Here is a 230,686-nt window from a genome sequence, read left to right as displayed (position 1 = left end):
TTCTCAAGGAGTGGTTCATCAGCCACATCACCCAGGAAGACAAGGCGCTTGGCGAATTCGTGCGCGTTCAGGCCATGTCCGGGTAGCGGGAGGGAAGAAATGCCTCCGGCGGCCGGGGGGATGATCCCCCCGGACCCCTGCAATGAAAGAAGGGGGTTCAAGGGGACGGGCGCAGATTGACGCTCTGCTCGGCGCAGAAGGCAAGAAGCCGTCGATCAAGGCCGAAGCAGCCGCAGTCTGTTCACAATAACACGGCCCCGGTTCGCTGCCGCGAACCGGGGCCGTGTTTCGTCCGGTAAAGGGGCGCGTCAGAACCAGCGTTTCTTGACGAAAACCGCGCTCAGAGCAAAAGCAAAGGCCAACGAGGCCAGGACGATGTAGACAAAGGCCTGAGGTTCGTCCTGCAGCGGCAGCTTGACGTTCATGCCAAACAGGCCGGCCAGGATGTTGGGGATCATGAGAATGATGGTGAAGCAGGTCAAAAACTTCATGGTGACGTTCAAATTATTGGAAACGATGGAAGCAAAAGCGTCCATGAGGCCGCTTAAAATATCGGTGTAGATCTTGGTCATGCTGATGGCCTGCTTGTTTTCAATGAGCGCGTCTTCGAGCAGGTCCCGCTCGTCCTCGTCCAGGGCGATGATTTTTCGTCGCAAGAGCGTCTTCATAATGAGGTTGTTGGATTGCAGCGAGGTGATGAAGTAGACGAGGCTTTTTTCGATGTTGACGAGGCCAATGAGCTCCTCGTTTCGCGAGGACTTGTGCAACTCCTGCTCGATGAGATTGGTCAGGCGGTTGATCTCCCGCAGATCGGCCAGGAACTGCAGCGCGTTTCGCTGCAAGAGCTGAATGACGAACCGGCCGGGCCGCTCCGGGGTGCACTGCTTGGCCAGGCCATCGACGAAATGGCGCGTCAGCTCGTTTTCCACCTTGGACACCGTCACCACATGATCCCCGGCGACGATGACGCCCTGGGCAACGGTGGCGAAGGGCACGCCGCCCGAGGTCTCGTCGTGGCGCACCGGCACGCGCAGCACCAGCAGCAGCACGCCGTCCTCCTGCTCAATGCGCGACCGTTCGTCCACGTCCAGGGGATCGGTCAGGAAATCCAGCGGCACGCCGAGTTCCCGGACGATGTACTGGATCTCGTCCTCGCTCGGATCGACCATGTGAATCCAGCATTTCCGCGTCACGCTGTCGACGATCTGCGGCTTGCCGGCCTCGCCGATGAAACACTGCATCATGATGCGGACTCCTTGGAATCAAGAAACAGGGACAGGGGCGGCATCGTCCATGGGAATGCGCTCCGCCACACTGCGGAAGCTTTGGGATCAGGCCAGGGAAACGAGCAGCTCGGCCACCTTGCGGCTGTCGGCCTGGCCGGAATCGTCGGACCGGGCCAGCGGCACGTCCACCACTTCCACGCCCAGGCGGCGGATGGCCGGGATGTCCAGGCCGCCGTCGTAGCGCCCTCCCCGGCTGTCCACGAAGACGAAGCGCAGCAGGTCCTCGCGGCGGCAGGCCTTGGCGCAGCCGGCTTCCAGGGCGTCCAGGAGCCGGCGCGTCTGGTCGGCCACGGTCAGGCCCTGCTGTTCGGGATCGTGCCCGAGATTGGGGATGTAGACCTTGGGACAATCGGCGGCGGCCACGGCGTCGCCCACGCCCTGGGGGAGCAGGTTGGCCATGAGGCTCGAATAGAAGCTGCCGTAGGGAAAGCAGATGACCTCGGCCTGACGGATGAGCTTGTCGGTCTTGTCGCGGATGCGCACGCTGGCCGGGGTCGGGTCGTCGAGGCTGGCGGTCAGCCACAGGGACTCGATGGGCGCGTCGATGGGCGCGGCTTCCTTGCCGGTCATGTTGTGCTGACCAATGAGCACCCGACCGTCGGCCAGGCGGCAGGCCAGGTGCAGGTCGGCGTTGACGATGGGCCGCACCACGCCCCGGGCCTCGACCAGCTGCATAAAGAGGTAGATGACCGGGTCGAGCATCCGGTTGTAGTTGAAATAGCCGCCGGCCAGGATGCAGTTGCCGATGCTGGCCCCGCGCAGGTCGAAATCCTTGGGACGGCGTTCGTTGAAAAAGCGCAGATGGGTGCGGATGATCTTGCGCAGGGGATCGGGCACCCGGCGGATGAGCGGGTCTTCGCCGTTCATGATCCGTACGAGCTTAGCCGCCAGTTCGTCCTGGGGCGCGTCCTTGGGCAGGCGGTGGGCAAAAAGCTCGAACACGGCCGGATTGCCGGTGATGCTGCGGTCGGCCAGGGCCATGATGCGGTTTCGCAGATCGCCCACGGCCGGCATCCCGAAGGCCTTGCGCAGCACGGCCGAGGAACCGCCGGAATCAAAGGGCGTGATCAAGTGGATGGAATTGGCGGTGTATTCAATCAGCGTGGTACTGAGGTCGCGAAGCGCCGTGCCGCCGCTGAAAAAGAGCACGCGCGGTCCCAGTTCCGGAGCGCGGCGGAAAAGCGCCGCCCGGGACGGATCGGGCAGGCGCACGGTGCGGGCGATGCGCGCCCGGGGCGATGGCTTGGCGTCTGGCACGTCGGTTCCTTCAATAGCGTCGAGGCTCGGTACAGGCAATGTCGTCATGGCCGACCTTCGTCGGCGCGCCAGAGGATGTCCTGGCACAACTGGGCCGCGTGGGAAACGTCCGTGCCGCCTAAGAGCGCCAGCACCGGCAGTTCTCCCAGGGCGGCGAGATAGGCGGCCGGATCGGCCGGGCGCGGACCGGCCAGAAACAGCACGCCTAGGTCCTTGGTGATGGCCGGGACCAGTTCGGGCGCGGCTGCCAACGTGGTCCAGCGCGCGTCCACGGGGCCGCCGCCGCGTTTCCAGCACAGCACGATCAGGGCGTGAAGCCCGGCCCGAAGGCGCACCCGCCCCGGCCCGAAACACGTCTCAATGGGGGCGTCATGTTTGGATTCAAGCCCCCATAGCGCATCAGGCGGCAAGGCGGCATAAGCGGCCCGCTCGGCCGGGTCAAGAAGCCCATGCAGGCGGTCGTTGCCCAGGATCGTTCCGGGGTTGACCCGGGGCGGCCGGGCTACGCCGCAACACCCGAAGCCGTTGGGTTCGGAGGTAACGAACAAGCGGTCGTTGGTGACGAAATCCGCGCCGCGCCGCACCAGTTCCAAAGCCAGGGTGGTCTTGCCCGCGCCGGCCAGCCCGGCCAGGGCCAGGGCGGCCTCTCCCCGAGCCACGGCGGCGGCATGGAGCAGCGCCGCGCCCCGGGCCAGTTCCCGATCGGCCAGCCGGGCGTTGACGGCGTTGATCACTTGCTGGGGCCAGGCGGCACAGGGGCCGAAAATCCAGTTGCCGGCCGCACCGAAGACGAGCAGCAGCCCGGTACGGCGCTTGCGCACCAGGCGGCCGTCGGGCAGATCGGCATACTCTTCCTTGCCGCCCTCGGACTCGTGGGGGACAAAGGTCAGGTCAAGCTCTGGGCTGGGGCCGTCCACGGCCTTGACAACCAGATCGGGCTGGCCGCCGTCGCCCGGAAAGGCGGCGAAATGGCGGCTCAGGGCTTGGGCCAGGGGCAAACTGTTGGTCTGTACGCGAAGCCGCGTTCCGCCCGGCATGACGTCCACGACATGGGGCACGGTAGCGCGGCTGGCGGCGATGACGTCGGCGCAGGCGGCCGTCATGGGCAAAGGCTCCAAAGGACGGGCCGAGACTAGCGGGGCTGGCATTTCTGGCTCAGGATGACGCCCTTGACGATAAAGACCAGGATCTCGCCGAGGTTGGCGGCGTGTCCGGCCATACGCTCGAAACTGCGGCAGGCGAGAATGGCCCGCACCCCGTCCTCGGGCGCGGCCTGGCAGCGCGAAAGCGCCTCGGTGATGCAGCGCATGGCGGCCACGGCCAGTTCCCTGGCCCGCTCGTCCAGACGGCAGACGTCCATGGCCGCGTCCACGTCATCCTCGACAAAGGACCGCGAGGCCAGGGCCAACATGCCGGCCACATGGTCGGAAAGCTCCATGAGCGCGCCGTCGCAGTCGCCCGGAAGCCCGGCCCCGACCAACGCGCCCTCGGCGATGTTGACGGCTTCATCGCCCAGGCGTTCGAGGTTGATGACGGCCCGGGCGTAGCCGACGATGCGGCGCAAGTCCAGGGCGACCGGCTGCTCCAGGGCCAACAGCTTGAGGCAGGCCTCGTCGATGTCGCAGGCCTGCTGGTTGATGGCCTTGTCGCCTTCGATGATCTGGCGGGCCAAGGTCTGGTCGTTTTGGCGATAGGCGGCCACCGCGCCCTGGCGGGCCGTTTCGACCAGCACGGAAAGGGCGATGACACGGCCCTTGAGGGCATCGAGTTCGGCGTGAAAATGGGCTCTGCTTTCCATGAAATGGCTCCCGAAGGCTTGGCGTTGTTTCTGGCGGGGCGACCTATGGCGCGCCTGCGGCATCAGCCGAAACGGCCGGTCACGTAGTCTTCGGTCTGCTGATTGGCCGGACGGGTGAAAATGGCTTCGGTAGGGCCGACTTCCACGAGCTTGCCCATGTAGAAAAAGGCGGTGAGGTCCGAGACCCGAGCCGCCTGCTGCATGCTGTGGGTGACGATGGCGATGGTGTAGTTGCGCTTGAGCTCGGCAATGAGCTCCTCGATCTTCTGGGTGGCAATGGGGTCCAAGGCCGAGGCCGGCTCGTCCATGAGCAGCACTTCCGGCTCCAGGGCCACGGCCCGGGCAATGCACAACCGCTGCTGCTGGCCGCCGGAAAGGCCCAGGGCCGAATCATGAAGCCGGTCCTTGACTTCGGTGAAAAGCCCGGCCGCGACCAGGCTCTTTTCCACCTGGCTCGAAATGTAGTTGCGATCGGTCACGCCGCCGACGCGAAGGCCATAAGCCACATTCTCGAAAATGGTCTTGGGGAAGGGGTTGGGCTTTTGAAAGACCATGCCCACCTTGCGCCGCAGCTCCACCACGTCGAGGCTGGGCACATTGACCTTGACCCCGTCGAGGAGCACCGCGCCTTCGGTGCGCGTGCCGGCGATGAGGTCGTTCATGCGATTGAGGCACCGCAAAAAGGTCGATTTGCCGCAGCCGGACGGGCCAATGAGCGCTGTGACCCGGCGCTCGGGGATTTCCAGATTGATGCTCTCAAGAGCCTTGAACCGACCGTAGTAGAAGTCGAGGTCCACCGCGGCCATTTTGACGCTGTGTTGCATGGGGCGAGCCGTCCTTGGGCGTTTGTGCCGGCCGGGGCGGCATCGCGCCCGGCCTGATCCGGTATGCCCGCCGCCCATGACGAACAGGCCATGGCTTTATGGCAAACCGGTGACAAAGGCCGCCTGCGTGACGAAACGGTTCAAACCCGCGCGCCAAGGGGAGCGCGGCGGTCGCGCACGTAGGAGTTGCCGGCCCGGGTCTTGGCGAATTTCTTGACTTCCGCCACCCGCTGGCTGAACTCCTCGGCGCTGAAAGGTATCTCGAAAGCGCAGTCCACGATGCCCATGGACAGCGACACCAGGGGGAACATCCCGGGCGCGCCGTCGCGGGACTTGCCGGCGATGGCTCCGCGTCGGCGGTCTTCGGGGCTGTAGTGGTCGCCGATGGCCCCGGCAAAGGCCTCGATGGCCCGCTGGCACAGGCCTTCGGCCTCTTCTCGCGGGGTGATGCACACGAAATCGTCGCCCCCCACGTGGCCCAGAAAACAGTCCGGCCGGCCGCGCAGAGCTTCGGCCAGCACCCTGGCCGTGAGCAGAATCACCTTGTCGCCGTTGGAAAAACCGTAAGCGTCGTTGTAGACCTTGAAATTGTCGAGATCGACGTAGACGCAGCTGGCCGGCCCGCCGAGCTTGGCCCGACGCCCCACTTCCAGTTCGATGGCCATGTTGCCGGGCAGGCCGGACAAGGGATTAAGCCCCTTGGCCAGCTCCACCTGCACCTGGGCCAGGGAGTCGAGCATCTTTTGCACCGAGACCGTGCCGACTAAAAGCCCGGTCCCGTCCACCACCACGATATCGTCATAGACCATGGCCGGGTCGCGGTTCATGGCCTGCCGGGCCACGGCTTCCACGGCCTGGGCGGCCTCGGCGACAAGGGGCTTGGGGTTCATGATGCGGGTGACGGATTTGTGGCCAAAAAGGGAATTGCCGTAACGGGAGCTGAGCCGGCGATCCAGATGGTAGTTCATGAGAATGCCCACCGGCCGGCCGGCGGCGGCCACCACCACGTTGGTCATGGGCGGCCGGTCGGCCAAGAGCCCGCGCACCTCGTCCACGGTAGTGTCCTCGGCCACGGTGAGGCAGGCCTCGGCCAGATTGCCAATGGGGGCCGAGGATTGCCAGCCGCCGCCGCCCAGGATGTCGAAGTTCGCCTTGGGCGGCAATTCGGCCACCTGCTCCAGCTTGGGACAGGCCGGCTGGCCGAAATGCGGCCCCAGGGCGGCATGAACGCCCATGGAGGCCACCGTGGACAGGGCCAGTTCCGAGGCGATGCCGGCCACGGCCAGACGCGCGCCGATTTTTTCCGACAAAAGCGCCAGGGTTTCGAGCATCACCCGCTTAAAGGGATTGGCTTCCACGGCCTCGGCCAGGCCCGGACAGGTCTTGATCCAGTCGGGCCGGGCCCGGGAAAGCAGCAGCAGGTTGGACGCCCCGCCGCCCACGTCGTCGGCGGCCAGGGCAAACCCGGCGGCCCGGTGGGGTTCCAGGCGTTCAAACAGGCAGGACAGGTCGCCCAGGACGTTTTTCTCGGAAACGCACAGCACCACGTCGGCCGGGGACAGGCCCAGGCGCTCCAAATCGGCGGCGAGCCTGGGCGCGGCAAAAGCCGGATCGTCGAGGCTGGCATGGCGGATGGGCAAAAAGAGCTTTTGACGGTCGCCAAGCAGCCCCAGGCGGGACAGGGCCAGTTCCCGGAAAAGCCGGTCCAGCCCCGCTTCCTCGCCGCAGGTGGCGGCAAAGGCCCAGAGCTGGCCGACGGCGGCGAAAGGGCCGTCGGCTTCGCCCCGAAGCGAGGCTTCCCAGCCCAGCACCCCGCCGCCGGCCAGATCGACCAGGGGCTGGTAGCGCACGTCGCATTCCCGGGCGGCAATGAGGCGCTCAAAGGCCTGGTGCAGACGGCGCCGTTCGTCGTCAAAGCCGTGCTTGCCCAGGCACTGGGCCTGGCACAAGGCCCGCAACAGCTGGCGCGGCCCGGCTCCGGCGGCGGCGTCCAGGCGGGCGTAGCCGACCTCCACGACCAACCGGCGGCCGGCCAGGCGCGTGAGACGCTCGGACAACGGCCCGGCCAGGGCGGCCCGGAAGGCGGCGAAGAACCCGAGAACCGCGCCGGGCTCGCGGCAGCCTGGCCCCTGGGCAAAAACACAGGTCTGGGAGGCGACCCCGGTTTCCTGAAACCGCAGCGCCCGGCAGCCTGGAAAATGGCGGGCAAAGCCTTCCCGCACACCCTCGGCCAACAGGCGCAAAATCTCGCAACCGGTTTCCAGATCAATCTCGGGCAGAAGGCTGGCGAAATCGGCGATGGCCGCCGTCACCAGGCCCATTTCCCCGTCAGCGGCCAAAAGGCCGTCGCACAGGCCCGGCCCGTCGTCCGGACCGGACCCCAAAGGTCCCGGACGGGAGCGCAACGCCCCTTTGACGTAGGGCGGATGGTCATTGTTCCATTCCATGGGGACTCCCCTGAGCCGGGGCCGGGACAGGCGAGGACCGCCTATCCGGCGTGGCGGGACTGAAGCATCGACAGGAGCAATTCCGCCAGTTCCTCCCGCGAGGAGGCCCCGGCCGCGAGCAGACCGTAGCGACGGGCCAGATCCCGCTGCCCCAGGGACAACAGCACCTCACGGCCCTGGCGCACGAAATCGCGCCGTTCGGCTTCGCCTATTCCAGACGGTTCCCGCCGTGGTTCCATGGATGCACCATGGGACAGGCAGACGGCCGCGACAAGCGACATTTCCGTGACAATAGCCCGGCCGACGTCAACAAAACTGCGGCCAACCGCAATCCGACCGCCACGCGGGCGGCGCTACAAGCCGCAAACGGCGACGCGAGCCGGCGTTGCCCCGTGCCCCAAGGAGCCGTCATGAAAATCGACCTGCACGTGCACTCCAAATTCTCCACCCGCCCGTCCCAGTGGGTGCTGCAAAAGCTCAACTGTCCCGAGAGCTTCACCGAACCGATGCGTATCTACGAGGAAGCCCGGCGCAAGGGCATGGGGCTTGTAACCATCTCCGATCACAACCGCATCGAAGGGGTGCTATCCATCGCCCATCTGCCCGGAACCTTCGTCAGCGAGGAAGTGACGTCCTATTTCCCCGACGACCGCTGCAAGGTCCATGTGCTGGTCTTTGACATCACCGAGGCCATGCACCGGGAGATGCAGCGCCTGCGCGAAAACATCCACGAGCTGGTCGATTACCTGCGCCAGGAAGGCATCCACCACGCCGTGGCCCACCCGCTTTTCGGGGTCAACGACCGCATGACCGTGGCCAATTTTGAAAAGCTCCTGCTGCTGTTCCGCAATTTCGAGATCAACGGCGCGCGCGACGCCTGGCAAAACGACTGCCTGCGCGACATCATCCCTAACCTCGACGCCGACACCATCTGGCGGCTGGCCGACAAGCACGGCATCGACCCCGGCTATGCCCAGCCATGGCGCAAGAACCTGATCGGCGGTTCCGACGACCACAGTGCGCTCACCATCGCCTCCACCTACACCGAGGTGGAGGGCGCCGAAAACCTGGCCGAATTCCTCGACGGCCTGGAAAACGGGGCCTCTGTCGCCCGGGGAGCGTCGAGCACGCCGCGCACCATGGCCCGCAACCTCTACAGCATCGCCTACCAGTATTATAAACACCGCTTCGGTATCGATCGGTTCCTGGACAAGGACGTGACCCTCAAGGTCGTGGACCGGTTCCTGGAACCTGGCGAACAGGAGGCCGTGGGGTTGGCCTTTCGCCTCAAAAGCCGGCTGGCCCGGGGACTGACCCGCCGCCGCAAGAGCGCCAGCACCCCGCTTCGGGAACTGATCCGCTCCGAGACGGAATCGCTTATCCACTCCGACCCGGCGCTCATGGAATTCGCCAGGGCCGGCGTCCTTGGCAACGACAGCCTGGAAAACGGCTGGTTCTCCTTCGTCAACCGGGCCACCAACCGGGTGGCCGCCCATTTCGCCGGCTCGCTGCTCGATCACGTCAGCGGAGCCAACGTCTTCGACATCTTCGGGGCCCTGGGCTCGGCCGGGGCGCTCTACACCATGCTCGCCCCATACTTCCTGGCCTACTCCATCTTCACCAAGGACCGCCAGTTCAGCAGCCAGGCCAGGCTGGCGCTCACCGGACAAAACGGCAAGGACGCCGCCGTGCGCGTGGCCCACTTCACCGACACCTTCCACGAAATAAACGGCGTGTCCGGCACCCTGCGCCAGCAGGCCGAGCTGGCCATCAAAACCGGAAAATCCTTAAGCATCTACACCTGCGACCACGGCCCGCGCGTTTTCGAGCCGGGCGTGCAGCAGTTCACGCCCATCGGCGTCTACAGCCTGGCCGAGTACCCCGACCAGAAGCTCTACTACCCGCCCCTGCTGGAGATGCTCCACTCCGTCTACGCCGGCAACTTCACCCGCATCCACTCGGCCACCCCCGGCCCCATCGGCCTGGCCGCCCTGTGCATCGCCAAGACGCTGCGCCTGCCCATCTACGGCACCTACCACACGGCCCTGCCCCAATACGCCCAGATTCTCACCGGCGACGAGGCCATGGAAGACCTCACCTGGAAGTGCATCATCTGGTATTACAATCAGATGGACCTGGTGTACGTGCCCTCCAGGGAAACCGGCCGGGAGCTGGCCGAAAAGGGGCTGGACCCGGCCAAGCTGCGGCTTTTCCCGCGCGGCGTGGACGTGGTCCGCTTCGATCCGGCCAAGCGCGACGAGGATCTCGCGGCGCGTTTTGGCCTGGGCCACGGCCCGCGCCTGCTCTACGCCGGCCGGGTGTCCCGGGAAAAGGACCTGCATCTGCTGGCCGCGGCCTTCCGCCGCCTCGTGGGCCAGCACCCCGAGGCCACGCTGTGTATCGTGGGCGACGGCCCCTATCTCGACGAACTGCGCGCGCAGCTTGCCAGCACGCCCACGGTCTTCACCGGCTACCGTGAGGGCGAGGAGCTAGCCGGGCTTTTCGCCGCCTGCGACCTGTTCGTCTTTCCCAGCGCCACCGACACTTTCGGCAACGTGGTCCTGGAAGCCCAGGCCTCGGGCCTGCCGATCATCGTCACCAACCAGGGCGGCCCCATGGAAAACATCGTGCCCGGCGAAACCGGCGTGGTGGTTCCGGCCGGCGACGCCGAGGCGCTCTATGCGGCCATGGCCGGCTTGATCGCCGATCCCGAACTCATGCGGGCCATGGGCCGGGCCGGCCGGGACTACGCCGAAAAGCGCACCATCGACCAGGCATTTGAGGACTATTGGAAAATGTACGAGGACGCGCCGGGCGCGCCGACGCCCAGCGTCCCCCTGGAGCCGGCCCTGGCCAAGGCCATGCAACGCCTGGTGCACGCCGCCTGACGACGCTTGAGCCCCGCGCCGCCAAGAGGCCCCGACCGGAAGTGCTCCGGTCGGGGCCTTTTGTCAGCCAGGACATGCCCCCTGGCAAACGGAGGCAGACAACGCGGTTTCCCGCCTTCCGTGGTCGCTGCAGGCCTCCCGAAACTCCCGCCCAAGCCTCTCCGACAGGACAGGAACGCCGCGTTGTCGAGAGAAATTAGCCATTGTATTAAACCCATCGTATGCGGTATTGTTGTCACGCTTTTGTGGTTCAGAAACGAAGCGAGTCGCCATGTCCCAGGATCAGCCCTCCGTATGTGACGCCCCGGAAACACAGGACGCTTGCGGCCAACCGCGCCATGGGGGCGCTTTGTCCGTGGATTCGACCCGGCTTCGTTTCGAGGATCTATTCCACATTGAGGAAATCCAGCGCATCCAGGACGCTTTTGCCGCTGCTTCGGGCGTGGCCTCGCTGATAACCGATCCCCAAGGCCGACCGCTGACCCGGCCGAGCAATTTCACCACCCTGTGCGCCAAAGTTATTCGTGGCACGCCCAAGGGCCTTGCCAACTGCATCCGGTCCGACGTCTGCCTGGGCCAGGGGACGCCTGGCGGCCCCATGGTGCGACGCTGCCTGAGCGGCGGCCTCCTCGACGGCGGCACGGCCATCCATGTTGGCGAACGCCACATCGCCAACTGGCTGGTAGGCCAGGTCCTGGACGAAGAGGCCGACCTCGAAGCCATGGCCGCCTATGCCCGCGAAATTGGGGCCGATGAGGCGGCCTTCCGGGCCGCCCTGGCCGAGGTGCCGCGTATGCCCCTGGCCCGGTTTGAAAAAATCTGCCAGGCCCTGCACCACTTCGCCAACCACCTCTCGACCCTGGCCGTGGCCAATTTCGAGCAGGCCTGGCGCATTGACGAACTGCGCCAAGCTCAGGCCAGCATCAAGGCCCGGGATCGCAGCTTCTCGGAAATCATCGAGTTTCTGCCAGACCCCGCCTTTGCCGTGGACCGGGACGGCCGGGTCACCTTCTGGAACAAGGCCTTGGAGCGCTTGACCGGCATCGCCGCCGCCGACATGCTCGGCAAGGGTGATTTTGCCTACGGCGCGGCATTTTACGGCCAGCCCACCCCGCTGCTTCTGGACTATGCCCGGGGGGCCGTTTCAATGCCCGACCCGCGCTATCAGGTCGCCGACATGGCTCCTGGCGAAATCATCGCCGAGGTCACCCTGACCGCCATGCCCGGTGGCCTGCGCCATGTCTGGGCCAAGGCCGTAGCCCTCTACGACGAGTCCGGCCAAGTCAACGGGGCCATCGAAGCCATCCGCGACGTCACCGACCGGGAGCGGCGCGAAGCGGCGTTGCGCCAGAGCGAGGCCATGTTCCGGGGCATCGTGGAAACCGCCCACGAGGGGGTGTGGGTCTACGACGTGAACTACGACACCACCTTCGTCAACAAACGCATGGCCGACATGCTGGGGTATGCGTCCCACGAGCTGTTGGGCCGCAATCTGACCGAGTTCCTGCCGCCGGAAAGCCAGCAGCGGGCCGCCCGGCAACAGCAACGTCGCCGGGACGGCTTCAGCGACGTGTTCGAGCAGTGCATCGAGCGCCGCGACGGCACGATGCTCTGGGTGCTCATCTCCGCCAGCCCCTTGCAGGACGAACACGGAAACTTCGCCGGATCCCTCGGGATGTTCTCGGATTTGAGCGCGGTCAAGGCCGTTGAGGCGGAACTGCGAGCCCATCGACAGCGCCTGGAAGAGGAGGTGGAAGAACGCACCCGGGAACTGCGCGAACAGGCCATGGAATTGGCCGAGGCCAACATCCGCTTGAGTGAACTCGACCGACTCAAATCGGCCTTTCTCTCCACCGTCTCCCATGAACTGCGCACGCCGCTGACTTCGATCCTGGGCTTTGCCAAGCTCATCGGTCGGGAATTTGGCGAGCATTTCAGCCCGTTGGCCGGAGACAACCCCGCGTTGGCCGCCCGGGGCAAGCGCATCGCCCACAATCTCGGCGTGGTCTACGGCGAGGCCGAACGCCTCACGCGCCTGATTAACGACGTCCTTGACCTCAACCGCATCGAATCCGGCAATATGCAGTGGCGCGATCAGTGCATCGATCCTGTGGCGGTGCTGCACCAGGCCGTGCAGTCCATTGAAGGGCTGCTGGCCCAGCGCCCGGAAATCCGCTTCCGTTTCCTCGCCCACACCTCGGCCCCGCCGCTCCTCATGGACCCTGACCAACTCGTGCAGGTCATCGCCAACCTGTTGCAAAACGCCGTCAAATTCACCGAACGGGGCGAGGTCGTCCTGGAGGTGCGGGCCGAAGCCGAGGCTGTACTCATGACTGTGCGCGACCAGGGCGTGGGCATTCCGGCCGATCAGCTCGAATCCATTTTCGACCGGTTCCATCAGGTGGGGCGCGGTGACACCATCGTCAGCCCGACCATCAAAGGCACAGGCCTGGGTCTGGCCATCTGCCGCCAGATCGTGCGCCATTACGGCGGCCGCATCTGGGCCGAGTCGCGCCTCGGCGAAGGCAGCGCCTTTCATGTGCGCCTGCCCATGGCCGCGCAGTGTCTGGAAACGGTCTGCGACCCGGCGTTATAACGCCGAGAAGCGGGCACGGACCGACGCCCCACGGGTCCGGGCAGCCACTGGGCAGGTTGCGGAAAAGGTCGGGGCGCCGGCCGAAGACACACGAGTTGCACGTTGTCGGGCGCCACGACGTTCAAGCGGCGCAAGAGGTCCGGGCTCGCGGCGAAAACACGCAGCCAAGTCTCATCACCACCCGCCGCCACGACACGGCGGTCTTTGCGTCGCCAAACCGGCCACTCCTGGGCGGCGCAATCCAACCGGCCAGGGAGACGTTACCGCGTCTTTTGCCAGGCCAGCATGACGGAGGTGCCAAACAGGCGTTGGGGCAGCGGCTCCAGCCGACCGAGGTAGCCAAGGGCCGTGTTGAGCCTATCGCTTTTGGCGTCAAACCCCGTGGCGACAATGTCGCTTTCCGTTTTTTTGAGCCGCAGCAGAAACTTGCGCACGACCAGCAGCGGATAATACGGCGCGCCCCAATAGGTTGACCTGACCAGCCGCAGGCCGGCCCTGCGGCCAAGATCCTCGGCCTGGGCCAGGGTATAGCGCCGCAAATGGCCGGCCATGGTGTCGTAGGCGGAAAAGAGATGCTGGTAAGCCGGCAGGTTGACGTAGAGCAGGCCGCCGGGCCGCAGATGATGCAAGGCGGACTCTAAAAAGCCCAGTTCATCCGCAACATGCTCCAGCACGTCAAACAGGAAGATCGTTTTGTACTTCCCCGCCAGCTCGGGCAAACGGTCGTGGATATTGTAGACGTATAGGCCGCTTGACGTGCTCAGGTTGTGGGCCAAGGCGTTTTCGTCGAGATCAAAGCCGTCCACGGCCAGACCGTATTCCCGTTCCAACTGGCTTTGCAAAAGCCCACGGCCGCAGCCGATGTCGGCCGCCGGTCCCATGTCCCGGGCCGTTTGGCCGGCCAGGGCGCGAAAGACCTCCAGGCGACGACGTACCCAGAAATGCTCCAGGCTGGCGATGTCATGCCAATAATCGGTCATATTGACGGGCAACGCCTCGGACAGATGGACAATGTTTCGCATTGCGGCCGCTTACTCCCTTCGCTTGATTCTGACCGGCGCTTCCGGCCTGGCGACATCGCCCACCGTCGTATCGACAACGGCAAAGGGACGACCCTTTACCTCCTGTAGCAGCACTCGGATGTATTCGCCGATGACGCCCAGGAAAACGAAAATAATACTCATAAAAAACAAGAAGATAACCAGAATTGTCGTCGCCACGGGACTGACGCCGACCCAGTAGCCGAACAGGGAAAACTGGGGAAAAAATCGGTTGAGCACCACGAAGAACATGAGCAGGCAGGCAAACAGGCCCACGGCAAAACCAAAAACGCCAATGAAGCGCAGGGGAAAATCGGTGAAGCCGACGAAGCCGAGTAGCGCCAGATCAATGAGTTTGCGGAGGTTGTATTTACTTTTTCCCGAGCGACGATTGGGCCGGTCGTAGGGCAACCCCAGCTGTCTAAAGCCGACCCAGGAACGCAGCCCACGAAACATCCGGGAGTTTTCCGGCAAGGCGAGAACCGCATCAAGGGCCTTGCGTGAGACAACGCAGAAGTCGCCGGCGTCGCGGGGCCAGTCGTGGGTGGCTACCTTGTGCATGATCAAGTAAAAAAACGAGTAAAAAAACTTGAGCAGCCAGGGGGATTCGCGTCTGGCCCGCACGCCGTAGCAGACATCCACCCCGGATTTGCATTTGGCGTACATGTTCAACAAGACCTGAACAGGGTCTTGCAGATCGCAATCCATCACGCCGATGAAACGTCCCTTGGCATGACTAAGGCCTGTATCGACCGCTGCCTGGTGACCAAAATTACGGCTGAGAAACACGCCTTTTATGCGCGGATCGTGCAAATGCAAACCGACAATGAGCTGGCGTGAACGATCCAGGCTGCCGTCGTCTACAAAAACGATCTCCCAGTCGGCTCCTAAGGCCGCATCAAGAGCCGGAATAACTTCCGCTTGAAAATGCGGCAATACATCTTCTTCGTTATAGCAGGGCACGACAAGGGAAAACTCGACCGTATCCATTCGTCGCTCCCGATGACAGCATTTCTATCTACCCCGTCCGCAGTTCGCCGCGACGCAAGCTGCATGACAAAATATCTTAAATTCTTTTCATAACGAAAAATTCGGAACAACGCAACACGGTCAATCCAGCATATCTTGCCCTCGTGGCCAGCCCACCGACACCCGCCATGCTCTCTGACGGACCTGCGCCGCTACGCTCGCCTCCTTGTTCAGTCCTCGGGGCAGCATGTGAAGCAGCTCGCGCAGCGCAGCCAACATCCCTTGCCGCCTCAATAAAACGGCCCATCCTTCCCCTAAGGAAAGATGGGCCGCCGTGGTTTGCGTTCGGGAGGTCATTCGCACTGGGAAGCTTTTGCGTCTTGCTCCTCGCCATCACGTCCCGCGTCTGCCGGGAGACGCGTCGGCCGGCCGCCGTGAGCCATTAAAAAGGCTGGCGCAACCAGACAAACCATGATCGTCCGCCAGTGAAAAGCGCCTCACCGCTTCTTTGATCAAGAACGCGGACCTAGAACTCCAGATGCCGCCAGGTGCGCGGGAAAGCCATGACGTCGCGGATGTTGGTGACGCCGGTGACAAGCATGACCAACCGTTCGAACCCGAGACCGAAGCCGGCGTGGGGCACCGTGCCGAAGCGCCGGGTGTCGAGGTACCACCAATAGGCCTCAAGGGGTAGGCCCAATTCCGCGATGCGGGCTTCCAGCCGGTCCAGACGTTCCTCGCGGGCGCTGCCGCCAACCAGTTCGCCGATGCCCGGCACGAGCACGTCCATGGCCCCGACGGTCTTGCCGTCGTCGTTTTGGCGCATGTAAAAAGCTTTGATGTCCTTGGGATAGTCATACACGATGACCGGGCGCTTGAAGTGCTCCTCGGCCAGATAGCGCTCGTGTTCGCTTTGCAGGTCGGCCCCGAAGGCCACCGGATATTGGAAAGCCTTTTTGCACGACGTGAGAATGTCCACGGCCTCGACGTACGGCAGGCGCACAAAGGGCTCAGCCAGCAGATTCTCCAGGGTGGCGGGCAGGGTCGGGTCCACGAACTTGGCGAAAAGCCCGAAGTCCTCGGCGCATTCGGCCAGCACCAGCCGCACCAGATGAGTGACCAGGGATTCGGCCAGGTTCATGTTGTCTTCAAGATCGGCGAAGGCCATCTCCGGTTCGAGCATCCAAAACTCGGCGGCATGGCGCGAGGTGTCGGAATGCTCGGCCCGAAAGGTCGGCCCAAAGGTGTAGACCCGGCCCAGGGCGCAGGCCAGGGGTTCGGCCGAGAGCTGCCCCGAGACGGTGAGCATGGCTTCCTTGCCGAAAAAATCCTGGCTCAGGCGCTCGGCCACCGGCAGCGCGGCGGCCTCGGGCCCCAGGGTGGTCACCCGAAACATCTCGCCGGCGCCTTCGCAGTCCGAGCCGGTGATGACCGGGGTGTGGACCAGGGCGAAGCCTTCCTTGGCGAAATAGTCGTGGATACCGTGGGCCAGGGCCGCACGGATGCGCAGCATCGCGCCGTACTTGTTGGTGCGCGGGCGCAGATGGGCGATGGTGCGCAAAAATTCGTCGGAATGGCGTTTTTTCTGGAGCGGATAGGTTTCCGGGTCAGCGGCTCCTAGAAGCGAGACCGAAGCAGCCCGGACCTCGTAGCGCTGGCCCTTGCCCGGTGAGGCCACCAGTTCGCCCGTGACGGCCACCGACGCGCCGACGCCAAGCGCTTTGACCAGATCCGCGCCCTCGGCCGTGTCGTCGATGATGACCTGCAGATTACCCAGGCAGGAGCCGTCGTTTAATTCGAGAAAGGAAAAGCCCTTGGCGTCGCGGCGGGTGCGCACCCAACCCATGACGCGGATTTCGGGGCAGGGGGACGGGCTTTCCAGGGCGGCCTTGACGGTGGTGCGGCGTATGCTCATGCGTCATTCCAGGTGAAGGTGAAAGGACATTTTTCCGCGCCCGAGGCGATGGTGGCCGGGCGATCCAGGGTCAGACAGGGGCTGTAGCCGGCGGCAAAGGCGGCGTCGCGCAGACACGACACGCGTACGGCCAATTCCTCGGGCAGGCCCATTTCCCGGTAGCTTTCGGCGTAGCGGCAGCGTGCGACGTCGAAGGACACGCGGCCGGGGTCGCGCTGTTCGTTGACAATCTCAAGCGCCCCGCCGCGTTGCCAAATGGCCGAAACCGTGGCGAAATGCGCAAGGTTCGGCCCGCCCGGGGCCTGGGCGGCGAAGGCTTGGCCGGCGGCCCTGGCGGCCCGAGCCACCGTGTCCTCGATGACAGCCAGGGCGGCGGCGCGGCCCATACGTTCGACCAGGACGGCGTAGACGTCGGCCAGCATGGCCGCCTCAATGCGGCGGCGTTCAAGCAAGGTGACTTCGGACGGGATCGTTGCGCTCATGGGGTTGCTCCAGCGCCCGGAAGAAATCCGGCGGGCGCGAACCCTTCTTTTGCCACAACGCCCGGCCCGACCACAACCGTCGTGACGCCGCTGCCACGCGGGAGCAATCCCGGGCAAGGATTGAAACCAGGGCTAAAAGGTGGTACAGATCCTGGCTCACGTGGAAGCGTTTCGTCACCGGTGTGGCGCCCGGACTTCAAATCCGGTGTGCGGTCGCGAGGTCGCAGGTAGGTTCGACTCCTATACGCTTCCGCCATTGCAGGTTATTTCCAACCCCCTGAGTGGTTTTCAGTCCACGTTGTCCCTGCCTTATGGTTTTCTGGCCAACGCCTGCCCCGGTATCCTGGCGGCAGGTCCGTACCTATGACGAGAGCCGAGAGTTTTAGGAGCCCCATGACCAAACCGCCTGCCGATGTGGCCCGACGGGCCAAGGTCTTCAAAGCCCTGGGACATCCCAGCCGCCTGCTCATGGTCGAAGCTCTGGGCCGGGGCGCGCTTTGCGTGTGCGAGTTGCGCGATCTTGTCGGCTCGGACGTCTCCACGGTCTCCAAGCATTTAAGCATCCTCAAAGAAGCCGGCATCGTGGCCGACGAACGCCGGGGAACCAGCGTTTATTATTCCCTACGACTGGGCTGCGTCACGGGTTTCCTGTCCTGCGTTGAACATTTCTTTGCGCAACAAATCGAAGAACAAATCATTTATCTCAAAGACTTGCGTCAGCACTCCGGTCGCTGAGGAGGCCTGTGGGACTTTTTTATCTTGCCTTGGTAACACGTATTTTCTAAAATCCGTGTCATAGAAGATAGGATACCGGCCCGGACCGGATCGGCCCGGCGGGCTTGCCTCCACACCGTGCAACAAGGCGGCACCACCATGAACGACGGCGCGCAGGCACAAGAGGTTCTGGAAACGGCCCCCGGCCAGGCGGCCGGCGAAAAAACCCGCAACCGCTACGATCACATGGAATGGGCCGGCGCGTTTGGCGACATTGGCACACTCATTCCCTTTGTCGTGGCCTATATCACCATCCTCGGGATCGATCCCCTGGGCCTGCTCTTCATGTTCGGCGCCTGGAAGATCGCGGCCGGGCTGTTCTACAAGACCCCCATTCCCATCCAGCCCATGAAGGCCATCGGCGCGGCCGCCGTGGCCGGCGGCATCAGCCCGGCGGCGCTTTTCGGTTCCGGCCTGACCACCGGACTGTTCTGGCTCATCATTGGCCTCACCGGCACCATCGACTACGTGGCCAAGCTCGCCACCAAGCCCGTGGTGCGCGGCATCATGCTCGGCCTTGGCATGTCGTTTGTGGTGGAGGGCATCCACCGTATGGTGGCCGAGCCGGTGCTGGCCGGCATCGGGCTGACCGTCACCATTATCTTGCTCTCCAATCCGAAAATTCCGGCCATGTTCGTGTTGCTGCTTATCGGCGTCGTGGCCGCGCTTATCGGCAATCCGGCCCTGTGGTCGGAGCTGACCCAGGTGAGCATCGGCTTTCGGCTGCCGGAATTCGGCCTGCACCAGATGACCTGGAGCGACATCGTCACCGGCACGCTGCTGTTCACCCTGCCGCAGATACCGCTAACGTTGGGCAACGCCGTGGTGGCCATCGCCGCCGAGAACAACGAGCTGTTCCCGGACCGGCCCGTCACCGAGCGCACCATGTGCATAAGCCAGGGCGTCATGAACATCATTTCGCCGCTGTTTGGCGGCGTGCCCATGTGCCACGGCGCGGGCGGCATGGCCGGTCACGTGCGTTTCGGCGCGCGCACGGGCGGGTCGCTGGTCATCCTCGGGTCCATCGTCATCGTCATCGCACTTTTTTTCAGCCAGTCCGTGGCCGTCATCTTCAAGATGTTCCCGCCATCCATCCTCGGCGTCATCCTCTTTTTGGCCGGGGCCGAACTGGCCGTCACCGTGCGCGACATCGGCAACAAGCGCGACGAATTCTACACCATGATCGTGGTGGCGGGATTTGCCATGTGGCACATGGGCGTGGCCTTCGTGGTCGGCGTCATTCTCGACAACGCCCTGCGCCGCAAGTGGATAAAGCTCTAGGCCGGCGGTGATGCCGGGCCGGGGAACGCTCCCCGGCCCGGTCTAGACGCGCGGGCTCCCTGCCGTCCGATTGCTCTTTTCCCTCCTCGCCGTGGTGCCGCGGAATTCGGGCAAGGATCCCGCTAGCGCACTGGAAAGCCAAGAAAATCATCTATTGTGGCGAGTCGCAGGCCAAGCCCGCCGACGTTGCGGCGACGCCTCGTCCGCTTCCCACCGCCCGTCGTCGTCTCGTTTCCCCTCTCCCATTTTCCTACAACAGAGCCGCAAAATCCCACTTGCCGGCCGTTGGCAATGTTGCTATTTTGCCTTTTGACCAAATAGCAAATCATGGCCGCCTCCGGCCGGGAGTTTCAACCATGCAACACGATGAAAAAGCTGTACAAGTTGCCTGCGCCTGCGCCGGGACCGATCCGGAACAAGTGGCGGCCACGGGCCGGGTGTGGCCCTCGCCGCGCCGCCTGGTCCTGGGGGGCGTCGGCCTGGCCGCCTGGTTTTATCTTTACGGCAAGCTGCTCGGCATCTCGAAATTCCTCACCTACGACGTCATGGGCCTTACACGCGGGTCGCACCTCGGCGATTCCATCGAGTTTTTCCTCTACGATTCGCCTAAGGTGCTCATGCTCCTGACCCTGGTCGTCTTTGGCGTCGGCATCATCCGCTCGTTTTTCACGCCCGAGCGCACCCGCCGCATCCTGGCCGGCAAACGCGAATCCGCCGGAAACGTCATGGCCGCGCTGCTTGGCATCGTCACGCCCTTTTGCTCCTGCTCGGCCGTGCCGCTGTTTATTGGCTTCGTCTCGGCCGGCGTGCCCCTTGGCGTGACGTTTTCCTTCCTCGTGTCCGCGCCCATGGTCAACGAGATCGCGGTGGTGCTGCTCTACGGCCTGCTTGGCTGGAAGGTGGCGGCGCTCTATATGGCCATGGGGCTGGCCGTGGCCGTGGTCTCGGGCTGGGTGCTTGGCCGGCTCAATCTGGAGCGCTACGTGGAGGACTGGGTGCTGGCCATCCGGGCCGGTGGCGGCGATGCGTCCACCACCGACCTTACCCCTGACGGGCGCATCGATTACGCCATCCAGGCCGTGCGCGACATCCTGGGGCGCACCTGGAAATGGGTGCTTCTGGGCATCGGCGTCGGGGCCGGCATCCACGGCTACGTGCCCGAGGGCTTCATGGCCGGCATCATGGGCGAAACCAACTGGTGGTCGGTGCCGGTCTCGGTGTTGATCGGCATTCCCATGTATTCCAACGCCGCCGGCATCGTGCCGGTGGTGGAGGCGCTGCTGTCCAAGGGCGCGGCCCTGGGCACGGTGTTGGCCTTCATGATGGCCGTCATCGCCTTGTCGCTGCCGGAGATGGTGATTTTGCGCAAGGTCCTCAAACCGCCTTTGTTGCTGGCGTTTGCCGGCATTGTCGGCTGTGGCATCCTCATTGTAGGCTATGTCTTCAACCTGATCCTGTAGGAGACTTGTATGCGTTTCCTGGCCCAACTGTTCCCGGAGTTTGCGGCGAAACTCGACGAGATGGACGCGCTGTATGCCGAGAAGCGGCTCATCGACGAGAAGACCTACCAGTTCATCTGCTTCGCGGTGTCGGTCAAGGCCCGGTCCAAGCCCTGCGTGCTCAAGCACTTCAAGGGGGCGCTGGACGCCGGAGCCAGCCTGCAGGAGCTGGCCTACATCCTGGCCCTGGTCATGCGCGAGGCGGCCGGCGCCGACGACTGCTGGACCCATGACGTGCTGGGCGACGTAGCCGACATCGTGGCCGGAAAAATCGACTGCGGCTGCCAGAAATAGCCGCCGACAAGGAGCCAATCCATGTTGATTCAGGTGCTCGGCACAGGGTGTTCCAAGTGCAATGAGCTGGAAAAGCTGGTCAAGGACGTGGTGGCGGCCAAGGGCTGCGACGCGACCGTGGAAAAAGTGACCGATCTGCAGCAGATCGCCATGCTGGGCGTCTTCGTGACGCCGGGCCTGGTCATCGACGGCGCGGTCAAGGCGGCGGGGAAGATGCCCACGCGCCAGGAAATCGAAGGGTGGATTGGGTAGGACAAGAGAGCAGAGAAGAGGGAAGAGGCCTCCGGCGGCTGGGGGCCTGAGGCCCCCAGACCCCCCGAATGGTTAAAAGGGGGCTGGGAGCGGGAATAAGGGCCGCGTGGTTGTTCGGCATAAGCCGAGACCGCGCGGCCCTTGTCCGTGGGGAAATGCGGGCTGCGCCGCTATTCCACCCCGAGCAGCGCCTGGGCGAAATCCTGGCCGTCAAAGGGCCGCAGATCTTCCATTTTCTCGCCAAGGCCCACGTAGGTGATGGGCACCGAGAACGACAGCGCAATGCCGACCACCACGCCGCCCTTGGCTGTGCCGTCGAGCTTGGTCAGGATGATCTCGTCCACCCCGGCCGCCTCGCCGAAAAGCTTTACCTGCGACAGCGCGTTCTGGCCGGTGGTGGCGTCCAGCACCAGCACCGAGCGGTGGGGCGCGCCCGGATGCTTTTTGCCCACAACCCGGTGGATCTTGCGCAGCTCTTCCATGAGGTTGGTCTTGGTGTGCAGCCGGCCGGCCGTGTCCAGGTAGACCACGTCGTAGCCCTCGGCCAGGGCCTTGTCCATGGCCTCGAAGGCCACAGCCGCCGGGTCGGCGTTGGCGCCCTTGCTGTAAAAGTCCGCGCCCACGCGCTTGGCCCAGATGTGCAGCTGCTCGATGGCCGCCGCCCGGAAGGTGTCGCCGGCGGCGATGAGCACCTTCTTGCCGCGCATCATGTCGCGGTGGGCCAGCTTGGCGATGGTAGTGGTCTTGCCCACGCCGTTGACGCCGATCATCATGACCACTTCAGGCGGATTGATGGCCTTGATGGTCTTGGGGGTGCGGAAAATCTCGGCCAGCTCCTCGCGCAGGATATCCTTGAACACGGCCGGATCTGTGGTGCCGCGCTTTCTGACCTTGTCGCGCAGGGCGTCCAGCAGCTTGGCCGCCGGCTCGAAGCCCACGTCGGCCATGATGAGGATTTCCTCGAGTTCTTCCCAAAAGGCTTCGTCAATGACGGCATGGCGGCCGAGCAGGCCGTCGATACGCTTGACGATCTGTTCCTTGGTCTTGGCCAGCCCTTCGGAGAGCTTGAGGAAAAGCCGGTTGCGCTCGTCTTCCTCGTCTTCGAGGTCCAGGGCCAGGGCCAGGCGGTACTGGAGTTCGGAGCGGAACAGCTCCACCTCGTCGTACTCCATGACCGCCACCCAGTCGGCGAACTTGGCGACAAAGGCGTCGGCCTCGGCGCTCGGCGCTTCCAGACTTTCGAACAGGAAGCGCAGACGTTCCCACAGGACCGGCCCGGCCACGTCCACGTCGGCCAGCAGCACGTCGAGCCAGACGGACAGCTTGGGTTCGGCCTGGCGCAGGGCCAGGACCAGGGCGTTGCGCCACGGCGCGTCCTCGGCTGCGGCGGGGGCGGCCGGAGCCGGGGCGACGGAAGTCGGTTCGGGCGCGGCGACAGGCTGGGGCTTGAGCGTGGAGACAACGGGTTCGGCCACGGCGGCGATGGCCTGCGCCTCGGGGGCGGGAGCCGGCTTCGATTCAGGCTCGGGAGCCGGTTCGGACGTGGGTTCCGGCTGCGGCGTCGAGGCCGTCCCGGCCAGCGGTTCGGCCTCGGATGCAGGAACGTCAGGCTGGATGGCCGGCGTTGCTTCGGCCTGGGGGGCCGGCCGGTCTTCAGACGAAGGCTCTGCATCGACTACATCGTGATGCGGCATCGGGGCCGCTGTCTGGGGCGCGGCAACGGGTTCCCGGCCGGAGGCCGGTTCGTGCTGGGACGTGCTGTCGGCCGGTTCCGGCGCGGCGAGTGGTGCAAGATCGGTCGCGGGTTGAGCGGCAACCTGGGCTGACGGCTCGGCAGCCGGAGACGATGCTGCCGCATCGGCGGCGACAGGCGCGACTTCGTCAACCGGAGCAGAAGCCTCGGCCGGAGCTTCGGCGGCGGGTTGAACCGTGGCTTCCGGGGCGTTGTCCGCCGTCCAGAATTTCTTGAGCTTGGAAAAAAAACCCATGGGGCGTGGTCCTTCTGTGCGAAAGGGGGTTGGCAAACCGGGCGCGCCGGACGGCGCGGCCAAAAAGTATAACTTTTAGGCTCCCTGGAAGCAACTCTTGCGTGGCGACACGCGTGGCGACATCCTTTCCCGCTGTAGCCACAGCGGCGGCCTGGGCCGAAGGCCGCAATCCGCACCCAATCCGTCGCCGCCAAGGGGAGCCGGGCCAAGGCCTTGACTTCCGGGCCGGCCATGACAAACTTCGGAAACGACATTCCCCGGGCCGCGCGGCCCGACACTTTTTCCCTCGCGAGTCCCCATGGCCCGAAGGCTTCTTTGTTGCCTCGCCCTGCTCCTGCTGGTTCTGGCCAGCCCTGCCCGGGCTGAGAAGATCCGCAAGAACGTCCTGTTTTTTAATGCCTACCAAAACGGCTACCAGTGGTCCGACGAGATCCTGGCCGGCGTGCGCGAAGCCTTCGCCGCCTCGGACTTCAACGTGGACCTGCAAATCGAGTACATGGACTCGAAAAAGTACGCCGACCCCGTGCTGCGGGCCATGCTCCACGATTTCTACAAGCTCAAGTACCGCAACACCCGCTTTGAGGTCATCCTGGCCTCGGACAACTACGCCTTCGACTTCCTGCGGGAATACCACGACGAACTGTTTCCCGGCACGCCGGTGGTCTTTTGCGGCGTCAACGACTTCAAGCCCGCCTGGCTCGACGGCCACCCCAACTTCACCGGCGTCCTGGAAAACCCGGACATCAAGACCACCCTGGAACTGGCCCTGCGCTTTCATCCCGGCCGCGACAAGCTCGTCATCTTCGGCGACACCTCGGTGACGGGCGTGGCCATCGGCAACCAGCTGCGGGCCGTGGAGCCGGACTTCGCCGGCCGGCTCACCTTCGAATACGAGGACAACCTGACGCTGACCGGCATCCTCGGCCGGGTCCGCGATCTGTCCGACGAGGCCATGATCTTTCTCATCCCTTTTTACAAGGACACCGAGAAGGACGTCTATTCCGTCAACGAGGTCCTCTCGGCCATCCGGGCCAATTCCGACGTGCCCATCTACAGCGCCTGGCAGTTCATGCTCGGCCACGGCATCGTCGGCGGGCGGCTGCACAGCGGTTTCGAGGAAGGCCGCATCGCCGCCGAGATGGCCGACAGGCTCCTGCACGGCACGCCCGTGGCCGAGCTGCCCATCGTCTCAAAAACCAACGACACGTTTATCTTCGACTTCCGCGAGATGCTGCGCCTGGGCATCACCACGGACAAACTGCCTACCGGCTTTACGCTCATAAACGAACCTTACCCCTTCTACCACATCAACATCGCGGTCTTCTGGACCATCATCATCAGCCTGCTCATCCTGTGCTACGTCATGGTCCTGCTCGTGACCAACATCCTGCGCCGCCGCTCGGTGGAGGAAAAAATCAAGGATCAGGTGTCGTTCCTGGAAACCCTGGTCAACACCATCCCCATTCCTATCTATTATAAGGATGAGTCCGGGCAATACCGTGGCTGCAACCCGGCCTTCCGGGCGCTTTGCGGCGCGGGCGACGATCCCCGGACCGTGGACGCCTGCGCCGGAGTGGCCGATTCGCCGCTGTCGCGCGCCCTTGACGCCGAAGACGCCGGGCTTTTGCGCGAACCCGGCGTGCGCATGGCCGAAACCGACATCGAAGCCGCCGACGGCACGCCCCACTCGGTCATCCTGCACCGGGCCGTCTACGAAAGCGCCAAGGGACAGATCGCCGGGCTTGTGGGCGTGCTCTACGACGTCTCGGAACTCAAGCGTGCCGCCGAGCGCCTGCGCCTGGCCGAGGAGAAATACCGCGGCATCTTCGAAAACTCGGCCCTGGGCATCTTCCGCATGACCCCCGACGGCGCGGCCGTGGACGTCAACCCGGCCATGCTGTCCATGCTCGGCGTCGACGATCTCGATACCTTGCTGCGCCGACGGGGCGACATGGTGGAGGTGCTTTTCGGCGGCCGGGAGCGCTTTACGGCGCTGATTGACTCGGCCGTGGACGAGGACGCCACGGCCCAGTTCGAGACCCGTTTCGTGCGGCCCGACGCCCGCCAGGTCACGGCCAACGTGACCATCCGGCTGGTGGCCGACCCGGAGGGCTATCTGGCCTTTGTCGAGGGCGTGGTGGAGGACGTGACCAAGCGCCACGAGGCCGAGCGGGCCCTGCGCGAATCCCAGGAAATGCTGCGCTTGGTCCTGGACAACATCCCCCAGCTCGTTTCCTGGAAGGACAAGGCCCTGCGCTACATGGGGGCCAACCGGGCCTTCATCGATTTCTTCGGCTTTGACGGCCTGGCCGACCTCATGGGCCGCGACGACGCCGCCTTGCCGCTTCGCCCCGAGGACGTGGACGCCGTGCGGGCCACGGACATCGACGTCATGCACCACAACCGCCCCGTCGCCGGGGAGCTGGCCGCCCGCAACGTCCGGGGCCTGGACGTGCTGCTGGAAATCAAGAAGGTGCCGCTCCACGACGACAAGGGGGCCGTGGTCGGCGTCTTGTCCACGGCCGAGGACGTGACCCAGAAGGTCAGCCTGGAGCGACAGCTGCTCCAGTCGCAAAAGATGGAAGCCATCGGCACCCTGGCCGGCGGCATCGCCCACGACTTCAACAACATCCTCACCTCCATCATCAATTCCACCGAGCTGGCGCTCATGGACATGGCCCCGGACGATCCCATGGAAGACGACCTGCGCCGGGTGCTCAAGGCCGGCGAGCGCGGCAGCCGGCTGGTCAAGCAGATACTCTCCTTCACTCGCCCGTCCCAGGCCGGGTTCGCGCCCATCAACGTGGCCGACGTGGTCAACGAGGCGGCCGGGCTGATCCGGGCCTCGCTGCCGCGCAACATCAAAATCGTGGTGGAAACCCCTGACGCGCCCGTGGCCTGCCGGGCCGACCCCACCCAGCTCCACCAGATCGTCATGAACCTGTGCACCAACGCCTTCCAGGCCATGCGTCCCACTGGCGGTGTCCTGGCCCTGAGGCTGACTGAGGACAGCCTGGACGAGGATCAGGCTGGGCAGGTGGGAACGCGGGCCGGACGTTGCGCCCGCATCACCGTGGCCGACACCGGCCCGGGCATTGCCGGCGACATCGTGGACAAGATCTTTGATCCGTTTTTCTCCACCAAGCAGAAAAACGAAGGCACGGGCCTGGGGCTGGCCGTGGTGCGCGGCATCGTCAAGAGCCACCGAGGCGGCGTGCGGGTAACGAGCGCCCCGGGCGAACACACCGTCTTTGACATCTTCCTGCCGCTGCTCGACGAGGGCGACGCGCCGGCCGCCGCGCCGCGTCCGGCCGCCAACCGAGGCCGCGACCGCATCCTTTTTGTCGAGGATGACGAGGACCAGCTCCTGACCATCCCGCGCGTCCTGGCCCAACTCGGCCACGAGGTCACGGCCAAACCCGGGGCGGCCCCGGCCCTGGCCGCCCTGGCCGAGGCTCCCGACGCCTTCGACGTGGTCATCACCGATTACGACATGCCCGACGCCAACGGCCTGGAACTGGCCAAACAGGTGGCCGAGATCGCCCCCCGCCTGCCCGTCATCCTCGTCTCGGGCCGCATGGGCGACATCGAGGACCGGGAACTGGCCGGCAACATCAAAAAGGTCGTGCTCAAGCCCTACAACCAGGCGATCATCTCGGCGGCCATCCGCGAGGTGCTCGACGCCAAACCCCAGACGATAGCCGCATGAAATCCGTTTGCATCATTGACGACGATCCCGAGGTCCGCGACACCATTATAAGCCTCACGCGCAAGATGCGCCTGACCAGCGAAGCCGCCGGCGGCCTGGAGGCCGGCATGGAACTGCTCGCCCGCGAGAGCTTCGACGTGGTCTTTCTGGACGTCCGCCTGCCCGACGGCAACGGCCTGGCCGCCCTGCCGGCCATCAAGCGCCTGCCCGACGCGCCGGAAGTCATCATCCTCACCGGCATGGGCGACCCCGACGGCGCGGAACTGGCCATCCAGGAAGGCGTGTGGGACTATCTGGTCAAGCCCTCGCCCATCAAGCAGATCATGCTGACCCTCAAGCGGGCGCTCAAATACCGCGAGGAGCGCCGGGGCGACCACGGCGCGCCGGTTTCCTTGAGCCTTTCCGGCTGCATCGCCGCCAGCCCTCGCATGCAGCCCTGTCTGGACCAGGTGGCCCGGGCCGCCGCCGCCTCCGCCGCCGTTTTGGTCACTGGCGAGACCGGGGCCGGCAAGGAGCTTTTCGCCCGCCTCATCCACGCCAACAGCGGCCGGGCCAAGAAGCCCTTCGTCACCGTGGACTGCGCTTCGCTCACCGAAACCCTGGTCGAGAGCACGCTTTTTGGCCACAAGAAAGGCGCTTTCACCGGAGCCGACGCCGACCGGGTAGGGTTGGTGCGCCTGGCCGACGGGGGGACGCTGTTTCTGGATGAAGTGGGCGAGATGCCGCTGTCTCTCCAAAAGACCTTTCTGCGGGTGCTCCACGAAAAGACCTTCCGGCCGGTGGGGGGCATCGAGGAACTGCGCAGCGATTTCCGCCTCATCGCCGCCACCAACCGCGACCTGGCCGCCATGGTCGAGGCCGGGACCTTTCGACGCGACCTCTACTTTCGCTTAAAGACCATCGAACTGGCCCTGCCGCCCCTGCGCTGCCGGGTGGAAGACATCAAACCCCTGGCCCTGGCCGCCGCCGACGCCCTGGCCGCCGAATACGCCCTGCCCCAAAAAGGCTTCGACGCCGAATTCATGGCCATCCTGGAAGCCTACGACTGGCCGGGCAACGTGCGCGAGTTGCGAAACGTCGTGGAGCGGGCCTTTTTGGCCTCGGGCCGGGAAAAAACCCTCTACTCCATGCACCTGCCCCAGGACGTGCGCATCAAGGTGACCAAGTCCACCCTGGAGCGCGGGATGCAATCCTGCAACAGGCCCGTGTCGCCCCTGGCCTCGGGGTTTGGCCGGCCGGTGGAGCCCGTGGGCCGGCGCACCCTCAAGGAATACAAGGAAGCCATGGAGCGGCGCTATCTGGAAGGCCTGCTGGCCGAACACGGCCGCGACGTGGCCGCCATGGTGGAAATATCCGGCCTGTCGCGGTCCCACTTCTATGCCTTGCTCAAAAAAAACGTCCTGGCCGTCCCCGACCAGGACGCGGCCGGGGAGTAGCTTGAGAAATCGGGCACAATTTTGCTCAAAAATCGGTTTTCAGAATTCCGTCATCCGATTTCTTGCCGTCCCCTGCCAAACGCCCGGCTCGCGCCCGGACGTCCGGTTCATCCGGCGGTCTGCCGTCGCCTGGGCGTAACGTCTTGCCATTGTTCGCCGTGGCGCAGCCGAGTCCCCTTTTCCAGACTACACAAGTCTGAATAGAGTTTCTCGCCTCCTTGGGACTTTTGGAACAAAGTCATTTTCAGCCCTTTTTACGTGCCAAAAACCCTTGTCTGTGGCACGGAAGGGGTTGAACTCCCCTGTCCCGGCGCGGCGCGGCCTGAGGCGTTGAGTCTGAAAAACCAGACTCAAACATCGTGTCTGAAAAACCAGACTGACCGCCTTTGGAGCAACGCTTTACGAAGTCATACATTTCAGGCTATTAGCCCCTGAAGCCCCATCCGATTTCCCGGATGCGGCGACCCGCCTGGACCCGGAGCGGTTGTATCTTGTCGGCAATTCATCGGAATTCTTGCTTTTTGCCGTGATGGCACACGACTTGCGAATGCGGCAGGGTCGACCCGGCCTTCTCCCATTCGGTCGAACGACAACCTTTAAGGAGACAGCAGCATGGCCAAGAAGATGAAGAGCATGGACGGCAATACCGCCACCACGCACGTCGCCTACGCGTTAAGTGATACGGCGGCCATTTACCCCATCACCCCCTCGTCCACCATGGGCGAGATCGCGGACGAGTGGGCGGCCAAAGGCCTTAAAAACATCTTCGGCCAGACCGTCACCATCCGCGAAATGCAGTCCGAGGCCGGCGCCGCCGGCGCGGTCCACGGCTCCCTGGCCGCGGGCGCGTTGACCACCACCTTCACCGCCTCCCAGGGCCTGCTGCTCATGATCCCCAACATGTTCAAGATCGCCGGCGAACTGCTTCCCGGCGTCTTCCACGTGTCGGCCCGGGCCATCGCCACCCACGCCCTGTCGATTTTCGGCGACCACTCCGACGTCATGAGCGCCCGCTCCACCGGTTTCGCCATGCTGGCCTCGGCCTCGGTCCAGGAGTGCATGGACCTGGCCCTGGTGTCGCACCTCTCGGCCATCGAATCGAGCGTCCCCTTTGTCCACTTCTTCGACGGCTTCCGCACCTCCCACGAGATCCAGAAGATCGAAGTCATCGACTACGAGGACATCAAGGCCCTGGTTCCCCACGACAAAATCGCCGCCTTCCGCGCCCGGGCCATGAACCCCGAGCACCCGGACCTGCGCGGCACGGCCCAGAACCCGGACATATTCTTCCAGGGCCGCGAGCGCTCCAACCCCTACTATCAGGTGCTGCCCGGCATCGTGGCCGCCCAGATGGAAAAGGTCGCCGCCGTCACCGGCCGCCCTTACAAGCTCTTCGACTACGTGGGCGCCCCCGACGCCGAGCGCGTCATCGTGGCCATGGGTTCGGGCTGCGAGACCATCGAGGAAGTGGTCAACTACCTGACCGCCAAGGGCGAAAAGGTCGGCCTGGTCAAGGTCCGCCTGTTTAGGCCCTTTGCCCCGGACTATCTGTTCAAGGTCATGCCGGCCTCGGCCAAGGTCGTCACCGTCCTTGACCGCTGCAAGGAGCCCGGCAGCCTCGGCGAGCCGCTCTACGAAGACATCTGCTCGGCCTACGTCGAACGCGGCGGCTCCATCCCCAAGCTCATGACCGGCCGCTATGGCCTGGGGTCCAAGGAATTCCGCCCCGGCATGGTCCAGGCCATCTACGACAACATGGCCGCCGCCGCGCCCAAGCGCCACTTCGTGGTCGGCATCACCGACGACGTGTCCGGCCTGTCCCTGCCCTCGGCCGGCGTGCTGCCCACGGTCCCCGAAGGCACCGTGCAGTGCAAGTTCTGGGGCTTTGGCTCCGACGGCACCGTCGGCGCCAACAAGTCGGCCATCAAGATCATCGGCGACAACACCGACCTCTACGCCCAGGGCTACTTTGCCTACGACTCCAAGAAGTCCGGCGGCATCACCGTGTCGCACCTGCGCTTTGGCAAAAAGCCCATCCAGTCCACCTACCTGGTCGACGCGGCCGACTACATCGCCTGCCACAAGCCCAGCTACGTCAACACCTACGAGATTCTGGAAGGCATCAAGGACGGCGGCACCTTCGTGCTGAACTCCTCCTGGAACACCGCCGAGGAGTTGGAGAAAAACCTTCCCGGCCATATGCTGCGCACCATCGCGGCCAAGAAGATCAAGGTCTACAACATCGACGCCGTGGCTATCGGCGCCAAAGTCGGCCTGGGCGCGCGCATCAACATGATCATGCAGACGGCGTTTTTCAAGCTGGCCGGCGTGCTGCCCATCGAGGAAGCCATCAGCCTGCTGAAGGACTCCATCAAGAAGACCTACGGCAACAAGGGCGAAAAAATCGTCAAGATGAACATCGACGCCGTGGACATGGCCATGGAAGGTCTGGTCGAGATCGCCGTCCCGGCCGCCTGGGCCAGCGTCGCCGACGCCCCGGCCGCCGCCATCGACGAACCCGAGTACTTCAACAAGGTCATCCGCCCCATCCTGGCCCAGAAGGGCGACGAGGTGCCGGTTTCGGCTTTTGCCGAAAACGGCTCCTTCCCGACGGCCACCGCCCAGTATGAAAAGCGCGGTGTGGCGATAAACATCCCTCACTGGATCAAGGAAAACTGCATCCAGTGCAACCAGTGCTCCTACGTCTGCCCCCACGCCACCATCCGGCCCTTCCTGGCCGATGAGGCCGAAATGGCCGGCGCGCCGGCGTCCTTCGACACCCTGCCGGCCACCGGCAAGGAGCTCAAGGGCCTGGCCTACCGCATGCAGGTCTTCCCCATGGACTGCATGGGCTGCGGCTCCTGCGCCGACGTCTGCCCGGCCAAGCAGAAGGCGCTCGTCATGAAGCCGCTGGAGACCGAAGCCGCCGAGCAGGTCCCCAACCACGGCTTCGCCATGAAGCTCAAGAACAAGGGTTCCCTGGTCAAGCGCGAAAACCTCAAGGGCAGCCAGTTCTACCAGCCGCTGCTGGAGTTCTCGGGCGCTTGCGCCGGTTGCGGCGAGACCCCCTACGTCAAGCTCCTCACCCAGCTTTACGGCGAGCGCATGATGGTGGCCAACGCCACGGGTTGCTCCTCCATTTGGGGCGGCTCGGCTCCCACCGCTCCCTACGCCGTCAACGCCGACGGCCACGGCCCGGCCTGGAACAACTCCCTGTTCGAGGACGCCGCCGAGTTCGGCTTCGGCTACAACATGGCCCTGGTCCAGCGTCGTCACAAGCTGGCCGACAAGGTGGCCGCCGCCCTGGAAGGCAGCCTCTCCGACGCGCTGCGCGCCGCCCTGGCCGGCTGGCTGGCCGGCAAGGACGACGCCGCCGCCTCCCGCCAGTACGGCGACCAGATGAAGTCCCTGCTCTCCGCCGCCGACCCGGTCCAGGCGTCCATCCTGGCCGACGCCGACCTCTTCACCAAGAAGTCCGTGTGGATCTTTGGCGGCGACGGTTGGGCCTACGACATCGGCTTCGGCGGCCTCGACCACGTCATCGCCTCGGGCGAGGACATCAACATCCTGGTCATGGACACCGAAGTGTACTCCAACACCGGCGGCCAGGCCTCCAAGGCCACCCCGCTGGGCGCCATCGCCAAGTTCGCCTCGGCCGGCAAGATGACCGGCAAAAAGGACTTGGCCCGCATGGCCATGACCTACGGCTACGTCTACGTGGCCTCGGTGGCCATGGGCGCGGACAAGAACCAGACGCTCAAGGCCTTCCTCGAAGCCGAAGCCCACAAGGGACCGTCCATCGTCATCGCCTACGCTCCCTGCATCAACCAGGGCATTAGAAAGGGCATGGGCAAGTCCATGGAAGAAGCCAAGCTGGCCGTGGAAACCGGCTATTGGCCGCTGTTCCGCTACAACCCCGACGCCAAGGCCGAGGGCAAGAACCCGCTGACCATCGACTCCAAGGCCCCGGCCGGCGACTTCCAGGGCTTTTTGGCCGGCGAAGTCCGCTACGCCGCCCTGGAAAAGATGCATCCCGAACTGTCCAAGAAATACCGCGCCTCCATGGAGCAATCCTACATGGAGCGCTTCAAGCAGCTGCAATACCTGGCCGAGATGCCGGTCTTCGACGCGCCGGCCGCTGCCGGCGAGGCTGCCCATGGCGATGACCCGGCCTTTTGCGCCGCCGCTTCCACCGCCGAACACGCCCGTCCCGGCAACGGTGACCCGTGCGACGAAGGCCGTTCCGGCAAATAACGTAGCCAAGCGAGAAAAACGATGAGCAACCACCTGTCCCAGAAGTTCGAGGAAATCGTCGGCACGGGCAACGTCCTGGCCAGCGAGGTGGACCGCCACAATTACGCCTACGACGCGGCGGTCCTTCCCCCCCAGCTCCCGGCCCTGGCCGTGCGTCCGGAGACGCCCGAGGCTCTGGGACGGGTGGTTAAAACCTGCAATGAGCTCGGGCTGCCGCTGACCGTGCGCGGCTCGGGAACGAATTTAAGCGGCGGCACCATCCCCTCCGAAGGCGGGGTGGTGGTGCTGACCGGTGCGCTCAACAAGATCATCGAGATCAACGAAGCCGACATGTACGCCGTGGTCCAGACCGGCGTGGTCACGGCCAAGTTCGCCGCCGAGGTGGCCAAGCGGGGCCTTTTTTACCCGCCCGATCCGGGCAGCCAGGCCGTGTCCACCATGGGCGGCAACGTGGCCGAGAACGCCGGCGGGCTGCGCGGCCTCAAGTACGGCGTCACCAAGGACTACGTCATGGGCATGAGCTTCTATGACGTGGACGGCGAGCTGGTCAAAACCGGGTCGCGCACCGTCAAGTGCGTCACCGGCATGAACCTCCACGGCCTCATGGTCGGCTCCGAAGGCACCCTGGGCGTTTTCAACGAGATCATCTTGAAGCTCGTGCCGCCGCCCAAGGCCAGCAAGGCCATGATGGCCATCTTCGACGACCTGGGCAAAGCCTCGGAGACCGTGGCCGCCATCATCGCCGCCAAGATCGTCCCGGCGACCCTTGAGTACATGGACGACTTCACCATCAAGACCGTCGAGGACTTCGCCCACGCCGGGCTGCCCACCGACGCCAAGGCCCTGCTGCTCATCGAAGTGGACGGCCATCCGGCCCAGGTCGAGGACGAAGCCGCCGAAGTCGAGGCCATCTGCAAGCGCATCGGCGCCACCCGCATCCAGGTGGCCAAGGATGCCGTCGAACGCAACAAGGTCTGGGAAGCCCGCCGCGCCGCCCTGTCGGCCCTGGCCCGGGTGCGCCCGACCACGGTGCTCGAGGACGCCACCGTGCCGCGCTCCAAGATCCCGGCCATGGTCGGGGCGCTGGAGAAGATCGCCGAGAAGTACAAGCTGACCATCGGCACCTTCGGCCACGCCGGCGACGGCAACCTGCATCCCACCATCCTCACCGACAAGCGCGACCACGCCGAATTCACCCGGGTGGAAGCGGCCATCGACGAGATCTTCGACGTGGCCCTGTCCCTGGGCGGCACGCTGTCCGGCGAGCACGGCATCGGCATGGCCAAGTCCAAGTACATGGTCAAGGAAGTGGGCCAGGGTTCCATCATGTACGCCAAGCGCTTAAAGGCCGCCATGGATCCCAAGAACATCCTCAATCCGGGCAAGATCACGGGGGCCTAACATGAGCGAGATGCGACAGCTCGTTGGGCTGCTCAAACAGATCGATGACCAGCTCGTGGCCTGCATGCGCTGCGGCATGTGCCAGGCCGTGTGTCCCATCTACGCCGAGACTGGCCTGGAGGGACATGTGGCCCGGGGCAAGATCGCCCTGCTTGAATGCCTGGCCGACGAGGTCATCAAGGACCCGGCCGGGGTCAAGGAACGCCTGGACGCTTGCTTGCTCTGCGGCTCCTGCCAGGCCAACTGTCCAAGCGGCGTCAAGGCCCTGGACATCTTCCTCAAGGCCCGGGCCTTTTTGACCGGCTACTACGGCCTCCCCCCGGTCAAACGAGCCATTTTCCGGGGCCTTTTGCAAAACCCCAAGCTCTTCGACACCGTGCTTGGCGTGGCCTCCAAGTTCCAGGGGCTTTTCACCAAGCCGGTCAACGACATGCTGGGTTCGTCCTGCGCCCGGGTCTTCTCCGACCTCATCGGCGGCCGCCACTTCGCGCCCCTGGCCGACAAGCCGTTGCATGACGTCGCCACGCAGCGCGACACCCCGCGCGGCCACTCGGGCCTGAAGATCGCGTTTTTCTACGGCTGCGTGGTGGACAAGATGTTCCCGCGCATCGGCGAAGCGGTCCTTAAGGTCTGCGACCACCACGGCGTCGGCGTCTTCATGCCCCATGCCCAGGCCTGCTGCGGCATCCCGGCCCTGTCCTCGGGCGACCGCGAGACCTTCGAAAAGCTCGTGGCCCTCAACATGAAGGTCTTCGCCGAATCCGACTTCGACGTGCTGGTGACGCCCTGCGCCACCTGCACCTCCACCATCAAGAAAATCTGGCCCCTGATGGCCGAGGATCTGCCGGCCACGACCCGCTACCAGGTCAAGGAACTGTCGGCCAAGGTCAAGGACATCAGCGCCTTCCTCATCCAGGACGTGGGCGTTACGCCGGCCGACGTCGCCGTTTCCGGCGAGCCGGTGACCGTGACCTACCACGATCCCTGCCACCTCAAAAAGTCCCTGGGCGTCTCCGCCGAACCCCGGGCGCTGATCGGCTGCAATCCGCGTTACAAACTCCAGGAAATGGACGGCGCGGATTCCTGCTGCGGTTCCGGCGGCAGCTTCACGCTGCAGCATTACGACCTGTCCAAACGTATCGGCAAGCGCAAGCGGGACAACATCGTGGCCACGGGCGCGACGGTGGCGGCCACGAGCTGCCCGGCCTGCATGCTCCAGATAGGCGACATGTTGTCACAGGCCGGCGATACGCTGGCCATCAGGCATCCGGTGGAAATCTACGCGGAGACCCTGGCCGGCCGCTGATCCGGCACACAACCAACTTGGCGAGCGAGGTAGCCGAATGAGTTTGAAAGACAACATCCACGCGCTGTTCGCGCCCAAAACCGTAGCCGTCATCGGGGCCTCCGCCGCCCCGGGCAAGGTCGGCCACACGGTCGTGGCCAACATGCTGGAGGCCGGGTACAAGGGCACGCTGATCCCCGTGAACCCCAAGGCCGACGAGATCCTCGGCCTGCCGGTCACCAAAAAGATCGAGGACCTGCCCGAAGGCCTGGACATGGCCGTCATCGTCGTGCCCGTGGCCGCCGTCGTGCCCTCCATGGAAGCCCTGGCCAAGCGCAAGGTGCGCTCGGCCGTCATCATCACCGCAGGCTTCAAGGAAGTGGGCAAGGAAGGCTATGCCCTGGAGCAGCGCCTGATCGAACTATGCACCGAGCATGAGATCGCCATGGTCGGCCCCAACTGCCTGGGGCTTATCAGCACCCACGACAATAATAACGCCTCGTTCGCCGCCGGCTACCCCGAAAAAGGCTCCATCGCGTTTTTCTCCCAGTCCGGGGCGCTGTGCACCGCCATTCTCGACTGGGCGCTGGGCGAAAACGTCGGGTTCTCCAAGTTCGTGTCCCTTGGCAACAAAGCCGTCATCAACGAAGGCAACATGCTGGAGTACCTGCGCACCGACCCCAACACCTCGGTCATTCTCGGGTACATCGAGAACGTCGAGCACGGCGCGGACTTCATTGAGCAGGCCGCCAAGGTCACCCAGGAAAAGCCGGTCATCATGATCAAGTCCGGTACCACCACCGCCGGCGCCAAGGCCGCCTCCTCCCACACCGGCGCCATCGCCGGTTCGGACCAGGCCTACACCGCCGCCTTCCGCAAGACCGGCGTCATCCGGGCCAATGACATGGCCACGCTGTTCGACCTGGCCCAGGCCTTCTCCACCCAGCCCCTGCCCGAGGGGCCGGGCCTGTGCATCGTCACCAACTCCGGCGGCCCCGGCATCCTGGCCGCCGACGCCACGGAAAAGTCCAGCCTCAACATGGCCCGGCTGTCAAATTCCACCATCGAACGCATGAAGGAATTCCTGCCGCCCTACGCGTCGCTCTACAACCCCGTCGACCTCATCGGCGACGCCCCGGCCGAGCGCTACCGCAAGACCCTGGAAGTGGTCATCGACGATCCCCAGGTCCACTCCATCCTGGTGCTCTTGACCCCCACGGCCTCGGCCGAGATCATCGAGACGGCCGAAGCCATCATCGAGGTTTCGAAGAAGACCAAGAAACCCATCTTCGTCAACTACATGGGCGGCCAGCGCACCCGCCCCGGCCAGAAGATGCTCACCGACGCCGGCATCCCCTGCTCCATCTACCCCGAGCCGCTGATCAAGAGCATCGAGACCATGTACAACTACTACCTGTGGCGGCAGACCCCGGCCCAGGAGTACCCCGAAGTCCGGCGCAACCGCCAAAAAGCGCGGCTGGTCATCAACGAGGCCCGGTCCAAGGGCGCCACCGAAGTGGTGGAATTCCAGGCCCAGGAAGTGCTTCGCGCCTACAACCTGCCCACCCCCAACACCGGACTGGCCCGCTCCTCGGACGAAGCCGTTGCCGCCGCCGACAAGATCGGTTACCCCGTGGTCCTCAAGATCGCCTCGCCCCAGATCTCGCACAAGTCAGACGTGGGCGGGGTCAAGGTGAACCTGGCCGATGCCGAAGCCGTGCGCAACGCCTTCTTTGACATCACGGCCCGGGCCCAGCGCATGCGGCCCGAAGCCTACATCGCCGGCTGTCTGGTCCAGGAGATGGCCCCCAAGGGCTGCAAGGAAATCATCATCGGGTTCAAGCGCGACGACCAGTTCGGGCCGCTTTTGATGTTCGGCCTGGGCGGCATCTACGTGGAAATCCTCAAGGACATCGCCTTCCGCCTGGCTCCCTTGGGCCGCGACGACGCCAAGGGCATCATCCGGGAGATCAAGTCCTACATGCTCCTTAAGGGCGTGCGCGGCGAACAGCCCGTCAACTTCCAGGCCATCGAGGACATCCTCATCACCATGTCCGAGCTGGCCCTGGATTTCCCGGAAATCGTCGAAGCCGAATTCAATCCGGTGCTGGTCAATGCCGAGAAGGCCGTGGTGGCCGACGTGCGCATCACCCTTTCCGCCTAAAACGAACCCAGGAGGAACATACCTATGATCGGTCTCTACATCGGGTCTACCCAGGGATACTCGGGCAAAAACCTCGTCACCCTGGCCCTGGGGCAGCACTTCCAGCGCGAAGGCCAGCGCGTGGGCTACATGAAGCCCATCGGCGCGGTTCCCCATAAGATCGGCAACCAGATCGGCGATGAAGACGCCTATTTCATGCAGCAGGCCCTGGGCCTGTCCGAGAATCCCTCCCTGGTGACCCCGGTGGTCATCACCCGCGACTTCCGGATGCGCGCCTTCCTGGAAGACTGCGCCAACCTGCTGCCGGGCATCGTGGACAGCTACAAGAAGCTGTCCGCCGAAAAGGACCTCATGCTGGTCGGCGGCTCGGGCAGCTTCCTCTACTCCGGCAAGTACTGCGGCGTGGACGGCGTGTCCGTGTCCCAGGCCCTGGGCACCAAGGTCATCCTGGTCGACCGCTACCTCCAGGAATACAACTACGACTATCTTGCCGCCGCCAAGGAAGCCCTGGGCGACGACCTCGTCGGCGTCATCTTAAATGACGTGCCCGAACACTTCCGCGAAGAGGCCGAGACCCTGATCGTGCCCTTCCTCAAGCGCCGGGGCGTGGACGTGCTCGGCATCGTGCCTCACGATCCCATCATGTTCGCCGTGCGCGCCTCCGATCTGGCCGTGGGCCTGGGCGGCCGCCTGGTCACCGCTCCCCCGAAAAGCGACAAGCTGGTGGTCAACTTCCTCATCGGCACCATGCAGGTGGAGAACTTCGTCACCTTCTTCAAACGCCAGAAGGACGTGGCCATCCTGTGCGGCGGCGACCGCGCCGACCTGCAGCTCGTGGCCCTGGAAGGCAACTGCTCGGCGCTGATCCTCACCGGCAATCTCTACCCCAACGACATGATCCTGGCCAAGGCCGAGGACAAGGGCGTGCCCGTCATCGTGGTGCGCGACGACACCTTCTCCGTGGCCAAGAAGATGGAACTCATGCTGACCCGGGAAAAGCTGCGCGACCGTTCGCGCATCGAGCACGGCACCAAGATCGTGCAGCAGTCCGTCAACATGGCGATGCTGAAAAAAACCTCGGCCTGTAAGCCGACACGGCCCTCCCGGACTCTCGTGTCCGGGTTCGGGAGGGCCTGTCCAATAGCGGTTTGGCTCGCACCCCGGCCCTTCGCGGCGACGGGATCGGGAGCGGCTGGTCAACTTTCCAACCAAAGGAGCGAGAGAACATGTCGTGGGTCCAACAGTACCAACCGCTCGGAAGCTACGGGCTTTCCGCACTCGTGGCGGGCATTCCCCTGTACATGCTGTTCTACATGCTGGCGGTCAAACGCATGGCCGGCCACAAAGCGGCCTTTGCCGCCACGCTCACCGCCGTCATCCTGGCCATCGCGGCCTGGGGCATGCCGGTCGGCTTGGCCATTGACGCCACCATTTACGGCGCCGCTTTCGGCCTGTTCCCCATCGTCTGGATCGTCGTCACCGCCATCTGGGTGTACAACATGACCGTCGAGTCCGGGGAATTCAACATCATCAAGAACTCCCTGGCCCAGATCACCGATGACCGCCGGCTCCAGGCCATCTTCATCGCCTTTGCCTTCGGTTCGTTTATCGAAGGCACCGCCGGTTTCGGCACCCCGGTGGCCATCACCGCCGCCATGCTGGTGGGCCTTGGGTTTAACCCGCTGTACGCCGCCGGCATCTGCCTCATCGCCAACACCGCCCCGGTCGCCTTCGGCGCCATCGGCATCCCCATCGTGGTCGCGGCCAAGGTCACCGACCTCGACATGATGAAAATCAGCGCCATCTGCGGCCGCCAGCTGCCCTTCCTGTCCATCATCGTGCCGCTGTGGCTGTCCGTCACCATGTGCGGTTTCAAGCGCACCATGGAAGTGCTGCCCGCCGTCATCATCGCCGGCGTGTGCTTCGCCGGTTCCCAGTTCCTGGTCTCCAACTACGTCGGCCCCTACCTGCCCGACATCATTTCCGCCATTGTGACCATCCTCGGTCTGGGGCTGTTCCTCAAAGTCTGGAAGCCCAAGCAGACCTGGCACTTCCCGGATGAAGCTCCGGCCGCCCAGCGCACCGTCGAGGCCCAGTTCTCCGGTGGCGAGATCTTCCGCGCCTGGCTGCCCTACATCATCCTGGCCATCATGGTCTTTTTCTGGGGCATCGATTCCTTCAAGGCCATCCTGGACAAGATCTTCATCATGAAGTTCGAGTGGCCGGGCCTGCATAATCTGGTCGTCAAAACCGCTCCCATCGTGGCCAAGGACGCGCCCTACCCGGCCGTGTTCAACGTCAATCTGCTGTCCACTCCGGGTACGGCCATCCTGTTCGCCGGCCTGCTCTCCATCATTTTCATGCCGGGCTACGGCTTCGGCAAGGGCATTGCCTGCCTTTTCCGCACCATCAAGCAGCTCAAGTGGCCCATCTGCACCATTGCCATGATCCTGGGTCTGGCCTACATCATGAACTACTCGGGCATGAGCTCCTCCATGGGCCTGGCCTTCACCGCCACGGGTGCGCTGTTCCCGTTCTTCTCGCCGATCCTCGGCTGGCTGGGCGTGTTCCTGACCGGTTCGGACACCTCCTCCAACGCCCTGTTTGGTTCGCTGCAGAAGACCACCGCCCAGCAGATCGGCGTCGATCCGCACCTGACGGTTGCCGCCAACTCCTCCGGTGGCGTCACCGGCAAGATGATCTCGCCCCAGTCCATCTCGGTGGCCACCGCGGCCTCCAACATGGTGGGCAAGGAAGGCGACATTTTCCGCTTCACCCTGCCCCACTCCCTGGCCATGCTCGGCGTCGTCGCCGTGCTGACCCTGCTCCAGGCCTATGCCCTCAAGTGGATGCTGCCCTAACCTCTAACCCTTAGCGCTAGCGTCTGGTACGGCCGGCTTCGCGCGCGCGTCGCCGGCCGTATTGTTTCCGACCCCAAAGAGAGGTTCCCATGACCACCCCCAATCTGGTCGAAAAACTCACGGCGAAAGCCGGCCTGGTTTCGGCCACGGTACGCTGCGTCGCTTCCATGGACGAGGCCATGGCCTACGTCGCCGACGTCTGCGTCGGCAAGGAAGCCTGCCAGATCCTGGCCTCGGGCTGCGACGCGCCGCTTTCCGGCACGGCCGAAGCCCTGTGCGAAACCAAGCAGGATAAAATCATCTGCGCCCCGGAAATGCCCGACGAGGCCATGGCCGCCCTGTCGGCCCATTGCGCCGAGCGCGGCGTGAAGCTCATCACTTCCGGCATGCGCGCCCACCTCGGCGGCATCGACATTGGCCTGACCATGGCCGCCGCCGGCATCGCCGAGACCGGCACCGTGGTCATCCGCTCCCTAAACGAGGAAGTGCGCCTGGCCAGCATGATTGCCGAGATCCACATCGCCGTGCTGCCGGCCAGGGCCATCGTGGCCGACTCCTATGCCCTGGAGCCCAGGCTGGTCGAATGGATGGGACAGCCCGATTTCACCGCCTTCGTCACCGGCCCCAGCCGCACCGCCGACATTGAGCGCGTCCTGGCCCTGGGCGTACATGGGCCGCTGGAACTGCACATCCTCATCTTGGAGGACAAATAGATGCAAGACGCCACCACCCTCAAGGAATACCGCAAGCAATTGCGCGAAGCACTTGAAAACGATTTCCAGCGCCAGGCCCTGGACAATTTCGCCGTGGCCTACCGCACATCCCGGGCCAATGCCTTTGCCGACATCGACGCCCCGGAACTGATCGCCGAGATCGCCGCGGCCAAGGACGAATCCATCGGCCGTCTGGAGGAACTCTTCCAGGAATTCAAACGCCACGCCGAAGCCGCCGGCACCAAGGTCCATCTGGCCGCCACCGCCCACGAAGCCAATGAGATCATTGCCCGCATCGGCAAAGAAAATAACGTCAAGACCATCGTCAAATCCAAGTCCATGACCGCCGAGGAGACCCACTTAAACGATCACCTCGAAGCCCAGGGCTTTGAAGTGACCGAGACCGACCTTGGCGAATGGATCATCCAGCTGCGCCACGAAGGCCCGACCCACATGGTCATGCCGGCTATCCATCTGTCGCGCTATCAGGTGGCCGACCTGTTTTCCGAGGTCACCCACAAGCAGCAGGACGTGGACATCCAAAAGCTCGTCAAGGTGGCCCGCCGGGAACTGCGGCCCAAATTCTGCCAAGCCGACATGGGCATCTCCGGGGCCAACTTCGCCATTGCCGCAACCGGCACCATTGGCCTTATAACCAACGAAGGCAACGGGCGGCTCACCACCACCCTGCCCCGGGTGCATGTGGCTCTGGCCGGCGTCGACAAGCTCATGCCGACCCTGCACGACGCCCTGCGCATCATCCGCTGCCTGCCCAAAAACGCCACCGGCCAGGCCATCACCTCCTATGTCACCTGGATCACCGGCACTGTGCCTTGCGAGCCCTCTCCCCGCGGAACCAAGGTCAAGCATGTGGTCTTTTTGGACAACGGCCGTCTGGCCATGGCCCGTGACCCGGAATTCAAACAGGTGCTGCGCTGCATTCGCTGCGGCGCCTGCGCCAATGTCTGTCCCATCTACCGTCTGGTCGGCGGCCACAAATACGGCCACGTCTACATCGGGGCCATCGGCCTTGTCGCCACCTACTTCTTCCACGGCCGGGAGAAGGCCAAAAATCTGGTCCAGAACTGCCTCAACTGCGGCGCCTGCAAGGCCGTGTGCGCCGCCGGCATCGATCTGCCGACCCTGATCAAGGAAGTCCACGCCCGCATCCAGGACGAGGAAGGCCATCCGCTCTATTCCACGGCCGTGGGCCAGGTGCTCAAAAACCGCAAGCTCTTCCACACCATGCTCAAGTCCGCCCGGCTACTCCAAAAGCCGATCACCGGCGGCACGCCGTACCTGCGCCATCTGCCCATGTTCCTGTTCAAGGATCAGGACTTCCGCGCCCTGCCGGCCGTGGCCGACGAGGCCTTCCGCGACAAGTGGGAGCGCATCAAGCCCCGGGTGGCCGACGCCAAGCTGAAAGTCGCGCTGTTCTCGGGTTGCGTGCAGGACTTCGTCTATCCCGAACAGATGGAAGCAGCCGTGGCGGTCATCGCCTCCAAGCCGGGCGTGGCCATGGAGTACCCCATGGGCCAGTCCTGCTGCGGGTTGCCGCTGCAGATGATGGGCGAGAAGCAGGCCGGCCGGGAGCTTGCCGCCCACAACATGAACGCCATCGACGCCCAGGACTTCGACTACATCGTGACGATGTGCGCCTCCTGCGCCTCCTATCTCAAGCACGGCTACAAGCGGCTTTTCGCCGACGATCCGGCCATGGCCTACAAGGCCGCCCAGTTTGCCCACCGGGTCATCGACTTCAGTTCCTTTGTCCGTGACGTGCTGGGCATCACCGACGAGTCCTTCACCGGGCCGAGCAAGAAGGTGACCTACCACGCCCCCTGCCACCTGTGCCGGGGCCTGGGCGTCACCGAAGCCCCGCGCGCGCTTCTGGGCGAAGCCGGACTGGAATACGTGCCGGCCACCGAGGAAGACGTGTGCTGCGGCTTTGGCGGCACCTTCTCGGTGAAGTTCCCGGAACTCTCAAAGGAACTGCTCGGCAAGAAGCTCGCCAATTTGAAGGCCACCGGCGCGACCGCCATGGCCACGGATTGCCCGGGCTGCATCATGCAGATTCGCGGCGGCTTCGAGGCCGAAAAAACGCCTTTCGAAGTGCGCCACGTGGCCGAATACCTGGCCGAGCGCCTCAAGCGTAAATAGCCTCTCGACGGGCTACCTCGCTCTCAAGGCCGCGACATCCGTCGCGGCCTTTTTTATGCTCCAGTACAGGGCAGCCCGGGCGCAACTTTGGCGGGCAAGGCAAAGCCAGTCGGTGGAGGCTGGACAATGAGCCAGCCGGCCGGGATATAAAAAAAGCCCGCAGGCGTTTTCACCTGCGGGCGATAAATCGGTTGGCGCCAATGACTAGGACGCCGGATAAGGCCGGCCGGCCGGCCAGTCGGGCGAGACGAAGGTTCCGGACTTGCCGCCGGACTTGAAAAGCAGCTTGGCTTGGCTCACGACGATGTCTTTCTGCACGGCCTTGCACATGTCGTAGATGGTCAGCGCCGCAACCATGGCGGCGGTCAGCGCCTCCATCTCCACGCCGGTTTCGGCCACGGTGGAAGCTTCGGCCTCCACACGCACCACGGCGGCGGCCTGATCCACGTCGAACCGGACGTCGGCATGGGCCAGGGGCAGCGGATGGCATAGCGGGATGAGGTCGGCAGTGCGCTTGGCGGCCATGATGCCGGCGATCTTGGCGGTGTTGAGGGCGTCGCCCTTGGGCAGGGCGGCCGTGGCCAAAAGCGCCATGGTGGCCGGCGACAGATGCACTTCGCAGGCAGCCACGGCCAGCCGGCGGGTCTTGGTCTTGCCGCCGACGTCCACCATGCGGGCCGCGCCGTCGGCGTCGAGATGTGTGAAGCCTTCGCTCATAGCCGGCCTACTTGAATTCCGGGACTTTGACCTTGCGGTCAATGCGCTTGGCGGCCGTGGCGTCTTCCTTGGCCTTGGCCTCGTCGCCGAGCTTCATATACAGCATGGCCCGGTTGCCCAGGGCCTCGGCCATCTTGGCGTCGAGCTCAATGGCCTTGGAGTAGTCGGCCAGGGCCTTTTGCAGATCGCTTTTGGCTTCCTGGCACATGCCGCGCAGGTTGAAGGCGCTGGCCAGGTTTTTCACGTCCCCGCCGGCCCCGGAATCAATGATGCGGGTAAAGGCGGCGATGGCCGTGTCCATGTCGCCCTTGTTGGCCGCCGTAATGCCCTGGCGGTAGTCGTCAGTGGGTCCGGCCACGGCCGCGCCGGGCAGAGCCAGGATCAAAGCCAGCGCCATGACGGCGCAACGCATGCGTTTGCCCATGTCAGTTCCCCATGGCCTCCTTGGCCTTGCGAAAGAAGCTTTTGACTTTTTTCATGGGCTTTTGCTCGTCAAGCTCCTCGAATTCGCGCAAAAGCTCTTCCTGCTTCTTGGTCAGCCCACGGGGCGTGACCACGGTCACGTGGACGAGCAGATCGCCCTTGCGGGTCGATCCCGGAATGGGCAGGCCAAGGCCGCGCAGGGAAAACACCTCGCCGCTTTGGGTGCCCTTGGGGATCTCCATGGTCTCGTCGCCGTCCAGGGTCGGCACCTCGATCTTGTGGCCGAGCGCGGCCTGCACAAAGGTGATGTCCTGGCGGTAGATGAGATCCTGGCCCTGGCGCTCGAAAATCTTGTCGGCCTCGACATGGAGGATGACGTAGAGATCGCCCGGGGGGCCGCCGTACAGGCCGGGATCGCCCTCGCCGCGAAGGCGCAGGCGGCTGCCGTCGTCAACGCCGGCCGGCACGCGGACCTTGAGCTCGCGGGTCTGGCGGGTGATGCCCCGTCCCCGGCACTCCTTGCAGGGCGTGGCGATGACGCGCCCTTCGCCCCGGCAGGACGGACAACTGACGGCGATGCGGAAAAAGCCCTGGCTCTGGACCACCTGGCCCGAGCCGCCGCAGTGCCGGCAGGTTTCGGCCGAGGTGCCGGGTTCGGCCCCGGAGCCGTTGCAGACGTGGCACTGGACGTTTTTGGGAATCTTGAGCGTGACTTCCGTACCCCTGGCCGCGTCGCGGAAGGAGACGTTTAAGTCATAGCGCAGGTCGTTGCCGGCCTGGGGGCGCGGCCCGCGCGAGGCGCGGCCGCTGAACCCAAAGAACTCCCCGAAAATATCGGAAAAGGCGCTGAAGACGTCGTCGGTGGTGCCGAAACCGCCGAACCCGTTGCCGCCCAGGCCCTCGTGGCCGAAGCGGTCGTAGCGCGCCCGGTTTTCAGGGTTGCGCAACACCTCGTAGGCCTCGGCCGCTTCCTTGAACTTGGATTCGGCTTCAGGATCGTCAGGGTTGCGGTCGGGGTGGAACTGGAAAGCCTGCTGACGGTAGGCTTTCTTGATGGTCTCGTCGTCGGCGTCGCGGGCAACGCCCAGCACTTCGTAATAATCCCGGGGCATTGTTTTTTCTATTTGGTTGCAGGAAGAAACACGCCGGCTTCCTCGATGGAATCGGCCGGCATCACCTCGCCGGCGGCGATTTCGCGCAGGGCGGTGACGACTTCCTTGTTCTTGCACTCCACCAGCGGATCGTAGCCTTCGCGGTACTGGTGCACCCGCTTGATGGCCATCTGGACGATGAGGAAACGGTTGTTGATCTTTTCCAGGCAATCTTCGACGGTAATGCGCGCCATGCAGTTCTCCTTGCGCGATGTTCGCGCGTCGCCGGGCGGCCAGGGAAGCGTGCAACCCTGGTAAGTCGTTTTGGGGACGAGTCAAGGGTTTGTCGTGAGACAAACCATGCGGCCAAATTATTCGGCCGATGCAAAATTTGTTTTTATATCCAGACCAGCTCCACCCGTCAAGCCTATTCTCACCTCCCCTAGCCGCTCTGGACAGCATTTTTCTACACGGTGTGACGTTTTTTGTCCCGGTCTCTTGCCTTCTTTTCTAATGCTGTTACAAAATTGTCGTTATTCTCCCAGCCCGACCCTCCACCGATTTTGGCGAAAACGCCGGAAAAAGGAGCAACACATGGCCCTGAACAACCTGAAAATCAGCACCCGGCTGTTCCTGCTCACCGGGACGGCACTGCTGATACTGGTCGGCTCCGGCATTTTCGGCTTTGTCGTCATGACCCAGATCAATGCCATGTCTCTGGATAATATCGCGACCAGCACCCTGGTAACGGCTTCGGTGGACGAAGCCCGCTCGGCCCAGGTGGCTTTCAAAAAACAGGTCCAGGAATGGAAAAACCTCTTGCTGCGTGGCCAGAATCCGGAAAAATATCAAAGCTATGTCAACCTGTTTCAAAAGGAACACGCCGAGGTGGTTCGCCTGCTGACGCAGCTCAAGGCAACGATGACCAAGCTGCGTTTTCCGACCCAGGCCATCGACAGCGCCGTCACCGCCCATGTCGCCCTCACGCGGCAGTATGAAGAAGCCGTAAAGGCCGTGTCGTCGTCCGATCCCCGCTTCAGCGCCCTTGTGGACCAGAAGGTGCAAGGCATCGACCGCGAACCGACCAAGGCCATTGACGACATCGTCGAGGATATCACCGCCTTGGCCGCAAAAAAAAACCAGACCGCCGAAGCAAGCGCCCGGGAACTCTACGACCGCACCCTTTTGCTCGCCATCCTGGGCTTGACCGGGGCCGTGGTGGTCACGGGGCTTTTCTCCCTGGCCATCATCCGTTCCATCACCGTTCCCCTTGGACGCAGCGTGGCCTACGCCGAAGACATCGGTCAGGGTCGGCTCGACGCCCGGCTGGATGTGGCCGGTCGGGATGAAATCGGGATGCTCGCCGGGGCCATGCGCGCCATGGTGGCCAGCCTCAAGGAAAAAATGGCTTTCTCCGAGGCCAAGAGCCGGGAAGCGGCCGAAGAAGCAGCCAAGGCCCGCCAAGCCATGGAACAAGCCGCCGCCGAAGCCAAGCGGGCCGAGGCAAGCCGCGAGGCCTTGCTGGCCACGGCCCGCCAGCTCGAAGACGTAGCGGCCGTTGTGGCCTCGGCCAGCGAAACCCTGTCCGAGCAGTCGTCCCAGGCCCATCAGGGGGCTGCGGCCCAGGCCGAACGCATTGATGAGACCGCCACGGCCATGGAAGAAATGAACGCCACGGTCCTGGAGGTGGCCAAAAACGCCGGCCAGGCCTCAACCAGCGCCGATCTGGCCCGGGGCAAGGCCAAGGAAGGCGCGGCCGTCGTGGCCGAGGTCGTATCCGGCATCGAGGCGGTGCGGGCGCAAGCCCTGGCCCTCAAAAACGACGTGGACGGCCTGGGCCGGCTCAGCGACGGCATCGGAGCCATCCTCGACGTCATCGCCGACATCGCCGACCAGACCAATCTCCTGGCGCTTAACGCCGCCATCGAAGCCGCCCGTGCCGGCGACGCCGGCCGGGGGTTCGCCGTGGTGGCCGACGAAGTCCGCAAGCTGGCCGAAAAAACCATGTCCGCCACGGCCGAGGTCGGGCAGGCCATTCGGGCCATCCAGGACGGAACCCGCCAGAACATCCGCAACGTGGACGCGGCCGGCAGCGCCATCGAGGCCGCCACCAGCAAGGCCGGCGCTTCCGGCCAGGTGCTTGAGGCCGTGGTCAGTTTCGTTGACCGGGCCACCGAACAGGTCAGTTCCATCGCCGCCGCCGCCGAAGAGCAGTCGGCCACCAGCGAAGAGATCAACCGCAGCCTGGGCGACATCAGCCGCATCGCCGGGGAGACGTCGGCCATCATGGAACGTTCGGCGGCGGCGGTCGGCGACCTCAATCGCCAGACCCAGGTGCTCAGGAAGCTCATCGCGGACATGCAGCGCGCCGGATAATGCCTGCTATAAAACATAACGGCAGTTATGTTTTATACATAAACAATCATATCACTACGTCATTTGCCATGTGCTTTCGCTTTTGAAAGACCATTGGAATAAGTCGCGGCTGGCCAGCCGACTCACCGTTCCGGCGACGCAGAACGGAATCCTGTCGGCCTAGTAGGCCAGTTTCCCCAGCGACTTGAGGATCAGCGTCGCGCCCATGGCGAACATGCCCATGAGCCCCATGCCGCAGGAAAAGCCGGCCAGGAGCACGGGGGCGTATTGCCGCCAGCGCGCGCCGTAGAGCTTGAGGAAATAATACCGCCCCACCAGCGCCCCCACCACTTCCAAAATAAGCCCGTGGGGCACGCTTTGCCCGAGTCCCCGCACGATGCCGTAGACCAGAAGCACGGGCAGTCCGAAAATCATGAGCAGCATGTAGACGACAAGCCCCAGCCCCAGGCCGGCGCTGACGTACCAGCCGTTTAGAGCCTGGAAAAAGAGCGAATTGCCTTCCAGGGTCGAGGTCTGCATGAGCAGCGTGTTGAGCGCCTGGAGATGCCACAGCTCCTGGGCATAGGGGTAGCTGGCCGAAGGGATGGGGGCCAGCTGCCAGATGAACTGGGAAAACAGCAGGCTGGCCACCATGACCACCGGAAAGACCACGATCTCGGCCTTGATGATGCCGCGAAGGCTGGTGCCGGTCAGTTCGATCTCGCGAAAATCCACCGTCGCCTTGCCGTAGTTGTGGATGGGGATGGGCGCGTACCAGATCTCGATGCCCTGGTAGCCGAAAAAGCGCGCCCCGGCGATGAAGCTGGCCTCGCGCACCAGGGGCAGGCTCACGAACTGGCCGGCGATGCCTTCCATGCGGGCGGTGATGTAGGAAATAAGCGGCGTGTAGATGAAGCCGTAAAGAACGAAGAACAGCCACGGGAACTGGGGCACCAGCCACAGGCACAACCCGATGTAGGCCAGGGTGGAGAAGACGTAGATGGCGATGGAAACCCAGAAGTTGATGTCGCCCCGGGCCTTGTTGGTGGTAAAAAGCGCCTTGTAGGCCGCGCCGCCAACGCCTCCCTGGCGCAGGGACTTGGCCACCTGCCAGATGCCGATGACGCCGATGGCCAGCCCCAGGCCGATGCCAAAGGACATGTAGAAATCGAAGTTGTTGGCAAAAACCGTGTCCACCGTGCCCATGCCCTGCCGCCAGCGGTGCAGGATGCCGTGGGAATAGAGGATGGGGTTGGCCACGATGGTGATGACAAGCCCCACCAGCCCGCCGATGACCGCCCAAAACGGCAGCACCATGCCGGTGAAGACCAGCCCCAGGTCGAACTGGATGCCGGTGGCCACGGCCGGCAGCCAGGCCTCGGTGTTGCGGGTGAAATCGGCCCAGGGAATGGGAATAAGCCGCACGGGTTCGGTGAAGACCAGCCCCGAGACCACCGGGAAGAGCACGTAGATGGCCCCGAAGGCCAGGCCGATCATGCCGCCGATGGAAAAAACGCGCCATTTCCAGCCGGTCTTTCTGTCCTCGGTGGACTCGGCCAGGGCCATGGTGCCCAGGGCCCCCACCGGGGCCATGGGAAAAGGCAGCTTTTCCACGTCGGAGGTGACGCGGTAAAGGGCGTAGCCCAGGCCGAAGTGGTCGATGCGCTGGACGATTTGCGAGCCGACCAAAAGCAGGATGGGCACCAGCCAGTCGCGGTGCAGAAACGTGCGGGCCAAAAGCGAATCCGAGTCCGGCCCCGGGGCGACCCACAGCGGAATAAGGTCGGTTAGGCCCAACATCTTGGCCGCGTCGGACTGGACGAGGTACTGGTTCCACAAAAGCCCGTGGAAGGGCGAGGCCATGGCCGCGCCGGCCATGTAATAGAGCAGGAAGATTTCCTGCTGCTTGAGTTCGGTGTAGGCGCGCTTGGCGATCTCGGCAAAGAGAATGATGGTCACCCAGCGGGCGGCCGGGCCGATGCCCGAGCCGATGACGAGCTGCAAATACATGCTGCCCGGCATCATGAGGAAGCCGATGAAGACCGCGCCGACAATGGTCTTCCAGTCGAAGCCCTCTTCGAAGCGGGTGGGGGTCGGGAGCAGGTCCCGGTATTCGGCTAATTCCTTGTCGTCGTACATCGGGCTTCCTGGTGTCCTGTCCTTATGTCTTCCTGGCGGCGTTTGGCTGGCCTAGGCAAGCCATCCAACAGCGTCAGGACCTCTACCGCAACATCCGGTGCCTTCCGATCAATTCGGCAGCACCAGATAGCTTTGTCCCGTCCACAAGCCGATGACGGCGAAGATGCCGCCCATGAGAAAATCGCCGAGAATAAGGCCGATAAACAGCAGCCGCACGCGCTTTAACAGCGCGATGCCGCCGTAGCGCAAGGTCAGCTGATTGCACAGCCAGCCGACGAAAAAGGAAAACCACAGGATCCGCATGGCCGAGCTGTACATGGTGAGAAAGCCCAGCGGATGGATGGGCCACCAGTAGAAGTGCTGGTAGGCGATGACCAGCCCCAGCATCACGGCCGCGCCGGCGGCGGCGAAGCCGATGACCGCCGCGTTGGAACCTGTCGGCGCTTCGATGAGGCGCTGGACGTTTTCATAGACCGTGCTCACGGTCTGGGTCTCCCAGTCCACTTGCAGGTCGCGCAGGCCGTACTTGTGGCACACGGCCAGCATGGCCAAAAACGATACGGCCACGGCGGCGGCGATGCCCAGGACAATGGCGGCCAGGTAGAGCTTTTTCGGCCCCCGCCGCTCGCCGACCTTGGCGGCGTGGAACAGCGACGGCAAAAGCGACTCGCGCAGATCGACAAAGAGCATCTTCTGCATGACGGCGGCCATGAGCAGCGACAGCCGGCTGAAGATGCCGGCCCCGAAAAAGGCGATGAGGCCGTCGGTCGGCGCGGCGGTCAGGGTGAAATAGGCGATGCCGCCCTGGCAGATGATGCGGCTGGCCACCAGCATGACCATGAAAAACGCGCCCATGAGCAGGGTGGCCTGGAAAAGCGGCATCCCAAACGAGGCGCTCCAGGCAATAAGCGCCCCGCCGCCCAGGACCAGCCCCCACAACGAGGCCGGCGCGCCCACCCATTCGGCCTCGTCCGGGCCGCGAAACCGGAAGCGTAAGGCGTCCCGGGCGGTATCCAGCAGATGGTGGCGGGCCAGCCACAGGAGAAAACAGAAAAAGACGCCGTAGGCCCCGATCATCTGCGTTTCCTCGGGCGAGGTCAGGGTCGGCCCGAAGGTGACGCCCAGGGCGGCGGCCGGAATGTGCTGGCCGATGAGATCAAACACGCCGTAGACCAGTCCGCCGAGCAGGAAAAAGAGCCAGAAGCTGAGCGATATCTGGCGGGCGGTCAGGAAGGCGAAGCCGATGAAGGCCGGATAGAAGTAGATCTTGAGCTTGGTGAAGCCCGAAAAGAGGCCTGTTTTGGGAAAGTACGGCCCGGCCAGGATGAGCGTGGGAATCTGCGGCACGGACGGATCGTAGAAGGCGATGCCGTTTATGGTGTGCAAGCCGACGCTGATAAAAAGGCCGCACAGCAGGAACCGGTCGGCCAAAAGCGCGCCCAGGCCGCCGCCGTCCACGGACTCGGCCAGGGTCTCGGGCAGGCGCAGCAGCGGGAAATTCATGCGCTCGTTGGAGACCCACTGCTTGGCGAAAAGGTTGGTCAGGCACAGGAGCACGAAATAGCACAGGCCGATGAAGACGGCCCAGGTGGTCAACGGCCCGAGCCAGGCCTGCCAGGGAACGGCCGCCAGCACGGCCCCCCAACCCATGGTGTAGCCGCCGGGCAGGCCGTTATAGAGGGTCTCCACGGCTTCCGGATCGGCCGGATACCAGCCCTTGGGCAGGATCGGCCCAAACACCGCCTGCCACTGGTTGCCCTCGGTGGCGAAATGCAGGGGCGCGGTGAGGTTTATAAAGAACGTGCGGGCCAGGCCGGTGTGGGCCACGCCCGAAACCACCACCATGAGCATCCAGCAGATGAGCAGGTCCGTGCCGGAAAGGGGCGAGCGACCGCGAAAGAGCTTGCCCAGGCCGGCGGCCAGGAGGGTGAGCCAGGCCAGCAGGAAAAACGGGGCCAAGGGAAAATGGCCGCCGCCCAGGGGCGTGGCCCCGAGGTAGAGGTTATTAAGCGGCGTGACCGCGCAGACCACAAGCCCCAGGCACAGCCCCAGGACCACGCCCCGGGTCCGAATGGCTCCGGCGGCGATCATGCCCTGCCCTCCCCGGCCGGGGCGTCGCCGCGCAGGCGCGCGCCGTAGCCGGCGATGACCTTGTCCTCATAGGAGGTCCGCATGGACTCTTCCAGGGAGCGCCAGACCAGGAGCTGCTTGCGCAGGTCGTTCAAAAAGCCTTTGGAGAGCCGCTTCCACATGCCGGCCTCGCCGGCGACGCGCGTCAGTTCCACGTCGATTTCCATATAACCCGGGGTGTCCTTGGCCGGCGTAAAGATAAGGGACATGGTCTGCTTGATGCCGAAATCGAACGGCGCGAGCCAGACCGTGCCGGTCAGGCGCATACAGGCCCGCAAATCGCAGAATTCGGGATGGGCCACCTTGGGGTGTGCCGCCGCCCCGGGCAGGTCCCAGGGGCATTCGAAGGCGTAGTCCACGTCGGCCGTGGCGAAAAGGCCATGGGAGACGTCCTGGTGCGATTGGTAGTAGTCCAGCAGGAAGCCGCCGGCGCACTCCTGCTCCCGCACCTTGACCAGAAAGGGCAGGCGCGCGGCAATGACGCCGTTTACCGGTTCGGGCAGCGTCCAGGAGCGGTTGACGTCGGGGATGGCGATCTGGCCGGCCACCCGGGAAGGATAGATGACCGACAGGAGCACCACGGCGATGACCAGCAGCATGGCGGCCACGCCGGCCGTGGACGAGTAGTTGGCGGTCATGCCGGCCCATAGCGAGGTGCCGGACAAGAGGCCTGCCGTGGTCTGGGCCAACAGGTAGCCCAGAACCACGCTGATGACGGCAAAGGCCAGTGCCTCGGCGATGAACAGAAACGAGACATGGGACGGGGCCAGGCCCACGGCGGTGTAGACGCCGATCTCGCGTTTGCGCTCATAGACCGCGCCGATCATGGTATTAAGCACGATGAGCACGGAGATGATCAAGGGAATGAGGATGTTGGGCACGCCGGCATAACCCAGGGAATCGCCGGCATGGTAGAGGAACACGCCGTCGTCCTGACCGGAAAAAACGGCCAGACCGAAGCGGTCGGCCAGCCGCCCAGCCCGGGCGGCGTTGTCCTGGGCCGCCGTCGTCGCGACGCCCGAAGCATCAGCCGGCGGGGCCACCACCACGGACTTGAGCTGGCCGCCAAGGCCCATGAGCGTCCCGTAGGGCAGGATGACGACCAGATCGTCGTCGATGTGCTGATAGCGGCTTTGCAGGGTTTTGACGTCCTCGCCGGACTCGGCCGCCTCTTTCTCGGCCTCGCTGGCCTCCTTGGAGGCTTCGGACGGGAAGACGACCGGGGTGAGCGGTTCGCCGTCCAGGTCGGGCCGCTCTTCCAGGGCGTTTTTGCGGAACAGTCCGGCCACGCGGAATTCCCGACCAAAAAGCGACACCTGATCACCCGGGGCCACGCCCAGGCGCTCAGCCATGGGCCTTGGCAGGATCACGGCGTCGTCGTCGCCCGGGGCGAACCAGCGGCCGTCGGTCAACATGTCGGCCACGCGGCCAAGGCGGGCTTCGTCGGCGGACAGGCCCATGACGCCCTGGACGGCCTCGCCGCGCTCGCCGGCCCGGATGCGGGTAACCGGGGCCACGGTCTTTTCGGGCAGCTCCAGCCAGGCCAGGGGAGCCACCACATCGCTTGCGCCATACGCGTCGCGCAGGACGGCCAGAGACTCGGGCGGCAGGCTGTGCCAGCCGATGTTTTTGAGCAGCACGCCCCGGTAGGCGGCGGCATCCGAGAGTTTGGCCGCGCCCTCGTCCCGGGTGGACTTGACGCTGGTGAAGCTCATGATGGTGAAGGTGAGGATGACAAGCGTCAGGCAGGTCAGCGCCGTGCGGATCTTGCGGCGGCGCAGGTTGCTCACGCCAATGACAAAGGCGGCGGCAAAGGCGCGCATCCCGCCGATCTCGGTAGCCTTGACGTGGGAAGCCCGGCGCTGCAGCGCCGTCATTTCGCGTTCGAAGCGCAGGAAGATAATGGCCGCCACCATGACCGACAGGCCGAGAATGAAAAAGGCGATGATGACGACCAGTGGACTGTAGGTGAGCTTGAAGGCCGGATGCACGGCGTAGACCACGGCGATGACCGCCGCCAGGGTGCCCAGGAAGGCCACGATGCGCTTGTGGATGTCGGCGTAGTTGAAGACCACCCGCTCCACGCAGTAGGCAAAGGGGATAAACAGCGAAATGTAGAACAGTACGCCAATGAGCACGTCGCGCTGGGTCTTTTCCACATCGTTATAGACCCGAACGGCCAAGGCCCAGCTGGACCTGGCGGCCGTGACCATGGCGTCGAAACGGCCGGCCTCCTCGGCGGCCAGGGCCTGGGCGTACAGGGCGCGCCCCTGGTCGGTGAGATCGCGGATGCGGTCGCTGACGATGCCGTGGGCTTCGAGGTTGGCGATGCGCGGGCCGACCAGGGCCCACATGTCGCGCGCGCCCAGAAGCTCCGTGGCCGGCAGGATGGGCCAGGCGTCCACGGGATAGCCCACGCCGGTGGGGTGGGCGGCGTCGGCGTTTAACAGCAGAAGCTTTCGGGCCAGCACGGTGTCGGAGAGGATGCACTTAAAGGGCGTGCCGGGTTCGAGGAAGATGGAAAGCAGCGTGGAATCGAGGGTGTCCAGGCGCGAGAACCAGGAGCGCAAGGGCGGGGCCTCGCGCCGGGCGTCGAGAAGCTCGATGCGGGTGAAATAGCGGAATGACCGGGGATCGAAGGCGGAAAACAGCGTGGTCTGCTCGCAACCGAACATGATGAGGTCGGTTTCCATGGCGTTGCGATTCATCTTGACGCGGTAGGCGTCCTTGCCGGTCTGCTTCTTGTCCACGGCCCAGATGGCCGAGCCGGTGTCGGGGTCAAAGCGGTAGCCTTCGACCACGGCCTTGTCGAGAACATGCTTCTTGTTGGCCAGACCGTTTACCCGAAACTGCCCCCGAGCGTCGGTCATGGCGTAGAACCGGGTCTTGCCCTGGTAGACGCACACCACCGTGCCGGGGGCCGGGCGGTCGGGGAAAAGCTCGCCCTGGCGGATGAAGTTGACCCGGCCGGTGAGGGTCGAAAAGACGTTTCGCGGCCGTTTCTCGCCGGCCTCGAAGCCGGGAGAGGCCATGGCCGCGACCATGGCCGCGACAAAGCGGCCCTGCTTTTCAAGGGCCGCGAAATCCACGCGCGCCGGCAGGTCGCCAGGGGTGCCCCAGGCGAGTCTGGCGTCGCCAACGGTGGCCAGGGTGAATCCCAGCACGCCGGCCATATTGCCGAATTCGCCGCCAAGGATGGGCCGGTCAGGGAGCAGGCCCTGCCAGGGGTTCTGGCGGTCGTCGCGCATCCCGTCGCGGTAATAGCCGGCCGGGAGTCCGACCGCCTTGGCCGCGGCCTCGGCGGCGGCGGACAGCGACCGGTTGAGGCGGCCGTAAGCCTGGGCCGGGTTGACGTCGGGCTTGACCTCGAAGCCGAAACCTTCGCACAGGCTGGCCACGCCTTCGCCGTGGCTGGAAAGATAGAGCGAGGCCTGGGCCGTGACGTCGCGGTCGCCGATGAGCTTTCGCAGCTCCCGGGCGCTTTCGATGCAGCCGGCCTCGGCCTCGGCTCCGGCCCGGTCGCGGGCCAGCCGTTCCCGGGCGGCCGGGGCCAGAGCCAGGAGCATTTCGGCCTCGGCCGGGGGCAAAATGGTCAAATCCTCGCGCCACATGATGCGCCGCAGGCCGGCCCGGCGTTCGGCCAGGGCGGCGATGGCGGTCTCGTCGCGGGTCTGGCCGGCCAGACGCAGGCGCATGAGCCGGGTGGTGACGACATCGACTTCGTCTTTAAGCGTTTCCAGCAGCGCCTCGCGCACGCCGGGATCGGCCAGGGCGGCCTTGGCCGCTTCGCCGCCGGCAGCGGCCTCGTCCAGGGCCTTGACCACGCCCTCGGCCTTGCGGGCGGCTTCCTTGAGGTCGCGAGCCTGGGTGCGCAGGTCCTTGCCCTTGCCGCGCAGGGCGGCGAAAAATTCTCGCAGCCCGGCCATGGACTGCCCCCGGCCGGAGGTGGCAACCAGCAGCGTCGGCCGGGCCGGAGGCTGAGCGGCGAACTCCCGGGCCAGACGCAGCAGCGCGGCCAGGGAGGCAGCCTCGTCAGCCCCTGGAGCGCGGCCCGGGGCATAGGCGGCGGCGTCGTAGGCGGCGTCGATGACCAGCAGTTGGCCGGCCAGGGCCGGATCGGTCCCGGGGAAGAACACATGGACGTTGTCAGCCACCACCGGCTCCCAGCCGGCCTTGGCGGCCAAGGTGGCGGCCGCGCCGCCGGGGGTCCCCTTCAAGGATTTATAATCGCCGAAAAGCTCCCGGGCCTTGGCGGCCGAGAGCAGAAAACGCGGGAAGCGCACCGGGGTCAGTTCGAACTTGTCGCGGTAGACGCCGGCCCCGGCCGGATCGTTTGGCGGGCTGTCGTCGATGTAGACCAGCGCCCTGGCCCCGAGCTGGGCGGCGGCCTGCCAGTTGCGGCCGCTGTCGAGATCCATGAGCACGATGGCGTCCTTGGGGACCGTGCCGTCAAAATCGCGGTAGCCGCCGGCCCCAGCGTAGACGACAGGCCCGATGAGGCCCTCCGGCGGCAGTGAGCCGGGGGTGAAGGCATTTAGGGCCAGGGGTGAGACATCGGCCCGTCCCCCGCCGTCCACGGCAAGACTGGCCGGGCCATGGAGCATGGCCGGAGCGCGGTAGGACAGCCGCCCCACCTCGCCGGCCTCCAGCCCCTTGAAAAAGGCTTCCACGGCGTCGGCGGCCAGCCGCCCGCCTGGCGTGCCGATGGACCGGTCGCCAAGGCCGGCCAGGGACTCGATGACGACCCGGTCCAGGTCGGCCGCGTCGGCGGCCAGCCAGGCTTCGGCCATGGCCGCGCCTTTGGCGTCCGGGACGGCCTTCTTGGCCCGCTTGGCCTCGGCCGGACCGGCGGCAAGCAGGCACAAAGCCGCCAGCAGCCACAGCCAGGCCCAGGGACGAACCGAAGCGCCCGACAATAAACGGGGAGTCGCCATGGAGGACTAGGCCTCCCGGGCGCCAATGCCGCCCACGGTGATGTCGAGTTCGGAGCGCTCCTCGATCTTGTCAATGCGACCGTCGCGAATCCAGACCACGCGGTCGGAGACGTTGAGCATTTTGTAATCGTGGGTGGCGGAGATGACCGTGACGCCGCGTTCGGAGCTCAGGCGCTTGAGCAGCGTGATGATCTCCTCGCCGGTGGTGAGGTCGAGGTTGCCGGTGGGTTCGTCGGCCAGGATGATGGCCGGGGTGTTGGCCAGGGAGCGGGCGATGGCCACGCGCTGCTGCTGGCCGCCGGAGAGTTCCTGGGGCCGGTGGGCGTGGCGTTCGCGCAGACCGACCAGACCTAAAAGCTCCAGGCCCTTTTCCGTGGCCTCGTCCTGGGAAGCCCCGGCAAAGGTCATGGGCAGGGTGACGTTTTCCAGGGCGGTCATGACCTGGATAAGGTTGAACGTCTGGAAAATGTAGCCGATCTTGCGGTTGCGCAGCCAGGCCAGTTCGTAGGCGTCGAGCTGGGCGATGTCCACCTCGTCGATGAAGACCTTGCCGGAGGAGGGTTTGTCCAGGCCGCCGATCATGTTGAACAGCGTGGACTTGCCCGATCCGGACGGCCCCATGATGGAGAGATACTCGCCGGCTTTTATGGTGAGGTCCACGCCGCGAAGGGCCTGGACCACCTGGGTGCCCATGGTGAAGGTTCGAGCGACGCCGGCCACTCGGACGATGTTGTGCGCTTCGGCCATACTCCCCCGCTGCTTCAAACGTCCGCGCGGCAGGTTCGGCCGCGCGGCGACATCATTCCTGGGCGCGCATGGCCTCGATGGGGCGCATCCGGGCGGCCACGGCCGCCGGATAGACCACGCCAAGAAGGCTCAAGCCCGCGCCAACGGCCACGGAAATCCCCAGGGTCGCCAGCACGTCCAGGGGCGACAGATTGGCGGCGGCGGCCAGTCCGAACCGCACGAGTCCGACCAGCAGCCCGACCACAACGCCCAGGATGGCCCCGATAAACGCGCCGACAAGGCCCTGCATCCCGGCTTCGAGCAAAAACAGCCGCAAAATGAAACGGTCCAGCGCGCCCAGGCACTTCATGGTGCCGATCTCGCGGAAACGCTCGGTGACGGCCATGAGTTGGGCGTTGACGATGCCTACGGTACAGACCAGAAGCGACAGGATGACGATCCAGCGTTCCTTGGGACTGGCGGAGAGCTTGCCCGCTTCGTCCTGGGCCACGACGCCCGGCGGCGGCAGGCTCGGCAGGTCGTAGCCGGCCTCGACCAGGGCCAGGCGTAGTCGGGGTTCGCCGGAGCGCAAAAGACCGGCGGCCACGTTGGCCCCGGTCAGGATGAAACTCAGGAAGGCCACGGCCAAAACCAGGCTGGCCACGGTGATCATGGACCGGAAAAACCGGACCTTGATGCTTTTGATACTGATTTCCAGCGACTTGCCAAAGGGCAGGACCACTTGCCTGGCGATCCTGGCCGACTTGCCGGTCTGGTTTGAAGACGCGCCTTCCGCCTGCAACATGCGCCACCCGATTCCGGCCAGGGCCGGCTTATAGTCCGTGATCCCGCGACACGCCGGCCGCATAACGCGGCCGGTCGATCCATTGGGGATCGTTTCGTCGTTGTGACAGAAACCGCACCCCTTGCCAAGGCGGCGGCAAGAACAGACGACGACAAAAGCGTGATTTTTCGGGTACGCGGGCGAGCGTCGGGACAGCGTGGCAGGCGTGGCGGGCAAACGTCGAACTCGGGGAAGTCGAGGCAGCTCACCGACCAGCCCTTCCCCTCCCCACTTGCCCCTTTTCCCATTATTTCGGGGGGTCCGGGGGGGCGGTCGGCCCCCGGCCGCCAGAGGCATCTTCCCGTCTTTCTTACTTCTTCACCCGGCGTTTTGGTATCTCGATGCCGTACTTCTGGATCTTGTAATTGAGCGCGCGGCGGCTGACGCCGAGCAGCGGCGCGGCTTCCTTCTGGACCCAGCCGGCTTGTTCCAGGGCGCGCATGATGGCGGCTTTTTCGCTCTGGTCCAGGGACAGGTTGTCGGGCGAACGGTCGGGGCCCTTGCCGGCCAGGGGAAGCTGGAGGTCCTGGGGGGCCAGCACGCCGTCGGAACCGAGCACCACCCCGGCTTCCAGGGCGTTTCGCAGTTGCCGGACGTTGCCCGGCCAGGGATAGGCGGTGAGGTAGGCCATGGTCTCGGTGGGGATGGTCACCGGCGGCATGCCCTGGGCGGCGCAGAACTGGCGGGCGAAATGCTCGGCCAGGATGGGGATGTCCTCGCGGCGTTCGCGCAGCGGCGGCACGTTTATGGTCACGACCTTGAGGCGATAGAGCAGATCCTCGCGGAAGACGCCCTCGGCCACCTGCTCGAAGATGTCGGCGTTGGTGGCGGCGATGACCCGGCAATCGACCTGGATTTCGCGCACGTCGCCGATGCGGCGGATCTTGTGATTTTCGAGAAACCGCAGCAGGCGCACCTGCATTTCGGTGGAGATGTTGCCGATCTCGTCAAGAAAGAGCGTGCCCTGGTTGGCTTGCTCGATGAGGCCCTTTTTGTCCTTGACGGCGTGGGTAAACGACCCCTTGACGTGGCCGAAGAGTTCGGATTCGAGCAGGCCGGCCGGGGTGGAGCCGCAGTCCACGGTGACGATGGGGCCGTTTTTGCGGGCGCTGCGGCGATGGATGAGATTGGCGACCAGTTCCTTGCCGGTGCCCGATTCGCCAAGGACCAGCACGTTGACGTCGCGGGGGGCCACGCGTTCAATGAGCGCGGCCAGGTCGCGCATGGCCTGGCTTTGGCCGACTAGTCCGGTTTCGCCGAGCTGGCCGCCGTCGCCGGCCTTGATGGTCTTGGCCGCGTCAAGCCCGGCCGCCTTGGCGAAGACGTCGGTGACCCGGGCCAAAAGCTCCTGGCCGTCGAAGGGTTTGGTCAGGTAGTCCACGGCGCCGTGCTTGATGGCTTCCACCGCGCCGGGAATGGAGCCGTGAGCGGTCAAGAATATGATGGGGAGCTTGATGCCCCGGCGCTCCATCTCTTCGAGCATACGCATCCCGTCCATGCCGGGCATGCGCATGTCGGAGATGACCAGGCGCACGGGCTGGCGCGACAGCACCTCCAGGGCCTCCAGGCCGTTGGCGGCGGGGACCACGTCATAGCCGGCGGAAACGAGCCGCACCTCAAGGACTTCGAGGATGTGCGGATCGTCGTCCACGACCAGGATGGTCTTTCGGGTCTGCTGGGGGCCTATGCTCATGTGCTTCTGGGCGGCCTTGGCGGCGTGGCGCGCCGGTCTTAATAGTTTGTCAGGCCCTTTTTCTTTTCCTGGATCTGCTGGTGGATGGTCTCCAGGGCCTTGACCTGCTGCTGGAGGCTCCTTCGCACCTGTTCCTCGCGTTCGGCGAGCTTTTTGGCGCAGTCGCGGTCCATGGACGCCTTTTGCTCCTTAAGCGCGAAGCCCGGCTTGTAGGACTTGAGCAGGGGCACGAGGAACCGGGCATCCTCGCCGCTGCCGCCGGGCGGGGATTTCTTGGACCAGGCGTCGAACATTTCCATGGCGGCGGCGAGTTCGGCGTCGCTGCCGGCCTGGGAGAGCTTCACCGAAGCCATGGCGAAAAGCGCTTTCTGGCGCACGGCCAGTTCGGCGTCGCCGGCGGCCTCGCGCCACAGGGCCATGGCCCGCTTGGCCTCGCCAGCCTCGTAGGCCTTCAGCCCCCGATCGTAGGCTGTCTCCCGTTCGATCTTGCAAATGACGACTTCCCGGGCCGGCGCGGGCGGCGGCGGCGCGGGGGCGGCTGCCGGCGCGACGGGAACCGGTTCGCGGCGGGCGCAACCCAGGCCGCCAAGCGCGAAAAGCAGGCACAGGCCGCAGACGGCGGCCGATCCGATACGACGTGAAACACAGTGGCCCATACTACGCTCTTGCCCCATCCACAGGAATTGTAAAGTAGAAAGTGCATCCCTTGCCGGGCAGGCTCGACAGCCAGATGTTCCCGCCATGGGCTTCGACGATGGTCTTGGCGATGCTCAGGCCAAGGCCGATGCCGTCGGTGCTGCGCTTGGTGCGCGCGCCGCGGTAGTACTTGTTGAAGACGTAGGCCTGCTCCTCTTCCGGGATGCCCGGGCCTTCGTCGGAAATGCTCGCCAGCACCTTTTGCCCGCCGTCGGCCAGCTCCAGCCCCACCCGCACGGTGCGCCCGGCCGGGGAGAACTTCACAGCGTTGCCGACCAGATTGTACAGCGCCTGGCCAAGCAGCTCCCGGTCGCCGACAACGGACACGATGTCCTTGGCCACGCGCGGCGTCAGGGCGATGTCCTTGGCCTCGGCTCCCGGACCGGCCTTTTCCAGGGTCTCGCGCAGGAGTTCCTCGGGATTAAAGGTCACGGGCGCGAGGTCCACGATCTGGGAGGCCATGCTGGACACCTTGAGCAGGCTGGTGAGCATGGCGGAAATGCGCTGGAGTTCGTCGCTGGCGATGTCGAGAAAGCGCTTCTGGCGCTCGTTGACGTCGCCCAGCACCCGCTCGCGCATGAGGTTGACGGACTCGCGGATCGAGGTCAGGGGCGTACGGATCTCGTGGCTGACCATGTCGATGAAATCCGCCCGCATCCGTTCCTCTTCCTTGAGGCGCACGGTCATGTCGTTAAAGGCCGCGCCCAGTTCGCCGAGCTCATCCTTGGAAAGCACCCGGATGGGTTCCAGCCGGCCGTCTCTGGTGTAGGCCCGGATGCCCCGGCGCAGTTCGCGCAGGGGACGGCTCAAGGAATAGGTCAGATAGAGCACGCCCAAAAGCCCCACGCCGATGGAAATGGTCAGCCCGGACAGGCCGCGCGACACGGCCGCTTCGCTGATGCGAAACAGTTCGCGCATGCCGGATTCCAGCACCCGTTCGTTGTCCTGGCGGGCGCTGACCACGATGCGCATCCATTGGTTGAGCGTATCCTGGTCGATCCAGGGTTCCTTGGTCAGCTCCCGGCCCTGGGCCAGATCGGGAAAGGCCTTGCGAAACTCGGCGTGCAGCTCTTCCCAGGCGGAAAAACCCTCGTAGCGGAACCACAAGATGCTCCAAATGGCGTTTTTATATTCACTGAGCGCCGCCATGAAGTTCTTCTTGTATTCCTCGGAGTGGATGATCTCGTATTTCTTCTGGTTCTCCTCCATGACAAGCAGGCTGTCCACCAGGCGCTGGGAGATGGTGAGCACCTCGATGCGGACCTTGACGATATCACGGGAGATGTTGACGGAATCCTTGATATAGATGAGCAGCGTGGAGATGGTGAAATAGGCCACCACCATGATGCCGATGAAAACCACCAGCAGCTTGAACAAGATGCCGTAGTGTTTGATGGGCTTGCGGGAAAGGTACATGGCGGCGGTCCACGGCCCGGAAAGGCGGCCACGGGTCGGGCGGCCCGGGCCGGCCCCGGAGGGCTATTTCGCGGCGAAAATCTCCTGAGCCAGCACATGGGGCCGGCGCAGGTTGGTGATAACCAGCCGCTGGCTGCTCGAGGCGGTCAGGATCATCTTGCCGTAGCCGAGCAGGCCGCCGAAAACGCCAGGCTCGCACTTGACCGACTCGATCTTACCGAGATCCAGCGAGAAGCTGCCGAAAAGCGCGTCATCGCACAACAGACGCTTGTCGGTGAGGCCCACGCGCAGGGTGAAAAAGGAGAAAAGCCGCACCAAGGCCAGCAGCGTGAACAGTATGAAGAACACATAGCGAATAAGCCACACGCCGACAGCCAGGATCTTCGGCACGAAGCGTTCCAGTTCCTCGGGCACCTTGAACTGCACAAGCTTGGTGAGCGTCGGTTCGCTCGACCAGACGATCAGGGCCAAGGCAAACAGCACCGCCGCCTTGGCCAGCACGATCCAGTGCTTGCCCGTCCGGTACCGGATCTCCTCACCCTCGAACACAAGGCCCTTAAGGCTCATGGCATCCCCACTTGCAGGCGTCTTGCCGCCGCTTCAACCGGCGCGACCGGCGACGATCCATGGGCTTATCCGAAAACGCCGCCCAAGGCAAAGCCTTCCTGGCCGCCCCACCCCGTTTCGCCCCCCTATCCCCATTTGGGAGGTCTGGGGGCCTCAGGCCCCCAGCCGCCGGAGGCATCTTCCTTCTCTTCCAGCCTTTTCCTTACCTCAACGCCGCGCCAAAAGCCCAAGCCGCCACGCCCAGAGCGGCGGCGGCGAAGGCGGCCTGGGCGGCGCGGCCGGGCCGGCCCTGGCGGGCCACGGCGAAACCGGCGCACAGGCCAAGGACCGCGCCGCACAGAAAGCCGAAGAAATGGCCGGCCAGATCGATGGGACCGGCGTCCTCGCCGCCGGCTCCGAGCATGGCCAGCAGCATGAGCACCGCCCCGGCCGGGGCCGAGCGGCGAAAAGTCAAGGGCGGCCAGCGGTGGGCCAGCCGCGCTCCGCCAAGGGCGCCAAGAGCGCCGAACACGGCCGTGGACGCGCCGAGAAAATGCATGCCCGGACCCTGGATCACGGCCTTGAGCGTGTTGCCGCAACCGCCGGCGGCGATGGACAGGAAAAAGGCCAGCCCCACCCCGACCTCCCGGGACAGCAGCGACAGGAAAAGCGCCCCACTGGCTGCGTTGCCGAACAGGTGGGCCGGATCGGCATGGAGGAAAAGGCTGGTGACGGCGCGATGCCACTGGCCGGCCAGCATCCGAGCCGAATCGCCGGCGGCCAGTTCCCGCCAGTCGATGAGGCGGCCAAAAATGACGCTGCGGCCCAGAAATATCCCCCAGACGCCGGCCAGGACGCCCATGACGGCCACAACCGTCGGCCAGGTGGGCGGGCGGCCGGCCAAGGCCGCCGCGTCGGCCTCGGGATCCGGCAAGGGCCGGGCTTCCCGCTCGGCGGCGTAGGCGGCCAGTTCGTTCAGGGCCTCCTCGGCCCGGCGGCGCGGCACGAGCAGGCGGTAGCCGCCGCCCTGGCGGCGGATGGCGTGGGGGATGGCCCGGGCGGTCAGCACGAGTTCCCATTCCCGGGCGCGGATGGCCGTGGCCGGCGAGGCCGAACCGGTGGCCGTCTGGGTGATATCGCGCAGCCCGGGCCTGGGCCACAGCGAGGCCCGCGTCGGCGGCGGCAGGGCGCGGCGCGGCGCGGCGGGACGGGGGGCGTCGGTCACGGGGCGGACTCCCGGGGACAATCAAGGCCAACGGCTCGGCGTGGTTGCAACATGTGGACGAAACTCTATGCCGGATGAGGGGCCGTTCGCAACGGGGGGAACAAGGCTGGGCGCGCGCCCCGTGCTGGCGCTGCCGCATCGCATTTGACAACGTGGAGCGGGCCAGGGCCTTGCCGCCGGGCGCGCCGGTCTGGTAAGGCCGGTGCATGAACCAAGCCCGCAAGCCCATCTATTCGGTGTTTCTGCTGCTTATCCTGGCCGGCGCGCTCAGCCTGGCCGCCATCGTGCTCGCGCCTTTCGTCAATATTTTGATCATCGGCGTGGTGCTGGCCGCCCTGTTTCGGCCCGTGCAGCGCCGGGTCGAGCGGCTTTGCGGCCCCCGGCCCACCCTGGCCGCTCTGCTGACCACCGGGCTTATCTTCACCTGCATCATCATCCCGATCTTTTTCTTCCTGGGGTCGCTCTTGGCCCAGGGCGTGCAATCCGTCAACGCCCTGCAGGCCCAACTGGCGGCCACGGACTTCAACAAGCTTTTCAGCCACGAAGCCATTTCGCCCTACATGGACTGGGTCCAGGAGCATCTGCCCTTTCTCGACCTCAAAAAGCTCGCCCTGCAAGCCGATCTCATCGACATTTCCAAGACCGCCGGCCAGATGCTCATCGACAGCGGCACCAAGATCATCGGCAACGTGTTCGTGCTGACCATGAACTTCGTGATCCTCATGTTCGTGCTGTTTTTCCTCATCCGCGACGGCGAACGCATGATGCAACGTCTGCGCTACCTGCTGCCCCTGACCACGGACCAGGAAAACCGCATCTTCCGCCAACTCGACGACGTGGCCAAGTCGGTGATCCTGGGGGCCTTTTTCATCGCCCTGGCCCAGGGGCTGGCCGGCGGCATCGGGCTTTTCATCGTCGGCATCAAGCCCTTTTTCTGGGGCTGCATGATGGGGTTCGCCTCGCTTATTCCGGTGGTCGGCACGGCCATCATCTGGCTGCCCGTGGCCATCTACCTCATGCTCACCGGGCATTGGCAGTGGGGGCTTTTCCTCATGGGCTGGGGGGCCGTCGTGGTCTCGGGCATCGATTCCATCATCCGGCCGCTGCTCATGCAAAACCGGTCCAACATGTCCACCTTCTGGGTGTTTCTCTCCATCATCGGCGGCATCAAGTTCTTCGGGGCCCTGGGCATCCTCTACGGCCCGCTCATCCTGGGCTTTGCCATGGTGATGCTGACGCTCTACGCCGAGGACTACCGCCACGTGCTCGAAGAGCGCGGCGCGGCCCCGGCCCCGACCGACTGCCTGCCGGAAGACTGACCCCCCCAGGGCCGCCTGACCGCCCTGCCTTTCGCCGGCCAAAACGCCGACGCCCAGCCCAAGTTCTGCCCGTTGGAGCATGGTTCGATCATGATCCGATGTCGCTGCATAACGCCTCTCGTGCCCCGGCCTTCGACCTGGGCACGACGGCATCGTGCATGCGAAACGACCGCCAACGACTACGGCAACGGCTGCAGTCATTCCATATTCCGGCCATCATCATCGAGCAATACGCTTGACAAATCATACAAATCTTTGCCAGTGTCGTATCATCAACAATGGAGTTCGCAAAATATCATCTCACATATCAGACTGTCTATTCAATACAGAAACAATGAAATAGTTTATTTCGTTCCAAACAGGTCAAAATCAGGATACGCCTCCACAGCATGGTCCGTTTCATGCATAACAGTGTCAGCATAACCGGCATCGGAACACCATGATACTCGAATACCTCCGCAAACTTCTGTTCTTTTTGCACACGACCGACAACATGGAATCTCCCGTGGCCGTCATCAAGGAGTCCCTGGCCAGGCGATCCATCTATCAAGTGAAGCTGCAACAGCCCCATGGCCTCACCGACCGGCTCAATTTCCGGCCCGTGGCCATGAACGGCGAAGCCCTGGAAATCGAAAGCCTGTACCATCCCTTTGACCCGGCCAGCCTGTCCCCGGGCCAGACCATCGACATCACCATCTATCTGCTGCCCGACGCCGACCATCCGCCGGGGTTCATCAATTGCACCACCAGCCTGATCGAAGCCGTCTCGGCCACGCGCCTGCGCCTGGCCCTGCCCCGGCACATCGACCGCATCTCCCACAACAAGACCGACCGGCTCCAGCTCGAACCGCGCCACGCGCCCATCCTGGCCGCCTGGTGCCTGGTCAAGAAGTGCGACAACATCCGCCTGCTCAAGATGGTCAACCCGCTCATCCTGCACATGCCCAAAGGCTTCGACCACGAACGGGGACTCATCGACATTTCGCCCAAGGGGGCGTGCGTCTCCCTGGACCGCGAAACCTACCGCCTCCATAAAAAGGACATCAAAACCGGTCGCGATCTGCTGCTCCAGATGGCCTTCCCCGGTCCCACCGGCAGCCAGCGCCACGAATTCCTCATCGTGGCCTCCATCCGCTACCAGCGCCCAAACCTCGTTTCCGGCCGCATGGAACTGGGGCTGCAGTTCAACCACAGTTTCAGCCCCACGCCCAAGCCCGCCTGGCTGCCCTGCAATGCCGAGGGCATCGCCGAACTCAAGTGGCTGCTCCAGGAATACAAAAAGCTCTACCTCGCCGAGATCAAAACCAAGCTCTCGGCCCTGTGCGACCCCGACAGCCTGGAGGCCGCCGGCGCCGCCCTGCCCGATGCGCCGGCCGACTGCGCCCTGAGCTTCCAGGCCGCCATGAACCAGGCGGCCCTGGGCATCTTCAACGGCTGCATGCCCCAGCTCAGCAACGTCCGGCTGGCCATTCAGTTCCTGCGTGCGCGCCTGCCAGACGCCGAGGGCCAAGAAATTCTGACCAACAGCCTGGAACAGCTCGAAATCGCCACCATGCGCCTGGAAAACATCCAGGAAACCACGACCGGCGACAGCTCCGCCTTCGAGACCCTTCGTCCGCGCGACATCGTGGCCCAGGCCCTGTCCTTTTTTGAGCACACCTTGGCCGCCAACGGCATCGTCGTGGAACGCTCCTTCCAGGACAACCTGCCCAACATTCAGGGCGATCCCCGCCAGTTGCGGCTGCTTTTCAAAAATCTCCTGGTCAACGCCCTGGAGGCCATGCAGCCCCACGGCGGCAGACTTAGCCTTGGCGCCTCGGTGGACATCCACGAAAACGATCTGGTCATCGCCGTGGAAGATTCCGGCGGCGGCATTCCGCCCGAAGTGCGCGCCCGGATCTTCCAGCCCTACCAGAGTATCCCGGGCAACGGCGCGCCGGGCCTGGGACTGGCCGTGGCCCAGCGTATCGCCAGCGCCCACGGCGGACGCATCGAACTGTTCACCAGCCTCGGCGAAGGCTCCACCTTTGCCGTGCGCCTGCCCCTGGCCACCCCCGTCCCCGAGGGCAGGGCCGTCAGCGAGGTCCGTCCATGAACCGCGTCGCCGAATCCAAAACCTCCGACCTGCCCCGGGAGGACGGCCTCCTGGAAACCGGCGGGGCCTGGACCCGGGTCCTGGCCGTGGCCAGCGGCAAGGGCGGCGTGGGCAAGACCAGCGTGGCCGTGAACCTGGCCTTTTCCCTGGGCGGGCTCGGCAAGCGGGTCTGCCTGCTCGACGCCGACCTGGGGTTGTCCAACGTCGACGTGCTGCTGGGCATCAACCCGGTGGTCACCCTGGAGCAGGTGCTGTTCGACGGCGTGCCCATGGAGCGGGCCATCTTGTCCGTGGGACGAAACGTGGACGTGGTGTCGGGGTCGTCGGGCGTGTCGCGCATGGCCGAGCTGTCGCGCAACAAGCGTACCGATCTGGTGCGCGAGTTCCACAAGCTCATCAACTACGACTATCTGCTGGTGGACAATTCGCCCGGCATTTCGGCCCAGGTCGTCTCCATGTGCCTGGCCTGCGGCGACGTGCTGGTCATCGTCAATCCCGAGCCGTCCTCCATCACCGACGCCTATGCTCTCATCAAGGTTTTCAAGGAAAACGGCCTGCACCGGCCGCCGCTTATCGTCATCAACCGGTCGCTGTCCCACCAGCGCAGCCAGGCCGTGTTCGAGCGCATCCAGAAAACCGCCGAAAACCACCTGGGCGTCAATTGCCGTTTGGCCGGCATCATCCCCGACGATCCGGCCCTGTACCGAGCCGCCACCCGGCAAACGCCCCTGGTGGAGATGGAAAGCGCCTCGCCGGCCGCCAAGGCCTTCCGCGATTTGGCCAGGCGGCTGGACGCCGCCGGCCGCGACAGCGCGAACCTCACCCGGCCGGAGCATTTCTTCGACCAAACCGTCATCCGCCTCCAGCAGGCCCCGATCCTGCCGCCGGGCCTGAGCGGTTCGGGCCGGCCGGCCGTCTCCGGTGAATTGGCCAGACGCCTGGAAGCCCTCATGCGGCGGCTGGCGGCCAATTCCCGGCTGCTGGCCCAGACCGACCCCGAAGCGGCCCGGGACACCGAAGCCCGCATCGAGGACGTGCGCGAACTCCTCGACAGCCTGGCCGGGGCAGCACAAGGCGAGACCGGCGACGAGATCCTTGCCGAGGACAACGCCCCGGCCAGGACCGAAACGCCGCCCCCGAACCCGAGCCTGTCCCAGCCCGACCAAAAGGCCATGGTCATTTGCCCCGATCCCATGTGGCGAGCCATTCTCGAAAATATTCTAAAGGACCTGGGCCTTGAGCTTTGCCCCATGTCCGACGAAACCGCCGCCATCCAGCCGCCGGATCTGCTCCTGGTGCGCCAGGCGCCGTCGGCAGGGCTTGCCGACCTGTTGGCCGCCAAGGGGGACCGCCCCACGCTCTTTCTGGCCGCCAACCACGACCAGGCCGCCCGGTTCGCGGCCCTGCCGGCCAAGGAGCCGCGGGAGATACTGACCATGCCCGTGGAACTCATGGACATCCAGGGCGCGGTCTGCAATCTGCTGGCTGCCGCCGCCAGCCGCCTCCGCGAGACGCCGCACCTGGGCCACCACGACCATCGGACATGAAAAAAGCCCCTTGCGGGGCTTGGGAATCCGGGACGGGCGGCCCGGCAAGGGCCGCCCAGTCGTCAGACGGGACATTTGACTTCCTTGGTCGACCCAGGGCCGGCCAGGGGACGGAAGCACTTCTTGCCGCCGCCGCAGATGGGACATTTCCAACCTTCGGGAAGATCCTCAAAGGACGTTCCGGCCGGAATCTTGCCTTTGCGGTCGCCCCGGTCGGGATCGTAGATGTACCCGCAATTGGTGGTCTGACACTGCCACATGTTCTCAGGCGCGGACATGCTCGCTCCTTTGCCCAGGGACGCCAGGCGTCCCGGTACGGCTCGCGTCGCGTCCACGAAAAGCACTTCGGACATTTCGCGGACAACAAACTGATCCCATGTATTTTCCTTAAAAAATACGCTTGTATTTTTCAAGGGATGCGACGCTAGTCGACCTTGAAAAACGCCTTGGCCAAAGCCTGGCAGACCGGGCACTTCTCGGGAGCCGCGCCGGCGATGGTGTAGCCGCACACCGAGCAGACGTACCAATCCTCGACGGGATAGCCAGCGGGGTCCTTGGCGGCGGCGGAATAGAGCTCGGCGTGGAGCTGCTCCACGGCGTTGGCGAAAGTGAAGCCGCGCTCGGCCGCCTTATCGCCCTCGGCCTTGGCTTCCTCGATCATGGCCGGGTACATGGACTTAAATTCGTGGGTTTCGCCCTCGATGGCGGCCTTGAGGTTCTCGGCCGTGGTCCCGATGCCCTTCATGTTGCGCAGATGGGTGTGGGCGTGGACGGTCTCGGCGGCGGCGGCGGCCTTGAACAGCTTGGCCACGCCGATCATGCCGTCTTTTTCGGCCTGGGCGGCAAAGGCGAGATACTTGCGGTTGGCCTGGGACTCGCCGGCAAAAGCTTCCTGCAGATTGTTCATGGTCTTGGACATCACTTGCTCCTTGTATTGAGTTGGGTTGATTGTTTTCACAAGCCAAGGCAACGGCGGCACACGCCGCGAACCAGCACCTGGGCGTCGCGCACGCGGCCCCAGGCCGCCACTTCCGGCGGCAGATCGGCCAGCCCGGCTCCGAGCATGACGAAATCCTCGATGCCCCCGCACTGCAAGCACACCAGATGGTGATGGGGCGACGCGTCCCCGTCGAAGCGGCTCTCTTCGGCCCCTCCCGGCACCCGGGTCACCAGCCCCCGCGCCTCCAGCGAAGCCAGGGTGCGGTAGACCGTATCCAGGGAAATGGCCGGAGCCGACTCCCGAACTCGCCGCCAGACCGTCTCGGCCGAGGGATGATCCCGGGCTTCGACCATGGCCTTGTATACCAGATACCGTTGGTTGGTAAACTTGAGGCCGCTTTGGGCGAACAGTATTTTGAGGGCGTCGATCTGCATAGGTCTTATTCCTAGTTGCTGTTGATTCCTATCTAGAGACTCCGCCCTGCCTCGTCAACCCCTTTTTTTGGTTTCCGGCCAAAAACTACATCCACCAATGCCGGCCGGCCCGCCACAGGTCGGGCAGGGTCAGCGCCCGGCCTTGACCGAGCTTTTTGGCCAGGTAGACAAAGAGGTAGGCGGCGGCCAGGGCGTCGTGTCGGGCGTCATGGGCGGCGAATTCGGGCAGGCCATAGCGACGGCACAGGCTTGGCAGGTCGAAGGCGGCATGTTCCAGCCCGGCCCCGCCCTCCAGGGACAGGCGTTTTTCTTCGTAGGCCATGGCCAGACGCAGGGTGTCGATGCAGGGCGCGGCCAGTTCGTCGCCAAAATAACGGCGGCTGGCGGCGTTTAAAAACCCCATGTCCAAATCAACATGATGGCCGACGATGACGGCCGGACCGATGAAATCGAGGAGCCTTAGCAAAACGGCCTCAAGATCGGCGGCTTGGCTGAGGGTCGAGGCGGTCAGGCCATGGACCAGGGAGGACTGGCGCGGCACGTCACGCTGCGGCCGGGTCAAAGCGGCGAAGGTCTCGCCGGCCATGATGGAAAGGCCCCGCAGACGTACCGCAGCCACGGACACGATGGCGTCACGTTTGGGATCAAACCCGGTGAGTTCGGTGTCGAGGACCACGAATTCGAGGTCGCCAAGAAACGCCCCGGCCTTGCGCCCGGCCTGGACGGCCCGGTGGGCGGCCAGGGCCGGATGGACCGGGGGCCGGACAAAGGGACGCCTCAGGCGATCCAGAAGACCGCTCAGAAGCCGGCTCATTGCCCGGCCCCCATCCCGGCAAGCATGGCGGCAAGGGTTTGGCGCAAAGCCTCCACGGCGGCAAAGGCGGCCCGGCATTCCTGGCGTTTTCTGGCGGAGAGCATCCCCGGCCGGGCCACGACATCGGGGTCGGCCTGGCCGGCCAGCCGGGCGGCCAGGCGCTCGCCCTCGAAAAACGCCCAGGCCTGGCCGGCGTTTTGGGCCACCGTCTCGGGCAGATGGCCCCTGGCGGCCAGGGCGGCCAGACGCCTGGCCGTGCCGAGTTCCGGCAGTCCGTAAAAGGCCGCCGCCAGCCGGGCCATGGCCGAAACCGCCCCGCTGCCGCGTCCGTCCAGATCGAACACCGGGGCAAAGCCCCCGGCCCGCTCGGCCAGCTTCCCCTGGTGCACCCCAAGCGGCGTCGGCCGGGCCACCACCGCACCCAGGGCGGACAACACCAAGCCCGGGTCCGGCCGGTCCGCGGCCAGCCGCTGCCGGACCGCGTCCAGGAGTCCGGCCCCGCCCACGGCCGGCAGCAGGTCCAGGCCGTCCAGATCGCGGCCCTGGGCAGCCAGGGCCACGAGGCCCGACAGCCGCACCGGACCCAGAAGCCGGCCGCCGCCCAGGCGGCAGGCGGCCAGCTCCTCGGCCAGGGCCGGCAGCACGGCCCGGCAGTAGGTGTCCATGGCCCGCTCCAGGATGTCGTCCCCGCCGCAGTCGACGGCCACGACCGCGTCCAGTCCCTGGCCGGGCAGGAGTTCGCGCCGGGCGGCCGGCCCCAGGAGCAGCCAGCACCATTTGCCCGGCGGCGGGCCGAAACGCCGCTCGGCCAGCTCCACCAGCCGCCCGAGCAGGCCCTGGGCGGTCATGGCCAGGATGCCGCCCACCGTGGCCGCTCCGGCCCCGCGCGCGGCCAGGGCGGCGGCCAGGGGGCCGGCCCGATGGGACAGGGCCATAAGGTCGTCCAGGCCGGCCGCCCGGCGGATGGCCCGCAAGAGGGCCATGGGCGAACGGCCGTGGGCCAGGAGCAGGTCATTGGCCGTGACCAGCCCGGCCGGCTCCCCGTCCCTGGTCACCAGCAGATGGCGGATGCCGGCCTCGGTCATGCGGCTTAAGGCCTCGAAACAGGGTGTTACCGCGTCGATGGCGGCCACGGGCGTGGACATGAGCGTCTCGACCGGAGCGGCAAGGCCCATGCCCCGGGCCACGGCCCGGCGCAGGTCGCGGTCGGTGACGATGCCGATGACCGTGCCCGAAGCCTCGCGCACGAGCACCGAGCCCACACCGGCTTCCTCCATGACCCGGGCCGTGGCCGGCAGGTCCGTGCCCCGGGCCACGGACACGATGCCGGGCGAAGCCACCTCCCCGGCCAGCCGGGTGAAGAGGTAGTCCCCATCGGCCTCGGCCGCTTCCAACCCCAGACCGTCGTCGGCCCGGCAGGCTTGCTTGTCCAGGCAGTTGGCGAAATAGGCGGCCACAAAGGGATGCCGCCTGGCCATGGCGGCATAGGCCGCGCCGGGCAAACGCACCAAAAACGCGTCGCTGGCGGCCACGGCCCGGCAGCCTTCCGATGCGCCGGGAAGCGCGCCGCCAAGGCCGAAGCACTCCCCTTCCCCGCGCGCGTCGGCCAGCCCCGAGGCGTCGCCCTGGCCAACAAACACCACCGAACCACGCTGGATGCAGCACACGGCCTCCTCGGTCGTCTCGCCATCAGGCTCGGCGATGGTCTCGCCTTCAAGGAACAACTCCACCCGGCCGACAGCGGCCAGGATGGACCGTTCGTCCGGCGGCAGGCGGTCAAAAGGCGGCACGACGGCCAGGAAGGCGGCCACGGCATCGGGTTGGCGCGAGGGATCGGGCAGGGACATGGCGGGCCTCCGGGATCAGGTCAGACAGTGCAGGCTAAAGTGGTGCTTGAGGATTTCGGACAACCGGCCGGCGGCGCGCAGGGCGGCGTCGAGATCGGCCAGCGTCTCGGCGGACAGGCGCGCCGGGATCAGGCGGTTGTCGGCGGTTTGTCCCCGGCTCCAGGCCGTGGCCTGAGCAGCCAGGCGCAGGGACTGGACCCGGGCCAGACCGTCCTGCAAGGCCGCGGCGAGTTCCGGCTCCATGCAGCCGGCTGCGACTAGGCCGGCAAGCCGCCCCAGGGTGTCCGGCGCGGCGATGCCGGCCTCCAGGGCCAGGGCCTTGACGCCAAGGACCAGCGGATACACGGCGGCGGCCTTGAGATCGAGGCTGCCATGGCCAAGGCCGAAAAGACCGCTGGGGAGATGGCCGAAAATCAGCGTCGGCGGCCCGAAACGCAGGGCCTCCCGGGCCAGTCCCCGGGTGAGCAAACTCGATTCCATGGCCCGGCGGCGCACCCGCTCGGCCAGGGCGGCGGCCAGGGACGCCTCGCCCCAGACCGGCCGCAGATCGGCCAGAAGCGAGATGAAAAGCACCGCCTCCTCATCCGGGCGGGCGGCGGCGGCGTCCATGGCCGCAAACCAGTCCCCAAGCGGCCGTCGCCAGGCCGAGTTGGCGGCCATGATGCCCTTGGGACAGGGCGGCATTCCAGCCTCGGCCAGCTGGTGTTCCAGTCGAGCGGCAAAAGCGGCCAGGGCCGCTTCGTCGACGCCATCACCGAGGATCAAGGCGTTGTCCTGGTCCGTGGCCAGGAACTGTTCGCGCCGGCCCTGGCTGCCGAGCACGGCCAGGCAGCACGGACCGGCCGTCTCGGGAAGCTTCGGCGACCCTTCCCGGGCCAGTTCGGCCGCGCGCACGAGAAACGCGTCATACAACTGGCTGGCCAACTGTCCGGTTTCCAGGGCGTCGGCCCGGGACACGGCCCGGTCGGCGATAAGCCGGCGGATGCGCTCCAGTTCCCGCCCCAGGGCCAGGCTGTCGGGGGCGGCGGACAAAGCGGCGACAAGGGCGGCGGCATGTGGGTCCATGGCATCTCCGAAACACGGCGACAAACGGCAAAACGGACCGGGGAGAGCCTCCCCGGTCCGTTTGCGAGCGATCACTCCGCGCCCACGCCCAGATAGTTGCGGATCTGCTGGGCGGCGTAGAGGGACTGGGCCCGGGCGTCGGGAACCAGCACCGAACCGAGCCAGCCGACCAGGAAGGCAAAGGGCATGGACACCAGGGCCGGGTTCTTCCAGGGGAAGATGGGGGCGGCGTTGCCGAGGATGTCCACCCAGACCGTGGGCGACAGGACAATGAGCCCCACGGCGGCCACGGCCCCGGCCACGATGCTGGCCGTGGCGCCGAAGGTGCTGGTCCCCTTCCAGAGGATGGAGAGGATGAGCGCCGGGAAGTTGGCGCTGGCGGCGATGGCAAAGGCCAAGCCCACCATGAAGGCCACGTTTTGGCCCTTGAAGGCCAGGCCAAGCAGGACGGCGGCCACGCCAAGGCCGATGGTCGCCCGCTTGGCCACCTTCATCTCGTTTTCCTCGGTGGAGCGGCCGGCCCTAAACACGTTGGCGTAGAGGTCGTGGGACAGCGTCGTGGCTCCGGCCAGGGTCAGTCCGGCCACCACGGCCAGGATGGTGGCGAAGGCGACCGCCGCGATGAACCCGAGAAACACCGTGCCGCCGGTCACTTCGGCCAGGAGCAGCGCGGCCATGTTGCCGCCGGCGTCCATCTTGACGATGACGTCGCGGCCCACGAGCACCATGGAGGCAAAACCGATGATGAAGGTGAGGATGTAGAAGTAGCCGATAAGCCCGGTGGCGTAGAACACGGATTTGCGGGCGGCCTTGGCGTCGGGCACGGTGTAGAAGCGCATAAGGATGTGGGGCAGCCCGGCGGTGCCGAACATGAGCGCGATGCCAAGGGACACGGCGTCCAGGGGATTGGCCACCAGCCCGCCGGGATTGAGCACTTTCTCACCGTAGGTGGCGGCCGCCGCGCCGAAAAGCGCCGTCACGTCGAAGTTGAACCGGGACAGGGCCATGAGCACCATGACCGTGGCTCCGGCCAGAAGCAGCACGGCCTTGATGATCTGCACCCAGGTGGTGGCGAGCATCCCGCCGAAGAGCACGTAGGCGATCATGACCGCGCCCACAATGATGATGGCCGTCTCATAGGGCAGGCCGAACATCATCTTGATAAGTGACCCCGAGCCCACCATTTGGGCGATGAGGTAGAAGCACACGGTCAAAAGCGAGCCGATCGAAGCGGCCACGCGGACGGGTTTTTGGGAAAGACGGTAGGCCACCACGTCGGCAAAGGTGTATTTGCCGAGGTTGCGCAGGGGTTCGGCGATGAGAAACATGATGATGGGCCAGCCGACCAGAAAGCCGATGGAATAGATGAGGCCGTCGTAGCCCTTGAGCGACACCAGGCCGGCGATGCCCAGAAACGAGGCGGCGGACATGTAGTCGCCGGCCAGCGCCAGGCCGTTTTGCCAGCCGGTCACCGAGCGGCCGGCGGCGTAGAACTGGGAGGCCGAGCGGCTGCGCCGGGCGGCGTAATAGGTGATGACCAGGGTGGCGGCGATGAAGACGAAGAAGAAGATGATGGAGGTGGCGTTGGGCTGGCCGATGGTGCTGGTAAACGTGTTCATCCCTGGTTCTCCCGCATGGCGCGTTTGATGGTGTTCACGGTGCTGTCGTAGTCGTCGTTGGCCCAGCGCACGTACAGGCCGGTGAGCAGCCAGGAGGCCAGGATGACGCCAAGGCCCACCGGGATGCCGAGCGTCAGGCGCTGGCCGACGCGTTCGGCGAAGATGTCGGGGCGAAAGGCCAGGATGATGATGAAGCCGTAGTAAATGGACAGCATGAGCGCGGTCAGGGTCAGGGAGACGGTCCAGCGTTTGCGCACGAGGGCGGAAAACTGGCCGGCGTCCGGGGCGTGGGCGGCGGGCGGGGCGTGGTCTGGTTGCATGGATCGTGCTCCTTGTCTCCGGCCTGTGGCCGGGCCGGGGTTGGTCCGGGCGTCCCGTCGGCGACGGCCGCCGCTTGGGGATGGGCCACAAATAGGCGGCCCGCGACAAGGCGGCACGGGAATTTCGGCGGACGGCGGGATTGGCCCCATGGCGGGCGGACGGCGGCGGGAAAACGGGAAAACGCCGTTTACCGGCGCGGGACTACCGTTGGCCGGGACGGACGGTCGAGAAGCGGAGACGGCGGCAACGGGCGAGGCCAGGGCGAAAGACGCCCACGACAAAAGGCGGGCAAAATCGCGCCATGAGGCTCCAGGCGGACCGGGCGGGGTGAAGCTCGTGTCGCGTCCGCGAAAAGCGCCTATGGCGTTTCGCAGGCAACAAACGACAACCCTGCGTTTTCTTAAAAAATACTCTCGTACTTTTTAAGGGACGCGACGCTAGAGCGGCAGTTCGAGCTGCTTGGGGCGGCGTTTTTCGGCGATGAGGCGCTTGAGCTTTCGGGGCGAGACGCCGATGCGGTAAGGCCAGACCGGGCAGGCGGCCTTTTCCCGGCAACGGCGGATGTCGCCGCGATCACCCAGGGTGCAGCGCAGGCAGAAGCGGCGGATGACCCGCACCACACGCACGCCGAAGCCCTCGGGCACTTCCTTTAAGCGCAGCGGATGGAACGGACAGTCGGCATCGACGCAGCCGGCGACCAAGCTGCGCTGGCCGCCCATGCAGGCGGTCAGGCAGTAGCGGCGAACGGCTTCGATGGGGGATACGGTTTTGGCGGCGTCGCCCTGGCGCATGGGTCCTCGCGGAAGCGGCCGGTGGCTCTTGCCGCGCGGCCCGGAATTTCGCCTTCCATAGTCCGGGCCACGGCGGCTGGCAACCGCCCGGACGGCCCTTTTTCAGGAAATGAGCACGGCCAGCGCTTCCCAGGCGGCCAGCGCGCCGATGGCGGCGATAAGCCCGGCCCCGACCAGGGGCAGCCAATGCGCCGCCCGGCCCAGCCGGCCCGAGTCGCCCAGAAACCGCACCCCGGCCAGACACAAAAGGCCCACTCCGGTCAGCACGCCGGCCAACCCCAGACCAAAGGCCGCGCACAGCACCAGCCCCAACCCCGGCCGCCCCAGGGCGATGGCGGCCAGCATCAGGGCCAGGGCCGACGGGCACGGGACCAACCCGCCGGCCACGCCCAGGGCCAGCAAATTGCGCCAGCCGACCGGTTCGGAGGTTCCGCCGACCTGGCTGTACGTCCCTCCTCCATGGCTGTGGGCCGGCCCGCCGTGGTTGTGCAGCGCCTCGTCTTGTCCGCCTGCGACGCCGCCGTGGCTATGGGACGTTCCTCCGTGGGAATGGGGCAAGCCGCCATGGCTGTGAGTCAGGCCCCCATGGCTGTGCGCCCGCTCCTCCCCTGCCCGGCCGCTAAGCCGCCAGAGGCCGCGCGCGGCCATGGTCCCGCCCACGGCGCACATGCCCAGGCCCGAGGCCAGGGCCAGCCAGGGAAGCATCCGCTCCCGTCCCGCCTCGTCGGCGGCCAGCACGGCCGCGCCGCCCAGAAGAAAAACGCCCGCCGTATGGGTGACGGCCACGGTCAGTCCCAGCCAGACGGCATGACGCCAAGTGCCCCGCGCGCCGACCAGATAGGCCCCGACCAGGGCCTTGCCGTGGCCGGGAGTGAGGGCATGAACCCCGCCCCAGGCCATGGCCCCGGCCAGGACACCGGCCAGGGTCCAGGGCGAGGCGGTGGGCTGCTTGAGGAAATCGCCCACCCGTCCGCCGTCCAGCCAGCCGGCGAACTGCCCCAGGCCGGCCGCGCCGCCCTCTCCCATGACGCCGCGAAAAGCCAGCAGCAGGCCGGCCAGTGTCAAGGCCAGACCCAGCGCCCCACGCGCCTTCCCCCGCCAGCCGCCCTCCAGGCGCGGCAGCCAGGCCGCGCCCAGGGCCGTCAGCAAAAAGCCGCAGGCCGCAACGCCCGGCACGAACTGCCAGCCGGCCCGGGAGACGGCCCAGTCCGCCCCGCCGCGCCAGCCCAGAGCCACGCCGAGGCCGGCGGCGCACAGGCCGACCAGGGCGGGACGGCAAGGCCCGGGCCATGCGGCCAACACGCCGCAAACGGCCAGCCAAAGTCCGGCCAGTCCGGCGGCGGCCCGGGGCAGCGGCCAGAGCGCGCCGCCGCAGACGCCGACAACCAGGGCCAGGGGAAGCAGGCAAACGGCCAGCCGGCCGCCGCCGCGCCCGGACTGGGCAGCCAGAAAGGCCAGCCCGGCCAGGGGGAGCAAATGCTCCCAGGAGGTCAGGGGATGGAGCAGGCCGGCGTAGAAATCGCCCACGTCGGCGCTGACCAGATGGGCCAGGGCCGGCTCGGCCCGGCCAAGCAGGAACGTCAAAACGGCCAGACCGGCGGCAATAGCGCGTGACGGCATCATATATCCAACATGACGGCGGTTCGGGCGATGGTGAGGTAGGCCCCGGCCGTGCCGACCACATAGGCAGGAGCATAGCCGGCCCAGGCCGGCCAGGACATGCCCAGCCGGGCAAAGGAGGCGGCCACGGCCAGGAGGGCGGCCACAAAGGCGAGTTGGCCGATTTCCACGCCGAGGTTGAAGCCGAGCAGAGTCGCAATCAGGGCCTCCCGGGAAAGTCCAAACCCGGACAAGCCGCCGGCAAAACCCAGGCCGTGGAGCAGGCCGAAGGCAAAGGCCACCGCCGCCGGCCGACGGATGGCCAGACTCGACTGGCCGCGCAGCTGCCGCACCATCTCCGGGCCAAGGAAAAGGATGCTGAGCGCCACCACGGCGTTGACCGGCTCGGCGCGCAGGCTGACCCACCCCAAGGCGGCGGCGGCCAGGGTCAGGCTGTGGGCCACGGTAAAAGCCGTCACCGTCTCCACCAGCCGCCAGCCGCCCCGGGCCAGACAGACCAAGCCCAGCACAAAGAGCAGATGGTCGATGCCGTAGCCGATGTGGCGCAGGCCCAGGGCCACGGCATCGGTGAAGTCCGCGCCGGCCGAGCCCTGGCCGGCCAGGGTCAGGCCGTCCTTGTCCGGGGTGACCACGGCCGAGGACTCCCGGCCGTCCAGCCCGAAATAGCGCACCACCACCCCGGCCGTGGTGGCGTCGTGGCCGGAAAATAGGATGCGCTTGCCCACCAACCCGCCCGGCGCGGCGATGCGCCAGGATTCCAGATGCCAGTCCGGCAGGCTCATGACGATGGGCGGGCTTATTTGCTTCGCGCCGTCGGGCAGACGCAGGACAAAGGGCAGACGTTGGCCTTCATAGAGCGGCGTGCGCCACAACACGTCAAAGCGTTCGGGAGCGGTCTGGCGCAGTTCCAGCACGGCCGGCCGGGTCTCGTGGGCGTGGGCGGGAGTCGGCGCGGCCAGCAGGCCAGCCAGGACGACGGCGGCAACGGCCAGTGCGATAAGATGTCGCGTCATGGCCGGTCCCCGGCCACGGACGGCGGCAGCAGGACCGTATAACGGGCCAGCGCGGCCGCGTAGGCTTGCCGCCGCTCGGCTTCCAGGCGACCGCGCTTCCAGGCCTCGGCCACAGCCGGCCGAGCCGCCTCGAAAGGCGGCGGCGGGCCACGCCGGGCCGCTTCGACAAAGACCAGATGCCAGTCGCCCAGGGTGGCCAGCGGCCCCTGCCAGGAACCGACCGGCAAGGTGGTGAGCGCGGCGGCGAAGGCGTCGCCGAAAAGAGCCGCCGCCTCGGCCGGGGTCACGTTTTCGGAGCGCTCGGGCAGTTCGGTGTGATCGCCCAGGCCCTGGCCGGCGGCGGCATTCTGGCCGGAGAGCGCATCGCGGGCCTGGATGGCCTCTTCCTTGGCCCGGCCACCCCGGGCGCGGTCGGAATAGGCGCTCTGGCGGAAGGTCAGCTCGGCGACCGGCGCAAAGGCGACCGGATCGGCCTCGTACAGGGCGCGCAGTTCGGCCTCGCTGGGCTCGGGCAGGCTGATCCCCTGCTCCAGCCGGGCGGCGGCCAGGGCGGCCAACCGGCGGCGGACCAGGATGTCCTGGGCCTCCAGGCCGGCGGCCAGGGCCTCGCGCACGAGCACTTCCTCGCGCACCTGCTCGTCGGCCAGCCGGCGCAGTTCGGCGGGCGTCGGCTCCCGGCCCCACTGCATCCGCCACAGCCCGGCCAACTGGCGCACATCCTCGTCTGTTACGACGATGGCCGCGCCCTCGACAACGGCTGTCGGCCCGGACGGCCGGCCATACGTCCCCAGGGCAAAAAGCAATGCGCCAAGCACCAGAAAATGGGTCAACGGCTCGCGCAGCGCCCGCGCCCAAAGCCCCGACGAAACATCCATTCGCATGGCCGCCAGATGGCCCGGCTTGGGAAGCTTTGGCAAGGGGTGTCGCGAAAAACGAGGACCAGAATCGCCTAGGTGCACACGGTGGCGTCTTCACTGGCCAGAAACGGCGTGACCCGACATTGGAAGGAAAAGAAATACGGGTAGTTGTCCTTGATGTGGTCGAGATAATGGAGCCATTGCAGGAGGATCTGGGAATAGATGCGCCTTAAGTCCAAACGCAGATGCTCCCGGTCGCAGTCCGGCAGCGCGTCGAGCTTGGGGCGATGGGCCAATTCTTCCTTGAGGTGGAAAACAGCCTGCAAGAGCGAGGTGAAGGTCTCGTGCTCCAGGATGTTGGGGTGCTCCAGCAGACGCACGAGAAATTCGGAATTGGCGGCCAACAGCTTGCCCATGGCAGGCAGGTCGATGGCGGCCATATCGAGATCGTAATGGTAGTTCTTGAGAATCCCTTCGGCTTTCTTGAAGTTTTCCTTGGTCCAGCGCAGCGAGACGTCGCAGCTTTCCCGCAGGGCCGAGGCCCCGGCGTCGGCCCGGATGAGCCGACGCACCAGGGTGGAACCGACCTGGCTGAAAAAAAGCCCGATGAGCATGTCAAGCTTTTCAGCCCGAAGCCGTTTTTCCCGCCGTCCCAAAAACATCTCGGCCGCCGCCGCCAGGATGCCGAAGAACGTGCCACCGCCGGAAAGAATGAGCGCCATGGCCAGCAACTTGCCCATGGGCGTGACCGGGTGGATGTCGCCGTAGCCGACCGTGGCCACGGTGACGACGCTGAAATACAAGGCGTCCAGGGCGGTCAGGCCTTCCACCCGCATGAACCCCAGGGTGCCGATGAGCACCACCCCGAAAAACACGGCGGCAAAGACGTACAGGCGGGCTCGTTCCATGCGGTCTCCAGGGGAGCAGGAGAGAAGAGTGCCCCCGGCCCCCCCATATGGTTTGCGGTCTCCGCGCGCTTCGCGAAGCCTTCCCGTTTGGGGTCGGCGTTTCCCCGGGCTTCAGGCTCCGCCTGAAGCCCGGGGAAACGCCGACCCCAAACAGGGAGGGTCCGGGAGGGGGTAACCCCCTCCCGGCCGCCGGAGCAACGGTGTTCTGAGTCAACCGATAATCAGGGATCTACGCCGCGTGTGCGTACTGTCCCCACGGTTGCCCGGATCGCACCATTGCATTCAAAATCGTTATCAACTTTCGCATCGAAGCAACTGCGGCGACTTTATGTGGTTTGCCGGCTTCCTTGAGGCGATTGTAAAAATCACGTATGACGGGATTGTATTTTTTAGCTGACAAGACAGCCATATATAATACAGATCGAACATCACTTCGACCTCCCCATACACGACGTTTTCCTCGACGCTTTCCGCTGTCACAATTCAAAGGGGCAACCCCAACAAGAGCAGCGATCTCCCGACGATTCAACGTTCCAAGCTCAGGCAGATTGGAAAGGAGCGACCTTGATAGGACATCTCCGACTCCAGGGACGCTCCGGAGCAAATTGTCTCGCTCACGCCAAATCGGACTCGCTCGTACTACTGTGCCAAGATGCGTGTCGATCTCAGACAATCGTTCCTCAAGCCAGTCAATATTCTTCTCTATATCTGCTCTTACCGAGCCATAAGCACGAGTAAAACGATTTTTTTCCATGACAAGCATTCGAATGAGTTGGTTGCGCCTGGACATTAGCGAACTCATTTCTTGCGCTTGCTCGTCCTTCAGAGGGCGTACTTCAGGCTCCATCTGCTTGCCAAAAAGAGCAAGAATCTCAGCGTCAATCTTGTCTGTTTTAGCCAGCCGTCCTTTAGCTCGCGCAAAATCCCGAGCCTGGCGGGGATTGATGACTACAACGGGGAATTTCTTGAGACTCAATGCCGTGGCAACAGGAATTTGAAGGCCGCCAGTCGCCTCGATGATAATAAGCTTTGGACGAAATTTTGAAAATTTCCTGCAGATAGCTTTTATACCATCGGGGTCGTTAACAAATTGAAAGTCATTTCCGTCAGGAAGCGTGTGGACAGCAAGAGTTTCCTTAGAGACATCAATTCCGATGAAACAGTCAGCAGCCATGTACATTCCTCCAGTACCCAGCCTTGTGATACGGGCTCTTAGCCCAAGCAACGGTTCGGGCTTCATGGAAGAAGGGGACGACGATCATGGCTCCGGCTCGAGCTTAAAACTCAAGGCAATTTCGACCTATCGTCCCCTTGACCCCATCAAGCTAACCTCGATGGGGAAACATACAAGGCATCTTCCTCTTCCCTTCGCCTTATATTTCCCGACTTTCGTCCTTGGCGCGGATCTCGGCGCGTTTGATCTTGCCGCTGATGGTCTTGGGCAGCTCGGCGACGAAATCAATGATGCGCGGGTACTTGTAGGGCGCGGTTTCCTTTTTCACGTGCTCTTGCAGTTCCTTGGCCAATTCCGGGGAGCCGGTGTAACCGGGAGCCAGGACGACCGTGGCCTTGACGGCCTGGCCGCGCACGGGATCGGGCACGCCGGTGACGGCGGCCTCGACCACGGCCTTGTGGGTGATGAGCGCGCTTTCGACCTCGAAGGGTCCGATGCGGTAGCCGCTGGACTTGATGAGGTCGTCGGTGCGGCCCAGGAACCAGAAGTACCCGTCTTCGTCCATCCAAGCCTTGTCGCCGGTATGGTAGTAGCCGTCGACCATGACGCTGGCGGTTTTGGCCGGTTCCTGGAGGTAGCCGGTGAACAGGCCCAGGTTCTTGCCGTCTTCGAGCTTGAGGCAGATTTCGCCCTCCACCCCGGCCGGGCAGGGTTTGCCTTCCTCGTCGAGGATGACCACGTTCCAGCCCGGGGTAGGCCGGCCGATGGAGCCGGGTTTGGGCGTCATGCAGGGGAAAGTGGCCAGTTGCAGGCAGGTTTCGGTCTGGCCGTAGCCTTCGTAGATGGAAAGGCCGGTGATTTCCTTCCAGGCCCGGAACACGCCGTCGTTTAAGAGTTCGCCGGCGGTGGTGCAGTAGCGCAGCGCCGAGAGGTCGTACTTCTTGAGGTCCTCGCGGATGAGGAACCGGTAGACCGTGGGCGGGGCGCAAAAGGAGGTCACCTTGTGGGCGGTCATGACGTCGAGAAGCTCGGAGGGCACGAACTTGCCCCGGAAATCCCAGGTGAAGACCGTGGCTCCGGCCATCCACTGGCCGTAGAACTTGCCCCACACGGCCTTGCCCCAGCCGGTGTCGGCCAGGGTGAGGTGGACGTCGCCGGGCTCCAGGTTGTGCCAGTAGACGCCGGTGGTGAGGTGGCCCAGGGGATAGGCGTGGCTGTGCTCCACCATCTTGGGCATGCCGGTGGTGCCGGAGGAGAAGAAGATGAGCAGCGAATCGTCGCCGCCCGGGGCCTCGGCGGTGCGGGGGAAATCCTCGGCGGCGGCGGCGCGGATGGTTTCGTAGTCGAGCCAGCCGGCCGGCAGCGGAGACGCGCCGACCTGGACGCACACGGTCAGGGTCGGGCAGGCGGCCCGGGCCGCTTCCACCCGGTCGACCACGGAATCCTCGGCCACCACGGCCTTGATGCCGGCGTAGTTGACCCGGAAATCGATGTCGTGGGGGGTGAGCAGGTTGGGCGAGGGCACGGGCACGGCCCCGAGCTTGTGCAGGGCCAGCATGGTGACCCACCACTCCACCCGGCGGTAGAGGATGATCATCACCTTGTCGCCCTTGGCGAGTCCCGCGGCCTTGAAGGCATTGGCCATGCGGGCCGATTCCTTGCTGAAATAGGCCAGATCAAGATCGCGCCGGGTTCCGTCCGGGCCGATGTGGATCATGGCCGGCCGGGTCGGGTCCTGGGCGGCCTCGGCGTCGAGAAAATCGAAGGCGAAATTATAGTTCTCGGGCACAGCGATGGAAAATGTCTCGAGCAGCTCACGGTAGGATTTGGGTCGCAGTTTGGCGACAGGCATGGTCTTGGACTCCCGGGCAAAACGGTTGTTGTCTTGTCGATGCACTCCGGCACAGGTCAATTCGGCCAGGCTGCCCGCCGGGACGGCATGGCGGCCCGGCTAGATAATGACGTCCAAAAACTCGGCCGGTTCACCGTCGAGGCCGCGCATGGCGTGGGGGGTGCGGGAGGAAAAATACAGGCTGTCGTGGGGTTCAAGGACCACGACGTCCTCGCCCAGGCGCACTTCCAGCCGGCCGCGCAGCATGTAGATGAATTCCTCGCCCAGGTGGCGGTTAAATTCCATCTCGGACTCGGCCTTGGGCGGCACGGTGACGATGAACGGCTCCATGTGGGGCTTGTGGAAACGGTAGGCCAAAGCCTGGTACTTGTAGGCCTTGCGCCGGTCCACGGACAGCCCCTGGCCGGACGGCACCAGGGAATAATTCATGAGGTGGGCATCGTCGCCGGTTAACAGCGCGGTCAGGTCCGCGCCGCAGGCCTTGGCGACCTCGTAGAGGTAGCTGACGGGAATTTCCTTGTTGCCGGTCTCGTAGGCCGCGACGTCGGCGGCTGTGACGCCGGTGGCCTCGGCCAGGGCCTGGGCCGTCATGCCGGTCGCCTCGCGCAGGCCGCGAAGGCGCATGGCGATCTCCCGGACCGGTCCGATCTCCTTGCTCATGGGGTACCCCTTGGCTCGTATGGTTAGCGAAATGGTTGCTCCCGTCTTTTCGCATGGAAGCCCGGCTTGTCAAACGGTTCTTTCCGAGCGGCGAGATCGGGAAAAACGGCTGGAATTCCGCGCAGCAGTATGGTATTGGGCCACCTTCCTGGGGCACGTCGACTCTCGCCCCGTCCCATCATATCAGCCACGAGGTAGCCATGAGCGTCAAAAAGCTTGGTGATCGCATCCGCACGTACCGGGAACGGCAGGAAATGTCGCGCGAGGAACTGTCGCGCCGCACCGGTCTTTCCGTGGAATTCCTCACCGCCCTGGAGGAAGAGGACGTAACCCCGTCCATCGGTCCCCTGCTCAAGATCGCCCTGGCCCTGGGACAGCGTCTGGGCACCTTCATGGACGACGCCGTGGACAGCGACATCTGCCTGACCTGCTGCGCCGAGCGCGGGGCTGACGACGCCATACTGCGCAAGGCCCGGGGCAAGCGGGCCAGCTACAAATACCATTCCCTGGGCGCGGCCAAGACCGACCGCCACATGGAGCCTTTTTTCATCGAGATCTACCCCGACGAGGAAGCGGCGGCCGAAAAGCCCCTGTCCTCCCACGAGGGCGAGGAATTCATCGTGGTGGTTTCCGGAGAGCTGGAAGTCATCGTCGGCCCGGACCGCCATGTCCTTGGGGCCGGCGACTCGGTCTACTTCAATTCGGTGGTGCCCCACTACGTGGGCTGCGGCAACGCGCCCAAGACCGACATCTACGCTGTCCTTTACATCCCGCAGTAGGCAAAGGAGCCGCCCATGACCTTCGTGCCGCCCCTTCGCGACCTGACCCTGGGAGAACTGCTCAAGGAAACCGCGTCCAAGTTCCCGGACCAGGACGCCGTGGTCTACGTGGACCGGGACTACCGTCTCACCTGGCAGCAGTTCGACGAACTCACCGACGAACTGGCCAAGGGCCTCATGGCCCTGGGCATCCAAAAGGGCGAGAAAGTGGCCGTATGGGCCACCAACGTGCCCTTCTGGGTGGCGTTGATGTTCGCCACGGCCAAGATGGGCGCCGTGCTGCTCACCGTCAACACGGCCTACAAGCGCAACGAGCTCAAGTATCTGCTCACCAATTCCGACGCCGACAACATCTTCATCATCAACGGCTTCCGGGATTCGGACTATATCGAGATCCTCTACGACCTGGCCCCGGAGCTGCGCAACATGCAGCGTGGGGCGATCAGAAGCGAGACTTTCCCCCACCTCAAGCGGGTGTGCTTCCTGGGCGTGGAAAAACACCGGGGCATGTACTCCATCCCCGAGATCATCGGTCTGGCCCGCACCGTCACCGACGAGGAATTGAAAGCCCGGCAGGCCACCTTCAACTGCCACGACGTGGTCAACATGCAGTACACCTCGGGGACAACCGGCTTCCCCAAGGGCGTCATGCTGAGCCACCACAACATCCTGAACAACGGCTACTCTATCGGCCAGCGCCAGCGGTTCACCAATAAGGACAAGCTGCTCATCCACGTGCCGCTGTTTCACTGCTTCGGCTGCGTGCTCGGCGTCATGGCCTGCCTCAACCACGGCACCACCATGGTTTTCACCGAAGTTTTCGACCCGGTCAAATCCATGATGTCCATCGAGCAGGAGAAGTGCACGGCCGTTTACGGCGTGCCCACCATGTTTATCGCCATGCTGGAGCATCCGCTGTTCCCGAAATTCGACTTCTCGTCCCTTCGCACCGGCATCATGGCCGGCTCGGTCTGCCCGGTGCAGACCATGCGGCAGGTGACCGAGAAGATGTACATGAAGCAGATCACCAGCGTCTACGACCTGACCGAAAGCTCGCCCGGCATGACCCAGTCCGACGTGGACGACCCCTACCACTACCGGGTGGAAAGCGTGGGCAAGGCCTTCCCCCACGTCGAAGTCAAGGTGCTCGACCCCGAGACCAATGAAGAAGTGGAGCGCGGCAAGCAGGGCGAAGTCTGCTGCCGGGGCTACAACGCCATGAAGGGCTACTACAAGAATCCCGAAGCCACGGCCAAGTGCATCGACGCGGACGGCTGGCTGCATTCGGGCGATCTTGGCGTCATGGACGAAAACGGCTTCGTGGTCATCACCGGTCGCATCAAGGACATGATCATTCGCGGCGGCGAGAACATCTACCCCCGAGAGATCGAGGAATTCCTCTACACCATGCCGGGCATCGCCGACGTGCAGGTGGCCGGCGTGCCCAGCCGCAAGTACGGCGAGGAAGTGGGGGCGTTTATTATCCTGCGCAAGGACGTGGAGATGGCTCCCGAGGACGTCAAGGACTTCTGCCGGGGCCAGATCGCCTGGCACAAGATTCCCAAGTACATCGCGTTCGTGGAGGAGTTTCCGCTGACCACCAGCGGCAAGGTGCAGAAGTACAAGCTGCGCGAGCTGGCGGGCAAGCTCTTTCCCGAGGCCATGCGGTAGGACAAGGGGCGGGAGGGTTTTCTCCCGACGGATAAAGTCAAGTTACCGGGGCGCGGACCAGTCCGCGCCCTTTTATTGTCGGGCGTGGCGGCGGGCCGGGAAACCATCCCAGTTTCGTTGGCGAGCGACGGCCACGTTTGGTCTCGGATCAGGAAACGGGCTGCCAGTCCTGCCCGCCGGCGCGGCCCGGGCGGCTGGCACGCGTCGTATTGGATTAGGAGACAGGCTGCCGACCCCGCCTCCTGTCTCGACCCGGGCGGCGAAAGCCCCCTATTCCTCGCCGTACTTCTTGAGCTTCTTGTGCAGGGTGGCCCGGGTGATGCCGAGCACCCGGGCCGCTTCGCTCTTGTTGCCGCCGGTGTCGCGCAGGGTGGCCAGGATGACCTCGCGCTCCACATCGTCCAGGGCCATGCCGGCCAGTCCGGCCATGTCGCCCGGCGCGGGCGCGCCTCCGCCTGCTCCGCCTGGGGCCCCGTTGCCGCCGGCCTCGCGCATGGCCGACAGCGGCAGTTCGCGCTCGGTGACGTATTCCCCGACGGACAGGATGACGGCGCGCTCCACGGCGTTTTCCAGCTCCCGCACGTTGCCCGGCCAGGGACAACGCAGCAGGTGGTCCATGGCCGCCGGGGTGAAGCCCTTGATGCGTTTGCGGTTTTTCTCGGCAAAGCGGGTCAGGAAATGCTGGGCCAGAAGCGGAATGTCCTGGCCCCGCTCACGCAAGGGCGGCACGGAAATGGCCACGACATTGAGGCGATAGTAGAGGTCTTCGCGGAACCGGCCGGCCTCGACCTCCTTTTTGAGGTCGCGGTTGGTGGCGGCCAGGATGCGCACGTCCACGCCCACCGGCCGGTCGCCGCCCACGCGCTGGATCTCGCGCTCCTGGATGACGCGCAACAGCTTGGCCTGGATGGACGGGGCGATTTCGCCGATCTCGTCCAAAAAGATCGAGCCCTTGTCGGCGGCCATGAACCGCCCTTCCCGCCGCCGTTCGGCCCCGGTGAAGGCCCCTTTCTCGTGGCCGAAGAGTTCCGATTCCAGCAGGGTTTCATTTAAAGCCGCGCAGTTGACGGCCACCATCGGCCCGCCGGCGCGCGGGCTGCCGGCATGCAGCGCCTTGGCCACCAGCTCCTTGCCCGTGCCGGATTCGCCGGTGACCAGCACCGTGGCCTCGGTGGGGGCCACCATGGCGATCATGGAAAACAGTTCGCGCATGGCCGGGCTTTTGCCGATGATCTCCGGCCCGACCACGCCAGGCCCGAGCTTTTGGCGCAGGTTCTCGTTTTCCCGGGCCAGACGCAGATGGTCCAGGGCGCGTTCCACGGTCAGCCGCATGACGTCGAGGTCCAGCGGCTTGGTGAGATAGTCGTAGGCCCCGGACTTGAGCGCCGAAACGGCCGTCTCCACCGACGAATAGGCCGTCATGATGAGCACCGGCACGGCCGGGTTATACTCTTTTATGAGTGATAAGGCTTCCATGCCGCCCATGCCGGCCATGCGCACGTCCAGCAGCACCGCGTCGAAGGGACGGCTTCGCACCAGTTCCACGGCCTCGGCCCCGTCCGTTGCCCCGGTGACGCCGTAGCCCCAGCCGGTGAGCACCGTGCGCAGCATGGACAAGTGCCCGGCGTCGTCGTCAACGACCAGCAATTCAGCCCGCATCGGCTTCCTCCGTATCGGCCCCCTCGCCGCCCGTGACCGGCAGCAGCACCATGGCCGAGGTGCCGCCCTCGGGGCGCGGCGTCAGCCGTATCTCGCCGCCGTGGGCGGCCACGATCTTGTGGGCGATGGGCAGGCCCAGGCCCGTGCCCCGGGCCTTGGTCGTATAATAGGGATCGAAAATCCGGTCGCGCTCGGCCGGGTCGATGCCCCGGCCGGTATCCGTGACTTCCAGATAGGCCCGGCCGTCCGGGGCCAGCCCGGTACGCAGGCCGAGCGTGCCGCCCGCGTCCATGGCCTGGACGGCGTTTAAGCACAGGTTGAGCACCGCCTGGGCCAGCCGGTCGGGATCAGCCGGAACGTCGGGCACGCCCGGCGCGTCCTCGACGGCGATCTCCACACCCCGGGCAAGAGCGTCGGGGCGGATGAGGCGGGCGGCGTGGCCGGCCAGATCGGCCAGACGCACCGGCCGGCGCTGGATGTCCGAGGGTCGGGAGAATTCAATGAGTTCCGAGATGACGCGGTTAAGCCGGTCCACCTCGCGCACCATGATCTCGGCGGCCTGCCGGTCCTCGCTGCCGGGGTCGAACTTGCCGCCGAAGTAGGCGGCGTAGCCCCGGATGGAACTGAGCGGATTGCGGATCTCATGAGCCACGCCAGCAGCCAAGTTGCCCACGGCGGCGAGCTTTTCGCGGCGGCGCACCTCGGCTTCCAGCCGGCGCACCTCGCGCAGGTCGCGCAGCACCACAAGCGACCCCACCGGCGTGCCCTCCTCGGTGCGCACGGCCGAGACCGATACGCCCAGGGCGACCACCGGGCCGCCGGCCAGGGACATGTCCATCTCGCGCTCGTCGGCGGCCGGCCGGCGCACCTCTTCCCAGGGCAGGACCGAGGCGGCTTCGCGGCCGACCAGCCCGCCCGGAGCGACGCCGGCCAACTGTTCGGCCGCGCCGTTGGCCATGGCCACCTTATCGTCGGGGCCGATGAGGATCAGTCCCGCCGGCATGGCCGCCACCACTTCCGAGGCCAGGGCCGTGGTCTGGCGCAGGGCCTTGCGCTGGGCCCGGTAGCTCTGGGCCCAGAAAAGCCCGAGCACGCCGCCCAGGCCCACAATGAGGATGACCGAGGCCGAGGTCAGCATGTTGTGCAGATCGGCCCGCCGTGCAGCCTCGATGGGGGCCACGTCCAGGGCGACGAAAATAATGAGCGGCACGCCGCGCAGGGGCCGGCGCACGCCCTTGGCGTCGCAGTCCTCGGTGCACAGAAACTCCCGCTCGCCAACCGGTGGATGGGCGCGCAGCCCGTGGGGGCCTCGGCCGGCGGAGGAAGGCACGAAGCGCCGGTAGACCAAAAACGACTCGCGCCCGGCCTCTTCCTCCACGGCCAGCCGCCATTTCTCGGCGGCGTCCGGGGCCAGCTCGGCCATGACCGGCGGATCGAAAAGCGCCTGGCCGATGCGCGAGGCATCGCTGTGGGCCAGGATGCGCCCGTCCTCGTCGGTGACGGCGATGGCGAAGATGCCGGGCTGGTTGGCGGTTTCCTCGATGAGATGCTGCAGCCGGATGTCCGCGCCAAAGCCGCCCCGCATCCCGGTGCGCGCCCCGGCCTCGAAAGCCTTGATGAGCGCCGCGCCTTTTTCCAGCAAAAGCTGGGTCATGTATTGCTTTTCGCGGCCCAGGTCCATGGCCGCCATGGCCGCCACCACGGCGGCCAGGATGCCGGCCGCGCCAAGCAGCAGCAAAGGCGACGCGCCGCCGCGAAACGACCAGCGCTTGATTATCTGGCGCACGGACCCGCCTGGGCAGCGCTCGGAAGCGCCTGGATAGAAAACAGCCATGTTGCATACATTCTATACACACCTAAGGGGCTACTGTCTAGAAAAGCGACGCCTGGGCAATGGCCAAGCTGCCGGCCGGCGTCTGTCCCCAACGTCTGCATCCCCCGTTCCAAACACGACTTCCGGCCGAACCGGGCTAGACAGCGGTCGGGACGGCCCACCCCTGGCACGGGCATTGCTTAAATTCCGACCGCACTTGTAGCCTTTTCCGGCTCCCCCACTACGCTTGTCAGCCAAAGGAACCCCCTATGCCCTTCTCCGCCCCCAAACGCCTGCTGCCCGTAGCTCTGGCCTGTCTGGCCGTTCTGTTTGTCGCCGCCGGCCCCGGCCATGCCCTGCTTGGCTTTTCGTCCGGCCCGACCAGCCTCAAGCCGGCCGATGGCGTCGTTTCCTTTCCAGTGGCCGATCTAACCGACGGCAAGGCCCACTTTTACGCTGTGGACGCCGCCGGCAAGGAAGTGCGCTTTTTCGCCGTCAAAACCAAGGACGGCCGGGTGCGCACCGCCCTGGACGCCTGCGACGTGTGTTATCCCGAGAAAAAAGGCTACCGTCAGGAAGGCGACTTCATGCTCTGCATCAACTGCGGCCGGCGCTTCCACATGAACATGGTGGGCGACCAGCGCGGCGGCTGCAACCCTTCGCCCCTGGCCTCGGAGGTCGCAGGCGAATCCGTGCGCATCAAAATGGCCGATCTCGCCGCCGGAGCGGCTTACTTCTAGACGGCACGGCCCTTCAAAAATACGGAAGTATTTTGAAGAAAATAATGGTGATAGCCTGTTGTCCGCGAAACGCCCTAAGCGCTTTTCCTAGACGCGACACTCGGCCCGGCGCGCATTGGGGGAACGTTCCCGCAACCAAACGGCCATGGGCCGCCGGCAACACCACACCCAGCGAGGAACCGTGAACATCCTGACCATTCCGCTGCGCAATTTACGCCGTAAACTGGCAAGAAGCCTGCTGACGGCCGTGGTCTTCGCCGTGGGCGTGGCCTCGGTGACGGCCCTGGTCGAATTGTCCAAGGCCGTGGGCGAGAGCCTGGAATCCAAGCTCGCCGCCTACGGGGCCAACATCCTGGTCAGCCCAAAAACCGAAACGCTGTCGGTGGGCTACGGCGGCATGGCCCTGGGCGACGTCTCGGTGGACATCAAGTATTTCAAGGAAGACGAGACCCTGGCCGCCATTTCCGGTATCCACCACAAGGACCGCTTAAGCGCCGTGGCCCCAAAGTTCGTGCTGCTGGCCCGGGTGGCCGACACGCCGGTCGGCGTCATCGGCGTGGATTTCGAGCAGGAACGCCAGATCAAAAGCCACTGGTTCACCGAAGCCGGCACGCTCTCCCTGGATTCCTTCGGCCTGCTGGCCGGCAGCGAGGCGGCGGCCCGCCTGAACCTCGCCCCGGGGTCCGTCGTGACCCTGGAAGGGCGCGACTTCACCGTGGCCGGCGTCCTTGGCCCCACCGGCTCCGAGGACGACAAGCTCCTTTTCGCCGATCTCCACGCCTTGCAGGCCGCCGCCGGCAAGGTCAACCGCATCCACTTCGTCGAAGTGGCGGCCCTGTGCGCCGGCTGCCCCATCGAGGAGATCACGGCCCAAATCGGCGCAAATCTGCCCGGAGCCGAGGTCAAGGCCATGCAACAGGTGGTCAAAAGCCGGATGATGACCGTGGATTTCGTCAAACATCTGGCCTTTGCCGTGTCCGGCGTCATCCTGCTCACGGCCTGCGTCATGATCGGCCTGTCGATCTTCTCCTCGGTCAACGAGCGCAAAAACGAGATCGGCCTGCTGCGGGCCCTGGGATTCTCCAAGGGTTCGGTGTTCCTGCTCATGCATCTGGAGGCGCTGCTCCTCGGGGCCACGGCGGCGGTCATCGGCCAGGCGGCAGGCTTTGCCGCCAGCGGCCGGCTCATGGCGCTACTTGACCTGGGCGAACAGGCCGCGCCCACATTCGATCCCCTGCAGTTCGCCCTGGTGTTCGTGGGCGTGGCCGCCCTGACCAGCCTGGCCTCGCTGCCCCCGGCCCTGGCCGCCTCCCGCATCGAGCCGTCCCAGGCGCTGGTGATGTTGTAGCCCAAAAGCAAGAGCCTCCGGCGGCCGGGGGCCTGAGGCCCCCGGACCCCCCATCAAGGAAAACACTAATGCTAGTCGCCAAGGACATCGTCAAGACTTTCGCCGGCGAGACCGGCAACGCCCCGGCCCTGCGCGGCGTGTCGCTTTCCGTCACGGCCGGCGAATTCGTGGCTGTGGTCGGCCGGTCAGGCTCGGGCAAATCCACCCTGCTCAACATCCTCTCCAGCCTGCTCACCCCGGACAGCGGTCAGGTGCTCTACGAAGGCCGCGACCTGGCCGCCCTGTCCGCCCGGGAGCGCGACAAACTGCGGGCCACGGACTTCTCCATGGTCTTCCAGATGCACCACCTGCTCCCCTACCTCACCGCCTTCGAAAACGTGCTAACCCCCTTTCTCTCGGGTTGGCGGCCGGTGGACGCCGCGCGCAAAGCCTTTGCCCTGGAATGCCTGGAGCGGGTCGGCCTTGCCGACAAGGCTGAGCGCCTGCCGGGCAACCTCTCCGGCGGCGAACAACAGCGGGTGGCCATCGCCCGGGCCCTGGTCACCCGGCCCCGGGCCCTTTTCGCCGACGAACCCACCGGCAGCTTGGACGGCGGCACCGGCCGTCAGATCATGGACATCCTGTCGGACCTCAACAAGGAAGGCCTCACCGTGGTGCTGGTCACCCACGAACCGCTCTACGCCCGCATGGCCGGTCGTCTGGTGGAAATCGCCGACGGCAGGCTGGCGGCCGACAATGGAACGCCCGCCCCCGAGCCAAGCCGAACCGTTTGACAAATCTTCCCGCGCCCCCTTAGGGAAATGTCTTGTTTCGTCGATACGGCAACAAGCAAGACGGAACCGCAGGAGATTGTTACATGCGCAACTTGAAGCTCGGGGTCAAACTGGTCGGCGGTTTTCTCGTCACGGCGGCCATCACCCTTATTGTCGGTCTGGTCGGCTTGTCGGGTCTGTCCAATGTGACCAGCCACCTGCAAACCGTCACCGACGTCAGCCTGCCCACCGTGCGCGATCTGCAGCTGATCAAGATCGCCGGCGAGACCGTCCGGGTGGCGCAGCGCAGCCTGCTCATTCCCGGACTCGACCAGAAAGACCGGGATCGGCAGTATGAAAATATCGCCCGGGTGCGCGACACCTACCGCAAGTCCTGGGATGAATATGATAAACTACCCAAATCCCCCGAAGCCGAACGCCTGTGGCGGGAATTCGGCCCGGCCTGGCAGGAATGGGTCAAAATCAACAACGAAACCTTCGAGCTGGCCAAACAGTGGGACAAGACCGATATAGACGACCCTGCGGTCCTGCGCCAGAAGATCTATTTATTTCGCGGCGACCACTACAAACTGCTCGACGACGCCTACGGCCTAGCCTTGTCCGGCAAGCCCCTGGCCGGCGGCGACAACCCCGAGCAGTGCAATTTCGGGCAATGGATGGCCTCGACCGGGCGCAACATCAATAACCCGGTCTTCAAAAAGGCTATCCAGGATTTGCGCCAAGTGCACGAAAAACTGCATCGCGGCGTGGCCCGCCTCAAGGAAATGGCCGCCAAAAACGCTCCCAAAGAAGAGATGCTGACCCTTGTCCGCACGGATATCCACGAACCCGTGGAACAGACCGTGGCCCAGTTCAATCTCATGGCCGACGAAGTGGGGCGTGTCGAGGAAATCTATGCCCGGATGCGCCAGGACGCCATGGTCACGGTGCGCGACAAGCAGATCCGCTGCTTCGAGCTCCTTGACCGGCTCATGACCCTATCCGTGGCCGACGCCGAAAAGAGCCAGGCCGAAGGCGAAGCCGCCGCCGCCAAGGCCAGGATGATCGCCATCGTCGGCATCGGCTTTGGCGTGGTGATGGCGCTGCTCCTGGGCATCGTCATCTCTCGCATGATCACGCGTCCCATTCTCCTGGGCGTGCGCGCCGCCGAAGGCCTGGCTGCCGGCGACCTCAACCAGCGCATCGAGATCGACCAGAAAGACGAGATCGGCGATCTGGCCAAGGCCCTGCGCCACATGATCGAAAAGCTGCGCGAAGTGGTCGGCCAGGTGCAGTCCGGGGCGGAAAACGTGGCCTCGGGTTCCGAAGAGCTTTCGGCCACCACCCAGAGCCTGTCCCAGGGCGCCACCGAACAGGCGGCCAGCGTCGAAGAAATCTCTTCGTCCATGGAAGAAATGGCCGCCAATATCCGCCAGAACGCCGACAACGCCAAGCAGACCGAACAGATGGCGCTCAAGACCGCCTCCGACGCCCAAAACGGCGGCGAAGCCGTGGCCAAGACCGTGGGCGCCATGAAGCAGATCGCCGAAAAAATCGGCATCATCGAGGAAATCGCCCGCCAGACCAACCTGCTGGCCCTTAATGCCGCCATCGAGGCGGCCCGGGCCGGCGAGCACGGCAAGGGCTTCGCCGTGGTCGCGGCCGAAGTGCGCAAGCTGGCCGAACGCAGCGGCAACGCGGCCGGGGAAATCAGCGAACTGTCCTCGTCCAGCGTGCAGATCGCCGAAAAGGCCGGCGAACTGCTGGCCCGCATCGTGCCGGACATCCAGCGCACCACCGAACTCATCCAGGAAATCACGGCCTCAAGCGTGGAGCAAAATTCCGGAGCCGAGCAGGTCAACCGGGCCATCCAGCAGCTCGATCAGGTCGTGCAGCAAAACGCTTCGGCCTCCGAGGAAATGGCTTCCACCGCCCAGGAACTGTCGAGCCAGGCCCTGCAGCTCCAGGACACCGTGGCTTACTTCCGCCTTGACACCATGACCCGCCGACCCAGCGCCCCCAAGGCCCTGGCCTCCGGCCGCAAGTCGTCCCGTCCGGTCATTCGGCCTGCCCGCCCTGCTGCCACCAAGGCGAATCTGGGCAATGACGCCGACGACAGCGACTTCGAACGCTTCTAGGTCGGTCGTTTCGCACAATCACAAAGCCCCCGCGCTGCCAAGGCAACGCGGGGGCTTTTTCGATTGTTCATGCCCCGCTTGAGCCGTAATGGAAGATGAAGTCCTCGGGCGTCAGACGCGCGGCGGCAGGCTCTCGATCATGGCCGAGACAATGGCGGCGGCGTCGCCCACATAGCGGCTGCACCGGGCGGTAAAACGCCCTTCGCGCCGGGCCTGCTCCAGGCCGTCGGGGGTCGAAGGATCAAGCTCCATGAGGTCGCGGCAGATAAGCGACCCATGGCGTTCCAGAAAGCGGTCGTAAAATTCCCGAGCCCGGGCATAGGTGGCGGCCTTGGCCGCCGCGCCGTCCGGCCCGCCGCCGCCCCCGGCCAACCCCAGCACCATCACCGCGCCGGAAACCGCGCCGCAGGCCCCGCCGCGCCCCATGCCCACGCCAAACCCCGTGGCCAGACGCACGGCCGTGTCGGCGTCGAGGCCATACTGGTCGGCAAAGCAGCGTAACACCGCCTGGGCGCAGTTGCAGCCGGCGGCAAAATGCTCCCCGGCCTTTCCGGCAATATCTTGGTCCGCCATGGTTTCCTCCCGGGGGATGCGGCCCTTTCCGGGACCCTGTCCCCGTCCGGCAGGCCATACCCCGACATTATCCCGCAGGCAAGACGCCGCAGGCGGCCCCGGCCGAAAACAAAAAGGCCGCCCAAGGGCGACCGGCCAATGACGCAAGTGTACGTCGAAAAACCCTACAGCGGCGACACGGTAATGTGGTCAGCCTCGCTGTTGCGCAGGGTCAGGGTGAAGGCCTTGAGGCGAAGGGCCACCGGGTCGCGCAACGGCGCGCGGCCGATGATGGCGACTTCCGTGCCGGGCACCAGCCCCATGTCGCGGATGCGGCGTCCCATCTCTCCCGAAGCGCCCACGCTGACGATGCGGGCCTTCTGGCCGACCTGCAACTGGCGCATGCCGATGATCGTTTCCTGCTCCATGTGCTGACGTTCTCCCGGCCTTTCAGACCGTGGCCACGGCGTCCAGCCGGCCGTACACCTTTTCGGCCAAGCCGTGCCCCAACGTCATGCACGCGCCCCTGGCCCGCAGACAGACCGGCCCGCCGCAGCAGGAAGTGATTTCCACCACCGTGCCGGGCGTGATGCCCATGGCGCACAGCCTTCCGCGCGCCCGGGGACAGTCGCACAACGTCTCGACGCGCACGCGGCTACCGGCCGGAAAAGTGGAAAGCGCTCCATACGGGGCCATGCCTGTCTCCTTGTTGTCCGAGAAGTAACGACAATGAGAATGATTGTCAAGCTCTGGCGTCACCATGTCGTAACAGCAAACAACGGGAATGCGTCAGGCGGCCTTAGCCCCGGCCGGTCCGCTTGAGCAGCCAGGTCAGGGCCAGGGAGACCAGACAGAGCAGTCCGGCCAGATAACCGGCCCGGTCGTACTGGCCTGAAAAGACGGCGTTGTAGATTTCCAGCGACACCGTGTTGGTGCGGCCGATGATGTCGCCGCCAAGGAGCAAACTCACCCCGACCTCGCCCAGGGCTCTCCCCACGGCCAGGAACATACCGGCGGCCACGCTGCGGCGGCAATGGGGCAGGACCACCCACACGAAGGTCTCGGCCGAAGACTTACCCAGCACAGCCGAGAGTTCCATGAGCCGCGTGAGGTCGCCCCGCACCGCCGCCTGCACCGGCCGCACCATAAGCGGCAGCCCCGACACCACCGCCGCCACCACCAATCCCGGAAAGCCGAAGATGATCTCAATACCGGCGATTTTGCCCAACGGCCCGCCGAAAAGACCGTTTCGGCCAAGGAGCAGCAGGAGAAAAAAGCCCACGGCCATGGGCGGCAACACCAAGGGCAGCGACACGGTCACGTCCAGGGCGGCCACCAAGCGCCCCCGGCCCCGGCCAAGTACATAGCCCAGCGGCACGCCAAGCAGGAAAAACAGCGGCACGGCCACGGCCATGACCCGCAGCGTGAGCCGGATGGAGAACAGCACGTCCGGGTCGGCGGCCGTGGCCGCAAGCGTCGCCGGGATCATGCCCGATCCCCCCGGCGGCGGGCAGCGCGGTAGCGCCTTGTCCGCGCCGCCGCCAAGGGTCGGACGGCCCCAAGGCCGATGCCGATGCGCGGCATTACAAACCGTGCTTCTTGAGGATTTCCCGGGCTTGGGGAGTCTCCAGGAAAGCGGCGAAAGCCTTGATGGCCTGGGTATTCTTGGCGTCGGCCAAGGGCAAGGCGGCCAGGTCGATGGGGTCGTAGAGGGACGGGTCGATTTCCAGATAGCCGCCGATGGCGTCGCCCAGGTCCATGACGTCGGTGCGGTTGACGAATCCGGCATCCACCTCGCCGCTTTGGACATAGGTCGTCACCTGGGGAACGGTGGCCACCACCAGCAGTTTGTCGGCCACAGCCTTGTCCAGCCCGGCTTTCTGCAGATATTCCGTGGCCGCCTTGCCGTAGATGGCCTTGGCCGGATCGGCCATGGCCAGGCGCTTGATCTCGGGCTTGGCCACGTCCCCCGGCGCGGCCAGGGTCATGCCCTTGGGCCAGGCCACCACCAGCACGCCGCGACCAAGCGGCACGGCTCCGCTGAACCGCAAGCCGGCCCCTTCCAAAAAGCCCTTCTCGCCCACCAGCACGTCGATGGCCCCGCTGGTCTTGGCCTGGGGAATGAGCTGGCCCATATTGCCGAAGATGAGGTCGGTCTTGACGCCGCCGGCCGCCTCGAAGGCCTTGGCCAGGGCGGTGACCGGCTTCTTGTAGCCGGCCCCGGCCGCCACGGTGAAGGTTTGGGCCAAAGCCGAAACGGCCAGGCACAGCGTCGCGGCCAACACCGCGCACAGACAGGCAATCCGTCGCATCGTTCGTTGCTCCTTACGGTTTGACGCGGCCTGGGCCGCATTTCCACGGCATCAAACAGCCTGGTCTTCCCGGCGGGGACGCCCGGGCGTTGGAAGGCTCCCGCCCCCCGTCGATGCCAGCGTCGGCTTGCGGGCCGGCCGCTCCTCGCCACGCCCCACCGTCGTCGCGCCGCCCTCCTTGCCGATGGGCCCAGGGCCGCTGCCGGCCCAGTCAATGCCGCGCCGGGCGAGCAGCGCCCCCTGCTCCCGCAGGTGGACGTCGAGCTGGCGGTCGAACCAGTCCGGGTCCAGGCGACCCTGATTGATGGACACGATGGCGTCGCCAAGCTGGGCCGCTTCAGCCAGATCGTGGGTGACGTGGACGATGGGGATGCCGAAGCGATCCCGCACCTTCAGGAGCTGGGCGCGAAGGGCCAGACGGGTGGCCGCGTCCAGGGCCGAGAAGGGTTCGTCCAGGAGCAGCGCCCGGGGCCGGCGGGCCAGGGCCTGACAAATGGCCCCGCGCTGGCGTTCGCCCCCGGACATGGCCGCCGGCTTGGCCCCGGCCAGGTGGATGATGCCAAAAAGCGCCAACAGCTCGTCGGCGTAGCCGGCGTCCACGGCGGCATAGGCCACGTTTCGGGCCAACGTCATGTGGGGAAAGAGCGAATACTCCTGGAAGACCAGGCCAATGTCGCGTCGCCGGGCCGGCAGCCGCACCCCGGCCGCCGTGTCGCGCCAGACGGTGTCGCCAAGGCCGATGACGCCTTCGTCCGGGTCGTCGAGGCCGGCCAAGAGCCGCAGCAAGGTGCTCTTGCCCGACCCCGAAGGCCCGGTCAGGACCGTGACGCACCCGGCCGGGCAGCGGATTTCCGCTTCAAGGGTAAAGTGCGGCAGCCGTTTGACGACCCTGGCGTGCAACATTTCTCGCGTCCCGTCCTCGAATGCAGCATAGGGCTTCGCGCCGGCAACGCGCGCAACCTCGCCTTGCCGGACACGCGCCGTCAGGCCGCGACAATGGTCTCGGCGATGGCGGCCAGCACCCGGGCCAGCTCCACCGGAGCCGTGATCTGGGGGCAGTGGCCGGCGTCCATGGCCTGCATGGCGAACCCGGCCGCTTCGGCCCGGGCCGCGTTGGCGGCCAGCATGGGATTGGGGTTGGCGACGCAGCGCACATAGTGGCGCTTGGCCGGCCAGGCCGGCGCTTCGCCCGGCGTGGGGTCGGTGAACCCGGCCAGGGGGAATGGAAACAGCCGCGACAGGAACCAGGACTCCCGGGCATCGCCGGCCACGCCGAACAGGGGCGCGTCCCAGGGCAGCACCTGCCAGCCGTCACGCACCCGGGCGTCCAGCATGGCCCGAAACGGCTCGCCGGCCATGCCGGTAAAACTGTCGCCGGCCTTGGGCAACAGGGCATCGACGTAGATCAGCCCGGCCAGACGCGGGGCGATCCCCGCCAAGGCCCCGGCGCAGACGATCCCGGAGTAGCTGTGGCCGACGAGGATGGCCTCCTCAAGATCCTCAAGCTCGAAAAACTGTTCGACGTCGAGGACATAGGTAGCCAAGCCCAGCCCCGGCCCCTGGGCGTGGGCCAGATGGCCGCAGCCCGACAATGTCGGGGCCAAGGCCTCATGACCCAGGGCGGCCAGGGCCTTGGCGACCTCCCGCCAGACCCAACCGCCCTGAAATGCTCCGTGGATGCAGACAAACGTCGCCATGACGCCTCCTTTGGGACTTCCCGGCCCTCGCCCAGCGGGTCGCGGACCAATTCACCCCTGCGGCATACCGTATTTCTCGAAAAAGTGAAGCGTCATGACTTTTCTACTTTGCGTGTCATAGAGCAAATAGACGACACGGCAAATACAAAACAAGTGACAGTTAACGCAGAATCCAAACAACTACTGACACGTACAGGGTATTATTCGTGATATAAAGCGCATATGCTTTACAATGCATAGCCACTTCGCTAGACAATGCAACCATGACCACCGCTGAAGAAACCATATTCGATCTCGTCAATCGTCTGGACGTCCCCACACTGCGGCGTCTGTGCGATCATGCCGGCGCGACCCTGGCCCGCAAGGATCTCGACGCCCCGACCCGGCATACGCCGCGCGGGACCGCCGCCTGCCAGGCCGCCTTGTTCAGCGTGCCGTCCGGCATCCGCTATCTCGACGCCGACGAACTCGACCGGCTGACCAAGGCCTTCGTCGTCTGGCGCGACGCCGCCCGCACGCCGTCGATCCGCCGGGCCAGGGAGCGCATGCGCCTTGTCTACGCCATGCTGCGCTTAAGCGGGGCCAAGCTCGGCGAGGTGCTGGCGGTCAACGAACGCACGGACATCGACCGCACCAAGTGCACGGTGCGCTTTCCGGCCAACCACGAAGGCGAGGCCGCCCGCAAGGTCGTCATGCCGCGCGACTTCCTGGACGATGTGGAGCGTTTCGCGTCGGCCCCCATCAACCGGGCCCTGCGGGGGGAACTGTTCCGCCTCGACCCCGGTTTCGTGCGCCGCAAGCTCTACGAGCAGGCCAAGCGGGCCGGACTGCCGCCGGGACGGGTGAGCCCCACGGCCTTGCGCCACTCCCGGGCCGTGGAGCTGCTGCGCAGCGGCGTCCCCCTGCCCGTGGTGCAGATGATGCTCGGCCATTCCAGCGTGGTCTTGACCTCCATCTACTGTTCGTTTTCCGACGCCGACTGCCAACGCATCGTCAGCCGATGCGTCGCCAAGGAGACCCGCATGAAGACCAGCGCCCGCAACACGTTTTTCGGAGCCGTTTCGAGCGTGCGTAAAAGCCCGCTTTTCACGGAAATTTCCATGACCACCACCACCAATCAGGAGATCGTGGCGGTCATCACCAACGAGAGCTTCGACCGTCTGGGCCTGTCCGAGGCCGAGCCGGTCACCGCCCTGGTCAAGGCCCCGTGGGTGCTTCTGGCCAAGGACGAAAACAAGGCCAAGACCAGCGCCCGCAACTGTTTTTCCGGCAAGGTCACGGGCATCCGGGGCGACGGCGTGGCTGTGGAGATCATGGGCGAACTCCTCGACGGCACGCCCATGTGCGCGCTTATCACCGCCGAATCCGTGGAGAGCCTGGACCTCAAGGAAGGCGACACGGTGTGGTTTTCCTTCAAGGCCTTCAGCGTCATCATCAACATCCCGTAGCCGCATGAAAAAAGCCCGCCGGACCGTGGTCCGGCGGGCTGCCGTTCTTGCCAAGCCCCGCCGCCGTATAGGGCGGCGGCGGGAATCGCTTTACCCGACGGTCGGGCAGGCCTTGAGAGCCTCGGCGATATGCTCTTCGGGATAGGCGAAGTCGGAGAGTTTGCCCTGCAAAAAGGCGTCGTAGGACGCCAGATCGAGGAGGCCATGGCCGGAATAGAGGAACACCACCGACTCGCCGGGCTTGGCCTTCTTGGCGGTCTCGATGGCGCCCTTGATGGCATGGGAGGTCTCCGGCGCGGGCAGAAAGCCCTCGGTGCGCAGGAACAGCTTGGCTGCCTCGAAACACTCGGTCTGGTAGTAGGCCTGGGCGTTCACCAACCCTTCGGCGGCCAGATTGCACACGATGGGCGCGTCGCCGTGGTAGCGCAGCCCGCCGGCATGGATGGGGGCCGGCATGAAGGCGTGGCCGAGGGTGTGCATCTTGAGCAGGGGCGTGAGCTTGGCCACGTCGCCGTAGTCGTAGCGGAACTGCCCCTTGGTCAGGGTCGGGCAGGCTTGCGGCTCCACGGCGATGAACTCGATGGCCTCGCCGGCCAGCTTTCGCGGCAAAAACGGCAGGACCAGGCCGGCGAAGTTGCTGCCGCCGCCCACGCAGCCGACCAGGTAATCCGGCTTGTCGCCGACCATGGCCAGTTGCTTCTCGACTTCAAGACCGATGATGGTCTGATGGTGCAGCACGTGGTTGAGCACGCTGCCCAGGGCGTACTTGGTGTCGGCGTGGGTGGCGGCGTCTTCCACGGCTTCGGAGATGGCCAGCCCCAGCGAACCGGTGCAATCGGGGTCGCTTTCGAGCATGGCCCGGCCGGTCTGGGTGCGCGGGGAGGGCGAGGCAAAGACTTCGCCGCCGTAGGCGTTGATGAGGATGCGCCGATACGGTTTCTGGTCGTAGCTCACCTTCACCATATAGACCGTGCATTCCATGTCCAGCATGGAACAGGCGAAAGACAGGGCCGTGCCCCACTGGCCGGCCCCGGTTTCGGTGGCCAGCCGGCGCACGCCTTCGGCCTTGTTGTAATAGGCCTGGGGGATGGCGGTGTTGGGCTTGTGGGAGCCGGCCGGCGAAACGGATTCGTTTTTATAATAGATCTTGCACTTGACCCCGAGAGCTTCTTCCAGACGCTTGGCGCGCACAAGGGGGGTGGGCCGGTAGAGGCGGTAGACGTCAAGCACCGGCTGGGGAATGGGCAGCCAACGCTGCGGCGACATTTCCTGTTCGATGACGGCCTTGGGGAAGATGACTTCCAGCTGTTCGGGGGTCACGGGCTCCTTGGTCTGAGGATCAAGGGGCGGCGCCAGGGGCGTGGGCAGATCGGGCAGGGCGTTATACCACTGCGTCGGCATCTCCGCCTCAGGCAGATTGATCTTCATCTCCATGCAATTCTCCACCTTACGAGTAATTTCGCCCCCCGGTCCGCCAGGGCGGCTCTTTATCCAAAAAGACAAAGCCGACATCTCGGCTTGTTTTACCTAACCACGGATTCGTTGTCCTGTCAATTTCAGAACCGTAACATACACAACCATCGTCCCCAGGTCCTTTTCGGAGAAAACCCCATCGCGCAACGGAGAAGCATCGATGCGAAAGACCCTGCTCTGTCTGGCCTGCTGCCTGCTCGCCCTGGGCGTGGCCAGAGCCAACGCGGCCACGGAAGTCAAAATGGCCGGCGACGCCCGTGTCTACGGCATGTTCTTCGAGAACCGCAACTGGACCTCCTGGAACGCCACCGGCACCAAGACCGAAGACACCTTTGAAATATGGGAACGTTTCCGCCTGCGCGCCGACTTCGTGGCCAGCGAGGCCGTAAAATTCCGCCTGGCCACCATGGTCGGCGACCAGACCTAGGGTACCGGAACCTTCACCGCCGCCAACCCGGAAGTGTCCATCACTGTCTGGGAAGCCTATCTCCAGTTCAAGGTGCCCGACACCGACATCCAGGTGACGGCCGGCCTGCAGCCCATCTCCCTGCCCCATGCCGCGATCTTCTACGATTCGCCCATCCTGGCCTCCAAGAACAACAACAAGACCTTCGCCGCCCTGACCATCAAGGCGCCGCTGATCAAGGACACGCTGGCCGCCAACCTCGGCTACACGCGCCTTATCGACGCCAATCGCACCTACGACACCACCACCACCCAGGTGGACGACGAGTTCGACGCCTTCTTCCTGACCCTGCCCATCACCCTGGAAGGCTCCAAGGCCACGCCCTGGGCCATGGCCAGCGTGGTTGGCAAATCCAGCCTGACCGTTGATTCCATCAAGTACGGCGTGGTCTCGGGCGGCTACTTCCTGTCTCCCTCGGGCTACAACCAGAACCAGTCCAACTACTGGTGGGCCGGCTCCATGTTCGAGGTCGACGCCCTCGACCCGGTACGTTTTTACAGCGACGTGATCTACGGCGAAGGAGCCATGGGCGACCGGCAGCGCAACCAGCGCCACGGCTGGTTCATCGACGGCGGCGTCAAGTACACCGGCCTGACCTTCATGACCCCCATGATCGGAGGCTGGTGGAGCTCGGGCGAGGATTCGAGCATCCGCAACGGTTCCGAGCGCATCCCCACCATCGCCAACTACTGGGGCATGGGCGGTTCGTTTTTGTACCAGAGCGGCCAGGAATTCACCAACGACACCATGCTGGCCAACCCCATCGGTTCCTGGGGTCTGTCCGCCTCCCTGGACAACGTCTCGTTAATTGACAAGCTCAGCCATGTCGTGACCTTCGCCGCCGCCTGGGGCACCAACTCCGCTGCCGGCCTGCGCAAGGCCGTCACCGCTTCCGGCGGCAATGGCAAGTACCTGACCATGGGCAAGGACTTGGCCATCGGCGAGTATCTGCTGGGCGTCAACATCGACTCCAAGTACTGGATCTACGACAAGAGCCTGGCCCTGGTCATGGAAACCGGCTGGGCCCATTACGGCAACCCCAAGGGCAGCGTCTGGAACACCACCTCCCGCGACTTCACCGGCAACGTCCAGGACGCCTGGAAGGTGGCCCTGGGACTCAAGTACTGGTACTAGACCCCTTGTTGCCCACATGAACTGAGCGAGCCGGCCGGGAAGCGCTCCCGGCCGGCCCTTTTGTTTCGGGCCGCCATGGGCTATGCTGTAGCAAACAGCACTCCCGGGGTTCCCGCATGAAACGCCTGTTCGCCGCGCTCCTCCTCATCCTGGCCGCCAGTCTCCCTGCCTCGGCCGGTTCCATCACCGTTTTCGCCGCCGCCAGCCTTACCAACGCCCTGGCCGACTGCAAAACCGGCTTCGAGGCCGCCCATCCCGGCGACACCCTCGCCATGGAATTCGCCGCCTCGGGAACGCTGCTTGAACGCCTGGGCACGGGCGTGCCCTACGACGTATTCGTCAGCGCCGACCCCGAAACCATGACCCTGGCCGTGGACCGCCGCCGGGTCGATGGCGCGACGCTGCGGGTGGTGGCCCTAAACGACCTGGTGCTGGCCGTGCCGGCCGGCAATCCGGCCAAGGTGGACAATCTCGACAGCCTGTCTCGCGGCGGCGTGCGCCGCATCGGCGTCGGCAACCCCGAATCCGTGCCGGCCGGACGCTACGCCAAGCGGGCCTTGCAGCAAAAGGCCCTGTGGTTCGCCCTGACCTCCAAGCTGGTCTACTACCCCTCGGTGCGCCATGTCCTGGCCGCCCTGGCCAAGGACGAAATCGACGCCGGCTTTGTCTACGCCACCGACGCCGCCTCGGCTGGCAAGGCCGTGGCCGTGGCCGCGCCGGTTCCCCTGCCCTCGCCCGTCACCTACGTGGCCGCCGTGGCCGCCAAGACGGCCGAGCCCAAGCTGGCCGCCGCCTTCATCAGCTACCTCGCCTCGCCCCAAGGCGTGGCGACGCTCGGACGTTACGGCTTCGCGCCGCCGCCCCAACAATAAACGCCGCGTCCCTTTCCTTTCCCCGGCGCTTTGGCTACATTGCCGCAGCGTATCGACCGTCTCGTCCGGAGTGTCCCATGCCCTTTTTTCCGCGCCTCGCCGCGATCCTGCTCGTCATCGCCCTCGCCGCTTGTTCCCCGGCCGCCCGCACCGCTCCGAAACAAGGCGAAAAGCCCGTCAGCGGCGGGACGCCCATCAACCAGCCGGCCAAGAAACCAGCCAGCGCCCAAGCAGCCAAACCCACGCCGCCCCCCGGCGCGCCCGGGGCGCAACCGCCCAAACCGGCCGCGCCAGCGCCGGCCGCCGCCATGCCACCGTCCACGCCGCCGGCAGCGTCCGCCCCGAATGTTTCCCTCGCTCCGACGGAACTGGCCCCCGGCGCGCCCACCGGCTTTGGCGGCTTGACCTGGGGCGCCCAAGCCGCCTCCCAATCGGGCATGGCCCAGTACGAGACCTCGGCCGAGTCCGCCACCGCCACCTACCTCTGGCCCCAAGGCCCCAAGGACATCCTCGGCGCGCCCGTCCGCGACGCCTATTACGAATTCTTCAAAGACCAGTTCTACCATGTCTGGATCAACTTCGACGGCCAGGCCGCCTATGAAAAAGCCCTGGCCGGCCTGACCCGCGCCTACGGGCCGCCGACCCAGGAAAACCGCGACAAGTTCTACCACGCCTGGCAGCTCGGCGAGGTCAACATCTACTGCGCCTACCACCGCGACTTAAACGAAGGCGACGTCAGCTTTTTCTATCAGCCCCTCTACGAGCGCATGATCGCCGCCCGCAAAGCCGCCGGAGCCAAGGCTCCGGCCAGGAGCGCCAAGAAATGACCGCCCGCCAAGCTTATGACGCCCTTTTGGCCCACAGCCGGGCCTCGGCCGACATCATCGCCGCCCTAAGCCTGCTGGGTTGGGACCAGCAGGTCATGCTGCCGGCCCAGGCCCATGCCGGCCGGGCCAACCAGATCGGGGCGCTGACCGCCATCCTCCACCGTCGGGCCTGCGATCCGGCCATGGGCCAGTGGCTGGCCGACTGCGAAGGCTCGGAACTGACCGCCGACCCGGCCACGCCCGAGGCGGCCAACATCCGGGAGCTGCGCCGCGACTACGACCAGGCCGTGAAAATCCCCGAAGCCCTGGCCGTGGCCCTGGCCCAGGCCGCCAGCACCGGTCAGCGGGCCTGGGAACTGGCGCGCAAGGACAACGATTTCCAGGCCTTCGCCCCCCATCTCCAAACGCTCCTCGACCTGTCCCGGGAAAAGGCCCAGGCCCTGGGCTACCAGACCGAAGCCTACGACGCCCTGCTCGACCTGTACGAGCCCGGCGAAAAAGCCGCCGCCATCGCCCCGGTCCTGGCCGAACTGCGTGACGCCGCCGTCGACATCCTTGGCCGCATCAAGGACGCCCCGGCCCCGGCCGATCTGCCGGACGGCCCCTACGACACGGCCGCCCAGGAAACGCTCTTGCGCCAGGTGACCGCGCTTATCGGACTGTCGCCCACCGCCTCGCGCCTGGACGTCTCGGCCCACCCCTTCTCGACGCTGATCGGCCCTGGCGACGCCCGCATCACCACCCGCTTCGACCCAGCCGACTTCACCAAGGCCTTTTTCGGAGCCGTCCACGAGACCGGCCACGCCCTCTATAGCCTTGGCCACGTGGGCAACGGCCACTACGGCACGCCCATGGGCGAACCGGCTTCCTTCGCCGTCCACGAATCCCAGTCCCGGCTCTGGGAAAACCAGGTGGCCCGCAGCCTGCCCTTCTGGCGACACGTCACCCCCATGGCCGCCGCCTGCTTCCCGCAACTGGCGGGCACCTCCCCCGAAGCCATGGTCAAAGCCGTGGGCGCGGTGCGGCCCGGGCTCATCCGGGTGGACGCCGACGAGACCACCTACAATCTCCACATCATCCTGCGCTTCGAACTCGAACTGGCGCTTGTGCGCGGCGACCTCGCCGTGGCCGACCTGCCCGGGGCCTGGAACGAAAAATCCCAGGCCATCCTGGGCCTCACCCCGCCCACCGACGCCCTGGGCTGCCTCCAGGACGTCCACTGGTCAACCGGCGCGTTCGGCTATTTCCCCACCTACAGCCTGGGCAACATCTACGCCGCCTGCCTGTTCGAAGCCGCCGGCCGGGCCATCCCGGACCTGCCCGAACGCATGGCCGCCGGCGATTTCGCCCCCCTGCTCCAGTGGCTGCACACCAACATCCACGCCAAGGGCCGCCAACTGCCCCCTCGGGCGCTCATCGCCGCCGCCACCGGCCAGCAGCCCACCGCCGCCCCCCTGGTGCGCCACCTGCGCGCCAAGGCCTCGGCGATTTATGGGGTTTAGGGGAAGAGAAGAGTGAAAAGTGAAGAGTGAAGAGTAAAGAGTGCCTCCGGCGGCTGGGGGCCTGAGGCCCCCAGACCCCCCAAACGGGAAAAGGGGTGAAGGGGGCAACGGGAGCTTGGCTGCTACGGCGGGCGGGAGTTGGGGCGAAACGAAGGAGCGTTGGGTTGCGGGCCTTTGGGCCGGCATTCCTGAAGAACACGGGGCGGCAGGCTTGCCGCCAAGGTGAGATCATAGGATTTTTGGCCGTTTCGGCCGAAGAAAAGCGCGGCCGACAGGACGCGCTTTTCTTGCGTTTGCTCGTTGCCCAAACTGATGGAGCTTCGCAGGCTGCGGCCTGTGGCTGGGCTGGCTGCGCCCTGTCTCGGGCGGAACCGACGCGGGACGTCTCGCTTTATCCGGCCAGGACAGCGCCCACGGCGTTGAAGCTGGCCGGCGTCGTCAGCCCCGGCGTCATCAAATAGATCGGCGCGACGGCGGCGGTGACGGCGGTCTGATTGTCGGCCCCCTGGTTGAGCGCCGACAGATAGGTCGTCTGGCTGGCCGGATTGGCCAGCACGGCGAGATAGGCCGCCTGCCACTCCTGTGGCGTGGCCAGGCCGACGCCGTAGCTCGCGGCGTAATCATACTCCAGGCTCCAGGCCGGTTTGCTCGCGCCGACGTCCAGGACGTAGGTCGTCTCGTCTTGCAGGGCAAAGGTCTGGGCGTCATAGCTGTAGATTTGATAGCCGGGGTTGCCGCCAAGAAAAAGCGAAATGCCCGGAGCGATGCGCACCAGTTCCGAGGCGTCCGAACCGTCCATGGCGGTCAGCAGCCGGAAGTCGTCGGAGTGGGTGTGGCCGGCAAACGTGGCCGCGATGGTGGAGGAATAGGCCAGCTCCAGGGACACGAAGGCGTTGTTGAATGTGTCCTCCATGTTGCCCTGATAGGCTATCTGCCCGGTCTGGGCATAGCTCGAAACCACGCCGGAGGCAGCGGTTCCAGGCGGGATGTGCCCCAGCACCCAGACTTTCTGGAAATCCCGGGCCGAATCGGCCAGCTCCGAGGCGAACCAGGCCATTTCCATGGCCCCGGCCGTGGGGTCGTCGTACTCGCTGATCCACAGGTTGCTGTTGAGCACGAGGTATTTCAGCCCCGTGGGGCCGTCGGGTTCCAGCACGTAGTACCCGGCCTGGGAATAACCGGCGGTAAAGGCCGCCCGGTCCGCGTCGTTGTTGAAAAACGCCTGGGCGATGACCGGGGCGGTGCTGGCGAGATAGGCGTCGCCGGGCCGCGCGCCGATGCCGTTTGGCACGGCGTCGGTGTCGCAGTTGCCGTCGGCCACGAGCACCGTGGCGTCGGGGAAGCGGCTGTCCACTTCCTGAACGAAAAACTGTACGGTCTTAAGGACAAAGGATTCATAACCGGCCTGGCTCGAATCGCCCGTCAAGGCAACGTAATTCGCGCCGAAATTATGGCCCAGGATGTCGCCGGGATAGAGGATGAGGTCCACGTCGCCGGCCCGGCCAGCCATGTCGTCCAGGGTGGATTCGAAAAGGACGTAGTTGCTGTCGCTGCCGTAGGCCGGGTAGCCAGTCTGGCTCGAAGAGGCCAGGATGGTCTTCCATTGGGACACGTCGGCGGCGGCCAAGGCCGGAACCAGGGACGGATCGGCAAAGGGATTGAAGTGGACGTCGGAAAAAAGGAGAAACGTGTCCGAACCACCGATGGCTGCCATGGTCTTTCCTTTGAACGTCGTCCCGGCCAGAATGCGGGCGCGCGCTGTGAACGGTGTTCGCGGCAAGGTACACGCCGCCCCGGCAAAGGGAAAGCCTGGAGACGCCGACCCGGTCTGTGGCGGTTGTCCCCCCACATCAAGGGATCAGGGCGCTTTTAGCGCGAAAAAGGGGTTTTCGGCCTTTTCCCGGGCCACCGTCGTGGAGGGACCATGCCCGGGGAAAAATTCCACGGCCTCGGGCAGGACGAGCAGCCGCTCGCGGATGGACCGCAACAGCAGGTCGGCGTCGCCGTAGGCGGTGTCCGTGCGCCCCACGCTCCCCCGAAAGAGCGTGTCGCCGGTAAAGGCCGCCAATGACTTGGGGAAAAAATAGACCACATGGCCCGGCGTGTGTCCGGGCACGGGCAGCACCAGACAGGGTTCGCCCAGAAACGCCGTCCGGCCCAGGGGCACGGGCTTGAAAGCAAAAAGCGGCACGTCCGGCATGGGCATTTTGAGGCCGTAGCCGGGCTGGCCGGCCAGGGCGGCGTCGGCTGCCGGGGCCAGGGCGGACGCGCCCGTCGCTTCGATGAGCCGGGCCACGCCCAGGATGTGGTCCTGGTGGAGATGGGTAAGAAGCACCGCGCCAAGGCGCAGCTTTCGGGTCGCGATCTCGTCGAGCATCCGCTCGGGTTCGCCGCCGCAGTCCACCACCACGGCCTCGCCGGAGTCGATCCAGGCGAGGTGGCTGTTGACCGCGTAGGGCTGCATGGAAAACGTCTTGATGTACATAGGCTACCGGCAATAAAGTCCCACAACGGGACGCGTCTGCAAGCCCCTTGCCGTAAACGGTTGCGGCTGGCCCGCCGCGTGTCGGGCGCGCTTTATCTCCTGACGCGTCAGGCGTTGCCCCCATGCGGGGACGCCTGACGCTTATGGCGCGACCTCGAAGGCATCTCGCCTGCGCCCCGCGCAACGCCCTGAAATTCTGCGCATTGTAAATAATTCCATTGCCTGATGCGGGATGCCGCGCAAGGCGGAGCAGCAAGCCTATTCGTGAACCCTCAGGAGCCTGGAGGCCGAAGATGATCCTTTTTCGCGGCAACTGCCAGATGCAGTTTTGCGCCGAGGCGGCGGCCGCCGCCGGCCTGGACGTCTCGTTTGCCTCCCTGGCCTCGCCCCTGACCCTGACCGCCTCGCCGGCAGCCGTGCCGCGGCTTGTGGCTGATCTCATCGCCGGTGCCAGGGTCGAGGAATACCTACACACCCGTGAACTGATCGACCAGTTCACCCCGCCGCCGGCCACGCCCCGGCCCGAAGCGCTGGTGGTCAATCTTTTCCATGAAAACCGGCCGCTTTTACTTCATAAAATAGAAAAATACTGCTTCTACCTCGACCCGGCCGCCCTGGAGCGCAAGCCCGGCCTCAAGCGGGCCATGGAGCGCCATTTCGACGCCATTGTGCCCAATCCGGCTGGCTATCTCAATCGTTTCGCGGCCATGCTGCTGCTCTTTCGCGAGCGACTGCCGGGCGTGCCCATCCTCGTCATCGGCCGTATGGGGCACTATCCCGGCCTTGGCCCCGCGCCTCACTCCTATCTCGACGGCTGGGACGCCCTTTGGGATGGTCCGGCCCGGCAGTTCGCGGCCTGGGCGGACGGCCTGCCCGGGGTCACCTTCCTGGACGCCGACCGCGTCATGGGCGGCGTTTTTGCCCGCTCGGACCTTCCGGTGGAGGCCCACTTCCCCTTCCTGCGCATCGCCGACGAGCCAAACCCAGATCACCCGGCCATGGCCCGGGACCTGGAACATGCCGGCAGCCTCTGGCCCGCTCTTGTGGCGGCCATCGTTCGGAGCCTGGCGGCCGGCCGGGCCGACTATCTCCCACACGAGACCGTGCCCGAGGCCTGGCGCGGTACATGGTCGCCTGAACGCCTGGACAACAACGCCCTACTCGAACACCTCGTCTCCGGCTCCAACTACCGGGCGGCCCGGGCCGTGGGCAACTTCCTGGCGCGCCCCGAGGAGGACTTCACCGACCTGCTCGTCGAGGCCGCCCCGCACATGCCGGTGTGCCACAATCTGCTCCACATGGTGCGGGCTTACGGCGCGCGCCGCCCGGTTCCCGCCCTGGCCGGCTGGTGCGACGTCCATGCGAAACGCGCCGCCGCCTTCACCGCCAACGGCGAAGCCTACCGCGCCGAGTATCTGGAGAAAATCGGAGCCTTGCGCCGGCTGGCACTGCCCGACGACGGCGTTTGAGCACCATGCAGCCCGCTCTCAGGGACCAGAAAATGGACGCGCGGCGAAACGGCCTTTGCCATTTTGCCGCCTAAAGACAAATTCCCCCCTACGGCGAGGTTGGTCTTCAACCGGCACTCGACAATCGGTTCGCGACAATCTCCCCCGTCTCATCTGCGCCAACGGGACGTCTCACCAACGAACGCCGTTTCCCTGGCCGTTTCCAGACAGGAAAAAAACGCATTCTTGTGCGGCTATTTGCCAATACGGTCGTAGTCGTCGCGAATGAATTCCAAAAGCGTCTTGGCCCTGGACGAATACAAGTTGATGGCCTCGAATTCTGGCGCGACATACACCTTTTGCATGAGCAGCCCGTCGGTGCCGAACCAGAGCGGAATGAGGCCGCCCAGGAAAAAACCGCGCTCGCGCAAAGCCTCCACAGCCAATGCCGCTCCCGGATCGCCGACATTGACGAACACCTGGAGCACGGCCAGCCCCCGCTGCGCCGCCTCACGATCCAAGACGGCCGCCCGTTCGGGAAAATCAGCCCCGATGCCGACGGCCTGCACTCGCTCGACCTGGGCAAAGTCGAAAAGGCGTCGTTCCAACGAAGATTCCCGGATGGTCGGCTCCTGCCGTCCGTCGAACGAGATGTCGCGGTTCAGGGAAAACCCCTCCAGAATGTAGGCCAATTCCCGCCGATAACATTCGGGCAGATGCATTTTCATGGGCCGGTCGCGATCGACGCGTGCAGCCAGGAGACAGCTCACTCGCAGGGAACCCGCGCCCTCCTTCTCGTAGGCGCCGGAGGGCATGAGGGCCGCTTCCAGGCCGCACTCCGCGTAACCGTGTCTGTCCACGAGCTTCTGGGTGACCAAATGGGTGCACACCGCCTCCCCGAAAAAGCCCTCCGCCTGGGGCATGAGTCGCGACAGGCGTTCCATTTCCCGGACGATCCTGGCGGCCATGGTCGTGTTTCGATAGGCCGGATCGACCATCACCTGCCCGAACTCGAACAGGGCCTTGTTGGGCGGGGAGCTTTGGTAATAGGCCCCCTGGCCGGCCACGGCTCCCGTCTCCAGCCGGGCCACCACGGTCAGCAGATGGCCCTGGGCGTTCAAGGATTCGATGCGCTCGGGAATGTAATAATCTTCCACCGGGTAGCGATCGCCGTAAATGGCGTAAAATAGCTGGGCGACGCCTTGCCCGTCGCCAGGACGCAACGGCCCCACCGCAAAGGAGCGGCCGGCCTCAACCTCCCGCCAGTTTCGCACGATCCGTCCGACAGGATCGGCCGGCGGCGTATCGTTTCGGGCCGCGCCCAGATACCCCACGAAATCGTTAAGAGTCCGCAGGGTCAGGGCGTCGCGTTCGTTCAGGGACAGCCCGATTCGGTGCTCCACGGCCAGGCAAAAAGCCGAAAAATTGAGAGAATCCACGCCCTGGCGCAGCAGTGGAGCATCCGGTCGGATGGCCTCGGCAACGTCGGCGGCAACACCGGCTTCAACAAGCAACTCGCGCAAGACGTCAAGGGAAACAGACATGGCCCACTCCGATCCGGTCGTTATAGTTGGCGCAGTTTGAAGCGCTGCACTTTGCCTGTCGCCGTCTTGGGCAGCTGCGGGACGCACACAAAAAGCGCCGGGCACATGTGCTCGGGCAGGCAGGCGCGCAAGAACTCGCGCCAGGCGGCCCCAAGCGCCTTTTCCGGCCCGGCGTCCGGCACAGGCGTCACATAGGCGCACACGACGTCCAGACCGTTGACGCGCCGGGCCGCCACGGCGCATTCGGCCACGGCCGGGTGGCGCAAAAGCGCTTCCTCCACCGCGACCGGAGACACCCATTGCCCACCGGATTTCAGCATGTCGTCGCTTCTGCCCAGATGGGCGAACCAGCCGTCCTTTTCGACGAACACATCACCCGTGCGCATCCAGCCGTCTTCCAACATGGTTTCACGGGTCTTGTCCGGGCGGTTCCAGTAGCCCCGGCACAGCCCCGGACCGCGAATGAGCAGATTGCCCTCGGTCCCGGGCGCAACCTCGGCCCCGCCGTCGTCCACGAGCCGAGTCTCGAAGCCCGGAACAGGCCGGCCGGCGAAACCGGCCCGGGACGCGCCTTTGCTGTTGGCGATAAACACGTTGAAGGCCTCGGTGGAGCCTATGCCGTCGAGGATCTCCCGGCCGGTCAACTCCAGCCAGATCTCGTGCAGCACACCGGGCAGGGCTTCGCCCGCGCTGAAACAGATCGCCGGCACGTGCTGGCGCAAGCCGGGCTCGAAAGTCCGGATCATCAAATTGTAGAGCGTGGGCACGCCGAAAAACGCCGTGGGGCTGCGACCGGCCAGGATGTCAAACACCTCTCCGGGGCCGGGTTTGCCCGGGAAAAGCACGACCGAGGCCCCCACGGCCAGGGGGAGCGCCAAGTTCGCCAGCAGCCCGTAGGCGAAAAAGCATTTGCTGGAGGAAAAGACGATGTCCCGGCCGGACAGCCCGAGCAGGTGCCCCCAGGTGGCGGACGGAATCAGCAGATCCCGTTGGTGGTGGGGCACGCCCTTGGGACGGCCGGTGGACCCCGAACTGTAGAGCATGAAACCCGGCAGGGCATCATTAGCGGGATGTGCAGCCAACTCTGAGGAAAAATTCTTGATTTCCGGCGGCCCCAGATCGTTACAGCACACGCCCTGGACATCCTGCGTGACCGCGCCAAGAGCGGTATGGCCGGCGACGGTCACGACGAGCCGGGCTCCGGCGTCGTCGCGCAAAAAGGCATAGTCTTCAGTCGTCAAATTCGTGTTGAGGGGCACGGGACAGGCTCCCGCGAGCATGGCCCCGAGAAAGGCCACGGCAAAGGCGGGCGTATCCGGCAAAACCAGCAGCACGCGCTCGCCCGGGGCTATGGCCCGTGCGGCGAGGAAGGCGGCGAATCGCCGGGCTCGAGCGTCCAACGCGCCGTAGGGCAATACGGCGTCGCCCCACAGATAGGCCGGCCGCTCGGCCCCGAAAGCCAGGCCGGCGTCCAAGATGGCCCGGGCGGCGTTTTCTCCGTCGCGCATGGTCCTTCTCCCATGTGTTGGAATGCGTCACCCCTACCCCGCCCGCCAGGACCGGTCAAACGCGGCGGCAACAAGCGCCCGCCGTGCCGTTTGGCAGGCCATCAGGGCCTCACGCCCTTGTCCCGCGACGACAGAACAGGTATCTTCCCAAAAATACGCCATGTTTCGATTTCATAAATGACCTGTTGCCCCGCGTCGGAGAGGCCACCTTCCCCGGACCTCAAACCGTCCGCCGCCGGAAAAAACGCCTGTGGCCCCCGGGCGAGGCGACACCACCAGATGGAGCCCTCTGTATGCGGATCGATGCCCTGGACAAGGCCTGCGGCCGGGAGCGGTACGCCGTGGACGAAACGCCCCCGGACTGTCTCTGGGCCGGGGCGCTGCGGGCCGGCATCCCCCACGGCCGCATCACCGCCTTGGACGCGGCCAGGGCCCGCGAAACACCCGGCGTCGTGGCGGTCCTGACCCGGGCTGACGTGCCTGGAACCAATCGCCAGGGCATCGTGCACAAGGACCAACCGGTGTTGTGCGGCAATCGCGTGCGCCACTGCGGCGATGCCGTGTCCCTGGTCGTGGCCGAAAGCCGGGACGCGCTGGCCCAGGCCCTTTCCCGCATCCGGCTTACCCTGGAGCCGTTGCCCGGCGTGTTTGACCCGGCCAAGGCCCTGGCCCCGGATGCCCCCCTGGTGCACTCCGGCCGTGACGACGGCAATCTGCTGGCCCGGGGGCTCATGGAAAAGGGCGACGCGCCGGCCGCCCTGGCCCGGTGCGCCGTGGTCGTGGAAGGACGCTTCGAGACGCCCATGCAGGAGCACGCCTTTCTGGAACCGCCAAACGGCCTGGCCCGCCTTGCGCCGTCAGGTCGGCTGGACCTGGTCGTCTCCACCCAGGCCCCATTTCGCGACCGTTTCGAGATCGGCCAGGCCCTGGGGATTGATCCCCAGCGCATCCGCGTCCGCGCACCCTACCTGGGCGGCGGTTTCGGCGGCAAGGACGGAGCCACGGTGCAGTGCCTGCTGGCCCTGGCCGCCCTGCGCGTTCCGGGACGGTGGATCAAGATGGTTTGGAGCCGTGAGGAAACCTTCCTGGCCGGCTACAAGCGCCATCGCGCCGTCATGGACATCCGCCTGGGAGCCGACGCCGACGGGACGCTGGCGGCCCTGGAGTGCCGGATGCTGTTCGACGTCGGCCCTTATGCCCACTTAAGCGCCGAGATCATGGCCCTTGGCATGGAACATGCTGCCGGCCCCTACCGCATCCCCAACACCCGCGTCGAGGGCCTTTGCGCCTACACCAACAATCCCGTGGGCGGAGCTTTCCGGGGATTTGGCGTGGTGCAGGCGACGTTCGCCATGGAGCGGGCCATGGATCTGCTGGCCGGCCGGCTGGGGCGCGATCCGGCCGGACTACGGCGGCAAAACGCCTTGCGGGCCGGCGAAGCAAACGGCGTCGGCGTGTCGGCCGAACCCGGAACCGACGTGGCCGCCTGCCTCGACGCCGCCATGGCCCATCCGCTGTGGGCGGAGCGGAAAGCCTGGAAAATGGCCGCCCCGCCGTTTATCCGGCGCGGCGTGGGCTTGACCGCCATGCACAACGGCATGGGCTACGGCCGGGGCCTGCCTGACCACGCCGCCGCCAAGCTGGAACTCACGCGCCAGGGCACGTTTCGCCTATACAATTCCGTGCCGGACATGGGCCAGGGCAATGCCCCGACCTTCGCGGCCATGGCCGCCAAGGCCCTCAACCAGCCTCAAACCGCTTTCACCCTCCTGCAGCCCGACACCCAACGCTGCCCCCCGGCCGGCTCTTCCTCGGCCAGCCGAACCACCTACACCTTCGGCAACGCGCTCCTTGGCGCCTGCCGGGCCATGGCCACGAAACTGCGCCACCGGGCAAGCCTGGCGCTTTTGTGCGACGAACCCGACCGCCTCGTCCTCGTGCCCGGCGCGGTGTCCGATCCGGCCACCGGCCGGGCCGTTCCCCTGGCCGTGCTGGCCGGTTTCCTCTCCCGCGACGACCGCATCTGCATTGACCAGCACACCATGGCCGTGGTCCAAAACCCACCGGCCACAGGGCGGGAATTCCGCTTCGGCTTCCCCCACCGGTTCTATGCTTATGGAGCCTGCCTGTGCGGGGTGGAGGTCGATACGCTGACGGGGACGGCGCGGCTGGTCCAGTGCTTCCTGGCCGTGGCCTGCGGCAAGGTGTTTTCCTTGGAGGGCGTGGAGCAGCAACTCCACGGCGCGGCGGCCCAGGGGGCGGGCCTGGCTCTTTATGAAGACCCGGTCCTGCAAGATGGCCATATGAGGGCCGGGGATCTGTGCACCTATCTGCTCCCCACGGCCGCCGATCTTCCGGATATGGACTGTCTGGCCCTGGACGACGACGAACCCACCGGCCCCATGGGACTTAAAGGCATGGGCGAAATCGCCGTCCACGGGCCCGGTCCGGCCGTGGCCCAGGCGCTCCAGGACGCCGCTGGTTTTTTTGCGACACGCCTGCCCGTTTCCCCGGAACAGGTTCTTGCAGCCATGGAGGACGCTTTTTCATGAGGGAACGCCAAACACTAACGTTTCGGCTCAACGGCGAACCCGTGAGCGTCCAGGCCGCGCCGGGCGCGCGGGCCTTGGACGTCCTGCGCGAGGCTTGCGGCCTGACCGCCGTCAAGGAAGGCTGCGGCACGGGGGAATGCGGGGCCTGCGCCGTGCTGGTGGACGGGACGGCGAAGCTGTCCTGCCTCATGCTCGCCGCCCAACTCGAAGGACGTGTGCTGACCACCGCCGAGGGACTCGGCAGCCCCCAAGCGCCCCATCCCCTGCAAACAGCTTTCGCCGACTGCGGCGCCGTGCAATGCGGCTATTGCACGCCGGGCATGACCATCGCCGCCGCCGACCTCCTGGCTCGCGACCCCGCGCCGGATCGGGCGGCCGTGCGCCAGGGCCTGTCGGGCAACCTGTGCCGCTGCACCGGCTACGTGAAGATCGTGGACGCCGTCATGGCTGCGGCCGCGGTCATCCGGGAGGAAAAGTCATGATCGGCCGGGTCATGCGGCCAGACAGTCTGGAAGCGCTGTGGCCCATGCTGGAAGACGGAGCGCGCCCCATGGCCGGCGGCACGGATCTGCTTGTGGGCCTGAGGCAGCGGCAAACACCCTGCGACGTGGCCCTCCTGGAGGCCATCTCCGGCCTGAACGCCGTCGGCCTGGAAGACGGACTCATTCGCCTTGGCGCGACCGCCTGCCATGCCCGGCTCCTGGCCCATCCCCTGGTCCGCGAGCGCCTGCCGGCCTTGGCCCGGGCCCTGTCCGTCCTGGGTTCGCCGCTTGTCCGCAACATGGGCACCCTGGGCGGCAACATCGCGACCGCCTCCCCGGCCGGGGACACGCTGCCGCCGCTGCACGCCCTGGACGCCCAGGTGGAACTGGCCTCACGCCAGGGCATCCGCCGCCTCCCCCTGGCCGAGTGCATCCTCGGTCCGGGACGCACGGCCCTGGCCCCGGAAGAAATCGTCACGGCGGTCCTCGTTAGTCCGCCACCCCCCGGCGCACTGCACCATTTCGAGAAGGTCGGGCGACGCGACGCCCTGGCCATCGCCGTGGCCAGCCTGGCCGCCGTCATCGTCCGCGACGAGGCCGGATGCGTAACCAAGGCGCGCTTGGCCGTAGGCAGCCTGGGGCCGACGGCGCGTCGTTGCGCCCAGGCCGAAGCCTGTCTGCTCGGCCGGCGTCTCGACCGGCATAGCCTGGCCGAGGCCGGCCAACGCCTCCGCGAGGACGTCTCGCCCATCGACGACCTCCGGGCCACGGCCGCCTATCGCCTGCGTCTGGCCGGCAACCTTCCCTTGCGACTTCTTGGTCTTTAGCGCCGCATCTTGAAAAGCCGCCGAGGGCACTTTGCCGTCACTAGGCTAAATTTATCCTGCTTCATAAAGCACTATCGCACTTTTCCCAAGGCGCGCCAGCCGACGACGGCCAGAGGGGCCATAAGCAGCCCGGCGGCCAGGGCGCAGCCGGCGGCGATAAGAAACAGCGTCGGATAGCCGGCCCCGGTCGCCAGCAGCGCGCCGCCTGCCAAGGGGCCGAACACGTAAGCCGTGTCCATCATGAACAGCATCAGGTTCAAGTTGGTTGCGCGCATGGCCGGCTTGGACAAGCCGAACATGATGGCGTTGGCAAGGGGCATGGCCACGCCCAGGCACAGGCCGTAGCCGGCGGCCAGGGCCAGGAGCCGGCCCTGGCCGCTTGTGTCGGCAAAACCGGCGATACAGCCGGCCAGAGCGAGCAGCGCGGCAACAAGCAGCGTTTCCCGGGGCAGTTTGTCGTAGGCCGCCCCGGCCAGCACCCGGACGGCGATGGAAGCGGCCGTGGAGACCGTGAAAAACAAGCCCGGATCGGCCAGCCCAAGGCCCGAGGCAAAGGGCTTGATGAAAAAGAAAATCAAGGTGGTGCTCAAAAACAGGCACAAATTGGCAGCAAGCACCAAGCGCACCGACGGCTGAGCCAGGGTTTGGCGCATCTGCCCTAGCGTCGGCCGGCTCGTCCCCGCGACCTCGGCCATGGCCCGCCGCCCAAGACGCCGCTCAAGGGGGGCCAGCAACGCCAGGGCCGGCAACACAAAAACCGCGCAACACGCGTACACCCGATCCTCGCGTCCCAAAAGCGGCAGCAGCCCCTCGGCCAGGGGCGGCATGACGGCATAAGGCACCAGGGCCGAAAGGGAAAAATAACCGAACGCCCGGCCGGCGAGGCTCTTGGGGATGGCCTGGGCGAGCAGCGCCGTGACGGCGCTGACCAGACACACGAAGGCCACGCCGTGACAGAGCCGGACAACCGCGAGCAGCGCGACGCCGTGGACCAGGGGATATCCGCCAAGGGCCGCCCCCAGGCCGACCAGGGACCACCTGGCGATGGACAGGGCGTTTTGCGGCGTGACCAGCAGGCTCAAAAATGGCCGCAGGCAAAAAGCGGCCAGGGGTTCGGCGGCCAGCAGCGGCCCCCACCAGGCCGGGTCCACTCCCAGGCGGCCCAGATAGGCGCTGAAGCCGTAAAAGACGGCGATGTTGCAAAACCCGAAGGCGGCCGCCAGGGTCAGCACGATGAAGTCGTAGCTGAAAAGCCGCTCGGGCCGGGATACGGCGCGGTCGTTCACGGGATAGCCAGTACCTTGCGAAAAGCCTTGGCAAAGGCCTCCATGGCCGGTTCGCGCGCCAGGGTGACACGAATCCAGTTGGGGTAGCGAAAGCCCGTCATGGTGCGCACCATGACGCCCTCGCGCATGAGTCGCCGGTAGAGCAGGGTATCGGAGACGGGGGCGGCGACCATGATGAAATTGCCGGCCCCGCTGACGTATTCCAGCCCCATGGCGTCAAAGAGATCGTGCAGATACCCCCTGGCCTCGGCCACCATGCGCCGGGTGTCGGCGATATGGCCGGCGTCGTCGGCCAGGGCCGCCGTGGCCGCGATCTGGCCCAGGGCGTTGACCGAATAGGCTATGTGGGTGCGCCGCACGTAGTCCACCGCCTCCCGGGAACCGCACAGATAGCCCACCCGGAATCCGGCCAGGCCGTACATCTTGGAGAAGGTGCGAAAAACCAAAACATTGTCGTGGCGCTCCAGGACTTCCATGCCGTCGGGATAGTCGGGATCGTCCAGGTATTCGCAGTAGGCTTCGTCGAGAACCACCAAGGCCCGGCCGCCCAGTGCGGCCAGAAACCGCTCCAGCACGGCCCGGTTCCACCAATCGCCGGTGGGATTGTTGGGGTTGCAGACAAAGACGATCTTGGTGTTGTCCGTGACGGCGGCCAGCAGCCCGGCCGGGTTGTAAGCCTGGCCAACAAGGGGAACAAGGCGGGCCTCGATGCCCGAAAAACGGGCCACCCATTCGTAGACGGCAAAGGTTTTGTCGGCGGTGACCACGGCGTCGCCGGGCCCGCAAAAAGCCCGGATCACGGAACTGATGACCTCGCAGGAGCCGTTGCCGACCAGGAATTGCTCGGGGGATTTGCCAAATCGCGCCGCCAAGGTCTCCCGCAGGCCGTAGGCGTCGCCGCTGGGATAGACGGCGGCCCGCTCCGGAGCGAAGGCGGCGATGGCTTCGCAGGCCAAGGCCGGCGGCCCCAGGGGATTTTCGTTGTTGTTGAGGCGATGCAGGTGCGACACCCCGTACTGGCGCATGAGCGCCGTATCGGGGCGGCTTGGGACATAGCGCTCGAAAGACCGGACATAGTCCGGCACGCGGTCAACAAGGCTGATCATGCTGCCAGACGACCGTGTCGCCCTGCCCGGCGTAGGGCAGCACGACTTTCGGAGTGAAACCGGACTGGAGCAGGTCTCCGGCCAGGGCCGCCTCCCAGGGGCGGGCCAAGTCCATGTAAAACAGGATGCGGCCAATGCCCTTGTCGCGGATGGCGGCTACATGGGCAGCCAGATTGGCGGCCATGTCCTGGCCATCCAAAAACGGGCGCAGTTCGGCCAGATCGCGGGGTCGGTCCAGGGTTGTGCCCAAGAGGGATTCGCGCCTCGGTCGGCCGGCCGACTCTTCCACGGGCAGGAGATCCCGGGCCATGGCCAGACGGTCGTAGGCCTGGCGCACAAAGTCCTCGATCCGGGGACTGCACCACACGGCCTGCCCCATGTCTTCCTGCAGATGCCGGAAAATGACCGGTTGTTGGCGACAGCCATCCTCGGCGCTGGCCTGGAGATTGCCCAGGGACTCGAAATAGCCGGACGGCAGATCGGCAGTCGCCCGAAAGCTCAGGACAATGGCGTAGCGCTGGCGAGCCACGGCTTGCAAAAACGCCTCGACAAGCAGTTTGGCCGCCGCTTCGCGCGTTTCCCGGGGGGCGAAGACAAAGGGCCCGGAAAACAGCAAGGCCTGCTCGCTGCAGGGCGACCAGGTCAACAGGCCCACGGTCTGACCGGCGGCGTCAACGGCGCGAACGCAAGACACCTGTCCGTCGGCAACGAGATCCGCGAAACGTTCCGGCGTGCGAAACGCACCAGGACACTGCCAGACCGGGTAGGCTCCCACAGCCAGGGCGGCGGCCTGGGAAAGCCGAGCCGGATCGAGGTCATGCGCTAGCCGCAACGGCAGACGCGGCTGGTCGCCGGCATGGACCGGCGTCCACTCCGGATAGCGCCTGTCCACTTCAGCCACGATGCGAAAGCGGTCGCCGCCAACATGTTCGACGTGAAATCGGTCCGCCGCCTTGGCGGCCAGCAGCAGCCCCAGGCCGCGAGACGGTTCGTCATGCGCCCGGACCGCGGCGCAGGCCGTGATGTTGAGTCCGCCCAACGACAGGTTTGAGGCCGTAAACGAAAACGCCGCGCGCAGCAGATGCCGTTTCCCCGACAGATCGATGCGCAACGGTTCACCGGACTGGGCAAGGCCCATAAGACAAAGGCTGAACTCCTCGACCGTCAATTGGAAACGATAGCTTTCCCGCGGGCTCATTCCCACGCGCTCCGCCGCCGCTTTGGCCGCCTGCACCACCGCGCAGACGAACGCGGTGTCCGGCGGGATATTCATGGACAGGCTCAAATCATCGACCATGCGATTCTCCATGTCTGCGAACCAGTGTCGCACGCTGTCTGACCGGAAGCAACATCCCGGACGCCACTGACGGTGTCTGGCCGTTGCCTCAAGGCCACGTGCGCCCCGCCGGGCCTGAGCCCCGTAACATCCTTGCAAGACAGGGCCCAGCCATAAAAACGCCTGTGCACGACGTCAGGCGGGATGTCCAGCTCCGCCCGCCCGCAGCGGCCGCGGTCTGTCGATACAATCAACGGGTTGCGCCAAATCCCCTTGCCAGCGCCAGTGTTTAAGAATATCAAACAGCTCGTTTGGCGGGACCAAAAAGCAAGCGCAGATAACAGCTCGACTTTAAAGACTTTTTCGTCTGAGCAGAGAACCTGAAGCCTCTGTCGATGACTGCCTTCGTACCAACAAGAAGGACCAGCCACAAGTACCACTCGACCCCTGGCCCCTGGCGGACTGAGTACGAGAATACTTCGTCTCCCTTGCTCCTGAGCTATGCTACTTTTGACATAAATAGTCGGAATCATTGACCGCCATTCTCACCCTCATGCCCCTGCCCAGCCTTTCAGTCCCTGGCTTGTCACAAAATCTCACTGAAACAGTAGGAATTTACCCTCGACTACACTATTTATCTCCATTGGCGTTTGAGTAATGGAGAAGGATGGAGGGAAAGGGAGGTCGGAGGAGGCGGGAGGCGGAGAAGAGATCAAGAAGAACCGGAAGGAATTTCGCTCTCACCTCCTGACCCTGCGGTCAGCAATCGAGAGAGGCATGGCTCAATTCGGGTTTGGTGGCCTCGTCTACAGGGCCTCCAGACAGATGTCACCTCTCGCTTTCGGTTCCAGCTTCGCCAAACGCTCCTCAATTGCCTGGAGTCGGGCTTCAAGCTCTGGCGGAATGATCGACTCATGAGCGACTCTTGAACCTTCCTCTTGAGTTGCTGAGTCCTTGTCGCTGCTGGGTTTCTTCCCGGCTTCGACCTCACTCAAGCCCCAGACCAGAACCCGGCTCACGGGCAGAGTCCACGGAGGTGGTGTAAATTCTGGAGTCGTCCAGGCTGGGGCGGCCTCCAGTCTGGACGGGATGGGCGAGGTGGCCATCGGGTCAATTGGCTGTAAGGTGAAGTTGCGAAGCCGCACCTACAACCAAAGGAGACCACGATGGCCGAGGACAGCATGGCATTAATTGAGCTGATGCAAAAGGCCGATGGCGGTGATTTTCTCCGCTCCTTAGCAGAAGCCGTTTTGCAGCTTCTCATGGAAGCCGATGTGGATGGCTTGATCGGGGCCAGCCGCCACGAACGAAGCGCCGAGCGAGTCAGCTACCGTAACGGCTACCGGGAGCGCAGCCTTGATACCCGCGTCGGCTCTCTCCAACTGCGCATCCCCAAGCTGCGCCAGGGCAGCTACTTTCCGCCCTTCCTGGGGCCACGCAAGACCAGCGAACGCGCCTTGGTGGCCGTCATCCAGGAGGCTTGGATCGGCGGCATTTCGACGCGGCGCGTGGATGATCTTGTCCAAGCCATGGGCCTTTCCGGCATCTCGAAATCCCAAGTGTCCAAGCTGTGCAAGGACATCGATGAACGGGTCCATGCTTTTCTTTTTCGGCCGCTGACGGGAGAATGGCCCTATTTGTGGCTGAACGCGACCTACCTCAAGCAGCGCCAAGGCGGTCGGGTGGTCAGCGTCGCCGCCATAATCGCCGTGGCGGCAAACACCGAAGGCCGCCGGGAAATCGTGGGGCTGCACATTGGCCCCAGCGAAGCCGAGCCGTTCTGGTCTTTTTTCCTCAAAGGCCTTCTTCGTCGGGGACTCAGTGGCGTCAAGCTTGTCGTCTCCGACGCCCATGAAGGCCTCAAGGCCGCCATAGCCAAGACGTTCGGGGGCACGTGGCAGCGCTGCCGGGTCCACTGGATGCGAAACGCTTTGGTCCGGGTTCCCAAGTCCCAGCACGCCATGGTCTCGGCCGCCCTGCGCCAAGCCTTTTTACAGCCGGATGCGGCAGGCGCCAGCCAGACCTGCGGCATGTCGCCGACCAGCTTCGCGGCAAATGGCCAAAGCTCGCCACCTTCATGGATGAAACCGAGCACGACGTGCTGGCCTACATGACCTTCCCGGCACAGCACCGGGTCAAGCTGTACAGCACCAATCCGCTGGAAAGGCTGAATAAAGAAGTGAAGCGACGGGCAGACGTGGTCGGCATCTTCCCCAACGAAGCCTCCATCATCCAGCTCATCGGGGCCATTTTGCTGGAGCAAAACGACGAGTGGCAACTGCAAAGCCGCTACATGCAGGTCGAGGCCATGGCCGAACTCAACCCCCAACCCAACGAGGCGCAGCCAGCACAAATTCCACTCAGGGCAGCCTGACCGATTGCCACCTCAAGCACACCGGAATTTACACCACATTGACGGACGCGACCACGATTTTCCCCTGGAATCAGAAGGTGTTTCGGCAAAATGTACGCCTGGAGTACCTTTTCCTTCCTCACCCTCTGGCTCAACTTCCGGCGCTTCGTCTCGGCTTTGGAGCCTTGGACTCGTAGGACGGACCCTGGCGCTTCTCGGGGATGCCTTCCTTGCCCACACGGCCAAGAACAATCTGTGTACGCCAAGCTACCCAGACTTTTAAACCGGAATCAATTCCGCTAGACTCATTGCCAGTCATTGAGTGTCTACATGACTTGCCTACTACGCAACGACCGGGCAAGCGACTATACGCACGCCTTCTTCGTCATCCGCCCGTTGAGCGGCCACACCACGAAGGGGGCATATGAACCATTTATTTGGAGGTGGTGGCGGTTGTTTCGGCGAATTCATATCTGGCAAGTGGTGATCTTCCTTGCCTTGCTCTTTTCCTACCTGACCCTGGAAGTGGCCTATCGCCTGGACCCCAGCATTTTGAACCGGCTACCCCATCCTAAATTCTATTCCGACCTTGCCGGCAGTCTCAGGCCGGATGTGCGGGCCGTGGCCCGTTGGCACCCGGACTTGCCATTTCTCTACACAACGGACAAGCAGGGGCTACGAAATAGTGTTCCTCCCGTGGCGCAAGCCAATAGACGCATCCTGTGCATTGGCGACTCCTATACCTTCGGTTTTGGCGTTCCGGACGCGCAAACCTTTCCATCGCAACTCCAAATGCTGCTCAATTCCTGGCCCGGGCCCAACCGCTTCCAAGTCGTCAACGCCGGGGTCATGGGCATCGGCATCATCGAAAACCTGCATTACTTCCAGACAAAGGCCAACCGAATGCCGGCCGACCTCATGGTGCTCCAGTTCAATATCTATGATATAGAATTGCTCCGTTCGGACGTTGAGGTTCAGAACTACAGAAAAGGTAAGCCCTTCGCCCCGCTCGAAGACCGATTGTTGGCTGAAGACGTCAATGTTGCCCTTGTCCAAGCCTTGCACGCCAACCCAGTTTTCATATTTCTCACCTCACAACCGCCTCTGCAGCCCAAGCCGACGACGAGTGCGACCTCAACCCCGGAACAAGACCGATTGCGCTTGGCCAAACGAGTGGCCGGCAACAAAGACAAGCTTCTCGACGAACGCTACCTAGCCTTCACGGCCCCTCTCTGGCAGCGCTATCTGGATGAAGCGAACAGGTTGCGCGAGGAGGCGGCCGCCGCCGGCATGGACTTCCTGCTCGTCATCGTGCCCGACCCCGACCAACTGCACGACTACAAGAACGGCCCCAGCGCGGCCATCCTGGAGCACTGCCGGAACCGAGGCATCAAGACCCTGGACATGACTGAGACCTTTCGCAGACTCTACCTGGACCAGGGAATCAACCCTTTTCTGGAGCCGTTGGACACGCACTGCAGCGCAGCCGGAAACGCCGCCATTGCCAGGGCCATTGCCGACCGAATTGCCCAGGGCGAAGCCGAACCCCCTGTGTTTCTCCCTGCCAATGAGGCCGTGCGCTACCGTGACCCCGTCACCATCAGCCTGAGTTTCGACGACGACGGCCGATTTGTGCTTCCAGAAAACTGGCTCGTGGCGGCCTCGGAGCAAGACCAGCGCAACATGGTCCTTGAGTATGCTGCAGACAGGACCGTTAAATACCTCACGACTTCCAAAGAGGGCGGAGAAGGCCACGCGAGGTTGCACCTACGATTGCGGCAGCCCGTCGAGGCCGCGGCATTGGTCTTTTTCCCCCATGCATCCCCCGGGGAGCCGGCCGGATTCTGCGATGTGACTCTTCGCCACCCAATGCAAAGCGCCCGTTTTTCCACAGCCAAGGCTCCAGTCCCCGCCGGGTGGAACTCTTTTGAACAGGAAGCCTTTCTGCGGGTATCATCGGCGAGAACGTCTATCGACGAACTAGACATCGAAGTGACTACCAGGGGAGATGGCGGACTCGGCCTGCAGGATATCCACATAGGACAGCCAAGACGACGCCTTGACTTGATCTTGTATCCGGCCATTTTGCCCTAGGGGTTTCCAATAGGCAAAACGAGCCAAAGCATAGCTCCGAACGAGGATATGGTCCCCATGTCGGTTGTAGCCCACTATCCGTGCGCGTCACAGTCAAACAGCTTCGCCTCTCAAAGAATCCATGGGCGATGGTCTTGCGGTGACCACCCTTGGCGAAGACCACGCTGGCCAGACGTTTGTACTGCTTTTTCGCCCGTGCCCGCCGCTCGATCCGTTCCAGCGCAGCCAGATCTTCGACCTTGTCGATCACTTCCTCGGCCAGCTTCGGGTCACCGGCTTTGTACCGCATGAACACATCGTTGACGGCCATGTGCAGTTCCGGCGACAGGTACTTGGCGTAGGCCAGGGCGATCTGCCAGTGGGCGAAGGTTCCGCCGTTACGGCCAGGGACAGCCTTCAAAAGGTGTGATTTCCCCACCTTTTCTTTCTCGCTGACACGATTAACAAAGTTGTTCGTCGCAGGAAGACGAAGCCACTCGGGGATTCGTTGCGAGGGATTCTTCCCCGCCGCCTTCCACAGGTCGGTCAGGCTGATAAGGCCGTCAGCGTTGGTGGACACAGGGGACTTGCCGATGATGATCTTGGGGGGAAGCATGGGCCTCGGCGTCACTCTTTCACGGCAAACTTCGACTCCTTGAGGTGAGAGAGATCGACGCCAAAGTCGAGCTTCAACACATGCGGCAACAGCACTACCGGGTCAGTCGGCAACTTGGTATACCGTCCTGCCGTCTCCCCTGGCGAGGCATGGCCCGTGAGCCAATCCACGACTTGGACGGGGACTTCTCTGTGAATCAGGTTCGTGGTGAATGTGTGACGGAAGCTATGGAAGGACTTGGCACCTTCGATACCAATTTCCTTGCGGTACTTGCTGAACCATACTGACACAGAAAGACCATACTTCAAATTGAATTGTCTCAACTCTGGAAATATACGAACACTTCCCGCCGCCTGAACACGTTCAACGTGCCGATGAAAACCTAGCTCGTCCAACAAAAAAGGATGCAGTGGGACTATCCTCATGCTATCACGTGTCTTGACGCGCTTGTCCTCAGCGTTATCGTTGATGTCTATTACCAAAACGCCATCCACAGACTTCACATCTTCTACGTGAAGCTGAGAAATCTCTTCTACCCTTGCGCCAGTATACAAGCCCAACAGAGGAACCCCAAAACGCCACGGAAGGACTTTCTTAGCAACCACCAAGTTCAGGGCTAAATATCTTACCAATATCCTCCGACGAGAACGCTTCTCTCTCGTCCCTAACCCGTCGCTTGCTATGAAGCAACATTCCCTTGAAGTAGTTCTTAGCAACGTATCCATGACGTTCCATCCAATCGAAGAGGCTGGACGCTGCTTTTATGTTCATATTCACCGTCACGACAGACAACGACTTCCCCCTGCTCTTATACTCTATCAACCGCTCCTTACACGTCCTAGCGAAGTCGTGATCAACTGAGTCAACCAAAATGTCATTCATGAGCGTAAACAGCATCCTAACACGCCTAGTGCTTTCTACAATAGAACTTTCACCCCATGCACCAGACGCAACCTTCTCAGATATGTACTTCTCCAGCAGTGCAGAGATTGTGTATCCATGGCGCTCCTTCTCAGGGGCTACCTTCACCACCTCCGACTCACTACGCGCGAAAGGCTCCACATTGTACTCAATGTCGCCAGCATTTCTGTGCCGGATCACGTCCAACACGAGTCCAAGCCCTTGGGTGTACTGATAGCAAGTCTCACTGAATTCTGGCTCCCACGGCGATACGTCGTGCTTGTTTTTCTCCAACAATTCCATGACAGGCTTGGACATCCTGTCCCACCGCTTCTCAGCGATGAAGTCGTCCAGCATGTCCTGAGCCTTGTCGGGGTCATCAACGGGCACGAGATCGTCATAAGCGCCGTCTGGTTTGGGGAAATCGACCGAGAACTTGTAGGACCAAGGCTCACGGATGCGTGACTTCCTGTCTTCCTCAAGTACTTTGACCATTTCCTGCCGAACAAGCTCGGAGATGGCTTCACTCGTAAGATCGGACATCGACCCACTCCTCAAGGCGTTGATGAACGAATAGACCACGGCAGCAAGCGCCAGGGCCTTAACAGGCCGTTGCAAAAAGCTGTTTCCGGCTATTCTCCCCCGCAGATGATGGCGATGGGGATGATCCCGCAGCATCGTCCCTTGACCACCATGACGATGGCCAAATAGGCCATTGAGGGATGCTGGTCAGGCCAAATGAGCGCAAGCCAGGCACTGGCCCAGCCCCTGGGGGTGCCATGGCCGGTCTTGACCCGCATCAGCAGGCCGAGATTGAAACCAGCCACATGGACCAGATAGCGTTTCCGGATGTTCTCTCGTCCTCTGAGCCAGACCCGGCGCATGCCGCCGCACCGGTCCAGCGTATGCTCGAAGCTTCTTTCGACCAGTTCCGTCCGCTGTTTTCCCATGGCCTTCCCGACCATCGAGGATATCCGGATTCGGTTGTTGTACACGGCGCGTCGCGCCTCTTGGTCGCCACGCCAGGAGTTCAGACCGTTGCGTTTGGGTTCGGCGATTCTCGTCCGCCATGGTCCACCGTCCAGAACCTTGAGGACATCCCGGGAGAAATAGCCTTTATCCGCGACCAGTTCCGCAGGGTCGTCCGGGCATGGCGGTGTGGAAGTGACCCGCCGCAGACTTTCTTGAGCGGCTTTCAGCGTCGTTTGCAGAGTCGAGGTGTCCCCTTTGTCCGCTTCATGCACCTCGGCCGCCACCACCGCGCCGGTGTCCAGGTCCACCGCGTGCTCGGGCTTGTACGCCAGATGCGTTCGGCCATCCTTCATCTTGGCGATCTTCGCCTCGGGATCGACCGGTGACCGCCAGTCCTTGTTCGAAAGCGTCTTGCCGACGCGCTTGCGGTCCATGCGAGCCAGATCCTCATCTATCGGAGAGTCGATGCCGCTCTCCTTGGCCATGCGCAGGAGCATCTTGCGGTAGCTCTCACTCGTGTCCCGGCGCACGATGGTTTTGAGCGCCGCGTTGGCCTCCATGGTCGAAGCGTCCACGCCAATGCGGCCTCCAAGGACCAAGCCATCCTTGCTGAGCAGCTTGAGAACCCAGGTGAAAACCTCTTGGTGGGTCGCCAGTGGCAGACGGGACCGTGTCCGGCTGAGCGAGGAATGATCCGGCACAGACTCCTTGGGCGAAAGCTGGAGAAAATTCCGGAGGGAAAGCGAATCAGCGCAGCGCCACTCAATGCCGCGCTCGCTGTCGATGCCCTCGAAATACCCCACGAGGTGCATCCGAAAATACCGGCCAGGCGGAATGGAGGGACGCCCCTTGTCGGAATAGAAGGGCTTGCACAGCTTCTCGGCGAAACCATCGAAGCCGGCTTTCCGGAGAATCTGCTGGAGACGATCGTAAAAAACGTGCCCACGAGACCGAGGGATCTCATCCCAGGCCAGATACATCGTCCCCTGCTGATCACCCTGACGGCCAAGCCCCATCAGATCACCTCCGGAACCCCGATGGCTGGATTCTCGGTCACTTGGCGGAGTTTTTCAACACGCTGTTAACCCGAGCCTCGCGCATGCGTCCAGTCCCGAGCGAGATTCGCAATTCGGACCGCTTGAATCGGGGCTTGAGATCAGCAGGAAGGCAAAAACGGAAGTGAACAGTCCCAGCGCGGGACACAAGGTATGAAGGCGCATGACCAGCCATCGGAGCCCCCTGTCCTGGCCCGGTAGCCGTCCTTTTCGGACCAGCGATTCGGACCAGCAATTCGTACCAGTGGTGACGAACAGGCTCTCTGCGGAGGGTTCAGACGGTCCTAAGGACTGCCTCAAAGTCGAGAAAATCAGCGACTTGCGCCTATTGGTTCTTGCCAGCGCCAGTGTTTAAGAATATCAAACGGCTCGTTTGACAATCCTAAACGATTGTCCGCCCTGCTCGGACGTCCCGGCCGGAGGCTGTCGGCGACGTCTTTTCAAGCTCCCGCAAAACCAGCGACATACCGGTTTAATGGCGCAGTTCGGCCATTTGCGTGGCGTTTGATGGCATGGATCATGCTGCCCTGACGACGGCTGGGGGAAGCCACGGTTTCAGGGACATCGACATCACTTATTGAAACAGGGAGGCGTCATGCGCCGCGTACTCTTCTTGCTCATCCTGCTGTGTCTGATCGGGCCGCGAACGGCCTTTCCGGCTAAAAACGCCGGCAAGCTGGCCGTGAAATCCGCGCTGGTCACGGAGTACGGCTCGGGCAAGACGCTGTACAGCCAGGACGCCGACCGGCCAATCCCCCCGGCTTCGCTGACCAAGGTCATGACCATGTATGTGGTTTTCGATCTCGTGGCCTCGGGCAAGGCCAGCTTCGCTGATCGTATCAAGGTCAGCCGGGGCGCCGACAGAACCGGAGGCTCCACCATGGGGCTTCGCGCCGGCGAAATCGTCACCCTCGACGAGCTCATGCGCGGCATGGCCGTGGCCTCGGGCAACGACGCCTGCATCGCCGTGGCCGAACATTTCGGCGGCGTGCCCACCTTTGTGGGCCTGATGAACCGCAAGGCCCGGGAACTGGGCATGACCGGCACCACGTTTAAAAATCCCAACGGCCTGCCCGCCGCCGGCCAGTACACCACCGCCCGGGACCTCACCAAGCTGGCCGTCAGCTATCTGCGCCACTACCCCCAAGCCCTGCGCTACCACTCCACCACCGAGATCAACCACAACGGCGCGGTCCACGGCAACACCAACCGCCTGCTCGCCTCCTACGACGGTGCGGACGGCATCAAGACCGGCTATGTCGACGCCAGCGGCTACAACATCATCGCCACGGCCAAACGCGGAGACACCCGGGTCATCGCCGTGGTGCTCGGCGGGCGCACCAAGCAGGTGCGCAACCGCGAAGCCGTTCGCATCCTCGACGCCTCCTTCTCCGGGGCCGTGCAGACCATGGTCGCAGCCTGCGACATGCCCGAGCCCGAGCAGCCGACCAAGTCCCTGTCCAAGCGCGCCTCCGCCAAACGCCACGCCAAGGCCATGCAGGTCGCCAAGGCCGACCGCCACGCCAAGGTCAACGCCCGCAGCGGCGCGTCGGCCCGATTCGACGCCCGCGAAGCCACGGTCAAGAAATCCCGCAAGGCCGACAAGGCCCCGGCCCCCAAGACCGCCCAGAAAAAAGCCTCCGGCAAATCCAAGCACGTGGCCAGCCGCTAGACCGGCCGCGACAGATCGTTTCCGTCCTCGCCTCACGGTTTGCGGCCGCCGCCCGAACTCCTCCCGGACGGCGGCCTTTCCTGTGCCGCCCGCTTTGCGCTCCATGATCATGCGCTCCCGGACCACCCTGATGATGTCCTTCCCTGAGCCATAGGCGCTGCCCCAGCCTGGATTTTCCGGTGTTGCCGCGCATGAGGCCACTTGTCGCCAGACATCGTTCAGGACGCGTCACGCCGCGTCTGAGCCGCCCGCCAGCCGCTGGCTGCGGCTACTCCACCCGTATGCCCTTGTTGGCGGTACTCATCGCCAATCAGGGCGAGGCCGTCGCGGCCTGCGCCTTACGGCTGACAACACCTTTGAATAACAGGATTTTTCAAACACCAACGAGATGTTCCCCAAAGCCGGACGCAAGACCCTTAAGGACTGTCTCGCCAGCGCAACGACATGTTGTTTCCAATTCCAGTGACTGTAAGTACAAATAAATTGACAGCATTGACCTACATAAAAACGAACTGTTACGAGAAAGTATCTCAATAAAATCCAACCAGGAGACCTGCATGAAAGTCAGCGCCCGCAATCTTGTCCCCGGCACCGTCAAGTCCATCAGCAACGGCATGGTCAGTAGCGAGGTTGTCCTTGAAATCGCGCCTGGCGTTGAAATCGTGTCTGTCGTCACCAAACACTCCGTGGAAGCCATGGGATTGGCCGTGGGTCAGCCCGTCAAGGCCATGATCAAGGCCTCCAGCGTCATGCTGGTCGCCGACTAGCCCGCCGACCGCCCCGCCCTCCGGTCCGGTCCCGGCCGTCGCATCCCGGCCGGGGCCGGACGCTTCCGTATCCAGCCGCCGCTGTTTCCGCTTCCGCCGCGTTTGGGCCGCCTTGGGCCTTGCCAAGGCCGTACCCGCCATGCCACGTATCCGGGCCACTGCCCCGTACACGCCGTTTTCCAACCGCCAAGGAGCCTGCCGTGGGACGTCTCGGCCGTGCCGTTGCCCTGTGCCTTGCCTGTCTGCTTGCCGCCGCTCTTCCCGCCACAGCCGCCGGCCATGACCGGGAAGCGCTTTTTGCAGCCTTGTGGACGCCGGCCGAGCTGGCGTCCACTCCGGCCGAGAAAAAGTCCGGCCGGGTACACGAACCCGACCGCTCGCCGCCCGAAGCCACCGTGGCCCCGGAGCTGACGCCGCTGCCGCCGGCTCTGCGCGGGTCGCTACGCCGGGTGGACACCCACGGCGAAAAACGCCTGGCGCTGACCTTTGACCTGTGCGAACTGGCCGACCAGACTTCGGGCTACGACGGCGGGGTCATCGACGCCCTGCGCGCCGCCAAGGCCAAGGCCACGCTTTTCGTCGGCGGCAAGTGGCTGCGCTCCCATCCGCTGCGGGCCATGCAGCTCATGAGCGACCCTCTGTTCGAGATCGGCAACCACGCCTGGACTCACGGCAACTTTGGCCGCCTGGACGACCGGGACATGATTCGGGAGATTGTCTGGACCCAGGCCGAGTATGCCGCCCTGCGGGCCAGGCTGGCCGTGCTGGCCCGGGAGCGGGGCCTGCCCGAGGCGGCCCTGGACGACGTGCCGGCAGCACCTGCGCTCTTCCGCTTCCCCTACGGCCGCTGCCGGCCCGAGGCTTTGGCCCTGCTGGCCGACTTGGGCCTGGCCGCCGTGCAGTGGAGCCTGACCACCGGCGATCCCGATCCCCTTTCCACGCCCGAACGCATCCTGCGTACGACCCTGGAACGGGTGCGGCCCGGCGATATCGTCATCGGCCACGCCAACGGCAACGGCCACGGCACGGCCGAAGCCCTGCCGGCGCTTTTGGCCGAACTGCGCAAACGCGGCTATGCCCTGGTGACGGTCAGTGAACTGTTGGCCGGCGGTCGGCCCATCGCCGCCTCGGACTGCTACGACGGACATCCCGGCGATACGGCCCAGTACGATGCCATCTTTGGCGACGGCACACTGCACCCGCGCAAAAAAAGCGGGCCGAGGCCAACGCCCCAGCCCGCATCCGTGCCTCTGGAAAAATAACCGGCTACTGGGCCGGCGCGGCCGATGGCGTCTGGCCGGCTTCCGGGTCGCGCTCGCGTACGAACAAGGTGATGCTGGCCACCTTGGACGCCTTGCCGGCTTCGAGATACCGGACGATCAGCCGATTGGGACTGGTGAGCTTGCCGACGTACGTGCCGTCGTCGTCGACCATGGCAACCTGGGCTCCGTCCACCACGCCGACTACTGTCTCCTTGGCCCGGGACGAGGCTTTTGTGCCGGAAAAGGCTCGGCCTTCCTGCTTGTCGATGGTCAGCGTCCAATCGACCTTCACGAACGTCGGCGCGGCGGCGGCGTCCACATGGCCCAGCGCGCCCATGGCCACGCCTTCCGATGTGCCTTTCCACACGCCCACCAGATGGGGAATGGTTTTTTCCTTTTTCGCCTTGCCTTCCTGAGCCAAGGCCGGTCCGGCGGCCAGCAAGGTTCCCAACAAAACGGCCAAGGCCAGGGCGAATAGACGATTCATGGCGCCTCCTTGGGGATCGACGTTTGGCCCGCCGGCAACGGGCGTCCGGCTTCGGAGAATGCCTAACGGAACATGGGACACCATAGGAAAACGCTTTCGCCCTGACAACCATCGCAAGGCGAGGGTGCGGGGCAACGAACCGCTGCCGCCGGCCCGCCGCGCCGAGTTGGGGCGAACGGGGATGCGGTGGCGGTCGCCAAAAAAGACGGGGGGCCTGAAGATTCAGACCCCCCGTCGCGGTTATCAGTAGTAGCGCCATTCTCCGGGTTCCTCGCGGAACGTGGCGTCGAGCTCTTCGCTCACGCCCACCCGGATTTCCTTGTCGCTTTCGGCCACGGTCACGTTCCTGGCCGGATCGAAACCCACGTCCAGGCTGACTTCCTGCCAATGCCGGCGGACGTTTTCCGCCGCCTGCCTGACGGCTTCTTCCCGACCGGGCCGGACGAGCCAGCGCGCAACCCATATCCACATACGCGCCTCCTTGGCTCAAGGATCAGGAAGCTCGCGGCAAAAAAAACCGCTGCTTACCCTTCCAAGATAACCATCCCGGAGGCTGGGGCAAGGCGGCGCGCGCCGGACCTACTGGCCGCCTTTCTGACGCTGCTGGTCGATCTCTTTCTTGAGGCCTTCGCCGTACTTGCGAGCCTGGACGATGATGTCGTCCACCTTGTCGCCGCGCACCCTCATGAGCGAAATCATATAGGCCCCGTCGATGGGGATCATGGCGTTTTTCGGATCGGCGTACAGGGCGTTCATGGCCGAAACCACGGCGTCGGGGTCCATGCCGGCGTAGGCGTTGAAGCAGTCGCGGAAGGTCTGCTCCACGCCCGGTCCGCCCTTGGCGTCCTTCTGACGGGTGCTGAGGTCGGTGCACATCAGACGCACGGCCGTGGCCAGGCCAAACAGGAAGGAGCGCTTTTCCTTGTCCGTGTAGACGGACCAGCTGTGGGCGAAGGTGGCGGAACCGCCGCCGACGGCGACGGCCTGGGGCTGGGCCTGGACCGGGGTCGGGGTCTTGGAAGCGGCGTCGGCCAGCGTGCCGAAGGACATGCTGACGATCAAGGCGGCTAACACCAGGGCTTTTTTGGACATTCTTATTCTCCTTGAAATCGAACCGGACGAAACCGCCCGGGAAATGGCCGAGGCTTTGTCCTACGCCATGGCGCGGCCCCAGGCAAGGGTAGCGCGGCCTTGACAATGCCCGGCATTGCGGTTTTTTGGGTGGACCCGTTACGTTATCCATCCGGGAAAGGAGCCGCCCATGCGCCCATTGGTCCTGTCCGCCTGTCTCGCCCTCGCCCTCGTTCTGGCCGCCGTCCCGGCCCGGGCCGCCGACGCCCCCAGCCAGATCGCCGGCATCGCCATCGGGGCCAACGCCGAAGATCTGCGCGACCGCCTGGATCTGGCCCGGGTCGCCCCCCTTTGGGACAAGCCCTGGCTGGTGCGGGCCAACCTCAAGCCCACCAAAGGCTTTGCCGCCGGCTATGTCCTCCTCGGCGGCTGCGCCACCCAAAACCGGGTGGAGCGGGTGCGTCTGCAATACAAGGACGGCTCCAAGGCGCTTTTCGACAAGCTCGTGCGCCAGCTCAGCGACCGTTACGGCGTGCCCCAGCCCTTGCCCGTCCCAAAGGGCTCGAAATACAAGGGCTATCGCTGGGTTTTCGGGGCCAACAAAAACAAGGGCCTTGACGTCCTGCTCGAACATTTCGAACTGACCGGCGACGACTCGCCCTCGGGCAATGTCATCCGCGTCAGCGACAATAGCGCCATGAATCGGGAAAAAGCCTGCTACGACGCCATGATCAAAGGCGCGCCCGAACCCCAGCCGGCGTTTCCGCTCTTCGACGTGGACGACTCCTGGCTGCTGCCCCAGTAACTGGCCAGGAAAGCCCGTGATTTCGGCCGGTTTCCAACCGGCAAAAGCGACGTTTTGTTGACACAAAACCGCCCCCCGGCCTATCATGCGCCGCGCTCACGGACGGGCCGCCACCCGTCCGCCGAGGCCCCGGGCCGGGGCGCGGCCGTTTCCAGCATCCGACACGCACTGCTTCCCAGGAGGACACCCATATGGCGGTTACCATCGGCATCAACGGATTCGGCCGCATCGGCAGATACCTGACCCGGCTTCTGGCCGACGATCCGGACATCACCCTGGCGGCGATAAACGCCCGGGCCGACAACGCCCAGCTGGCCCATCTGCTCAAATACGACTCCGTACACGGCCGGTTCGCCGGCACGGTTGTCCCTTGCGACGAAGGCCTTTTGATCAACGACAAGCTGGTCAAGATCAGCCGTCACGGTGGCGGCGAATGGCGCTGGGGCGAGCTTGGCTGCCAATACGTCGTCGAGACCACGGGCAAATTCGTGGACCGCGACTCCTGCGAGAAGCACATGGCCTGCGGCGCGAAGAAGGTCATCATCAGCGCCCCGGGCAAAAACGAGGACGTCACCATCGTCATGGGCGTCAACGACGATGAGCTGCGGCCCGAGCATAAGATCATCTCCAACGCTTCCTGCACCACCAACTGCCTCGCCCCGGTGGCCAAAGCCCTCAATGACGCCTTTGGCATCAAGCACGGGCTCATGACCACCATCCACTCCTACACCATGAGCCAGCGGATTCTCGACGGCTCCCACAAGGACTGGCGGCGCGGCCGGGCCTGCGGCCTGTCCATGATCCCCACCACCACCGGAGCCGCCCGGGCCGTGACCAAGGTCATCCCGGCCTTGGCCGGACGCCTGGACGGCATGTCCATCCGTGTGCCCACCCCCAACGTGTCGGTGGTGGATTTCACCTGCGAGCTGGCCAAGCCCACGGACACCGCCGGCATGTTGGCCGTACTGGCCGCCGCCGCCGGCGACGGCATGGGCTACACCGAGGAGCCGCTGGTTTCCATCGACTTCGTGGGCGACACCCACGGCGGCGTGGTGGACGCCAAGGCCTCCCAGGTCATCGACGGCACCATGGCCAAGGTCCTGTCCTGGTACGACAACGAGGCCGGGTTTACCCACCAGCTCGTGCGCCTCATCAAGAAAGTCTCCGCCCTGTAGTCGGCCTTTGGCCTGACGGTTTCAAGCGCCCGCCGGGAATGCCGACGGGCGCTTTCCTTTTGGTTTGGCCCTAATGCAAATCGGCGGTCGGCCGATACGCTTTGCAAGGCCGGGGCAATGCCGCCCGGCTCCAAACCCCAGGATGCGCCCATGACCGTGCCGACCACTTCCGCCAGCGCCATCGCTTCCGCCCTCATCGTTGCCGCCAGCGACGCCGTGGCCCGGGTGGACCGCGCCTTTTTCAAGCAGGCCCGCATCTTCGCCGTGCGCCATGTCGTCTCCGGAGCCGAGGCCCTGGCTGCCGTACGCCGCGAACGGCCGAGCCTGATCTTTTGCGACGCGACCCTGGCCGACATGGACGGACGCGATCTCGTCACCGCCCTTCGGGCCGATCCTGAGCTGGCCGACATCCCGGTGATCCTGGCCGCGACCGGCGGCACCAAGGCCGAGGTGCTCTCGGCGGTCAAGCTCGGCGTGGCCGGATTCCTGCTGCGCCCCTATTCCGAAGACACCTTCCGCCGCCATCTGGCCATGGCCGCCCACATGGCGCGCTTCGCCGCCGCCGAACGAGCCGCCCTGGCCCGGGCCGCCGCCAAGGAAGCGGACGGCGACGTCGAGGGAGCGGTCCGGGGCTACGAGGCACTGGCCGAGGCCCCGGACGACGCGCCGAGGCATTTCGAGGAAGGCATGGCCGCCCTGGCCGTGCGCGACGTGGAACGGGCCATCCTGGCCTTCCACCGGGCCCTGGCCGCCAACAAGCTCTACGTCGAAGCCCACCTGGGTCTGGCCCGGGCCTGGCTGGCCAAGGGCAGCCAGCGCCGCTATCGCCATTACATGAAGCAGGCGGCCAACGCCTGCGCCCGGGTCCAGCGCTTCGCCGAACTGCGCGATCAGTTCGTCACCCTGCTTGCCGCCGACGAAGCCGGGTTCAACCCCTTCCTGGCCCTGGGCAACGAACTCGTGCGCGACCGCCACTATGCCGCCGCCGTGTCGCTTTTCCGCCTGGCCCTGGAGCTGGCTCCCAAGAACGCCGACGCCTACGTGGGACTGTCCAAGGCCTACCACTTCCTGCGCCGGCCGGACCTGGCCGAACGGGCCGTGCGCAAGGGCTTGTCCCTTAACGAACGCCACCTGGAAGCCCGGGTCATCCACCGCCGCCTCACCGGCCAGGCCGACACCTCCGAGATTCCCCTGGCCGACGATCAAGGCAAGGACGCTTCCGTGCAATTGCCGCTGCTGTTGCGGGGTGTGCTCTACCTGGCCGGACTGGCCACCGAAACGTTGGTACGGCCCCGGCGCTCGGCCAAGGCGGCCTGACGCCGCGCCGTTACACAACCGACAGGCCCTGCCCTGACGTCGCCCCCGTTGCCGGCATCCAGAGCGGGTAACGCCGTTTGGATGCCCCCATTTCCGGGAGACGCCCCACCAGACGTCTGTCTCTACCGTAAGCATCGCGGCTGTTGCCATACCGCCCGAAGTGGGGCACATAGGCAGCAGCGGCGATTGGATCGCCGCCGGAGGTACGCCATGTCTGACGCCGTCACACCGGCGGGACACGTCGAAGCGGGACCGCCGGGCCGGTTCGAGGCCCTGCCTCCCGGCCATGTCGAGGCCCTGCCTCCCGGCATGACCACGCCGTCTCCGGCCGGCATGGTCCAGACCACGCCGCCCACCGGCCCCTTCGACGTCCAGCCGGCCGGGTCCGTGGAACCGGCTCCGGCCGGAAGCGTCGTACCTGCTCCGGCGGGCGCGGTGGAAGTCGTCTCGGGCGGCATCGTCAACATCCGGCTCTAGCCACGACCAAACCTTGCGGCGTCATGAGCCAAACCCCGCATTTCCTATGAAGCCATATCGCATGATTCTTCCGTGTCTGCGTCTTGTCCCTGTTGCCACATTGTGCCTTTTCCTGCTCGGCTGTGGCGCGGGACCCAAAAATCCCTGGATCGCCCCGGACAAGAGAGAATTCCTGGCGGAAAAGGTCAAGACCTATCGCAACGCCTACGTTCGCTTCGGCCAGGCCGAGGACGAGGCCCGCAAGGACGGCAACACCGAAGCCCTGGACCACTACGTCCGGGCCAAGGAAGCCGCCCGCGTGGAAATGGACCGCTACGAGCGGGAGCTGGCCGCCTACGAAGCCTCCAAGAGCGTCAAGCCCGCCCAGTAGACGCCCGGACAGCGTCTTCCCGTCCGGCTGGAACGGCCAGCCCCTTTGCCGCCAATCGTGGCGCTCTTTGCTTTTCGGCCTTTCGCGGCGGCCTTGGCATGAAGTGTTGGGGCCAAGGCCAGGGGGAGAATTTGTCCGCCCCGGGCGAGCGGTTTCCTTTCGACGTGCTCCCTGCTCGATCCTGGCGAAATCGAACCCAACCAGCCGATAACGCCAAGTGCCGTCCAAGCCGACTTGCCCTATCCCAGTTCTCCCCGCCCTGTGCCTCCTCGCCCCAGCCTTGAACGAAACGCCTGTGCCCTTGATAGCCGGGCCGTTTCCTATGCCTCGGCAACCAAGGACTGGAGGCCGGGCCAAGGCACTGCTTAAACGGCAGTCCCGGCCTGGGCTAAATTCTCAGCCGCTACACGACTGGTGAACCATCTGACGCCGAACAGCCCGAATTCGCTGCCGCCAACGAAAAAGGCCGCCCCGAAACGGGACGGCCTTTGGCAGGCGATGGGGCAGCCGGAGCCTAGGCCCGGGCGGCGTTGACCCGGGGGCCGGCCTTAGGGGCCGAGGGTTCCTCGGGCTTGCTCAGGCCCGAACCCAGGTCCAGCAGGATGGGGCTGGCCACAAAGACCGAGGAGAAGGTGCCGGCCAGGATGCCGATGATCATGGCCAGGGCAAAGTCGTGGATGACCGGACCGCCCAGGAAAAACAGGCAGGTGACGGTGATGAGCGTGGTGCCGGCCGTGAGAATGGTGCGCGAGAGAGTCTCGTTGATGCTCTGGTTGATGACCTGCTCGAAGGGCACGGACTTGTCGGTTGTGCGCAGCTTTTCCCGGATGCGGTCGTAGACGATGATGGTGTCGTTAAGGGAGTAGCCGAGGATGGTTAAAAGCGCCGCCACGATGGTCAGGTCGAACTCGATGTTGAGCAGCGAAAAGATGCCGACGGTGATGAAGACATCATGCAGGTCGGCCACCACAGCCCCCAGCGCGTACTTGAGCCGCATGACAAAGCACAGGAACAAGGTAATGGCCATGGCCGCCACGATGAGCCAGACCGTGGATGCGCCCACAAGCTTGAGCACGTAGATGCCGCCGGCAAGGCCCGCGGCCATGAGGCCGGCCGCCATCCAGCGATGCTCGAAACGTCCCGAAATATAGATGGCGATGAGAAGCACCGAATAGAAAATGGCTTCCAGGGCCTTGCCGCGCAGGTCCGCGCCGACCTTGGGGCCGACCATTTCCAGGCGCTGCAACGAATAGCCGGAGTCGGGCAGGTTCTTGGCCAGGGCCGCCTCGATGCTCGTGCGCACGGCCTCCTGGTTGACGTCATGGTCCGAGGCCCGGATGAGGAACTCGTTGGCTTCTTCGTTGCCGAAGCGCTGGACCGTCACGTTCTTGAGCCCCACCTCTTCCACGGCCTTGTCGATGCGCTCGGCGTCCATGGTCTTGGCGAAACGCACCTGGATGGACAGACCGCCCGAGAAGTCGACGCCGAAACGCGGGCCGCCCTTGACGGCCAGCGAAATGAAGCCGGCCAGGACGATGGCCGCCGACACGAGGTAGGCCAGTTTGCGGTACTTGAGAAAATTGATGTTCGTGCCGGGCCGTATCAGCTCCAGAACCATCGTCTCCCCCTGAATGGATTGATCGGGAATGTTGGCGCAAGGGGCGGCGTAAGCCAATGCCCCGTACATGTCGCGAAAGACTTTGCAGCTTCCGCCAAACCGGCGGGCCTTGTCAAGCTGGTTGTAGGGGCCAGACGGTCGCATGCCGGTCGTGCGCCGGTTGCGGCGAAGCCTTTTGCCGGTTTGCCCCCACCGTGGCCGCTGGCCAGCTGTCGTCGCGGCAAGACAGATTGAAAATTTACTATTCTATTTTATCAAATAAGCGATTACAACTTGCCCATGCGCCCATCCCCTGCCGCCTGTCTGCTGTTTGCCCTCTGCTGGCTGTTATCCGGGCCTGTTGTCGCCGCCGGCGCGGATTTCGGCCAGGTGCAAGCGGTGGTGGTGCGGGTGTGCGACGGCGACACGGTGGTGATGGACATCCCGGAGTATCCTCCAGTTATCGGCAAGGCGATACGCGTACGTCTGGCCGGGGTGAACGCGCCCGAACGGCGCGACCCGGACCCGGCCGTGCGCCAGACGGCCGAGGAGGCCCGCCAAGCCATGACCGCCCTACTCCCGCCGGGCACGGCCGTGACGCTCACGCGCATCCGGCGCGACAAATACTTCCGCCTCAACGCCGTGGTGCTGGTGGCCGGCCGCGACGCCGCCGCCCTGGCCGGACTGACGCCCGACTTAAGCGAGGCCGGCGTCACGGCCCGGTGAAGGGAAAACACCAGAAGCGGCAAAGGCTCCGACAGCCGTTGGACTCCGTTCCTCGAAGGAACGGTGAAGGAACGCCCGGCCAAGAAGCCCCCGGACGCGAAAAACGCCGCACAGAGCGAAAAGCCCGTGCCCGCCTCCAGTCACTGCGTGGAAAACCGGCGCAGGGCCTCGTCCAGTTCGTCGCGCCGGGTTCGACAGTCGGCCAGGGTCTCGCCACGGGCCGCGATGTCACTGAAAAAGGGCTCGAACCGGTCGGCCAGCTCCCGAAAGACCCGGTCGAGGCGGGCCGAGAGACGCTCGTCGAGTTCCTGTCGCAGGGTCTCGCCGCCGTGGGCCAGCCGTCGGCGCATTTCGCGCAAGACCTTGGGCCGCTGCCAGTAGAGGGCGCTGCCGGCAATAAGCGCCCCCAGGGCGGCCACCACGCCGCCGGTGACGTCGATGACCGCGCTTTTGACCGACACGGCGAAAATCGTGCCCAGGACCACCAGCGCCCCGCCCATGGCCGCCCTGGGGTCCATGGCCGCGACGGACTTGGCGTCAAGCCCGGCCATGGGGCCGCCTTCGGCTAAAAGGGTCTCCACCCGGCCGGCCACCTCGGCCAGCACCCGGTCGCGCTCGCCGGACAGCGGATCACCAAGGGCCGGCGACGAGGCCAAGCGACGCAGGCGCAGCTCGTCCAGAAGGATGCGGGCATAGCCCGACACGCTCTCGAAGATGTGGGCCGCGCCCACGGCGGCGATGGATTCCACCTCGCGCTCCAGGTCGCGCCCGAAGGTTTCGCCCAGTTCGGCCAGCCGCTTGGCCGGACTAGCTGCGTCCTTGCCCCGCCGCCACAGCGACGTGACGGATCGGCCAAGCATCCCGCCCAAGGTCAGTTCAGCGGCAAAAGCGGCCAGAAACGCCTCGGACAATCGGGCGTAGGCCGCCTCCACCCGGGTGCGCAGCACCTCGGCCTCGCGGCCGGCGGCCAGCCGGGCCGTGTCCAGGCGCGAGCGGATGCGCTCGGCCTCGGCCTGGTCGGCGGCCAGTTCCCGGCCGCGTTCGTCCAGGCTCTCGCCAAGTTCCTGCAGCAGGCGCAGGGCCGAACGCCTGGTGGCGTCGAGCTTGCCGGCAAAATGCCCGCCCCCGGCGGTCAGCTCACGAATGTGGCGGCGCAGGGCCTCAATGCCGCCGGCCTCGGGATCGGCGCGGCTTTTCTCCGAGGAAATGAGGAAAACGACCGGATCTTCGACGCCCCGCTCCCGGGCCAGCTCGCGCAGCCGGCCGGTATTGACCGCGATCTGCTCACGGCTGGCCAGATCGGCCATGGTCAGGGCAAAGGCCACGCGCCGGCCCCAGGCCCCGGCCACGAGGTCGAAAAACTCCCAGGCTGAGCGGGAATACGGATTGAGCACGGAAAAGGTGAAAAGCGCCAGATCGGCCCGGGGAATAAATGCCTCGGTGATCTCCTGGTGGCGGTCGATGATGCTGTCCACGCCCGGTGTGTCCACGATGGCCAAGCCGTCGAGCAGCGGATTGTCCACGGCCACGCGCACCACCAGATCGCCGGACGGGGCCTTAGCCACGGTCTCTTCCCGGCCGATGACGCGGATGCGGTCGGTGCAGGGGTCCGGAGCCACATCCGTGACCTCGGCACCGAGCAAGGCGTTTATGAGGCTGCTCTTGCCGGCCTTGACCTCGCCCACCACCACGAAAAGAAACGGTTCGGCGGCGTGCTCAAGGAGCGCGCGGGCCGTGGCCGCGCCCTCGGGCCGGCCGCAGGCGGCCAGGAGTTCGCAAAGCCGCCCCAGGTGCCCGGTCAGTTCGCCGCGCAGGGCCAGATAGCGCGCTTCAAGCAAGGTCGTGGTCACAGCGCTCCCGTAGTTTGCCGGCCATGGCGTCGGTGGGCGCGGCCGGCCGCGCCTGGGACAAGCCGGGGAATGGCGTTTAAGCTATTGCGGCAAAAAACAGTCCAGGCCCAGGGCCTCAATGGTGGCGTCCTTGCCGGGCTTGGGTTCGTCCTTCTTGGCCGTGGTCGCGCCGGCCTGGCACACTTCCTCGGCGCGCACCAGGTCGGTGGCGGCGATGCGGATGGAGTTGCCGTCGGTAAAAGCCCCGTCGTCGCCGGCATAATGCATGAGAATGAGGCTCACCGCTCCCAGGTCCTTGGACTTGAGGCTCCATTTCCAGGTGCGCAGGGTGCCAAAGGCGTTGCCGCGCCACTCCTTGGGCTCGCCGTAGCGTTTCTTGAGGGCTTCCAGGATACGATTGAAAAACTCCAACGAATCGTCGGCGTAGTTCATCTTGATCCGCACCACCCGCCCCTTGGCCGCGCACATGCCGTAGTCGACATAGCCGCTGCGAAAGCCCTTGAGGGCGGCCACGGGCATGATGCCAAGAGCCGGCCGATGAAAGGTCTTGTTGGCTTCAGTGGGCACAAGCTTGGCCGCCTGCTCCTCGACCGTGGCCCCGAGGCGGATGCCGGCCAGGGAACTCGGGGCTTCGGCGGCCAGGGCCGGCCGGCCCGCCAGCAGCAGCGTAAAGGCCATGGTCGCGGCCAGGGCGAGCCAGGCCGGCGCGTTAACGGGTCTTGGCATCATCCGTCCTCCTCTCGGCGGTCGGGGATCAGGAAAAATTGGCCAGGGCCTCTTCCTGGGTCGGAAAGATCGGAAAGATCTCGGTGTAGCCGGAAATCTCGAAGACTTCCTTCATGTAGTCCTTGATAGAGGACAAGACCAGCTTGCCCTGAACCTTTTTGAGCTGCTGCAAGGCCAGAAGCAGCACGCGAAGGCCGGTGGAATTGATGTAGTCCACGTCGGCGAAATCCATGAGCACCTTCTTTTTGCCCTGGCCCAGAATCTCCATCACCTTGTCCTCGAGCACCTTGGAGGTGTTGCTGTCGAGCCGGCCGCCCAGCTCCAACACCGTGACCTCGCCGCTCTCCTTCTCCACGAGTTGCATGTCGCCCCCTTTGTCGATGTCAAATGTCTTTTTCCAGCACCAGGCGGTTAAGACCGCCCACGCGCTCGTAGGCCACCCGGTCCATGATGGTGCGCACGAGATGGATGCCAAGCCCGCCGATGGGCCGTTCGTCCACCGGCGCATTCACGTCGGGAATCCGGGCCGTCAGCGGATCGAAGGGCCGGGCATCGTCTTCCAGGAGAAAACGCAGCCGCCCGCCCTCCTCGGCCATGCCCACATGGATGCCGTGTTCCCCGTCATCGGCATAGCCATAAGAGATGGTGTTGGTGAGCAGTTCGTCCAGAACCAGACGGAGCTGGTAGCGCAGCTTGGCGGAGAGGCCATGGGCCTCGCCGAAGGCTTCCACGGCGTCGGCCACGCGGTCTAGTTCCAGCAGGCGGTTGGCTATGCGCAAGGAAAAACCCGGCAGCATCCTGTCCCCGGCGCGCCGCGTCCCTTGCTGCGGGGCGTTGCGCGCGTGATTGGCCGCAAAACGGGCCATCAGTCCCGTCCGACAGCATGAAAAACATCAGGCCGCGCCCTCGGGCGTACGACCAATTAGGGGAAGCTTCCCGTTTTTCAACGCCCTGTCAAGGCGAGCCGCCACGGCGGTTGCCAAGGGACGCCGCCCGGGGCTAAAGGCATCGGCCAAGGAGCATAGCCGCCATGAAAGACTTAAACGACGCCCTGGCCGAAAACGAGGCCGACGCCACCGAGGCGTTTCTCAAATCCCTGCCCGAGCTCACGGCCGACGAAACCTTCCGCTTCGCCTGCCATCCCGAAGTGCCCTGCTTCAACGCCTGCTGCTCGGACCTGACGCTCATGCTCACGCCCTACGACGCCTTGCGGCTGCGCCGGGCCCTTGGCGTCAGCCCGGTCGACTTCATGAACCACTTCGCCCGCCGCTTCGAAGCCCCGGACACCGGCTTTCCCATGCTGCACCTCAAGATGCGCGAGGAGCGGGCCAAACGCTGCCCCTTTGTCTCGCCCGAGGGCTGCAAGGTCTACGGCGACCGTCCCGGAGCCTGCCGCACCTATCCCCTGGGCCGGGCCACCAAGCTCGACGACGACGGCGGCGTCATCGAACAGTTCTTCATCGTCCAGGAGCCGCACTGCCGGGGCTTCGAGGAATCGCGCGACTGGAGCTCGGCCCAGTGGCTGACCGACCAGGATCTGGCCGTCTACAACCGCTTCAACGACCGCTACATGTTCCTCATGGCGCTCACGCGCGGCAAGGGCGTGGGCTTGTCCCCCAAGCAGATCCAGATGGTCTGGCTGGCCCAGTACCTGCCCGACGAGTTCCGGGACCTTATCGGGAAGATGGGCATCTTCAATCTGGTGGAAATCGATGCCGAGCGGCAGGCCCGGATCATGGCCGATGAGGAAGCCGCGTTGGAATTCGGCCTGGACTGGCTGGAGCTGGTCTTTTTCGGTCGTCAGGAACGCCTTCGCCGCAAGCGCCATGACATTTGAGCACGACAAGATCCTTGACCGCTACGCCCTGGCTGCCGCCATCGCCAAGGCGCGGCCGGGGCGCACCGTGGTTTTCACCAACGGCTGCTTCGACCTGCTCCACGCCGGCCACGCCGATCTCCTGGCCCGAGCCCGGGCCCTGGGCGACCTGCTCGTGGTGGGGCTTAACGACGACGCCTCGGTGGCCCGGCTCAAGGGGGCAAGCCGGCCGGTGACGCCCGAGGCCCAGCGGGCCTATGTCCTGGCATCGCTGGCTTGCGTGGACTACGTGTCGCTTTTTGCGGAAGACACGCCGCTTGAACTCATCCTGGCCGTTGCGCCTGATGTCCTGGTCAAGGGCGGCGACTGGCCGGTGGCGTCCATCGTCGGCGGCGAGGCGGTGGCGGCCCGGGGCGGCCGGGTCGTCAGCCTGCCCCTGGTTCCGGGGCTATCCACCACCGCCGTCATCGAGCGCATCCTGTCCCGAGGCCGGGCCTAGGGTCGGGCCTGTTCATGGAGACGAAGGCCGTTATTGAGGACTCCTATGGTTTGCGTGTTGTCCGCGAAACGCCAAGAGACCCGTTTCGTGGACGCGACGCGTGGCGAGCGCCCTCGCCCCATGTTACCCGGCCCGCCGTCATTCGCCAGCCGCGCACGACGCTCAGGGCAGGCCCCAGGCCTTGGCCTCGGCCTCGGGCAGAACCGCCACCACGGGCCTGGCCGCCGGATCGAGCCAAGCGGCCAGGGCGGCGGCGGCCTCGGCCGGGATGCCCACGCTGCCACCGGTGGCCGGCCCGCCGGCCGGACGCACGTTGAGAAAAATGCATGTTCCGGCCTGGGGATCGGCCGCGCCGGCATTGTGGCCGATGACCACGCCCCAGGCATTGGCCCCGTCGTCGCGCACCATGCGATCCTGGCGCACCCCGCCCTCGGGCCGCTCACCCGGCCCCACCACCTTGCCGAAAAGCGGCGAACCGGCATCGGTGACGCACGATGTCCGGTCGCTTATTGCCACATAGGGCAAGCGCACGCCGGCCTTGGCCGCGTCCTCGGCCGAGGCGTAGCCAAAGGCGGCCGGAATCGGGAACACGCCGGCCGGCGTGCGGCCGTCGCCTTCGCGCTTGGCCGGTCCGCCGGAGAGCGCCATAGCCAGACCACGGCCCTGGCCCAGACCCTTGCGGCCCAGGCGGCAGGGGACCGGCTGGCCGGCCTCGACCCAGGGCGCGCCCGGGCCGGTGCGGGTATACCGCCGCAGCGTGCCCTTGTCGGCCTGGGCGTCGGCGGCTGTGACCAGCAGGAGCTGGCGGGCCTCCTCCACCGGGAAACCGGTCGAGGGCCGCTGGCCCGGGCCGGGCTGGGGCGTCTGGACAGCCTGGGGCATGGCGGCGGACTGCGCGGCGACAGCTGGTGCAGCGGCAGGCGAAGGGGCAACGGCCGCAGGAGCGGCGGTGACCACGGCGGCCGGCGTCGGGCCGGCGGGCGTTGGGGTGATGAGCACGGGCGACGGCGCGGACTGGGCGCCTCCCGCCGGGACGGCCGGGGGCTGGACCGGGAAAGTCGAGATGGCCGGAGGCTGACCTGGCGCGGCGGGCGGTGCAGCCGCGGGCGGTGCAGCCGCGGGCGGTGCAGCCGCGGGCTGGCCGGGCTTGGCCGCGAAAAGACGGCCGGCGGGTTCGGCGGGGGCCTTGGCTGCGGCCGGCGGGTCGGTGACGCCCGGCTTCATGTCCTGGCGGTAATCCGGGGCCAGGACGGCGGCGGCCCGGCCGGCTCCCTGGCCGTGGACATCCTCGGGGCGCACCACCGGGGTCTTGCCGGCCGGGCCGCGCTCGACTTCGCCGGCAGGTTCCTCGGAGCAGCCGGCCAGGGCCAGGACCAGTAACCCCGCCGCGCCAAAACGTCGCAGCCACGTCATGCTGGTGTCGCCGGACGTATCCATTACGCTTCGATCTGAGCCGGGATCGGAGCAGCGGGTTCGGCCTCAGTCTGGCCGTCGGCCTTGTCCTTGCGCTTGGGCCGGCGACCGGCCTGGAGCAGCTCGGCCAGCTTGGCCGCAGCCTTGTCGGCGTCGTCGGACTTGCCGAGAAAATGCATTTCCCCGCGCGGGGAAATCCAGTGCCAGCCGGCCGGCTTGACCAGGTCGTTGGCCCCATGGCGCTGGAGATAGTCTTGAGCCTTGGCCGCTTCGAGCTCCCGGGCGCAGGCGGCCAGCATGTCTTCGGCCTCGAAGACCGAGGCGGCGTGGCGGAAAATTTCGAAAGCGCCATGCACCACGTCGAACGGCGAAAAATCAGATTTCTTGCGTTTGCCGGTGAGCACGGCCTCAAGGGTGTTGAGGTCGCCACGCAGCGCCCGCAGTTCCTTGAGGGCGGCTTCTCGGGCCTGTTCACGGCGATCTGCCAGGGTCTTGCCTACGGCGGCGGCGGTGGCGTTTTTCGGCGGCATGGCGTCCTCTCCCTTTTCCGTTACTATAAAGGAAAAAAACGGAAAAGTGGAGTGCCGCCATCAGGAGCAGTCCCGACCAGGGCGGCTGCCCGCTCCTTGCAAAAAGAGGGCGTTGCGCTCAAGAAAAGTAAAAAAGGCGTTGTCATTCTGCCGAATTACGAGTAGGCTAGAAGGTAGTGGACCTTTTTGTCCCACAAAACGCCCGTTAAGCCGCGATACAAGGGAGCATCCCATGGCCCAGGACGCCCAGTACGGCAGCCAGCGTTTTTTGACGCTGACCCTTGGCAATGAGCTTTTCGCCATCGACATCTTTTCCGTCAGGGAAATCCTTGACTACACGGACATCACCCGCATTCCCCAGACGCCGGAATACATGCGTGGCGTGGTCAACGTGCGCGGCAGCGCCGTGCCCGTGGTCGATCTGCGTATGAAATTCGGCCTGGGACAGGTGGAGCGCACGCTCAACACCCGCATCGTCATCGTGGAAATCAAAAAAGACGACGCCCTGTCCGTCATGGGCGCCCTGGCCGACTCGGTCAAGGAAGTGCTTGAACTGGAAACCGACCGCATTGATCCGCCGCCCCGCATGGGCGCGGCCGTGCGGGCCGACTTCATTCGGGGCATCGGCAAACACGGTGACCGGTTTCTCCTCGTTCTTGATGTGGACAAGGTGTTTTCCAGCGACGAGATACACGACCTTTCCCGGGTCTTGGGCGACGACGTCCCGCCGCCGGTCCAACAGGCGACGCCCGCCTCCGACGAGGACTTTTTCCGCTAGAAGACTTCGTTGCGTTACAGGCAGCGTTTGAACAAGGGCGCCGTGTCCGGCCCGGGCAGGCGCGAGTTTTTCACAGCGGGAGCGGATATGTTTAAGAACCGTGGCTTGGCTTTCAAACTTGGCACCGGGTTTGGCCTGCTCATCTGTCTCACGCTCATCGTGGCCGGCATTGGGTACAAGGGCCTGGTCGATCTGATGTCCCGCGTCGATAAAATGGATGCCGTCAACTCCATCAGCGACAATGTGCTCAACGCCCGCATGGACATGCTCTACTTCATGCAGTCCAAGGACAACGCCAGGCTCGATGCGTTTCGCAAGCACCTCGGACTGGCCAAGGACCAGGCGCAAACGCTCAGGCGATCCTTGAGCGATCCCCGCAACGTGGAACTGATGGACAATCTCGTCACGGCGGCAACGGCCTATGAAAGCGGCCTTTCCCGCTACCTAGAAGGCGAGAAAACCAGGGACGATACGCTAAAGACCGTAGTCGAAGCCGCCAATGCCCTGCAAAAAGTCACCGAGGAACTGCTCGGCCGCCAAGAGGACCAGCAAAAGAAAATCGCCGACTCCAGCGCTGAAAACGCCGCCCGGACGGCTGCCTTGCGTCTTCGCATCGAGAACATCGAACAACAGTTTCTTCGCGCCCGCATTGAGGTGCTTTACTACCTCTGGCGCGGCGACAAAACCCGGATGGACACCGCCCGCACCCTGCTCGACAAACTCATCGCCGCAGCGCGGGATGCCTCGCAGCTTATGAGCGACGCCGGAGACCGAACCCTCTTGGCCGAAATCACCGCCAAGGCCGACGTCTATAAAACACGCATGGACGGTTTTCTCCAGGCCGCCGACTCCCAGGCCGTCGTGGTCAAGGACATGGCCGCCGCCGCCGACAAGGCCGGTCAGCTCGCCGATCAAGCCGTCGACGCCCAAAAAACCGCCATGACCGCGGAAGCCCGAACGGCCAACCTGCTCAGTCTCGGCGCTTCGGCCGCCGCTGTGCTGCTGGGCGTCATCTTCGCCGTCTTCATCACCCGGGCCATCCTGCGCGGCGTGCGGGGAGCCATCACCGTGGCCGACGCCGTGGCCCATGGGGACCTCAACGTGGCCGTGACCATCGACAGCCATGACGAAATCGGCGCGCTGCTCGTCTCCATGCAGCGCATGATCGAGGCCGAACGCATGGCCGCCGGGGTAGCCGCCAGCCTCGCTGAAGGCGACCTGAGCGTGGCGGTCACGCCGCGCTCGGACAAGGATGTGCTGCTGCGCGGCATGCAGGAAATGATTGAACGGCTGCGGGACGTGGTGAGCGAAGTGCAGTCTGGAGCCGAGAACGTGGCTTCGGGCAGCGAGGAGATGAGCGCCTCGGCCGAATCCCTGTCCCAGGGGGCCACCGAACAGGCGTCGGCCGTGGAGGAGTCCTCGTCGGCCATGGAGGAGATGACCTCCAGCATCAGCCAGAACGCCGACAACGCCCGGCAAACCGAGGCCATCGCCGTCAAGGCCGCCGGGGACGCCCGCGAATCCGGCCAGGCTGTGGCCCAGGCCGTGGCCGCCATGAAGGACATTGCCGGCAAGATCTCCATCATTGAGGAAATCGCCCGGCAAACCGACCTGCTGGCGTTAAACGCCGCCGTGGAGGCGGCCCGGGCCGGCGAACACGGCCGCGGCTTCGCCGTGGTCGCTGCCGAGGTCCGCAAGCTTGCCGAGCGCAGCCAGACCGCCGCTTCGGAAATCACTCGGCTTTCCCGCTCTTCCACGTCCGTGGCCGAACGCGCCGGCGAACTGCTCGGCAAGCTCGTTCCCGACATCCAGCGCACCGCCGATCTCGTTCAGGAAATCAACGCCGCCAGCCAGGAACAGTCCACCGGTTCCTCCCAGGTCAACAAGGCCCTGCAGCAACTTGACCAAGTGATCCAGCAAAACGCCTCGGCCTCCGAGGAACTGGCCTCCACTTCCGAGGAACTCTCGGCCCAGGCCGAGCAGCTTCAGGCCAGCATCAGCTACTTCCGGCTTGACGGCTCGCTACGTCCGACTTCCCCTCCCCCCGGAGCCAAAGCCGTTCCCAGGGCAGCGGCCAGACCGCCTCGGCGGCTGCCGACCGCACCCGTGTCGGGAAAAAACAAGGCCACGGCCTTGAGCATCGACATGGAAGGCGATGATGAGCAGTTCGAACGCTTCTAGGCCCGCCCCGGCCAGAGAGTTTACCACCGGCGACAGGGAGGCCCGACATGCCCGACGTTGATCCGTCCATTGCTCTCTACATTGAAGAAACCCGGGAACTGCTCGGCGAACTCGAACAAGGTCTGCTCGAACTCGAAACCAATCCCGCCGACACGGCCCGGCTGGACGCCTGTTTCCGGGCCATGCACACCATCAAGGGCGGCGGAGCCATGTTCGGCTTCGAAGAAATCTCCCGCTTCACCCATGACGTGGAAACCGTACTGGACCGGGTGCGCACCGGCGATCTGCCCGTCAGCCGGGAACTGCTCAGTCTCACCCTGGCCGCCAAGGATCACATCCTGACCCTGCTCGAAGCCCCCCGCGACCAGCAGGACGCCCACCGCAACGCCTCGGACCGCCTTCTGGCCTCCTTTGCCGCCTATCTGCCCGGAGGCGCGGCGACCGCCCCGGACCTTGCGGGCGACGCCGGAGAGCCGCCCATCCTGCGGCCGGCCTCGGGAGAACACGAATACGCCTGCCCGGCCCTGCCCGGGCCGCCGAGCATCTACTGGGTCCGTCTACGCCCCAACCCGGACATGCTGCTCACCGGCAACGATCCGGTGCGGCTTTTGGCCGAACTCGACACAATGGGCGAGATGCACGTGCTGCGCCACGGTCCCAAGCCGGTCCTGGACAACGACGATTTCGACCCCGAGCGTGTCTACGGCCTGTTCGACATGCTCATCGCCACGCCTTGCGCCGTGGATAACCTGCGCGACGTGTTCATCTTTGTCGAAGGCGACTCCGAGGTCGGCATCCATCATCTGCATACCGGCATCCTGCGGGCCGCCGACCTCGACGAACTCCTGGCCGCCCTCAAGGGCCATGACGACGAAGACCTGGAGGTTGCAGGCAATCGACTGGAGGCGGCCCTGGCCGCGAAGCTGGCCCTTATCGAAAGCGCCAAGCAGAAAAGCCAGACCAAGAAAGGCTCCGAACCGCGCGCCGCGCCCCAGGCCAAGGCCCCGGCGGCCGCCGCCACCTTGCGGGTGGACGCTGCCCGCCTCGACAGCTTGGTCAGCATGGTCGGCGAACTGGTCATCCTGCAATCGCGGTTGCGCCAGGCGGCCAAGGCCCGGGACCTCGACGCCGTCACCGAAGTCGACGAGGATCTCGAACGCCTCACCGACAACCTGCGCGACGTGGCTCTTGGCCTTCGCATGTTGCCCATCGGCTCGGTCTTCAGCCAGTTCACGCGCCTGACCCGCGATCTGGCCGCCAACCTCGGCAAGGACGTGGAATTCGTGGCCCACGGCGGCGAAACCGAACTCGACAAGACCGTCATCGACCGCATCAAGGACCCGCTGGTCCACCTGCTGCGCAACAGCCTCGACCACGGCCTGGAACGCCCCGAGGAACGCCAGGCCGCCGGCAAGTCCCCCCAGGGCCGGGTGACCCTGTCCGCCAACCATTCCGGCGGCAACGTGGTCATCGTCATCGCCGACGACGGCCGGGGCATCGACGTGGCCGCCGTGCGCCGCAAGGCCGTGGAGCGCGGACTCGTCGCGCCCGAGGCCGAACCCTCGGAAAAGGAGCTTTTGGACTGCATCTTCGCCCCGGGCTTTTCCACGGCCGCCAAGGTCTCCGACGTGTCCGGCCGGGGCGTGGGCATGGATGTGGTCAAAAAGAACATCGAGGCCCTGCGCGGCACGGTGGAACTGGCAAGCGTCCTTGGTCAGGGTGCCACCGTGACCATTCGCTTGCCGCTCACCCTGGCCATCATCGACGGATTCAACGTCATGGTCGGCGGCGACTCCTTCATCGTGCCCCTGGCCAACCTGCGCGGTTTCCAGGAGCGGTTCGTGGAAGGGCAGGTCCGCACCGTGGACACCATCGAACGCATGGGGTCCATGGCCCCGGTGGTCAGCCTGCGCCGGCTCTTTGACGTGCCCGGCGACCAGCCCGGTTACGAGCGGGTGGTCATCACCGAGGCCGAAGGCGAAACCGTCGGCTTTTGCGTGGACAAGGTCATCGGCCGGCAGCAGGCTGTCATCAAAAGCCTCGACGACTGTTACCGTCACCTCAAGTGGATTTCCGGCACCACCATCAACGGCGACGGCAGCATCTCGTTGATCCTCGACGTGCCCCAGCTCGTGCGTTTCGTGCGCGGTCGGGAAGACAGCCGCTTGCACACCGGCGAACCGTTTCGTACAGTGTCGCAGTAGCCGGGTTTACGAGGAGCGCCCATGGAACTGACCCGATTGGAACAAGGCGGCAAGCCCATCTACGCCGTGGCCGGCAAATGCACGGTAGAACATGCGGCCACCTTGCGGCAATCGCTGCTTAAGGCCGTGTCCGAACAGAACGTGCTGACCCTCGACGTTTCCGGGGTCGAGGAAGCCGACATCACCTTCTTGCAACTGCTGTTGGCGACGGCCCTCACCCTGGAGCAAAACGGCGGGAGCCTTCGTCGCCACGGGACGATTTCCCCGGCTGCCCTGGCCGCCGCGCGCGTTTCGGGTTTTGCCCGCACGCCCAAACTCGCAAACTTCTTCTCCGACGAGGATTAAGATGGCCAAACGCATCATGACCGTGGACGATTCGGCCAGCGTCAGACAGATGGTCGCCATGACGCTCAAAAAGGAAGGCTACGACGTCATCGAAGCCTCGGACGGCAAGGACGCGCTTTCCAAGATGTCCGGCACGATCGACATGGTGATCACCGATCTCAACATGCCCAATCTTGACGGCATTGGCCTGATCAAGGGCATCCGGGCCCAGGCCGCCTACAAATTCATTCCGGTGGTCATGCTGACCACGGAATCCCAGGCCGGCAAAAAGGCCGAAGGCAAGTCCGCCGGGGCCACGGGCTGGATCGTCAAACCCTTCACCCCGGACCAGCTCCTGGCCGTGGTCAAGAAGGTGCTGCGCTAGCGGCCCTTATTCCCGCTCCCGACAACAAAAGCCCCGGCCCGTCCGGGGCTTTTGTTTGTCTCGCCGCTGCGCTGGCCCGAAAAAACAAAAAGGCCCGGTAGTTAACCGGGCCTTTTCAAGGAAAATTGCTGGGGTGACTGATGGGGCTCGAACCCACGACAACCAGGGCCACAACCTGGGACTCTACCAACTGAGCTACAGCCACCATGGACGAAGGAGAAGTTATCTACCCAACCCCCGGCCCGGTGTCAACAGTTTTTTCCTTCTCTTGCCCAAAAGGACCCGCCGCGCTATCGTCTTCTCTCGGGCGGCCCGTCGTTTCTCGCCGCATCCCACCAACCCCCCAAGGACCTCGTTCATGGATAAACTGCTCATTCGGGGCGGCAAGCCCCTTAACGGCCCCATCCGGGTCAGCGGCTCGAAAAACGCCGCCCTGCCCATTCTGCTGGCCGCGCCGCTTCTGACCGAAAAAACCGTCGTCGATAACGTCCCGCGCCTGCGCGACATCCATACCACACTCAAGCTCAACGAAATCCTCGGCTGCCCTTCGACCTTTGAAGGCAACACCGTGACCATGGAGCCGGCCGCGAACCTCAATCCCGAGGCCCCCTACGACCTCGTGCGCACCATGCGCGCCTCGGTGCTGGTCCTTGGCCCCCTGCTCGCCCGCACCGGCCGCGCCCGGGTGGCCCTGCCCGGCGGCTGCGCCATCGGCGCGCGGCCCGTCAACCTGCACCTCACGGCGCTGGAAAAAATGGGCGCTACCTTCACCCTGGAGGCCGGCTACATCGAAGGCCGCTGCGACCGGCTCACCGGCGCGCACATCGTCTTCGACTTCCCCACCGTCGGCGGCACGGAAAACCTGCTCATGGCCGCCAGCCTGGCCGAAGGCACCACCATCCTCGAAAACGCCGCCCGCGAACCCGAAGTGGCCGATCTGGCCGACTTCCTCAACGCCATGGGCGCGAAAATTACCGGCCACGGCACCTCGGTCATCACCATTGAAGGTGTCCCAAGCCTCGGCGGTGGCCGCTATTCCGTCATGCCCGACCGCATCGAGGCCGCCACCTACATGATCGCCGCCGCCATCACCGGCGGCGAGCTGCACCTGGAATGCTGCCCGTTCATGGAACTCGACGCGGTGGTCTCCAAACTGCGCGAAATGGGCGTGGTCATCGAAGCCACCAACGCCGGCGTGGCCGTGCGCCGCCAGGGTCAGCTCGTGGGCGTCGACGTGGCCACCCAGGTCTACCCGGGCTTCCCCACCGACGTGCAGGCGCAAATCATGGCCCTTATGTGCGTGGCCGTGGGCTCAAGCTCCATCCGCGAAACCATTTTCGAAAACCGCTTCATGCACGTCCAGGAACTGGTGCGCCTGGGCGCGCAGATCCGCATCTCGTCCCAGACCGCCTTTATCCGGGGCGTCGGCACGCTCACCGGCGCGCCGGTCATGGCTTCCGATCTGCGGGCCAGCGCCTCGCTGGTGCTGGCCGGCCTGGCCGCCAAGGGCGAGACGCTCATCCAGCGCGTCTACCACCTCGACCGGGGCTACGAAGCCATGGAAGTGAAACTGCAAAACGTCGGCGCGGACATCGAACGGTTGACGTAACAAGAAAAGCAAGAAAAAGAGGAAGATGCCTCCGGCGGCCGGGGGCCTGAGGCCCCCGGACCCCCCAGTTAAGGGTAAGGGGAGTGGTGACGCGGCGACATAGGGTTCTTTGGGGCAGCCGGGGCTGCGCCGAAAGGCCAAGGAGGAGGGAGCCATGCTTTTGTGTACGCGTTTGCTGGCCATTGCCGCCTTTGTCTGCTGTCTGACCGGACAGGCCCAGGCCTACGGACTGTTTACCTGCGTGGATGCCGCCGGCCGCGAGGTCTGCGTCATCGACACCGGCCAGGCCGCCGACTTCTCGCCGTCCCAGTGGTGCAACCAATCCTGCCCGGCCTGCCAGGGCCGCTGCGACGCCGCCCGCTACTACCCGAGCCAGTCCGGCCACTGGCAAAAGGGCTGGCAGGTCGCCCCGGGCATCTCCGGCAACAACATCATGACGCCCGGAGCCGACCCCCAGGAAGATGCCCAACGGATCTTGAACGAGGGCTTGGTCGCCCCGGCCCCGCCAGAAATCCTGCCGCCGTCCGGTTACTCCGGCTCTTGACGGGCCGGCCGGATTGGGGCACTTATACCGCCATGAACGCTCGTCAGACCGCCCTGCGCACCGTTTCCTTCGGACCGTATTATTATTACGGCCTTCGCGCTCGCGGCTTGGCGGGTGGCGCGGCCGACTAAAGGCCGCTCCCGAAAACACCGCCGACAAGGGCCGCGGGCAGATTGCCCGGCGGCCCTTTTTTCATGAGCCGACCGGGGCCGGGTCCCAGGCGAAAAACCGCCAAGGAGATCGACCATGACCATCGGCAAATCCATTCGTCTGGAACGCATCGTCAACCGCGACACCGGCCGCACCATCATCGTGCCGCTGGATCACGGCGTCTCCGTCGGTCCCATTGAGGGCATCGCCGACATGCGCGACGCCGTCACCAACATCGTGGCCGGCGGGGCCAACGCCGTGCTCATGCACAAGGGTGTTGTGCGCTGCGGCCACCGGGCGCGCGGCCGCGACGTGGGCCTTATCATCCACCTTTCGGCCAGCACCAGCCTGTCTCCCTTTCCCAACGCCAAGACCCTGGTGTGCACCGTGGAGGAAGCCATGCGCCTGGGCGCCGACGCCGTGTCGGTCCACGTCAATCTCGGCGACGCCGCCGAATCCAGGATGCTCGACGACATGGGCCGCGTCACCGAGGCGGCCGTGTCCTGGGGCATCCCGGTGCTGGCCATGATGTACGCCCGCGGCCCCAAGATTTCCAACGAGTTCGACGCCGACGTGGTGGCCCACTGCGCCCGGGTCGGCAACGAACTTGGCGCGGACATCGTCAAGGTGCCCTACACCGGCGACCCGGACAGCTTCGCCAAGGTGGTGGGCGGCTGCTGCGTGCCGGTGGTCATCGCCGGCGGCCCCAAGACCGACTCCACACGCGGCTTTTTGACCATGATCGCCGACAGCCTGGCCGCCGGCGGTGCGGGCCTGTCGGTTGGCCGCAACATTTTCCAGGCCCCGGACCCGGCCGAGTTGCTGAAAGCCGTCACGGCCATCGTGCATGACGGCAAGAGCGTGGACGAGGCCATGGAGATGCTGGCCCAGGGATGACGTGAACGGGAGATTTCCCGTCCTTGCGACGCCCGGGGAACCAGCCGTTTCCCCGGGCGTTTTCTATTTGGAGGAGTGCAACATGACGGATTTCGAATTCCTGCTGCGCATTGGCGCGGCCCTGGTTCTGGGCGCGGCCATCGGCCTGGAACGCCAGTGGCGACAGCGCATGGCCGGGCTTCGCACCAACGCCCTGGTGGCGGTCGGCGCGGCCCTTTTCGTGGCGCTCACCGCCCTGGCGGACCAGGACGCCAGCCCCACCCGCATGGCCGCCCAGGTGGTCTCCGGCATCGGCTTTCTGGGGGCCGGCGTCATCATGCGCGAAGGCCTGACCATCCGGGGCCTCAACACCGCCGCCACCTTGTGGTGCGCGGCGGCTGTCGGGGTCTTGTCCGGCTCAGGCGCGTACCTTTTCGCCGGCCTGGGCGCGGCGGCCATTTTGCTGGCCAACATCCTGCTGCGCCCCCTGGCCAACGTGGTCAACCGCTGTCCGACGCGCCGGACCGAGGCCGTGCGCTACTATATTGTGGTGGTATGCACCTGCGAGAGCGAGCAGCACATCCGCACGCTGTTGCTGCAAATCCTCAACAGCTCGGCCGTGAAGCTGCGCTCACTGCACAGCGAGGATCAGGACGACCCGCGCAAGGTGGAGGTCCGAGCCCAGGTTTCCTGCGAAAGCGACTGCGACCGGGTGCTGGAGCAGGCCGTCTCGCGTCTGAGCCTGGAAAGCGCGGTCAGCGCCATCCGCTGGGAACTGGTGGACGGGGGCGGGCCTGAAGAGGAAGAGTGATGCCGCTCGCCAGGATCGAGGGGGCGGAAGGCAGGTCGGTGCGACGCCCGGAAAGCGGCGAGCTTCCCGGGCGTCGCGCCGTTACGCCAGCATCGACAACGCCGTGTCGTAACGATAGATCGTCTGGCTGGGATACTCTCCGGCAATAACCGCCGCATTGCGGTCCCCCTCGCGGGGGCTGGCCGCGAAATGGTCGTTTACGGCGATGGCCGTCAACGCCAGCTTGTGCCGTTTGGCGAAATGGCCGTAGACGATGGCGTCGGACAGGCACCCCAGGCGGTTGGGGACGACCAGAATCGTCTCCAGCCCGAGTTCCAGGGCGAAATGGTAATTATAGCGCCGCTGCCCCAGGGGCACGGCCAGGCCGCCGGCGCTTTCCACCAAAAGCGCGTCGCAGCCCTCGGCCGCCGCCTCGATGCGCGCCACGCACTGCGCAAAGGGAAAGGGATCGAACACGAAACACGGTGAGGCCGGCTCGGCCGCCGTGTAGAGCGTGAGCGCCTCGCCCGCCCCTAGCCCGGCCTGCCCGGCCACCCAGGCCGCGTCGTCGTCCTCGGGATAGCCCGTGGCCACGGGCTTGACGTAGCGTACCCGCAGGCCCTGGCTCATAAGTTCCTTGGCGAAAAGGGCCGAGAACACCGTCTTGCCGATGCCGGTTCCGGTTCCGGTAATATAATAGCGCTTCATCCAAGCACCGCCTCGACCGCATCCAGGGCGATGTCGGTCAGCCTGTCGATTTCTTCCAGCGTGATCACGTAGGGCGGCATAAAATAGATCATGTCGCCGAGGTTTCGCAACCACGCGCCGCGCTTGATGGCTTCGCGGTAGATGCGAAATCCCGTGCGGTCGCGTTCGTCAAAGGGCCGGCCGGCGGCCGGATCGGCGGCCAGGGACACGGCCGTGATCCAGCCCGTGGAGCGGATGTCGGACACGTGCTTGTGCCCGGCGAAACGCTGGCGCACGGCGGCTTGCAGATGGGTGATCTTGGGCCGGTTGGCAATGATGACGTCGTCTTCCTCGAAAATGCGCAGGGTCTCGCAGGCAGCGGCGCAGGCCAGCGGATTGCCGGTGTAGCTGTGGCTGTGCAAAAAGGCCTTGTCGTCGTGGTAGTCGTGGTAGAAGGCGTCGAACACGGCGTCGCCGGTCAGCACCACCGAAAGCGGCAACGTGCCGCTGGTGATGCCCTTGGACAGGCACATAAAATCGGGAGTGATGGCCGCCTGCTGGCAGGCGAACATGGTTCCCGTGCGCCCAAATCCCACGGCGATCTCGTCGGCAATGAGGTGGCAGCCGGCGGCGGTGGTCGCCTGGCGCAACTTGGCCAGATAGGCCGGCGGATGCATCCGGAAGCTCCCGGCGCACTGCACCAGCGGTTCGATGATGACGCCGGACAACTCGTCCGCGTGGGCCTTGATGGCCGCTTCCATGCCGCCGAAACACTCGGCGGCGCAGCTTTCGCGGGCAAGTCCCAACGGACAGGCGTGACATTCCGGGCCGACCACTTCGATCTGCGGCACGACAAGGGGCGTAAACGGCGCGGCATAGAGCCGGTCGCCGCACACGCCCAAGGCTCCGGCCGTTTCGCCGTGATAGCCGTTGGACAGATAGATGAATTTGCACTTCTCGGGACGCCCGAGGTTGCGCCAGTAGGCGTGGCTCATCTTGAGCGCCGCTTCCACGGCGCAGGAGCCGTTGTCGGCGAAAAAGACGCGCGTGAGGCCTTCGGGGACCACGGCCAGCAGCCGCTCGGCCAGTTCCTCGGCCGGGGCGTGGGTGCAGCCGGCGAAAATCACGTGCTCCAGGCGCGTGAGCTGCTCGGTGACGGCCTTGGCTATGCGCGGGTTGGCATGCCCAAAGAGGTTGACCCACCACGAGGAAATGGCGTCGATATAGGACTTTCCCTGGCGGTCATAGAGGTAAATCCCTTGACCCCGGTCGATAAAGACGGGAGGATGCTTCTCGTGGTCCTTCATCTGGGTGCATGGGTGCCAGATCCGCATGGCCGCCTTCCCGGAAACGTGAGACATGAGCACATCCTTTTTCGGCAAATACATTGTGCCCGAAGCGGCGAAACTCCGCAATTCGGACAGCTACCGGACCATTCCGCCCGTGGACGACGGCGCGGCCCGGGAGGTTGTCTACTCCGGCGCGAAGCTACTTAACCTCGCCTCCAATAACTACCTAGGCCTGTCCCACCACCCGGACCTCATCGAAGCGTCCAACAAGGCCGCCACGCGCCACGGCTGTTCGTCCGGAGCCTCGCGGCTCATTACCGGCAACTTCGCCCTGGCCGAAACCCTGGAAGCGGAATTGGCCACCTTCAAATACCAGGAAGCGGCCCTGGTGACCGGCAGCGGCTACGCCGCCAACTTGGCCGTGTTCACGTCCCTGGCCGACCGCCATACGGTCGTTTTCTCCGATCGCTTAAACCACGCCAGCATCATCGACGGCATCCTGCTCTCCGGGGCGCGGCTCGTGCGCTACAAGCACCTCGACATGGAGCATCTCTCCCGGCTGCTTGACCGCGAAGCTTTGGCCGAAAAAAAGATCATCGTCACGGACACGGTTTTCAGCATGGACGGCGACGTGGCCCCCTTAGCGCGATTGGTCGAGCTTGGCAAAGCCCACGGGGCGCTTGTCGTGGTGGACGAAGCCCACGCCATGGGCGTGCTCGGCCGGGGGCGCGGGCTGGTGGCGGCGCTTGGGCTGTCCAACGACGTGGACGTCCAGGTAGGCACCATGAGCAAGGCGTTGGGGTCCCTTGGTGGCTACGTGGCCGCCCGGGTGGAGACCATTGAGCTTTTGCGCAACAAGGGCCGCTCGTTTATCTTTTCCACGGCCCTGCCCCCGGCCGTGCTGGCGGCAGGGCTGGCCGCCCTGCGCCACGTCAAGGCCAATCCCGGGCTTGGGGCGCGGCTCATGCGCATCTCCCGGCAGATTCGCGACCATCTGGACAGCCTTGGGTTTGACACCATGGGTTCGACTACCCAGATCATCCCGGTTTTTTGCGGCAGAAACCGTGTCGCGCTCCATGCCCAGGCCCTGCTTCGGGCCGAGGGCCTGCTCGTGGCCGCCGTACGGCCGCCCACCGTGCCCCAGGGCACAGCCCGGCTGCGATTGTCGCTGCGAGCCGACCTCACCGACGACGACCTCAAACACATCCGCCTCGGGTTTTCCAGGCTTCGGGTTTCCTTTTTCCCATGACGCAAACGGTTTTCTGCTCCGGCTTTGCCGGTCCCGAGGCGCTGTTTCCGGGCCTTTCGGGCCGCACGCGTTTTGTCGCGCCGTTTCTGGACGGCGACGAGGCCTTTGTGGTCGGGCGGCTCATGGACGGCGGCGACGTCCTGGCCGGCTGGTCCACGGGCGCGCACATCATCCTCAAGCACGCCGCGGCCCTTTTCCCGCGCTATGGACGGGTTGTGCTTCTCGCGCCATTTTTGCGCTTCGCTGATTGCTATCCGGCCCGCGCCGTGCGGGCCATGGCCGCCGGCATGAAGGCCGATCCGGCGGCAGCCATCGCCGCCTTCTGGCAAAACTGCGCCGTGGACGCGCCGCCGGCCTACGATCCGGCCTGGACCGGGGCGCTCACGGCAGGCCTGGACTATCTGCTGGCCTCCGAAGCGGCCGCGCCCGACGTCGCCGCCGGCCATGTGACGGTCGTTTCCGGCGCGGCCGACCGCATCGTGCGGGCCTCGGCCGTGGAGAAAGTCCTGGCCGCCCTGCCCGGAGCGGCCCACAGCGTCCACCCCGGCGGCCACTGGCCGCGCCCGGAACTCTTGCAAGGGCTTCTGTGGTCATGAGCAGCCGCGACATCCGCCGCCGTTTCGACCGGGCCGGGGCCGGCTACGAGAGCGTGGCCGTGGTCCAGGCCCGGGTGGCCGAGGAACTGGCCGGCCGCTGCCCCGAGCATCTCACCGGCCGGGTGCTGGAGATCGGGGCCGGCAGCGGCCTGCTTACCCGCCGGCTCGCCCCGCGCCTTTTGGCCGCCGGCCAGTCGGACAGCCTCTATGTGGCCCTGGACCTCTCGCCCGGGATGCTGGCCCATGCCACCATGCCGCCCGGGGTGGTCCGGCTGGCGGCCAATGGCGAAGCGGCTCCGCTTAGGCCCGGCAGCTTCGATTTCCTGGCCTCGGCCTCGGCCATGCACTGGTACGCCGATCCGGCCCGGTCGCTGGCCGCCAATCTGCGGCTGCTGCGGCCGGGCGGCCGCTTCGCCCTGGCCTTTTACCTGGAGGGGACGCTGTCGGAGCTGGACGAGGCCTCCCGGGCCACGGGCTTCGGCTCGGTCTACCCCATGCGGCCGGAGCACTGGTGGCGCGAGACGCTGGCCGCCATGCCGGGGATCGTCTGGGAGATGACAACGGCGCGCCACACCGTGGTCCACGCCGATGTCCGGGAGATGCTACGGAGCCTGCAAGGGGCCGGGGTCACCCACACGCCGTCAAAACGCGTGGGCAGCCCCGGGAAGTATCGAGAATTTATCCGATATTATGAGAATAAATTTACACATGGGAAAATTGACAGCACGTATATAGTTATGTATATTCTTGGAAAAAAGGGGAAATTATGAATCTAAAGACCAAAGAAATCCCGCCTTACAAAGCTCCTGAGCGCATTTCAGTCGAAGAAAGACTCCCTGACTTATTTCATACTCAGTTTATACCTGCTATTCCTGCTATTGATGGCTTCTTTAATCCACTTTTAATTCAGCCCAGAATTGCATCTATTGCCAAGGAGTTAAACCATCAGGCAGATGAGGTACAACGCACTTTTTCTGAAATGCAACAAATGCTGAACACACCAACTAATCCAATTGCCTACAAAGACCTTGTCACAAAACATATAATAACCATAGAAATAACAATTTTCCTCATGAAGCAGCTCATGAATGCACTGATTCAATTACTTTATATCAAGAATAATTTTCAAAAATTCAGCCAAACACTACAACTAGACGTTAGTGAACTCGGAGATTTTATACATGACGAGGAACACCCTTTTGCAAACGACACTCTCAAGCTCACTGAGAACGAAAGAAATCTCCTCAAGACAATAAACGACCTACACAATAGCTACAAACATTGCCTATTAACCCCCGAATCAACATCCCAAATCGGAATATATGAACCAACTATAAACGCTTATTACGCTAGAAAAAACGACTTCTCAAAAACCATAAAAATATACACAGAGCGATTCAACGAAATATGGATCGGCTTCTTATTGCTCTTTAAAGAAAAATATCCCCTACTAACAAACTAAAACAACAAGTATCAGCTTAGCAGCGCACTGAATAGCGACTATAATTCAGTACGCTGCTATTTTATTGAAATTAATTTACAAAAAAAACTTGCAACCCCAGCTCTCCAAAAAAGACAAACGGAATAAACACTAATTAAGACAAGAACAATACTCCTATTGCACCTCAACTTATTACGCCAGCGTCCCCCGCTTCAATAACCGCCAGGCATACAGCACCACCAGCCCGAACATGCCGATGCCCAACCCCTGGGCGAGAAGCCCTTTCACGCTCGTCACCGCCGCCGGATCGGTGCGTATCCAGACCACGGCCGTGGAAAAGAGATTGAGGGCAAAAGCCAGGGCCAGCACGTTGACGGCCTGCTTTTTGAGCGACAAGAGCATGGACACGCCAACCAGCGTCAACCCGGCGTTGACGTAGCCGATGACCCGGTCCAGGACCGAGAACTTGGCCAGATAGGCCTGCTGCTCCGGGGCCATGTCCACGCCGCCGGCGGCCACGAAAAACATGGCCACGATGACCTGGACGCTGCTGATGAGATAAAAGAGAAAGATGATCCAGACGAGCACCGGACGCTTGCGCCCCGGCATCGTCTCCTCGACCGTGTTTTCCGTCTCGGCCATGTCCGCCTCCTTGCTTGGCGGCAATGTACGCAACCTCTTAACCAGCCGTCAAATCCTCCCGGACGCGCGCCCGTCTCGACAAAACCGCCGCTTGGCTTTACAGCTTTATCGTTTGCCGACACAGGGAGGAGGCATGGCCAAGATTCTCGTCATCGACGACGACACGCACATTCGCGAAGTCTGCAAGCTGGTCATCGAAGGCATGGGCCATGAGGTGACCGCCATGCCCAACCTGGCCAAGGGCCTCGACGCCCTGGACCGCGAATTTTACGACGTCCTCTATCTCGACGTCGATCTGCCCGACGGCAACGGGCTTATCGCCATCCCCAAGATCACCGAGCGCGAACGCGCCCCGGAAGTCATCATTTTCACCGGCGCGAGCTACCCCAACGGCGCGGAACTGGCCATCAAAAACGGGGCTTGGGACTACATCGAAAAGCCGGCCACGGCCGAGTCCATGACCCTGCCGCTCATTCGCGCCCTGCAGTACCGCAAGGAAAAATTCGCCCATCGCCCGCCCACCGTGGCCCTCAAGCGCGAGGGCATCATCGGCGGCAGCCCGCGCGTGGCCAGTTGCCTCGATCTGGTGGCCCAGGCCGCCAACTCCGACGCCAACACGCTCATTACCGGCGAGACCGGCACCGGCAAGGAACTGTTTGCCCGGGCCATCCACGACAACAGCGAACGGGCCGACGGGCCCTTCGTGGTGGTCGATTGCTCCAGCCTCACCGAAACGCTCATTGAATCGGTGCTCTTTGGCCATGCCAAGGGGGCCTTTACCGGAGCGGAAAAAAAACAGGAAGGCCTCATCAAGCAGGCCGACAAAGGGACGCTTTTCCTTGATGAAGTGGGTGAGCTGCCCTTTTCCCAGCAAAAGGCCTTTTTGCGCGTGCTCCAGGAGCACCGCTTCCGGCCGGTGGGGGCCAAGGAAGAGGAAACCAGCGATTTCCGCCTGGTCGCCGCCACCAACAAGGACCTCGAAGCCCTGGTCGCGGCCGGCGAATTCCGCAACGATCTGCTCTTTCGCCTGCGCACCATGCACATCAACATTCCGGCCCTGCGGCTTCGCGGCGAGGACATCCGGGGCCTGGCCATCCATTACATGAACGCCTTTTGCACGAAGTACAAAGTGCCGCTCAAGGGTTTTTCCCCGGAATTCCTGGACAGCCTCGAAGAATACGACTGGCCGGGCAACGTGCGCGAGCTGGTCAACCTCATGGAAAACATCATCGTGCGCGCCCAGTACGAGCCCACACTGTATCCCAAGCATCTGCCGCCGGAAATCCGCATCCGCATCATGAGCGGGCGGGTCAAGGACACCCCGGCCACGGTCCAGGACGTCGAGATGCTTCCCGTTGCCGAAGCCGGCGGAGCCGCCCAGGAACTGGTGCTCACCCCCTTCGACGAATACAAAAAGGATGTGGAGCACCGTTATTTCAAGCTCCTCATGCAGACCGCCGGCGGCGACATCCACCGGGCCTGCGAACTGTCCGAGCTTGGCAAGCAGAGCCTGTACCGCTACCTGCGCATCCACGGCATTCCGACCCGGACTTAGCGTCGCGCCCCTTAAAAAACACGAAGGTGTTTTTCAAGAATAACAAATGGTTTTAGGCTGTTATTTACGAAACGTCCTCTGCGCTTTTCGTTGACGCGAACAAGGGTCGCGCCCCTTGTCGGCCACCCCGCCGCGATCACGCCACAGGAGCCGCCATGACCGCCGTCTTCGCCTACGTCACCGCCCCGAGCGTCGAGGAAGCCGACCGCATCGGGGCCGCCCTGGTCGAGGAACGCCTGGCCGCCTGCGCCAATATTTTCCCGGCGATGCGTTCCGTCTACCGCTGGAAAGGGGCCATCGAAAAAGCCGACGAGGCCGTGCTCGTGGCCAAGACCCGGCAGTCCCTGGCCCCGGCGCTCATCGCCCGGGTCAAGGAACTGCATCCCTACGAGGTGCCCTGCGTGGTCACCCTGCCCATCACCGACGGGCTGCCCGATTTCCTGCGCTGGATCGAAGACGAAACCACGCCCCAAACCGACAACCCCGCATGAAGGAGACACGCCCCATGCGCATCCTCGTCTCGGGCTCCCTGGCCTATGACCGCATCATGAGCTTTCCGGGCAGCTTCGCCGACCACATCCTGCCCGACAAGATCCATATCCTAAACGTCTGCTTCCTGGTCGAAGGCCTGGAGGAAAAATTCGGCGGCACGGCCGGCAACATCGCCTATTGCCTGCGCCTTTTGGGTGAAGACCCGACCATCGTGGCCACCGCCGGCAAGGACTTCGCCGCCTACGAGGCCTGGCTGCGCCATTGCGGCATCGCCATCGACGGCATCCGCCGGGTCAACGGCGAATTCACGGCCGGGGCCTACATCACCACCGACAAGGCCGACAACCAGATCACCGGGTTTAATCCCGGGGCCATGAAGCACCGGGCCGACTATACCGTGGACGAAGCCGACCCGGCCCAGACCATCGCCATCGTCGCCCCGGGCAATCTTGAGGACATGCAGGACTTCCCCCGCCGCTACAAGGCCAAGGGCATCCCCTGCATGGTCGATCCCGGCCAGAACATCACCGCCTTTAGCGGCGATCAGCTCGCCGAGATGCTCACCGGCGCGACCTACCTCATTTCCAACGACTACGAGCTGGAACTCATCCAGAATTCCACCAAGCTCACCCAGGCCGAGATCGTGGAGCGCGCCGGGACCGTCATCACCACCCTGGGCGAGAAAGGCTCGGTCATCCGCCAGAAGGGTTCCGAAATCGCCATCCCGCCCTGCCCCGTGGCCGAGGTCAAGGACCCCACCGGCGCGGGCGACGCCTTCCGCGCCGGCTTCGTCAAGGGCCTGGCCCTGGACAAGCCCCTGGATGTCGCCGCCCGTCTCGGCTCGGTATCGGCCGCCTATGCCGTGGAAAAGCACGGCACCCAGGAACACGCCTTCACCTGGCAGGAGTTTGCCGACCGCTACGCCGCCGCTTTCGGCCCCCTGAAGTAGCCGCCCTCCCACCTTCGCCGTTCCACCGGGGGCGGCCGCCCGTCCCCGGCTGCAAGGAATTTCCGCCCATGCCCCGCATCGCTTCCGAAGACGACTTTCTGTCCCTCATGGATGCCCACTTCCCTCGCCAGGCCGCTGGCGTGGAGCTGCCGCGCGGCGATGACGCCGCCGTGGTCGCCGTGCCGGCGCGCCTGTGCGTCACCTCCGACCTCTTTGTCGAGGACGTGCATTTTCGGCGCTCGTACTTCACCCCGGCTGAGGTCGGGGCCAAGTCCCTGGCCGTCAACTTGAGCGACGTGGCCGCCATGGGCGGCACACCCACGGGCTTTGTCCTGGGGATCGTGTGTCCCGACGACGCCGACCGCGACTACTGGGACGCTTTTTTGGCCGGCATGGCCGCCCTGGCCGCCAGCCACGACGTGCCCCTGGTCGGGGGCGATCTGTCGCGCGGCGACAAAATCGCCGTGTCCGTCACGGTCTGGGGCGCACCCGGGCCGTCCGGGCGCTTTCTCACCCGGGGAGCCGGCCATCCAGGCGACATCCTCGTGGCCGTGGGCGATCTGGGGCTGGCCCGGGTGGGGCTGGCGGTGCTGGAAAAGCACGGCCGCGCCGCTCTGGCCGACTGGCCGGCGGCCACCGCCGCCCACCTGGCCCCCGTGCCGCGCCTGGCCGAAGGGCTGGCCCTGGCCGCGCTGCCCGGCGTCACCTCCTGCATGGACGTCTCCGACGGCCTGGCCCGGGATCTGCCGCGCCTGTTGCCGGACGGCCACGGGGCCGACCTCTTTTTCCCGCCGGGGGGCCTGCACCCGGAAGTCACGGCCCACGCCGCCGGCCATGGCCGGCCACCCGAAAAGGTCGCCTTTTTCGGCGGCGAGGACTACGCCCTGCTGGCCACGGTCGCGCCGTCCGCCCTGGCCGCCCTGCGCGCCGCCGTGCCTGCCGCCAAGCCCATCGGGGCTATCGCGGCCAAGCCCGGCTACACGCTCAACGGCGCCCCCATAAACGAGCGCGGCTTCGACCATTTCGGCTAGCGCGCCATGGGACAACTCCTTTTCGGCGCGGTCATCATCAGCTTCTCGGCCGTATTCGTGAAGCTGGCCGGCGTGCCGCCGGCCGTATCGGCCTTTTACCGCATGTGCTTTGGCGGCCTGACCCTGCTTGGGCTGCTCGCCGCCACCGGCAACCTGGCCGCCGCCCGCCGCGCCCTGGCTTGGCCGGCCTTGGCCTGCGCCGTGTTTTTCAGCGCCGATCTGCTGTGCTGGCACGCCAGCATCAATTACATCGGCCCGGGGCTGGCCACCCTGGTCGGCAATTTCCAGGTGTTTCTCGTCACCATCGTGGCCGCCGTCACGGCCCGACGCGTCCCAAAGCCGGGCTTCCTGGCCGGCATGGCCGTGGCCGTGGCCGGGCTGTACCTCGTGGTCGGCCGGGGCTTTGCCGGCCAGACCCCGGAATTTCGCCTGGGCGTGGGCTACGGCCTGGCCACGGCCGTGTTCTACGGGCTTTTCATCCTGACGCTCAAAAAGGCCGTCACCGACCAGGGCCGGGCCGGCCCCATGGCGGCCATGGCCGTGCTGTCCCTGGCCGGAGCCGCCCTGCTCGGCCCGGTGGCCGTCCTTGGCGGCGACTCCCTGGCCCTGCCCACGACCGTTAGCGTCTGGGCGCTTGTGGGCCTTGGCGTCATCGGCCAGGGCATCGGCTGGCTGTCCATTTCCCACGGTCTGGCCGGGGCCCGGCCGGCCCTGGCCGGGCTGGTGCTCCTGCTCCAGCCCACCCTGTCCTATGTCTGGGACGTGCTCTTTTTCGCCAAACCCACCGGCCCGGTCGAACTGGCCGGCGTGGCCCTGGCCCTAGCCGGCATCTATGTCGGCTCCACCCAAAGGAGCTGAGGCCGCAGGATAAAGGAGGCTTCCAATGGATATGACCCTTTACGCCGTCGGCGTGGTGCGTTCCGTACTGACCGACAAGGCCACCGCTCCCAAGTTCGAGACGGAAAACGCCCCGCCGGCCACGGTCGTCCTGGACCCGGCCTACGCCAAGGCGGCCAAGGATCTGACCCCGGGCCAGGAAATCCTGCTTTTCACCTGGTTCCACCAGGCCGACCGCTCCTGCCAGGCCGTGCATCCCCGCCGCGACCGCTCCCGGCCCCTGACCGGCGTGTTTTCCACCCGCTCTCCGGACCGGCCCAACCCCATCGGCCTGCACCAGGTGCGCCTGACCGCCGTTGCGGGCAACGTGCTGACCATCGACGCCCTGGAGGCCCTGGACGGCACGCCCGTGATCGACATCAAGCCCCTGGCCGACCGGTGTCCGGCGGGTTAGACCGCGACCCTGCGGCGACCGCTGGCTTTTTTTGCGCCAGGGCCTTGCATTTCCGGGCGCAAATGCCGTAGTTTCACAGGCATAACTTTACGCCCGCTTTCACAAGGAGTCCGCTCATGCCCAAAAAAGAACCCATCCGGAAAGTCAACGCCGTTGTTTGCGCCTATTTCGTCCATACCGGTCATCTGACCAAGGAAGAGGCCAAGGAAATGTCCGGACTCGGGGACGACGCTTTCGAAGAGGCCTACGCCAAGGCCGGCAACGTCTTCGCCAAGATCGGCTCGGAGCCGGACAACGGCGTCAACAAGCTGTTCAATCACCTGGCCCACGAGGTCGACGAATACATGAAGCACATCAGCGGCTACGGCATCGCCTAGACCGCTTTTGCTTTTCCCCGGCCGCTTTCCCGTGGCGGCCGGGGTTTTTCCTTGCCCTGAGCTTTCACAACCCTTTTCAATGACGGCATATTCCGTTACAGGCAGCCCTTATTCCTTCCCTTAAGGAGCCTGCCATGCCGTCACTGTCGTTTCTGCTGGCCTATCTTGTCTTCGGCGCTTTCGCCGGCATCATCGCCGGTCTGCTCGGGGTGGGCGGCGGCATTGTCGTGGTCCCGGCCCTGTTCTGGTTTTTTACCGCCCAGGGGTTCTCCCAGGAACTCATCATGCAGATGGCTCTGGGCACGTCCCTGGCCGCCATCATGTTCACCTCGGTATCGAGCCTTCGCGCCCACCATCGCCGGGGCGCGGTGGTGTGGCCCATCGTCAAGGCCATCACCCCGGGCATCCTGGTCGGCACCTTTTTGGGCTCCTGCGTGGCGGCCAAGCTGTCCACGGGCTTTCTCAAGGGCTTTTTCGTGGCCTTCCTCTACTACGTCTCCATCCAGATGCTGCTCAACATCAAGCCCAAGGCCCACCGCCAGATTCCGGGCAAGCTCGGCATGTTCGGGGCCGGGCTGGCCATCGGCGCGGTGTCAAGCCTGGTCGGCATCGGCGGCGGCACCATGTCGGTGCCGTTTATGGTCTGGTGCAACGTGGCCATGCACACGGCCGTGGGCACCTCGGCGGCCATCGGCTTCCCCATCGCCCTGGCCGGAACCATCGGCTACATCATCAACGGCTTTGGCGCGCCGAATCTGCCGTCCCTGTCCTTTGGCTACATCTATCTGCCGGCCCTTGTCGGCGTGGCCGCGGTGAGCGTGCTGACCGCCCCTTACGGCGCGAAACTGGCCCACAAGCTGCCGGTATCGACGCTTAAGCGCTTTTTTGCCGTGTTCCTGCTGGCCATGGCCACCCGGATGCTCTGGAGCATGTTCTAAACCGCCGCCTCCCAGGAAACCGCCATGTTGCAGCCTTTGCTCGGCCTTTGCGTCATCTTGCTTGTCGCCGGCCTTATAAGCGAACGCCGGGGCGTGATTCCCTGGCGCATGTGTGTCGGTGGGCTGGCCTTGCAGTTCGTGCTGGCCGCCCTCATGCTCAAGGCCCCGTTCTTGCGTGGCGTGTTCATGGCGCTCAACGCCGTGGTGGCGGCCATGGACGAAGCCACACGGGCCGGCACGGCCTTCGTCTTTGGCTTTGTGGGCGGCGGCCCGGCCCCCTATGCCGTCACCGACCCGGGCTCGGCCTTCATCCTGGGGTTCCAGGCCCTGCCGCTGGTCATCGTCATCGCCGCCCTGGCCTCGCTGCTCTACTATTGGCGTGTCCTGCCCCATGTGGTGCGGGGCTTTTCGTTGATTCTCGAACGGGCCATGGGCATCGGCGGCGTGCTGGGCGTTGGGGCCGGGGGCTGCATCTTCCTCGGCATGATCGAAGCGCCGCTTCTCATCCGCCCCTACATGGAGCGCATCACCCGCAGCGAACTCTTCGCCATGATGGCCACGGGCATGTCCTGCATCGCCGGCACCATGCTCATGCTCTACGCAACAGTGTTAAAAGGCATCATCCCCGACGCCCTGGGTCATATCCTCACCGCCTCGGTCATCCATGCCCCGGCGGCGCTGTTAATCGCCGGCCTCATGCTGCCGGAAACCAAGGAACCGACCCTTGGCCGCAAGATACCCAAGTCCCCGGCCTCGGGCAGCATGGACGCCGTGGTTTCGGGCACGGCCGACGGGCTCAAGCTCTTTTGGAGCATCATCGCCACGCTGCTGGTTTTCGTGGCCCTGGTGAAACTGGCCAACATCCTGCTCGGCGCGCTGCCAGGCGTCGCCGGCACGCCGCTGACCCTGGAGCGGATGCTCGGCGTGGCCATGGCCCCGGCCGCCTGGCTCATCGGCGTGCCTTGGGCCGAGGCGGCCACGGCCGGCTCGCTTTTGGGCACCAAAATCGTACTCAACGAATTCATCGCCTTTATCGACATGGCCAAGCTGCCGCCGGAAGCCCTTTCCGAACACGCCCGGCTGATCCTGACCTACGCCATGTGCAGCTTCGCCAATTGCGGGTCGGTGGGGATTTTGCTCGCCGGCATGACGGCCATCTGCCCGTCGCGCAAGGCCGAGATCACGGCCCTGGGCGGCCGGGCGCTTATTGGCGGCGTGCTGGCCTCGCTGTCCACGGGTGCTGTGGTGGGGATATTGGCGGCGTTTTAGGCCTAGTCAATCCTTGCCGGAGAGAGGCCAGGGAGCGGGCGTCAACGGCATTAGCCTTCCTCGGAATGGGACGAGGAAGGGGCCGCCCCGCCCTTTTCGGCCACATGCAGCCCCACCAGCCGGGCCATGAAAAAGACCAGGTAAAACTGGCCGCAAATGCCTTCCAGGATGGCCAAGGTGCGGGCCATGGGGGAAATCGGCACCACGTCGCCGTATCCGGTGGTCAAAAGCGTCACGTAGCTGAAAAACAGCAGCAGGCTGTCGCGATGGCGAAGCGACAAATTCCGGCCGTGAACCGTGAAGTCGAAGGCCAGGGGATCGAACTGCACAGCCAACGTATAGAGGATGAGCCAGAGCGCGCCCATGAAAAGGTAGACGCACAGTCCGCCAAGCACCGTATCCAGATCCACCCGGCGCTGCCGCGACAGGTAGTTGACCATCTCCACGGCCGTGGACAGGATGACCATGGCCCCAAGCAGGCTGACCGCCACATCCAGATACCAATCCGGGAAACTGTATTTCAAGACGACCGCAGCGGAGCAAATCAACGCCAACAGGCTGTTGAACCGGCGCAACGGCGTATGGTTGACGGCTCCAAGCGCCGCCAGCAGGATGGCCAGAAACAGGAAATCCTGCAGGATCAGCGAAGCCGCGCCGACGACAAAAGGCGAGGCCACAATCTGGAACAGCAACGCGGCCAACAGCCAATGAAAGCGTTTGCCGGACTGCGGCAGCACCGTGGCGATACGGGGCGTGATGGTGGGCATGGAACGCTCCTTTTGCGGCGGCCGGGTTTCCCCGGACAGCCTCGCCCGATGGCGTCCCGTGTCCCAACAAGGTTGGGGCCGCAGGCGGCAAGAATCTCGGCGAGTATCCCACGACGGTACCGAGGTCTCCTGCCGGAAGCAAGACTCAGACCAGGGCCGCGCCGCTGAGCAACATGACAAACCGCTTGTAGAGGTCGAGATCGAAAGAGCCGGCCATCTCATGACGCATGATGCGCAGGGCCTCGAAGGGCGTGACCGCGTCGGCGTAGCAGCGCCGGGAGGTCAGGGCGTCGTAGACATCGGCCAGGGACACGGCCCGGGCGTGCACCGGGATGGCCTCGCCGGAAAGCCCAGCCGGATAGCCTCGGCCGTCGAGTTTTTCGTGATGCATGAGAATGCACTCCTGGGCCAGACGCGACAGCCCAAGGCTGCGGCAAAGCCGCGCCCCAAGGACCGGATGCTCGCGCACGGCGTCGAACTCCTCCCGGGAAAGCCGGCCGGGCTTGGTCAAAATGGCCGGGTCCACGCCTTCCTTGCCGGCGTCATGGAGCAGCGCCCCCACTCCGGCCTGGACAATGGCCCCCTGGGGCAAGCCCAGGGCGCGCAGCAGATAGACCGTGTACACAAAGACATGCACGCCGTGGCTGTAGACATCGTAATCATGGGCCATCAGCGCCCCCATGCGGGCCAAGCCGGCCTCGGAGCACAAAAAGGCCACGCTGTCCCGGGCATAGCCGACAAACAGCCGGCCATGGACGTCGGAAACGGCCTGGGGAAGACGCTCGCGGATGAGGTCGCGCACGATGTCGCAGCAATTGTGGTAGAAAATGGCGGCCTTTTCGGCGATGGGCAGATGCGGCCCCAAAAGCGCCCCGGGCAGATGGCGGCGCATGTAGTCCCGGTAGCGGTCCCGCTCGTCGCGGTGGATGTAGACCGTGCGCACGCCGTAATCGGCAAGCATTTCACGACGCAGCCCGGTGACCGTCTCGCCGACCCTGGCAAACAGGGTATGATTGTCGCCATGGCGCAAAAAGACCTGGAAATCCCCCGGCGCATGGGGGAAAAGGTGGCCCACGGGAATGGGCTGGTACTCGCAGTCCGGATCACCGGGAGACGGGAGCGGCGGGGGTGGCGATATCATGGGTTTGACTTTGTTACAAATGCAGCATCAAACACCGCGCCCTGATCAGGCCTGGCCCAGGCCGAGACATGCATTCCATTGAAATAACATGCGATTTGAAACATCAGCCGTATTTCCTGGCGTTGGGGTCCACTTTACTCCCCAGGCCTAGCAAAACCCGGACCCAAAACGGAGGAAATCCCATGTGCGGACGATTCGCCCTGGCCGTGCCGCGACGGCTCGTGGCCGAAGCCCTGGGCGTGCCGGACTTGCCTGATGTCCCGCCCCGGCCGGAAATCTATCCTTCCCAGCTCATCGAAGCCGTGTTCACGGCCCGGGAATCGGGCCGGCGCATGGCCGGACTGTTTCGATGGGGATTTGTGCCGGTTTTCTTGGCTGATTCGGCCAAATCCCGGCCCATGATCAACGCCCGCGGCGAGACGGCCCTGACCTTGCCGTCCTTTCGCGCCGCCGTCCGCTACCGCCGCTGTCTGGTCCCGGCCAGCGGCTATTTCGAATGGCGCGGCGACGCCGGTGGACGCAAGACCAGATTTTTCCTGAGCATCCCGGGCCGGCCGGTGCTGGCCCTGGGCGCGCTCTACGAGCGGGCCGTCACCGCCGCCGGCGAGGTCAAGGACACCGTCGCCATCCTCACCCGGCCGGCGGTTGGGGCGGCGGCTTCGGTCCACGACCGCATGCCGCTCATTGTCCCGTCGGCAGCCATGGCCGACTGGCTCGACCCGCTCCGCTCGGCCCCGGCCGACGTCGCCCCCCTGCTCGCCCTGGAACCGCCGCCGGGGCTGGTCGCCAGCGCCGGCCCGGGTCAGCCCACCCAGCTCGTCTTGTAAAAAGGACGTGGCCCGTCGCTCCCCCGGGACCAGGGGAAACCAACCGGCGCGTTAGCGATAAGCAGTGGTGGTTAGGAGTCGGTAGTCGTCTGGACTTCGAAAGGCGCGGTAAAACGAAACACGCTGCCCCGGCCCGGTTCGCTGTCCACTGCAAGTTCGCCGCCCATGGCGGCGGCCAGCTTGCCGGCAATGGCCAAGCCCAGGCCCGCGCCGCCATGGCGTCTGGTCTTGCTGCCGTCCACCTGGCGAAACGGCGCGAAAATGGCGCTTATCTGCTCGGGAGCCAGGCCGATGCCGGTGTCGTGCACGGCCAGACTCACCAAAACCGTTGCCTGGCCGTCACGGGACGCGGCCTGGGGAAGCCGGGCCTCGGCCACGATTTCGATGGCGCCGGCGTCGGTGAACTTGACGGCGTTGCTGACCAGGGCGGCCAGAATCTGACGCAAGCCGCCGCCGTCGCCGACCACGAGTTCCGGCGTTGACGGCTGGGCGCGCCAGGACAGATGCAGGCCTTTTTGCATGGCCGCGCCGGCAAAGGAAGCGGCCACGCCCTCGATCAGATTGACCAGGGAAAACGCCGCGCGCCGGCTGACCACGTCCCCGGCGTCGAGCCGGGCGAAATCCAGGACGTTTTCCAGCAAGGCCGCCAGGGAGCGCCCGGAGTCTTTGAGAGTCTCAAGCATCTCGCGCTGCTGCGGGTCGGTAAGCCCGGCCGACAGCACCTCGGCCATGCCCAGGATGCCGTTTAGGGGCGTGCGTATTTCGTGGGACATGTTGTCCATGAATTCGCGCTTGAGGCGCTCGGCGGCCAGGGTCGCCTCCTCGGCCAGCCGGCGCTCGGTGACGTCTTCCATAAGCCAGATGGAACCGTCCTGGGGCCGGGCGGCATCCAGCACCTGGCCGATGATGCGGCACCAGAACTCCGTGCCGTCATGGCGTCGCATGACGCGAACCACATCCACCCGCTCGCCAGCCCCCAGCGCCGGATAGTATTCCCGGCCAAAGGCCTCGTAGGCTTCGGCATCGGGATAAAAATCCGCCGTCGGCAAGCCAACCGCCTGGCCTGGCTCCAGGGCATAGAGCTGATGGAAGCGGGGGTTGGCCCGGCGTACGATACGGTCCGTGACAAAGGCAATGCCAATGGGGCTGTTTTCGAAGATGCAATTGAGGCTTCGGTGCGACTCTTCCAGGGCTTTTTCCGCCTTGAGCCGTTCAGCGGCCAGACGGCGCAGTTCCTCGTTGGTGCGCCGCAACTCCTCTTCTCGGTCAACGGCGTCGCGCTCCAGTACGGCCACGGTGCGACGGTTTTGATCTTCGGCGGCCTTGATGGCGGTGATGTTGCGGGCGACGCAGAAAATGCCTTCCACCGCGCCGTCGGTTCCCAGTACCGGTGTTTTGAGCACTTGGAGCCAGACCGAACGGTCGCCGCGTTCGACAACATATTCAAACGTCTGGGAGCGGCGGGAAGCAAGCACGGCCAGATCGGCCTGGCGATGCCGTCGGGCGCTGGGCTGGGGAAAGGCGTCATCGTCGACGCGACCCAGAATTTCCGAGGAATCGATGTCGAAAAGCGCACAAAACGAACGGTTGACGTAGCGATAGACCAGCCCGGAATCTTTGTAGAAAAAAAGGTCCGGGGAAGCATCGGCCATGGCCCCGAAAAGCGCCGGATCAGCGCGGGCGGCAACAGAATCCCACATTGCTTCATTCTAGACCATTCTGGTTCAAAAGACTAGGGTAAAGCTTCATTTCCCCAACGCTTTTCCGGGGCTGCGTTACTGGCGACCATTGCCGGACCAGGGAAAATATGATTATGTCCGGCTCACAATTCGCGGCCCCGTTATGACCGCCCGGGAGAAGACATGCGTATATCCGCCGCATCGGCGTTTCTGGTTCTGTCGCTTTGTTTATGCGCTCCGGCCGCCTTTGGGCAGCAACCGCCCGCCGCCCCCGCCGGGGACAAGCCGGCCTCCGCTCCGGCCAAGCCTGCGCCGGCTCCAGCCTCGTCGGCTCGTTCCGACGCGGCCGAAGCCCGCTACCGGAGCTGGGTGGAAAAGGAACATGCAAAAGACGCAGCCGTGTTCGCCAAGGAAAAGACCAAGATCGAGGACAAGTACAAAGGATATGTGCGCCCCAAGCGCGAGAAAAAGGACGCCAAGGGTGAGCAGGCCGCGCCGCCGGTCAAGCCCTGACCTCGCGCCCTGGCGAACGCCAAATTTCTTGGGAACGCGCCTTTAGGGGCGCGTTCTTTTTTGGGCTGATTCGCCAGGTTCAGGCCCCGCTCACCCCCGACATAGCGCCTCGGCCATGACCCCGGCCACTTCGCCCAATTCCTCGCACACCGGTATGCCGGCCCGGGCCAGGCAGGCCAGTTTGGCCGCCACGCCGCCAGGACGCTCCAACAGCGCCCCGGCATGGCCCAAGGTGCGGCCCGGCGGCGCGCTTACGCCGGCCACAAAGGCCGCCACCGGCTTGGGATATTTCGTGCTTGCCACGTATTCGGCCAGTTCCTCCTCGGCCGTCCCCCCCACTTCGCCGATGACCATCACCGCCCGTACCCGGGCGTCGTCGCGCACCATCTCGCACAGCTCCACAAATCCCGCCCCGCCGAACGGATCGCCGCCCATGCCGGCGGCCAGAGCCTGGCCGATGCCCGCCGCCGTGAGCCGCGAGGCCACCTCGTAGGTCAGCGTGCCGCTTCGAGAAAAAATCGCCACCGGACCGGGCGTGAAGGGTTCGGTGGGCATGATGCCGGCCGAGAACCACTGGCCCGGCAGGATGAGCCCTGGCGTGTTGGGGCCGACCAGCGTCGTTTGCCGTCCGGCCAGGGCAGCGCGCACGGACAGCATGTCGCGCTGGGGGATGCCGTCGGTGATGCACACGATGCGCGCCACGCCGGCGGCGGCCGCTTCCTCGATGGCGTCGGCCGCGCCGGCGGCCGGCACGAAGATGACGGACAGCGCGATGTCGTGTCGGCCCATGGCCTCGGCCACGGTGTCGTAGACCGGCAGGCCGTCCACTTCGCTGCCGCCCCGAAACGGCGTCACCCCGGCCACCACCGGAGTGCCGTAGGCCCGCATCCGGCGGGCATGGGCCCGTCCGGCCCGGCCGGTCAGCCCTTGCACCAGCACGCCGCTGTCCGGGCCAAGGTCCAGCAGGCTCGGCAACGGGAGTCGCTGGGGACAGGCTTGGCCACGATGCCGCGCCGTTTCGCACCCTGCCCTCGGCGTCGGGCAGACGCCGGCCAAGGCGTCCACCGGACGCAGTTTACCCGGGTCCACGGCCTCAGCCAGCATGACCACGGCCTGGTCCATGTCCTCGGCCACCCGCACCCGGTTTCCGGGCATGGCCCGCAGTCGCTCCATGCCAGCCTTGGCCGCGTTGCCGGCGAACCGCACCACCACCGGCCGCCCGTCATCCCCGTCCAGGGCGCAGGCCATGGCCTCGGCCACGTCGGCGCAGGACAGGATGCCGCCGTACATGTTGACGCAGCAGGCCTCCACGGCCGGATCGGCGAAAAGGAGATCAAAGGCGACGCGCAGGCGCGCGGCGTCGGCTGTGCCTCCGAAATCGAGAAAATTGGCCGCCGGCAGTCCAGCCGCCTCCAGGGCGTCCATGGTGGCCATGGCCAGGCCCGCGCCATTGGCCACCAGCCCCACCCGGCCGGGCAGGCTGACGAAGGACAGGCGCTGTTCGGCGGCGCGGCCCTCGGCCGGGGTGGCGAAGCGGTCGTCGCGGTAGCGGGCCAGGGCCGGGCGCAAGGTGGCCACGTTGTCGTCGATGGTCACCTTGGCGTCCAGGGCCACGAAACGCTCCCCGGCGCAGTAGGCCAGGGGATTGATCTCGGCCAGGAGCAGTCCGTTGTCGGCCACGACCCCGAAAAGCCGGGACAGCAAGGTCTCGAAAGGCGCATAGGCCTCGGCGGGCAGCCCCAAATGAAAAAACGCCGCCCGGGCCGCATAGGGCGGACAGACGAGGCTTGGCGGCACGTCGATGACGAGCAGCGCGTCCGTGCCGGCCAGGGCTTCCACGTCCACCCCGCCCTGCCGGCCGATGGTGAGACAAAAGCCCTTACGCTGCCGGGAGACGCCCAGGGACAGGTAGAAAGCGCGCTCATGGGGCACGGCCGCCTCCAGGCGCAAAAAAGGCGGCCTGACGCCGCCGAAGGTGCTGGAAAAAAGGGTCCTGGCCGCTTCGGCTAGCCCCGAGGCCTCGGCCACGGGCAAAACGCCGCCGGCCTTGCCCCGGCCGCCGCCGAGCACTTGGGCTTTGAGGAAATACGGTCCGGGAAAAGGCGGCATGGCCGCCCCGGCGTCGTCCGGTTCCAGGGCGACGCCGGGGGGCACGGCAATGGCGGCTTCGGCCAGCAGTTCCTTGCCGGCGTGTTCGGTCAACAGCATGGCCCAGGCTCCTTGCGGGTTGGCGCGACGGGGTTTGGCGATGTTCCTTCTTGCCCGTTTTAGCGCCAAAACGCCAGCCCCGGGAGCGATAAGCCGGCTAATCCTCGGTCATGATCTCGGTCAAATCCATGCGCGCCGCCTGGATGTCGTCGCCGCCGTCCGGGTCCGGCAAGGCGATAGGTTCGCCCAGACGCTTTTTTGCCTCCTGGTAGCCGAGATTGAGGGCCTTGATGTTGGCCTCGCGGATCTTCTCCGGCAGCGATTCCTTAAGGCTCTTGCGCATGGCTTCGATGCGGGCAAAAGGGAGCAGATAGGCCACCGCGCCAAGGGCCACCACGTTGGTGGCCTGGGGCACGCCCACCTTCTCCCGGGCCAGACGCGTAAAGGGTAGGGCCAGGGCCACGCTGGACGGGCTTTGGCGCACCAGATCAGCGTCGATAAGCAGCGCCCCGCGCGGCTTCAAATACGAGTAATAGCTGGCCGCAGCCTCCTGGGACAGGGCCACGAGCAGGTCGAGGTATTCGGTCTTGGGGTAGCTGATGGGTTCGGAGCTGACCACGAGGTCGGCCCGGCTGGCCCCGCCCCGGGCCTCGGGGCCATAGCTCTGGGTCTGGGTGACGTAGTAGCCGTGGCCGATGGCCAGGGCCTGGCCCAAGAGCTTGCCCATGGTCAGGATGCCCTGGCCGCCCAGGCCTGACAGCCGGATCTCGTAGCGGGCCAGGGTCTGCCCGTTGCCGTTGCCGTTCCCATTGCCGTTGGCCGCTTTGGCCGCAGCCGCCTTGGCCGTGGCCGCCTTGGCGGGCTTGGCCGGGGTCTTGTCCTTGGGCGCGCCGGTCATGCCGCACCTCCCTTCTTGGCGGCAAGGGCCTGCCGCATGTTCGCCCAGCGCGTCTCCAGGCCGTCCACGTCGCGGCGCACGAAGGTCCCGATGGGGAGCTTGCCCGTGCGGTCCTCAAGCTTTTCGTAGCGCTCCACCGGCAAACAGGAGGACTTGAGCCACTTGAACATCTCCACGGCGCTTTTAAAGCCGTTGCCGCGCCCGTACTGGGTGAAGCACGGGGTCAGCGCCTCGACGAGGTTGAACCCCGGGCGCGAGATGGCCTCGGCCATCAGGGCGTCGAGTTCCTTGACGTGGTAGACCGTGCCCCGGGACACCCCGGCCGCGCCGGCCGCCCTGGTCAGCTCCACGATGTCGAAGGCGCTTTCCAGCTGCCCCTGGGGGCAGGTATGGGAATAGGCCCCTTCGGGGGTGGTGGAGGAGCACTGGCCGCCGGTCATGCCGTAGATGAAGTTGTTGAGCACAAGCGCCGTGACGCCGATGTTGCGCCGGGCGGCGTGGATCAGATGGTTGCCGCCGATGGAAAAGGCGTCGCCGTCGCCCATGACCGCGATGACGGTGAGCTTGGGGTTGGCCATCTTGATGCCGGTGGCCACGGTGAGCGCCCGGCCGTGGGTGGTGTGGACGGTGTTGAAATCGACGTAGGCGGCGATGCGGCCCGAGCAGCCGATGCCGGCCACGATGACCACGTCGTCCTTGGCCAGGCCCAGGGCGTGGACGCTGCGCACCAGGGACCCGAGCACGATGCCGTGGCCGCAACCCGGACAGAAGACCAGCGGAAACTTCTTGTTGTGCCGCAGGTACTGATGGATGAGTTGGGTTATTTCAGCCATGTCACGCGATCTCCTTGAGGATCTGGGAGGGCGTAATGATCTGCCCGTCGATGCGGTTGATCGTGCGCACGGTGGTGTAGCCTTCGTTGACCCGTTTGACCTCCCGGGAGAGCTGGCCCATGTTAAGCTCGGGCACCACCGCCAGCCGGCAGTTGCGCAGCATCGGCTCCACATGGCGGCGCGGGAAGGGGTACAGGGTCTTGAGCACCAAAAGGCCGGCCCGAACCCCGGCCTCCCGGGCCTGCTTGACGGCCAGCCTGGCCGAACGGGCCACGCAGCCGTAGGCGATGACCACCACCTCGGCGTCGGCCGTATCGACATGCTCCACGATCTGGATGTCCTCAAAGAAGCGGTCGATCTTGCGGAACTGGCGTTCGGTCAGCGCGCGCACCTCTTCGGGGCGGCTGGTGGGGAAGCCCAGCGGATCGTGGGTCAGCCCGGTGACGTGGAAGCGGTAGCCCGAGCCGATGGGCGGCATGGGCGGCACGCCGCGCATGGTCTCCTCGTAGGGCTTGTACCACTCGGGCGGCATGGTCGGGGTCAGGCGCGAGAACACCTCGAAGTCGCCGGGTTCGGGCAGCTCGATCTTTTCCCGGGTGTGGGCGGTAATTTCATCGAGGAGCAGGATGACCGGGCTGCGGTACTTCTCGGCGAAATTAAACGCGGCGACGGTCATCTCCACGCACTCGGGCACGTCGGTGGCCGAGAGCACGATGATGGGATGGTCGCCATGCGCCCCCCAGCGGGCCTGCTGGACGTCGCCCTGGCCGGGGCTTGTCGGCAGGCCGGTGCTGGCCCCGCCGCGCATGACGTTGACGAGCACCAGCGGGGTCTCGGTCATGGCGGCGTAGCCGATCTGCTCCTGCATGAGCGAAAAACCCGGGCCGGAGGTGGCGGTCATGGCCTTGCGCCCGGCCAGGGACGCGCCGATGACCGCGCCCATGGAGGCGATTTCGTCCTCCATCTGAATGAAGGCCCCGTCGGGCACATGGGGCAGGCGCTTGGCCATGCACTCCATGATTTCCGTGGAAGGCGTGATGGGGTAGCCGGCGTAGAAGGTGCAGCCGGCGGCCAGCGCTCCTTCCACCACGGCCTCGTTGCCAAGGAGAAAGGCTTCGCGGCGTTTCTTGCGGGGGGCGGTCACGGCTTGACCTCCTTGGCGGCGGTTTGATCGGCCGGGTCTTGCGCCGTTTCCGACGGACACGGCGTCTGGTCAGTTTCGCCTGGGATGACCAGAACGGCGAAATCCGGGCAATGCGGTTCGCAAAAACCGCAGTTGACACAGGCTTCCTCGTTTACGACACGGGCCTTGCCGTCCTGGCCCACGGCAAAGACCTTCTTGGGGCAAAACGCGGCGCATATGCCGCAGCCCTTGCACCAGTCCGGATAGACAACGACACGATTGCGTCCCATGTTCGACTCGCTTTTGCGGTGGCCGGTTACGCGGTGAAAAAGTGTCGGAATCATTGACGCGAATGGCGAAAATTGGCAACCGTCCAGGGTGACTATTTTTTTGCTCGACGAAATTGAAAAATTTTCATAGGGCGGTAAAACTTTTTCGGGAGGTCGACGTTATGGTTTCAAAAGGCCGTTCGAGTTGGCTGCGGGCGATTCTCGCCCTGTGCTGCGTTCTGGCCGCAACCCTGGGGGGCGTATCCGCCGCCTGGGCCAAGGGAGGCAATCCTGTGGTCAAATTGACGACCAACAAAGGCGATATCGTCATCGAGCTGGACAAGGAAAAGGCCCCGGCCACCACGGCCAATTTCCTGAACTACGTGAAAAAGGGCCACTACGACGGCCTGATCTTTCACCGGGTGATCAACGGCTTCATGGTCCAGGGCGGCGGCATGGACAAGAACATGAAGGAAAAGGGCACCGACGCCCCGATCCAGAACGAAGCCGACAATGGGCTCAAAAACAAGGCCTACACCGTGGCCATGGCCCGCACGGGCGATCCGCATTCGGCCACGGCCCAGTTCTTCATCAACGTGGCCGACAACGGCTTTTTGGACCACACCGGCAAGAACCCCCAGGGTTGGGGCTACGCCGTTTTCGGCAAGGTCACCTCGGGCCAGGAAGTGGTGGACGCCATCAAGGCCGTGCCGACCATGACCAAGGGCTTCCACGAGAACGTGCCGGTCGTGCCGGTGGTGATCGAGAAGGCCGAGGTGGTGAGCGAGTAACGCTCCACTCTCTCAGGGCCTTGAAAGCCGCTCCGCACGCCGGGGCGGCTTTTTTTTGCAAAATTCTCGGCCCGCCTGGGCCAAGGTCGCCAGCCGCTTTCCTTTGAACGCGGCTCTTTGCGAATAACCAGTTTCCACAATTACTATTTCAAAGCCCTTGGGGAGCGGTTCAACCCTGGAAACGGAAAAAAATGGAGCGGGCGGCAAAAACTTGTTGACGGTCCCGGGGTCTTTCCGTAGATACCTCCTTCTCGGCGCGCCCGTAGCTCAGCTGGATAGAGTGCCGGACTACGAATCCGTAGGTCGCAGGTTCGAATCCTGCCGGGCGCACCAAGAATTTCAAAGGGTTAGGCAAATTTGCCTAACCCTTTTTTCTTTGCCTCCCGATTTTGCCCCGCCATTGCCCCGCGCTTTTGGGCCACGCCCCCGGACGGTCCGCCATGAAGCCATGACCGGGAATGACCCTATCGGCCACCACGCCGATCCGGTTCGGGCGACACGCCCCGACAACGCCCCACAATGGCCCACAATCGACGTTTGCCCCGTCGCCCGGACCAAACACCACCCCGCGCCCGAACGGGGCTAAAATGGGCGTATATGCGTTGGGTCGTTTTTACCCATTCCACCATTTCTTGCTGACTCGCTTTGTTCAAGGTTTAAGTAGGTTGTGCTACTTCGCAGCGGCCTTAGCCTTCTTTGCGGCTGCCTTACGTCCTTCTTCGGCCTGGGCAAGCTTGGCCAGAAACGCCCGCTCTTGCTCAGTGAACTCCAGCCCCAAGTCGAGGGCCTTGTCGGCAATCGTCTTGGCCTTGCGCCCGACTTCTCCGAACGCGCCCTTGTTCCAAACCTTTTCCTCGGTCAGTCGGCGGTAAACCTTCCCGATCACTTCGGCCCTACGCTCCTTGGTGTAGCCCTTCGCGTCACCCTTGCCGGCCACGGCATCAACCAGCTTCTTCTTGAAGCCATACAGCAAGGCGTGCTTGGCAATGGGAGGCAATGAGTTGAAGACGTCCTGAGACAGTACGTCAGGAACAACTGGATAGTTGTAGCCTTCGATAACGATGACGCCACTCTTGATGTAATCCGTAATGTCCGAATCTTCAGCGGGGGTGAGGGCGTTTGACTTCATTGCGTTCATGGCTTTGCTCCCGTAAGCGAGCCAGCCAGAAATGGTAGAATAAACACGCAAGCAAGTTTTCAAAGAACAACTGCTTGCATATTACACTACAATGGCGAATGGACCAAACGACCGGCGGAAGATGCCTGGGCATGGAGGGGGCGGGGGGTTCTTCACCCACCCGTCAGACCCCACTGGGGGTGGGGTTGCTGTATGATTTAGTGGCTTGCGATACTCAGAATGGTTTTAGATCACAATCACTGGACAACAAAAGATACGCAGTAGTCGCAACATCCTGTTATATCACGCAAAACGTAGGGATATTTATTTGCCCAGGAGTTTGGACATGCTATCCCTGCTAAAACAAGGCTTTTTTATAAGTATTAATCCCTTAGCCTTGAAAACACGATCGCAGGGGAGTATTTGAAACCACCTTGGGCAACCCGTGGAGCGTATGCCCCGCACCTGGATTCGACATTTGACAAGCCTGACAACCACGCACCTATAATTTTCTGAACTATGTTCGAATAAACGTCTACGATCATATATGATGAACTCTGGGAAGAAGTCATGTGTTCGTCGGAGTTGGTAAAAACCGAGCAGCGCTCCGAGTAAAACTTCGACACCACTATATTGTTGTTTGCGTTCCATGTTCGGGACGTTTTACCGCTTAGCCGAGTGTCTATAGAACTTCCGGACACTTCTCCGGATCATAACCGCGCGGGGCTTAAGCATGAATTTAGTTTCGTCAGGGCTTGTCCCCCTCCGGAGGCCATCCATGGCTTTGACCATATTGGCGTCCAGTCTCACTTCAGGAACTGAATGGAATACCTTTCTTTTCGGCGAAATTTATCAAAGCATTGCATGGCTTAATGGCCAAATGATTCAGGGGTGAAGGAGAAGTAAGCAGATAATGAAATATGGTTCCGCTCCTGATCCCATGGTGGTGCTCGAAGGTGTGACGATGATACGGCATGTGTTTACCGGCTTTCGGCAGCAGTTGAATGCGTAGCCTCCAAAGACCAAAAGAGCTAATATCAAGTGGCGTACACATATTGGCTTCAATTGGAAAAACATAAATAGGAATCAGTCATGGCTCTTAATTTTATTCCTGATGAAAACTCATTCAGAAAGTCTCCCCTTGCAGACAACGTAAGAAGCATATTAAAAACGCGAGAAAACGAATTAAACCTAGGTGACTCCCATGTATTTTGCGACTTTCCGATATTCAACACCACTGAAGGTCAAATTGTAAGATCTAAAATTCTTATTATTTCGCAGAATCGAGGCGTCTTTTTAGTTGGCTTGTCAGATTCTAGAAATGACTGCGCTACAATATGCGAGGATCTTGAACAATTAGAGACACTATACGACCATATTTATTCAAAACTGGTCAAAGAAAAAGAGCTAAAATCTGGCAGAACTACACTTTTATTCAATCTTGAGTCAATATTATATTGTCCTGATCTTGTTATTGATTGCGTCTTGCCCAAAACAGAAACAGAAATCGCTCGTACAGAGCATATTTTTGTTGAAGCTTTAAAAAAAGGCAACGCAGATATTGGCAACGATATATACGACAGGCTTATTGGAACAATAGATGGTGCTAATGGCTTAATAAGGGTAAAGCCACGTCGAAATGTCGCCAGTGGTTCGCGTGGTGATCTCGCCAACAAACTTGAAGCTGAGATAACAAAATTTGATCGTCAACAACGTCATGGCTACATGATCCTAAAAGAAGGAGTCCAAAGGATTCGGGGGCTAGCGGGCTCGGGAAAAACAGTAATTTTAGCAATGAAGGCCGCTTTAACACATATTGAAAATCCTAATGCCACAATTCTTTTTACGTTTCACACAAAGAGCCTGTATCAACATGTACAGAAACTTATTACTCGATTCTACAGGCAATTTTCAGACGGAAGTCCCGACTTTGAAAATGGCATTAAAGTAATGCACTCATGGGGCGGACGGTCAGTTCCAGGGGTATATTATGAAGCGTGTATTGCAAATGGCATTACACCGCTCACGCTTAGCCAGGCACGCGACATGGGGGGAAACCCTTTTGATAAAATATGCAGTGCATTTCTTAAAGAAAAACCATCTCCTGAAATTTTATATGACTACTCTTTTATCGATGAAGGACAAGATTTTCCAAATTCATTCGTGAAACTTGTGGCACAGTCAACAAAAGACAATAGAACTACATGGGCTTATGACGAGCTGCAAAATATTTTCCAAACATCTCTTCCTGCCATACGTGATGTTGTTGGAAGTGATATCAAATGTTCCGAAGACGATATTGTTTTGTATAAATGCTATAGAAATCCTAGAGAGATAATTGTATGTGCACATGCTATAGGGTTTGGCATTTATAGCGGTGGAAAAATTGTCCAAATGCTTGAGTCCAAAGAGCGCTGGAAAAGCATGGGCTACGATGTGCTTCAAGGAAATTTTCAAGTTGGGGATTTTATGGTCATTTCCCGTCCAGAAGAAAACAGTCTAAAGTCAGTATCAGAAGCTCAGACACGCGACGACATCTTGTCTTGTGCAGCATTCCAGACCATTAAATTAGAAGTTGAACATGTTTCCAGGAGAATTAAACAAGACATTGAATCAGGCTTGCGCCCCGATGATATTTTAGTCGTCACTTTGGACAATCGACACGCAAAAGAATATTTGGCCAGTATGGCTTCTGAGCTCTACGAACTAGGGATAGCGAGTCACAACAACCACCAAGACTCCTACGGAGTACGTGATTTTGAACAGGAAGGAATGGTTACCTTGTCAACAATAAATAAAGCAAAAGGCAATGAAGCATACTCTGTTTATGTATTAGGGGTTGATGCCGTTTCAGGCCCTTTTTCGTCAAAAAACGACCGAAACATGATCTTCACAGCTCTTACTCGCGCAAAGGGCTGGGTGTATATAACTGGAATAGGTGAAGCTGCCAATACGTTTAGAAGAGAGCTGGAAAGTGCAAAAACTATTTTTCCTCGAATGGAGTTTACTTACACCGAACCAGAAATGTTGATTATGGATGACATGGATTCTAAGAAATTTTCAGACATAGCAGCAGAAAAAGAGATGGATAAATTGATCGAACAATATGGCGAAGATAAAATACGGATGTTGTTATTGAGCAAAAAAATAAATTAAAGGTTGTCGCGATGAAGGATTCACTCTTCTATCCGCAAATCAATGAGTGCAACAATTTCTTAAAAGAGATTGGATTGCTTAAAGAGTATTTCCCGAACCAATCATCTCCTCGCAATCCCGGCGCATTCTTTAGGGGGTTAGACTATGAAAAATATTGGACAGAAGTATATAGGCGCTATTATTATACGTTTTACCTTGAGGACAACTCTCTTATATGCTTTGAAAACAAGATAAACGGGGATGATGATTATGTGTGTTTTACATACCTAGAGTGCCCGTATGCTGGTGATACTTATCCAAATTTTCTTGAAAACCTAGGAGGCTCATATGAATCTGACGGAGATGCTTTTAAGGCTGAATATGAGCAATACATTTGTGAACAGGGAATAAAACAGCATGTCACCCCTATACGATATGAATATCGTCCCGACCAACACAATCCAGGAATACATCCTGCATCACATTTGCATATAGGTTTTAGAAATGACATTCGACTTGGTTGCGGAATACTATTTACGCCAGTAATGTTTGTTCTTTTCATTGTTAGACAGACATACCCTATACTCTGGCAGTCCATGCTGTCTAAAGGAGGGAGCCCTCTTGCGGAGAGAGAATGCCGAAACCTTTCTTTAGTTAATACAATATACTTGCACGATCATGATAAATACGAACCATACCTTCTTCCTCACTAGTCCATCGTGTTCAAAAAAATTGGTGTCATTACAGGTGAAGTCAAAAAAAAGCAGTCCTGCGATTACATGCGTACAACATTTAACAAAAAAGCTGAACTCCAAGATTTTTATGCACCGATCAACTATTCCAAACTAACTAGTAATATACTCTACCTAGAAACATAAGGCCTTCAAAATTTCAATGGCTTTTCTGTTAGATGGTCGAGGACGTTGTAGGCACGTCCAATGAAATTGGGACGGCCAACCAATAGAACATATTTCCTTGTTGATACAGCCAGAGACAATGTAGAACGGAAAATGAGCTCCGGCTAGGTGCCTGTATCTCAACTTCAAGTAACTGAAAATATAAAATTTTAACATCATCAAAACAGTAATGAGGCTTTCAATCAAGCCAACTAAACAACAACAAGCTAAAGCGGGTGAGTTTAAAGCCTGCGGACTGAAAGTTCAGCTGCATCACGGCAAGCCAAGCGATCTATTCTCAACCCCGGTGTAGGCGTAAAAGACAGTCGTTGCTTCGGTGCGATAGCGTCCAGAAAAACTCAGCCACTAACTGAAAACTGCCAGACTGAGCCGGGGATTTTAACCCTGAAGACGGGCGAATAAAGTGTTTGAATCAGCACTGGCCATTTTCACGCCAGCAACCTTGCACAGGCACCATCCCGCATAGGTGTGGCTTGCCCTGACTTAGGAGGCCAAATGCATGCTATTATCCGTACCACTAAGGGCAGGCGGCATGAGGTTAATTTCGACGGGCTTGAAACGACGGCAACAATTGTTCTGGGCGAAGAGGTTGTCGAGATTGTTATGGAAGCTAGGCAACACTTCACGCCTGAGCACAAACAACCACTTGCGGTTCTTAATATCCCAAGGAGCATATTTGATGTGGCCCTCAGCGAGGGAGTTAGGACTGGGTTCAAGCATCCCGGAGCCTTTCTTAAGCTGGTAAAGGCCGATGAGTGAAACGCAAAATGAATTTTCTGATCTGAGTGGCCAAATAGAGAGGGTCACTTTCACCAGTGAAGAGAGTGGCTACACCATTGCCAAGGTCAAGGTGTACGGCCGCCGCGAACTGGTGACCGTCGTAGGCAATATCTTGTGCCCCACTCCGGGCGAGATCATCAAGATGAAGGGGGAGTGGTCCAATCACCCCAAGTTCGGAGAACAGTTTAAGCTCGCCTACTACAAGACCACTGTCCCCGCGTCAGTGCATGGAATCGAAAAGTACCTTGGTTCGGGCCTGATAAAGGGCATCGGCCCGGTCATGGCTAAAAGGATCGTCAAGCTGTTCGGGGAGGCCACCCTGGACGTCATCGAGGCTGACATCCAGAAGCTTATCGAGGTTCCGGGCATCGGCTCCAAACGGGTTGGCATGATTGCGCAGGCCTGGGAGGAGCAGAAAGAAATCCGCTCCGTGATGCTGTTCCTCCAGACCCACGGGGTTAGCTCAGGCTACGCGACGAAAATTTACAAGCAGTACAAGAACGAGTCGATAGCCGTTGTCCAGGAGAACCCCTACCGGCTGGCCCATGACATTTTCGGCATCGGCTTCGTCACAGCAGACAAAATCGCACAGAAGCTTGGTTTCGACAAAAACTCTCCGCTCCGGGCCGAGGCTGGCATCCTGTATGTCCTGCACCAGCTTTCGGACGAAGGGCATGTTTTCTATCCCCAAGACCCCTTGATCGTGAAGGCCATCGAGATTTTGGAAGTGGAGCCTGGAGTCCTGGTGGACGCTCTTGGCCGGCTGGCTACGGAGCATAAGATTGTCGCCGAGACGCTGGATCGGCCGGACGGTCCGGTAGAGGCCATCTACCTTGCCAAGTACCACCTTTCCGAGAACCAGGTCGCAGCGCGGCTGAAGGCGCTCCAGGCTGCTGCCAAGGGGGTCCGCTCCATTGACGCCGAGAAGGCCGTGGAGTGGGTCCAGGAAAAGCTGTCCATGACCCTAGCCGAGAAGCAGGTGGAAGCGGTGAAGGCCGCCGCTACAAGCAAAGTCCTGGTCATCACTGGCGGACCGGGGACGGGCAAAACGACAATTATCCGAGCCATCCTGAAAATCTTCTCAGCTATCACCAAGTATATCCTGTTGGCCGCCCCGACTGGCCGGGCGGCGAAGCGCATGTCTGAAGCCACGGGACACGAGGCTAAAACGCTCCACAGGTTGCTTGAGTATTCCATGCAGAAAGGCGGATTCCAGAAGAACGAGGACCATCCCCTCGACTGCGAGCTAATCGTCGTGGACGAAGCGTCCATGATCGACTTGATCTTGATGCACCATCTGCTGAAGGCGATTCCCAAGCCGGCCACCTTGATCCTGGTCGGTGACGTGGACCAGTTGCCTTCGGTCGGCGCGGGAAATGTGCTCAAGGACGTGATCGCTTCGGGAGCCGTCCCGGTAGTGCAACTGAACGAAATTTTCCGGCAGGCACAGGAATCCTCGATTATCGTAAATGCCCACAGGATCAACAAAGGCGTCATGCCAGACACCCGCCCCCGCAAAGATGCTGACGACTTTTACTTCGTCGAGGAAGAAGAGCCTGAGAGGGCACTGCAAAGGATCATCCAGTTGGTCCGGGAGCGAATCCCGGCGCGGTTTGGGCTTGACCCCATCAATCAGGTCCAAGTGCTGACGCCCATGAACCGAGGGATAGTCGGGACGACCAATCTGAATTTGGCGCTTCAGGCAGCATTGAACCCCAACGGGGCAGAGGTAGTCCGGGGCGGGCGCACTTACCGAGTCGGGGATAAGGTCATGCAAATAAAGAATGACTACGACCGGGAAGTCTTTAACGGGGATATTGGCAGGGTCACAAAGATTGACGAGGAAGAGCAGGAATTGACTGTGGACATTGACGGCAGGCCGATAATTTACGATTTCTCTGGTCTTGATGAGCTTGTTTTAGCTTACGGTGTGTCGATTCATAAGTCGCAAGGGTCAGAGTACCCTGCGGTTGTAATTCCTGTGCTGACGCAGCACTATGTGATGCTTCAACGCAATTTGCTGTACACTGGTGTCACTCGGGGGAAAGAGCTTGTCGTCCTCGTGGGAACCAAGAAAGCTCTTGGCATTGCTGTCAGAAACAATAAGACTGTTTCTCGCCATACACATTTGTCAGCCCGATTGAATTGAACGGCAACAATGAGCTGGTTTGTATATATAGTCGAGTGCTGCGACGAGACTTTGTATTGCGGAATAACATGTGACATTGCGCGTAGACTGAATGAGCACAATGGTACTTTATCTGGCGGTGCTAAGTACACTGCTTCCCGAAGGCCAGTTAGGCTTGTGGCAAGTGCCGAGGTAGAAAGTCGGGCTGAGGCAGCAAGGATTGAGGCAAGAATAAAGAAGTTGCCAAAACGTAAAAAGCTAAACTTCATTGCGTCATTGAAGCAAATTTGAAATTATCACTTAGACCTGAGCAACGCGCCAGCCCATTTCAGGCGCTACTGTTGTAACAAATTGTTACAACAACTTAGACGACTCGCATTTCAAAGATATCGATCCTGCTGAGTACTGTATAATTTCTTTCAAAGATAGTGCAAAAAGGGTTGACCGTGAAACAATTGGATAATATTTTTATATTGATCGATAAATATTAAATTTGCGGGTGTAGCCATGGGACACAAAGAAGCTCGGCAAATCACAGCAGAAGACATTAAAATTCTTATGGACAGTGGGAAGAACCAGAAGGAGATTGCCAAAGAGCTTGGCGTTTCCGTGCCGACGATTGCCCGGCGCATGGCGGCCCTCCGCTTGAACAAAGGGCCGCCCATGCAGTTCCGGGACATTAAAGGGTTGTGCCTTAATAGCATCCAAGCCAGCGCTTTGGAGGCTATAACGCCTGAAAGAATTGAAAAGGCTTCGCTTTTAGAACTCATGAAAGCTTACAAGGTTCTGCTAAAAAGCGATAAGCCCCTTCGAAAGGTAAAAGGTGAGTTTACAGGTTTGCTGAACCATCTCCCCCCTGAAGAGGATGGTTGATAAACCTGCCGCGTAAATTCCCCGAAATACCACGCGCTAGGTGAACTTTCATTGTCTCTGCATCGAGGTAAATGCAAACGCAGTCTTCTAAGGATTCACAACTGTATTCCGATTTTGCTATGGCCGACAACATTTTTTTCGCTGCCATTAGCTGAACAAGTGAATCACCCGAAATCTCCAAAATTGTGCCGGCGGGCAGAGCAAAAAGTTTTTCAAACAAATCTTTCGGATTAATGTTGTTTAAAGAAAATGAATGCATTTCACACCTCCGCAGTAGAAAATTGAGTTAAAGGAAAAACACCTGGGCCGTTAGCACAGGGACAGACATTTAGGCTGTCACCAGTGTTTTGTTTGTTGAGCAGCTTCGCCTTGCCGGCGCATCGGGTTGCCGGGACGGAGGTCCCGGCCATGGTGGGACACATCGGGCATGGTGGGACGCCGTAACCATTTGGAAAAACGGTATTTGTCCCACTTGTCCCACTAGTCCCATTAGAAAAAGATATTATTACAATCCACGCCATTGCCCCGTTACGTGTTTCCCGCGAACTGTTCGAAAATGGCGGGACAAATGGGACTAGTGGGACACGTCAATGATTTCGGCGTGTTGCGTTGCCGAAAAATCGGGGCATGTCCCACTGTAAACCTCCCACTCTTAGTGCCAGTCGAAAGTTGAGACTCCTGGCGAGTTGATGGCGAGGTACTCGGACGGGGTGAGGTCTCCGAGTGACTCATGAGGCCGTTGTTCGTTGTATTGCTTCAGCCAGTCCTCTACGATCTCTCGGACTTCGCGCAAGCTGCTGAAAATATAGAAGTCCAGCACCTCATGGCGGAAGGTGCGATTAAACCGCTCGATGTACGAATTCTGTGTTGGCTTGCCTGGCTGGATGAACTCCAGATCCACTCCTCGTTTTTCGGCCCAATCCGCCAGGGCCACGGACACGAGTTCCGGTCCATTATCCATGCGCAGCTTCGCGGGACAACCTCTCCAGGCCACCACCCGTTCCAGCACCCGAACGACCCTTGCAGCCGGCAACGTGGTATCCACCTCGATGGCTAGAGCCTCGCGGTTGAAGTCGTCGAGCACGTTGAACGTACGGAAGCGTTGGCCACTCATAAGGACATCGCTCATGAAATCCACCGACCAGCACAAATTGGCCGTAGCTGGAACGGCCAGTTTCTCAGGATGCCTCGAAGGGAGACGCTTTTTGCCTTTGCGGCGCAGATGCAGCTTCAAAGCGCGGTATACCCGGAGCACACGCTTGTGGTTCCACATCGGTTGCTCGCGACGCAGCAACGGAAATAACTTGCCGAAGCCAAATCGTGGATGCTTCTCGGCCAGCCTGACGAGCGCTTCAATCACCAGTTCGTCGTCGGATTCCTTGGGCTGGTAGCCGTACACAGACCTGCTCAGACGAAAAGCTCGACAGGCACGGCGTAAGCTCAACCCATGCTCGACGTGGACGTAGGTGACCAACTCGCGTTTGTCGGCTGGCCTTATAACTTTTTTGCGATCACATCCTTCAAGGCTTGGTTTTCCAGACTTAACTCGGCAAACATCTGTTTGAGGCGGCTGTGCCGCCTTTCTCCGCGGACAGCCGGGCCACGCGACGCACGGCCACAACCGAGTCCTGATTCAGAGAGGCGAGCGTTAAGCCGTCATGCACGGCCTGGCTTCGTCGAAAGAGGAATGCGCCCCGCTACAGGGCAACGCTCGGCGGCGAGTCAACCAGCCCCCAGGGTCACGGGGCCGGCCGGCCCGGCCACCGGACCAATGTTCAGGACGTGCGGACTTCCAGGGCCTCGTCGGCCACGACGCGCTTGACAGCGTTTCGCAGGCTATTGCCGCAACAAAAAAGAAGGGGTTGCAGCTTTTCGCTGCAACCCCTTCAAGATGGTGCCGAAGGGGGGACTCGAAATATTTACAGAACTATCTGTCTGAAATATTTCGACTTTCCTGTCGGCTCAAACAAATCTCGGGAGCTGTTTGTACCAGAACTTTGTACCAGAGTTATAGTCCCCGAGGGACTCGAATTCAAGCCCCTCTGTCGGGAGCTTACTTCCAGAAATTTGGAAACTTCGATCACACCACCTTCATCCCGCCAGTTCCCTGGCCAGCATGGCAAGCAGGACTATAACGGTCGGCCCCATAAAAATGGCCGCCCCCCAGGCCCATATCCGCCAGACGTCGCTGCCGCTCCCGGCTTCGAGCATCATGGGCGGAAACAGCCGCACGAGCTCCTTCGGGCTGCGGCGCAACGGCACGCCCGCCGCTTCCAACGCCTGGATCAGCCGCTCACCGTCCGTGACGGCCATGGAGCCCAGCGCATCCGTCAGCCAGAGATAGGCTGTCGTTCCGTTGTCGAGTTCCAAAGCCAGCCCGGAAACATTCGAAGCGCCGAGCAGCATGGCCTGCCCCGCGACCTGGAGTCGTGCCGTGCCCCGGCCAAACAGGGCAGCGATCCACAACAGGCGTATAAACCATTTCGGATAGCGGTGGCGCACCGGCGCAGCCGCGACGATGGAGGCATAGGGGATATCCAATTCCAGGCCGAGAGCGCCCATGGCGACGCCTCCCTCCCCCAGGCCGACGTGAAAGGAGGACGCCCAGGCCGTATACCACACCAGAACCAGCCCAAGGCCTGCCAATATCCAGAAGATACTGGGAAAGACACCATAAACCGTCACCGCCTGCACCGTTCCCCCGACGATGGCCAGCGGCATTACGAAAAAGATGGTAAACATGAGTACCCAGCCGAAATCCCCAAGGCAGACCCGCCAACGAGAAAAATGCGACCAGCCCTTGGCGTAGCGTGGCCAGGGCAAGACAAGGTATGCCGCCAGCCCCACACCGAAGCACCACCAAGCCCACGGACGCCAGACAAAGACGAGGGTAAGCGGAGGACCGTATTCTGAAAGACCGGAACCGAGATGAAAGGAAGCGTCGTCCAGACGCGTGAATCGCAACTCGAGCCGTTGGCCCGAGGCATCTTCCAGCACTCTTGGAGTGTCAGCTGGCCCGGCTATGCCATGGACCAACTCGGCCAAAGGGAATTCGGGAGCCTTGAAGTAGATTTCACGCGGCCTTTCCCAGTTCCGTTCAAAGGGCGGGATGCGGCGCATCCAGGCCTGGTCGATGTCCTGACCGCTGGAAACAGCCAGAGCCTTGGACATGAAGCGCTCTCCTTGTTCTCCCGAAACTCGAATGACAACGGGAGGCGACGTCACTCGCGGAAACGGCAACAGACTGTCCTGACCGTGGACAACTGGCTTGGAAGGTGGTTTGGGTATCTTCACGGAATAAAATGGCGTGAGATCAGCGAGAAAAAATAGCAACAATCCCATGGCGATGCCTAGAGCCAAAAGAACTCGACGAGTCAGTTCCAACATGTTAGCCTCTTGATGTTACACTTCAAGTTGTTTTATGGCTGTACATCAAGAATGATTTTATCACGAGGCATGAAACCGAAGCAAAGAAATAACTACCCGCCCGAATCGAGGCGTCTGTAGGGCCGCCCAGGGTCGCTCGCTTCCACGAAAAATACTGTTTCGCCAGACACAGGGATATGCCCTGTCGCCGAAAATATCGACGGAGAGCGTATGGATCCATGCAACCGTTTCCGAATGTTCCTTGTCCCATTTGTAATGGGTATTGCATTCATTTTCGCCGACGTCAGCCAAGCGCTTGCTCTTCGCTGCACTGCCTTGTCTGGCGACGACAGATACTCCATCCTCTACACCGTTCAGGCGATGCATCAAGCGAAAATCCAACGCCAAGGCGCTTTAATCACTGTCTTCGAGATCGGCGGCGGCGACCCTGCTCTGAATGGTGCGCTCCTCTATATTAGGATTGAGCACAACGACCAAGCGTTCGTGTGGAAAACAGGCTTAAACGTGCACTCCATTCAGCAATTGTCGACTGGCCCTGAAAACACCCTCGACATTCGGGCCAAAGAGGATTTTCTAGACAGCAATAACATGGTAATAAGTCGAGAAGTTTCATACAAAATACATTTCTATCTTAACAACGATACACTTGAAGATGCAATTTTCGTCGAAAACAGCCCAAAAATAAACTAACATAGCCAAGAAGCAACAACAAGTACACAACTATAAATCCCGCGAAAACCAAAAGCTACATCCGACAACCCGGGATCACAAATTCAATGGGGCCCATGGAAAAATGCACTCTCTCGGCATAATTCATAACAATGCCTAGGATTATTAAGTATTTTCTAACGCAACGTCGCATATCGCCTATGTCATACAAGAGGTTATAAATAGCAGCATCGACACCCACTGCCTCGACGAAAGTCGAACTCGCATGGAGGAAGTCATGGTCCCCGCAAAATGCTCCCCACGATCATTCGCCTTTCGGGCAACGGCCTGTCTGCTCCTTGGCGTGGTACTTTTGTGCTTCAACGGCACGATAGGGCATGCTGGAACCATCGTCAGCGCGAGCTGTCCCTGCGGGTATTCCAAGACATTACCCCTGTTCGGCGGACGGGGAAATTTCAAGACCGTTTGCATGTTCCCTGCATTGGACAAGGCCAAACACGACATCGCGCTGTATAACGTGTTCGAATATCCGGACACAGAAAACTCACCCGGACCACCAGGGCTTATTTCCTACGCATCGCCAAACCTTATGCCCGAGCATCCATCAGAAGCGGTCGCGTTTTGGCGCATCCAATCCCTGGGCAAGACGCTCACGCTCTATCAGGGCAGCTATGTCTGCCCAAGATGTGAAAAGCGGACGATGACCTTCCGAACGGTCGGATTCTGGGATTAGAAAATGCTGGCGGCGCGACAGACAGGTCGACCAAACCCGCAGCGACTGATCAGAAGGGCAATATAAAAGCCTGCACGCTTCAGATCGGAGGGCATCACGGGCGACCCGTGTCACGGAAGCGAGCGGTGTCGTCCAGGCCACAGCACGGCAATCCCTGTATGAAGCTTAATTAAGAATCGTGCCGTAGCCCCCCGTGATCTTGCCCTCGGCCAATCGATTAGATAAACGGACTGTATGGCAATTAACGGCGCAGGCGGCACACCTGGGGGGCTGGGGAGATTTTTCCTGGGGCTGACCATGATGGTTGCAGGAGGCTACTTATTCTTAAGCTCCATTCGTGTCTATCACTTCTTCAATATGGGCTACTCACTTTACACGTTTGGCTCATTCCGCCTGACTACCGGCATGACACTTCTGCCACTTGGCCTCGGCATCGTCATGATTTTCTACAGTGCCCGTAACATCCTGGGCTGGCTGCTGTTTTTGGGGAGTCTGCTGGCCATTTGCGTGGGTGTTATTGCCTCTATCCGTTTTTCCCTGGCAAGCATGTCACTTTTCGACCTACTTGTTATCCTGACGCTGCTGCTCGGCGGACTGGGGCTGTTTCTCAGTTCCCTGCGGTCACAGGGGACGCCAGCCTAAGCTTCCGCCGACAGCCCAGCACCGCCTTGCCGTCGCTAATACCAACCATCTCCCGAGGGTAGGACATGTTTTTCAGCAAACGGCCAAAGGCGGACAATCATCCCGCCTATCCGAATTTCCCCCTTGAACTGCGCATTGGGGCCATCTTGGCCGTGGACGTAGCCGAAGCCCTGCGCTTTGAGGGCCTGGGACTAACCATCGCCCCGCCCCAGGGCGAACTGTTGGTGGAAGCACTGTCGTCCACCTCGCTGTTCGGCCTGAAGTTGGTCCGGGCCTACGCCAAACAAGGTGAGGCCACCTATCTCTTCCAGTTCAACCAGGACGGGGCCGGTGCCCTGCTCGACGTCAGCTTCTTTCGCCTGCTCCAAGAAATCCGCCCTGCTACTGCCGCAGATTGGGGTCTGTGGCTAGATGCCGGAGGGCTTATCGGCGGCAAGGATCTCAATGCTCCCAACGGCCAGACCTATCTGCGCCAATGGGGGGACGGCGACTATGCGCCCCCGGTGGAAGCGGAAGAATTACTCTTTACAGATCCGAAAGACCCGCCGCGCTGCCTTGCCCACCAGATGCACCTCTATACCCGCGAGGTGGGGGACGAAAACGAGAACATGCTGGTAAGCGCCGACACAGAGCCTGAAGCGGCCCTTGTACGGGCCTGGATCGGCCTGGATCTCACGCCCTACGGGGTCAAGGTTTATTAAGGAGGCCCCGGCATGCCCCTCAGCACACGGCCCATCGTTTTCCTCCTCCTGGCTCTGGTTCTGGTCCTTGGCGGCCAGCCGGCTCAGGCCAAAAGCAGCAAATCGTCGTTTTCCAGCGGTGGCAAATCCTCGTCATCGTCATCGTCATCGTCTTCCAGCGGCAAGAGTTCTGGCTGGAGTAATTCGTCCACGCCTTCGACCGCTCCTGCACCGTCCCAACCCAGCAGCAGTTCATCTTCTGGCTGGGGTAACAGTTCCAACCAAAGCACGTCCAGCCCAGCCAAATCAGGAAGCACTCCATCTTCGGACTGGGGCAACAGCGCCCCGAAGAGCACGACTTCGGCTCCAAACGCCGCAGCCAAGCCGTCGAATGGCGGGACCTGGAGCAACAGTTCAGGCACCAGCGCCGCACCGGGCACGGACAGTGGCCGATCCAAATCTTCCTTTGCCACTTCCGGACAGGCGGCTGTCCAAAAAGAGGCTTCGGTCAAGGCCTACAACGAATACAAGGGCAAGTTCGCCAAGCCAGACAACCCGGTGCGCGACAACGCCGGAACCGCCGGCCCACAACCCTCGCGCACCTGGGACAATTACCGGGATTACCGCAGTAATAGAGACAACTACTACGCCGGGCAGGGCTGGAGTGCGCCGAACTACGCCTACCAGAGTGCGCCGTCGTTTGGCCTGTGGGATGCCATGTTTTTGTGGTTCATGCTGCGACAGGCCAGCGGCCCGAGCTTTATGTACAACCACCAGGGCGATCCGGGGGTCCAAGCTTTTCGCCAGGAAGCCGACAAACTGGCCGCTTCCAATGCTGATTTGAAGAAGCAGCTCGCCGACATGGATGCCAAGATCGATCAGATGCGTAAAGATGGGAGGCCGGTTGACCCCAAGAGCATGGACGGCGTCGATCCATCGGTGGCTCTGGCGGCTGAACATGTGGTCAGGGAAGACGCCCCCAAGACGTCGGGAATGGGATCATGGGTGTGGATTTTGGGTGCCGGAGTGGCGGTGGCGGCCCTGCTTATGCTGCTGACCCGTCGGCACCAAAACACCAAAAGAAGATAACGCAAGGAGCTTATTATGTTGTCGTTTCTCAAACAATACGTCGTAAAGAAAACCGAGGACGCCCAGGCCGGATTTCTCAAACTCATTGTGGAGTTCGACCCGGAAAGCGCCTCAGAAGCCGAGATCGGCGAACTCGACGAAATCCTCACCAAGCTCACTCGCCAGATGGTGGGGGCTAAGGCCGCCTGGGACAAGGAACAGCAGGAAGCCGAAGCCATTAACAAGGCATACACTCTGCGCGTCGGTGCCGCCGAGCGGTTGCAGGCCCAGATGGACGCGGCCGAGGGCGATCAGAAAACCCTGATTGAAACGAGCCTGGGCAAACTGGTGGCGGAACTGGAAAAGATGGTCCCTGAGGTGGAGCGCGAGGAAGCCGAGGCCAAGGAAGCTAAATTCTATTACGACGAACTCAACACCGCCGTCAAAACCGCCTCCGAACGCCTGAAAACGGCCCGTTCCCGCTTGACCGAAGCCAAGCGCCGCATGGACATGGCCCAAATCCGGGCCGAGCGCGCCAAGGAGCAGGAAGAACGGGCCAAAGTGCTCTCCGGCATCAAGAAGCAAGCCGACACCATGGGCACGGCCTTTGACGCCATGTCCGCCCGGGCTCAGGAGTTGGAGATGCAGGCGCAGGTCCATCAGGAAAAAGCCAAGCTCCTGGCCCAGTCCAAGGAAGAGGAAGACCCTCTTATTGCCCAGGCCCTTAAGGACGCGGCTGGAACCCCGCCGCCGCAGTCCCTGGGTGACCGTCTGGCCGCTCTCAAAAAAAAATAACCAGGGGTCCTTGTCTCTCGTCGTCCGCCAACGGGCGGTCCCTTACGCAGTAGCCAAGCTTCGACCGCCCGTTTTATTTTGTGGTCCTTCAGGATTTTATGTGGAGGGCTGGCCGGCATGGTCCACCCGGGCTCCCCTGAAGGACACAAATCTGTATTCACGGACTCTCAGCATGACTGTGCCGTTGTTTGTTAAAGCGGTTGAACTGATGACTGCTGATGGCATCGGCCAAAATTTCTGCCGAGTTCGCCCAAGGAGAGCGAGACTTGTTCCTTGAGACAGTCTCTACCCTCACCGGCAGGGAACTTGTGGAGTAGTGTGTAGATATTGGCAGAAAATTTGAGGGATCCCTAGACCGCTACAGGATAGTGTGGGGGAAAAGAAAAGAACACACAGCAGTTTTTGCTGTAAGCCCTTTGAATTTCCTGGTGCCCCAAGGGGATTTGACCCCCTGTTACCGGCGTGAAAGGACCATACCCCTACGCGGATTTTGCTGACTTTTTCAATAATCCTAAGCAATTCGTAACGAGCTATGACGAGATATACCGAGCTATCCGCACCTCAATTTACTTCTCGGTTTACTTCTCCGACCAAACCCCGAAGCGCACATCAGGCTGGCAAGAAGAATGACTTGTCAGGTTTCGAATGAAGCGTCCCCCACATCCTCATCTCCTACCCTCATCTCCTGAACCCACCCTGCTACACCCCCGGAGGTGTTGGCGGAATTTGGATCTCCAACTGCCGTGCTTACGCTTGGCTCGCAGGAGAACTACGAGGATGGCCTCGCAAACCACTTGCCCAACTGCCCTTTATGCACCATCATCCCTAAGCAACCATCAGAATTAACACAGAATATTTGACAGGCGACATCAAGAATACTTACGATTATCACAGAATACGACTACCAACTTGAATTCCACAGATATAATGACAAATACCATTGCCATAATTTACTATATACCTTGGCATAGACGATACAAACCAACCTAAAAACTATTGTATTTGTACTGTCACGAGAACTGTGCTATCCGCCAGACTTACCTGACTACTTTTACCGATTACGGAGGAGACATGGGCACTGTACCACGCTTTGCAGGCTCTGCTTTTCTCGAAATACTCCTGCCATTAGCTTGTGCGCTCATGCTCTTGTCCACGCCAAAGGCTACCCAGGCCTCCAATACCCCCAAGCGTGTACTTATAATCCATAGCTACCATCAGGGATTATCTTGGACAGATGACATTCAGGCGGCTTTCTCAACTACTCTAACCCAAAGTGGCCTCCAAATTGAAGTTTTTGTTAAATACCTAGACGCGGCGCGCATAACAAACTCCAATGTCTTTCGTAGAAACAATGAGTTGTTGAAACAGCAGATAGTCAACATATCTACAGACAAACCGTTTGACATGGTCTTAGTTTCTGACAATGCCGCCTTGGATTTTCTGCTGGAACATAGAAAGTCAATTACCGAGAATGCGCCTGTGGTGTTTTGCGGCATCAACAACTTCTCTCCGGACATACTGCGCGGACAATCGAACATAACTGGGGTGACGGAGATACCCTCCTTTTACGAAACCATACTCTTGGCAAACAAGCTACGCCCCATGGCGAGCAAGTTGCTCGTCCTTGCTGAGGATACACCGACAGGCAAGGCGAACCTCTCGCTTCTAAAGGCACAATCCTCACGACTTTCAGGCCGTGTGGAGATCGAGGTGTTGGAGGAGTCGGACATTTACAAGCTTGAGGCTCGCTTGGCTGGACTAGGTCCAGAGTGGGTCGTGCTACCTATGGTTCGCCCCCTAGATGAGAATGGAGTGCTCTCCGCTCCTACGGCTAGCCAGAGGCTTAGCAGGGCTTCCACGGTTCCTTTGTTTGTCGCATGGGACTTCTGGATGGGCCACGGCCCGGCAGCAGGAGTGGTGGTTTCCGGTAGGTCTCAAGGGGAGACGGCGGGAGCAATGGCGAGTCGAATCCTGAAGGGTGAACGGGCGGATGACATTCCCGTGGTCAGCCAGGAGAACAATGTCACTATCGCGGACAGTCTTGCCTTCACACGTTTTGGGATGTCCGAGAGCCTGCTGCCTGAGGGCGCGGTGATATTAAATGCCCCTGTCTCTTTTTACGCCGTCAACAAGGTCCTCTTTTTGACTGGAGGTGCGGTCGGACTTTGCCTGCTTCTCTTATCGATATTTCTTGCCCTGAATGTGTCGCGGCGCAAGAGGGCCGAAGCCTTGTACCAGGGCCAGTTGAACTTCGTTGAGACGCTCATGCGGGCCATGCCCGCCCCGCTGTTCTACAAGGATATCCAGGGTCGCTATCTCGGCGTCAACCCGGCCTTTGAAACCCTCATGGGGAAACCAGAGCAGGACTTTGTCGGCAGGCTCCCCACAGAAACTTTCCCCCAGGAGCATGGGCAAGTGTTCGTACAGCGCGACCAGGAACTTTCGAATTTAGGTGACATGCAGCGCTACCAGCATGTAATGCCAACTGCCCTGGGCCTTCGCACCTTGATGGTCACAAAGGCGGTTTTCCCCGGCAAAGACGGCTCCCCTGCTGGTGTCGTTGGCATTCTCGACGACATCACAGACCGTATACGTAACGAAGAATCCCTGCGCGAGAGCGAGAAGCGTTTTCGTAGCCTGTTTGAAAATGCGCCTCTGGCCTATCAGTCCCTGGACGAAAACGGACGGTTCCTGGACGTGAACCGGAAGTGGCTGGTGGCCCTGGGCTATGCCGCCAAGGACGATGTAGTTGGGAAGTGGTTCGGCGATTTTCTTGCGCCTGGCTTCAAAGAGCACTTCGACCTCAACTTTCCTATGTTTAAGCAGGCCTGCGTTATCGACGGGGTAGAGTTCGAGATGGTGCGCAAGGACGGCGATTTAATCAGCGTAACCTTCAATGGCCGGGTGCAGTTGAACAGTGAAGGCCATTTCATGCGCACCCACTGTATTTTCACGGACATTACCGAACGCAAACGGGCAGAAGATGCATTGCGCGAGAGCGAGCAGCGATACCGCCGCATCGTTGATACCGCCCAGGAAGGCATCCGCATCAGCGACGAATGTGGCCGCATCGTCTATCTGAACCAGCGCATGTCAGACCTCCTCGGATACTCGCAGGATCAAATGCTAGGCAGAAACATTGAGGATTTTCTGTTCCCTGAGGACCTGGAGGATCACCTCCGAAGGATGGAAGACCGTCGCAGGGGCTGTGACGATTGCTATGAGAAGAGATTGCGGCGGAGCGACGGGACCGCTGTGTGGACTCTCGTCTCGGTCAAGTCCCTGCCTGATGCGACTGGCCGGTATGACGGCTCTTTGGCCATGTTCAGCGACATTACCGACCGCAAGTTGGCTGAAGAAGCACTACGCCAGGAGGACGCCCGTTTGCGCAAGTTGCTGGAGATTATCCAGTACGACACGGCAAACACCCAGTCCTTGCTGGATTTTGCCCTGAGCAAATGCCTTGAACTGACCGGTAGCCGGTTCGGGTACATTTACCACTACGACGAAGATTCACAATCTTTTACGCTCAATTCATGGTCACGCGACGTCATGCAGGCTTGTTCCATTGCAAATCCACAATCTTGTTACGCACTCTCTAAGACAGGGCTCTGGGGCGAGGCTGTACGCCAGTGCCGTGCAATCATCGTGAACGACTTCCTGACGGACAACCCTCTGAAAAAGGGCTATCCTGAAGGCCATGCCCAACTGACGAACTTCCTTACGGTTCCGATTTTAAGCAATAAACGCATAGTCGCTGTCGTGGGGGTGGCCAACAAACAAACAGACTACATGGATAGCGATGTAATTCAACTTTCACTGCTCATGGATGCGACATGGCGGGTAGTGGAACGCCGACAGGCAGAAGAATCCTTGCGTAAAAGCGATGAACGCCTGTCCTTGGCCCTAATGGCTGCAAACGACGGCATGTGGGACTGGGATATCTCTTCAGGCACCACCTATTTCAGCCCTCGCTACTATACAATGCTTGGCTACCACCCTGGCGAATTCCCCAGTGACTTTGACACGTGGAAAGGCCTTTTGCATCCAGATGATGTAGAGCATGCCATCCACACTATCTCCGAAAGCCTTAATAATTCTGAAGGGTTTGAGATCGACTTCCGTATGCGAACCAAGTCGGGGGATTGGTCATGGATTCTCGGACGTGGCCGGGTGGTTGAAACGGACGCCGAGGGCCACGCAAAAAGGATGGTGGGCACCCACGTGGACATCAACGAACGCAAACGCTCTCAAGCCGATTTGTTGAGTGCCAAGGTGCAGGCCGAAGCTGCGAACAAAGCCAAGTCAGAGTTTTTGGCCAACATGAGCCATGAAATACGCACCCCTCTCAACGGAATCCTCGGCATGCTTCAATTGCTTCAGACTACTGAACCTAATGATGAACAAAAGGAGTACCTTGCTGGTGCAACTCGGTCCACTAAGCGACTGACTCGACTTCTCTCTGATATTCTTGATATCTCTAGAATTGAAGCGGGCAGAATGGATGTTGTTGAGACCGAATTTGACATCTATCAACTGCAGGATTCTATACGCGAAATTTTTGACACGGACGCTCAGGGGAAAGGCCTCGTTTTAGATTTCATTTGGGACGATGAATTGCCCACAGCTTTGATTGGAGACGAAGCTCGGCTTCGACAAATCCTTTTCAACCTTGTCGGAAACGCCATAAAATTTACCGACAAAGGAGAAGTCCTGGTCGAGGCCTCTTTGTTGCCGAGTCCAAACACTTCTTCTGTACGCGTGCTACTTACTGTAAGTGACACGGGAATAGGTATTTGTGAAGAACATCTCAAATATATTTTTGAACCATTTGTCCAGGCTGAAATCTCGTACACAAAGCGCTTTCAGGGGGCAGGCTTGGGGCTATCCATTGTTCGGAGATTGGCAAGCCTCTTGGGTGGCGATATATCAATTGATAGTGCGCTTGGCGAGGGAACGACCGTCTACCTCTCGCTGCCGTTCAAGATTCCTGCACCTAAGCAGAAACCACTGAAGCTTGTCCCTTATGGAACTTCATCTCCCAAGCGAGTTCCCTGGCGCATACTCCTCGCTGAGGACGATTCGTTGAGTTCACTTACCTGCAAGCGGATGCTTGAGAAATCCGGCTACTCAGTCACTGCCGCCAATGATGGGCAGGAAGCACTGCAGCGACTGACTGAAAATGACTTCGATTTAATCCTTATGGATGTTCAGATGCCTATCATGGATGGTGTAGAAGCTACAAAAGCAATCAGAAAGGCAAGCAATCTTGGAGCGAAGTCGAGCATCCCAATCGTCGCGATGACGGCATACGCAATGACTGGAGACAAAGAATCATTTTTGGCAGCGGGCATGAACGACTATATCGCAAAATCTGTAGACAAAAGAGCACTGTTTGAAGCCATAGAAAGAGTTCTACACACAAAATAGTGGTACAATGATACATCTGCAAAAAAGACTCTAAGTGATGGCGGGGATCGGGGTGTGGCTTAGTCTACCCAGATGGGTGCTGGCGCGGAATATATCACTGCCTGCTGAAATCCCCTTCCTGACTGTGAATCCAGTTGCCGTGGGATTGGACGTGAAGCGATGGGACAGGCCATCATCAGGGGGAGCAATCACGAGTCTCAGCCGAGTTTTGGAAATCTGATTGTCGCGTTTTGAAAAAGTACTTATAGAAACCATGCTTTTCAGCATTGATCTTCATGGGATATCCCCATGGCAGGAGGCTGTCCGATGCCGACCCCAAGCACCAATGCCCCCTCCCGCAGTCGGCCCTCATCTGACTCCAGCCTCCTTAATAATCTCAAGAAATCAAGCATATTCAATCCAACAAACTGGAGTCTCAGGCTTCGATTTTTGACTGTCCCCGCTGCTCTTCTTGGACTCGGCTGCTTGACTCTGGCCTTTATCTTCCAGCGATACCAGGATATGGTAGTCGTTGAATCCGTCGACAGTCGCCTGTCCGTGTTCCAACACTGGATTCAAGACAAGATCACAAACGAATTCGACGTACTCTTGTCCGAAGTCTCGCCGCTCGCTGCCATGCCGGAAGTGATCGAGAGCATGCGCCAACGCGACAAGGACCACCTTATCCGCTACATCCTGCCCTATACCGAACGCCTGCGCGCCACCACCGGACGCGAATCACTCTATTTCCATTTTCATCTGCCGCCGGCGGTCTCGTTTCTGCGCACCTGGGACGTAGACGCCGCCGGAGCCGACCTGGCGGACATCCGGCCCATCGTGGTCAAAGCCAACAAGTACCGATCACCATTTCGGGGCATCGAAGTCGGCCCCGGCGGCGCGTCCATGCGGGCCATCATTCCCTTAAACGATGGGGCAGGCGAACACATCGGCACAGTAGAAGCGGCCACCTCCCTTGAAAACCTGCTGGAGACGACGGCCCTGCCGCCTTATTTCGGAGCGATGCTTCTGCTCGACAAACGCTTTGAATCCGTGCTCGGCCAAAACCGCATCCGGGGCGTTCACGGCAAATGGATCGTCGGGCGCGGTTTCAGCCTTCCCCAGGAAAACCGGGTCCTTGAAGCACTGGACAATTCAGGAGTACCCGAACGACTAGGCAACGCCTTTTATCGCTTCCTGCCCCTGGAGGACTTCGAAGGCCGCACCATCGGCGGCATCCTTCTCGGCTACGACTCCATGGCGTTGTTCAAATCAACGGTAAGTGAGTCCCTGGTCTTCGGCCTTATCTTCCTGCTTGGGGCCATGGTGCTGTGGTTTCACATTTATTGGAACGTGGCCCGGGTGAAGCTGTTTCTCACGCATCTTGAACGCGTTCTCGGCAACACCGTCTCCGGAGACTTTACCGGACGCTTAGACACCACGCCTGTCCATTGCCTAGACATCCTGCACTGCACCAAAACAGACTGTCCGGTCTATCACGACCCCATGCGTATCTGTTATCTGGAAACAGGGTCCGAGGCTCTTTCGGCCGTCAGCCGCAACACCTGTATCTTTTTAAGCCGCTATAAGCACTGCCGGCTCTGTCCAGTCTATGCCCGACGGCGCGGTGATGAACTGGTAGAGATGCGGCACACTGTCAACACCCTCGTGCGTCTCTGGGGCGGGTTTATGGGCCGGGTGGACCAGGTGGTCTCTGGGGTGCTGCAGACTTCGGAAGCCTCGCAAGGTCCGTCGTCACTGGGCCAAGTGAGCGCTTCCCTAGAATACATGGCCGGCCTGACCGCTTTTAGCCACGACATCCAGGGCGTTTATAACCGATGGGAAGTTTACAATATTTTAGGCGATGCCTGCCAACGCAGCCTGGGACTAGGGCAGTTCGCCATCCTGGAGTTCGCCGCCGACGGGCTTGCGACCAACGTCGCTGCCAACTGTTTCGCCGCCACCGACGCGCTATGTTCGGAGATGTTCGCCAGCCCTGAACTGTGCCGGGCCAAGCGCCTGGGCAAACCGGTCTTTTCCGAACCGACCCCGGCCCTATGCCCCTTTTTCCACGTCGATCCAACTACCCATGTCCGATGCTGTCTGCCCATGGTCATGGGTGGGGCTGTGGGCGGCGTAATGACCTTTGTGATCGAGGACGCAGCCTTTGCGAGCAAACGGTTGGCATTGTCCATCATGCAGAAATACCTGACAGAATGTGCCCCGGTTCTGACTTCGCTCAATCTGTTGGAAATAACCCGGGAACAATCCCTGCGCGATCCGCTGACCGGCCTGCACAATCGCCGTTTTCTCGACAGCTACATGCATCAGTACGAAGAAATCTCACGGCGCACGGAAAAACGCGTCGGGTTTCTCATGGTTGATGTGGATTATTTCAAGCAGGTCAATGACAAATACGGACATCTGGCTGGAGACGCGGTCCTCAAGGAACTCTCCGGCCTAGTGCGCCAGACGGTGCGGGCAGCCGATCTGGCGGTGCGCTTTGGCGGCGAGGAATTTCTCATTCTACTCCATGAAGTGCGCCCGAACTTCACCGCCGTGGTGGCGGAAAAGATTCGCCAGACCGTCGAAGTGCCACGCTTTCCCCCTGCCAAACGGCGCGACAATCCACAAAACCGTCAGTGTCGGTTTCGCCGAATACCCGACAGACGCCGCTTCCTTTTATAAGGCCATAAAATTTGCCGATGTGGCCCTGTACAAAGCCAAAGAAGGCGGGCGCAACAAAGTGCTTTGCTTTGAGCAGAGCATGTGGCGCGACCAGGAATATTAGCTACAGCCCTTCGAAAACCTATTTTACTTTCGACGACTTCTCACAACATTCTCTCTACAACCTCTTCGATCAGAACAACTTTTAACGTTGTTTCCAGCCCGTCGAAATCGACCTCATGCCGTCTACCCTTAGTGGTCCGGATAATTGCATGTATATGGCATCCCGATCCCAGCACACGCCACGAGTAGACGATACTTCGACAGTCGCCGCTGTTCCGCATCGAAGTTCTAAATAGCCCAACACCATGCTCATCAATCTAATTTCGCTATCATATCCCATGCAAATAGCAAAAACACAATTGAAACCGGCAAACAAAATAGACCCAAGACATACTTCTTCGGACGTTTTGATTGCTTTGCAATGTTTCTCGGTTTGACAACCGAAAATTCCCCCACCCCGAGCGCCGAAAATTCCACCACCTGGTTGCCAGTCTTCGCCCGGCGCGAGCGAATCTCAGCCGAGTAGTCCTTAGCCAGTGACAGCAGCTTTTCCTTGGAGCCGTAAGGTTTCCCTGGGCTTTCGAAGAACGTTTCGGATTGCTTGTAGACCGGGAATACCTCCTACGCGACAATCGTCGTCTCACGAGGCGCTTTCAAGAAGCCCATCTCAAAGTTAAGGCGTCAGTCGAGGACGTGGATTTCCATGCCCCGCGTGGCTTAGACAAAAGGCTTTTCCTCGAACTGGCCACCTGCGGCTGGATCGGCCGAAGACATAACCTGGTCATCACCGGACCGACCGGCGGCGGCAAAACCTATCTGGCATGCGCCTTGGCGCAAAAGGCCTGCCGCGAAGGGAAGCGCTGTCTGTACTTTCATTTCCCGGAGCTGCTCCAGGAACTCAACATCAGTCGGGCCGAGGGATCGCAGCGCCTCCTTGTCCGAAAACTCGCCACACGGGATTTGCTTGTCATAGATGACTGGCTCAGGGAGCCGGTCAGCGCGGAAATAGCACGTGGTCTCGCCGATCTGATGGATGATCGATTTCGAAACAAATCCACGCTATTTGCGACACAGTTTCCCGTGGCGGAATGGCATGGGCGTTTCCAGGATCCGACCCTGGCGGATGCGGTCTTGGACAGGATCGTCCATGACTCCTACCGGATCGAGCTGTCGGGAGATTCCATGCGGAAGCGGACATCGGACTTGACCAAATCGGCCACCTGAAGCAGGACCAAAACACCAGCGCGCTCAACCCCTCAAGGGTGGCCGAATATTCCGAATTGGGTGGCCGATTTCACCGAAATCCGCACCCCAGGCGAGCGAACTGATCCTCCTGGCGGTACAGGGGCAGCGCGTCGGCATACTTGGCCACGGCGACATGGGCCAAAAGGCCCGGGGTCACGATGCCCTGGGGGATGATTTGGGGCGGCATGGGCGCCGTTTTCACCGTCGGCCCGTCGGCTTCCACACCTTCGCAGGTCCGGCAGGCGTATTTTGGCCGGATGTGGCGGATGACCTGGATTTTGGCCGGCACGATGTCGAGCTTTTCGCTGACTTCCTCACCGATGCGGACCAGCTCAGCGCCGCAGGGGCAGGCCTTCTCCGATTCCGGCAGGTCGTGGATGATCTCCACCCGGGGTAGATCAGCAGGGTTGGGGCGACGGCCGCGTTTGCGGCGGGTGCTCGCCGGGGCGCAGGCCTCCTCGAAGGTCTGCGGCTTGTGCTCCTCCACGGCCTGCTCGGCCTCATCGAACAGGGAAAGCTGCTGCTCCTGGCCGGTACGGGGCTTTTTCTCGGACTTCGGGCCGTAAATGATCAGGTTCAGGAGCCGAAGGCGCTGCTCAAGCGCCTGATGTTCCGCAGCCATGTCGACAATGAGAGCTTTCAGTGCGGCAGGGTCGTCAGGGAGGGAATTGATGTCCACGGCCCGAATAATCTTTCATGATTATTCAATTTAATCAAGGCAATAATGCCTAAAAGAGCGTCGAATACTCCAGGCGGGAGTGTCCCGTCACGGCCAGGGGATCGAGACCGTCAAGCAGCCAGGCGAGTTGCCGGGAGTCGATGGTCAGCACCTCGGCCTCTCTGGTCGGCCAGCGAAACGCATGGCGCTCCAAGCGCTTCTGCCACAAACAAAATCCGTTGCGATCCCAGTAGAGCAGCTTGATGATGGTCCGGCTGCGGTTGCAAAAGCCGAAAAGGTGACCGGCGAATGGATCGAGTTGCAGCTGCCGTGAGACCAGGATGGACAGCCCGTCGATGGACTTGCGCATGTCTGTGGCTCCCAGTGCCAAGTAAACCCGGACGCCGCTTACCGGCGACATCATAGCCGTGTCAGCGTGCGGACAAGCTTTTCCAACACCGGCGCGGCGAAGTCGCCTCTGATCTCGATACGAAAGGCGTCACCTACATGTACCAGCAGCGGTTCAGGTGCGGTTAACATGTCTGCTTGAGTCGATGCGAGCAGCGGCACGGGGACGATGGTGACGAAAGACGCGACGCCCACGTCGTCCGTTGCCCCTAAACGCTTCCGCCAATAGCTCAGGGAACTCTGAGAAAGACCATGCCGCCGGCAGTATGCTCCTTGGCTCAGGCCGCTCTTGTGCCAAGCCGCAATATGTTCAGTCCAATATGTCGCCTTTTCGGAACATCCCTCTGCTGCTGATGTGGCCATGGTCGTCCTCCTGTGGGATAAACCATGGCAGAAAGCTCAAGCGGCGTAAGAAGGGGCTGATTGACCGGTTACAAAACTCCTGGCTCCACTTCCAGAATCTCGATGGCCTTTTCGATCAAGGTGTCTTGAGGATAAAAGACATGCCCTTCATCCGAAAGCTGGTGAAGGACACACAGGATGCCGGCCTCGGCAAGTAATGGCGAATTTTTATCGCAGCCGAGCTTCTGCGCGATTTTGTCTGCGGTGACGGCGCAACGTCTCAGGCGACCAATTGGGGCTGTGGCTATGCGTTGCTGTTAATTGAAAATGCGCCGTGCGGTCAGCATATCTTGCCAGCTCATGGTTGCAGTTAAGGCTTCGATCTGTTTTTCTGCCAACTTGTTGCCCAGTCGCTTGGCGATGCGATATTGCACCAGTGCAGCGATGTTGTCTTTGGGCTGCCCAAGGCCTTTTTCACTGGCCTCGCCAAGATTATAAAAAGCTACCGCTTTGCCCAAAAGGGCAGATCGTCGTAGTAATTCCAGTCCTTTTTCCTGGTCTTGTCGGCCGTCTTCTCCGGTGAGCAGGCTCCAGCCGAGAATGGACATTGCTGTAGAATCACCGGCATCGGTAAGTTTTTCAAGTAAATGAAGTCCCTTCTCAGGGTCCTTGGGGACATGCTTTCCGGAGGACAGTAAAAGCGCATAACGGTTTACGCTGGGGGCGTTTCCCTGGTCGCTTAATTGCAATAGCAGGCGCAGGCCCTCTGCCTGCTTTTGCTCGTCGCCACTGGCCAGCAGGCTTGTGGTGAGGTTGTTTAGGGCTGGGGAATAGCCCTGAGCTGCGGACTTTTCGTACCATGCATCGGCAATGGTTTGATTTTTCTCTGTCCCGTAGCCGAAACTGTACATGTTCGCGAGCGAATTTTGGGCTACTGCGTTCCCTCGTTCAGCTGCCTCACGCAGTCCTGGGAGAGCTTTTTCATACTGTTCGGTAAGATAGGCCTTCATGGCTTGTTCAAAAATTGGGTCGTTCTCACCGGCTTTGGCTTCCATTGCCACGTCCAGGGCGCGAATCGCCTGGACGGTCGAGTCATCGGCCTGACAAGGCTCCGTAGTGTAGTGAAGACTGAACACGAGAGCCACCCCAAAGAGTAAGGTTGTTGTTTTCAATGTCCACCTCTTTTGTGTGTTCAGAGTTTTTGCCGAGCGCAGTCTTCACTGCGAAATTTCCATATGCTCAGGCTGAAATTCTATTTGTCCGTTCATGGACCTGCACGCTTGGCCGACTCCCGCGCTTGATCTGCCTCGCGGGGTGAAAAATTGCTATGGCCAAGCGATTGTGCACCCACTCTGATGGTTCTTGCAGCAGCCATATTCGGCAATGCTGGAGCAGGACTTGTGAAGTTGTGTTTTTCCGTAAGGCTATTTGCTGGCCGTCCATGTGCCCTTGTATTCTGTTGGCTTGGCTTCCAAAGTGAAGAAAGCCCAAGTGCCCTCAATCGATCCGTTTTGCACATGTCCCTTGGCATTTCCCTGGCCCCCGGAAGATTTTCCCCGATAAACGAGGAAGCAACTGATTTCGCCGGTCTGTCGTTTGAGTGTGCCCTCGAAGTCCACTTGCGCCCCGCTGGAGTCCGTGGCGACGCCTGTCACCTTGGTTCCCTCAACCTGAACCTTGACTTTGCCTTTAAAGACCGGTGAGGAGAATGTCCCGCTATACGTGCCATCCATGGATGCCGTGGTGGATTGAGGAGATGACGGCTGGGAAGTGTTCTGGCGGGAAGCGCTTTGTTGAGGTTCTTCATGGCGATTTTCGGATATTTCCTGACGTGTTGTACGCACATTTTCCTTGTAGAGCTCCTTGTCAGGATCGCATTTTGCCGCTTTTTCAAACCATGCTAACGCATTTTGCTTTTCGCCGAGTTTGTCGAGTTGTGCTCCAATATTGTTCATCGCGGAACAATTATTTGGACACATGGACAATACCTTGCGATAGTCCTCGATAGCGCCCCGGTGGTTGTCGTCCTTTCCTTTCGCTTGAGCTTGGTCCCAGAGCTTGTCGCAGGATGCCTTGTTGCTGGTCGTTTGCTCTTGCTGCGCAATTTCTTCGCGTGTTAAAGTCGCATTTTTCTTGTACCGCTCTGCAGAGGGATTGCATTTGACGGCCTTTTCAAACCAAAGCAAAGCATCTTTCTTGTTGTTCGAAGCGTCAAGCAGTATCCCGATGTTGTTCATTGCTCCGCAGTAGTCTGGGCAATACGCCAAGACAACTTTGTAGTCGGCGATGGCTCCGGATCTGTCGCCGGTCTTGTCTTTGCCCAGGGCCTTCTCAAATAGGTCGTTGCACTGCTTTTCTTTATTGCTCTCCGCGAGCTGTTTCTGGATTTGTTCGACATTTTCGGCGTACAACGATTGCGATGGGTCGCATTTTGCCGCCTTTTCGTACCACTTGAGCGATTCCTGCTTATTGCCTGATGCCTCAATGGACAGGCCAAGGTTATTCATGGCGTTGCAATTGTCAGGGCATAATTCCAGAAGTTTGCGATAAATGGCGATAGATCCTTGGTAATCTTTGGATTCGTATTTGGCGTCGGCCTGTTTGAACATGGTGTTGCACTTGTTTTGTTGCTGCTCAGCCTGTTTCTTGGCGTTGTCTTGCTCCATGTTACGTTTTGCTTCCGCCTCGGCCTGACGCTTGCCAGCGTCCAACTGCTCCTGGGCCTTGGCCTTGAGCGCCTTGGCTTTGGTCGTCAAGGCGGCGTCTTGCTGACCAAATATCTTCTCAGCACCTTCCAGGGCCGCGGTCAGTTTGTCCTTGCAGGCCTGCCAGTTCTCCTTGGTGCATTCGCCTGCTCCGGCCACGATGAGGTCCGTGCGGCGCTTGCGCTCGGCTTCGTTTTGGGCTTCGGCCTGTTTCTTGTTGGCCAGGTTCTGCTCGGCCTTGGCCAGCAACGCCTTGGCTTTAGCCACCATCTCGCTGTCCTGTGGGCCGAAGATCTTGTCGGAACCGTCGATGGAGGAGGCGATCTTGTCCTTGCAGGCCTGCCAGTTCTCCTTGGTGCATTCGCCTGCTCCGGCCACGATGAGGTCCGTGCGGCGCTTGCGCTCGGCTTCGTTTTGGGCTTCGGCCTGTTTCTTGTTGGCCAGGTTCTGCTCGGCCTTGGCCAGCAACGCCTTGGCTTTAGCCACCATCTCGCTGTCCTGTGGGCCGAAGATCTTGTCGGAACCGTCGATGGAGGAGGCGATCTTGTCCTTGCAGGCCTGCCAGTTCTCCTTGGTGCATTCGCCTGCTCCGGCCACGATGAGGTCCGTGCGGCGCTTGCGCTCGGCTTCGTTTTGGGCTTCGGCCTGTTTCTTGTTGGCCAGGTTCTGCTCGGCCTTGGCCAGCAACGCCTTGGCTTTAGCCACCATCTCGCTGTCCTGTGGGCCGAAGATCTTGTCGGAACCGTCGATGGAGGAGGCGATCTTGTCCTTGCAGGCCTGCCAGTTCTCCTTGGTGCATTCGCCTGCTCCGGCCACGATGAGGTCCGTGCGGCGCTTGCGCTCGGCTTCGTTTTGGGCGTTTTCGCGCGAGAGTTTCCCAAGCTCGGCTTCCAGGTCGAGAAGCGGCTTGTAGCGGGCGTTGACTGCCTTGCCCTCGGCCACGGCGGCCATGCCTTTGGCGGCGTCCTTGGCCGTCAGGGCCTTTTTCGCCTCGCCCACCGTGAAACGGAGTTTTTCGAGCTTGCCTGAGAAGGATTTCTTTTCCTCCAGGGCCTTGTCGTTTTTCGGATCTATCTTGAGGGCTTCTTCGACCGTTGCGGCGGCTTTGTCGGCCTCCCCGTCGGACCACTCCTTGGCGGCCCGGGCTAATAGCTGCTCAACCTGCTTTTGCCGCTCCTTGGTCTTGTTGATCTTCTCCTCGAGCTCGGCCAGGGATTTGGCCTTGGCGTTGATCTTGCGCCCGGCCTCCAACTGCACCTGGGCCTTATCCAGTTGGCTGGCCGTCAATTCGCTCTCGCCGTGTTTTACCGCCTGGGCGACGGCGTCGCGGCCCTGGCAATATAGGCTGGCCGCCGATTTGGCCTCGCTGCCGGGCACGTCGAGCTTCGCGGCCTCCTGGGCCGTCAGGCAGGCCTCGTCCACCTCGCCGTCTTCCCACTGCTTTTGGGACTTTTCCAAAAGCTTGGCCAGCTCCTGCTGCTTTTTTTGCTGTTCCAGCAATTGCTTTTCCAAATCGAGCAGGGGCTTGTAGGCCGGGTTGACGCCCTTGCCGTTGGCGACGGCGGTCAGGGCCGGAGCGATCTCGTTTTTGGACTGTAAATCCTTGGCGTGTTCCAGGCTGGCCTTGAGCTTGGCCAGCCCCTCGGTATAGCGCTGTTTGTCGCTCTTGGCCCGATCAAGTTTCGGGGCCAGGGCAAGGGCCTCGGAGGCAGCCCGCTCCGCGCCCTCGGCATCACCTTCCGCCCATTGCTTGGCGGCTTGGGCCAGCAGCTTTTCGGCCTTGGACGTCGCTTCCCTGGCCCTCTTGATCTTCTCCTCGAGCCCGGCCAGGATCTTGGCTTTGGCGTTGATGCGTTTGGCCTCGTCGAGCTTGGCCTGGGCGCGTTCCAGGGCGTCCTGGGCAAGTTCGCCTTCGCCCTGCTTGGCCAGATTCAGGATACGCTCGCGGCTTTCGCAGTACGTCTTGGCGTCGGGGAATTTGGGATCGATCCGGACGGCGGCCGTCCCCTTTTCGCAAGCTAGGTCGATTTCCCCGGCGTTCCAGGCGGTTGCGGCGTCCTGCTTGAGCTTTTCCAGTTCCTGTGACTTGGACTTGCCCTGCTTGACGTCCTCGTCGGACACTGTAACGGGAACGCTTACCGATCCAGCGCCCAGCAGCACGTTGTTGCCGTCTCGGACTTCGACTTTGGCCTCGATGGTACCCGTGGATGCACGCTGCGCTCGCGTCTCTTGCGAGGCTGGCCCTCCGGTCAGACTCGATCCCTCGTTCACGCTCCACGCATAGCGAAGCGTCTGCCCCTGCGGCGGGGCCGGGGAAATGTCAGCGCGAAGGCCCACGTCCATGTGGGCGGCGATCTCCTTGTCCAGCGTGACAAAGCCCCCTTCAGGCTTCCAGATGACCGGCCGGGTTGTCTCGCCTCCCCAGGCGTGTCCGAGGCTAACAGCTGAGACTTCATAGATTTTGGGCGTGATGGTTAGGGAGGCTTTGGCCAACTCCTCACCGCCCTTTTTGCCCTTGAGCACGGCATTGACCGTTACGGGTTTGGCCTCTTTGACCGTAAACCGCCACAGGCGCTGATTGGCCGTTGGACCTGTGCCCGCGCCCCCCTGGGAGTCGTGCCACCAGTAGGTCGCGTCGGCGTCGGCGAGCTTTGGACTTTCCACCGCCGTGACGGTGACCTCCTGTCCCACCAATGGTTCGGCGGGAGAAGCCGAGAGCGACATGCTCGCCCCGGCGACGTCCAATTCGATCTGGTTGGACTCGGCCGCCGTCGTGAGCACGGAGCCTGCCTTCTGGAGCGCCACGGCCCAGACTTTAACCTTCCCGGGCCGTGCGAAAGTGGCCGTGTTGGCGAGAGCGCCAAGCCCCTCCGACTTGGAGAAGCGCGCCTCCGTGGAAGGTTCCCAGCGGATGACGTATTGACCGGCCTCGACCGGTTTGCCCTGGCTGGTCAAACGCGCCTCGAACGCGGCCTGTTCTCCCACGGCGAGGCTGTTGCCGGAAGGGCTTTTCTTGTGCAATTCTAGCTTGATTGGCGCCATCTCCAGTCTAAGTTCCGCCGAGGCAGTCTGGTTTTCGGCATCAATGACCTGCACCGAGGCGAAGAGCTCCCACTTCCCCGCCGGCAGGGCGTAGACGGCCACATTGTCCTTTGAGGACTGGGCGTCCAGGAACAGGAACCTGTACGGTGACTTGCCGCCGGAAGCCTCAGCCGTGACCTTCATCGGCGAGCCTGCGGCCGCGCTCTGCCCATCCGCCTTGAGGGTCACTCGAAGGCTGGAAGCCTTGCCGCCGCCGGACGCGGCGACGGAAAGCGAGCGGGCCGGAGCCTTGCCGCAGGGAGGGGTAAGCGTCTCCTTGATGCCCGCCTCGCGCCAGTTGGAAGGCGGCATGCCACCGGGGCCTTCCCAGAACTGTTCGGCCCGGCGCATCGTGTCTTCATAGATTTTGTTATCGGTTGGCTGCCGGGAAAACGCATCCACTAAGGCATCAGCTTCGGTGATTTTGCGGTCCAGCCGGCCCAGGTAATCCGAGCGTTGGTTCCGAATCCTCTGTGCGCAGTCCATATCCGGTCCAAAATCCTCGGAGGCGGTGATGCGCTTGGACTTCGGCATTTCTCCCTCCAAATCGGGCAACGTGCTGCTGTAGGAGGCCTTGTTGCCGCTGTCGCCAAAGGCGTCCTCCATCCGGCTGCCCTGGCCCGATTTGCCCAAGCCCAGCTTCTGTTTCACCTCCTGCCATTTCTTTTCGGCATCCTTGGCTTCCGAGTCGATTTGCCCGTTAAATATTCCATCCGCTTCCTGACGCCACTGGCGCAGGACCGCCGGCAAACCGGCGAGATGCTCCTTCTCCCGCTGCCAGAAGACCGTGAGCATCTTTTCGGCGTATTGCTTGCGCTCCTCATATGTTTGCCTTGCCGTCCCGGAGACGCCAGGTTTGGCCAACTGCAACTCGGAGGTCCATTTCAACGTCAAGGCCGCGTTCCACGTGTCCGCCGTCCAGGCCGGATCGGTCGCGGTCGAAGCGGGAGCCTTTTCGGCCGCTGGCTCGTTGGGTTGTTGCGGCGGCGGTGACTGGTCGGGCTTTTGAGACTGGCCCTGGGCTGCAGCCTGGGATGATTGCCCGGCGGGTTGGCTTGGCGAGCCCTGCCCAGGCGAGCTGGTAGGAGGCGTTGTCGGCGCAGGCGTAATGAGTGCCGAGGGGACGGCAACCGGCGACGGAGCGACGGGCGGGGTCGTCTGGACATCTGGGCCAAGTTTTTGGTCTCGGGGCGTCTTGTCTTCCTTCGAAGCCTGGTCGGGAGCCGCCTGCGCAGCGTTCTTGTCCTGCTTTTCAGGCACGCCGCCTGGTTCCTTTTCTGGCTTCTGAGGATCGTTGGACTTGTCGGAAGGCGCGGCCACCGTGAACCGCGTAACAGCGGCGGCCAACTCCTTGCCGTCCTCGGCCGTCATGCGCACCTGCACCGTCGCTTCGCCCGTGCTCGGAGCCCCGATCAGGGCCTGCGAGCCGCGCTTCTCCAGAACTTGGCAATTGTCGCACGACCACTCGTAGCCAAGCGGCCGTCGCGCCGACATGGAGTCGGGCAAGGCGGACGCCGTAACCGTGCCCTTGGGCTGCGCCTCGCTCGGATGCGCCGTCAGGGAGACGGAAGGTGTTTCCGCTGGGCGCACAGTGATCTTTGCCTGAACCGACGCCTCTGCAGCCGGTTCGGCCTTGAGGCTGAAAGTCGCCCGCACTGTGGCCTGTCCCGGCTCGTCGGGGGTAAAAGAGGTCTTAAGCGACGTCTTGTCGGAGAAGGCCGCGCCAAATTGATCCGAGGACCACTCCACGAGCGCCTTGCCTTCATTGAGCATGGCGCGAAGGGAAGCGTCGGCGATCCGGGCCTCGAACACGCCCGGAACGCGCTCGATCATCTCCTTGCCCGGTGCGACGAGCAACACGCCCTTGGAAACCAGCTTTTTCAAGTCCGCAGCCTTGGCGTAAAGCGCCTTCACCTTCTCCATGGCATCCTTGTACCACGCATGATAAGGAGACTCTTTACCTACCATAGGCGGCTGGAGGTCCGGGATGGGCGCGCTGGCGGGGGCCTCCGGGACGTCGACCTTGGCGGAGTTGGCCTGGTCCAGGGCCGTGCGGTTGCGGTATGCGACCTCGGCCAGGATCTCCAAGGCTTTGAGGTCGGTCTCGTCAAGCACATCAGGGGCAGCGCCTTTTATCTTGGCTACGTCCTGTAGAATGGCGTTGGTGGCGAACATGAAGCCGCGCCGGGATTGGCGGGCCTTTGCCGCATCCTGGAAGAAGTTCCCCGAGAACGGAAACGTAAGGACTTTCGTTTCCTTGTAGCCCGTGCGGTCCACGATGTCCTGGAGGGAGTCTTTGGCTTCCTTGAGGATGACGCCGTAGGCCTTGGCCGCCGCCTGGAGGTAGCCGCCCTCGGCAAGGGCCTTGTCCCGTTTGGTCGCCGTGTCCCCGGAGAGGGACGTGGCCCGGAGGTCGCCCGCCTTGGCCGCCTGTTGCGCGGCTTCCTGGGCCAAATCCACGGTGAGGGGAGAGCCTCGCAGCGCTTCGAGCTCGCGCTGCGTTTCCATTATTGCCTTGATCGCCTCGTCATTGCCCGTGAGCGCCTTGTGCGCGTCCTCGGCCAACGAAACGAGGTGGGGGACCATCACGTTGGGAAAGATGTCGTCGGCGCGCTCCTTGATTTTGTTCTGGTAGATGGTCACCAGTTCGCACCATTGCTTTGGCGTCTTGGTGCAGACGTTTTCCACGGCAAACAGCATCTTGAACCCGGATTTGGCGGCCTCCAGCCACTCCTGGTCCGAGATCTGTCCCATAGTCTGGCCCAAGTTGATGTGCCCTATTTGTTGGATGAGGGCCTTTTGGAGGTCCTGGAGGACCGGATCGCTTTTCACGTAGCGGCTGGCGTAGACGTCGGCGGCCTTCTCGGAGAGATTGGTCGTGTAGAGGAGATCGGGCCTGTTGGCGTTGGCGAGTTTGACCGTTCGATCTTCCTTGAGGAAGGCCGCGAGCCTGTCGCGAGGGATGGTTTCGCCGTCTGGGAGCCGCAGCGCCGTGAATCGCCCGTCCTCAAAGACGCCGTTGGTCTCCAAGATGTCCACAAGCCCGTCCTGGTAATTTTCCAGCGTGACCGCACGGGCCACGTCGTACGCAATGGTCGCAAGATCAGCGGATAGGGCGGCCGGCCACAAGGGCGTGAGGTACATGGCCTCCTTGACGAACTCGTAAGCGAGGCCGGGCGAAATATAGCCGTCCTTTTGCAGACGGTCGAAGCTCATGGCCCCTGGAAGAAACTCGACCAGGGTGGAAGCCGCCGAGGAAAGATCGTTGTACCAGCCGCCATCCTTCCAGCGTTCCTGCATCTTGGAGAAGGCGACTGCTCCGCCGCTGAGCGCCAAGCCCACGAGCACCTTCTTGCCGGCCGGACTTTTGATCATGGCCACGATGAGGGCGTCGCCTTCCTTGGTGGCGGAGGCTTTGGACAGCTCTTCCACCATGGCCAGTTCATTTTTGCCTGCCTGGGCGCTCATGCCCGGCCCGCCACCGGCTTCCAGCATCTGCTTGTATTCCGCCAGGGCCTTGCCCCGCTGATAGGGCGTCATGGCCGGCAGGCGGGCCAGCATGGCCGCGAACTCGTTCTCCATGCCGCTCCATTGTCTGAGCACATCGAGCATGTCGTCGGCCTGTTTGCTGGCCGTATAGAGCATTTTCTTCAACTCGGGATTGCCGTCGGCGTTGCGAATCAGTTCGTCGACGACCGCATCCACGTCGACCATGTCGCCGAACTCGGGCTTGCCGCCGAGCTCCTTGAGCATGGCAAAGCCGGTGGCCAATTCGTCGATGGCTTCCCGCACCTGTGCATTGGTCGCCAGATTGCCACCCGCCTGACGGGCGGCGACGGACTGGATGAACAGCCGGTTGTTGGCGGCCTTAAACCCCTCTAGGATGTTTTCGCGGCGCAACGTGGCCAGGAACACGGCGTCCTCAGCCGTCAGGTTCGGGGGCGGGAATTTCGAGAAACGCGAAGCCATCTCCTCAAGCCTGCGCGTTGCGGGATCTGAGGTGAGGCCCCGGCTTTCGTTGAGTTTTCTGCGCGAGCGCTGCATGTATTTGACTTTTTCGGCGCTGGTGAGGTTGTCCCACCCGTTGTGGGCATTCACGATCTGGCGCTCCACGCTGGCGGTCATGGTCAGGGGGCCGTATCGTCGCGCGGCGTTTTCAACGAAGGAATCCAGGGCGGATCGCGTAGCGTTGAGGCTGGAGAGATGGTCAGCCAGCGAGACGCGCGTGAAAACGAGCTTCCCCTCGGGTCCCTTGGCTAGGACCACGGCCCCTTTCTTCAGGGTTTCGCCGCGTATGCCGCTCATGGCGGACTGGCCCACAAATTTTTCTGGGTCGAGCAGATCGAGGATGGCCCTTTCCTGGCGGGAGAACCTGCCCGGATCGTTCAAGGTGAAGCCCTTGACCTTCACACCGGCAAGCCCCCTATTCTTCACCTGCTGATTGAACCAGGTTTTGGCCTCCTGCGCGCCTTCGCCCACGAAGGTGATGTCGTCGTCGGACAGCAGCGGCCGGTAGCCTCCTTCCGAATCCTTGCCCAGGTGGCGCAGGCCGGAGGAACCCGTGCGCACGGCGGCTTCCAAGTTGGGGAATCTGGTTGTCGCCTCGCGCAGGATGTCGTCCACCTGGGCGAAGCGTCTGGCGTCAAGTTCCTCCAGGATGCGCGCGCGGAAGGCGTCACGAGCCTGCTGCGTGGCAGAGACGCCGTTGAACGTGTTGATGGACTGAATCGACGTGTCGAGAACGCGCAGGAACTCCTCGGTGTCCTTGCCCCCGTCGATTTTGACAAACTGAAGCATCTCATCGAAGTCGCGCTGCTGCCAGTTGTCCGCAGCTTTGTGAATGAGATTTGTCAGCGTCTCTTGGCCAGACGCCCGTGCGGGGGGGACGGATATGATGGCACCAATCAGGAGAAATAGCAGGAATATTTTGTTGGGCGTAAATATTTGAAGATGCAACTTTCCGTGACGTCGATTGGGCTGCTTGATCATGAAGTACTCTGTTCGGATGGAATGTTTCACTAAAAGAGTGATTTCTCCTGCTCCTTCATAAGACGCTGCTGCCTCAGCAGTCCGCAATTTGCGCTATTGGTCTTCAAGCACGAAGACGGTGAGCATAAATCGGTTGGTCCGCAATGGGACGGTGATGTCCCACGCCAGGAGGATATGCAGTGATGCGTGAATCTTGCAACGTTTCATGGGGTTGCCCGTTGCTGGGGTCGCTTGAAGGGCTAGCCTGTTTCAGAGGCGGTGATGATTGAAGAATTCTATACGCGGAAGCAAGGTTGTACGCAAGGAATCCTGGGGCTTTGAGGTACGAACCGGGAAGTAATTTTGCGGGCTGGGGCCGACACAACTGTCCGGTCTTTGGAGCGGCTGCTCAGGGGCGGGCTCTAGCCGGTTCCCGGAAGCAAGAAATTTTGTTCCTCGGGGAACAGACGCCAGAAGAACGCCAGCCAGAGCGGTTGGAATTCTCCGGATTGCCCCTTTATTGTGCATCCCAGAGGAGCCTGTCCCACGAAGGTTGTCCTCACAATGAGCGATACTCCCGGCCTCGGATTCTCTCCAGACCAACGATCGCCGCTCTGGTTCCCAGAACGTGCGTTTTTTGATCCGTGATGCCTTTCACCGGGCAGCCAGGGGATCTCCTCGCTTCCGTGTTCGACCCATGCACTCCAGGTTGTCCTCGCTACAGTACCCGGTATCGGCTAGAAACTACCCCGGCTCCTCGCCGATCTCATAGAGATTGGCCTCGGCCACTTCCACCATCGACACAGTTGGCCGACGTCGTTGCACTCCTGGACGACGTCACAAGCCACCACGATCTGGTCCTGAACCCAATCAGGTCATGACCTTTGCCTATTGCAATACGGCAAAGAAACTAGGCTCTTCGGAGCCTGTCCCATGAATGACTAGGCGTAAGCGAATATCTACGCCCTGAATAAACTACGTCGATATCCGGGCTTCTGAGCCACTTTTCCCCTCGATAATGGGATGGATGGTGGAAAAATTTTTCTCTAAAAAATGTTCCCGGGACAGGCTCTTCGGAAGCGACAAAAACGATCGACCGCGAGTCCGAAGCAATGAGCCGTCAGCAACTCATTGAGGCTCTCCGTATAAACCAGCTTGACTTAATCTTAAGCACCACTGTATAAAAATATCTGGCTGTAGAGCTTGGACCTAGAAACATCAACAAATAGCTAATTTCACTCTGACTATGTCAGAAGTGCTGAGCAAAGGCAATAGCCACGTAAAAATTATCGAACTGATCCAGAAGCCATCTTTCTGGAGGGTGTTCATGGATGCGACAACGCAACGTAAGGTTTTTTTTATCCTGTCATTTTTTGTTGTTGTCTTTTTATTTCCTCATAGAGGCGAGTCTGGCGCTACCGGTCAGGAGGCCATCGATGCTCTTGACAAGGCCCTGGCGGCAACGCCCCGGGACAATATCCACATGGCACCACAGGGAGGCAGATTTCCGGAAATAACTGCGAAAAAAATTGTCTTGGTCAACCGCAGGGTTATTTTTGAGTCGTCGAAAGTTTGCCGAAAATCCTTGGCAGCTCTTGAGGAGTGGGTGAAGAAGAAACACCCTTCGAATGGTGCCATTGAAAAGAGACAAAAGGAATTGCGCGAGCAAATGTACTCTGCAATGAATAAGCACATTGAAGCATACGCAAAGCAACAAAACTATGAGGCAGTCCTGGACAAGGCTTATTGCAAATCCGAGGCATTTGGCTGGCCATGTATTGTGGAAGCACAGGACGAAAGTGTCTTTCAGCAATTGAATAGCCTTCCTGATGTTTCAAAAGAAATTATTGAGCTTATGGATAACGTGTAGGCCAGCTAAATAATCGATCGTTTGCGTTAAGCAGAACAATGGATGATCTCACTGCAAAAAGTCGAAATCGGGCGAAAACCAGGCTCCCGTGATCAATAAATTCAACCCGTTACGCTCCAAAAGGCTCTAGGTTTTGGACTTTTTGCAGGGACATCTCATTCAGCTCAATCCCAACATCCAAAACCTCACTCGAACCAATATTTCGAAAGTTTCCAGAGAACCTTATACCACAACCCTCAGTTAAAACTCTCCTCTTCAAAATCGTGCCCTGACAAGTCGCACATCAGCCCTTCCCAACCATAGACCATACCACTGTCTTTGCACTTTGGGCATTGCCAATAGATCACTTTCCCAGCAACTCCCTGCACATTATCTTCCGTCATAGTCCTCAAAGGACTTTTGCACGGCTTACGCCCAGGCCGCTTTCTACATATCGGCAAAGGAAAATTTTCCATTCCGGCTTCAAATGCAGTTTCATAAGCAATCAACTCCTTCAAGAAGTCGACTTTGCTCTTTAGCTGGGGGACACCCGGTTCTTCATTTTCATCAAGCCAATGCCGTATATCCACAACCAAATACCATGACATACTAACTGCTCCACTATCAGCTAATACTTCTTCGCCCGACCCTGGTACTTTCCCTTACTGTCGCATATCTTATACTCGCCACCATCCCGACTTTCTTTTACGCGTCCCTCATAATGCCCTTTTGAATCATAGATCTTATCGTCTTTTATGCGTCCCTGGCAGTATCCCTTGCTATCGTAAATCTTGACTGTCTCACCGTCTCGACTTTCCTTCAAGCGTCCTTCATACTGACCACGAGAATCATACCCATCCTGGTAGAGTTTGCGAGTGAGCACCCTGGCTTCAGTTGGTGGTGACAGCCTTTTCCATCACCCTCTCGATAACTTCCTTGAGCGTCTCCATCTCCACTGGCTTGGAAATGTAATCATTCATACCGGCCTCCAGGAACTTTTCCTTGTCACCTGTCATGGCGTAGGCGGTCATGGCGATGATCGGGATACTTGCCTTGTCTTCGCCTGCCCTACCTTCCCGAATCGCTCTTGTGGCATCAACCCCATCCATGACTGGCATCTGGATATCCATGAGGATCAAGTCGAAAACTTTCTCGCAGAGGAGTTGAAGCGCTTCCTTACCATCCTTAACGGAGGTGACTGAAGACCCTGTCTTCTCAAGCATCCGCTTGCAGGTGAGTGAACTTACTGTATCATCTTCAGCGATAAGTATGCGCAAAGAGGATAGCGATGGAGTAATCACCGGATTCGCTTTAAGCTCGAGCAAGTTTTGTTTAGCAACAGGAATCTTCAACGGCAGAGAGAGATAAACGGTCGTCCCTTCACCTAATGTACTGTCAATTGCTATATCGCCACCCAAGAGATTAACCAAGCGACGAACGATGGAAAGCCCTAAACCAGCCCCCTGAAAGCGCCGGGTGTATGAACCATCAGCTTGGACAAAAGGCTCGAAAATGTCTTTAATGTATTCCTCGGGGATCCCGACCCCCGTGTCGTGTACAGTTATCAATACTCGAATGGCAGAACTTTTTGAGCTTGGGAGCAATGGAAGCAATGAGGCATCAATCCGGATTTTTCCCTTTTCTGTGAATTTGACGGCATTCCCGACAAGGTTAAAAAGGATTTGCCTTAGCCGCACCTCATCTCCGATCAATAATAGTGGGAGATCTTTAACACATCCAAACTCGAGGACGAGACCCTTTCTCCTCGCCTCCAGGGCGAAAAGTTCTTTGATGGAATCCCATGTATTCTGAATGTTGAATTCCAACTCAACGATATCCATCCTACCCGCCTCGATCCTTGAGATGTCGAGAATGTCCGAAAGCAGCCGAGCCAGTCGATTTGTGGATTGAACTGCTCCCAGCAGGTACTCTTTCTGCTCATCATTCGGGGCTGTGGTGTCGAGCAATTGGAGCATTCCTAGCACACCATTGAGCGGAGTTCTTATCTCATGGCTCATGTTGGCAAGAAATACGGATTTCGCCTTATTGGCTGACTCAGCGGCAATTTTCGCCGACTGAAGAGCCTCTTCAGCCTGAAGGCGTTCAAGTTCCCCGCCGGCTCGAACTCCAGCCAATTGCAGAATGGATTCAGCCAACCAGGGATCCTTCAAGGGGGTACGACCGATGACCGCAATAAGCCCGTTGGGTCGACCGGCAGAATCCCACAAGGTAATGCCCACGTAGCTCTCAGCCTGCATGCCTTGGAGCACAGCGTCCTTAGGGAAAAGGCCCCGTACGTCATGGGGAAAACAGCAGGACTCCTTTCCCACCACATCCCCGCAGGGGGTGTCTTTCAATGCATAGGTGATGTTGTCTTCGAAATGCCCATCGAAATAGACGGCCAAGGTCCTGGCGTTAAGCCCATCCCCCTCCAGTCGGTCAATGCAAACGAAATCCATTCCCAGGGTCTCAGCCAAATACCTGGCAAGCGACTCGAAGAATGCCACCCCCGAACGGGCACTGCAGCAGGTTGCCAGAAAGGTCAGAGCCTTCTCTATGGTCTTTCGTGCTGTGATGTCACGGTTGCAGACCCGGCGTCCTAGGTACACACCTTCCCTGCTGTATATAGGCTTACATATATGATTGATCCAAACAACATCACCGGATCGTTTGATTATTCTGAATTCCAATTCAAGATGAGGAGGCTCTTGGGTGTCTAACTGCTTGAGGTGCTCCAACCATAGACCCTGGTCCTCAGGATAGACAATCTGTTGGATGGCAAGAGGGCTCTCCCCCATGAACTCTTCTGGTGTGTATTCGGTAATTTCTTTGCACGAGGGCGAGACCCACTTGAGCTTTCCATCTGGGCCGCGCCAGTACTCCCAATCGGTGGCGTTGTCGGAGACAATGCGGAGGTGCTCTTCACTCTTACGCAGCGCATCTTCAGCCTGCTTACGTTCGGTAATGTCGTTTATTGCGATGTGGATTTCTGCCTGTCCATCAGAATCATGTCCGATGGTGGCCGACAGATGAACCCAGAATTCAGACCCGTCAGACCTCATCATCCTCAAATCACGCGCCTCCGGCATGTTCGTTGCAACTAGATTATTGTGCAATTTGTAGTAGATAGACTGGTCTTGCTTGAGGATCAATGAGCTAAACGGCTTTCGAAAAAGGTCGCTGCGATTAGTGCTGAACATGGTCGCCGCAGTTAGGTTGGTTTCAAGGAGGAGTCCCCCCCCGCTAATCGTGACATAACCAACCGGAGCTAGGTCATAGAGGTCAAAATAGCGTTCCTTTGCAGTGTTTAGGGCAATCTGGGACCGTCGTAACTCCTCGTTCTGCATCTCAAGCTCGATCTGATGCACGCGCAGTTCGTGGAGAACCTTTCGCCCATCTTCAGGAGACATGGAGACACATTCTCCCTGGGCATCATTTGCCAAAGTCTGCTCTTCCGCCCTTTGGCGCAATGTGTCTTTCATACCCCTCACCCTCAGACAACTCGTTCCAGTGTCGCGATAGCGTAAATCCGGCCTTTCTCATCGACCAAAGGCGTGGTTGCAAATTCTACCGGTATGCGTTTTCCACTCTTATCAAGGCGAACCGAGGCATGTGGGCCCTGACTTTTACCTAGAGCGATTTCTCGGAATTTTCCCGTCTCTGCATCGCGTACTTCTTCCGGGATCAGGTCACGAATGTTCATGGTCAAGGCATCGGATTCATCCCATCCGTAAGCTTTGTGAGCCGCGTGATTCCAGGCCAAGATATTTCCATCCGAATTCATGATCAGGACGGCATCTCGAGCATCACGCCCAAGCTGCACGTAGCGGAGCTGATCATTGGCCACGGCGAGCAGATGCTGCGCGCTCTTCAATTCGGTGACGTCGTAAAATGAGATTACCACGCCCTCTATCATATTTTCGAGCGTACGGTAGGGCCGGATGCGCATATTGTACTGCTTTCCATCCTTCGCCTCGACGTCGATGGCTTTTGGGGTCAGAGTATCCAAAACGGCCTGCGCATCTACCACAAGACTGTCATAGCCAATAAGGTTGGAAACGATATGCTGAACAGGACGTCCGACATCACTCGAAATCAAGTTTATGATTTGAGTGGCGGCGGGGGTGAACCGTAGGATGCGAAGTTGAGTGTCAACAAATACGGTGGCAACACCCATTCCGGCTAGAAGATTGTTCATGTCGTTGTTAGCCCGAGACAAATCCGCAACCTTGTTCTGAAGCTCGGCATTGACCGTGGCCAGCTCTTCATTGACTGATTGTAATTCCTCTTTTGAAGTCTCAAGCTCTTCGTTTGTTGACTGAAGCTCCTCATTGACAGATTGCATCTCCTCATTAGAAGACTTTAGCTCTTCGTTTGATGTTTCTAGCTCCTCTAAAGTTGTCTGGAGATATTCTTCCTTGTTGCGCAGTTCTTGTTTGAGCGCCGCTACATGAGTGTCGCTCCGCGCATCGTCAATTGTCTCTGGGCATATTGCATCCTGAGTCATATGCTCATGCTTCGCTTCCATAGCTGGAGTAACATGCTCAAGAATGACAAGATACAGGTTTGTTTCAACTTCTTCGCCATTATCTATAGCCACGGGGCGAACGGTCATATTGACAGTAGCGAAATCTCCATTAGTTTTAACGCGGAGACCTGCACACTGCACTAACTCTTTTGTCTTAGCTACTCTATGCAAAGCTGTGGTTAGTTCTCGCTGCAACCCTTCGCGTGCTATCTTGAAAATGTTCACGGCACCAACTTCACCGGGAGCGAGTTCCAGATACAAGCCGGAACGCCCATGAAGATAGAAGATTACGCCTTTGTCGTTGACAAGGGCGGCGACGGGGTCGAACTGCTTCAAGAGTGTCTGTTCAGTTAACTCGCGAAGAGGCAGTTTCCCGACGGGTGATGCCTTTCCCGTTGATTTGGGCGCGCCTGCATCCCCCACCGCAATTGATGGAAGGAATTGGGCCAATGGCAAACGCTGGGCGTTGAAAACGTCTTTTCGTTGATAAATTTTCTGTTTCCGGTCCAGTGTGGCAAATAGGTCGCCGAACTCGCCTACCGTTTCAGAGGTCCCCAGGAAAAGATAGCCGCCCGGGTTCAAGGCATAGTGGAAGAGAGGGATTAGCTTCTTTTGCAAGTCCCCGTTCAAATAGATGAGTAGGTTGCGGCAGCAGATGAGGTCGAGTTTGGAGAATGGGGGGTCTTTGATCACGTTCTGCTCGGAAAAGACCAGCATGTCGCGAAGGACCTTTTGGATACGCAACCCGCCCCCGCCTGTCTCTGTTGAGAAAAAGCGGTTCAAACGTTCCGGCGAGATGTCTGCGGCGATTGTGGACGGGTAAACGCCATTCCGGGCCGTAGCAATCGCGTTGCTGTCAATGTCCGTGGCGAAGAGTTGCACCTTGTAGCTCTGCTTTAGCGCCTCAATGTGCTCTTGGAAAAGTATGGCGAGCGAATAAGCTTCCTCGCCGGTGGAACACCCCGGTGTCCAGACTCGCAAAATGGAACCCGCAGGCTTACCCGAGAAGAGTTTGGGGATGACCTGCTCCTCAAGAATCCTGAACGCTTCCGGATCACGGAAAAAGTTGGTCACGCCGATCAACAGATCACGAAATAATGCTGCCACTTCTGATGGAGTTTGTTGCAAAAATTTTACGTATGCTTCCATTGATTCAATGTGGTTGACAGCCATACGCCGTTCAATGCGCCGAAGAATAGTGCTCGGCTTGTACTGAGAGAAGTCGTGACTAGTTTGACCGCGCAACAAAATGAAAATCTTTTTTAATGAGTTATCTGGTTTAATTATAAGGTGCGGCTTGTGCAAACCGTGATTATCATACATCTGTTTTACATAGAGGATTAACTTGCTGGGCATCTCAGTTGGCGGCAATTCATAGTCAACCAGGCCAGTCCCAATGGCGCTTCGGGGCATGCCATCATACTCAGTTGTTTCTGGGGTCTGGACTAAAACCAAGCCCCCTTCACCTTTGATAGCCCGAATTCCCAGGGTGCCGTCACTCCCTGTGCCAGAGAGTACGATGCCAATGGCTTTGTCACCTTGATCTTGGGCCAGGGAGCGGAAGAAGAAGTCAATAGGCAGACGTTGACCTCGGGG

At 62.8% G+C, this 230,686-nt stretch carries 184 protein-coding genes, 3 tRNA genes and 6 pseudogenes (2 of these 193 cut by a window edge); 93 read left to right on the top strand and 100 right to left on the bottom strand.

What is annotated here, in order from left to right:
- A protein-coding gene (locus DMR_RS09590; RefSeq protein WP_015860711.1) for a bacteriohemerythrin crosses the window boundary here: on the top strand, nt 1–86 show its 3' portion. The gene continues 322 nt to the left of window position 1, outside the view; only the last 86 of its 408 coding nucleotides appear in the window; its start codon lies off the left edge, out of view; its stop codon occupies nt 84–86.
- Between the two features lie 222 nt (nt 87–308).
- Here DMR_RS09590 and DMR_RS09585 read toward each other — a convergent pair whose 3' ends face one another.
- From DMR_RS09585 to DMR_RS09555, 7 genes are all read right to left on the bottom strand, one after another.
- The gene (locus tag DMR_RS09585) at nt 309–1,244 is read right to left on the bottom strand and encodes a magnesium transporter CorA family protein (protein ID WP_015860710.1); all 936 of its coding nucleotides are present in this window, start codon (nt 1,242–1,244) and stop codon (nt 309–311) included.
- 87 nt (nt 1,245–1,331) lie between these two features.
- A complete protein-coding gene (locus DMR_RS09580) occupies nt 1,332–2,591 on the bottom strand; it encodes a GAK system CofD-like protein (protein ID WP_148208400.1) in 1,260 nt (419 codons plus the stop codon).
- Nucleotides 2,588–3,646, bottom strand: coding sequence for an HprK-related kinase B (locus tag DMR_RS09575; protein WP_043600414.1), 1,059 nt, complete (start codon nt 3,644–3,646; stop codon nt 2,588–2,590). Before DMR_RS09575 ends, DMR_RS09580 begins: the two co-directional genes overlap by 4 nt.
- 29 nt (nt 3,647–3,675) lie before the next feature.
- On the bottom strand, nt 3,676–4,341 hold the full coding sequence (phoU, locus tag DMR_RS09570; protein WP_015860707.1) for a phosphate signaling complex protein PhoU: 666 nt from the start codon (nt 4,339–4,341) through the stop codon (nt 3,676–3,678).
- Between the two features lie 62 nt (nt 4,342–4,403).
- Nucleotides 4,404–5,165: a phosphate ABC transporter ATP-binding protein PstB gene (gene pstB / locus DMR_RS09565; RefSeq protein WP_015860706.1), complete on the bottom strand. Its 762-nt coding sequence runs from the start codon at nt 5,163–5,165 to the stop codon at nt 4,404–4,406.
- Nucleotides 5,166–5,305: 140 nt separating this feature from the next.
- Nucleotides 5,306–7,612, bottom strand: a complete 2,307-nt coding sequence (locus DMR_RS09560) for a GGDEF domain-containing protein (protein WP_015860705.1) — start codon at nt 7,610–7,612, stop codon at nt 5,306–5,308.
- A 41-nt stretch (nt 7,613–7,653) separates the two neighbouring features.
- Nucleotides 7,654–7,851 carry a hypothetical protein gene (locus DMR_RS09555; protein ID WP_015860704.1) on the bottom strand — a complete coding sequence of 66 codons (198 nt, stop codon included), beginning with the start codon at nt 7,849–7,851 and terminating at the stop codon, nt 7,654–7,656.
- Between the two features lie 171 nt (nt 7,852–8,022).
- Here DMR_RS09555 and DMR_RS09550 point away from each other — a divergent pair, with 171 nt between their 5' ends.
- Nucleotides 8,023–10,500: a glycosyltransferase gene (locus DMR_RS09550; RefSeq protein WP_043600409.1), complete on the top strand. Its 2,478-nt coding sequence runs from the start codon at nt 8,023–8,025 to the stop codon at nt 10,498–10,500.
- A gap of 355 nt (nt 10,501–10,855) precedes the next feature.
- Nucleotides 10,856–13,096 (top strand): PocR ligand-binding domain-containing protein, encoded by a 2,241-nt coding sequence (locus tag DMR_RS09545; protein WP_232502902.1) that lies wholly within the window; start codon nt 10,856–10,858, stop codon nt 13,094–13,096.
- 260 nt (nt 13,097–13,356) lie between these two features.
- Here DMR_RS09545 and DMR_RS09540 read toward each other — a convergent pair whose 3' ends face one another.
- The 4 genes from DMR_RS09540 to DMR_RS09525 form a co-directional block, all read right to left on the bottom strand.
- A complete protein-coding gene (locus tag DMR_RS09540; protein ID WP_015860701.1) occupies nt 13,357–14,118 on the bottom strand; it encodes a methyltransferase domain-containing protein in 762 nt (253 codons plus the stop codon).
- A 9-nt stretch (nt 14,119–14,127) separates the two neighbouring features.
- Nucleotides 14,128–15,126: a glycosyltransferase family 2 protein gene (locus DMR_RS09535; protein ID WP_015860700.1), complete on the bottom strand. Its 999-nt coding sequence runs from the start codon at nt 15,124–15,126 to the stop codon at nt 14,128–14,130.
- A 505-nt stretch (nt 15,127–15,631) separates the two neighbouring features.
- On the bottom strand, nt 15,632–17,014 hold the full coding sequence (gene asnS / locus DMR_RS09530; RefSeq protein ID WP_173362493.1) for an asparagine--tRNA ligase: 1,383 nt from the start codon (nt 17,012–17,014) through the stop codon (nt 15,632–15,634).
- 2 nt (nt 17,015–17,016) lie between these two features.
- A complete protein-coding gene (locus DMR_RS09525; protein WP_015860698.1) occupies nt 17,017–17,502 on the bottom strand; it encodes an L-2-amino-thiazoline-4-carboxylic acid hydrolase in 486 nt (161 codons plus the stop codon).
- Nucleotides 17,503–17,664: 162 nt separating this feature from the next.
- Between DMR_RS09525 and DMR_RS09520 the strand changes: the two genes are divergently transcribed.
- From DMR_RS09520 to DMR_RS09495, 6 genes are all read left to right on the top strand, one after another.
- Nucleotides 17,665–17,758 (top strand) — tRNA-Sec (locus DMR_RS09520).
- 137 nt (nt 17,759–17,895) lie between these two features.
- Nucleotides 17,896–18,237 (top strand): ArsR/SmtB family transcription factor, encoded by a 342-nt coding sequence (locus DMR_RS09515; RefSeq protein ID WP_043600406.1) that lies wholly within the window; start codon nt 17,896–17,898, stop codon nt 18,235–18,237.
- A gap of 138 nt (nt 18,238–18,375) precedes the next feature.
- Nucleotides 18,376–19,557 (top strand): putative sulfate/molybdate transporter, encoded by a 1,182-nt coding sequence (locus DMR_RS09510; RefSeq protein WP_043600404.1) that lies wholly within the window; start codon nt 18,376–18,378, stop codon nt 19,555–19,557.
- 356 nt (nt 19,558–19,913) lie between these two features.
- On the top strand, nt 19,914–21,017 hold the full coding sequence (locus tag DMR_RS09505) for a permease (RefSeq protein ID WP_015860695.1): 1,104 nt from the start codon (nt 19,914–19,916) through the stop codon (nt 21,015–21,017).
- 9 nt (nt 21,018–21,026) lie between these two features.
- Complete coding sequence (locus DMR_RS09500; protein WP_015860694.1) at nt 21,027–21,350, top strand: carboxymuconolactone decarboxylase family protein; 324 nt, start codon at nt 21,027–21,029, stop codon at nt 21,348–21,350.
- 21 nt (nt 21,351–21,371) lie between these two features.
- Nucleotides 21,372–21,602, top strand: a complete 231-nt coding sequence (locus DMR_RS09495; protein WP_015860693.1) for a thioredoxin family protein — start codon at nt 21,372–21,374, stop codon at nt 21,600–21,602.
- 170 nt (nt 21,603–21,772) lie between these two features.
- Here DMR_RS09495 and ftsY read toward each other — a convergent pair whose 3' ends face one another.
- Nucleotides 21,773–23,590 carry a signal recognition particle-docking protein FtsY gene (ftsY, locus tag DMR_RS09490; protein WP_043600402.1) on the bottom strand — a complete coding sequence of 606 codons (1,818 nt, stop codon included), beginning with the start codon at nt 23,588–23,590 and terminating at the stop codon, nt 21,773–21,775.
- 298 nt (nt 23,591–23,888) lie between these two features.
- Here ftsY and DMR_RS09485 point away from each other — a divergent pair, with 298 nt between their 5' ends.
- The 10 genes and pseudogenes from DMR_RS09485 (at nt 23,889) to ldhH (ending at nt 43,573) form a co-directional block, all read left to right on the top strand.
- Nucleotides 23,889–27,299 (top strand): PAS domain S-box protein, encoded by a 3,411-nt coding sequence (locus DMR_RS09485; protein ID WP_015860691.1) that lies wholly within the window; start codon nt 23,889–23,891, stop codon nt 27,297–27,299.
- On the top strand, nt 27,296–28,735 hold the full coding sequence (locus DMR_RS09480; protein ID WP_015860690.1) for a sigma-54-dependent transcriptional regulator: 1,440 nt from the start codon (nt 27,296–27,298) through the stop codon (nt 28,733–28,735). Before DMR_RS09485 ends, DMR_RS09480 begins: the two co-directional genes overlap by 4 nt.
- A gap of 612 nt (nt 28,736–29,347) precedes the next feature.
- Complete coding sequence (nifJ, locus tag DMR_RS09475) at nt 29,348–32,989, top strand: pyruvate:ferredoxin (flavodoxin) oxidoreductase (RefSeq protein WP_015860689.1); 3,642 nt, start codon at nt 29,348–29,350, stop codon at nt 32,987–32,989.
- A 21-nt stretch (nt 32,990–33,010) separates the two neighbouring features.
- A complete protein-coding gene (locus DMR_RS09470) occupies nt 33,011–34,390 on the top strand; it encodes an FAD-binding oxidoreductase (protein WP_015860688.1) in 1,380 nt (459 codons plus the stop codon).
- 1 nt (nt 34,391) lies between these two features.
- Complete coding sequence (locus DMR_RS09465; protein ID WP_015860687.1) at nt 34,392–35,696, top strand: (Fe-S)-binding protein; 1,305 nt, start codon at nt 34,392–34,394, stop codon at nt 35,694–35,696.
- 37 nt (nt 35,697–35,733) lie between these two features.
- Nucleotides 35,734–37,839: an acetate--CoA ligase alpha subunit gene (gene acs / locus DMR_RS09460; protein ID WP_015860686.1), complete on the top strand. Its 2,106-nt coding sequence runs from the start codon at nt 35,734–35,736 to the stop codon at nt 37,837–37,839.
- Nucleotides 37,840–37,863: 24 nt separating this feature from the next.
- Nucleotides 37,864–38,913: pseudogene (locus tag DMR_RS09455) on the top strand (phosphotransacetylase family protein); the annotation flags it as partial.
- A 152-nt stretch (nt 38,914–39,065) separates the two neighbouring features.
- Nucleotides 39,066–40,700: an L-lactate permease gene (locus DMR_RS09450; RefSeq protein ID WP_015860684.1), complete on the top strand. Its 1,635-nt coding sequence runs from the start codon at nt 39,066–39,068 to the stop codon at nt 40,698–40,700.
- 89 nt (nt 40,701–40,789) lie between these two features.
- Nucleotides 40,790–41,413 (top strand): LutC/YkgG family protein, encoded by a 624-nt coding sequence (locus DMR_RS09445; protein WP_015860683.1) that lies wholly within the window; start codon nt 40,790–40,792, stop codon nt 41,411–41,413.
- On the top strand, nt 41,414–43,573 hold the full coding sequence (ldhH, locus tag DMR_RS09440; RefSeq protein WP_015860682.1) for an L-lactate dehydrogenase (quinone) large subunit LdhH: 2,160 nt from the start codon (nt 41,414–41,416) through the stop codon (nt 43,571–43,573).
- 204 nt (nt 43,574–43,777) lie between these two features.
- Here the strand turns inward: ldhH and moaC are convergent, their stop codons facing one another.
- Genes moaC through rpoZ form a run of 4 tightly spaced genes read right to left on the bottom strand, consistent with a single transcriptional unit; the run spans nt 43,778 to nt 46,058 of the window.
- Nucleotides 43,778–44,290: a cyclic pyranopterin monophosphate synthase MoaC gene (moaC, locus tag DMR_RS09435; RefSeq protein WP_015860681.1), complete on the bottom strand. Its 513-nt coding sequence runs from the start codon at nt 44,288–44,290 to the stop codon at nt 43,778–43,780.
- A gap of 7 nt (nt 44,291–44,297) precedes the next feature.
- Nucleotides 44,298–44,714 (bottom strand): tetratricopeptide repeat protein, encoded by a 417-nt coding sequence (locus DMR_RS09430; protein WP_015860680.1) that lies wholly within the window; start codon nt 44,712–44,714, stop codon nt 44,298–44,300.
- A gap of 1 nt (nt 44,715) precedes the next feature.
- Nucleotides 44,716–45,825, bottom strand: a complete 1,110-nt coding sequence (gene dnaJ, locus DMR_RS09425; protein ID WP_015860679.1) for a molecular chaperone DnaJ — start codon at nt 45,823–45,825, stop codon at nt 44,716–44,718.
- A gap of 8 nt (nt 45,826–45,833) precedes the next feature.
- Complete coding sequence (gene rpoZ / locus DMR_RS09420; RefSeq protein ID WP_015860678.1) at nt 45,834–46,058, bottom strand: DNA-directed RNA polymerase subunit omega; 225 nt, start codon at nt 46,056–46,058, stop codon at nt 45,834–45,836.
- 340 nt (nt 46,059–46,398) lie between these two features.
- Between rpoZ and DMR_RS09415 the strand changes: the two genes are divergently transcribed.
- On the top strand, nt 46,399–48,180 hold the full coding sequence (locus DMR_RS09415; RefSeq protein WP_052278982.1) for a methyl-accepting chemotaxis protein: 1,782 nt from the start codon (nt 46,399–46,401) through the stop codon (nt 48,178–48,180).
- A gap of 159 nt (nt 48,181–48,339) precedes the next feature.
- Here the strand turns inward: DMR_RS09415 and DMR_RS09410 are convergent, their stop codons facing one another.
- The 10 genes from DMR_RS09410 to DMR_RS09365 form a co-directional block, all read right to left on the bottom strand.
- A complete protein-coding gene (locus DMR_RS09410; RefSeq protein ID WP_015860676.1) occupies nt 48,340–50,298 on the bottom strand; it encodes a peptide transporter in 1,959 nt (652 codons plus the stop codon).
- Nucleotides 50,299–50,406: 108 nt separating this feature from the next.
- On the bottom strand, nt 50,407–52,389 hold the full coding sequence (locus DMR_RS09405) for a DUF6785 family protein (RefSeq protein WP_015860675.1): 1,983 nt from the start codon (nt 52,387–52,389) through the stop codon (nt 50,407–50,409).
- A complete protein-coding gene (locus DMR_RS09400; protein WP_015860674.1) occupies nt 52,386–57,362 on the bottom strand; it encodes an ABC transporter permease in 4,977 nt (1,658 codons plus the stop codon). The genes DMR_RS09405 and DMR_RS09400 overlap by 4 nt, the downstream gene beginning before the upstream one ends.
- 6 nt (nt 57,363–57,368) lie before the next feature.
- Nucleotides 57,369–58,109 (bottom strand): ABC transporter ATP-binding protein, encoded by a 741-nt coding sequence (locus tag DMR_RS09395; RefSeq protein ID WP_015860673.1) that lies wholly within the window; start codon nt 58,107–58,109, stop codon nt 57,369–57,371.
- A gap of 52 nt (nt 58,110–58,161) precedes the next feature.
- On the bottom strand, nt 58,162–58,893 hold the full coding sequence (locus DMR_RS09390) for an ABC transporter permease (protein ID WP_043601637.1): 732 nt from the start codon (nt 58,891–58,893) through the stop codon (nt 58,162–58,164).
- Nucleotides 58,894–59,242: 349 nt separating this feature from the next.
- Nucleotides 59,243–60,625: a sigma-54-dependent transcriptional regulator gene (locus DMR_RS09385; RefSeq protein WP_015860671.1), complete on the bottom strand. Its 1,383-nt coding sequence runs from the start codon at nt 60,623–60,625 to the stop codon at nt 59,243–59,245.
- Between the two features lie 38 nt (nt 60,626–60,663).
- The gene (locus tag DMR_RS09380) at nt 60,664–61,281 is read right to left on the bottom strand and encodes a hypothetical protein (RefSeq protein ID WP_015860670.1); all 618 of its coding nucleotides are present in this window, start codon (nt 61,279–61,281) and stop codon (nt 60,664–60,666) included.
- Between the two features lies 1 nt (nt 61,282).
- Complete coding sequence (locus DMR_RS09375) at nt 61,283–62,737, bottom strand: sensor histidine kinase (RefSeq protein WP_015860669.1); 1,455 nt, start codon at nt 62,735–62,737, stop codon at nt 61,283–61,285.
- A gap of 63 nt (nt 62,738–62,800) precedes the next feature.
- Nucleotides 62,801–63,304 (bottom strand): PH domain-containing protein, encoded by a 504-nt coding sequence (locus DMR_RS09370; protein WP_006917897.1) that lies wholly within the window; start codon nt 63,302–63,304, stop codon nt 62,801–62,803.
- Between the two features lie 202 nt (nt 63,305–63,506).
- Nucleotides 63,507–64,508 (bottom strand): rhomboid family intramembrane serine protease, encoded by a 1,002-nt coding sequence (locus DMR_RS09365; RefSeq protein WP_015860668.1) that lies wholly within the window; start codon nt 64,506–64,508, stop codon nt 63,507–63,509.
- A 206-nt stretch (nt 64,509–64,714) separates the two neighbouring features.
- Here DMR_RS09365 and DMR_RS09360 point away from each other — a divergent pair, with 206 nt between their 5' ends.
- The 3 genes from DMR_RS09360 to DMR_RS09350 all read left to right on the top strand — a co-directional run bounded on the left by DMR_RS09360 (nt 64,715) and on the right by DMR_RS09350 (nt 69,469).
- The gene (locus DMR_RS09360) at nt 64,715–65,827 is read left to right on the top strand and encodes an AI-2E family transporter (protein WP_015860667.1); all 1,113 of its coding nucleotides are present in this window, start codon (nt 64,715–64,717) and stop codon (nt 65,825–65,827) included.
- Nucleotides 65,828–66,320: 493 nt separating this feature from the next.
- Complete coding sequence (locus DMR_RS09355) at nt 66,321–67,922, top strand: sensor histidine kinase (RefSeq protein ID WP_232502901.1); 1,602 nt, start codon at nt 66,321–66,323, stop codon at nt 67,920–67,922.
- A complete protein-coding gene (locus tag DMR_RS09350) occupies nt 67,919–69,469 on the top strand; it encodes a MinD/ParA family protein (RefSeq protein ID WP_015860665.1) in 1,551 nt (516 codons plus the stop codon). The genes DMR_RS09355 and DMR_RS09350 overlap by 4 nt, the downstream gene beginning before the upstream one ends.
- A 62-nt stretch (nt 69,470–69,531) precedes the next feature.
- Here the strand turns inward: DMR_RS09350 and DMR_RS09345 are convergent, their stop codons facing one another.
- The 16 genes from DMR_RS09345 to DMR_RS09270 all read right to left on the bottom strand — a co-directional run bounded on the left by DMR_RS09345 (nt 69,532) and on the right by DMR_RS09270 (nt 85,384).
- Nucleotides 69,532–69,747: a rubredoxin gene (locus DMR_RS09345; RefSeq protein ID WP_006920538.1), complete on the bottom strand. Its 216-nt coding sequence runs from the start codon at nt 69,745–69,747 to the stop codon at nt 69,532–69,534.
- A gap of 146 nt (nt 69,748–69,893) precedes the next feature.
- Entirely contained in the window at nt 69,894–70,388 is a 495-nt protein-coding gene (locus DMR_RS09340; RefSeq protein WP_015860664.1) for a rubrerythrin family protein, read from the bottom strand.
- A gap of 35 nt (nt 70,389–70,423) precedes the next feature.
- Complete coding sequence (locus tag DMR_RS09335) at nt 70,424–70,843, bottom strand: Fur family transcriptional regulator (protein WP_015860663.1); 420 nt, start codon at nt 70,841–70,843, stop codon at nt 70,424–70,426.
- 85 nt (nt 70,844–70,928) lie between these two features.
- Complete coding sequence (locus DMR_RS09330) at nt 70,929–71,657, bottom strand: 3'-5' exonuclease (RefSeq protein ID WP_015860662.1); 729 nt, start codon at nt 71,655–71,657, stop codon at nt 70,929–70,931.
- Nucleotides 71,654–73,504 (bottom strand): CBS domain-containing protein, encoded by a 1,851-nt coding sequence (locus DMR_RS09325; RefSeq protein ID WP_015860661.1) that lies wholly within the window; start codon nt 73,502–73,504, stop codon nt 71,654–71,656. The genes DMR_RS09330 and DMR_RS09325 overlap by 4 nt, the downstream gene beginning before the upstream one ends.
- Nucleotides 73,505–73,519: 15 nt before the next feature.
- Nucleotides 73,520–74,569 carry a DUF294 nucleotidyltransferase-like domain-containing protein gene (locus DMR_RS09320; protein ID WP_015860660.1) on the bottom strand — a complete coding sequence of 350 codons (1,050 nt, stop codon included), beginning with the start codon at nt 74,567–74,569 and terminating at the stop codon, nt 73,520–73,522.
- Nucleotides 74,570–74,640: 71 nt separating this feature from the next.
- Nucleotides 74,641–76,188, bottom strand: a complete 1,548-nt coding sequence (locus DMR_RS09315; protein WP_015860659.1) for a sodium:solute symporter family transporter — start codon at nt 76,186–76,188, stop codon at nt 74,641–74,643.
- Complete coding sequence (locus DMR_RS09310) at nt 76,185–76,508, bottom strand: DUF485 domain-containing protein (protein WP_015860658.1); 324 nt, start codon at nt 76,506–76,508, stop codon at nt 76,185–76,187. Before DMR_RS09310 ends, DMR_RS09315 begins: the two co-directional genes overlap by 4 nt.
- Before the next feature lie 438 nt (nt 76,509–76,946).
- Nucleotides 76,947–77,300 (bottom strand): hypothetical protein, encoded by a 354-nt coding sequence (locus DMR_RS09305; RefSeq protein ID WP_006920530.1) that lies wholly within the window; start codon nt 77,298–77,300, stop codon nt 76,947–76,949.
- Nucleotides 77,301–77,402: 102 nt separating this feature from the next.
- Complete coding sequence (locus tag DMR_RS09300) at nt 77,403–78,923, bottom strand: HupE/UreJ family protein (protein WP_015860657.1); 1,521 nt, start codon at nt 78,921–78,923, stop codon at nt 77,403–77,405.
- Nucleotides 78,920–79,933 carry a HupE/UreJ family protein gene (locus tag DMR_RS09295; RefSeq protein WP_015860656.1) on the bottom strand — a complete coding sequence of 338 codons (1,014 nt, stop codon included), beginning with the start codon at nt 79,931–79,933 and terminating at the stop codon, nt 78,920–78,922. The genes DMR_RS09300 and DMR_RS09295 overlap by 4 nt, the downstream gene beginning before the upstream one ends.
- Nucleotides 79,930–80,814 (bottom strand): peptidyl-prolyl cis-trans isomerase, encoded by an 885-nt coding sequence (locus tag DMR_RS09290; RefSeq protein WP_148208399.1) that lies wholly within the window; start codon nt 80,812–80,814, stop codon nt 79,930–79,932. Before DMR_RS09290 ends, DMR_RS09295 begins: the two co-directional genes overlap by 4 nt.
- Nucleotides 80,815–80,882: 68 nt before the next feature.
- Nucleotides 80,883–81,698 (bottom strand): potassium channel family protein, encoded by an 816-nt coding sequence (locus tag DMR_RS09285; protein WP_015860654.1) that lies wholly within the window; start codon nt 81,696–81,698, stop codon nt 80,883–80,885.
- A 229-nt stretch (nt 81,699–81,927) separates the two neighbouring features.
- Nucleotides 81,928–82,872 carry an IS110 family transposase gene (locus tag DMR_RS23330; protein ID WP_148208341.1) on the bottom strand — a complete coding sequence of 315 codons (945 nt, stop codon included), beginning with the start codon at nt 82,870–82,872 and terminating at the stop codon, nt 81,928–81,930.
- A gap of 199 nt (nt 82,873–83,071) precedes the next feature.
- Nucleotides 83,072–84,724 (bottom strand): AMP-binding protein, encoded by a 1,653-nt coding sequence (locus DMR_RS09275; RefSeq protein WP_043600400.1) that lies wholly within the window; start codon nt 84,722–84,724, stop codon nt 83,072–83,074.
- Between the two features lie 99 nt (nt 84,725–84,823).
- Nucleotides 84,824–85,384, bottom strand: a complete 561-nt coding sequence (locus DMR_RS09270) for a helix-turn-helix domain-containing protein (RefSeq protein WP_015860652.1) — start codon at nt 85,382–85,384, stop codon at nt 84,824–84,826.
- A gap of 200 nt (nt 85,385–85,584) precedes the next feature.
- On the opposite strand from DMR_RS09270, the gene DMR_RS09265 reads away from it, so the two are divergent.
- Both DMR_RS09265 and DMR_RS09260 read left to right on the top strand, forming a co-directional pair.
- Nucleotides 85,585–86,163, top strand: a complete 579-nt coding sequence (locus DMR_RS09265; RefSeq protein WP_015860651.1) for a helix-turn-helix domain-containing protein — start codon at nt 85,585–85,587, stop codon at nt 86,161–86,163.
- Nucleotides 86,164–86,178: 15 nt separating this feature from the next.
- On the top strand, nt 86,179–87,834 hold the full coding sequence (locus tag DMR_RS09260) for an AMP-binding protein (protein WP_015860650.1): 1,656 nt from the start codon (nt 86,179–86,181) through the stop codon (nt 87,832–87,834).
- A 270-nt stretch (nt 87,835–88,104) separates the two neighbouring features.
- Here DMR_RS09260 and DMR_RS09255 read toward each other — a convergent pair whose 3' ends face one another.
- Nucleotides 88,105–89,493 carry a sigma-54-dependent transcriptional regulator gene (locus DMR_RS09255; RefSeq protein WP_015860649.1) on the bottom strand — a complete coding sequence of 463 codons (1,389 nt, stop codon included), beginning with the start codon at nt 89,491–89,493 and terminating at the stop codon, nt 88,105–88,107.
- Complete coding sequence (locus DMR_RS09250; protein WP_015860648.1) at nt 89,483–91,327, bottom strand: ATP-binding protein; 1,845 nt, start codon at nt 91,325–91,327, stop codon at nt 89,483–89,485. The genes DMR_RS09255 and DMR_RS09250 overlap by 11 nt, the downstream gene beginning before the upstream one ends.
- A gap of 248 nt (nt 91,328–91,575) precedes the next feature.
- Between DMR_RS09250 and DMR_RS09245 the strand changes: the two genes are divergently transcribed.
- The 4 genes from DMR_RS09245 (at nt 91,576) to DMR_RS09230 (ending at nt 96,284) form a co-directional block, all read left to right on the top strand.
- Nucleotides 91,576–92,046, top strand: coding sequence for a DUF2318 domain-containing protein (locus tag DMR_RS09245; RefSeq protein WP_015860647.1), 471 nt, complete (start codon nt 91,576–91,578; stop codon nt 92,044–92,046).
- A 181-nt stretch (nt 92,047–92,227) separates the two neighbouring features.
- Nucleotides 92,228–93,394 (top strand): ABC transporter permease, encoded by a 1,167-nt coding sequence (locus tag DMR_RS09240; protein ID WP_043600397.1) that lies wholly within the window; start codon nt 92,228–92,230, stop codon nt 93,392–93,394.
- A 68-nt stretch (nt 93,395–93,462) separates the two neighbouring features.
- Nucleotides 93,463–94,167, top strand: a complete 705-nt coding sequence (locus DMR_RS09235) for an ABC transporter ATP-binding protein (RefSeq protein ID WP_015860645.1) — start codon at nt 93,463–93,465, stop codon at nt 94,165–94,167.
- An 83-nt stretch (nt 94,168–94,250) separates the two neighbouring features.
- Nucleotides 94,251–96,284, top strand: coding sequence for a HAMP domain-containing methyl-accepting chemotaxis protein (locus DMR_RS09230; RefSeq protein ID WP_043600394.1), 2,034 nt, complete (start codon nt 94,251–94,253; stop codon nt 96,282–96,284).
- Nucleotides 96,285–96,395: 111 nt separating this feature from the next.
- Here the strand turns inward: DMR_RS09230 and DMR_RS09225 are convergent, their stop codons facing one another.
- The 7 genes from DMR_RS09225 to DMR_RS09195 form a co-directional block, all read right to left on the bottom strand.
- Nucleotides 96,396–96,857, bottom strand: coding sequence for a C-GCAxxG-C-C family protein (locus tag DMR_RS09225; protein WP_043600392.1), 462 nt, complete (start codon nt 96,855–96,857; stop codon nt 96,396–96,398).
- 164 nt (nt 96,858–97,021) lie between these two features.
- A complete protein-coding gene (locus tag DMR_RS09220) occupies nt 97,022–97,264 on the bottom strand; it encodes a FeoA family protein (protein WP_015860642.1) in 243 nt (80 codons plus the stop codon).
- A gap of 22 nt (nt 97,265–97,286) precedes the next feature.
- Complete coding sequence (locus tag DMR_RS09215) at nt 97,287–97,532, bottom strand: FeoA family protein (protein ID WP_015860641.1); 246 nt, start codon at nt 97,530–97,532, stop codon at nt 97,287–97,289.
- 103 nt (nt 97,533–97,635) lie between these two features.
- Complete coding sequence (locus DMR_RS09210; RefSeq protein WP_015860640.1) at nt 97,636–98,325, bottom strand: molybdate ABC transporter permease subunit; 690 nt, start codon at nt 98,323–98,325, stop codon at nt 97,636–97,638.
- A 94-nt stretch (nt 98,326–98,419) separates the two neighbouring features.
- The gene (gene modA, locus DMR_RS09205) at nt 98,420–99,148 is read right to left on the bottom strand and encodes a molybdate ABC transporter substrate-binding protein (RefSeq protein ID WP_015860639.1); all 729 of its coding nucleotides are present in this window, start codon (nt 99,146–99,148) and stop codon (nt 98,420–98,422) included.
- Between the two features lie 51 nt (nt 99,149–99,199).
- Complete coding sequence (locus DMR_RS09200) at nt 99,200–100,051, bottom strand: ATP-binding cassette domain-containing protein (protein ID WP_015860638.1); 852 nt, start codon at nt 100,049–100,051, stop codon at nt 99,200–99,202.
- 80 nt (nt 100,052–100,131) lie between these two features.
- Complete coding sequence (locus DMR_RS09195) at nt 100,132–100,845, bottom strand: alpha/beta fold hydrolase (protein WP_015860637.1); 714 nt, start codon at nt 100,843–100,845, stop codon at nt 100,132–100,134.
- Between the two features lie 263 nt (nt 100,846–101,108).
- On the opposite strand from DMR_RS09195, the gene DMR_RS09190 reads away from it, so the two are divergent.
- Nucleotides 101,109–102,293 (top strand): TOBE domain-containing protein, encoded by a 1,185-nt coding sequence (locus DMR_RS09190; protein WP_043600388.1) that lies wholly within the window; start codon nt 101,109–101,111, stop codon nt 102,291–102,293.
- A 90-nt stretch (nt 102,294–102,383) separates the two neighbouring features.
- Here the strand turns inward: DMR_RS09190 and DMR_RS09185 are convergent, their stop codons facing one another.
- Nucleotides 102,384–103,727: a TrpB-like pyridoxal phosphate-dependent enzyme gene (locus DMR_RS09185; RefSeq protein ID WP_043600387.1), complete on the bottom strand. Its 1,344-nt coding sequence runs from the start codon at nt 103,725–103,727 to the stop codon at nt 102,384–102,386.
- 199 nt (nt 103,728–103,926) lie between these two features.
- Between DMR_RS09185 and DMR_RS09180 the strand changes: the two are divergent.
- The 4 genes and pseudogenes from DMR_RS09180 (at nt 103,927) to DMR_RS09165 (ending at nt 108,567) form a co-directional block, all read left to right on the top strand.
- Nucleotides 103,927–105,366 (top strand): annotated as a pseudogene (locus tag DMR_RS09180) (outer membrane homotrimeric porin).
- Between the two features lie 116 nt (nt 105,367–105,482).
- Nucleotides 105,483–106,238 carry a molybdate ABC transporter substrate-binding protein gene (modA, locus tag DMR_RS09175; RefSeq protein WP_015860632.1) on the top strand — a complete coding sequence of 252 codons (756 nt, stop codon included), beginning with the start codon at nt 105,483–105,485 and terminating at the stop codon, nt 106,236–106,238.
- Between the two features lie 77 nt (nt 106,239–106,315).
- A complete protein-coding gene (locus DMR_RS09170) occupies nt 106,316–107,065 on the top strand; it encodes a hypothetical protein (RefSeq protein WP_015860631.1) in 750 nt (249 codons plus the stop codon).
- A complete protein-coding gene (locus DMR_RS09165) occupies nt 107,062–108,567 on the top strand; it encodes a carboxypeptidase M32 (protein WP_015860630.1) in 1,506 nt (501 codons plus the stop codon). The genes DMR_RS09170 and DMR_RS09165 overlap by 4 nt, the downstream gene beginning before the upstream one ends.
- A 391-nt stretch (nt 108,568–108,958) precedes the next feature.
- On the opposite strand, the gene DMR_RS09160 is transcribed toward DMR_RS09165, so the two are convergent.
- A complete protein-coding gene (locus tag DMR_RS09160; RefSeq protein WP_043600386.1) occupies nt 108,959–110,281 on the bottom strand; it encodes a metallophosphoesterase in 1,323 nt (440 codons plus the stop codon).
- A gap of 144 nt (nt 110,282–110,425) precedes the next feature.
- The gene (locus DMR_RS09155) at nt 110,426–111,052 is read right to left on the bottom strand and encodes an MBL fold metallo-hydrolase (RefSeq protein ID WP_015860628.1); all 627 of its coding nucleotides are present in this window, start codon (nt 111,050–111,052) and stop codon (nt 110,426–110,428) included.
- Between the two features lie 293 nt (nt 111,053–111,345).
- Here DMR_RS09155 and DMR_RS09150 point away from each other — a divergent pair, with 293 nt between their 5' ends.
- Nucleotides 111,346–112,521 carry a hypothetical protein gene (locus DMR_RS09150; protein WP_015860627.1) on the top strand — a complete coding sequence of 392 codons (1,176 nt, stop codon included), beginning with the start codon at nt 111,346–111,348 and terminating at the stop codon, nt 112,519–112,521.
- A 233-nt stretch (nt 112,522–112,754) separates the two neighbouring features.
- Here DMR_RS09150 and DMR_RS09145 read toward each other — a convergent pair whose 3' ends face one another.
- A complete protein-coding gene (locus tag DMR_RS09145; RefSeq protein WP_015860626.1) occupies nt 112,755–114,044 on the bottom strand; it encodes an acyl carrier protein in 1,290 nt (429 codons plus the stop codon).
- 20 nt (nt 114,045–114,064) lie between these two features.
- The gene (locus tag DMR_RS09140; protein WP_015860625.1) at nt 114,065–115,552 is read right to left on the bottom strand and encodes a benzoate-CoA ligase family protein; all 1,488 of its coding nucleotides are present in this window, start codon (nt 115,550–115,552) and stop codon (nt 114,065–114,067) included.
- Nucleotides 115,553–115,845: 293 nt separating this feature from the next.
- Here DMR_RS09140 and DMR_RS09135 point away from each other — a divergent pair, with 293 nt between their 5' ends.
- Genes DMR_RS09135 through DMR_RS09125 form a run of 3 tightly spaced genes read left to right on the top strand, consistent with a single transcriptional unit; the run spans nt 115,846 to nt 119,413 of the window.
- Nucleotides 115,846–118,104: a xanthine dehydrogenase family protein molybdopterin-binding subunit gene (locus DMR_RS09135; RefSeq protein ID WP_015860624.1), complete on the top strand. Its 2,259-nt coding sequence runs from the start codon at nt 115,846–115,848 to the stop codon at nt 118,102–118,104.
- On the top strand, nt 118,101–118,586 hold the full coding sequence (locus DMR_RS09130; RefSeq protein ID WP_015860623.1) for a (2Fe-2S)-binding protein: 486 nt from the start codon (nt 118,101–118,103) through the stop codon (nt 118,584–118,586). The genes DMR_RS09135 and DMR_RS09130 overlap by 4 nt, the downstream gene beginning before the upstream one ends.
- Complete coding sequence (locus DMR_RS09125) at nt 118,583–119,413, top strand: FAD binding domain-containing protein (protein ID WP_015860622.1); 831 nt, start codon at nt 118,583–118,585, stop codon at nt 119,411–119,413. Before DMR_RS09130 ends, DMR_RS09125 begins: the two co-directional genes overlap by 4 nt.
- Before the next feature lie 71 nt (nt 119,414–119,484).
- Here the strand turns inward: DMR_RS09125 and DMR_RS09120 are convergent, their stop codons facing one another.
- From DMR_RS09120 to DMR_RS09110, 3 genes are read right to left on the bottom strand one after another with little or no spacing between them, the layout of a single operon-like run.
- Nucleotides 119,485–120,699: an MFS transporter gene (locus DMR_RS09120; RefSeq protein ID WP_015860621.1), complete on the bottom strand. Its 1,215-nt coding sequence runs from the start codon at nt 120,697–120,699 to the stop codon at nt 119,485–119,487.
- Nucleotides 120,696–121,805 carry a histidinol-phosphate transaminase gene (gene hisC, locus DMR_RS09115; protein WP_015860620.1) on the bottom strand — a complete coding sequence of 370 codons (1,110 nt, stop codon included), beginning with the start codon at nt 121,803–121,805 and terminating at the stop codon, nt 120,696–120,698. The genes DMR_RS09120 and hisC overlap by 4 nt, the downstream gene beginning before the upstream one ends.
- Nucleotides 121,789–123,102 carry a hypothetical protein gene (locus tag DMR_RS09110; protein ID WP_043600385.1) on the bottom strand — a complete coding sequence of 438 codons (1,314 nt, stop codon included), beginning with the start codon at nt 123,100–123,102 and terminating at the stop codon, nt 121,789–121,791. Before DMR_RS09110 ends, hisC begins: the two co-directional genes overlap by 17 nt.
- 1,145 nt (nt 123,103–124,247) lie before the next feature.
- Between DMR_RS09110 and DMR_RS09100 the strand changes: the two are divergent.
- Both DMR_RS09100 and DMR_RS24440 read left to right on the top strand, forming a co-directional pair.
- Nucleotides 124,248–125,455 (top strand): annotated as a pseudogene (locus tag DMR_RS09100) (IS256 family transposase).
- Nucleotides 125,456–125,764: 309 nt separating this feature from the next.
- Nucleotides 125,765–127,528 carry an SGNH/GDSL hydrolase family protein gene (locus DMR_RS24440; RefSeq protein WP_043600381.1) on the top strand — a complete coding sequence of 588 codons (1,764 nt, stop codon included), beginning with the start codon at nt 125,765–125,767 and terminating at the stop codon, nt 127,526–127,528.
- Here the strand turns inward: DMR_RS24440 and DMR_RS23315 are convergent.
- The 5 genes from DMR_RS23315 to DMR_RS25775 form a co-directional block, all read right to left on the bottom strand.
- Entirely contained in the window at nt 127,431–128,123 is a 693-nt protein-coding gene (locus DMR_RS23315) for a KilA-N domain-containing protein (RefSeq protein ID WP_148208398.1), read from the bottom strand. The two genes, DMR_RS24440 and DMR_RS23315, sit on opposite strands and share 98 nt — an antisense overlap.
- Nucleotides 128,124–128,134: 11 nt before the next feature.
- Nucleotides 128,135–128,728 (bottom strand): site-specific integrase, encoded by a 594-nt coding sequence (locus DMR_RS09085; protein ID WP_052278981.1) that lies wholly within the window; start codon nt 128,726–128,728, stop codon nt 128,135–128,137.
- Nucleotides 128,718–129,566, bottom strand: coding sequence for a hypothetical protein (locus tag DMR_RS24900; protein WP_052278980.1), 849 nt, complete (start codon nt 129,564–129,566; stop codon nt 128,718–128,720). The genes DMR_RS09085 and DMR_RS24900 overlap by 11 nt, the downstream gene beginning before the upstream one ends.
- Before the next feature lie 89 nt (nt 129,567–129,655).
- Nucleotides 129,656–131,011 (bottom strand): transposase, encoded by a 1,356-nt coding sequence (locus DMR_RS09080; RefSeq protein ID WP_012749653.1) that lies wholly within the window; start codon nt 131,009–131,011, stop codon nt 129,656–129,658.
- Between the two features lie 37 nt (nt 131,012–131,048).
- Nucleotides 131,049–131,225 (bottom strand): DUF6538 domain-containing protein, encoded by a 177-nt coding sequence (locus tag DMR_RS25775; protein WP_407636341.1) that lies wholly within the window; start codon nt 131,223–131,225, stop codon nt 131,049–131,051.
- 420 nt (nt 131,226–131,645) lie between these two features.
- Here DMR_RS25775 and DMR_RS09075 point away from each other — a divergent pair, with 420 nt between their 5' ends.
- From DMR_RS09075 to DMR_RS09065, 3 genes are all read left to right on the top strand, one after another.
- Entirely contained in the window at nt 131,646–132,722 is a 1,077-nt protein-coding gene (locus tag DMR_RS09075) for a D-alanyl-D-alanine carboxypeptidase family protein (protein ID WP_052278979.1), read from the top strand.
- Between the two features lie 557 nt (nt 132,723–133,279).
- Complete coding sequence (locus tag DMR_RS09070) at nt 133,280–133,489, top strand: TOBE domain-containing protein (RefSeq protein ID WP_006919203.1); 210 nt, start codon at nt 133,280–133,282, stop codon at nt 133,487–133,489.
- A 200-nt stretch (nt 133,490–133,689) separates the two neighbouring features.
- The gene (locus DMR_RS09065; RefSeq protein WP_015860614.1) at nt 133,690–134,751 is read left to right on the top strand and encodes a polysaccharide deacetylase family protein; all 1,062 of its coding nucleotides are present in this window, start codon (nt 133,690–133,692) and stop codon (nt 134,749–134,751) included.
- A gap of 4 nt (nt 134,752–134,755) precedes the next feature.
- Here the strand turns inward: DMR_RS09065 and DMR_RS09060 are convergent, their stop codons facing one another.
- The 3 genes from DMR_RS09060 to DMR_RS09050 form a co-directional block, all read right to left on the bottom strand.
- On the bottom strand, nt 134,756–135,238 hold the full coding sequence (locus DMR_RS09060) for a hypothetical protein (RefSeq protein ID WP_015860613.1): 483 nt from the start codon (nt 135,236–135,238) through the stop codon (nt 134,756–134,758).
- Nucleotides 135,239–135,481: 243 nt separating this feature from the next.
- Nucleotides 135,482–135,709: a hypothetical protein gene (locus tag DMR_RS09055; RefSeq protein WP_006919200.1), complete on the bottom strand. Its 228-nt coding sequence runs from the start codon at nt 135,707–135,709 to the stop codon at nt 135,482–135,484.
- 108 nt (nt 135,710–135,817) lie between these two features.
- The gene (locus tag DMR_RS09050) at nt 135,818–136,330 is read right to left on the bottom strand and encodes a hypothetical protein (RefSeq protein ID WP_015860612.1); all 513 of its coding nucleotides are present in this window, start codon (nt 136,328–136,330) and stop codon (nt 135,818–135,820) included.
- 169 nt (nt 136,331–136,499) lie between these two features.
- On the opposite strand from DMR_RS09050, the gene DMR_RS09045 reads away from it, so the two are divergent.
- From DMR_RS09045 to DMR_RS09025, 5 genes are all read left to right on the top strand, one after another.
- Entirely contained in the window at nt 136,500–137,114 is a 615-nt protein-coding gene (locus DMR_RS09045) for a hypothetical protein (RefSeq protein WP_015860611.1), read from the top strand.
- A gap of 191 nt (nt 137,115–137,305) precedes the next feature.
- Nucleotides 137,306–138,289, top strand: a complete 984-nt coding sequence (gap, locus tag DMR_RS09040) for a type I glyceraldehyde-3-phosphate dehydrogenase (RefSeq protein ID WP_015860610.1) — start codon at nt 137,306–137,308, stop codon at nt 138,287–138,289.
- Nucleotides 138,290–138,439: 150 nt separating this feature from the next.
- Nucleotides 138,440–139,606, top strand: coding sequence for a response regulator (locus DMR_RS09035; RefSeq protein WP_043601630.1), 1,167 nt, complete (start codon nt 138,440–138,442; stop codon nt 139,604–139,606).
- Nucleotides 139,607–139,816: 210 nt separating this feature from the next.
- Nucleotides 139,817–140,083 (top strand): hypothetical protein, encoded by a 267-nt coding sequence (locus tag DMR_RS09030; RefSeq protein WP_043600372.1) that lies wholly within the window; start codon nt 139,817–139,819, stop codon nt 140,081–140,083.
- 61 nt (nt 140,084–140,144) lie between these two features.
- Nucleotides 140,145–140,453, top strand: a complete 309-nt coding sequence (locus tag DMR_RS09025; RefSeq protein WP_232502900.1) for a hypothetical protein — start codon at nt 140,145–140,147, stop codon at nt 140,451–140,453.
- 514 nt (nt 140,454–140,967) lie between these two features.
- Here DMR_RS09025 and secF read toward each other — a convergent pair.
- Entirely contained in the window at nt 140,968–142,071 is a 1,104-nt protein-coding gene (gene secF / locus DMR_RS09020; protein WP_015860607.1) for a protein translocase subunit SecF, read from the bottom strand.
- A 279-nt stretch (nt 142,072–142,350) separates the two neighbouring features.
- On the opposite strand from secF, the gene DMR_RS09015 reads away from it, so the two are divergent.
- Nucleotides 142,351–142,776 (top strand): thermonuclease family protein, encoded by a 426-nt coding sequence (locus DMR_RS09015; RefSeq protein WP_043600370.1) that lies wholly within the window; start codon nt 142,351–142,353, stop codon nt 142,774–142,776.
- Nucleotides 142,777–142,916: 140 nt separating this feature from the next.
- Here DMR_RS09015 and DMR_RS09010 read toward each other — a convergent pair whose 3' ends face one another.
- From DMR_RS09010 to DMR_RS08995, 4 genes are all read right to left on the bottom strand, one after another.
- Nucleotides 142,917–144,626, bottom strand: coding sequence for a dynamin family protein (locus DMR_RS09010; RefSeq protein ID WP_015860605.1), 1,710 nt, complete (start codon nt 144,624–144,626; stop codon nt 142,917–142,919).
- 81 nt (nt 144,627–144,707) lie between these two features.
- Nucleotides 144,708–145,355: a hypothetical protein gene (locus DMR_RS09005; protein WP_015860604.1), complete on the bottom strand. Its 648-nt coding sequence runs from the start codon at nt 145,353–145,355 to the stop codon at nt 144,708–144,710.
- Nucleotides 145,356–145,380: 25 nt separating this feature from the next.
- Nucleotides 145,381–145,716 carry an STAS domain-containing protein gene (locus DMR_RS09000; RefSeq protein ID WP_015860603.1) on the bottom strand — a complete coding sequence of 112 codons (336 nt, stop codon included), beginning with the start codon at nt 145,714–145,716 and terminating at the stop codon, nt 145,381–145,383.
- A gap of 19 nt (nt 145,717–145,735) precedes the next feature.
- Complete coding sequence (locus DMR_RS08995) at nt 145,736–146,218, bottom strand: ATP-binding protein (RefSeq protein WP_232502899.1); 483 nt, start codon at nt 146,216–146,218, stop codon at nt 145,736–145,738.
- 164 nt (nt 146,219–146,382) lie between these two features.
- Between DMR_RS08995 and DMR_RS08990 the strand changes: the two genes are divergently transcribed.
- Nucleotides 146,383–147,189, top strand: a complete 807-nt coding sequence (locus DMR_RS08990) for a YkgJ family cysteine cluster protein (protein ID WP_015860601.1) — start codon at nt 146,383–146,385, stop codon at nt 147,187–147,189.
- Nucleotides 147,179–147,667 (top strand): D-glycero-beta-D-manno-heptose 1-phosphate adenylyltransferase, encoded by a 489-nt coding sequence (gene rfaE2, locus DMR_RS08985; protein WP_015860600.1) that lies wholly within the window; start codon nt 147,179–147,181, stop codon nt 147,665–147,667. The genes DMR_RS08990 and rfaE2 overlap by 11 nt, the downstream gene beginning before the upstream one ends.
- A gap of 162 nt (nt 147,668–147,829) precedes the next feature.
- Here the strand turns inward: rfaE2 and DMR_RS08980 are convergent, their stop codons facing one another.
- Nucleotides 147,830–149,080 carry a hypothetical protein gene (locus tag DMR_RS08980; RefSeq protein WP_043601627.1) on the bottom strand — a complete coding sequence of 417 codons (1,251 nt, stop codon included), beginning with the start codon at nt 149,078–149,080 and terminating at the stop codon, nt 147,830–147,832.
- 23 nt (nt 149,081–149,103) lie between these two features.
- Nucleotides 149,104–149,610 carry a hypothetical protein gene (locus DMR_RS08975; protein ID WP_015860598.1) on the bottom strand — a complete coding sequence of 169 codons (507 nt, stop codon included), beginning with the start codon at nt 149,608–149,610 and terminating at the stop codon, nt 149,104–149,106.
- Between the two features lie 232 nt (nt 149,611–149,842).
- Between DMR_RS08975 and DMR_RS08970 the strand changes: the two genes are divergently transcribed.
- The 5 genes from DMR_RS08970 to DMR_RS08950 all read left to right on the top strand — a co-directional run bounded on the left by DMR_RS08970 (nt 149,843) and on the right by DMR_RS08950 (nt 155,482).
- Entirely contained in the window at nt 149,843–150,388 is a 546-nt protein-coding gene (locus tag DMR_RS08970; RefSeq protein WP_015860597.1) for a chemotaxis protein CheW, read from the top strand.
- Between the two features lie 87 nt (nt 150,389–150,475).
- On the top strand, nt 150,476–152,569 hold the full coding sequence (locus DMR_RS08965) for a methyl-accepting chemotaxis protein (protein ID WP_015860596.1): 2,094 nt from the start codon (nt 150,476–150,478) through the stop codon (nt 152,567–152,569).
- A 47-nt stretch (nt 152,570–152,616) separates the two neighbouring features.
- Nucleotides 152,617–154,773 (top strand): chemotaxis protein CheA, encoded by a 2,157-nt coding sequence (locus DMR_RS08960; protein ID WP_015860595.1) that lies wholly within the window; start codon nt 152,617–152,619, stop codon nt 154,771–154,773.
- Between the two features lie 21 nt (nt 154,774–154,794).
- On the top strand, nt 154,795–155,118 hold the full coding sequence (locus DMR_RS08955; protein ID WP_015860594.1) for an STAS domain-containing protein: 324 nt from the start codon (nt 154,795–154,797) through the stop codon (nt 155,116–155,118).
- 1 nt (nt 155,119) lies between these two features.
- Complete coding sequence (locus tag DMR_RS08950; RefSeq protein WP_006919184.1) at nt 155,120–155,482, top strand: response regulator; 363 nt, start codon at nt 155,120–155,122, stop codon at nt 155,480–155,482.
- Nucleotides 155,483–155,611: 129 nt separating this feature from the next.
- Here the strand turns inward: DMR_RS08950 and DMR_RS08945 are convergent.
- A tRNA-His gene (locus DMR_RS08945) sits at nt 155,612–155,687 on the bottom strand.
- A 153-nt stretch (nt 155,688–155,840) separates the two neighbouring features.
- On the opposite strand from DMR_RS08945, the gene murA reads away from it, so the two are divergent.
- The 4 genes from murA to DMR_RS08925 all read left to right on the top strand — a co-directional run bounded on the left by murA (nt 155,841) and on the right by DMR_RS08925 (nt 159,472).
- The gene (murA, locus tag DMR_RS08940; RefSeq protein WP_015860593.1) at nt 155,841–157,091 is read left to right on the top strand and encodes a UDP-N-acetylglucosamine 1-carboxyvinyltransferase; all 1,251 of its coding nucleotides are present in this window, start codon (nt 155,841–155,843) and stop codon (nt 157,089–157,091) included.
- Between the two features lie 154 nt (nt 157,092–157,245).
- A complete protein-coding gene (locus DMR_RS08935; protein ID WP_043600367.1) occupies nt 157,246–157,635 on the top strand; it encodes a hypothetical protein in 390 nt (129 codons plus the stop codon).
- A gap of 246 nt (nt 157,636–157,881) precedes the next feature.
- Nucleotides 157,882–158,682 carry a 2-amino-3,7-dideoxy-D-threo-hept-6-ulosonate synthase gene (locus DMR_RS08930; RefSeq protein ID WP_015860591.1) on the top strand — a complete coding sequence of 267 codons (801 nt, stop codon included), beginning with the start codon at nt 157,882–157,884 and terminating at the stop codon, nt 158,680–158,682.
- Nucleotides 158,683–158,764: 82 nt separating this feature from the next.
- Nucleotides 158,765–159,472 carry an MgtC/SapB family protein gene (locus DMR_RS08925; RefSeq protein ID WP_015860590.1) on the top strand — a complete coding sequence of 236 codons (708 nt, stop codon included), beginning with the start codon at nt 158,765–158,767 and terminating at the stop codon, nt 159,470–159,472.
- Nucleotides 159,473–159,553: 81 nt separating this feature from the next.
- On the opposite strand, the gene bioD is transcribed toward DMR_RS08925, so the two are convergent.
- Entirely contained in the window at nt 159,554–160,159 is a 606-nt protein-coding gene (bioD, locus tag DMR_RS08920; protein WP_015860589.1) for a dethiobiotin synthase, read from the bottom strand.
- Complete coding sequence (gene bioA, locus DMR_RS08915; RefSeq protein WP_043601625.1) at nt 160,156–161,472, bottom strand: adenosylmethionine--8-amino-7-oxononanoate transaminase; 1,317 nt, start codon at nt 161,470–161,472, stop codon at nt 160,156–160,158. Before bioA ends, bioD begins: the two co-directional genes overlap by 4 nt.
- 25 nt (nt 161,473–161,497) lie before the next feature.
- Between bioA and bioF the strand changes: the two genes are divergently transcribed.
- From bioF to DMR_RS08895, 4 genes are read left to right on the top strand one after another with little or no spacing between them, the layout of a single operon-like run.
- The gene (bioF, locus tag DMR_RS08910; protein WP_015860587.1) at nt 161,498–162,676 is read left to right on the top strand and encodes an 8-amino-7-oxononanoate synthase; all 1,179 of its coding nucleotides are present in this window, start codon (nt 161,498–161,500) and stop codon (nt 162,674–162,676) included.
- Nucleotides 162,673–163,272 (top strand): alpha/beta fold hydrolase, encoded by a 600-nt coding sequence (locus DMR_RS08905; protein ID WP_015860586.1) that lies wholly within the window; start codon nt 162,673–162,675, stop codon nt 163,270–163,272. Before bioF ends, DMR_RS08905 begins: the two co-directional genes overlap by 4 nt.
- Nucleotides 163,269–164,042 carry a methyltransferase domain-containing protein gene (locus DMR_RS08900; protein ID WP_043600364.1) on the top strand — a complete coding sequence of 258 codons (774 nt, stop codon included), beginning with the start codon at nt 163,269–163,271 and terminating at the stop codon, nt 164,040–164,042. Before DMR_RS08905 ends, DMR_RS08900 begins: the two co-directional genes overlap by 4 nt.
- Entirely contained in the window at nt 164,039–164,734 is a 696-nt protein-coding gene (locus tag DMR_RS08895) for a hypothetical protein (RefSeq protein ID WP_043600361.1), read from the top strand. The genes DMR_RS08900 and DMR_RS08895 overlap by 4 nt, the downstream gene beginning before the upstream one ends.
- 171 nt (nt 164,735–164,905) lie before the next feature.
- On the opposite strand, the gene DMR_RS08890 is transcribed toward DMR_RS08895, so the two are convergent.
- Nucleotides 164,906–165,355: a hypothetical protein gene (locus DMR_RS08890; RefSeq protein ID WP_173362477.1), complete on the bottom strand. Its 450-nt coding sequence runs from the start codon at nt 165,353–165,355 to the stop codon at nt 164,906–164,908.
- Between the two features lie 133 nt (nt 165,356–165,488).
- Between DMR_RS08890 and DMR_RS08885 the strand changes: the two genes are divergently transcribed.
- The 9 genes from DMR_RS08885 to DMR_RS08845 all read left to right on the top strand — a co-directional run bounded on the left by DMR_RS08885 (nt 165,489) and on the right by DMR_RS08845 (nt 173,257).
- The gene (locus DMR_RS08885) at nt 165,489–166,910 is read left to right on the top strand and encodes a sigma-54-dependent transcriptional regulator (RefSeq protein ID WP_015860583.1); all 1,422 of its coding nucleotides are present in this window, start codon (nt 165,489–165,491) and stop codon (nt 166,908–166,910) included.
- Nucleotides 166,911–167,065: 155 nt separating this feature from the next.
- The gene (gene cutA, locus DMR_RS08880; RefSeq protein ID WP_015860582.1) at nt 167,066–167,401 is read left to right on the top strand and encodes a divalent-cation tolerance protein CutA; all 336 of its coding nucleotides are present in this window, start codon (nt 167,066–167,068) and stop codon (nt 167,399–167,401) included.
- Nucleotides 167,402–167,415: 14 nt separating this feature from the next.
- Nucleotides 167,416–168,351, top strand: a complete 936-nt coding sequence (locus DMR_RS08875) for a carbohydrate kinase family protein (protein WP_015860581.1) — start codon at nt 167,416–167,418, stop codon at nt 168,349–168,351.
- 68 nt (nt 168,352–168,419) lie between these two features.
- Complete coding sequence (thiL, locus tag DMR_RS08870) at nt 168,420–169,382, top strand: thiamine-phosphate kinase (RefSeq protein ID WP_015860580.1); 963 nt, start codon at nt 168,420–168,422, stop codon at nt 169,380–169,382.
- Between the two features lie 6 nt (nt 169,383–169,388).
- Nucleotides 169,389–170,240: a DMT family transporter gene (locus DMR_RS08865; protein ID WP_015860579.1), complete on the top strand. Its 852-nt coding sequence runs from the start codon at nt 169,389–169,391 to the stop codon at nt 170,238–170,240.
- Nucleotides 170,241–170,265: 25 nt separating this feature from the next.
- Nucleotides 170,266–170,673, top strand: a complete 408-nt coding sequence (gene tsaA / locus DMR_RS08860) for a tRNA (N6-threonylcarbamoyladenosine(37)-N6)-methyltransferase TrmO (RefSeq protein WP_015860578.1) — start codon at nt 170,266–170,268, stop codon at nt 170,671–170,673.
- Between the two features lie 116 nt (nt 170,674–170,789).
- Nucleotides 170,790–171,050 carry a hypothetical protein gene (locus DMR_RS08855; RefSeq protein WP_015860577.1) on the top strand — a complete coding sequence of 87 codons (261 nt, stop codon included), beginning with the start codon at nt 170,790–170,792 and terminating at the stop codon, nt 171,048–171,050.
- Between the two features lie 134 nt (nt 171,051–171,184).
- On the top strand, nt 171,185–171,988 hold the full coding sequence (locus DMR_RS08850) for a sulfite exporter TauE/SafE family protein (RefSeq protein WP_015860576.1): 804 nt from the start codon (nt 171,185–171,187) through the stop codon (nt 171,986–171,988).
- 24 nt (nt 171,989–172,012) lie between these two features.
- Nucleotides 172,013–173,257, top strand: coding sequence for a NupC/NupG family nucleoside CNT transporter (locus DMR_RS08845; protein ID WP_015860575.1), 1,245 nt, complete (start codon nt 172,013–172,015; stop codon nt 173,255–173,257).
- A 50-nt stretch (nt 173,258–173,307) separates the two neighbouring features.
- Here DMR_RS08845 and DMR_RS08840 read toward each other — a convergent pair whose 3' ends face one another.
- Nucleotides 173,308–174,024 carry a potassium channel family protein gene (locus DMR_RS08840; RefSeq protein ID WP_015860574.1) on the bottom strand — a complete coding sequence of 239 codons (717 nt, stop codon included), beginning with the start codon at nt 174,022–174,024 and terminating at the stop codon, nt 173,308–173,310.
- Between the two features lie 145 nt (nt 174,025–174,169).
- Nucleotides 174,170–175,165: an HD-GYP domain-containing protein gene (locus DMR_RS08835; protein WP_015860573.1), complete on the bottom strand. Its 996-nt coding sequence runs from the start codon at nt 175,163–175,165 to the stop codon at nt 174,170–174,172.
- A 182-nt stretch (nt 175,166–175,347) separates the two neighbouring features.
- Between DMR_RS08835 and DMR_RS08830 the strand changes: the two genes are divergently transcribed.
- The gene (locus DMR_RS08830) at nt 175,348–175,992 is read left to right on the top strand and encodes an SOS response-associated peptidase (protein WP_015860572.1); all 645 of its coding nucleotides are present in this window, start codon (nt 175,348–175,350) and stop codon (nt 175,990–175,992) included.
- 71 nt (nt 175,993–176,063) lie between these two features.
- Here the strand turns inward: DMR_RS08830 and DMR_RS08825 are convergent, their stop codons facing one another.
- Nucleotides 176,064–177,692: a PAS domain-containing sensor histidine kinase gene (locus tag DMR_RS08825; protein WP_015860571.1), complete on the bottom strand. Its 1,629-nt coding sequence runs from the start codon at nt 177,690–177,692 to the stop codon at nt 176,064–176,066.
- A gap of 162 nt (nt 177,693–177,854) precedes the next feature.
- On the opposite strand from DMR_RS08825, the gene DMR_RS08820 reads away from it, so the two are divergent.
- Nucleotides 177,855–178,184, top strand: a complete 330-nt coding sequence (locus DMR_RS08820) for a hypothetical protein (protein ID WP_043600360.1) — start codon at nt 177,855–177,857, stop codon at nt 178,182–178,184.
- A gap of 90 nt (nt 178,185–178,274) precedes the next feature.
- Here DMR_RS08820 and DMR_RS08815 read toward each other — a convergent pair whose 3' ends face one another.
- From DMR_RS08815 to DMR_RS08795, 5 genes are all read right to left on the bottom strand, one after another.
- Nucleotides 178,275–180,392, bottom strand: coding sequence for an ATP-grasp domain-containing protein (locus DMR_RS08815; RefSeq protein ID WP_015860570.1), 2,118 nt, complete (start codon nt 180,390–180,392; stop codon nt 178,275–178,277).
- A 97-nt stretch (nt 180,393–180,489) separates the two neighbouring features.
- Entirely contained in the window at nt 180,490–181,230 is a 741-nt protein-coding gene (locus DMR_RS08810) for a 2-oxoacid:acceptor oxidoreductase family protein (protein ID WP_015860569.1), read from the bottom strand.
- Nucleotides 181,227–182,063 carry a 2-oxoacid:ferredoxin oxidoreductase subunit beta gene (locus tag DMR_RS08805; RefSeq protein WP_015860568.1) on the bottom strand — a complete coding sequence of 279 codons (837 nt, stop codon included), beginning with the start codon at nt 182,061–182,063 and terminating at the stop codon, nt 181,227–181,229. Before DMR_RS08805 ends, DMR_RS08810 begins: the two co-directional genes overlap by 4 nt.
- A 1-nt stretch (nt 182,064) precedes the next feature.
- Complete coding sequence (locus tag DMR_RS08800; RefSeq protein WP_015860567.1) at nt 182,065–183,207, bottom strand: 2-oxoacid:acceptor oxidoreductase subunit alpha; 1,143 nt, start codon at nt 183,205–183,207, stop codon at nt 182,065–182,067.
- Nucleotides 183,204–183,476, bottom strand: coding sequence for a 4Fe-4S dicluster domain-containing protein (locus DMR_RS08795; RefSeq protein ID WP_043600359.1), 273 nt, complete (start codon nt 183,474–183,476; stop codon nt 183,204–183,206). Before DMR_RS08795 ends, DMR_RS08800 begins: the two co-directional genes overlap by 4 nt.
- 161 nt (nt 183,477–183,637) lie before the next feature.
- Between DMR_RS08795 and DMR_RS08790 the strand changes: the two genes are divergently transcribed.
- Both DMR_RS08790 and DMR_RS08785 read left to right on the top strand, forming a co-directional pair.
- Entirely contained in the window at nt 183,638–184,246 is a 609-nt protein-coding gene (locus tag DMR_RS08790) for a peptidylprolyl isomerase (RefSeq protein ID WP_043600357.1), read from the top strand.
- Nucleotides 184,247–184,502: 256 nt separating this feature from the next.
- A tRNA-Arg gene (locus DMR_RS08785) sits at nt 184,503–184,579 on the top strand.
- Nucleotides 184,580–184,916: 337 nt separating this feature from the next.
- On the opposite strand, the gene DMR_RS08780 is transcribed toward DMR_RS08785, so the two are convergent.
- Nucleotides 184,917–185,384 carry a hypothetical protein gene (locus tag DMR_RS08780; RefSeq protein ID WP_015860564.1) on the bottom strand — a complete coding sequence of 156 codons (468 nt, stop codon included), beginning with the start codon at nt 185,382–185,384 and terminating at the stop codon, nt 184,917–184,919.
- A gap of 1,071 nt (nt 185,385–186,455) precedes the next feature.
- Here DMR_RS08780 and DMR_RS23310 point away from each other — a divergent pair.
- From DMR_RS23310 to DMR_RS08765, 6 genes are all read left to right on the top strand, one after another.
- Complete coding sequence (locus tag DMR_RS23310; RefSeq protein WP_015860561.1) at nt 186,456–188,519, top strand: DEAD/DEAH box helicase; 2,064 nt, start codon at nt 186,456–186,458, stop codon at nt 188,517–188,519.
- A gap of 11 nt (nt 188,520–188,530) precedes the next feature.
- A complete protein-coding gene (locus DMR_RS23305; RefSeq protein ID WP_015860560.1) occupies nt 188,531–189,211 on the top strand; it encodes a DUF2290 domain-containing protein in 681 nt (226 codons plus the stop codon).
- 699 nt (nt 189,212–189,910) lie between these two features.
- Entirely contained in the window at nt 189,911–190,174 is a 264-nt protein-coding gene (locus tag DMR_RS08775; RefSeq protein ID WP_043600355.1) for a hypothetical protein, read from the top strand.
- Nucleotides 190,167–192,344: an SF1B family DNA helicase RecD2 gene (locus DMR_RS08770; RefSeq protein ID WP_015860557.1), complete on the top strand. Its 2,178-nt coding sequence runs from the start codon at nt 190,167–190,169 to the stop codon at nt 192,342–192,344. Before DMR_RS08775 ends, DMR_RS08770 begins: the two co-directional genes overlap by 8 nt.
- 9 nt (nt 192,345–192,353) lie before the next feature.
- Complete coding sequence (locus tag DMR_RS23300) at nt 192,354–192,614, top strand: GIY-YIG nuclease family protein (protein WP_015860556.1); 261 nt, start codon at nt 192,354–192,356, stop codon at nt 192,612–192,614.
- A 216-nt stretch (nt 192,615–192,830) separates the two neighbouring features.
- On the top strand, nt 192,831–193,196 hold the full coding sequence (locus tag DMR_RS08765) for a winged helix-turn-helix transcriptional regulator (protein ID WP_015860555.1): 366 nt from the start codon (nt 192,831–192,833) through the stop codon (nt 193,194–193,196).
- Here DMR_RS08765 and DMR_RS24435 read toward each other — a convergent pair.
- The 3 genes and pseudogenes from DMR_RS24435 to DMR_RS08755 form a co-directional block, all read right to left on the bottom strand.
- The gene (locus DMR_RS24435; protein WP_148208396.1) at nt 193,153–193,455 is read right to left on the bottom strand and encodes a hypothetical protein; all 303 of its coding nucleotides are present in this window, start codon (nt 193,453–193,455) and stop codon (nt 193,153–193,155) included. The genes DMR_RS08765 and DMR_RS24435 overlap by 44 nt on opposite strands.
- A 393-nt stretch (nt 193,456–193,848) precedes the next feature.
- A pseudogene (locus DMR_RS08760) lies at nt 193,849–194,780 on the bottom strand (IS3 family transposase); the annotation flags it as partial.
- Nucleotides 194,781–195,287: 507 nt separating this feature from the next.
- On the bottom strand, nt 195,288–196,583 hold the full coding sequence (locus DMR_RS08755) for a hypothetical protein (protein WP_015860552.1): 1,296 nt from the start codon (nt 196,581–196,583) through the stop codon (nt 195,288–195,290).
- A 210-nt stretch (nt 196,584–196,793) separates the two neighbouring features.
- On the opposite strand from DMR_RS08755, the gene DMR_RS08750 reads away from it, so the two are divergent.
- The 4 genes from DMR_RS08750 to DMR_RS08740 all read left to right on the top strand — a co-directional run bounded on the left by DMR_RS08750 (nt 196,794) and on the right by DMR_RS08740 (nt 199,328).
- Nucleotides 196,794–197,273, top strand: a complete 480-nt coding sequence (locus DMR_RS08750; protein WP_043600354.1) for a hypothetical protein — start codon at nt 196,794–196,796, stop codon at nt 197,271–197,273.
- A gap of 256 nt (nt 197,274–197,529) precedes the next feature.
- The gene (locus DMR_RS24430; RefSeq protein ID WP_148208395.1) at nt 197,530–197,985 is read left to right on the top strand and encodes a hypothetical protein; all 456 of its coding nucleotides are present in this window, start codon (nt 197,530–197,532) and stop codon (nt 197,983–197,985) included.
- 234 nt (nt 197,986–198,219) lie between these two features.
- Entirely contained in the window at nt 198,220–198,627 is a 408-nt protein-coding gene (locus DMR_RS08745) for a hypothetical protein (protein WP_015860551.1), read from the top strand.
- A 65-nt stretch (nt 198,628–198,692) separates the two neighbouring features.
- On the top strand, nt 198,693–199,328 hold the full coding sequence (locus tag DMR_RS08740) for a DUF2491 family protein (RefSeq protein WP_015860550.1): 636 nt from the start codon (nt 198,693–198,695) through the stop codon (nt 199,326–199,328).
- An 83-nt stretch (nt 199,329–199,411) separates the two neighbouring features.
- Here the strand turns inward: DMR_RS08740 and DMR_RS08735 are convergent, their stop codons facing one another.
- Entirely contained in the window at nt 199,412–199,819 is a 408-nt protein-coding gene (locus DMR_RS08735; protein WP_015860549.1) for a hypothetical protein, read from the bottom strand.
- Nucleotides 199,820–199,865: 46 nt separating this feature from the next.
- Between DMR_RS08735 and DMR_RS08730 the strand changes: the two genes are divergently transcribed.
- The 5 genes and pseudogenes from DMR_RS08730 to istB form a co-directional block, all read left to right on the top strand.
- The gene (locus DMR_RS08730; protein ID WP_015860548.1) at nt 199,866–200,396 is read left to right on the top strand and encodes a hypothetical protein; all 531 of its coding nucleotides are present in this window, start codon (nt 199,866–199,868) and stop codon (nt 200,394–200,396) included.
- A gap of 15 nt (nt 200,397–200,411) precedes the next feature.
- On the top strand, nt 200,412–201,170 hold the full coding sequence (locus DMR_RS08725) for a hypothetical protein (protein ID WP_015860547.1): 759 nt from the start codon (nt 200,412–200,414) through the stop codon (nt 201,168–201,170).
- Nucleotides 201,171–202,241: 1,071 nt separating this feature from the next.
- Nucleotides 202,242–206,600 carry an ABC transporter substrate binding protein gene (locus DMR_RS22390; RefSeq protein ID WP_015860546.1) on the top strand — a complete coding sequence of 1,453 codons (4,359 nt, stop codon included), beginning with the start codon at nt 202,242–202,244 and terminating at the stop codon, nt 206,598–206,600.
- 288 nt (nt 206,601–206,888) lie between these two features.
- Nucleotides 206,889–209,367 (top strand): annotated as a pseudogene (locus tag DMR_RS22385) (diguanylate cyclase).
- Between the two features lie 521 nt (nt 209,368–209,888).
- Nucleotides 209,889–210,530 (top strand): annotated as a pseudogene (istB, locus tag DMR_RS08710) (IS21-like element helper ATPase IstB); the annotation flags it as partial.
- Nucleotides 210,531–210,600: 70 nt separating this feature from the next.
- Here the strand turns inward: istB and DMR_RS08705 are convergent.
- The 6 genes from DMR_RS08705 to DMR_RS08685 form a co-directional block, all read right to left on the bottom strand.
- Nucleotides 210,601–211,230 carry an IS66 family transposase zinc-finger binding domain-containing protein gene (locus DMR_RS08705; RefSeq protein ID WP_015860542.1) on the bottom strand — a complete coding sequence of 210 codons (630 nt, stop codon included), beginning with the start codon at nt 211,228–211,230 and terminating at the stop codon, nt 210,601–210,603.
- A gap of 49 nt (nt 211,231–211,279) precedes the next feature.
- Nucleotides 211,280–211,630 carry an IS66 family insertion sequence element accessory protein TnpB gene (gene tnpB, locus DMR_RS08700; RefSeq protein WP_268741129.1) on the bottom strand — a complete coding sequence of 117 codons (351 nt, stop codon included), beginning with the start codon at nt 211,628–211,630 and terminating at the stop codon, nt 211,280–211,282.
- On the bottom strand, nt 211,630–211,980 hold the full coding sequence (tnpA, locus tag DMR_RS08695; RefSeq protein ID WP_015860540.1) for an IS66 family insertion sequence element accessory protein TnpA: 351 nt from the start codon (nt 211,978–211,980) through the stop codon (nt 211,630–211,632). The genes tnpB and tnpA overlap by 1 nt, the downstream gene beginning before the upstream one ends.
- A 68-nt stretch (nt 211,981–212,048) precedes the next feature.
- Nucleotides 212,049–212,213 carry a hypothetical protein gene (locus DMR_RS25325; RefSeq protein ID WP_232502926.1) on the bottom strand — a complete coding sequence of 55 codons (165 nt, stop codon included), beginning with the start codon at nt 212,211–212,213 and terminating at the stop codon, nt 212,049–212,051.
- 63 nt (nt 212,214–212,276) lie between these two features.
- The gene (locus DMR_RS08690) at nt 212,277–213,131 is read right to left on the bottom strand and encodes a tetratricopeptide repeat protein (protein ID WP_015860539.1); all 855 of its coding nucleotides are present in this window, start codon (nt 213,129–213,131) and stop codon (nt 212,277–212,279) included.
- Between the two features lie 252 nt (nt 213,132–213,383).
- The gene (locus DMR_RS08685) at nt 213,384–222,734 is read right to left on the bottom strand and encodes a tetratricopeptide repeat protein (RefSeq protein WP_148208394.1); all 9,351 of its coding nucleotides are present in this window, start codon (nt 222,732–222,734) and stop codon (nt 213,384–213,386) included.
- Nucleotides 222,735–224,040: 1,306 nt separating this feature from the next.
- On the opposite strand from DMR_RS08685, the gene DMR_RS08680 reads away from it, so the two are divergent.
- The gene (locus DMR_RS08680; protein ID WP_015860537.1) at nt 224,041–224,583 is read left to right on the top strand and encodes an OmpH family outer membrane protein; all 543 of its coding nucleotides are present in this window, start codon (nt 224,041–224,043) and stop codon (nt 224,581–224,583) included.
- A gap of 236 nt (nt 224,584–224,819) precedes the next feature.
- Here the strand turns inward: DMR_RS08680 and DMR_RS23295 are convergent, their stop codons facing one another.
- The 3 genes from DMR_RS23295 to DMR_RS08670 form a co-directional block, all read right to left on the bottom strand.
- The gene (locus DMR_RS23295; RefSeq protein WP_015860536.1) at nt 224,820–225,170 is read right to left on the bottom strand and encodes a hypothetical protein; all 351 of its coding nucleotides are present in this window, start codon (nt 225,168–225,170) and stop codon (nt 224,820–224,822) included.
- A gap of 282 nt (nt 225,171–225,452) precedes the next feature.
- On the bottom strand, nt 225,453–228,044 hold the full coding sequence (locus DMR_RS22380) for an ATP-binding protein (RefSeq protein WP_015860534.1): 2,592 nt from the start codon (nt 228,042–228,044) through the stop codon (nt 225,453–225,455).
- Between the two features lie 11 nt (nt 228,045–228,055).
- Nucleotides 228,056–230,686 carry the 3' portion of a chemotaxis protein CheB gene (locus tag DMR_RS08670; RefSeq protein WP_232502898.1) on the bottom strand. It continues 663 nt past the right edge of the window, so only the last 2,631 of its 3,294 coding nucleotides appear in the window; its start codon lies beyond the right edge, outside the window — the gene reads right to left on this strand; it ends in the stop codon at nt 228,056–228,058.

This window comes from Solidesulfovibrio magneticus RS-1, from assembly GCF_000010665.1.
GTDB lineage: Bacteria > Desulfobacterota > Desulfovibrionia > Desulfovibrionales > Desulfovibrionaceae > Solidesulfovibrio > Solidesulfovibrio magneticus.
This window is presented reverse-complemented; position numbering and strand designations above follow the sequence as displayed.

Bases quoted from the DNA above. Each gene is read 5' to 3' on its own strand.
- DMR_RS09585 (WP_015860710.1), bottom strand. From the start codon at position 1,244: ATGATGCAGTGTTTCATCGGCGAGGCCGGCAAGCCGCAGATCGTCGAC.
- DMR_RS09580 (WP_148208400.1), bottom strand. From the start codon at position 2,591: ATGACGACATTGCCTGTACCGAGCCTCGACGCTATTGAAGGAACCGAC.
- DMR_RS09575 (WP_043600414.1), bottom strand. From the start codon at position 3,646: ATGACGGCCGCCTGCGCCGACGTCATCGCCGCCAGCCGCGCTACCGTG.
- phoU (WP_015860707.1), bottom strand. From the start codon at position 4,341: ATGGAAAGCAGAGCCCATTTTCACGCCGAACTCGATGCCCTCAAGGGC.
- pstB (WP_015860706.1), bottom strand. From the start codon at position 5,165: ATGCAACACAGCGTCAAAATGGCCGCGGTGGACCTCGACTTCTACTAC.
- DMR_RS09560 (WP_015860705.1), bottom strand. From the start codon at position 7,612: ATGGAATGGAACAATGACCATCCGCCCTACGTCAAAGGGGCGTTGCGC.
- DMR_RS09555 (WP_015860704.1), bottom strand. From the start codon at position 7,851: ATGGAACCACGGCGGGAACCGTCTGGAATAGGCGAAGCCGAACGGCGC.
- DMR_RS09550 (WP_043600409.1), top strand. From the start codon at position 8,023: ATGAAAATCGACCTGCACGTGCACTCCAAATTCTCCACCCGCCCGTCC.
- DMR_RS09540 (WP_015860701.1), bottom strand. From the start codon at position 14,118: ATGCGAAACATTGTCCATCTGTCCGAGGCGTTGCCCGTCAATATGACC.
- DMR_RS09535 (WP_015860700.1), bottom strand. From the start codon at position 15,126: ATGGATACGGTCGAGTTTTCCCTTGTCGTGCCCTGCTATAACGAAGAA.
- DMR_RS09525 (WP_015860698.1), bottom strand. From the start codon at position 17,502: ATGAGCGCAACGATCCCGTCCGAAGTCACCTTGCTTGAACGCCGCCGC.
- DMR_RS09515 (WP_043600406.1), top strand. From the start codon at position 17,896: ATGACCAAACCGCCTGCCGATGTGGCCCGACGGGCCAAGGTCTTCAAA.
- DMR_RS09510 (WP_043600404.1), top strand. From the start codon at position 18,376: ATGAACGACGGCGCGCAGGCACAAGAGGTTCTGGAAACGGCCCCCGGC.
- DMR_RS09505 (WP_015860695.1), top strand. From the start codon at position 19,914: ATGCAACACGATGAAAAAGCTGTACAAGTTGCCTGCGCCTGCGCCGGG.
- DMR_RS09500 (WP_015860694.1), top strand. From the start codon at position 21,027: ATGCGTTTCCTGGCCCAACTGTTCCCGGAGTTTGCGGCGAAACTCGAC.
- DMR_RS09495 (WP_015860693.1), top strand. From the start codon at position 21,372: ATGTTGATTCAGGTGCTCGGCACAGGGTGTTCCAAGTGCAATGAGCTG.
- ftsY (WP_043600402.1), bottom strand. From the start codon at position 23,590: ATGGGTTTTTTTTCCAAGCTCAAGAAATTCTGGACGGCGGACAACGCC.
- DMR_RS09485 (WP_015860691.1), top strand. From the start codon at position 23,889: ATGGCCCGAAGGCTTCTTTGTTGCCTCGCCCTGCTCCTGCTGGTTCTG.
- DMR_RS09480 (WP_015860690.1), top strand. From the start codon at position 27,296: ATGAAATCCGTTTGCATCATTGACGACGATCCCGAGGTCCGCGACACC.
- nifJ (WP_015860689.1), top strand. From the start codon at position 29,348: ATGGCCAAGAAGATGAAGAGCATGGACGGCAATACCGCCACCACGCAC.
- DMR_RS09470 (WP_015860688.1), top strand. From the start codon at position 33,011: ATGAGCAACCACCTGTCCCAGAAGTTCGAGGAAATCGTCGGCACGGGC.
- DMR_RS09465 (WP_015860687.1), top strand. From the start codon at position 34,392: ATGAGCGAGATGCGACAGCTCGTTGGGCTGCTCAAACAGATCGATGAC.
- acs (WP_015860686.1), top strand. From the start codon at position 35,734: ATGAGTTTGAAAGACAACATCCACGCGCTGTTCGCGCCCAAAACCGTA.
- DMR_RS09450 (WP_015860684.1), top strand. From the start codon at position 39,066: ATGTCGTGGGTCCAACAGTACCAACCGCTCGGAAGCTACGGGCTTTCC.
- DMR_RS09445 (WP_015860683.1), top strand. From the start codon at position 40,790: ATGACCACCCCCAATCTGGTCGAAAAACTCACGGCGAAAGCCGGCCTG.
- ldhH (WP_015860682.1), top strand. From the start codon at position 41,414: ATGCAAGACGCCACCACCCTCAAGGAATACCGCAAGCAATTGCGCGAA.
- moaC (WP_015860681.1), bottom strand. From the start codon at position 44,290: ATGAGCGAAGGCTTCACACATCTCGACGCCGACGGCGCGGCCCGCATG.
- DMR_RS09430 (WP_015860680.1), bottom strand. From the start codon at position 44,714: ATGGGCAAACGCATGCGTTGCGCCGTCATGGCGCTGGCTTTGATCCTG.
- dnaJ (WP_015860679.1), bottom strand. From the start codon at position 45,825: ATGCCCCGGGATTATTACGAAGTGCTGGGCGTTGCCCGCGACGCCGAC.
- rpoZ (WP_015860678.1), bottom strand. From the start codon at position 46,058: ATGGCGCGCATTACCGTCGAAGATTGCCTGGAAAAGATCAACAACCGT.
- DMR_RS09415 (WP_052278982.1), top strand. From the start codon at position 46,399: ATGGCCCTGAACAACCTGAAAATCAGCACCCGGCTGTTCCTGCTCACC.
- DMR_RS09410 (WP_015860676.1), bottom strand. From the start codon at position 50,298: ATGTACGACGACAAGGAATTAGCCGAATACCGGGACCTGCTCCCGACC.
- DMR_RS09405 (WP_015860675.1), bottom strand. From the start codon at position 52,389: ATGATCGCCGCCGGAGCCATTCGGACCCGGGGCGTGGTCCTGGGGCTG.
- DMR_RS09400 (WP_015860674.1), bottom strand. From the start codon at position 57,362: ATGGCGACTCCCCGTTTATTGTCGGGCGCTTCGGTTCGTCCCTGGGCC.
- DMR_RS09395 (WP_015860673.1), bottom strand. From the start codon at position 58,109: ATGGCCGAAGCGCACAACATCGTCCGAGTGGCCGGCGTCGCTCGAACC.
- DMR_RS09390 (WP_043601637.1), bottom strand. From the start codon at position 58,893: ATGTTGCAGGCGGAAGGCGCGTCTTCAAACCAGACCGGCAAGTCGGCC.
- DMR_RS09385 (WP_015860671.1), bottom strand. From the start codon at position 60,625: ATGAGCATAGGCCCCCAGCAGACCCGAAAGACCATCCTGGTCGTGGAC.
- DMR_RS09380 (WP_015860670.1), bottom strand. From the start codon at position 61,281: ATGGGCCACTGTGTTTCACGTCGTATCGGATCGGCCGCCGTCTGCGGC.
- DMR_RS09375 (WP_015860669.1), bottom strand. From the start codon at position 62,737: ATGTACCTTTCCCGCAAGCCCATCAAACACTACGGCATCTTGTTCAAG.
- DMR_RS09370 (WP_006917897.1), bottom strand. From the start codon at position 63,304: ATGAGCCTTAAGGGCCTTGTGTTCGAGGGTGAGGAGATCCGGTACCGG.
- DMR_RS09360 (WP_015860667.1), top strand. From the start codon at position 64,715: ATGAACCAAGCCCGCAAGCCCATCTATTCGGTGTTTCTGCTGCTTATC.
- DMR_RS09355 (WP_232502901.1), top strand. From the start codon at position 66,321: ATGGAATCTCCCGTGGCCGTCATCAAGGAGTCCCTGGCCAGGCGATCC.
- DMR_RS09350 (WP_015860665.1), top strand. From the start codon at position 67,919: ATGAACCGCGTCGCCGAATCCAAAACCTCCGACCTGCCCCGGGAGGAC.
- DMR_RS09345 (WP_006920538.1), bottom strand. From the start codon at position 69,747: ATGTCCGCGCCTGAGAACATGTGGCAGTGTCAGACCACCAATTGCGGG.
- DMR_RS09340 (WP_015860664.1), bottom strand. From the start codon at position 70,388: ATGTCCAAGACCATGAACAATCTGCAGGAAGCTTTTGCCGGCGAGTCC.
- DMR_RS09335 (WP_015860663.1), bottom strand. From the start codon at position 70,843: ATGCAGATCGACGCCCTCAAAATACTGTTCGCCCAAAGCGGCCTCAAG.
- DMR_RS09330 (WP_015860662.1), bottom strand. From the start codon at position 71,657: ATGAGCCGGCTTCTGAGCGGTCTTCTGGATCGCCTGAGGCGTCCCTTT.
- DMR_RS09325 (WP_015860661.1), bottom strand. From the start codon at position 73,504: ATGTCCCTGCCCGATCCCTCGCGCCAACCCGATGCCGTGGCCGCCTTC.
- DMR_RS09320 (WP_015860660.1), bottom strand. From the start codon at position 74,569: ATGGACCCACATGCCGCCGCCCTTGTCGCCGCTTTGTCCGCCGCCCCC.
- DMR_RS09315 (WP_015860659.1), bottom strand. From the start codon at position 76,188: ATGAACACGTTTACCAGCACCATCGGCCAGCCCAACGCCACCTCCATC.
- DMR_RS09310 (WP_015860658.1), bottom strand. From the start codon at position 76,508: ATGCAACCAGACCACGCCCCGCCCGCCGCCCACGCCCCGGACGCCGGC.
- DMR_RS09305 (WP_006920530.1), bottom strand. From the start codon at position 77,300: ATGCGCCAGGGCGACGCCGCCAAAACCGTATCCCCCATCGAAGCCGTT.
- DMR_RS09300 (WP_015860657.1), bottom strand. From the start codon at position 78,923: ATGATGCCGTCACGCGCTATTGCCGCCGGTCTGGCCGTTTTGACGTTC.
- DMR_RS09295 (WP_015860656.1), bottom strand. From the start codon at position 79,933: ATGACGCGACATCTTATCGCACTGGCCGTTGCCGCCGTCGTCCTGGCT.
- DMR_RS09290 (WP_148208399.1), bottom strand. From the start codon at position 80,814: ATGCGAATGGATGTTTCGTCGGGGCTTTGGGCGCGGGCGCTGCGCGAG.
- DMR_RS09285 (WP_015860654.1), bottom strand. From the start codon at position 81,698: ATGGAACGAGCCCGCCTGTACGTCTTTGCCGCCGTGTTTTTCGGGGTG.
- DMR_RS23330 (WP_148208341.1), bottom strand. From the start codon at position 82,872: ATGGCTGCTGACTGTTTCATCGGAATTGATGTCTCTAAGGAAACTCTT.
- DMR_RS09275 (WP_043600400.1), bottom strand. From the start codon at position 84,724: ATGCCTGTCGCCAAACTGCGACCCAAATCCTACCGTGAGCTGCTCGAG.
- DMR_RS09270 (WP_015860652.1), bottom strand. From the start codon at position 85,384: ATGAGCAAGGAGATCGGACCGGTCCGGGAGATCGCCATGCGCCTTCGC.
- DMR_RS09265 (WP_015860651.1), top strand. From the start codon at position 85,585: ATGAGCGTCAAAAAGCTTGGTGATCGCATCCGCACGTACCGGGAACGG.
- DMR_RS09260 (WP_015860650.1), top strand. From the start codon at position 86,179: ATGACCTTCGTGCCGCCCCTTCGCGACCTGACCCTGGGAGAACTGCTC.
- DMR_RS09255 (WP_015860649.1), bottom strand. From the start codon at position 89,493: ATGCGGGCTGAATTGCTGGTCGTTGACGACGACGCCGGGCACTTGTCC.
- DMR_RS09250 (WP_015860648.1), bottom strand. From the start codon at position 91,327: ATGGCTGTTTTCTATCCAGGCGCTTCCGAGCGCTGCCCAGGCGGGTCC.
- DMR_RS09245 (WP_015860647.1), top strand. From the start codon at position 91,576: ATGCCCTTCTCCGCCCCCAAACGCCTGCTGCCCGTAGCTCTGGCCTGT.
- DMR_RS09235 (WP_015860645.1), top strand. From the start codon at position 93,463: ATGCTAGTCGCCAAGGACATCGTCAAGACTTTCGCCGGCGAGACCGGC.
- DMR_RS09230 (WP_043600394.1), top strand. From the start codon at position 94,251: ATGCGCAACTTGAAGCTCGGGGTCAAACTGGTCGGCGGTTTTCTCGTC.
- DMR_RS09225 (WP_043600392.1), bottom strand. From the start codon at position 96,857: ATGGCGGACCAAGATATTGCCGGAAAGGCCGGGGAGCATTTTGCCGCC.
- DMR_RS09220 (WP_015860642.1), bottom strand. From the start codon at position 97,264: ATGGAGCAGGAAACGATCATCGGCATGCGCCAGTTGCAGGTCGGCCAG.
- DMR_RS09215 (WP_015860641.1), bottom strand. From the start codon at position 97,532: ATGGCCCCGTATGGAGCGCTTTCCACTTTTCCGGCCGGTAGCCGCGTG.
- DMR_RS09210 (WP_015860640.1), bottom strand. From the start codon at position 98,325: ATGATCCCGGCGACGCTTGCGGCCACGGCCGCCGACCCGGACGTGCTG.
- modA (WP_015860639.1), bottom strand. From the start codon at position 99,148: ATGCGACGGATTGCCTGTCTGTGCGCGGTGTTGGCCGCGACGCTGTGC.
- DMR_RS09200 (WP_015860638.1), bottom strand. From the start codon at position 100,051: ATGTTGCACGCCAGGGTCGTCAAACGGCTGCCGCACTTTACCCTTGAA.
- DMR_RS09195 (WP_015860637.1), bottom strand. From the start codon at position 100,845: ATGGCGACGTTTGTCTGCATCCACGGAGCATTTCAGGGCGGTTGGGTC.
- DMR_RS09190 (WP_043600388.1), top strand. From the start codon at position 101,109: ATGACCACCGCTGAAGAAACCATATTCGATCTCGTCAATCGTCTGGAC.
- DMR_RS09185 (WP_043600387.1), bottom strand. From the start codon at position 103,727: ATGGAGATGAAGATCAATCTGCCTGAGGCGGAGATGCCGACGCAGTGG.
- modA (WP_015860632.1), top strand. From the start codon at position 105,483: ATGAAACGCCTGTTCGCCGCGCTCCTCCTCATCCTGGCCGCCAGTCTC.
- DMR_RS09170 (WP_015860631.1), top strand. From the start codon at position 106,316: ATGCCCTTTTTTCCGCGCCTCGCCGCGATCCTGCTCGTCATCGCCCTC.
- DMR_RS09165 (WP_015860630.1), top strand. From the start codon at position 107,062: ATGACCGCCCGCCAAGCTTATGACGCCCTTTTGGCCCACAGCCGGGCC.
- DMR_RS09160 (WP_043600386.1), bottom strand. From the start codon at position 110,281: ATGGCAGCCATCGGTGGTTCGGACACGTTTCTCCTTTTTTCCGACGTC.
- DMR_RS09155 (WP_015860628.1), bottom strand. From the start codon at position 111,052: ATGTACATCAAGACGTTTTCCATGCAGCCCTACGCGGTCAACAGCCAC.
- DMR_RS09150 (WP_015860627.1), top strand. From the start codon at position 111,346: ATGATCCTTTTTCGCGGCAACTGCCAGATGCAGTTTTGCGCCGAGGCG.
- DMR_RS09145 (WP_015860626.1), bottom strand. From the start codon at position 114,044: ATGTCTGTTTCCCTTGACGTCTTGCGCGAGTTGCTTGTTGAAGCCGGT.
- DMR_RS09140 (WP_015860625.1), bottom strand. From the start codon at position 115,552: ATGCGCGACGGAGAAAACGCCGCCCGGGCCATCTTGGACGCCGGCCTG.
- DMR_RS09135 (WP_015860624.1), top strand. From the start codon at position 115,846: ATGCGGATCGATGCCCTGGACAAGGCCTGCGGCCGGGAGCGGTACGCC.
- DMR_RS09130 (WP_015860623.1), top strand. From the start codon at position 118,101: ATGAGGGAACGCCAAACACTAACGTTTCGGCTCAACGGCGAACCCGTG.
- DMR_RS09125 (WP_015860622.1), top strand. From the start codon at position 118,583: ATGATCGGCCGGGTCATGCGGCCAGACAGTCTGGAAGCGCTGTGGCCC.
- hisC (WP_015860620.1), bottom strand. From the start codon at position 121,805: ATGATCAGCCTTGTTGACCGCGTGCCGGACTATGTCCGGTCTTTCGAG.
- DMR_RS09110 (WP_043600385.1), bottom strand. From the start codon at position 123,102: ATGGTCGATGATTTGAGCCTGTCCATGAATATCCCGCCGGACACCGCG.
- DMR_RS24440 (WP_043600381.1), top strand. From the start codon at position 125,765: ATGACTTGCCTACTACGCAACGACCGGGCAAGCGACTATACGCACGCC.
- DMR_RS23315 (WP_148208398.1), bottom strand. From the start codon at position 128,123: ATGCTTCCCCCCAAGATCATCATCGGCAAGTCCCCTGTGTCCACCAAC.
- DMR_RS24900 (WP_052278980.1), bottom strand. From the start codon at position 129,566: ATGTCCGATCTTACGAGTGAAGCCATCTCCGAGCTTGTTCGGCAGGAA.
- DMR_RS09080 (WP_012749653.1), bottom strand. From the start codon at position 131,011: ATGGGGCTTGGCCGTCAGGGTGATCAGCAGGGGACGATGTATCTGGCC.
- DMR_RS25775 (WP_407636341.1), bottom strand. From the start codon at position 131,225: ATGGCTGGTCATGCGCCTTCATACCTTGTGTCCCGCGCTGGGACTGTT.
- DMR_RS09075 (WP_052278979.1), top strand. From the start codon at position 131,646: ATGCGCCGCGTACTCTTCTTGCTCATCCTGCTGTGTCTGATCGGGCCG.
- DMR_RS09070 (WP_006919203.1), top strand. From the start codon at position 133,280: ATGAAAGTCAGCGCCCGCAATCTTGTCCCCGGCACCGTCAAGTCCATC.
- DMR_RS09060 (WP_015860613.1), bottom strand. From the start codon at position 135,238: ATGAATCGTCTATTCGCCCTGGCCTTGGCCGTTTTGTTGGGAACCTTG.
- DMR_RS09055 (WP_006919200.1), bottom strand. From the start codon at position 135,709: ATGTGGATATGGGTTGCGCGCTGGCTCGTCCGGCCCGGTCGGGAAGAA.
- DMR_RS09050 (WP_015860612.1), bottom strand. From the start codon at position 136,330: ATGTCCAAAAAAGCCCTGGTGTTAGCCGCCTTGATCGTCAGCATGTCC.
- DMR_RS09045 (WP_015860611.1), top strand. From the start codon at position 136,500: ATGCGCCCATTGGTCCTGTCCGCCTGTCTCGCCCTCGCCCTCGTTCTG.
- gap (WP_015860610.1), top strand. From the start codon at position 137,306: ATGGCGGTTACCATCGGCATCAACGGATTCGGCCGCATCGGCAGATAC.
- DMR_RS09035 (WP_043601630.1), top strand. From the start codon at position 138,440: ATGACCGTGCCGACCACTTCCGCCAGCGCCATCGCTTCCGCCCTCATC.
- DMR_RS09030 (WP_043600372.1), top strand. From the start codon at position 139,817: ATGTCTGACGCCGTCACACCGGCGGGACACGTCGAAGCGGGACCGCCG.
- DMR_RS09025 (WP_232502900.1), top strand. From the start codon at position 140,145: ATGATTCTTCCGTGTCTGCGTCTTGTCCCTGTTGCCACATTGTGCCTT.
- secF (WP_015860607.1), bottom strand. From the start codon at position 142,071: ATGGTTCTGGAGCTGATACGGCCCGGCACGAACATCAATTTTCTCAAG.
- DMR_RS09015 (WP_043600370.1), top strand. From the start codon at position 142,351: ATGCGCCCATCCCCTGCCGCCTGTCTGCTGTTTGCCCTCTGCTGGCTG.
- DMR_RS09005 (WP_015860604.1), bottom strand. From the start codon at position 145,355: ATGATGCCAAGACCCGTTAACGCGCCGGCCTGGCTCGCCCTGGCCGCG.
- DMR_RS09000 (WP_015860603.1), bottom strand. From the start codon at position 145,716: ATGCAACTCGTGGAGAAGGAGAGCGGCGAGGTCACGGTGTTGGAGCTG.
- DMR_RS08995 (WP_232502899.1), bottom strand. From the start codon at position 146,218: ATGGCCCGTTTTGCGGCCAATCACGCGCGCAACGCCCCGCAGCAAGGG.
- DMR_RS08990 (WP_015860601.1), top strand. From the start codon at position 146,383: ATGAAAGACTTAAACGACGCCCTGGCCGAAAACGAGGCCGACGCCACC.
- rfaE2 (WP_015860600.1), top strand. From the start codon at position 147,179: ATGACATTTGAGCACGACAAGATCCTTGACCGCTACGCCCTGGCTGCC.
- DMR_RS08980 (WP_043601627.1), bottom strand. From the start codon at position 149,080: ATGACGTGGCTGCGACGTTTTGGCGCGGCGGGGTTACTGGTCCTGGCC.
- DMR_RS08975 (WP_015860598.1), bottom strand. From the start codon at position 149,610: ATGCCGCCGAAAAACGCCACCGCCGCCGCCGTAGGCAAGACCCTGGCA.
- DMR_RS08970 (WP_015860597.1), top strand. From the start codon at position 149,843: ATGGCCCAGGACGCCCAGTACGGCAGCCAGCGTTTTTTGACGCTGACC.
- DMR_RS08965 (WP_015860596.1), top strand. From the start codon at position 150,476: ATGTTTAAGAACCGTGGCTTGGCTTTCAAACTTGGCACCGGGTTTGGC.
- DMR_RS08960 (WP_015860595.1), top strand. From the start codon at position 152,617: ATGCCCGACGTTGATCCGTCCATTGCTCTCTACATTGAAGAAACCCGG.
- DMR_RS08955 (WP_015860594.1), top strand. From the start codon at position 154,795: ATGGAACTGACCCGATTGGAACAAGGCGGCAAGCCCATCTACGCCGTG.
- DMR_RS08950 (WP_006919184.1), top strand. From the start codon at position 155,120: ATGGCCAAACGCATCATGACCGTGGACGATTCGGCCAGCGTCAGACAG.
- murA (WP_015860593.1), top strand. From the start codon at position 155,841: ATGGATAAACTGCTCATTCGGGGCGGCAAGCCCCTTAACGGCCCCATC.
- DMR_RS08935 (WP_043600367.1), top strand. From the start codon at position 157,246: ATGCTTTTGTGTACGCGTTTGCTGGCCATTGCCGCCTTTGTCTGCTGT.
- DMR_RS08930 (WP_015860591.1), top strand. From the start codon at position 157,882: ATGACCATCGGCAAATCCATTCGTCTGGAACGCATCGTCAACCGCGAC.
- DMR_RS08925 (WP_015860590.1), top strand. From the start codon at position 158,765: ATGACGGATTTCGAATTCCTGCTGCGCATTGGCGCGGCCCTGGTTCTG.
- bioD (WP_015860589.1), bottom strand. From the start codon at position 160,159: ATGAAGCGCTATTATATTACCGGAACCGGAACCGGCATCGGCAAGACG.
- bioA (WP_043601625.1), bottom strand. From the start codon at position 161,472: ATGCGGATCTGGCACCCATGCACCCAGATGAAGGACCACGAGAAGCAT.
- bioF (WP_015860587.1), top strand. From the start codon at position 161,498: ATGAGCACATCCTTTTTCGGCAAATACATTGTGCCCGAAGCGGCGAAA.
- DMR_RS08905 (WP_015860586.1), top strand. From the start codon at position 162,673: ATGACGCAAACGGTTTTCTGCTCCGGCTTTGCCGGTCCCGAGGCGCTG.
- DMR_RS08900 (WP_043600364.1), top strand. From the start codon at position 163,269: ATGAGCAGCCGCGACATCCGCCGCCGTTTCGACCGGGCCGGGGCCGGC.
- DMR_RS08895 (WP_043600361.1), top strand. From the start codon at position 164,039: ATGAATCTAAAGACCAAAGAAATCCCGCCTTACAAAGCTCCTGAGCGC.
- DMR_RS08890 (WP_173362477.1), bottom strand. From the start codon at position 165,355: ATGGCCGAGACGGAAAACACGGTCGAGGAGACGATGCCGGGGCGCAAG.
- DMR_RS08885 (WP_015860583.1), top strand. From the start codon at position 165,489: ATGGCCAAGATTCTCGTCATCGACGACGACACGCACATTCGCGAAGTC.
- cutA (WP_015860582.1), top strand. From the start codon at position 167,066: ATGACCGCCGTCTTCGCCTACGTCACCGCCCCGAGCGTCGAGGAAGCC.
- DMR_RS08875 (WP_015860581.1), top strand. From the start codon at position 167,416: ATGCGCATCCTCGTCTCGGGCTCCCTGGCCTATGACCGCATCATGAGC.
- thiL (WP_015860580.1), top strand. From the start codon at position 168,420: ATGCCCCGCATCGCTTCCGAAGACGACTTTCTGTCCCTCATGGATGCC.
- DMR_RS08865 (WP_015860579.1), top strand. From the start codon at position 169,389: ATGGGACAACTCCTTTTCGGCGCGGTCATCATCAGCTTCTCGGCCGTA.
- tsaA (WP_015860578.1), top strand. From the start codon at position 170,266: ATGGATATGACCCTTTACGCCGTCGGCGTGGTGCGTTCCGTACTGACC.
- DMR_RS08855 (WP_015860577.1), top strand. From the start codon at position 170,790: ATGCCCAAAAAAGAACCCATCCGGAAAGTCAACGCCGTTGTTTGCGCC.
- DMR_RS08850 (WP_015860576.1), top strand. From the start codon at position 171,185: ATGCCGTCACTGTCGTTTCTGCTGGCCTATCTTGTCTTCGGCGCTTTC.
- DMR_RS08845 (WP_015860575.1), top strand. From the start codon at position 172,013: ATGTTGCAGCCTTTGCTCGGCCTTTGCGTCATCTTGCTTGTCGCCGGC.
- DMR_RS08840 (WP_015860574.1), bottom strand. From the start codon at position 174,024: ATGCCCACCATCACGCCCCGTATCGCCACGGTGCTGCCGCAGTCCGGC.
- DMR_RS08835 (WP_015860573.1), bottom strand. From the start codon at position 175,165: ATGATATCGCCACCCCCGCCGCTCCCGTCTCCCGGTGATCCGGACTGC.
- DMR_RS08830 (WP_015860572.1), top strand. From the start codon at position 175,348: ATGTGCGGACGATTCGCCCTGGCCGTGCCGCGACGGCTCGTGGCCGAA.
- DMR_RS08825 (WP_015860571.1), bottom strand. From the start codon at position 177,692: ATGTGGGATTCTGTTGCCGCCCGCGCTGATCCGGCGCTTTTCGGGGCC.
- DMR_RS08820 (WP_043600360.1), top strand. From the start codon at position 177,855: ATGCGTATATCCGCCGCATCGGCGTTTCTGGTTCTGTCGCTTTGTTTA.
- DMR_RS08815 (WP_015860570.1), bottom strand. From the start codon at position 180,392: ATGCTGTTGACCGAACACGCCGGCAAGGAACTGCTGGCCGAAGCCGCC.
- DMR_RS08810 (WP_015860569.1), bottom strand. From the start codon at position 181,230: ATGACCGGCGCGCCCAAGGACAAGACCCCGGCCAAGCCCGCCAAGGCG.
- DMR_RS08805 (WP_015860568.1), bottom strand. From the start codon at position 182,063: ATGGCTGAAATAACCCAACTCATCCATCAGTACCTGCGGCACAACAAG.
- DMR_RS08795 (WP_043600359.1), bottom strand. From the start codon at position 183,476: ATGGGACGCAATCGTGTCGTTGTCTATCCGGACTGGTGCAAGGGCTGC.
- DMR_RS08790 (WP_043600357.1), top strand. From the start codon at position 183,638: ATGGTTTCAAAAGGCCGTTCGAGTTGGCTGCGGGCGATTCTCGCCCTG.
- DMR_RS08780 (WP_015860564.1), bottom strand. From the start codon at position 185,384: ATGAACGCAATGAAGTCAAACGCCCTCACCCCCGCTGAAGATTCGGAC.
- DMR_RS23310 (WP_015860561.1), top strand. From the start codon at position 186,456: ATGGCTCTTAATTTTATTCCTGATGAAAACTCATTCAGAAAGTCTCCC.
- DMR_RS23305 (WP_015860560.1), top strand. From the start codon at position 188,531: ATGAAGGATTCACTCTTCTATCCGCAAATCAATGAGTGCAACAATTTC.
- DMR_RS08775 (WP_043600355.1), top strand. From the start codon at position 189,911: ATGCATGCTATTATCCGTACCACTAAGGGCAGGCGGCATGAGGTTAAT.
- DMR_RS08770 (WP_015860557.1), top strand. From the start codon at position 190,167: ATGAGTGAAACGCAAAATGAATTTTCTGATCTGAGTGGCCAAATAGAG.
- DMR_RS23300 (WP_015860556.1), top strand. From the start codon at position 192,354: ATGAGCTGGTTTGTATATATAGTCGAGTGCTGCGACGAGACTTTGTAT.
- DMR_RS08765 (WP_015860555.1), top strand. From the start codon at position 192,831: ATGGGACACAAAGAAGCTCGGCAAATCACAGCAGAAGACATTAAAATT.
- DMR_RS24435 (WP_148208396.1), bottom strand. From the start codon at position 193,455: ATGCATTCATTTTCTTTAAACAACATTAATCCGAAAGATTTGTTTGAA.
- DMR_RS08755 (WP_015860552.1), bottom strand. From the start codon at position 196,583: ATGTTGGAACTGACTCGTCGAGTTCTTTTGGCTCTAGGCATCGCCATG.
- DMR_RS08750 (WP_043600354.1), top strand. From the start codon at position 196,794: ATGGATCCATGCAACCGTTTCCGAATGTTCCTTGTCCCATTTGTAATG.
- DMR_RS24430 (WP_148208395.1), top strand. From the start codon at position 197,530: ATGGTCCCCGCAAAATGCTCCCCACGATCATTCGCCTTTCGGGCAACG.
- DMR_RS08745 (WP_015860551.1), top strand. From the start codon at position 198,220: ATGGCAATTAACGGCGCAGGCGGCACACCTGGGGGGCTGGGGAGATTT.
- DMR_RS08740 (WP_015860550.1), top strand. From the start codon at position 198,693: ATGTTTTTCAGCAAACGGCCAAAGGCGGACAATCATCCCGCCTATCCG.
- DMR_RS08725 (WP_015860547.1), top strand. From the start codon at position 200,412: ATGTTGTCGTTTCTCAAACAATACGTCGTAAAGAAAACCGAGGACGCC.
- DMR_RS22390 (WP_015860546.1), top strand. From the start codon at position 202,242: ATGGGCACTGTACCACGCTTTGCAGGCTCTGCTTTTCTCGAAATACTC.
- tnpB (WP_268741129.1), bottom strand. From the start codon at position 211,630: ATGTCGCCGGTAAGCGGCGTCCGGGTTTACTTGGCACTGGGAGCCACA.
- tnpA (WP_015860540.1), bottom strand. From the start codon at position 211,980: ATGGCCACATCAGCAGCAGAGGGATGTTCCGAAAAGGCGACATATTGG.
- DMR_RS08685 (WP_148208394.1), bottom strand. From the start codon at position 222,734: ATGATCAAGCAGCCCAATCGACGTCACGGAAAGTTGCATCTTCAAATA.
- DMR_RS08680 (WP_015860537.1), top strand. From the start codon at position 224,041: ATGGATGCGACAACGCAACGTAAGGTTTTTTTTATCCTGTCATTTTTT.
- DMR_RS23295 (WP_015860536.1), bottom strand. From the start codon at position 225,170: ATGTCATGGTATTTGGTTGTGGATATACGGCATTGGCTTGATGAAAAT.
- DMR_RS22380 (WP_015860534.1), bottom strand. From the start codon at position 228,044: ATGAAAGACACATTGCGCCAAAGGGCGGAAGAGCAGACTTTGGCAAAT.